This is a genomic window from Geodermatophilus sp. SYSU D00705, assembly GCF_054050135.1.
Genome location: NZ_JBJGYT010000004.1, coordinates 1 through 228,796, shown reverse-complemented (window position 1 = coordinate 228,796; position 228,796 = coordinate 1). Strand labels below are relative to the sequence as shown.

The 228,796-nt window shown below is 74.7% G+C and carries 218 protein-coding genes, 3 tRNA genes and 1 pseudogene (1 of these 222 cut by a window edge); 158 read left to right on the top strand and 64 right to left on the bottom strand.

Annotated elements, in window-relative coordinates; all coding sequences use genetic code 11:
• A protein-coding gene (locus ACI78Q_RS05315; protein ID WP_456922275.1) for a YybH family protein crosses the window boundary here: on the top strand, nt 1-106 show its 3' end. 299 nt of this gene lie to the left of the window's left edge; the window shows 106 of its 405 coding nt (coding positions 300-405); its start codon lies off the left edge, out of view; its stop codon occupies nt 104-106.
• A gap of 11 nt (nt 107-117) precedes the next feature.
• Here ACI78Q_RS05315 and ACI78Q_RS05310 read toward each other — a convergent pair whose 3' ends face one another.
• The 7 genes from ACI78Q_RS05310 to ACI78Q_RS05280 form a co-directional block, all read right to left on the bottom strand.
• Complete coding sequence (locus tag ACI78Q_RS05310; RefSeq protein ID WP_456922274.1) at nt 118-837, bottom strand: hypothetical protein; 720 nt, start codon at nt 835-837, stop codon at nt 118-120.
• An 81-nt stretch (nt 838-918) separates the two neighbouring features.
• Nucleotides 919-2,106 carry an MFS transporter gene (locus ACI78Q_RS05305; protein WP_456922273.1) on the bottom strand — a complete coding sequence of 396 codons (1,188 nt, stop codon included), beginning with the start codon at nt 2,104-2,106 and terminating at the stop codon, nt 919-921.
• Nucleotides 2,107-2,126: 20 nt separating this feature from the next.
• On the bottom strand, nt 2,127-2,678 hold the full coding sequence (locus tag ACI78Q_RS05300; RefSeq protein WP_456922272.1) for an N-acetyltransferase family protein: 552 nt from the start codon (nt 2,676-2,678) through the stop codon (nt 2,127-2,129).
• On the bottom strand, nt 2,675-3,769 hold the full coding sequence (locus ACI78Q_RS05295) for an alpha/beta fold hydrolase (protein ID WP_456922271.1): 1,095 nt from the start codon (nt 3,767-3,769) through the stop codon (nt 2,675-2,677). Before ACI78Q_RS05295 ends, ACI78Q_RS05300 begins: the two co-directional genes overlap by 4 nt.
• Complete coding sequence (locus tag ACI78Q_RS05290; RefSeq protein ID WP_456922270.1) at nt 3,690-4,076, bottom strand: hypothetical protein; 387 nt, start codon at nt 4,074-4,076, stop codon at nt 3,690-3,692. Before ACI78Q_RS05290 ends, ACI78Q_RS05295 begins: the two co-directional genes overlap by 80 nt.
• Nucleotides 4,077-4,097: 21 nt before the next feature.
• The gene (locus tag ACI78Q_RS05285) at nt 4,098-5,297 is read right to left on the bottom strand and encodes an acyl-CoA dehydrogenase family protein (RefSeq protein ID WP_456922269.1); all 1,200 of its coding nucleotides are present in this window, start codon (nt 5,295-5,297) and stop codon (nt 4,098-4,100) included.
• Nucleotides 5,294-6,793 (bottom strand): long-chain-fatty-acid--CoA ligase, encoded by a 1,500-nt coding sequence (locus ACI78Q_RS05280; protein WP_456922268.1) that lies wholly within the window; start codon nt 6,791-6,793, stop codon nt 5,294-5,296. Before ACI78Q_RS05280 ends, ACI78Q_RS05285 begins: the two co-directional genes overlap by 4 nt.
• A 154-nt stretch (nt 6,794-6,947) precedes the next feature.
• Between ACI78Q_RS05280 and ACI78Q_RS05275 the strand changes: the two genes are divergently transcribed.
• Nucleotides 6,948-7,718, top strand: a complete 771-nt coding sequence (locus ACI78Q_RS05275) for an SDR family NAD(P)-dependent oxidoreductase (RefSeq protein WP_456922267.1) — start codon at nt 6,948-6,950, stop codon at nt 7,716-7,718.
• 67 nt (nt 7,719-7,785) lie between these two features.
• Here the strand turns inward: ACI78Q_RS05275 and ACI78Q_RS05270 are convergent.
• From ACI78Q_RS05270 to ACI78Q_RS05260, 3 genes are all read right to left on the bottom strand, one after another.
• A tRNA-Arg gene (locus ACI78Q_RS05270) sits at nt 7,786-7,857 on the bottom strand.
• A 57-nt stretch (nt 7,858-7,914) separates the two neighbouring features.
• Nucleotides 7,915-8,577: a DUF305 domain-containing protein gene (locus tag ACI78Q_RS05265; protein ID WP_456922266.1), complete on the bottom strand. Its 663-nt coding sequence runs from the start codon at nt 8,575-8,577 to the stop codon at nt 7,915-7,917.
• On the bottom strand, nt 8,574-9,368 hold the full coding sequence (locus ACI78Q_RS05260; RefSeq protein WP_456922265.1) for a DUF3105 domain-containing protein: 795 nt from the start codon (nt 9,366-9,368) through the stop codon (nt 8,574-8,576). The genes ACI78Q_RS05265 and ACI78Q_RS05260 overlap by 4 nt, the downstream gene beginning before the upstream one ends.
• Nucleotides 9,369-9,597: 229 nt before the next feature.
• On the opposite strand from ACI78Q_RS05260, the gene argS reads away from it, so the two are divergent.
• The 23 genes from argS to ACI78Q_RS05145 all read left to right on the top strand — a co-directional run bounded on the left by argS (nt 9,598) and on the right by ACI78Q_RS05145 (nt 31,991).
• Nucleotides 9,598-11,259 (top strand): arginine--tRNA ligase, encoded by a 1,662-nt coding sequence (argS, locus tag ACI78Q_RS05255; protein ID WP_456922264.1) that lies wholly within the window; start codon nt 9,598-9,600, stop codon nt 11,257-11,259.
• Nucleotides 11,256-12,749, top strand: coding sequence for a diaminopimelate decarboxylase (gene lysA, locus ACI78Q_RS05250; protein WP_456922263.1), 1,494 nt, complete (start codon nt 11,256-11,258; stop codon nt 12,747-12,749). The genes argS and lysA overlap by 4 nt, the downstream gene beginning before the upstream one ends.
• Nucleotides 12,746-14,041, top strand: a complete 1,296-nt coding sequence (locus ACI78Q_RS05245) for a homoserine dehydrogenase (RefSeq protein ID WP_456922262.1) — start codon at nt 12,746-12,748, stop codon at nt 14,039-14,041. Before lysA ends, ACI78Q_RS05245 begins: the two co-directional genes overlap by 4 nt.
• Complete coding sequence (gene thrC / locus ACI78Q_RS05240; RefSeq protein ID WP_456922261.1) at nt 14,038-15,123, top strand: threonine synthase; 1,086 nt, start codon at nt 14,038-14,040, stop codon at nt 15,121-15,123. Before ACI78Q_RS05245 ends, thrC begins: the two co-directional genes overlap by 4 nt.
• The gene (gene thrB, locus ACI78Q_RS05235; protein WP_456922260.1) at nt 15,120-16,070 is read left to right on the top strand and encodes a homoserine kinase; all 951 of its coding nucleotides are present in this window, start codon (nt 15,120-15,122) and stop codon (nt 16,068-16,070) included. The genes thrC and thrB overlap by 4 nt, the downstream gene beginning before the upstream one ends.
• 249 nt (nt 16,071-16,319) lie before the next feature.
• Nucleotides 16,320-18,500 (top strand): transcription termination factor Rho, encoded by a 2,181-nt coding sequence (gene rho / locus ACI78Q_RS05230; RefSeq protein ID WP_456922259.1) that lies wholly within the window; start codon nt 16,320-16,322, stop codon nt 18,498-18,500.
• A gap of 152 nt (nt 18,501-18,652) precedes the next feature.
• The gene (gene rpmE, locus ACI78Q_RS05225) at nt 18,653-18,871 is read left to right on the top strand and encodes a 50S ribosomal protein L31 (RefSeq protein WP_456922258.1); all 219 of its coding nucleotides are present in this window, start codon (nt 18,653-18,655) and stop codon (nt 18,869-18,871) included.
• A 108-nt stretch (nt 18,872-18,979) separates the two neighbouring features.
• Complete coding sequence (gene prfA / locus ACI78Q_RS05220) at nt 18,980-20,059, top strand: peptide chain release factor 1 (protein ID WP_456922257.1); 1,080 nt, start codon at nt 18,980-18,982, stop codon at nt 20,057-20,059.
• On the top strand, nt 20,056-20,916 hold the full coding sequence (gene prmC / locus ACI78Q_RS05215; RefSeq protein WP_456922309.1) for a peptide chain release factor N(5)-glutamine methyltransferase: 861 nt from the start codon (nt 20,056-20,058) through the stop codon (nt 20,914-20,916). The genes prfA and prmC overlap by 4 nt, the downstream gene beginning before the upstream one ends.
• A gap of 14 nt (nt 20,917-20,930) precedes the next feature.
• Nucleotides 20,931-21,587, top strand: coding sequence for an L-threonylcarbamoyladenylate synthase (locus ACI78Q_RS05210; RefSeq protein ID WP_456922256.1), 657 nt, complete (start codon nt 20,931-20,933; stop codon nt 21,585-21,587).
• 184 nt (nt 21,588-21,771) lie between these two features.
• Nucleotides 21,772-23,037: a glycosyltransferase family 4 protein gene (locus ACI78Q_RS05205; RefSeq protein ID WP_456922255.1), complete on the top strand. Its 1,266-nt coding sequence runs from the start codon at nt 21,772-21,774 to the stop codon at nt 23,035-23,037.
• A complete protein-coding gene (locus tag ACI78Q_RS05200; protein WP_456922254.1) occupies nt 23,034-23,510 on the top strand; it encodes a hypothetical protein in 477 nt (158 codons plus the stop codon). Before ACI78Q_RS05205 ends, ACI78Q_RS05200 begins: the two co-directional genes overlap by 4 nt.
• A gap of 119 nt (nt 23,511-23,629) precedes the next feature.
• Complete coding sequence (locus ACI78Q_RS05195; RefSeq protein ID WP_456922253.1) at nt 23,630-23,854, top strand: hypothetical protein; 225 nt, start codon at nt 23,630-23,632, stop codon at nt 23,852-23,854.
• Nucleotides 23,851-24,681, top strand: a complete 831-nt coding sequence (atpB, locus tag ACI78Q_RS05190) for a F0F1 ATP synthase subunit A (RefSeq protein ID WP_456922252.1) — start codon at nt 23,851-23,853, stop codon at nt 24,679-24,681. Before ACI78Q_RS05195 ends, atpB begins: the two co-directional genes overlap by 4 nt.
• Nucleotides 24,682-24,745: 64 nt before the next feature.
• Nucleotides 24,746-24,973 carry an ATP synthase F0 subunit C gene (gene atpE / locus ACI78Q_RS05185; protein WP_056288464.1) on the top strand — a complete coding sequence of 76 codons (228 nt, stop codon included), beginning with the start codon at nt 24,746-24,748 and terminating at the stop codon, nt 24,971-24,973.
• 49 nt (nt 24,974-25,022) lie between these two features.
• On the top strand, nt 25,023-25,601 hold the full coding sequence (locus ACI78Q_RS05180; protein ID WP_456922251.1) for a F0F1 ATP synthase subunit B: 579 nt from the start codon (nt 25,023-25,025) through the stop codon (nt 25,599-25,601).
• Entirely contained in the window at nt 25,601-26,419 is an 819-nt protein-coding gene (locus ACI78Q_RS05175) for a F0F1 ATP synthase subunit delta (protein WP_456922250.1), read from the top strand. The genes ACI78Q_RS05180 and ACI78Q_RS05175 overlap by 1 nt, the downstream gene beginning before the upstream one ends.
• 71 nt (nt 26,420-26,490) lie before the next feature.
• Nucleotides 26,491-28,128, top strand: coding sequence for a F0F1 ATP synthase subunit alpha (atpA, locus tag ACI78Q_RS05170; RefSeq protein ID WP_456922249.1), 1,638 nt, complete (start codon nt 26,491-26,493; stop codon nt 28,126-28,128).
• A gap of 2 nt (nt 28,129-28,130) precedes the next feature.
• Nucleotides 28,131-29,102, top strand: coding sequence for a F0F1 ATP synthase subunit gamma (locus tag ACI78Q_RS05165; protein ID WP_456922248.1), 972 nt, complete (start codon nt 28,131-28,133; stop codon nt 29,100-29,102).
• 72 nt (nt 29,103-29,174) lie between these two features.
• Nucleotides 29,175-30,611, top strand: a complete 1,437-nt coding sequence (atpD, locus tag ACI78Q_RS05160; RefSeq protein ID WP_456922247.1) for a F0F1 ATP synthase subunit beta — start codon at nt 29,175-29,177, stop codon at nt 30,609-30,611.
• Nucleotides 30,612-30,800: 189 nt separating this feature from the next.
• Nucleotides 30,801-30,974, top strand: coding sequence for a hypothetical protein (locus ACI78Q_RS05155; RefSeq protein ID WP_456922246.1), 174 nt, complete (start codon nt 30,801-30,803; stop codon nt 30,972-30,974).
• Nucleotides 30,975-31,160: 186 nt separating this feature from the next.
• A complete protein-coding gene (locus ACI78Q_RS05150) occupies nt 31,161-31,550 on the top strand; it encodes a F0F1 ATP synthase subunit epsilon (RefSeq protein ID WP_456922245.1) in 390 nt (129 codons plus the stop codon).
• Nucleotides 31,551-31,589: 39 nt separating this feature from the next.
• Nucleotides 31,590-31,991, top strand: coding sequence for a DUF2550 domain-containing protein (locus ACI78Q_RS05145; RefSeq protein WP_456922244.1), 402 nt, complete (start codon nt 31,590-31,592; stop codon nt 31,989-31,991).
• 13 nt (nt 31,992-32,004) lie between these two features.
• On the opposite strand, the gene ACI78Q_RS05140 is transcribed toward ACI78Q_RS05145, so the two are convergent.
• On the bottom strand, nt 32,005-32,616 hold the full coding sequence (locus ACI78Q_RS05140) for a cob(I)yrinic acid a,c-diamide adenosyltransferase (RefSeq protein WP_456922243.1): 612 nt from the start codon (nt 32,614-32,616) through the stop codon (nt 32,005-32,007).
• Nucleotides 32,617-32,674: 58 nt separating this feature from the next.
• Here ACI78Q_RS05140 and murA point away from each other — a divergent pair, with 58 nt between their 5' ends.
• The gene (murA, locus tag ACI78Q_RS05135; RefSeq protein ID WP_456922242.1) at nt 32,675-33,955 is read left to right on the top strand and encodes a UDP-N-acetylglucosamine 1-carboxyvinyltransferase; all 1,281 of its coding nucleotides are present in this window, start codon (nt 32,675-32,677) and stop codon (nt 33,953-33,955) included.
• A 28-nt stretch (nt 33,956-33,983) separates the two neighbouring features.
• Here murA and ACI78Q_RS05130 read toward each other — a convergent pair whose 3' ends face one another.
• Nucleotides 33,984-34,304, bottom strand: a complete 321-nt coding sequence (locus ACI78Q_RS05130; RefSeq protein WP_456922241.1) for a hypothetical protein — start codon at nt 34,302-34,304, stop codon at nt 33,984-33,986.
• 95 nt (nt 34,305-34,399) lie between these two features.
• Here ACI78Q_RS05130 and ACI78Q_RS05125 point away from each other — a divergent pair, with 95 nt between their 5' ends.
• Entirely contained in the window at nt 34,400-36,418 is a 2,019-nt protein-coding gene (locus tag ACI78Q_RS05125) for a methylmalonyl-CoA mutase family protein (RefSeq protein ID WP_456922240.1), read from the top strand.
• On the opposite strand, the gene ACI78Q_RS05120 is transcribed toward ACI78Q_RS05125, so the two are convergent.
• Complete coding sequence (locus ACI78Q_RS05120; protein WP_456922239.1) at nt 36,408-37,433, bottom strand: Gfo/Idh/MocA family protein; 1,026 nt, start codon at nt 37,431-37,433, stop codon at nt 36,408-36,410. The genes ACI78Q_RS05125 and ACI78Q_RS05120 overlap by 11 nt on opposite strands.
• A gap of 86 nt (nt 37,434-37,519) precedes the next feature.
• Between ACI78Q_RS05120 and ACI78Q_RS05115 the strand changes: the two genes are divergently transcribed.
• The 5 genes from ACI78Q_RS05115 to ACI78Q_RS05095 all read left to right on the top strand — a co-directional run bounded on the left by ACI78Q_RS05115 (nt 37,520) and on the right by ACI78Q_RS05095 (nt 42,266).
• A complete protein-coding gene (locus tag ACI78Q_RS05115) occupies nt 37,520-38,734 on the top strand; it encodes a diguanylate cyclase domain-containing protein (RefSeq protein ID WP_456922238.1) in 1,215 nt (404 codons plus the stop codon).
• Between the two features lie 9 nt (nt 38,735-38,743).
• Nucleotides 38,744-39,517, top strand: coding sequence for an enoyl-CoA hydratase-related protein (locus ACI78Q_RS05110; protein ID WP_456922237.1), 774 nt, complete (start codon nt 38,744-38,746; stop codon nt 39,515-39,517).
• Between the two features lie 71 nt (nt 39,518-39,588).
• Entirely contained in the window at nt 39,589-39,717 is a 129-nt protein-coding gene (locus tag ACI78Q_RS05105) for a hypothetical protein (protein WP_456922236.1), read from the top strand.
• 232 nt (nt 39,718-39,949) lie between these two features.
• A complete protein-coding gene (locus ACI78Q_RS05100) occupies nt 39,950-41,308 on the top strand; it encodes a dicarboxylate/amino acid:cation symporter (RefSeq protein ID WP_456922235.1) in 1,359 nt (452 codons plus the stop codon).
• Between the two features lie 424 nt (nt 41,309-41,732).
• Nucleotides 41,733-42,266, top strand: a complete 534-nt coding sequence (locus tag ACI78Q_RS05095) for a hypothetical protein (protein WP_456922234.1) — start codon at nt 41,733-41,735, stop codon at nt 42,264-42,266.
• A gap of 73 nt (nt 42,267-42,339) precedes the next feature.
• On the opposite strand, the gene ACI78Q_RS05090 is transcribed toward ACI78Q_RS05095, so the two are convergent.
• Nucleotides 42,340-43,194: a hypothetical protein gene (locus ACI78Q_RS05090; RefSeq protein ID WP_456922233.1), complete on the bottom strand. Its 855-nt coding sequence runs from the start codon at nt 43,192-43,194 to the stop codon at nt 42,340-42,342.
• 79 nt (nt 43,195-43,273) lie between these two features.
• Here ACI78Q_RS05090 and nucS point away from each other — a divergent pair, with 79 nt between their 5' ends.
• From nucS to ACI78Q_RS05075, 3 genes are all read left to right on the top strand, one after another.
• The gene (gene nucS, locus ACI78Q_RS05085) at nt 43,274-43,945 is read left to right on the top strand and encodes an endonuclease NucS (protein ID WP_456922232.1); all 672 of its coding nucleotides are present in this window, start codon (nt 43,274-43,276) and stop codon (nt 43,943-43,945) included.
• A 61-nt stretch (nt 43,946-44,006) separates the two neighbouring features.
• Entirely contained in the window at nt 44,007-45,788 is a 1,782-nt protein-coding gene (locus tag ACI78Q_RS05080; RefSeq protein ID WP_456922231.1) for a 3-hydroxyacyl-CoA dehydrogenase family protein, read from the top strand.
• A 7-nt stretch (nt 45,789-45,795) separates the two neighbouring features.
• Nucleotides 45,796-46,101: a hypothetical protein gene (locus ACI78Q_RS05075; RefSeq protein ID WP_456922230.1), complete on the top strand. Its 306-nt coding sequence runs from the start codon at nt 45,796-45,798 to the stop codon at nt 46,099-46,101.
• Between the two features lie 5 nt (nt 46,102-46,106).
• Here ACI78Q_RS05075 and ACI78Q_RS05070 read toward each other — a convergent pair whose 3' ends face one another.
• The 5 genes from ACI78Q_RS05070 to mce form a co-directional block, all read right to left on the bottom strand.
• Entirely contained in the window at nt 46,107-46,700 is a 594-nt protein-coding gene (locus tag ACI78Q_RS05070) for a class F sortase (protein WP_456922229.1), read from the bottom strand.
• Entirely contained in the window at nt 46,697-47,455 is a 759-nt protein-coding gene (locus ACI78Q_RS05065; RefSeq protein ID WP_456922228.1) for a DUF4397 domain-containing protein, read from the bottom strand. Before ACI78Q_RS05065 ends, ACI78Q_RS05070 begins: the two co-directional genes overlap by 4 nt.
• Before the next feature lie 101 nt (nt 47,456-47,556).
• The gene (locus ACI78Q_RS05060) at nt 47,557-48,930 is read right to left on the bottom strand and encodes a hypothetical protein (protein ID WP_456922227.1); all 1,374 of its coding nucleotides are present in this window, start codon (nt 48,928-48,930) and stop codon (nt 47,557-47,559) included.
• A gap of 146 nt (nt 48,931-49,076) precedes the next feature.
• Entirely contained in the window at nt 49,077-50,408 is a 1,332-nt protein-coding gene (gene ccrA / locus ACI78Q_RS05055) for a crotonyl-CoA carboxylase/reductase (protein ID WP_456922226.1), read from the bottom strand.
• A 96-nt stretch (nt 50,409-50,504) separates the two neighbouring features.
• Entirely contained in the window at nt 50,505-50,960 is a 456-nt protein-coding gene (gene mce, locus ACI78Q_RS05050) for a methylmalonyl-CoA epimerase (RefSeq protein ID WP_456922225.1), read from the bottom strand.
• Between the two features lie 181 nt (nt 50,961-51,141).
• Here mce and ACI78Q_RS05045 point away from each other — a divergent pair, with 181 nt between their 5' ends.
• The 5 genes from ACI78Q_RS05045 to ACI78Q_RS05025 are packed head-to-tail and all read left to right on the top strand — an operon-like array spanning nt 51,142 to nt 56,422.
• Nucleotides 51,142-52,332, top strand: coding sequence for an acetyl-CoA C-acetyltransferase (locus ACI78Q_RS05045; protein WP_456922224.1), 1,191 nt, complete (start codon nt 51,142-51,144; stop codon nt 52,330-52,332).
• Nucleotides 52,329-53,348: a methylmalonyl Co-A mutase-associated GTPase MeaB gene (gene meaB, locus ACI78Q_RS05040; protein WP_456922223.1), complete on the top strand. Its 1,020-nt coding sequence runs from the start codon at nt 52,329-52,331 to the stop codon at nt 53,346-53,348. Before ACI78Q_RS05045 ends, meaB begins: the two co-directional genes overlap by 4 nt.
• Nucleotides 53,349-53,371: 23 nt before the next feature.
• Nucleotides 53,372-54,841, top strand: coding sequence for a phytoene desaturase family protein (locus tag ACI78Q_RS05035; RefSeq protein ID WP_456922222.1), 1,470 nt, complete (start codon nt 53,372-53,374; stop codon nt 54,839-54,841).
• Between the two features lie 38 nt (nt 54,842-54,879).
• Nucleotides 54,880-55,404 (top strand): MarR family winged helix-turn-helix transcriptional regulator, encoded by a 525-nt coding sequence (locus tag ACI78Q_RS05030; protein ID WP_456922221.1) that lies wholly within the window; start codon nt 54,880-54,882, stop codon nt 55,402-55,404.
• A 43-nt stretch (nt 55,405-55,447) separates the two neighbouring features.
• The gene (locus tag ACI78Q_RS05025; RefSeq protein ID WP_456922220.1) at nt 55,448-56,422 is read left to right on the top strand and encodes a tetratricopeptide repeat protein; all 975 of its coding nucleotides are present in this window, start codon (nt 55,448-55,450) and stop codon (nt 56,420-56,422) included.
• Between the two features lie 120 nt (nt 56,423-56,542).
• Here the strand turns inward: ACI78Q_RS05025 and ACI78Q_RS05020 are convergent, their stop codons facing one another.
• The 5 genes from ACI78Q_RS05020 to ACI78Q_RS05000 form a co-directional block, all read right to left on the bottom strand.
• The gene (locus ACI78Q_RS05020; RefSeq protein WP_456922219.1) at nt 56,543-57,955 is read right to left on the bottom strand and encodes a neutral zinc metallopeptidase; all 1,413 of its coding nucleotides are present in this window, start codon (nt 57,953-57,955) and stop codon (nt 56,543-56,545) included.
• A 121-nt stretch (nt 57,956-58,076) separates the two neighbouring features.
• A complete protein-coding gene (glgB, locus tag ACI78Q_RS05015) occupies nt 58,077-60,935 on the bottom strand; it encodes a 1,4-alpha-glucan branching protein GlgB (protein WP_456922218.1) in 2,859 nt (952 codons plus the stop codon).
• Between the two features lie 53 nt (nt 60,936-60,988).
• A complete protein-coding gene (locus tag ACI78Q_RS05010) occupies nt 60,989-62,359 on the bottom strand; it encodes a maltokinase N-terminal cap-like domain-containing protein (RefSeq protein ID WP_456922217.1) in 1,371 nt (456 codons plus the stop codon).
• The gene (gene treS / locus ACI78Q_RS05005) at nt 62,356-64,224 is read right to left on the bottom strand and encodes a maltose alpha-D-glucosyltransferase (protein ID WP_456922216.1); all 1,869 of its coding nucleotides are present in this window, start codon (nt 64,222-64,224) and stop codon (nt 62,356-62,358) included. The genes ACI78Q_RS05010 and treS overlap by 4 nt, the downstream gene beginning before the upstream one ends.
• Nucleotides 64,225-64,279: 55 nt before the next feature.
• A complete protein-coding gene (locus ACI78Q_RS05000; RefSeq protein ID WP_456922215.1) occupies nt 64,280-66,313 on the bottom strand; it encodes an alpha-1,4-glucan--maltose-1-phosphate maltosyltransferase in 2,034 nt (677 codons plus the stop codon).
• A gap of 144 nt (nt 66,314-66,457) precedes the next feature.
• Here ACI78Q_RS05000 and glgP point away from each other — a divergent pair, with 144 nt between their 5' ends.
• Both glgP and ACI78Q_RS04990 read left to right on the top strand, forming a co-directional pair.
• Nucleotides 66,458-69,007, top strand: coding sequence for an alpha-glucan family phosphorylase (gene glgP, locus ACI78Q_RS04995; protein WP_456922214.1), 2,550 nt, complete (start codon nt 66,458-66,460; stop codon nt 69,005-69,007).
• Nucleotides 69,008-69,118: 111 nt separating this feature from the next.
• The gene (locus ACI78Q_RS04990; RefSeq protein WP_456922213.1) at nt 69,119-70,102 is read left to right on the top strand and encodes an FHA domain-containing protein; all 984 of its coding nucleotides are present in this window, start codon (nt 69,119-69,121) and stop codon (nt 70,100-70,102) included.
• A 373-nt stretch (nt 70,103-70,475) separates the two neighbouring features.
• On the opposite strand, the gene glgX is transcribed toward ACI78Q_RS04990, so the two are convergent.
• The gene (gene glgX, locus ACI78Q_RS04985) at nt 70,476-72,614 is read right to left on the bottom strand and encodes a glycogen debranching protein GlgX (RefSeq protein WP_456922212.1); all 2,139 of its coding nucleotides are present in this window, start codon (nt 72,612-72,614) and stop codon (nt 70,476-70,478) included.
• 74 nt (nt 72,615-72,688) lie between these two features.
• Between glgX and ACI78Q_RS04980 the strand changes: the two genes are divergently transcribed.
• The 14 genes from ACI78Q_RS04980 (at nt 72,689) to ACI78Q_RS04915 (ending at nt 87,976) form a co-directional block, all read left to right on the top strand.
• Nucleotides 72,689-73,480, top strand: a complete 792-nt coding sequence (locus ACI78Q_RS04980) for an ABC transporter ATP-binding protein (protein WP_456922211.1) — start codon at nt 72,689-72,691, stop codon at nt 73,478-73,480.
• A gap of 66 nt (nt 73,481-73,546) precedes the next feature.
• Nucleotides 73,547-74,332 carry an enoyl-CoA hydratase/isomerase family protein gene (locus tag ACI78Q_RS04975; protein WP_456922210.1) on the top strand — a complete coding sequence of 262 codons (786 nt, stop codon included), beginning with the start codon at nt 73,547-73,549 and terminating at the stop codon, nt 74,330-74,332.
• A 153-nt stretch (nt 74,333-74,485) separates the two neighbouring features.
• On the top strand, nt 74,486-75,613 hold the full coding sequence (locus ACI78Q_RS04970) for an extracellular solute-binding protein (protein ID WP_456922209.1): 1,128 nt from the start codon (nt 74,486-74,488) through the stop codon (nt 75,611-75,613).
• Nucleotides 75,589-76,545 carry an ABC transporter permease gene (locus tag ACI78Q_RS04965; protein WP_456922208.1) on the top strand — a complete coding sequence of 319 codons (957 nt, stop codon included), beginning with the start codon at nt 75,589-75,591 and terminating at the stop codon, nt 76,543-76,545. The genes ACI78Q_RS04970 and ACI78Q_RS04965 overlap by 25 nt, the downstream gene beginning before the upstream one ends.
• Nucleotides 76,542-77,423, top strand: coding sequence for an ABC transporter permease subunit (locus tag ACI78Q_RS04960; protein WP_456922207.1), 882 nt, complete (start codon nt 76,542-76,544; stop codon nt 77,421-77,423). Before ACI78Q_RS04965 ends, ACI78Q_RS04960 begins: the two co-directional genes overlap by 4 nt.
• Nucleotides 77,420-78,556: an ABC transporter ATP-binding protein gene (locus ACI78Q_RS04955; RefSeq protein ID WP_456922206.1), complete on the top strand. Its 1,137-nt coding sequence runs from the start codon at nt 77,420-77,422 to the stop codon at nt 78,554-78,556. Before ACI78Q_RS04960 ends, ACI78Q_RS04955 begins: the two co-directional genes overlap by 4 nt.
• A 116-nt stretch (nt 78,557-78,672) precedes the next feature.
• Complete coding sequence (locus ACI78Q_RS04950; protein ID WP_456922205.1) at nt 78,673-79,452, top strand: electron transfer flavoprotein subunit beta/FixA family protein; 780 nt, start codon at nt 78,673-78,675, stop codon at nt 79,450-79,452.
• Nucleotides 79,453-79,494: 42 nt separating this feature from the next.
• The gene (locus ACI78Q_RS04945; protein ID WP_456922204.1) at nt 79,495-80,460 is read left to right on the top strand and encodes an electron transfer flavoprotein subunit alpha/FixB family protein; all 966 of its coding nucleotides are present in this window, start codon (nt 79,495-79,497) and stop codon (nt 80,458-80,460) included.
• 149 nt (nt 80,461-80,609) lie between these two features.
• A complete protein-coding gene (locus ACI78Q_RS04940) occupies nt 80,610-82,004 on the top strand; it encodes an MFS transporter (RefSeq protein ID WP_456922203.1) in 1,395 nt (464 codons plus the stop codon).
• Complete coding sequence (locus ACI78Q_RS04935; protein WP_456922202.1) at nt 82,001-83,191, top strand: cysteine desulfurase family protein; 1,191 nt, start codon at nt 82,001-82,003, stop codon at nt 83,189-83,191. Before ACI78Q_RS04940 ends, ACI78Q_RS04935 begins: the two co-directional genes overlap by 4 nt.
• Nucleotides 83,191-84,279 carry a tRNA 2-thiouridine(34) synthase MnmA gene (gene mnmA / locus ACI78Q_RS04930; RefSeq protein WP_456922201.1) on the top strand — a complete coding sequence of 363 codons (1,089 nt, stop codon included), beginning with the start codon at nt 83,191-83,193 and terminating at the stop codon, nt 84,277-84,279. The genes ACI78Q_RS04935 and mnmA overlap by 1 nt, the downstream gene beginning before the upstream one ends.
• A 63-nt stretch (nt 84,280-84,342) precedes the next feature.
• Entirely contained in the window at nt 84,343-85,374 is a 1,032-nt protein-coding gene (locus ACI78Q_RS04925; protein ID WP_456922200.1) for a methionine synthase, read from the top strand.
• A gap of 57 nt (nt 85,375-85,431) precedes the next feature.
• A complete protein-coding gene (ligA, locus tag ACI78Q_RS04920; protein WP_456922199.1) occupies nt 85,432-87,612 on the top strand; it encodes an NAD-dependent DNA ligase LigA in 2,181 nt (726 codons plus the stop codon).
• Nucleotides 87,605-87,976 carry a DUF4440 domain-containing protein gene (locus ACI78Q_RS04915; protein ID WP_456922198.1) on the top strand — a complete coding sequence of 124 codons (372 nt, stop codon included), beginning with the start codon at nt 87,605-87,607 and terminating at the stop codon, nt 87,974-87,976. Before ligA ends, ACI78Q_RS04915 begins: the two co-directional genes overlap by 8 nt.
• Nucleotides 87,977-87,982: 6 nt before the next feature.
• Here the strand turns inward: ACI78Q_RS04915 and ACI78Q_RS04910 are convergent, their stop codons facing one another.
• A complete protein-coding gene (locus tag ACI78Q_RS04910) occupies nt 87,983-88,666 on the bottom strand; it encodes an ACT domain-containing protein (RefSeq protein WP_456922197.1) in 684 nt (227 codons plus the stop codon).
• 214 nt (nt 88,667-88,880) lie between these two features.
• On the opposite strand from ACI78Q_RS04910, the gene gatC reads away from it, so the two are divergent.
• Genes gatC through gatB form a run of 4 tightly spaced genes read left to right on the top strand, consistent with a single transcriptional unit; the run spans nt 88,881 to nt 92,414 of the window.
• The gene (gene gatC, locus ACI78Q_RS04905) at nt 88,881-89,198 is read left to right on the top strand and encodes an Asp-tRNA(Asn)/Glu-tRNA(Gln) amidotransferase subunit GatC (RefSeq protein WP_456922196.1); all 318 of its coding nucleotides are present in this window, start codon (nt 88,881-88,883) and stop codon (nt 89,196-89,198) included.
• Entirely contained in the window at nt 89,195-90,742 is a 1,548-nt protein-coding gene (gene gatA / locus ACI78Q_RS04900) for an Asp-tRNA(Asn)/Glu-tRNA(Gln) amidotransferase subunit GatA (protein WP_456922195.1), read from the top strand. Before gatC ends, gatA begins: the two co-directional genes overlap by 4 nt.
• The gene (locus tag ACI78Q_RS04895; RefSeq protein WP_456922194.1) at nt 90,739-90,918 is read left to right on the top strand and encodes a hypothetical protein; all 180 of its coding nucleotides are present in this window, start codon (nt 90,739-90,741) and stop codon (nt 90,916-90,918) included. Before gatA ends, ACI78Q_RS04895 begins: the two co-directional genes overlap by 4 nt.
• Complete coding sequence (gene gatB / locus ACI78Q_RS04890) at nt 90,915-92,414, top strand: Asp-tRNA(Asn)/Glu-tRNA(Gln) amidotransferase subunit GatB (protein ID WP_456922193.1); 1,500 nt, start codon at nt 90,915-90,917, stop codon at nt 92,412-92,414. The genes ACI78Q_RS04895 and gatB overlap by 4 nt, the downstream gene beginning before the upstream one ends.
• Before the next feature lie 227 nt (nt 92,415-92,641).
• Here the strand turns inward: gatB and ACI78Q_RS04885 are convergent, their stop codons facing one another.
• Nucleotides 92,642-93,805, bottom strand: coding sequence for a PQQ-dependent sugar dehydrogenase (locus ACI78Q_RS04885; protein WP_456922192.1), 1,164 nt, complete (start codon nt 93,803-93,805; stop codon nt 92,642-92,644).
• 50 nt (nt 93,806-93,855) lie between these two features.
• On the opposite strand from ACI78Q_RS04885, the gene ACI78Q_RS04880 reads away from it, so the two are divergent.
• Nucleotides 93,856-94,809 carry a 2-hydroxyacid dehydrogenase gene (locus tag ACI78Q_RS04880; protein ID WP_456922191.1) on the top strand — a complete coding sequence of 318 codons (954 nt, stop codon included), beginning with the start codon at nt 93,856-93,858 and terminating at the stop codon, nt 94,807-94,809.
• Between the two features lie 6 nt (nt 94,810-94,815).
• On the opposite strand, the gene ACI78Q_RS04875 is transcribed toward ACI78Q_RS04880, so the two are convergent.
• A complete protein-coding gene (locus ACI78Q_RS04875) occupies nt 94,816-95,193 on the bottom strand; it encodes a PH domain-containing protein (RefSeq protein WP_456922190.1) in 378 nt (125 codons plus the stop codon).
• Nucleotides 95,194-95,217: 24 nt separating this feature from the next.
• The gene (locus tag ACI78Q_RS04870) at nt 95,218-96,039 is read right to left on the bottom strand and encodes a helix-turn-helix transcriptional regulator (RefSeq protein ID WP_456922189.1); all 822 of its coding nucleotides are present in this window, start codon (nt 96,037-96,039) and stop codon (nt 95,218-95,220) included.
• 88 nt (nt 96,040-96,127) lie between these two features.
• Here ACI78Q_RS04870 and ilvD point away from each other — a divergent pair, with 88 nt between their 5' ends.
• The 6 genes from ilvD to ilvC all read left to right on the top strand — a co-directional run bounded on the left by ilvD (nt 96,128) and on the right by ilvC (nt 107,194).
• Complete coding sequence (ilvD, locus tag ACI78Q_RS04865; protein WP_456922188.1) at nt 96,128-97,834, top strand: dihydroxy-acid dehydratase; 1,707 nt, start codon at nt 96,128-96,130, stop codon at nt 97,832-97,834.
• 148 nt (nt 97,835-97,982) lie between these two features.
• A complete protein-coding gene (locus ACI78Q_RS04860; RefSeq protein ID WP_456922187.1) occupies nt 97,983-100,601 on the top strand; it encodes a putative bifunctional diguanylate cyclase/phosphodiesterase in 2,619 nt (872 codons plus the stop codon).
• Nucleotides 100,602-100,654: 53 nt separating this feature from the next.
• The gene (locus tag ACI78Q_RS04855) at nt 100,655-103,291 is read left to right on the top strand and encodes a putative bifunctional diguanylate cyclase/phosphodiesterase (RefSeq protein WP_456922186.1); all 2,637 of its coding nucleotides are present in this window, start codon (nt 100,655-100,657) and stop codon (nt 103,289-103,291) included.
• 283 nt (nt 103,292-103,574) lie between these two features.
• Entirely contained in the window at nt 103,575-105,446 is a 1,872-nt protein-coding gene (locus tag ACI78Q_RS04850) for an acetolactate synthase large subunit (protein WP_456922185.1), read from the top strand.
• Between the two features lie 118 nt (nt 105,447-105,564).
• Nucleotides 105,565-106,092 carry an acetolactate synthase small subunit gene (gene ilvN, locus ACI78Q_RS04845; protein WP_456850168.1) on the top strand — a complete coding sequence of 176 codons (528 nt, stop codon included), beginning with the start codon at nt 105,565-105,567 and terminating at the stop codon, nt 106,090-106,092.
• 19 nt (nt 106,093-106,111) lie between these two features.
• Complete coding sequence (gene ilvC / locus ACI78Q_RS04840; protein ID WP_456922308.1) at nt 106,112-107,194, top strand: ketol-acid reductoisomerase; 1,083 nt, start codon at nt 106,112-106,114, stop codon at nt 107,192-107,194.
• Nucleotides 107,195-107,329: 135 nt separating this feature from the next.
• Here the strand turns inward: ilvC and ACI78Q_RS04835 are convergent, their stop codons facing one another.
• Complete coding sequence (locus ACI78Q_RS04835) at nt 107,330-107,863, bottom strand: hypothetical protein (protein WP_456922184.1); 534 nt, start codon at nt 107,861-107,863, stop codon at nt 107,330-107,332.
• A 106-nt stretch (nt 107,864-107,969) separates the two neighbouring features.
• Complete coding sequence (locus tag ACI78Q_RS04830) at nt 107,970-108,734, bottom strand: hypothetical protein (protein WP_456922183.1); 765 nt, start codon at nt 108,732-108,734, stop codon at nt 107,970-107,972.
• A gap of 137 nt (nt 108,735-108,871) precedes the next feature.
• Between ACI78Q_RS04830 and serA the strand changes: the two genes are divergently transcribed.
• From serA to cimA, 3 genes are all read left to right on the top strand, one after another.
• Complete coding sequence (serA, locus tag ACI78Q_RS04825) at nt 108,872-110,473, top strand: phosphoglycerate dehydrogenase (RefSeq protein ID WP_456922182.1); 1,602 nt, start codon at nt 108,872-108,874, stop codon at nt 110,471-110,473.
• Nucleotides 110,474-110,489: 16 nt separating this feature from the next.
• Entirely contained in the window at nt 110,490-111,512 is a 1,023-nt protein-coding gene (locus ACI78Q_RS04820; RefSeq protein WP_456922181.1) for a 3-isopropylmalate dehydrogenase, read from the top strand.
• Between the two features lie 194 nt (nt 111,513-111,706).
• Nucleotides 111,707-113,323, top strand: a complete 1,617-nt coding sequence (gene cimA, locus ACI78Q_RS04815) for a citramalate synthase (protein ID WP_456922180.1) — start codon at nt 111,707-111,709, stop codon at nt 113,321-113,323.
• Nucleotides 113,324-113,372: 49 nt separating this feature from the next.
• Here the strand turns inward: cimA and ACI78Q_RS04810 are convergent, their stop codons facing one another.
• The 5 genes from ACI78Q_RS04810 to ACI78Q_RS04790 all read right to left on the bottom strand — a co-directional run bounded on the left by ACI78Q_RS04810 (nt 113,373) and on the right by ACI78Q_RS04790 (nt 116,384).
• Nucleotides 113,373-113,783, bottom strand: coding sequence for a hypothetical protein (locus tag ACI78Q_RS04810; protein WP_456922179.1), 411 nt, complete (start codon nt 113,781-113,783; stop codon nt 113,373-113,375).
• Nucleotides 113,784-113,864: 81 nt separating this feature from the next.
• The gene (locus ACI78Q_RS04805; protein WP_456922178.1) at nt 113,865-114,518 is read right to left on the bottom strand and encodes a response regulator; all 654 of its coding nucleotides are present in this window, start codon (nt 114,516-114,518) and stop codon (nt 113,865-113,867) included.
• Nucleotides 114,515-115,633: a sensor histidine kinase gene (locus ACI78Q_RS04800; protein ID WP_456922177.1), complete on the bottom strand. Its 1,119-nt coding sequence runs from the start codon at nt 115,631-115,633 to the stop codon at nt 114,515-114,517. Before ACI78Q_RS04800 ends, ACI78Q_RS04805 begins: the two co-directional genes overlap by 4 nt.
• A gap of 24 nt (nt 115,634-115,657) precedes the next feature.
• Nucleotides 115,658-115,984 carry a putative quinol monooxygenase gene (locus tag ACI78Q_RS04795; protein ID WP_456922176.1) on the bottom strand — a complete coding sequence of 109 codons (327 nt, stop codon included), beginning with the start codon at nt 115,982-115,984 and terminating at the stop codon, nt 115,658-115,660.
• 22 nt (nt 115,985-116,006) lie between these two features.
• Nucleotides 116,007-116,384 (bottom strand): VOC family protein, encoded by a 378-nt coding sequence (locus ACI78Q_RS04790; RefSeq protein WP_456922175.1) that lies wholly within the window; start codon nt 116,382-116,384, stop codon nt 116,007-116,009.
• A 52-nt stretch (nt 116,385-116,436) separates the two neighbouring features.
• Here ACI78Q_RS04790 and ACI78Q_RS04785 point away from each other — a divergent pair, with 52 nt between their 5' ends.
• The 7 genes from ACI78Q_RS04785 to galK all read left to right on the top strand — a co-directional run bounded on the left by ACI78Q_RS04785 (nt 116,437) and on the right by galK (nt 122,552).
• The gene (locus ACI78Q_RS04785) at nt 116,437-117,249 is read left to right on the top strand and encodes a fumarylacetoacetate hydrolase family protein (RefSeq protein ID WP_456922174.1); all 813 of its coding nucleotides are present in this window, start codon (nt 116,437-116,439) and stop codon (nt 117,247-117,249) included.
• Nucleotides 117,246-118,736 (top strand): glutamate--tRNA ligase, encoded by a 1,491-nt coding sequence (gene gltX, locus ACI78Q_RS04780; RefSeq protein WP_456922173.1) that lies wholly within the window; start codon nt 117,246-117,248, stop codon nt 118,734-118,736. The genes ACI78Q_RS04785 and gltX overlap by 4 nt, the downstream gene beginning before the upstream one ends.
• A gap of 10 nt (nt 118,737-118,746) precedes the next feature.
• Complete coding sequence (locus ACI78Q_RS04775) at nt 118,747-120,000, top strand: CPBP family intramembrane glutamic endopeptidase (protein WP_456922172.1); 1,254 nt, start codon at nt 118,747-118,749, stop codon at nt 119,998-120,000.
• Nucleotides 119,986-120,057 (top strand) — tRNA-Gln (locus ACI78Q_RS04770). Before ACI78Q_RS04775 ends, ACI78Q_RS04770 begins: the two co-directional genes overlap by 15 nt.
• Nucleotides 120,058-120,098: 41 nt before the next feature.
• A tRNA-Glu gene (locus ACI78Q_RS04765) sits at nt 120,099-120,171 on the top strand.
• 138 nt (nt 120,172-120,309) lie between these two features.
• The gene (gene galT / locus ACI78Q_RS04760; protein ID WP_456922171.1) at nt 120,310-121,398 is read left to right on the top strand and encodes a galactose-1-phosphate uridylyltransferase; all 1,089 of its coding nucleotides are present in this window, start codon (nt 120,310-120,312) and stop codon (nt 121,396-121,398) included.
• Nucleotides 121,395-122,552, top strand: a complete 1,158-nt coding sequence (galK, locus tag ACI78Q_RS04755; RefSeq protein WP_456922170.1) for a galactokinase — start codon at nt 121,395-121,397, stop codon at nt 122,550-122,552. The genes galT and galK overlap by 4 nt, the downstream gene beginning before the upstream one ends.
• Nucleotides 122,553-122,682: 130 nt before the next feature.
• Here the strand turns inward: galK and ACI78Q_RS04750 are convergent, their stop codons facing one another.
• Nucleotides 122,683-123,360, bottom strand: a complete 678-nt coding sequence (locus ACI78Q_RS04750) for an IclR family transcriptional regulator (RefSeq protein WP_456922169.1) — start codon at nt 123,358-123,360, stop codon at nt 122,683-122,685.
• Between the two features lie 101 nt (nt 123,361-123,461).
• Between ACI78Q_RS04750 and leuC the strand changes: the two genes are divergently transcribed.
• On the top strand, nt 123,462-124,883 hold the full coding sequence (gene leuC / locus ACI78Q_RS04745; protein WP_456922168.1) for a 3-isopropylmalate dehydratase large subunit: 1,422 nt from the start codon (nt 123,462-123,464) through the stop codon (nt 124,881-124,883).
• Nucleotides 124,884-124,921: 38 nt separating this feature from the next.
• Nucleotides 124,922-125,527: a 3-isopropylmalate dehydratase small subunit gene (gene leuD, locus ACI78Q_RS04740; protein WP_456922167.1), complete on the top strand. Its 606-nt coding sequence runs from the start codon at nt 124,922-124,924 to the stop codon at nt 125,525-125,527.
• Here the strand turns inward: leuD and ACI78Q_RS04735 are convergent.
• Genes ACI78Q_RS04735 through cofC form a run of 3 tightly spaced genes read right to left on the bottom strand, consistent with a single transcriptional unit; the run spans nt 125,485 to nt 129,228 of the window.
• On the bottom strand, nt 125,485-126,471 hold the full coding sequence (locus ACI78Q_RS04735) for an NUDIX hydrolase (protein WP_456922166.1): 987 nt from the start codon (nt 126,469-126,471) through the stop codon (nt 125,485-125,487). The two genes, leuD and ACI78Q_RS04735, sit on opposite strands and share 43 nt — an antisense overlap.
• Entirely contained in the window at nt 126,471-128,546 is a 2,076-nt protein-coding gene (locus ACI78Q_RS04730; protein ID WP_456922165.1) for an RNA degradosome polyphosphate kinase, read from the bottom strand. Before ACI78Q_RS04730 ends, ACI78Q_RS04735 begins: the two co-directional genes overlap by 1 nt.
• 40 nt (nt 128,547-128,586) lie before the next feature.
• Nucleotides 128,587-129,228 (bottom strand): 2-phospho-L-lactate guanylyltransferase, encoded by a 642-nt coding sequence (gene cofC, locus ACI78Q_RS04725; RefSeq protein WP_456922164.1) that lies wholly within the window; start codon nt 129,226-129,228, stop codon nt 128,587-128,589.
• Between the two features lie 156 nt (nt 129,229-129,384).
• Here cofC and ACI78Q_RS04720 point away from each other — a divergent pair, with 156 nt between their 5' ends.
• Genes ACI78Q_RS04720 through ACI78Q_RS04705 form a run of 4 tightly spaced genes read left to right on the top strand, consistent with a single transcriptional unit; the run spans nt 129,385 to nt 134,028 of the window.
• A complete protein-coding gene (locus ACI78Q_RS04720) occupies nt 129,385-130,194 on the top strand; it encodes a lysophospholipid acyltransferase family protein (RefSeq protein ID WP_456922163.1) in 810 nt (269 codons plus the stop codon).
• On the top strand, nt 130,191-131,213 hold the full coding sequence (locus ACI78Q_RS04715) for an NAD(P)H-dependent glycerol-3-phosphate dehydrogenase (RefSeq protein WP_456922162.1): 1,023 nt from the start codon (nt 130,191-130,193) through the stop codon (nt 131,211-131,213). Before ACI78Q_RS04720 ends, ACI78Q_RS04715 begins: the two co-directional genes overlap by 4 nt.
• Nucleotides 131,214-131,239: 26 nt before the next feature.
• Nucleotides 131,240-132,373 carry a cystathionine gamma-lyase gene (locus tag ACI78Q_RS04710; protein ID WP_456922161.1) on the top strand — a complete coding sequence of 378 codons (1,134 nt, stop codon included), beginning with the start codon at nt 131,240-131,242 and terminating at the stop codon, nt 132,371-132,373.
• 20 nt (nt 132,374-132,393) lie between these two features.
• Nucleotides 132,394-134,028 (top strand): TIGR03767 family metallophosphoesterase, encoded by a 1,635-nt coding sequence (locus ACI78Q_RS04705; RefSeq protein WP_456922160.1) that lies wholly within the window; start codon nt 132,394-132,396, stop codon nt 134,026-134,028.
• Between the two features lie 88 nt (nt 134,029-134,116).
• Here the strand turns inward: ACI78Q_RS04705 and ACI78Q_RS04700 are convergent, their stop codons facing one another.
• Complete coding sequence (locus ACI78Q_RS04700) at nt 134,117-134,938, bottom strand: CDP-alcohol phosphatidyltransferase family protein (protein ID WP_456922159.1); 822 nt, start codon at nt 134,936-134,938, stop codon at nt 134,117-134,119.
• Nucleotides 134,939-135,040: 102 nt separating this feature from the next.
• Here ACI78Q_RS04700 and ACI78Q_RS04695 point away from each other — a divergent pair, with 102 nt between their 5' ends.
• Entirely contained in the window at nt 135,041-136,189 is a 1,149-nt protein-coding gene (locus tag ACI78Q_RS04695) for a D-alanine--D-alanine ligase family protein (RefSeq protein WP_456922158.1), read from the top strand.
• Complete coding sequence (locus ACI78Q_RS04690; protein WP_456922157.1) at nt 136,186-136,845, top strand: hypothetical protein; 660 nt, start codon at nt 136,186-136,188, stop codon at nt 136,843-136,845. Before ACI78Q_RS04695 ends, ACI78Q_RS04690 begins: the two co-directional genes overlap by 4 nt.
• A gap of 4 nt (nt 136,846-136,849) precedes the next feature.
• Here ACI78Q_RS04690 and ACI78Q_RS04685 read toward each other — a convergent pair whose 3' ends face one another.
• Nucleotides 136,850-137,362, bottom strand: coding sequence for a DUF3515 domain-containing protein (locus tag ACI78Q_RS04685; RefSeq protein WP_456922156.1), 513 nt, complete (start codon nt 137,360-137,362; stop codon nt 136,850-136,852).
• 128 nt (nt 137,363-137,490) lie between these two features.
• Nucleotides 137,491-137,724: an Lrp/AsnC ligand binding domain-containing protein gene (locus ACI78Q_RS04680; RefSeq protein WP_456850141.1), complete on the bottom strand. Its 234-nt coding sequence runs from the start codon at nt 137,722-137,724 to the stop codon at nt 137,491-137,493.
• Between the two features lie 92 nt (nt 137,725-137,816).
• On the opposite strand from ACI78Q_RS04680, the gene ACI78Q_RS04675 reads away from it, so the two are divergent.
• From ACI78Q_RS04675 to ACI78Q_RS04665, 3 genes are read left to right on the top strand one after another with little or no spacing between them, the layout of a single operon-like run.
• Nucleotides 137,817-138,860, top strand: a complete 1,044-nt coding sequence (locus tag ACI78Q_RS04675) for a thiamine-phosphate kinase (protein ID WP_456922155.1) — start codon at nt 137,817-137,819, stop codon at nt 138,858-138,860.
• Nucleotides 138,844-139,362 (top strand): GNAT family N-acetyltransferase, encoded by a 519-nt coding sequence (locus ACI78Q_RS04670; protein ID WP_456922154.1) that lies wholly within the window; start codon nt 138,844-138,846, stop codon nt 139,360-139,362. The genes ACI78Q_RS04675 and ACI78Q_RS04670 overlap by 17 nt, the downstream gene beginning before the upstream one ends.
• Nucleotides 139,335-139,970, top strand: coding sequence for a cytidylate kinase-like family protein (locus ACI78Q_RS04665; protein WP_456922153.1), 636 nt, complete (start codon nt 139,335-139,337; stop codon nt 139,968-139,970). The genes ACI78Q_RS04670 and ACI78Q_RS04665 overlap by 28 nt, the downstream gene beginning before the upstream one ends.
• Nucleotides 139,971-140,147: 177 nt before the next feature.
• Here the strand turns inward: ACI78Q_RS04665 and rpmB are convergent, their stop codons facing one another.
• Nucleotides 140,148-140,330: a 50S ribosomal protein L28 gene (rpmB, locus tag ACI78Q_RS04660; RefSeq protein WP_446423268.1), complete on the bottom strand. Its 183-nt coding sequence runs from the start codon at nt 140,328-140,330 to the stop codon at nt 140,148-140,150.
• Nucleotides 140,331-140,525: 195 nt separating this feature from the next.
• On the opposite strand from rpmB, the gene ACI78Q_RS04655 reads away from it, so the two are divergent.
• The 12 genes from ACI78Q_RS04655 to smc all read left to right on the top strand — a co-directional run bounded on the left by ACI78Q_RS04655 (nt 140,526) and on the right by smc (nt 153,087).
• Nucleotides 140,526-142,127, top strand: coding sequence for a DAK2 domain-containing protein (locus ACI78Q_RS04655; RefSeq protein WP_456922152.1), 1,602 nt, complete (start codon nt 140,526-140,528; stop codon nt 142,125-142,127).
• On the top strand, nt 142,127-144,310 hold the full coding sequence (gene recG, locus ACI78Q_RS04650) for an ATP-dependent DNA helicase RecG (protein ID WP_456922151.1): 2,184 nt from the start codon (nt 142,127-142,129) through the stop codon (nt 144,308-144,310). The genes ACI78Q_RS04655 and recG overlap by 1 nt, the downstream gene beginning before the upstream one ends.
• Before the next feature lie 11 nt (nt 144,311-144,321).
• The gene (gene rsmD, locus ACI78Q_RS04645; protein ID WP_456922150.1) at nt 144,322-144,876 is read left to right on the top strand and encodes a 16S rRNA (guanine(966)-N(2))-methyltransferase RsmD; all 555 of its coding nucleotides are present in this window, start codon (nt 144,322-144,324) and stop codon (nt 144,874-144,876) included.
• Complete coding sequence (coaD, locus tag ACI78Q_RS04640; RefSeq protein WP_456922149.1) at nt 144,873-145,355, top strand: pantetheine-phosphate adenylyltransferase; 483 nt, start codon at nt 144,873-144,875, stop codon at nt 145,353-145,355. The genes rsmD and coaD overlap by 4 nt, the downstream gene beginning before the upstream one ends.
• 73 nt (nt 145,356-145,428) lie before the next feature.
• Nucleotides 145,429-146,121, top strand: a complete 693-nt coding sequence (locus ACI78Q_RS04635; RefSeq protein ID WP_456922148.1) for a hypothetical protein — start codon at nt 145,429-145,431, stop codon at nt 146,119-146,121.
• A 173-nt stretch (nt 146,122-146,294) separates the two neighbouring features.
• Nucleotides 146,295-146,942, top strand: coding sequence for a YceD family protein (locus tag ACI78Q_RS04630; protein ID WP_456922147.1), 648 nt, complete (start codon nt 146,295-146,297; stop codon nt 146,940-146,942).
• A 2-nt stretch (nt 146,943-146,944) separates the two neighbouring features.
• Nucleotides 146,945-147,124 carry a 50S ribosomal protein L32 gene (gene rpmF, locus ACI78Q_RS04625; RefSeq protein WP_456922146.1) on the top strand — a complete coding sequence of 60 codons (180 nt, stop codon included), beginning with the start codon at nt 146,945-146,947 and terminating at the stop codon, nt 147,122-147,124.
• 18 nt (nt 147,125-147,142) lie between these two features.
• Nucleotides 147,143-147,943 (top strand): ribonuclease III, encoded by an 801-nt coding sequence (gene rnc, locus ACI78Q_RS04620; RefSeq protein ID WP_456922145.1) that lies wholly within the window; start codon nt 147,143-147,145, stop codon nt 147,941-147,943.
• Between the two features lie 5 nt (nt 147,944-147,948).
• The gene (mutM, locus tag ACI78Q_RS04615; protein ID WP_456922144.1) at nt 147,949-148,827 is read left to right on the top strand and encodes a bifunctional DNA-formamidopyrimidine glycosylase/DNA-(apurinic or apyrimidinic site) lyase; all 879 of its coding nucleotides are present in this window, start codon (nt 147,949-147,951) and stop codon (nt 148,825-148,827) included.
• The gene (locus tag ACI78Q_RS04610) at nt 148,824-149,093 is read left to right on the top strand and encodes an acylphosphatase (protein WP_456922143.1); all 270 of its coding nucleotides are present in this window, start codon (nt 148,824-148,826) and stop codon (nt 149,091-149,093) included. The genes mutM and ACI78Q_RS04610 overlap by 4 nt, the downstream gene beginning before the upstream one ends.
• A 149-nt stretch (nt 149,094-149,242) precedes the next feature.
• Nucleotides 149,243-149,434, top strand: coding sequence for a hypothetical protein (locus tag ACI78Q_RS04605; RefSeq protein ID WP_456922142.1), 192 nt, complete (start codon nt 149,243-149,245; stop codon nt 149,432-149,434).
• Between the two features lie 86 nt (nt 149,435-149,520).
• Nucleotides 149,521-153,087 carry a chromosome segregation protein SMC gene (smc, locus tag ACI78Q_RS04600; RefSeq protein WP_456922141.1) on the top strand — a complete coding sequence of 1,189 codons (3,567 nt, stop codon included), beginning with the start codon at nt 149,521-149,523 and terminating at the stop codon, nt 153,085-153,087.
• A gap of 57 nt (nt 153,088-153,144) precedes the next feature.
• Here the strand turns inward: smc and ACI78Q_RS04595 are convergent, their stop codons facing one another.
• Complete coding sequence (locus ACI78Q_RS04595; protein WP_456922140.1) at nt 153,145-153,960, bottom strand: endonuclease/exonuclease/phosphatase family protein; 816 nt, start codon at nt 153,958-153,960, stop codon at nt 153,145-153,147.
• 4 nt (nt 153,961-153,964) lie between these two features.
• Nucleotides 153,965-155,644, bottom strand: coding sequence for an alkaline phosphatase D family protein (locus ACI78Q_RS04590; RefSeq protein WP_456922139.1), 1,680 nt, complete (start codon nt 155,642-155,644; stop codon nt 153,965-153,967).
• Between the two features lie 71 nt (nt 155,645-155,715).
• Between ACI78Q_RS04590 and ftsY the strand changes: the two genes are divergently transcribed.
• The gene (gene ftsY, locus ACI78Q_RS04585; protein ID WP_456922138.1) at nt 155,716-156,918 is read left to right on the top strand and encodes a signal recognition particle-docking protein FtsY; all 1,203 of its coding nucleotides are present in this window, start codon (nt 155,716-155,718) and stop codon (nt 156,916-156,918) included.
• On the opposite strand, the gene ACI78Q_RS04580 is transcribed toward ftsY, so the two are convergent.
• Genes ACI78Q_RS04580 through ACI78Q_RS04565 form a run of 4 tightly spaced genes read right to left on the bottom strand, consistent with a single transcriptional unit; the run spans nt 156,915 to nt 159,499 of the window.
• A complete protein-coding gene (locus tag ACI78Q_RS04580; RefSeq protein ID WP_456922137.1) occupies nt 156,915-157,694 on the bottom strand; it encodes an energy-coupling factor ABC transporter ATP-binding protein in 780 nt (259 codons plus the stop codon). The genes ftsY and ACI78Q_RS04580 overlap by 4 nt on opposite strands.
• Nucleotides 157,691-158,473 carry a cobalt ECF transporter T component CbiQ gene (gene cbiQ / locus ACI78Q_RS04575; RefSeq protein WP_456922136.1) on the bottom strand — a complete coding sequence of 261 codons (783 nt, stop codon included), beginning with the start codon at nt 158,471-158,473 and terminating at the stop codon, nt 157,691-157,693. Before cbiQ ends, ACI78Q_RS04580 begins: the two co-directional genes overlap by 4 nt.
• Before the next feature lies 1 nt (nt 158,474).
• The gene (locus tag ACI78Q_RS04570) at nt 158,475-158,801 is read right to left on the bottom strand and encodes a PDGLE domain-containing protein (RefSeq protein ID WP_456922135.1); all 327 of its coding nucleotides are present in this window, start codon (nt 158,799-158,801) and stop codon (nt 158,475-158,477) included.
• Nucleotides 158,798-159,499: an energy-coupling factor ABC transporter permease gene (locus tag ACI78Q_RS04565; RefSeq protein WP_456922134.1), complete on the bottom strand. Its 702-nt coding sequence runs from the start codon at nt 159,497-159,499 to the stop codon at nt 158,798-158,800. The genes ACI78Q_RS04570 and ACI78Q_RS04565 overlap by 4 nt, the downstream gene beginning before the upstream one ends.
• Nucleotides 159,500-159,834: 335 nt before the next feature.
• Between ACI78Q_RS04565 and ACI78Q_RS04560 the strand changes: the two genes are divergently transcribed.
• The 6 genes from ACI78Q_RS04560 (at nt 159,835) to ACI78Q_RS04535 (ending at nt 167,224) form a co-directional block, all read left to right on the top strand.
• A complete protein-coding gene (locus ACI78Q_RS04560) occupies nt 159,835-161,193 on the top strand; it encodes an ammonium transporter (RefSeq protein ID WP_456922133.1) in 1,359 nt (452 codons plus the stop codon).
• Nucleotides 161,190-161,528 carry a P-II family nitrogen regulator gene (locus ACI78Q_RS04555; protein WP_097208882.1) on the top strand — a complete coding sequence of 113 codons (339 nt, stop codon included), beginning with the start codon at nt 161,190-161,192 and terminating at the stop codon, nt 161,526-161,528. The genes ACI78Q_RS04560 and ACI78Q_RS04555 overlap by 4 nt, the downstream gene beginning before the upstream one ends.
• A gap of 100 nt (nt 161,529-161,628) precedes the next feature.
• Complete coding sequence (locus tag ACI78Q_RS04550) at nt 161,629-164,001, top strand: [protein-PII] uridylyltransferase (RefSeq protein ID WP_456922132.1); 2,373 nt, start codon at nt 161,629-161,631, stop codon at nt 163,999-164,001.
• Nucleotides 164,002-164,086: 85 nt separating this feature from the next.
• Nucleotides 164,087-164,305, top strand: a complete 219-nt coding sequence (locus ACI78Q_RS04545; protein ID WP_456922131.1) for a hypothetical protein — start codon at nt 164,087-164,089, stop codon at nt 164,303-164,305.
• Nucleotides 164,306-164,463: 158 nt separating this feature from the next.
• Nucleotides 164,464-166,053: a signal recognition particle protein gene (ffh, locus tag ACI78Q_RS04540; RefSeq protein ID WP_456922130.1), complete on the top strand. Its 1,590-nt coding sequence runs from the start codon at nt 164,464-164,466 to the stop codon at nt 166,051-166,053.
• An 85-nt stretch (nt 166,054-166,138) separates the two neighbouring features.
• The gene (locus ACI78Q_RS04535) at nt 166,139-167,224 is read left to right on the top strand and encodes an amidohydrolase family protein (RefSeq protein ID WP_456922129.1); all 1,086 of its coding nucleotides are present in this window, start codon (nt 166,139-166,141) and stop codon (nt 167,222-167,224) included.
• Between the two features lie 107 nt (nt 167,225-167,331).
• Here ACI78Q_RS04535 and ACI78Q_RS04530 read toward each other — a convergent pair whose 3' ends face one another.
• Nucleotides 167,332-168,582 (bottom strand): HAMP domain-containing protein, encoded by a 1,251-nt coding sequence (locus ACI78Q_RS04530; protein WP_456922128.1) that lies wholly within the window; start codon nt 168,580-168,582, stop codon nt 167,332-167,334.
• Nucleotides 168,579-169,265, bottom strand: a complete 687-nt coding sequence (locus tag ACI78Q_RS04525; protein ID WP_456922127.1) for a response regulator transcription factor — start codon at nt 169,263-169,265, stop codon at nt 168,579-168,581. Before ACI78Q_RS04525 ends, ACI78Q_RS04530 begins: the two co-directional genes overlap by 4 nt.
• A 123-nt stretch (nt 169,266-169,388) precedes the next feature.
• On the opposite strand from ACI78Q_RS04525, the gene ACI78Q_RS04520 reads away from it, so the two are divergent.
• Both ACI78Q_RS04520 and ACI78Q_RS04515 read left to right on the top strand, forming a co-directional pair.
• Nucleotides 169,389-170,042: a hypothetical protein gene (locus tag ACI78Q_RS04520; RefSeq protein WP_456922126.1), complete on the top strand. Its 654-nt coding sequence runs from the start codon at nt 169,389-169,391 to the stop codon at nt 170,040-170,042.
• Nucleotides 170,043-170,275: 233 nt separating this feature from the next.
• Nucleotides 170,276-172,024 carry a proline--tRNA ligase gene (locus ACI78Q_RS04515; RefSeq protein WP_456922125.1) on the top strand — a complete coding sequence of 583 codons (1,749 nt, stop codon included), beginning with the start codon at nt 170,276-170,278 and terminating at the stop codon, nt 172,022-172,024.
• 4 nt (nt 172,025-172,028) lie between these two features.
• On the opposite strand, the gene ACI78Q_RS04510 is transcribed toward ACI78Q_RS04515, so the two are convergent.
• Complete coding sequence (locus ACI78Q_RS04510) at nt 172,029-172,970, bottom strand: helix-turn-helix domain-containing protein (RefSeq protein WP_456922124.1); 942 nt, start codon at nt 172,968-172,970, stop codon at nt 172,029-172,031.
• A 224-nt stretch (nt 172,971-173,194) separates the two neighbouring features.
• Between ACI78Q_RS04510 and ACI78Q_RS04505 the strand changes: the two genes are divergently transcribed.
• From ACI78Q_RS04505 to ACI78Q_RS04425, 17 genes are all read left to right on the top strand, one after another.
• A complete protein-coding gene (locus ACI78Q_RS04505; protein WP_456922123.1) occupies nt 173,195-175,327 on the top strand; it encodes a molybdopterin-containing oxidoreductase family protein in 2,133 nt (710 codons plus the stop codon).
• A gap of 174 nt (nt 175,328-175,501) precedes the next feature.
• On the top strand, nt 175,502-175,936 hold the full coding sequence (rpsP, locus tag ACI78Q_RS04500) for a 30S ribosomal protein S16 (RefSeq protein WP_456922122.1): 435 nt from the start codon (nt 175,502-175,504) through the stop codon (nt 175,934-175,936).
• A gap of 3 nt (nt 175,937-175,939) precedes the next feature.
• Nucleotides 175,940-176,176: an RNA-binding protein gene (locus ACI78Q_RS04495; RefSeq protein WP_012949998.1), complete on the top strand. Its 237-nt coding sequence runs from the start codon at nt 175,940-175,942 to the stop codon at nt 176,174-176,176.
• 13 nt (nt 176,177-176,189) lie between these two features.
• Entirely contained in the window at nt 176,190-176,735 is a 546-nt protein-coding gene (gene rimM / locus ACI78Q_RS04490) for a ribosome maturation factor RimM (RefSeq protein WP_456922121.1), read from the top strand.
• Entirely contained in the window at nt 176,732-177,472 is a 741-nt protein-coding gene (trmD, locus tag ACI78Q_RS04485; protein ID WP_456922120.1) for a tRNA (guanosine(37)-N1)-methyltransferase TrmD, read from the top strand. The genes rimM and trmD overlap by 4 nt, the downstream gene beginning before the upstream one ends.
• Complete coding sequence (locus tag ACI78Q_RS04480; RefSeq protein ID WP_456922119.1) at nt 177,469-177,969, top strand: NUDIX hydrolase; 501 nt, start codon at nt 177,469-177,471, stop codon at nt 177,967-177,969. The genes trmD and ACI78Q_RS04480 overlap by 4 nt, the downstream gene beginning before the upstream one ends.
• A 143-nt stretch (nt 177,970-178,112) precedes the next feature.
• Nucleotides 178,113-178,469, top strand: a complete 357-nt coding sequence (gene rplS, locus ACI78Q_RS04475) for a 50S ribosomal protein L19 (RefSeq protein ID WP_012949994.1) — start codon at nt 178,113-178,115, stop codon at nt 178,467-178,469.
• Nucleotides 178,470-178,533: 64 nt separating this feature from the next.
• Entirely contained in the window at nt 178,534-179,499 is a 966-nt protein-coding gene (gene lepB / locus ACI78Q_RS04470; protein ID WP_456922118.1) for a signal peptidase I, read from the top strand.
• A gap of 282 nt (nt 179,500-179,781) precedes the next feature.
• The gene (locus ACI78Q_RS04465) at nt 179,782-180,495 is read left to right on the top strand and encodes a LuxR C-terminal-related transcriptional regulator (protein ID WP_456922117.1); all 714 of its coding nucleotides are present in this window, start codon (nt 179,782-179,784) and stop codon (nt 180,493-180,495) included.
• A gap of 335 nt (nt 180,496-180,830) precedes the next feature.
• Nucleotides 180,831-181,514, top strand: a complete 684-nt coding sequence (locus tag ACI78Q_RS04460) for a ribonuclease HII (RefSeq protein ID WP_456922116.1) — start codon at nt 180,831-180,833, stop codon at nt 181,512-181,514.
• Nucleotides 181,511-181,831, top strand: coding sequence for a DUF2469 domain-containing protein (locus tag ACI78Q_RS04455; RefSeq protein WP_097208899.1), 321 nt, complete (start codon nt 181,511-181,513; stop codon nt 181,829-181,831). Before ACI78Q_RS04460 ends, ACI78Q_RS04455 begins: the two co-directional genes overlap by 4 nt.
• Before the next feature lie 121 nt (nt 181,832-181,952).
• On the top strand, nt 181,953-182,312 hold the full coding sequence (locus ACI78Q_RS04450; RefSeq protein WP_456922115.1) for a YraN family protein: 360 nt from the start codon (nt 181,953-181,955) through the stop codon (nt 182,310-182,312).
• The gene (locus ACI78Q_RS04445) at nt 182,309-183,829 is read left to right on the top strand and encodes a YifB family Mg chelatase-like AAA ATPase (protein WP_456922114.1); all 1,521 of its coding nucleotides are present in this window, start codon (nt 182,309-182,311) and stop codon (nt 183,827-183,829) included. The genes ACI78Q_RS04450 and ACI78Q_RS04445 overlap by 4 nt, the downstream gene beginning before the upstream one ends.
• Complete coding sequence (gene dprA, locus ACI78Q_RS04440) at nt 183,826-185,085, top strand: DNA-processing protein DprA (protein WP_456922113.1); 1,260 nt, start codon at nt 183,826-183,828, stop codon at nt 185,083-185,085. The genes ACI78Q_RS04445 and dprA overlap by 4 nt, the downstream gene beginning before the upstream one ends.
• 86 nt (nt 185,086-185,171) lie before the next feature.
• Nucleotides 185,172-186,107, top strand: a complete 936-nt coding sequence (locus ACI78Q_RS04435) for a tyrosine recombinase XerC (protein ID WP_456922112.1) — start codon at nt 185,172-185,174, stop codon at nt 186,105-186,107.
• 116 nt (nt 186,108-186,223) lie between these two features.
• Entirely contained in the window at nt 186,224-187,024 is an 801-nt protein-coding gene (gene whiG / locus ACI78Q_RS04430; RefSeq protein ID WP_456922111.1) for an RNA polymerase sigma factor WhiG, read from the top strand.
• 16 nt (nt 187,025-187,040) lie between these two features.
• Entirely contained in the window at nt 187,041-187,406 is a 366-nt protein-coding gene (locus ACI78Q_RS04425) for an antibiotic biosynthesis monooxygenase family protein (protein WP_456922110.1), read from the top strand.
• Between the two features lie 16 nt (nt 187,407-187,422).
• On the opposite strand, the gene ACI78Q_RS04420 is transcribed toward ACI78Q_RS04425, so the two are convergent.
• Nucleotides 187,423-187,917 (bottom strand): murein hydrolase activator EnvC family protein, encoded by a 495-nt coding sequence (locus tag ACI78Q_RS04420; protein ID WP_456922109.1) that lies wholly within the window; start codon nt 187,915-187,917, stop codon nt 187,423-187,425.
• Between the two features lie 308 nt (nt 187,918-188,225).
• Between ACI78Q_RS04420 and rpsB the strand changes: the two genes are divergently transcribed.
• The 5 genes from rpsB (at nt 188,226) to ACI78Q_RS04395 (ending at nt 192,762) form a co-directional block, all read left to right on the top strand.
• Nucleotides 188,226-189,152 carry a 30S ribosomal protein S2 gene (gene rpsB / locus ACI78Q_RS04415; RefSeq protein WP_456922108.1) on the top strand — a complete coding sequence of 309 codons (927 nt, stop codon included), beginning with the start codon at nt 188,226-188,228 and terminating at the stop codon, nt 189,150-189,152.
• 110 nt (nt 189,153-189,262) lie between these two features.
• Nucleotides 189,263-190,078: a translation elongation factor Ts gene (gene tsf, locus ACI78Q_RS04410; RefSeq protein WP_456922107.1), complete on the top strand. Its 816-nt coding sequence runs from the start codon at nt 189,263-189,265 to the stop codon at nt 190,076-190,078.
• Nucleotides 190,079-190,252: 174 nt separating this feature from the next.
• Nucleotides 190,253-191,026, top strand: coding sequence for a UMP kinase (gene pyrH, locus ACI78Q_RS04405; RefSeq protein WP_456922106.1), 774 nt, complete (start codon nt 190,253-190,255; stop codon nt 191,024-191,026).
• 72 nt (nt 191,027-191,098) lie between these two features.
• Nucleotides 191,099-191,656 carry a ribosome recycling factor gene (frr, locus tag ACI78Q_RS04400; protein WP_456922105.1) on the top strand — a complete coding sequence of 186 codons (558 nt, stop codon included), beginning with the start codon at nt 191,099-191,101 and terminating at the stop codon, nt 191,654-191,656.
• Between the two features lie 23 nt (nt 191,657-191,679).
• On the top strand, nt 191,680-192,762 hold the full coding sequence (locus tag ACI78Q_RS04395; protein WP_456922104.1) for a phosphatidate cytidylyltransferase: 1,083 nt from the start codon (nt 191,680-191,682) through the stop codon (nt 192,760-192,762).
• 16 nt (nt 192,763-192,778) lie between these two features.
• Here the strand turns inward: ACI78Q_RS04395 and ACI78Q_RS04390 are convergent, their stop codons facing one another.
• From ACI78Q_RS04390 to ACI78Q_RS04380, 3 genes are read right to left on the bottom strand one after another with little or no spacing between them, the layout of a single operon-like run.
• A complete protein-coding gene (locus tag ACI78Q_RS04390; protein ID WP_456922103.1) occupies nt 192,779-193,885 on the bottom strand; it encodes a GNAT family N-acetyltransferase in 1,107 nt (368 codons plus the stop codon).
• Nucleotides 193,882-194,658, bottom strand: coding sequence for a polyphosphate kinase 2 family protein (locus ACI78Q_RS04385; RefSeq protein ID WP_456922102.1), 777 nt, complete (start codon nt 194,656-194,658; stop codon nt 193,882-193,884). The genes ACI78Q_RS04390 and ACI78Q_RS04385 overlap by 4 nt, the downstream gene beginning before the upstream one ends.
• Before the next feature lie 33 nt (nt 194,659-194,691).
• Nucleotides 194,692-195,339, bottom strand: a complete 648-nt coding sequence (locus tag ACI78Q_RS04380) for a TrmH family RNA methyltransferase (RefSeq protein ID WP_456922101.1) — start codon at nt 195,337-195,339, stop codon at nt 194,692-194,694.
• Between the two features lie 33 nt (nt 195,340-195,372).
• On the opposite strand from ACI78Q_RS04380, the gene rlmN reads away from it, so the two are divergent.
• On the top strand, nt 195,373-196,548 hold the full coding sequence (gene rlmN / locus ACI78Q_RS04375; protein WP_456922100.1) for a 23S rRNA (adenine(2503)-C(2))-methyltransferase RlmN: 1,176 nt from the start codon (nt 195,373-195,375) through the stop codon (nt 196,546-196,548).
• Nucleotides 196,545-197,264, top strand: a complete 720-nt coding sequence (locus tag ACI78Q_RS04370) for a VIT1/CCC1 transporter family protein (RefSeq protein ID WP_456922099.1) — start codon at nt 196,545-196,547, stop codon at nt 197,262-197,264. The genes rlmN and ACI78Q_RS04370 overlap by 4 nt, the downstream gene beginning before the upstream one ends.
• A 73-nt stretch (nt 197,265-197,337) precedes the next feature.
• Here ACI78Q_RS04370 and ACI78Q_RS04365 read toward each other — a convergent pair whose 3' ends face one another.
• The 3 genes from ACI78Q_RS04365 to ACI78Q_RS04355 all read right to left on the bottom strand — a co-directional run bounded on the left by ACI78Q_RS04365 (nt 197,338) and on the right by ACI78Q_RS04355 (nt 199,798).
• A complete protein-coding gene (locus ACI78Q_RS04365) occupies nt 197,338-198,282 on the bottom strand; it encodes an LPXTG cell wall anchor domain-containing protein (RefSeq protein WP_456922098.1) in 945 nt (314 codons plus the stop codon).
• Nucleotides 198,283-198,414: 132 nt separating this feature from the next.
• Nucleotides 198,415-199,326: an LCP family protein gene (locus tag ACI78Q_RS04360; protein WP_456922097.1), complete on the bottom strand. Its 912-nt coding sequence runs from the start codon at nt 199,324-199,326 to the stop codon at nt 198,415-198,417.
• Nucleotides 199,327-199,471: 145 nt separating this feature from the next.
• Nucleotides 199,472-199,798, bottom strand: coding sequence for a DUF2631 domain-containing protein (locus ACI78Q_RS04355; protein ID WP_456922096.1), 327 nt, complete (start codon nt 199,796-199,798; stop codon nt 199,472-199,474).
• A gap of 220 nt (nt 199,799-200,018) precedes the next feature.
• Here ACI78Q_RS04355 and dxr point away from each other — a divergent pair, with 220 nt between their 5' ends.
• From dxr to ACI78Q_RS04330, 5 genes are all read left to right on the top strand, one after another.
• Nucleotides 200,019-201,224 carry a 1-deoxy-D-xylulose-5-phosphate reductoisomerase gene (gene dxr, locus ACI78Q_RS04350; RefSeq protein WP_456922095.1) on the top strand — a complete coding sequence of 402 codons (1,206 nt, stop codon included), beginning with the start codon at nt 200,019-200,021 and terminating at the stop codon, nt 201,222-201,224.
• A 1-nt stretch (nt 201,225) separates the two neighbouring features.
• Nucleotides 201,226-202,593, top strand: coding sequence for a M50 family metallopeptidase (locus ACI78Q_RS04345; RefSeq protein ID WP_456922307.1), 1,368 nt, complete (start codon nt 201,226-201,228; stop codon nt 202,591-202,593).
• Nucleotides 202,594-202,658: 65 nt separating this feature from the next.
• The gene (gene ispG, locus ACI78Q_RS04340; RefSeq protein ID WP_456922094.1) at nt 202,659-203,819 is read left to right on the top strand and encodes a flavodoxin-dependent (E)-4-hydroxy-3-methylbut-2-enyl-diphosphate synthase; all 1,161 of its coding nucleotides are present in this window, start codon (nt 202,659-202,661) and stop codon (nt 203,817-203,819) included.
• An 8-nt stretch (nt 203,820-203,827) separates the two neighbouring features.
• Complete coding sequence (locus ACI78Q_RS04335) at nt 203,828-204,679, top strand: GNAT family N-acetyltransferase (protein ID WP_456922093.1); 852 nt, start codon at nt 203,828-203,830, stop codon at nt 204,677-204,679.
• 236 nt (nt 204,680-204,915) lie between these two features.
• Nucleotides 204,916-206,811 carry a penicillin-binding transpeptidase domain-containing protein gene (locus tag ACI78Q_RS04330; RefSeq protein ID WP_456922092.1) on the top strand — a complete coding sequence of 632 codons (1,896 nt, stop codon included), beginning with the start codon at nt 204,916-204,918 and terminating at the stop codon, nt 206,809-206,811.
• Nucleotides 206,812-206,835: 24 nt separating this feature from the next.
• Here the strand turns inward: ACI78Q_RS04330 and ACI78Q_RS04325 are convergent, their stop codons facing one another.
• From ACI78Q_RS04325 to ACI78Q_RS04315, 3 genes are all read right to left on the bottom strand, one after another.
• Nucleotides 206,836-207,555 carry a hemerythrin domain-containing protein gene (locus tag ACI78Q_RS04325; RefSeq protein ID WP_456922091.1) on the bottom strand — a complete coding sequence of 240 codons (720 nt, stop codon included), beginning with the start codon at nt 207,553-207,555 and terminating at the stop codon, nt 206,836-206,838.
• 110 nt (nt 207,556-207,665) lie between these two features.
• Nucleotides 207,666-208,127 (bottom strand): ferritin-like domain-containing protein, encoded by a 462-nt coding sequence (locus ACI78Q_RS04320; RefSeq protein ID WP_456922090.1) that lies wholly within the window; start codon nt 208,125-208,127, stop codon nt 207,666-207,668.
• 27 nt (nt 208,128-208,154) lie between these two features.
• Nucleotides 208,155-208,646: a hypothetical protein gene (locus ACI78Q_RS04315; protein WP_456922089.1), complete on the bottom strand. Its 492-nt coding sequence runs from the start codon at nt 208,644-208,646 to the stop codon at nt 208,155-208,157.
• 221 nt (nt 208,647-208,867) lie between these two features.
• Here ACI78Q_RS04315 and rimP point away from each other — a divergent pair, with 221 nt between their 5' ends.
• The 12 genes and pseudogenes from rimP (at nt 208,868) to larE (ending at nt 219,448) form a co-directional block, all read left to right on the top strand.
• Complete coding sequence (rimP, locus tag ACI78Q_RS04310) at nt 208,868-209,443, top strand: ribosome maturation factor RimP (RefSeq protein ID WP_456922088.1); 576 nt, start codon at nt 208,868-208,870, stop codon at nt 209,441-209,443.
• Nucleotides 209,444-209,451: 8 nt separating this feature from the next.
• A complete protein-coding gene (gene nusA, locus ACI78Q_RS04305) occupies nt 209,452-210,585 on the top strand; it encodes a transcription termination factor NusA (RefSeq protein WP_456922087.1) in 1,134 nt (377 codons plus the stop codon).
• Nucleotides 210,586-210,593: 8 nt separating this feature from the next.
• Complete coding sequence (locus ACI78Q_RS04300; RefSeq protein ID WP_456922086.1) at nt 210,594-210,896, top strand: YlxR family protein; 303 nt, start codon at nt 210,594-210,596, stop codon at nt 210,894-210,896.
• Between the two features lie 163 nt (nt 210,897-211,059).
• Nucleotides 211,060-211,200: pseudogene (locus ACI78Q_RS04295) on the top strand (translation initiation factor IF-2 N-terminal domain-containing protein); the annotation flags it as partial.
• A 1,035-nt stretch (nt 211,201-212,235) separates the two neighbouring features.
• Entirely contained in the window at nt 212,236-214,071 is a 1,836-nt protein-coding gene (gene infB / locus ACI78Q_RS04290; RefSeq protein WP_456922306.1) for a translation initiation factor IF-2, read from the top strand.
• Nucleotides 214,072-214,168: 97 nt separating this feature from the next.
• Entirely contained in the window at nt 214,169-214,462 is a 294-nt protein-coding gene (locus tag ACI78Q_RS04285; RefSeq protein WP_456922085.1) for a DUF503 domain-containing protein, read from the top strand.
• A gap of 87 nt (nt 214,463-214,549) precedes the next feature.
• On the top strand, nt 214,550-215,056 hold the full coding sequence (gene rbfA / locus ACI78Q_RS04280; protein ID WP_456922084.1) for a 30S ribosome-binding factor RbfA: 507 nt from the start codon (nt 214,550-214,552) through the stop codon (nt 215,054-215,056).
• Nucleotides 215,053-215,286, top strand: coding sequence for a hypothetical protein (locus tag ACI78Q_RS04275; RefSeq protein ID WP_456922083.1), 234 nt, complete (start codon nt 215,053-215,055; stop codon nt 215,284-215,286). The genes rbfA and ACI78Q_RS04275 overlap by 4 nt, the downstream gene beginning before the upstream one ends.
• Nucleotides 215,283-216,284: a DHH family phosphoesterase gene (locus ACI78Q_RS04270; RefSeq protein WP_456922082.1), complete on the top strand. Its 1,002-nt coding sequence runs from the start codon at nt 215,283-215,285 to the stop codon at nt 216,282-216,284. Before ACI78Q_RS04275 ends, ACI78Q_RS04270 begins: the two co-directional genes overlap by 4 nt.
• Nucleotides 216,281-217,588 carry an MATE family efflux transporter gene (locus ACI78Q_RS04265; protein WP_456922081.1) on the top strand — a complete coding sequence of 436 codons (1,308 nt, stop codon included), beginning with the start codon at nt 216,281-216,283 and terminating at the stop codon, nt 217,586-217,588. The genes ACI78Q_RS04270 and ACI78Q_RS04265 overlap by 4 nt, the downstream gene beginning before the upstream one ends.
• Nucleotides 217,585-218,595 (top strand): tRNA pseudouridine(55) synthase TruB, encoded by a 1,011-nt coding sequence (gene truB / locus ACI78Q_RS04260; protein WP_456922080.1) that lies wholly within the window; start codon nt 217,585-217,587, stop codon nt 218,593-218,595. Before ACI78Q_RS04265 ends, truB begins: the two co-directional genes overlap by 4 nt.
• A 19-nt stretch (nt 218,596-218,614) precedes the next feature.
• Nucleotides 218,615-219,448 carry an ATP-dependent sacrificial sulfur transferase LarE gene (gene larE / locus ACI78Q_RS04255; protein ID WP_456922079.1) on the top strand — a complete coding sequence of 278 codons (834 nt, stop codon included), beginning with the start codon at nt 218,615-218,617 and terminating at the stop codon, nt 219,446-219,448.
• Here larE and larB read toward each other — a convergent pair.
• A complete protein-coding gene (gene larB, locus ACI78Q_RS04250; protein ID WP_456922078.1) occupies nt 219,439-220,113 on the bottom strand; it encodes a nickel pincer cofactor biosynthesis protein LarB in 675 nt (224 codons plus the stop codon). The two genes, larE and larB, sit on opposite strands and share 10 nt — an antisense overlap.
• A gap of 57 nt (nt 220,114-220,170) precedes the next feature.
• On the opposite strand from larB, the gene ACI78Q_RS04245 reads away from it, so the two are divergent.
• The 8 genes from ACI78Q_RS04245 to dapB all read left to right on the top strand — a co-directional run bounded on the left by ACI78Q_RS04245 (nt 220,171) and on the right by dapB (nt 228,273).
• Complete coding sequence (locus tag ACI78Q_RS04245) at nt 220,171-220,500, top strand: antibiotic biosynthesis monooxygenase family protein (protein ID WP_456922077.1); 330 nt, start codon at nt 220,171-220,173, stop codon at nt 220,498-220,500.
• A 124-nt stretch (nt 220,501-220,624) separates the two neighbouring features.
• The gene (locus ACI78Q_RS04240; protein WP_456922076.1) at nt 220,625-221,764 is read left to right on the top strand and encodes a branched-chain amino acid aminotransferase; all 1,140 of its coding nucleotides are present in this window, start codon (nt 220,625-220,627) and stop codon (nt 221,762-221,764) included.
• Nucleotides 221,765-221,768: 4 nt separating this feature from the next.
• Entirely contained in the window at nt 221,769-222,743 is a 975-nt protein-coding gene (locus ACI78Q_RS04235; RefSeq protein WP_456922075.1) for a bifunctional riboflavin kinase/FAD synthetase, read from the top strand.
• A gap of 150 nt (nt 222,744-222,893) precedes the next feature.
• On the top strand, nt 222,894-223,163 hold the full coding sequence (gene rpsO, locus ACI78Q_RS04230; protein WP_072920360.1) for a 30S ribosomal protein S15: 270 nt from the start codon (nt 222,894-222,896) through the stop codon (nt 223,161-223,163).
• Nucleotides 223,164-223,403: 240 nt separating this feature from the next.
• Nucleotides 223,404-225,674 carry a polyribonucleotide nucleotidyltransferase gene (locus ACI78Q_RS04225; protein WP_456922074.1) on the top strand — a complete coding sequence of 757 codons (2,271 nt, stop codon included), beginning with the start codon at nt 223,404-223,406 and terminating at the stop codon, nt 225,672-225,674.
• Nucleotides 225,671-227,053, top strand: a complete 1,383-nt coding sequence (locus ACI78Q_RS04220; RefSeq protein WP_456922073.1) for a M16 family metallopeptidase — start codon at nt 225,671-225,673, stop codon at nt 227,051-227,053. Before ACI78Q_RS04225 ends, ACI78Q_RS04220 begins: the two co-directional genes overlap by 4 nt.
• Nucleotides 227,050-227,418, top strand: coding sequence for a VanZ family protein (locus ACI78Q_RS04215; protein WP_456922072.1), 369 nt, complete (start codon nt 227,050-227,052; stop codon nt 227,416-227,418). The genes ACI78Q_RS04220 and ACI78Q_RS04215 overlap by 4 nt, the downstream gene beginning before the upstream one ends.
• A 48-nt stretch (nt 227,419-227,466) precedes the next feature.
• A complete protein-coding gene (gene dapB, locus ACI78Q_RS04210) occupies nt 227,467-228,273 on the top strand; it encodes a 4-hydroxy-tetrahydrodipicolinate reductase (RefSeq protein WP_456922071.1) in 807 nt (268 codons plus the stop codon).
• The last annotated feature ends 523 nt before the right edge of the window (nt 228,274-228,796 follow it).

Sequence of the window (228,796 nt, the reverse complement as noted above, 5' to 3'; positions counted from 1 at the left end):
CGCCCGGCGGCAGCCCGACGGCAGCTGGCTGTACGTCGTCGACCACCCGTTCGCCAGCCTCGAGGCCGAGGAACGCGCCGCGCTGGCCGCCGCCGTCGCCGGCTGAGCCGGGCATCCTCAGCGCGGCCCGGGCACCGCCACCCGCACCGGGGGTCGAGGGCCGGCCTCCAGCTCGGCGGCCACCGCGTACTCGGCCAGGGTGGCGAGCTCGTCGGCGGTCGCGCCGGTCGAGCCGAGGGCGGGCAGGGGCTGCACCTCGACGACGACGTCCCGCGCGGTGCCGATCCAGCGCAGTGCCGCCAGCAGGGAGCGGCCACCGGGCGCCGGCGGCGGGGTGCCGCCGTCCCCCTGGTAGCGCAGCGCCACCGGGCACACCGGGGCGCCGGTGTCGGCGGCGGCGGCGAACAGCTCGGGGGAGAAGCGGCCCAGCGTCGCCCGCCCACCGGCCGGGAGCTCGGGGCGGACGAGGACCGACGTCCCGCGGGCCAGCGCGGCGCGGACCGCGGCGACGGTCGCCGGGACGGTGCGGACCGGCACCCCGGCCACCCGGTCCGCGCCCGCGACGAGGGCCCCCGGGACGGCGGTGAGCACCACCAGCGGGTCCAGCGGCGACACGGAGTTGGTCACCAGGAGAGCGCCCGGTCCGTGGCCGGTCCGCGGCCAGGCGACCGCCGGCGTCCGCACGGCGACCCGCACACCGAGGCCGGTCAGCAGCCGCGCGGCACCGCAGACCGCCCGGTGCCGGGCGCTGCCGGGGCGCAGCCGTTCCGCGGCGAGCACGGCACCGGAACGCAGCAGGCGGGAGCGGTCGGGCGGCAGCACGTCGGGTCGGGGCACCACGGACCTCCGGAGGGCTCAGGGCCCGGGCGGCCCCGCGTGCGCCGAGCGTGACCGGCCGAGGTGACCTGCCGATGACGGTCAGGGAGCGACCGGGGGTCGGTCCGGGGACGGTCGCGCTGCCACCCGCCCGGTGAGGGCGAGGGTGAGGGCGGCGAGGACGGCCAGGCCGGCGAGCAGGGCCGCGTACGGCACGAACGCCGCCAGCGCCGCGAGGACGACCGGGGCGGCGAACCCGAGGTAGGTCAGCGCGTAGTAGACGGCGGTCAGCCCGGCCAGCTCGCGGGGTGGGGCGACGCGCTGGGTCTCCAGCAGCCCGGCGACCAGGCAGAGGCCGTAGCCGCAGCCCAGCGTGACCGCGGCGAGCGCGACGAGCACCGGCTGCGTCCAGGCGGCGGCCAACGCCGCGACGAGCAGTCCGGCCACGACGGCGACCATCCCGAGCGCCGACGCCCGGCGGGTGTCGGCCGCCGCCAGCCGGCGGGCGAGGGGCTGGACCAGGACGCCGCTGCCGAGGGTGACGCCGGCGACGGCGGCGTTGAAGGCCACCGTCCAGCCAGCGGTCGACTCGCGCACCAGCCCCGGCAGGACGGCGATCGAGATCGTCGCCACGCCGAACACCCAGGGGGCCACGGGCGCCACGTGCCGGCGGAACCGGCGGTCGCGGGCCGACGGCACGCGCATCCGCGACCACAGGGAGCCGGTGTCCGGCCCGGCGTCGGCCACCGTCTCCGGCGCCCGCCACAGCGGCACGAGGACCGCGAGGACGACGGCCAGGTGCGGGAGGTAGGCCGTGACCAGCGGTGCGGGCGCCCACTGGCCGATCAGCCCCGCGACGACCGGGCCCAGACCGAAGCCGGCGGTGAGCGACATGGCCGCCCGGCGCGCGCCGGCGCCGACCGGGGCGGCTGGGTCCCAAGGCGAGGTCGACAGCTCCTCCACCCACGCGCTGCCCGCGGCGAACGCGGCGCCGCTGGCCAGGCCGGCGAGGAACCGGCCGGCGTAGAGCGCGGGCAGGCCCTCGAGCAGCAGCACCAGCGTCGCGACCAGCGAGACCAGCAGCGCGGCGCGCAGCACCGGTGCCCGCCCGTGCCGGTCGGAGACGGGGCCGAGGACCAGCAGCGCCGGGATCAGGCCGAGGGCGTAGACGCCGACCAGCGCGTCGACGGTGGCCACCGACAGCCCGCTGCGCTCCCGGTAGGCCACCAGCAGGCTGACGAACTGGTTGGCACCCCAGCCGATGGCGAACAGCGTCGCCGCGACCGGCACCCACGGACGGCCCGGCCGGCTCAGGGCGCGCCGTCCCCGAGGGTGTCGGTCAGGCCGACGGCATCCATGCCCGCCCAGGTGTCGCGGACGTGGTGGGCCAGCACCAGCAGGTCGCGCAGCTGCCCGTCGCGGTCCCGGATGTGGTCGACCAGCAGCGCCTCCCCGCTGAAGCCCAGGTCGGTGAAGAGCGCCAGCGCCGCGCCCTGCTCGGCGACGACCTCCACGACCAGCTTGGTGGCCCCGGACTCGACGGCCTGGGCCAGCGCGTGCCGGGCCAGGGCGCGGCCGAGCCCGGTGCCGCGGCTGTCCGGCGCGACGACCAGGCGCACCTCCCCGACGTGGTCGGACCAGCCCGGCAGTCGCAGCACCGCCACGTAGCCGGTCACCGCCGCGTCGGCGTCCAGGGCGACCCAGCGCCGGACGCCGGGGGTCCCGCCGGCCGCCCACCCGCGGACGACGTCGGGGTCGGTGACCTCTTCCCGGATGAACGTGCGGTCGCCCTCGGGCAGGCCGCCGAAGAACCGCAGCAGCGCGTCGCAGTGCGCGTCGGAGAGCTCCACGACCTCGGTCACCGCGCGGCCCCCACGGGTTCGCTGCGCCGGCGGAGGAAGTCGATGATCGTCGGCACCGTCGTCCGGGCCGCCGTCCGGCCGACGACGAGGCCCATGTGCCCGGCCGCCAGCCGCAGCTCGTGCTTGTCGGGGGAGCCGACCAGGCCGATCAGCGGCGCGGTCGCCTCGGGCGGCACGATGTGGTCGCGGTCGGCGCGCACGGTCAGGAACGGCACGCGGACGTCGGAGAGGTGGACGCGGTCGCCGCCGACGGTGAGCCGGTCGGTGACCATCCCGTTGTCGCGCACCAGCATCCGCACCGTCTCCTCCGCCGCGGCGCCCGGGAAGGGCACGTGGTCGTCCGACCAGCTGGTCATCGCCTGGTACGCGGCGACGTACTCGTCGTTCCAGAGCCGCTCCCACAGCGTCACGTACCGGGTCACCTCCGAGGTGGGGGTCAGCGCGCGGAAGCCCCGCAGCACCACCTGCGGCGGCACGTTGCCGGAGGCGTCGAGCACCGAGGAGACCTCCAGGCCACCGACCCGGAACAGGTCGGCCAGCGGGCCCATGTGCCGGAAGTCCACCGGGGTGGCCAGCACGGTGAGGCTGCGCAGCGGGGAGTCGGGGGAGTGCGCGGCGTGCAGCAGGGCGAGGTCGCCGCCGAAGCAGTAGCCGACCATCGTCACCTCGTCGGCGCCGGAGACCTGCCGCACCCGCTCGATGCCGGCGGGGATGTAGTCGTCGACGTAGTCCTCCAGCGTGTTGGCCGCGTCGCGCTCGTCGGGCTCGCCCCAGTCGAGCAGGTAGACGTCGAAGCCCGCGGCCAGCAGGTGCTCCACGAAGCTGTTGCCCGGCGTCAGGTCGAGGACGTAGCTGCGGCTGACCAGGCTGAACACGATCAGCAGCGGCGGGGAGTACCGCACGTCCTCGTTGCGGTAGTGCCACAGCTGGGTGCGGCCGCGCTGCCAGACGACGTCCTTGGGGGTCAGCCCGACGCCGGGCCGGTCCAGCCCGCCGACCAGCTTGAGCCCGTTACGGGCGCGGAGGGCGTTGCGTTCGACGTCCCGCCGGACGCGGTCGAGGACCGTCTGCGGGCTCGGCACTGTCGGCATGGCTCTCCTCGGACGGGCGGCGTCTCTCCGCCTCCAGCTGCAGGGTCAGCCGCCGGACCTCCCGGTCCAGCGCACCGACCTGCGCGCGCAGCCGGCTGACGTCGGTGCCGGCCGGCAGGTCCAGCAGGTGCCAGAAGCGGGTGGTGGCCCCGCGCGCGGAGCCCCGGGCCACGGTGGTGGCCCGGCGCAGCAGCGCGGCGCCGATGGAGAAGGCGTCGCTGCGGACGAACTCCTCGGCGCGCGGGGTCACCCGCCGCTCGGCGGCGTCGAAGGCCTGCCGCCACAGTGGCGGTCGGGCGTCGGCCACGGTTCCTCCCCGGTGGGTGGCTCAGGTGAAGGCGCCGACGCCGGTGATGTCGCGGCCGACGATGAGGGTCTGCACCGTCTCCGTGCCCTCGAAGGTGTGGATCGCCTCGATGTCGGCCATGTGCCGGATGACGTGGTTCTGCAGCAGGATGCCGTTGCCACCGAGCATGTCGCGGGCCTCGGCGAGGATGTGCCGCGCCGTCCGGGTGTTGTGCATCTTGGCCAGCCCGGCGACGGTGGGGGAGAGCCGCCCCGCCTCGGCCAGCCGGCCGATCTGCATGCAGTAGAGCTGCATGCCGGTGAGGTCGGCGAGCATCCGCACCAGCCGCTCCTGGATGATCTGGAAGCTGACCAGCGGCTTGCCGAACTGCCGGCGCTCCTTGGCATAGGTCAGCGCGGCCTCGTAGCCGGCGGTCGCGTGGCCCAGCGCCATCCACGCGCAGGCGCCGCGGGTGGTGGCCAGGATCCGCCCCGTGTCGGCGAAGCTGTGCGCCTCCTGCAGCCGGTTCTCCTCGGGCACCCGGACGCCACGCAGCTCGATCTGGGCCTGCCAGATCGACCGCAGCGACACCTTCCCCGTGATGACCGTCGCCTCGTACCCGTCGGCGGGCGTCTCGACGACGAAGCCCTTGACCTGGCCGTCGGCCGCGTCCCGCGCCCACACGACGACCAGGTCGGCCAGCGAGCCGTTGCCGATCCACCGCTTGGCGCCGTCGATCACCCAGGTGTCGCCCTCGCGGCGGGCGGTGGTCTCCAGGGCGACGGAGTCCGAGCCGTGCTGGGGCTCGGTCAGCGCGAACGCGCCGGTCTTCTCCAGCGTCGACATCCTCGGCAGCCAGCGGGCCTTCTGCTCCTCCGAGCCGCACATGTCGATCGACTGCATGGCCAGGCCGGCGTGCACGCCGACGAACGTGCCCAGGCTGCCGTCGCCGCGGTGCAGCTCCATCTGCACCAGCCCGGCGGCCATCGGGCTCAACTCCGCCGCGCCGTAGCCCTTGATGCTGCCGCCGACGATGCCGAGCTCGGGCAGCCGGCGGATCAGCGGCCACGGCACCTCGGCGCGCTCCCAGTAGTCCCCGGCGACCGGCAGCACCTCGCGGTCGACGAACCGGCGGACGGTGATGAACTTCTCCCACTGCTCCTCGGTGAACTGCTCGCGCACCGAGAAGAAGTCGGTGCCCAGGGCCTCGCCCAGGTGGCTGGTGTCCAGCTGCTGCGTCACTTCACGACCTCCTGGGGGACCTCGACGGCGCGGCGCAGGATCTTGCCGGTCGGGCCCTTGGGCAGGGTCTCGACCAGCCAGACGTGCCGCGGGTACTTGTAGGCGGCGACCCGCTCCTTCACCCAGGCCTGCAGCTCGGCGGGGTCGGCCTGCGCGCCCGGCTTGAGCGCGACGGCGGCGGCCACCTCCTCACCCAGCTCGGGGTGCGGGACGCCGACGCACGCGGCCTCGGCGACCGCCGGGTGCTCGTAGAGCGCCTCCTCGATCTCCCGCGGGTACACGTTGTAGCCGCCGCGGATGATCATCTCCTTCTTGCGGTCGACGATGGCGTAGTAGCCGTCGGCGTCCCGGCGGGCGAGGTCGCCGGTGCGAAACCAGCCGTCGGGGATGGCCTTCGCGGTCTCCTCGGGCCGGTTCCAGTAGCCCTTCATGACGTTCTCGCCGCGGATCGCGATCTCCCCGACGTCCCCCTCGCGGACGTCGCGGCCCTCGTCGTCGACCAGGCGCATCTCCACGCCGCGGATCGGGGTGCCGATCGTGCCCGGCTTGCGCTCGGCGTGCGGGTGGTTGAACGACGCCACCGGCGAGGTCTCCGACAGCCCGTACCCCTCGAGCACGATGCAGCCGAAGGTCTCCTCGAAGCTGCGCATCACCTCGACCGGCATCGCGGACCCGCCGGAGATGCACACCCGCAGGCTGGAGACGTCGGCGTGGCCGGCGTCGGGGGAGTGCAGCATCGCGGCGAACATCGTCGGCACGCCCTCGAACACCGTCACCCGGTCCCGCCCGATCACCTGCAGCGCCTTCGCGCCGTCGAACCGCGGCAGCAGGGTCAGGCACGACCCGGCCAGGACGGCGGCGTTGAGCGCGCAGGTCAGCCCGAAGACGTGGAACAGCGGCAGGCAGCCCATGACGACGTCGTCCGGCGTGCCCTCCAGCAGCGTCTCCTGCGTGGTGCGGGCGTTGCCGCGCAGGTTGGCGTGGGTGAGCTCGGCGCCCTTGGGCGGCCCGGTGGTGCCCGAGGTGTAGAGGATGACCGCCGCGTCGTCGTCGCCCCGGTCGACCACGTCGCCGTCCGGGGTGCCGCGCAGCGCCTCCCCGGGGCCGGCCGGCCCGACCGTCACCGCCTCGATCCCGACGACGCCCGCGGCCTCGGTCGCGGCGTCGGCGACGGAGTCCAGGGCGACGACCAGCCGGGCGCCGGAGTCGCGCAGGTAGTACTCGACCTCCCGGGCCTTGAGCAGCGGGTTCATCGGGACGACGGCGGCGCCGGCCAGGAGCGCCCCGTAGAAGACGACCGGGAAGCTCAGCACGTTGGGCAGGACCAGCCCGACGCGGTCGCCCGGTGCCACCCCGCGGTCGCGCAGGCCGGCGGCGACCGCGGCGGCGTCGTCGCGGAACTGCGCGTAGGTGAGGACGGCGTCGTCCATGCGCAGGGCGGTGCGGTCGCCGTGCGCCGAGGCCGTGTCGAGCAGGTGCTGCGCGAGGTTGGTCATCGGCGGGCTCCCTCTCCTGGGGCCGGGTGCTCGGCATGGGGGAGGGCCCCTACCCGGCTGGGATGTGGTCTACCCCACACCCCCGGCGAGGTGGCGCATCGGGGCTGCGACCGACAGGCTCGCGACCGGAAGGTCACCGACGACGGGAGCGCACGTGAGCGGCAGGACGATCCTCGACATGTTCCGGCTCGACGGCCGGGTGGCGATCGTGACGGGGGCGTCCTCCGGGCTGGGTGCCGTCTTCGCCCGGGCGCTGGCCGAGGCCGGCTGCGACGTCGCCCTCGGTGCCCGGCGCGAGGACCGGCTCGCCGGCACCCGGGAGGCGGTCGAGGCTGCCGGACGCCGGGCGATCACCGTGCGCACCGACGTCGCCCTGCCCGAGGACTGCCAGGGGCTCGTCGACGCCACCATGGCCGAGTTCGGGCGGGTCGACGTCCTGGTGAACAACGCCGGCGTCGGCACCGCCGTCCCGGCCACCCGCGAGACCCCGGAGCAGTTCCGGTCGGTCATCGACGTGAACCTCAACGGCTGCTACTGGATGGCGCAGGCCGCCGCGCGGGTCATGCAGCCGGGCAGCTCCATCGTCAACATCTCCAGCATCCTGGGCCTGACGACGGCGGGGCTGCCGCAGGCGGCCTACGCGGCCAGCAAGGCCGGCCTGATCGGGCTGACCCGGGACCTCGCCCAGCAGTGGACCGGCCGCCGGGGCATCCGGGTGAACGCGCTGGCGCCGGGCTTCTTCGAGTCGGAGATGACCGACCAGTACCCGGAGGGCTACATCGAGGGCCAGCTCTCGCGCGTGCTGGCCGGCCGCAAGGGCGACCCCGACGAGCTGGCCGCGGCGCTGGTGTTCCTGGTCAGCGACGCCGGCGGCTACGTCACCGGCACCACGCTGCCGGTCGAGGGCGGCCTGCTCACCAGCTGAGACGGCCGAGGCCCTGCCGGCACCGGGGGTTCCCGGGCCGGCAGGGCCTCGACGTGTCCTGCTGGAGTGCCCCCGGCAGGATTCGAACCTGCGCACCCGCCTCCGGAGGGCGGTGCTCTATCCCCTGAGCTACGGGGGCTCGCGGTGGGGCGAGGAAGAAGTTACCAGCCCGCCCCGGACCGGCCGACGGCGGCTCTCAGGGAGCCGGCAGCGGGGTGCCGCCGCGGGCGGTGAGCATCCGCGTCATCGTCGTCACCTCGGCGGTCTGGGTCTCGGCGATCGAGCGGCCCAGCGTCGCGACGGCGGGCACGGTGGCGTGCTCGGCGGTGTACTCCGCCATCTCCCTGCCGCCCTGGTGGTGGCGGATCATCAGCCGCAGGAACTGGACGTCGAACGCGGTGCCCGACAGGCCGCGCAGCTCGGCCAGCTCCTCCTCCGTGGCCATCCCGGGCATCAGCCCGCCCGCCGCGTCGTGGCCGTGCGCCATCGTCGGGTCGTCCATCCAGGCCATCGTGTCGCCGCCCGACGGCGGCAGCCCCCACAGCGACAGCCAGCCCTGCATCCGCCCCACCTGGTTGGTCTGCGTCGCGGAGATGTCGAAGGCCAGCTGCCGCACCTCCGGGTCGGTGCTGCGCTCCAGGGCCAGGTTGGCCATCTCCACCCCCTGCAGGTGGTGGCGCGCCATGTCGCGGGAGAAGCCGGCGTCCACGGAGTCCGCCGTGGGGGTGGCCGGGGTGTCGTCCCGGCCGATGCCCAGGGCGACCGCCACCCCGCCCCCCAGCAGCACCAGCCCGACGGCGATCACCGCCAGCAGCGCGCTCCGCAGCCCCCGGCCCCGCGAGGCAGGGCCGGCGGTCACGGGGTGCCGGTCTCGGCCCCGGCCTCCGGAGTGGTCGGGGCGTCGGTCGTCATGGCCTCGGTGCCGCGGCTGCCGTCGTCCACCGTCAGCGGGTCGCTGATGAACTGCGGGTTCTCGCAGCTCGCGCCCACCTCGGGGTAGAACTCGGCGTTGAAGGTCATGAAGTCGGCGTACTGCACGATCCGCGGGTCGGTCACCGAGTCGACCTTCAGCTGGTGGTTCCACGACTGCAGGCTGATCGCGGAGTCCTGGCCGGCGTAGGGCGACAGCATCCGGCCGGACTCCTCGGCCACGTCGGCCAGCGTGGCGACGTCGTCCGCGGAGAGGGCGTCGGGGTCGTAGGTGATCCAGACCGCGCCGTGCTCCATGCTGTGGACGGCGTTCTCGTGCCGGATGTCGACGTCGTAGACGGTGCCGGTGCAGTCGGCCCACTCGCCGTCGTGCGGACCGCCCACCGGCGGGGACTGCTCGTACTGCACGGGCGTGGTGACGTGCTCCTGCCCGGCGTCGTAGTCGAAGGTCTGCACGCCGGCGATCTCGTCCACCGAGTCCACCCGGGCCTCGTCGGCCTCGCGCACCTGCACCACCGCGTAGGTGATGACGGCGGCGGCGAACACCACGACGGCCACGGCCGCCGCGATCAGGCCCCACGGACGCTGCGGGCTGACCACATTGGTCACCGGGGGCCGGGTGCGACCGCCCTTGCCGCCGGCGCCCGGCCGGCCGCCGGTACCCGGCTTGCCGGACCCGCCGCGCGCGCGGCCGTCCTGGGGCTTGCGGTCGTTGGCCACGGCCTGCTCCTCGTGCTCGGTCCTCGGGGACCGCGCGATGCGTCCGGCCGGGCGCACCGCCCGCGCCGGACACCGGCCCCGGGGGATCGGGCCGTGTGCCCCTCCCCGGGAGGCCAGTCTAGGGCTGGGAGCTGGCAGTCCCCCGTGAGGCGAGGCCCGTGCCGGAGGTGACGCAGGTCGCCGCAGGGACGGCTCCGGGACACGCCGCGGCGGTCAGTACGCTCGTGCGGTGACACCGGAGCAGTTGCGCGACGTCGTCCGGACCGCCGTGGCCGCCGCCGTCGAGCGCGGCGCGCTGTCGGTCGAGGTCCCCGCCGACGTCCTCGTCGAGCGGCCGAAGAACCCCGAGCACGGCGACTACGCCACCAACGTGGCCCTGCGACTGGCCAAGCCCGCCGGCCGCCCGCCGCGCGAGGTCGCCGAGGTGCTCGCCGGGGAGCTGCGCGCCTCCGCGGGCATCGCGTCGGTCGACATCGCCGGCCCCGGCTTCCTGAACATCACCCTCGCCCAGGGCGCGCTCGGCCGGATCGCCGTCGACGCGGTGCGCGCGGGGGAGGCCTACGGCCGTACCGACGCCCTCGCCGGTCAGCGCCTCGACCTGGAGTTCGTCTCGGCCAACCCGACCGGGCCCGTGCACATCGGCGGCAGCCGGTGGGCGGCGGTCGGCGACGCGATCGGCCGCCTGCTGGAGACCAGCGGCGCCGAGGTGACGCGCGAGTACTACATCAACGACGCCGGCGCGCAGATCGACCGCTTCGCGCGCAGCCTGCTGGCCGCGGCGAGGGGCGAGCCGGTCCCCGAGGACGGCTACGGCGGCACCTACATCGCCGACATCGCCGCGCAGGTGCAGGCGCTCGAGCCCGACGTCCTCGGGCGGGACGACGCCGAGCAGCTGCAGGTCTTCCGCGACCGCGGCGTCGCGCTGATGCTCGACGAGATCCGCCGGTCCATGGAGGACTTCGGGGTCGACTTCGACGTCTGGTTCAGCGAGAAGTCGCTGTACGAGACCAGTGCGGTGGAGAAGGCGCTGGCGCGGCTGCGGGACCAGGGGCACGTCTACGAGGCCGACGGCGCGGTGTGGCTGCGCACCACCGACTTCGGCGACGACAAGGACCGCGTGCTGGTCAAGGCCGACGGCGAGACGACGTACTTCGCCTCCGACTGCGCCTACTACCTGGACAAGCGGGCCCGGGGCTTCGACCGGGTCGTGATCATGCTGGGCGCCGACCACTCCGGGTACGTCGGCCGCTACAAGGCCCTGGTGGCCGCCGCCGGGGACGACCCCGACACCCACCTCGAGATCCTCATCGGCCAGCTGGTCAACCTGCTGCAGGGCGGCGAGCCGGTGCGCATGAGCAAGCGCGCCGGCACGATCGTGCTGCTGTCGGACCTGGTCGACGCGATCGGTGTGGACGCCGCCCGGTACGCCCTGGCCCGGGCCTCGGTCGACCAGCAGATCGACATCGACGTCGACCTGTGGAGCCGGCAGACCAACGACAACCCGGTCTTCTACGTGCAGTACGCGCACGCCCGCATCTCCTCGGTGCTGCGCAACGCCGCCGACCTCGGCCTGGTACTCGGTGAGGCCGGGGACGTCGACGCCGCGCAGCTGACCCACGACCGGGAGAACGACCTGCTCCGGGCGATCGGGGAGTTCCCGCGGGTGCTGACCTCGGCCGCCGAGCTGCGCGCGCCGCACCGGGTGGCGCGCTACCTCGAGGAGCTGGCCGGCACCTACCACCGGTTCTACGACAACTGCCGGGTGCTGCCGCGCGGCGACGAGGAGCCGACGCCCCTGACCACCGCCCGGCTGTGGCTGTGCTCCGCGACCGCCGTCGTCCTGCGCAACGGCCTCGGCGTCCTCGGCGTGACCGCCCCGGAGCGGATGTGAGGGCGCACCCCGCCGGCCCGCTGCACGGCGGGCTGACCCCGCCGTCGGCGGCCGGCGCACCGCCGGAGGACCTCGGCGCGCTCGCGCCGGCGGTGTGGCCGCGCTCCGCGACCCGCGTCGACGGCGAGCTGCACCTGGGCGGCCGGCCGGTCACCGAGCTGGCCCGCGCGCACGGCACGCCGCTGTTCGTCCTCGACGAGGGCGACTTCCGGGGCCGGGCGGCCGACTTCGCCGCGGCCTTCGACGGCGCCGACGTCCACTACGCCTCCAAGGCGTTCCTCTGCGGCCAGGTGGCCCGCTGGATCGCCGCGGACGGCCTGCACCTGGACGCCTGCTCCGGCAACGAGCTGGCCCTCGCCCTGGCCGCCGGGTTCCCGGCCGAGCGGATCGCGCTGCACGGCAACAACAAGTCCGTCGTCGAGCTGCAGTTGGCCGTCGACTCCGGCATCGGGCACGTCGTCCTCGACTCCTTCGACGAGATCGAGCGGCTGGTCCCGCTCGCGGCCGCGCGCGTGGCCGCCGGCGGCGCGCCGGTGCCGGTGCTCATCCGGTCCACCGTCGGCATCGAGGCGCACACCCACGAGTTCATCGCCACCGCGCACGAGGACCAGAAGTTCGGTTTCTCGCTGGCCACCGGCGACGCGCTGACCGCCGCCGTGCGGGTGATCCGCGAACCCGCGCTGCGGCTGACCGGCCTGCACAGCCACATCGGCTCGCAGATCTTCGACACCGCCGGCTTCGAGGCCGCGGCGCACCGCGTCGTCGGGCTGATGGGGCAGGTGCACCAGGCCACCGGGCACGTCCTCGAGGAGCTCAACCTCGGCGGCGGCTTCGGGATCGCCTACCTCGCCGAGGACGACCCGGTCAGCCCCGCCGACGTCGCGCGGCGGCTGCGCGCCGTGGTCGAGGCCGAGTGCGCCATGGCCGGGCTGCCCGTGCCGCGGCTGGCCGTCGAGCCAGGCCGGGCCATCGCGGGGCCGGGCACGGTCACCCTCTACGAGATCGGCACCATCAAGCCCGTGCGGCTGGGCGCCAGCGGCACCCCGGGCGCGCCGCTGGTGCGCAACTACGTCTCCGTCGACGGCGGGATGAGCGACAACATCCGCACCGCCCTCTACGACGCCGCCTACACCTGCGTGCTCGCCAACCGCGTCTCCACCGCCCCGCCCGCGCTGTGCCGGGTGGTGGGCAAGCACTGCGAGAGCGGCGACGTCCTGGTCCGCGACCTGTGGCTGCCCTCGGACGTGCAGCCCGGCGACCTGCTGGCCGTCGCCGCCACCGGCGCGTACTGCTGGTCGATGGCCAGCAACTACAACTACCTGCTCAAGCCCCCGGTGGTCGCCGTGCGGGACGGCGTCGCCACGGAGGTGGTCCGGCGTCAGACACTGTCGGACGTGTTCGCCCTCGACGCCGTCCTCGCCGACGTGCCCGCGCCCTCGCCGGCGATCGACCAGCCCGCGCCCGAGCACCCGGCGGGGGTGACCTCGTGACCACCACGCCCCTGCGGGTCGCCCTCCTCGGCTGCGGCACCGTCGGCAGCGCCGTGCTCCGCCGGCTGGAGGACCAGGCCGAGGACCTCGCCGCCCGCATCGGCCGGCCGGTCGAGGTCGCCGGGGTCGCCGTGCGCCGTCCCGACCGGCACCCCGACGTCCCGGCGCACCTGCTCACCACCGACGGGCACGGGCTGGTGACCCGGCCCGACGTCGACCTCGTCGTCGAGGTGATCGGCGGCATCGAGCCGGTGCGTTCCCTGCTGCTGGCCGCCTTCGAGGCGGGCAAGTCGGTGGTCAGCGCCAACAAGGCGCTGCTCGCCGACGACGGCGTCGAGCTGCACGCCGCCGCCGCCAAGGCCGGCGTCGACCTCTACTACGAGGCCGCGGTGGCCGGCGCGATCCCGCTGCTGCGCCCGCTGCGCGAGTCCCTGGCCGGTGACCAGCTGCGCCGCGTGGTCGGCATCGTCAACGGGACGACGAACTACATCCTGTCCCGCATGGCCGAGACCGGGCACGGCTTCACCGAGGCGCTGGCCGAGGCGACCGAGCTCGGCTACGCCGAGGCCGACCCCACCGCCGACGTCGACGGGTTCGACGCCGCCGCGAAGGCCGCCATCCTCGCCTCGCTGGCCTTCCACACCGAGGTCACCGCCGCCGACGTCCACCGCGAGGGGATCTCCACGGTCACCGCGACCGACGTCGCCCGCGCCGCGGAGATCGGCTGCACGGTGAAGCTGCTGGCCATCTGCGAGCGGGTGCCGGGGGACGGCGGCGACTCGGTCGCCGTCCGCGTGCACCCGGCGATGATCCCGACGACGCACCCGCTGGCCGCCGTCGGCGGGGCGTTCAACGCCGTGTTCGTGGAGGCCGAGGCCGCCGGCCAGCTGATGTTCTACGGCCAGGGGGCCGGCGGCGACGCCACCGCCAGCGCCGTCCTCGGCGACCTGGTGGCCGTCGCGCGCAACCGCGTCGCCGGCGTGGCCGGGCCCGGGGTGACCACCTACGCGGGCCTGCCCGCGCGGCCGATCGCCGAGACCCCGACCCGCTACCACGTCAGCCTCGACGTCGCGGACAAGCCCGGCGTGCTCGCGACGGTGGCGCAGGAGTTCGCCCGCCACGGCGTCAGCATCGCCACCGTCCGCCAGGACGGGCACGGCGACGCCGCCACGCTGGTCATCGTCACCCACAGCGCCCCGGACGCCGCACTGTCGGCGACGGTGACCGCGCTGCGGGAGATGCCCGCGGTCCGCGGCGTGACCAGCATCCTGCGTGTGGAGGGACTCTCATGACGACCCAGCTGCCCGTCCGGGGCACCGTGTCGCCGCTGTGGCCGGGCCTGATCGAGGCCTACCGCTCGCGGCTGCCGGTCAGCGACACCACCCCGGTCGTGACGCTGCAGGAGGGCGCGACCCCGCTGGTCCCGGCGCAGGAGCTGTCCCGGCGCACCGGCTGCGAGGTCTTCCTCAAGGTCGAGGGCGCCAACCCGACCGGGTCGTTCAAGGACCGCGGGATGACGATGGCCATCACCAAGGCCGTCGAGGAGGGCTCGCAGGCGGTCATCTGCGCCTCCACCGGCAACACCAGCGCCAGCGCCGCCGCCTACGCCGCCCGCGCCGGGCTGGTCTGCGCCGTCCTCGTGCCCCAGGGCAAGATCGCGCTCGGCAAGCTGGCCCAGGCTCTCGTGCACGGCGCCAAACTGCTGCAGGTCGACGGCAACTTCGACGACTGCCTGGCGCTGGCCAGCAAGCTGGCGATCGACTACCCCGTCAGCCTGGTCAACAGCGTCAACCAGCACCGCATCGAGGGGCAGAAGACCGCCTCGTTCGAGATCGTCGACGTGCTCGGCGACGCCCCGGACATCCACTGCCTGCCGGTCGGCAACGCCGGCAACATCACCGCCTACTGGCAGGGCTACCGGGAGTACGCCGACGACGGCACCGCCACGAAGCGGCCCCGGATGTGGGGCTTCCAGGCCGCCGGCGCGGCGCCGATCGTCACCGGCCGGGTCGTCGAGCACCCGCAGACCATCGCCACCGCCATCCGCATCGGGAACCCGGCGTCGTGGACCAAGGCCCTGGCCGCCCGTGACGACTCCGGCGGGCTCATCGACAGCGTCACCGACCGAGAGATCCTCGCCGCCTACCGGCTGCTGGCCCGCACCGAGGCCGTCTTCGTCGAGCCGGCGTCGGCCGCGTCGGTCGCCGGGCTGCTCAAGGTGGCGCAGGCCGGCGGGCTGGAGCCCGGCCAGCGGGTGGTCTGCACGGTGACCGGCAACGGCCTCAAGGACCCGGAGTGGGCCATCTCCGGTGCCCCGGCGCCGGTGACCGTCCCGGTCGACGCGGCCGTCGCGGCGGCGCAGCTGGGCCTGTGAGCGCACCGGCCGACGCCTCGGTGCGGGTGCGCGTCCCCGCGACCAGCGCCAACCTGGGCCCGGCGTTCGACTGCGCCGGCCTGGCGCTGGCGCGCCACGACGTCCTCGACTTCACCTGCACCGCGGGCGGGCTGGAGGTCGTCATGACCGGCGAGGGTGCGCACAGCCTGCCCGCCGACGAGTCGCACCTCGTCGTCCGGGCGTTCCGCGCGGCCTGCGAGCGGCTCGGCTGGCGGCCCGCGGGTCTGCGCGTGGTCGCGGAGAACACCATCCCGCAGGGCCGGGGGATGGGGTCCTCGGCGGCCGCCGTCGTCGCCGGCATCGTCGGGGCCTGGGCGCTGTGCCCGGACGCCGAGTCGGTCGACCTCGCCGCAGCCCTCGACCTGGCCACCGAGATGGAGGGCCACCCCGACAACGTCGCGCCGTGCCTGCTGGGCGGGGCGACGCTGTCGTGGACGACGCCCAGCGGGGCGCGGGCCGAGCGGCTGGCGGTGCACGCCGACGTCGTGCCCGTCGTCCTCGTGCCGCAGGTGACGCTCTCGACGCACGTGGCCCGCAGCCTCCTGCCCGAGCTCGTGCCGCACGGGGACGCGGTGTTCAACGCCTCCCGGGCGGCCCTGCTCACCCACGCGCTGACCACCGCGCCGCACCTGCTGCTCGACGCGACCGACGACCGCCTGCACCAGCGCCAGCGCGCCGCGGCCATGCCCGACACCCTCACGCTGCTGGAGCGGCTGCGCTCCGCCGGGCACGCGGCCGTCGTCTCCGGCGCCGGGCCCAGCGTCTGCGTGCTGGCCCGCCGCGCCCCCGGTGAGACGGCGGAGGAGCCGGTCGCCGTGCGGGAGGTGGCCGATCTCACCCCATCGGGGTGGTCGGTGCTGCCGTTGGACGTCGACGCAGGTGGCGCCGCCGTCCTGGACCGGCCCGTTCAGGTATCGTCTCGGTAACGAGGAACACACCGGTACTCACCAGTGTTGTCGTGTCCGTGAGCGCGGTTTAGGCTCACGGCGTAGCCGCCCTCAGGGGCGAGCCTCGCGCGGGGCGTTGCAGACGAAATCCATTCCGTCGCCGCAGATTCCGCCTCGCACCTCATCGATCCCGTTCTCCGTGCTGTCCCGCTCCCGGGCCGGACCGAGGGGGAACCGGGTCACCCCCTGCGCTGGTAGGCGCAGGTCTCCGCAGGGAAGGACCTGTACGTGAGCGAGACCACCGACCTCGTCGCCGCGCCCCAGGGTGCCGGGACCGACGAGGCATCTGCCGCTTCTGGGACGGCGGGCCGGACCCGTCGCCGCGGCAGCGGGCTGTCCGGCATGCTGCTGCCCGAGTTGCAGCGGCTGGCGGCCGAGCTCGGCATCTCCGGCACCGGCCGGATGCGCAAGGGCGACCTGGTCGCCGCCATCTCCGCCCGCCAGGTCGGCGGCGAGGGCAGCGGCCCCGCCGCGTCGGCCGAGGGCCGGACCACCGGCATCCCCACGGCCCGCGGCACCGAGCGCGCCGCGTCCCCCGAGAGCAGGGCCACCGAGAGCCCCCAGGGCGCCGACGCCGCCCGCGGCGTCGCCGCCACGGCCGCGCCGCTCGAGGCGCCGGTCAGCGGCGGGGCCAACAGCGGTCCGGTGACCGCGCCGGCCGACACCCCGGCCGAGCCCGCCCCGCGGCGGCGTCGCGCGGCCAGCCGGCCCGCGGGTGCCCCCGCGGTCGACGCCGCGGCCCCGGCCACGGAGGCCTCGGCGACCGAGGCCCCGGCGACCGAGGCCCCGGCCCCGGCGGTCGAGCCGCGCGCCGAGGCGCCGGCTGCCGAGACGGCTGCTCCCGCCCCCGAGCGGACCGACGGCGAGCGCGCCGACGGGGACCGTCCGCAGCGCAACCGCGACCGCGGCGAGCGCGGCAACCGCAACCGCGGCGACCGCGACGGCGGCAACCGCGAGGGCGGCGACCGTGCCGAGCGCGGCAACCGCGAGAACCGCGACGGCAACCGCGAGGGCGGCGAGCGTGCCGAGCGCGGCAACCGCGAGAACCGCGACGGCAACCGTGGCCCCGACCGCGCCGAGCGCAACGACCGGGGCGGCCGGCCGGACAACCGCAACGACAACCGCGGCCGTGCCGACGACCGCAACGACGAGGACGACGACGACTTCGAGGGCGGCCGCGGCCGCCGCGGGCGTCGCTACCGGGACCGCAACCGCCGCGGCGCCAACGGCCGCGAGCGTTTCGACCAGGGCGAGCCCACCGTCAGCGAGGACGACGTCCTGCTGCCGGTCGCCGGCATCCTCGACGTCCTCGACAACTACGCCTTCGTCCGGACGTCGGGCTACCTGACCGGCCCGAACGACGTCTACGTGTCGCTGTCGCAGGTGCGCCGCTACGGCCTGCGCCGCGGTGACGCCATCACCGGCGCCGTCCGCCAGCCGCGCGAGGGCGAGCGCAAGGACAAGTACAACGCGCTGGTCCGGCTGGACACCGTCAACGGCCTGGAGCCCGAGCAGGCCCGGCAGCGTCCGGAGTTCACCAAGCTGACCCCGCTCTACCCGCAGGAGCGCCTGCGGCTGGAGACCGAGCCGCACCAGCTGACCACCCGGGTCATCGACCTGGTCATGCCGATCGGCAAGGGGCAGCGCGCGCTGATCGTCAGCCCGCCGAAGGCGGGCAAGACCATGGTGCTGCAGTCGCTCGCGAACGCGATCACGACGAACAACCCCGAGTGCCACCTCATGGTCGTCCTCGTCGACGAGCGGCCCGAGGAGGTCACCGACATGCAGCGCTCGGTGAAGGGCGAGGTCATCGCCTCGACCTTCGACCGGCCGCCGTCGGACCACACCACGGTCGCGGAGCTGTCCATCGAGCGGGCCAAGCGCCTGGTCGAGATGGGCCACGACGTCGTCGTGCTGCTGGACTCGATCACCCGCCTGGGCCGCGCCTACAACCTGGCGGCCCCCGCCAGCGGGCGCATCCTCTCCGGTGGTGTCGACTCCACGGCGCTCTACCCGCCCAAGCGTTTCCTCGGTGCCGCCCGCAACATCGAGAACGGCGGCTCGCTGACCATCATCGCCTCCGCGCTGGTGGAGACCGGGTCCACGATGGACACGGTCATCTTCGAGGAGTTCAAGGGCACCGGTAACGCGGAGATCAAGCTCGACCGCCGCCTGGCGGACAAGCGGGTCTTCCCGGCCGTCGACGTCAACGCGTCGGGCACGCGCAAGGAGGAGATCCTCATGTCGCCCGACGAGCTGGCCATCGTCATCAAGCTGCGCCGGGTGCTCGCCGCGCTCGAGCCCCAGCAGGCCCTCGAGCTGCTGCTGGACAAGCTCAAGAAGACGCGGAACAACATCGAGTTCCTCATGCAGATCCAGAAGACGACGCTGGGACCCGAGCGCGACTGAACGAGGGCCCCGTCCTCCCACGACGGGGCGGCCGCCGGCGGGGCTCGCGCATCAGGGATACTGAGCGACTGAGCCCCGCTGCGCGGCCGGAATGCCCGGCCGGCCGCCGGCGTTCGACAGACCAGTACGGCACAGACCCCGGAAGAGGCGAGATGAAGCCCGGAATCCACCCCGACTACCACACCACCACGGTGACCTGTGGCTGCGGGAACACCTTCACCACCCGCAGCACGGCGCCCGGCGGCACGCTGACCGTCGAGACCTGCTCCGCCTGCCACCCCTTCTACACGGGCAAGCAGCGGATCCTGGACACCGGTGGCCGCGTCGCCCGCTTCGAGAAGCGGTTCGGCAAGCGCACCGCCGGCAAGTAGCACCCCCGACGGCGCCCGTCCCACCTCGTGTGGGGCGGGCGCCGTCGTCGTGTCCAGCCCCACTCCCGCCGGTCCCCGCGGGGACCGCCCCCTCCCGGAGCCACCCCGTTGAGCAGCCCTCCCGAGACCGCGCCCGACCGTCTGTCCGGTCTGCTCGCCGAGCACGCCGCCCTGGAGATCGAGCTGGCCGATCCCGCCGTCCACGCCGACGCCGGCCGCGCCCGCCGGCTCGGCCGCCGCTACGCCCAGTTGGCGCCCCTGGTCGAGACCAAGCGCGGGCTGGACGCCGCCCGCGAGGACCTCACCGCCGCCCGTGAGCTGGCCGCCGAGGACGCCTCGTTCGCCGCGGAGGCGACGGCGCTGGAGCAGCGGATCGTCGAGCTGGAGGAGCGGCTGCGCGAGCAGCTGCTGCCCAAGGACCCCGACGACGACAAGGACGTCATCCTCGAGATCAAGGCGGGGGAGGGCGGTGCGGAGTCGGCGCTGTTCGCCGGCGACCTGCTGCGCATGTACCTGCGCTACGCCGAGCGCCGCGGCTGGTCGGCCGAGGTCATCGACGCCGTCGACGCCGACCTGGGCGGGTTCAAGGACGTGTCGGTCGCCATCAAGTCCCGCACGGACGACGGGATCTGGTCGCGGCTGAAGTTCGAGGGCGGTGTGCACCGGGTGCAGCGGGTGCCGGTCACCGAGAGCCAGGGCCGCATCCACACCTCCGCGGCCGGCGTCCTCGTGCTGCCCGAGGCCGAGGAGGTCGACGTCACCGTCGACCCGAACGACCTGCGCATCGACGTCTTCCGCTCGTCCGGTCCCGGCGGGCAGAGCGTGAACACCACCGACTCCGCCGTCCGGATCACCCACCTGCCCACCGGCATCGTGGTCAGCTGCCAGAACGAGAAGAGCCAGCTGCAGAACCGCGAGTCGGCGCTGCGCATCCTGCGCTCCCGGCTGCTGGCCGCCGCCCGCGAGGAGGCCGCCGCCGCGGCCAGCGACCAGCGGCGCAGCCAGGTCCGCACCGTCGACCGCAGCGAGCGGGTGCGCACCTACAACTTCCCGGAGAACCGGATCTCCGACCACCGCGTGGGCTTCAAGGCGCACAACCTCGACGCCGTGCTCGACGGCGAGCTCGACCCGGTCATCGACGCGCTGACCCGCGCGCACACCGCCGAGCTGCTGGCGGCCGGCTCCTGAACGCGCGCAGCCTCCTGGCCGACGCCGCCCGCCGGCTGGCCGACGCCGGCGTCGAGTCCCCGCGGGTGGACGCCGAACTGCTGCTGGCCCACGTCGTCGGCGTTCCCCGCACCGGCCTGCTGACCCTCGACGCGGTCCCGGACGACGCGGCGACCCGGTTCGACGGGCTGCTGGACCTGCGCGCCAGCCGGGTGCCGCTGCAGCACCTGACCGGCCGCGCCCCGTTCCGGCACCTGGAGCTCGCCGTCGGTCCGGGGGTGTTCGTCCCGCGGCCGGAGACCGAGCTGCTGGTCGAGTGGGCCCTCGGGCGACTGGCCGGTGTCGTGGAGCCCCTCGTCGTCGACCTCGGCGCCGGCTCGGGCGCCATCGCGCTGTCCATCGCCCACGAGCACCGCACCGCCCGCGTCCTCGCCGTCGAGCGCGACGCCGGCGCCATCGAGTGGACCCGCCACAACGCCGCCGCCCGGGCCGCCGCCGGGGACCCCCCGGTCGAGGTGCTCGGGGGCGACATGACCTCCCCGCAGCTGCTGACCGACCTGGACGGGCGCGTCGACCTCGTCGTCTCCAACCCGCCGTACGTGCCCGACGACGCCCGCGTGCCGCGCGAGGTCGCCGACCACGACCCGCCGCTGGCGCTGTGGGGCGGCCCCGACGGGCTCGACGTCGTCCGCGGCCTGCTGCGCACCGCCGCGCGGCTGCTGCGGCCCGGTGGCCACCTGGGCATCGAGCACGCCGACCAGCAGGGGAGTGCGCTGCCCGCGCTGGTCCGCGCGCAGGGCGGCTTCGACGACGTCGCCGACCACGGCGACCTCGCCGGCCGCCCCCGGTTCACCACCGCCCGCCGCACGGCGGGATGACAGACTGCGGACTCGTGGCCTCACCTTCGACCCCGGCGACCTACGACTGCTCCGACCCCGACGCCCGCACTGCCGGGCTGGACGCCGCCGCGGCGGCGATCGGGCGCGGCGAGCTGGTGCTGCTGCCCACCGACACCGTCTACGGCGTGGCCGCCGACGCGTTCGACCCGTCGGCGGTGATGGCCCTGCTCGCCGCGAAGAACCGGGGGCGCACGATGCCGGTCCCGGTCCTCGTCGGGGAGGCGTCGACCCTGGCCGGCCTGGTGCTCACCGTCCCCGAGGCCGCCCAGAAGCTCGCGGAGGCGTTCTGGCCCGGGGGGCTCACCCTCGTCCTCGAGCACGCGCCGTCCCTGGCCTGGGACCTCGGGGACGCCGAGGGGACCGTCGCCGTCCGCCTGCCCGACGACGAGGTCGCCCGCGACCTGCTGCGCCGCACCGGGCCCCTGGCGGTGTCCAGCGCCAACCGCTCCGGCCGGCCGGCCGCCACCACCGCCGACGAGGCGGTCGCCCAGCTGGGCACCCGCGCGGCCGTGGTCCTCGACGGTGGTCCCCGTGCGGACTCCGCCCCCAGCACGATCGTCGACTGCACCGCCCCCGTGCCCCGCGTGCTCCGCATCGGCGCCGTCCCGCTCGACCGGCTGCGCGAGGTCGTGCCCGACCTGGCCGACTGAGGGAGGACCCGTCCGCCGCGGACGGGCCACGGGGCACGCGGGTGCCGGTGGTGGGCAGGCCGGAGAGATACCGTTGGGCGACCGTCCGTCGCCGAGCCCCGGGAGATCCGCCGCGATGAGCACGACCTCCTGCGGCTCCTCCGCCGGCCGGACGGGCGTCGCCGCTCCCGGACCCGCCTGACCGATGCGCGAGTACGTCGTCGTCCTGCTCACCGCGGGGCTGGTCACCTTCCTGGCCACCCCGGTGGTGCGGATGGCGGCGATCCGGCTGCGGATGATGGCCGCCCCGCGCGAGCGCGACGTGCACGTCATCCCGACCCCGCGCGGGGGAGGGGTCGCCATGTACCTGGGCGTCGCGGCCGCGATCCTGGTCGCCACCCGGCTTCCCGCGCTGCAGAGGACCTTCGAGGACTCCCAGACCGCCGCCGTGCTGGCCGCCGGCGGGCTGATCTGTGCGCTCGGCGTGCTCGACGACAAGTTCGGCCTCGACGCGCTCACGAAGCTCACCGGCCAGATCGCCGCGGCCGGCGTCATGGTGCTGCTCGGCGTGCAGCTGGCGTTCGTGTTCCTGCCGGTCGCCGACATCGGGACGCTGTCGCTGGGCCCCTCCATCGGGGTCCCGCTGACGATCCTGCTGACCGTCCTCACCGTGAACGCGCTGAACTTCATCGACGGCCTCGACGGGCTGGCCGCGGGTGTCTCGGCCGTGGCCGCGCTGGCCTTCTTCGCCTACAGCTACAACCTCGGCCTGGTGGGCTACGACGAGGTGGCCAGCGCCCCGGCCCTCATCACCGCCGTCCTGGCCGGGGCGTGCCTGGGCTTCCTGCCGCACAACTTCAGCCCGGCGCGCATCTTCATGGGCGACTCCGGGTCGATGCTGGTCGGCCTCATGCTGTCGGCGGCCGCGGTCACGGCGACCGGCCGGGTGGACCCGCAGTCGTTCGACTCCGCGGCCAACCTGCTGCCGCTGGCGCTGCCGCTGCTCGTGCCGGTCGCCGTCCTGGCCATCCCGTTCATCGACCTGGTCCTGGCCGTGATCCGCCGCAGCCTGCGGGGCCAGTCGCCGTTCTCGCCGGACAAGATGCACCTGCACCACCGGCTGCTGGCGATCGGCCACTCGCACCGGCGTGCGGTGCTCGTCATGTACTTCTGGGCGGCGCTGCTGTCCTTCGGCGCGGTCGCGCTGTCGATCACCGGGGGCCGGGCCGAGCTGCTCGTCGCGATCGGCGTCCTGCTGGTCGTGGGCGTCGTCGTCGTCCTCAGCCCCCGGGCCCGCCGAGCCGCGCGGGAGGCCCGCGCCGCGGAGCTCGCGGCCCAACGCCGGCGCAGCCGCGCCGACCACCCGACGGCGCGGGCCTCCCGCGCCGCCACCTCGACCACCTCCGGCCGCCCCGACGTGGCCGACGAGCCGTCCCCGCATGCCGCCGGGGCGGGGCAGGGAGTCCGATGACCGGCACCGACCCTCAGCGGGAGGCCCCCTGGGACCTCTCCTTCCTCCGGGTGGGGACGGCGGTCACCGCGGCGCTCACCGTCGTCGCCGCCCCCGTCGCCGGGCTGCTCGGCGGGTGGGACGACGCACTGGCGGTGCTGCTCGGTGCCGCCGTGGTCACCGCCTTCTTCGCGCTGTCCGGGCTGGTCATCGCGTGGGCCGGCCGGCACGGCGACGCCTTCACGCTGCCCGCCGCGATGGGCTCGTTCCTCGTGAAGATCGTGGTCCTGGCCGCGGTCCTGCAGTCGCTGCCGGCCGAGGGCTGGCTCGACCGGCGCACCTTCGCATGGGTCGTCGTCGTGGGCGCGCTGCTGTGGAGCGTCGTCCAGCAGAGGTGGGTCTGGACCCGCCGTCTGTACTACGTCCAGCCCCCCGCGCCACCCACGTCCGGGCGTATCTCCAGTGCACCGGGAGGCGCCCCGACACGCGGCTGATAGTGTCCGGGCCGATGGCCGAGGACAGCTCCGCTCGCGGGGTCTCTCGGCCCCGACCTGCACCGCCCGCCGAACGTCACCCCAGTGGGGCCGACATCGGCTGGGGGATCACCGGGACCATGCTGTCCGGGATGATCGTGTGGGGCGGGGCCGGGCTGCTGCTCGACCGCTGGCTGGGCACCAACTTCATCGCCCTGATCGGCGTGCTCCTCGGTCTCACGGTGGCCATCTACCTGGTGGTCGTCAAGTACGGCGCCGTGCCCCCGGCCGAGGGGGCCGGGCGCACCGGCTCCACCCGGGGCGGGCGACGCAGCCCACCCAGGACGCAGAAGGGACAACGGTGACCTCCAGCGCCCTCGCGCTCGCAGACGTGCTCGCCGCAGCCGAAGGTGGCGAGGACACCGGCTTCCAGGCTCCGAGCATCGAGGAGTTCTACCCGGAGCCGATCGCCTCGTTCTCCCTGCTGGGCATCGACTTCGAGATCACCCGCATCACGATCATCCTCTGGATCGCCACCCTGGCGATCACGGCCCTGCTGGTCGCGGCGGTGCGCAAGCCCTCCATCGTGCCGGGCAAGCTGCAGTACCTCGGCGAGAGCGGCTACTCCCTCGTCCGCGACGGCATGGCCCGCGACGTCATCGGCCCCAAGGGCCTGCCGTTCGCGCCGTTCCTCGCGTCGCTGTTCTTCTTCATCCTCGCGAACAACGCGATGAGCATCATCCCGTTCGCGCAGATCTCCCCGAACTCCAAGTTCGCGATCCCGCTGGTCCTCGCGGTGATCGTCTGGGTGCTCTACAACTGGGTCGGCATCCGTGAGCAGGGCGCGGCCAAGTACTTCAAGGACGCCGCCATCCCGCCGGGTGTGCCGGTCGGCGCGCTGATCCTCGTGACGCCGATCGAACTGCTGCAGGTCTTCGTGATCCGGCCGTTCACCCTCGCCGTCCGACTCTTCGCGAACATGTTCGCCGGCCACATGCTGCTGGTCGTCTTCTCGCTGGGCGCGACCTACCTGCTCTTCGTGGGCAACTTCTCGGTGATCTTCAGCCCGCTCTCGTTCCTCATGGCGATCGTCATGACCTTCTTCGAGGTCCTCGTGATCGTCCTGCAGGCCTACGTCTTCACCATCCTCACGGCGACCTACCTCAACGGCGCCGTCGAGCCTGCCCACTGACCGCTCCACCCCCGCCAGCCGCCCGGGACGACCCGGGCGACCGACACAGGAGGAATCCTCAGCAATGGACGTTCTGGCAGAACTGACCGGCAGCATCGGCTCGGTTGGTTACGGCCTCGCCGCCATCGGCCCCGGCATCGGCGTGGGCATCGTCTGGGCCGCCTACATCCAGGCGACCGCCCGGCAGCCCGAGTCCGCCGGCCTGACCCGGACCTACGCCTTCCTCGGCGCCGCCCTCTCCGAGGCGCTGGCGCTGATCGGCCTGGTCGTCCCCTTCATCTTCGGTCAGTGACCCCGGGCCTCACCGGTTCGGACACCGCTGACGTAGGGACGTGCAGATCATGAGCATCCTGGCTGCGGAATCACACAACCCGCTCCTCCCGCCCGTGGGCGAGATCGTCGTCGGGTTGATCGCCTTCGCGCTCGTCTTCTTCGTGTTCGCGAAGTACGTCGCCCCGCGCTTCGAGCAGGTCTTCCGGGCCCGCCGCGAGGCGATCGAGGGCGGCATCGAGCGGGCCGAGGCCATGCAGGTCGAGGCCAAGACGGCGCTGGAGCAGTACCGGGCGCAGCTGGCCGAGGCCCGCACCGAGGCGGCGCAGATCCGCGACCAGGCGCGCGCCGAGGGCCAGCAGATCCTCGAGGAGCTGCGGGCCCAGGCCCAGCAGGAGTCCGCGCGGATCCTGGCCCGTGGCGAGGAGCAGCTGGCGGCGTCCCGTCAGCAGGTCGTCAACGAGCTGCGTGGCCACATCGGCGCGCTCGCCGTCGACCTGGCCGGCCGCGTGGTCGGGGAGTCCCTGGAGGACGACGCGCGTCGCCGCGGCACCGTCGACCGGTTCCTCGACCAGCTCGACGGCATGGCCGCCGGTTCGCCCGACGGGCGCACCGGCAGCTCGGTGTACGCGCCGGAGGGCAACCGCTGATGGACGCCTCCAGCCGGGCGGCGCTCGCGCAGGTGCGCGAGCGCCTGACCGACCGGACCAGCGGCGCCACCGGGAACGCCCTCGTCGGCCTGGCCGACGAGCTGTTCGCCGTGGCCCGCCTGCTCGACGGTCAGATCGGGCTGCGCCGGGCGCTGTCGGACCCGTCCGGCTCGCCGGCGGAGCGGGCGGGCCTGGCCCGCCGGCTCCTCGGCGGCAAGGTCTCCGAGGCCGCCGTCGACGTGGTGGAGACCGTCGCCCGGCAGCGCTGGTCGCGGCCGCTGGACCTGGTCGAGGCCACCGAGACCGTCGCGACGGAGGCGGCGCTGGACGCGGCCGCCGCGCGGGGCGAGCTGGACGGCGTGGAGGACGAGCTCTTCCGCTTCGGCCGGATCATCGGCGGGGACGCCGAGCTCTCCCGCATCCTCAGCGACCGCTCGGCCCCGGCCGAGGGGAAGAGCGCCCTCGTCGAGCGGCTGCTGGCCGGGCGGGTCAGCCCGATCACCGTCCTGCTGCTGCGCAACCACCTCACCGGCCGCAACGTCGGCAACGCCGCGACGGTCGTCGAGCGGCTCTCCGAGGTGGCCTCCGGCCGTCGTGGCCACTCCGTGGCCCGCGTGACCACCGCCGTCCCGCTCACCGTCGCGCAGGAGCGCCGACTGACCGACGTGCTCAGCCGCCTCTACGGCCGGGCGATGGGGCTGCAGGTGACCGTGGACCCCGCCGTCCTCGGTGGCCTGGTGGTCCGGGTCGGTGACGAGGTCATCGACGGCAGCATCACCCACCGCCTCGAGGCCGCCGGCCGACGGCTGGTCGGCTGACCGGCGTCGTCACTCCGCAGCCCCCAGTCCAGCAGACAGACACCACCCCAGCAGGGAAGAGGACGCAGACCATGGCCGAGCTGACGATCTCCGCAGACGAGATCCGCAGTGCCATCCAGACTTACGTCACCGACTACACCCCGGACGTGTCCCGGGAAGAGGTCGGGATCGTCACCGAGGCCGGCGACGGCATCGCCCGGGTCGAGGGCCTGCCCTCGGTCATGACCAACGAGCTGCTCGAGTTCGAGAGCGGCGTCCGCGGCCTGGCCCTGAACCTCGACGTGCGCGAGGTCGGCGTGGTCGTGCTCGGCGACTACGCCGGCATCGAGGAGGGCCAGCAGGTCCGCCGCACCGGCGAGGTGCTCTCGGTGCCGGTCGGCGACGGCTACCTCGGTCGCGTCGTCGACCCGCTGGGCAACCCGATCGACGGCGCCGGCCCGATCGCCACCACCGGCCGTCGCGCCCTCGAGCTCCAGGCCCCCACCGTGGTGCAGCGGCAGTCGGTGCACGAGCCGATGCAGACCGGCATCAAGGCCATCGACGCCATGACGCCGATCGGCCGCGGCCAGCGGCAGCTGGTCATCGGTGACCGCCAGACCGGAAAGACGGCGATCGTCACCGACACGATCATCAACCAGAAGCAGGCCTGGGCCACCGGCGACCCGAAGCAGCAGGTCCGCTGCATCTACGTCGCGGTCGGCCAGAAGGGCTCCACGATCGCCGCCATCCGCGCCGCCCTCGAGGAGGCCGGCGCGATGGAGTACACGACCATCGTCGCCGCGCCGGCGTCGGAGGCCGCGGGCTTCAAGTACATCGCCCCCTACACCGGCTCGGCCATCGGCCAGCACTGGATGTACGAGGGCAAGCACGTCCTGATCGTCTTCGACGACCTGTCCAAGCAGGCCGAGGCCTACCGCGCGGTGTCCCTCCTGCTGCGCCGTCCGCCGGGCCGCGAGGCCTACCCCGGCGACGTCTTCTACTTGCACTCCCGGCTGCTCGAGCGCTGCGCCAAGCTCTCCGACGAGCTCGGTGCCGGCTCGATGACCGGCCTGCCGCTGATCGAGACCAAGGGCAACGACGTGTCGGCGTACATCCCGACCAACGTCATCTCGATCACCGACGGGCAGATCTTCCTCGAGACGGGTCTGTTCAACTCCGGCGTCCGCCCGGCCATCAACGTCGGCATCTCGGTGTCCCGCGTCGGTGGCTCGGCGCAGATCAAGGCGATGAAGTCCGTCGCCGGCCGCCTGCGGCTGGACCTGGCCCAGTACCGCGAGCTCGAGGCCTTCGCCTCGTTCTCCTCGGACCTCGACGCCTCCAGCCGGGCCACCCTGGACCGCGGTCAGCGTCTGGTCGAGCTGCTCAAGCAGGGCCAGTACCAGCCCTACCCCGTCGAGCGCGAGGTCGTCTCCATCTGGCTGGGCACCACCGGCAAGCTGGACAAGGTCCCGGTGCCGGAGGTCCGCCGCTTCGAGTCCGAGTTCCTCGACTTCATCGGTCGCGGTGACAACGGCATCTACGACGAGATCCGCCAGACCAAGGCGCTGGGCGACGACGCGGTCCGCAGCCTGGAGGCCGCGGTCGAGGAGTTCTACCGGCAGTTCCAGACCTCCGACGGCGGCACCCTGCACATCAACGAGCCCGAGGCCGAGGCGATGGACGCGTCCGAGCGCGGCCAGGAGCGCGTCCAGGTCAAGCGGGGCAGCTGACCGTGGCCGGCAACCTCCGCGCGCTGCGGCGCCGCATCCGCTCCACGCAGTCGACGAAGAAGATCTTCTCGGCGCAGGAGCTGATCGCCGGTGCCCGCATCGTGCGTGCCCAGGCCCGGGTGGAGGCGTCCAAGCCCTACGCCCGGGAGATCACGCGGGTCCTGTCGGCGCTGGCCTCCTCGGCGTCGCTGGACCACCCGCTGCTCACCGAGCGGCAGAACGCGCGCCGGGCCGCGGTCCTCGTGATCACCTCCGACCGCGGGTTCGCCGGCTCGTACAACGTCAACGTCCTGCGCCGCACCGAGGAGCTGCTGTCGCTGCTCCGCCAGGAGGGCAAGCAGCCGCTGCTGTACGTGGTCGGCCGGAAGGGGGAGACCTACTACTCCTTCCGCAACCGCGAGATGGCCGACACCTTCACCGGTTTCTCCGAGCAGCCGAACTACACCGACGCCCAGCGCGTGGGGGAGGCGCTCATCACCGCCTTCACCGCCGGTGAGGACGACGACGAGACCGGTGCCGGCGCCGACGGCATCCTCGGGGTCGACGAGCTGCACATCGTCTACACCGAGTTCCGCTCGCTGCTCTCCCAGGTCCCGGTCGCCAAGCGGATGGCCCCGCTGGAGGTCGAGGAGGTCGAGGAGTTCGACTACGAGCGGGAAGACCGCGAGCACGGGATCACCGGCGACAGCGGCGTCCCGACCTCGTACGAGTTCGAGCCGTCGGCCGAGGCCCTGCTCGACGCCCTGCTGCCGAAGTACGTGACGACGCGGATCTTCGCGGCGATGCTCGAGTCCGCGGCGTCGGAGTCGGCATCCCGGCGGCGGGCGATGAAGTCGGCGTCGGACAACGCCGAGGAACTGGCGAAGAACCTCTCGCGGCAGGCCAACCAGGCCCGCCAGGCCGAGATCACCCAGGAGATCAGCGAGATCGTCGGCGGCGCCGACGCGCTCGTGTCGGCCGGCGCCGACGACTGACCCCGTCCCCGCCACGGCGGGGACACCCACGACGCGGATCCAACCGAGCCCGAGGGCAGGAGAGCAGTACAGATGACCGTCACCGAGGACCGTCCGACCACCCAGACGACCGGCCGCGTCGTCCGGGTCACCGGCCCGGTCGTCGACGTCGAGTTCCCGCGCGACGCGATGCCCGACCTGTTCAACGCCCTGAAGGTGGAGGTCACCCTCGCCGACCTGGGCAAGACGCTGACCCTCGAGGTCGCCCAGCACCTGGGTGACAACGTGGTCCGCACCATCTCGATGCAGCCGACCGACGGCCTGATCCGCGGCGCCGAGGTCCGGGACACCGGTGCGGCGATCTCGGTGCCCGTCGGCGACGTGACCACCGGCCACGTCTGGAACGCCCTCGGCGAGTGCCTGGACGAGCCGGGCTACGGCCGCGACGCCGACCGCTGGGAGATCCACCGGCACGCGCCGCGGTTCGACCAGCTCGAGGGCCGCACCGAGATGCTGGAGACCGGCATCAAGGTCATCGACCTGCTCACGCCCTACGTGGCCGGCGGGAAGATCGGCCTGTTCGGCGGCGCCGGCGTGGGCAAGACGGTGCTCATCCAGGAGATGATCCGCCGCGTCGCCCAGGAGTTCGGTGGCGTGTCGGTGTTCGCCGGCGTCGGCGAGCGCACCCGTGAGGGCAACGACCTCATCACGGAGATGACCGAGTCCGGCGTCATCAACTCGACCGCGCTGGTCTTCGGCCAGATGGACGAGCCGCCGGGCACCCGCCTGCGGGTCGCGCTGTCGGCCCTGACGATGGCGGAGTACTTCCGCGACGAGAAGAACCAGGACGTCCTGCTCTTCATCGACAACATCTTCCGGTTCACGCAGGCCGGGTCCGAGGTCTCCACGCTGCTCGGCCGCATGCCGTCCGCGGTGGGTTACCAGCCCACCCTGGCCGACGAGATGGGCGAGCTGCAGGAGCGGATCACCTCGACCCGCGGCCACTCGATCACCTCGATGCAGGCGATCTACGTGCCCGCCGACGACATCACCGACCCTGCGCCGCACACCACGTTCGCCCACCTCGACGCGACGACGGTGCTCTCCCGGCCGATCTCGGAGAAGGGCATCTACCCGGCCGTGGACCCGCTGGACTCCACCAGCCGGATCCTCGACCCGCAGTACGTGGGCCAGGAGCACTACACGATCGCCCGTGAGGTGCAGCGGATCCTGCAGCGCTACCAGGAGCTGCAGGACATCATCGCCATCCTCGGCATCGACGAGCTCGGTGAGGAGGACAAGGTCACCGTCAACCGGGCCCGGCGCATCGAGCGGTTCCTCTCGCAGAACATGTTCGTGGCGGAGGCGTTCACCGGTCAGCCGGGGTCCTTCGTCCCGCTGGCGGAGACGCTGCAGGCGTTCAAGGCGCTGACCGAGGGCGAGTACGACCACGTCCCCGAGCAGGCGTTCTTCATGTGCGGTGGCCTCGAGGACCTCGAGCGCAACGCCGACAAGCTCAAGAAGGGCTGAGTTCCGCACCCAGCCCGCCGGAACGGCCGGGTCCCCGCTGGGGGCCCGGCCGTTCCGCGTCCCGGGCCCGGGCGGTGTCGCCGGGACGTGACGAAGAGCCCTGGTGCGCGGGTCTCAAGCGCGGCAGGCTCCGTGCCGATCACCCGAGCAGGGGTCCCGGACGGTCCGGGCGGGGTGCAGGAGACGACAGTGGACGGGACGAGCAGGCCGGACGGCGCCGACTGGAGCTGGCCACCCTCGGCGGCGGTCCCGTACATCGGCGGCCGGCACTTCGTCACCGAGCGGTGGGCGCCGGCGTCCACCGTGCGCCGTCCGTGGGTCCGCGTCGGTCGCTGGACGCTGCTGTACCGCCGCGCCGCCTGACGCCCCGGTCGCGCTGTCACCGCCGGCTCCCGTGCCGGTCGGGTCCCGGCGTGGCCCGAAGGGGTGGTCCCGGGGATCGCCGGGAGGCCCGGGCATCCGGGCCGATAGAGTGGGGCCCGAACCGTCGCCGTGTCCACCCGGACGAGGCGACCCCGCACCGCCCGGCGGTGGACCCCGAGGAGTGTCGTGGCGACCCTGCAGGTCGAGTTGGTGGCCGTCGAGCGGATGATCTGGTCGGGCGAGGCCAGCATGGTCATCGCGCGCACCACGGAGGGCGAGCTGGGTGTCCTGCCCGGCCACGCGCCGCTGCTCGGGGAGCTCGCGCCCGGCGGCGTGGTCCGCATCCGGACCACCGAGGGCCAGGACATGGTCGTGGCCGCGCACGGCGGCTTCCTGTCGGTGACCGACCGGGGCGTGTCCATCCTCGCCGAGACCGCGGAGATCTCCTCCGAGATCGACGTCGAGCGTGCCCGTGAGGCGCTGCGCCGCGCCGAGGGCGCCGGCGACGACCCCGAGGCCCTGGCCGCTGCCCGCCGCGCCCAGTCGCGCCTGCGGGCCGCCGGTCAGGAAGCCTGAGGCCCGGCCGACCGGCACCCCGATGAGCCTGCCGGCAGGATGACCACCGCACTGCTGGTCCTGGCCGGGCTGCTCCTCGTCGTGGTGGTGGTCGCCTTCCTGCTGCGCCGCCGGTTCCTGCTCTCCGGCCTGGGCGCGGTCACCATGTGGCTGCGTCCGGGCGGGTCGTCGCGCTGGTCCGTGGGCGTGGCCTGGTACGGCGGGGACGCGCTGCTCTGGTATCGCGCGCTGTCGCTGTCGGTGCGGCCCCAGCAACGGCTGTGCCGCGCCGAGTTCCTGGTCGAGGGACGCCGCGGCGCCGGCCCCGAGGACGTCGCACTGCCGCCGGACGTCGTCGTCCTCTCCTGCGTCACCGCCGCGGGACGCCGGGAGCTGGCGATGGACCCCTCGACGGTGACCGGCTTCCTCTCCTGGGTGGAGTCCGCCCCGCCCGTCCGCTGAGCGCGGCCCGGGATCAGTGCTCGGGGGTGGACGCTTCCCGCTGGGCGTGGGCGCCACTGTGCGCGCCCGGCTCCCACAGCACGTCGCCGCCGGGGTTGGCCACCCGCGCCAGGATGAACAGCAGATCCGACAGCCGGTTCAGGTAGCGGGCCGTCTCGGCGTTGGTGCGGTCGGCGTCGGCCTCCAGCAGCGCCCACACGCTGCGCTCCGCGCGCCGGGTGACCACCCGGGCCTGGTGCAGCAGCGCGGCCAGCGGCGTGCCGCCGGGGAGGATGAAGCTGGCCAGCTTGGGCAGGGTCTCGTTGTACGTGTCGCAGGCCGCCTCGAGCCGCTCGGTGTAGGCGGCGGTGACCCGCAGCGGCGGGAACTCCGGGTCCGGGGCGATCGGCGTGCACAGGTCGGCGCCCACGTCGAACAGGTCGTTCTGCACGCTGCGCAGCAGGTCGGCCAGCTCCGCGGGGGGCGAGCCGAGTGCCAGGGCGACACCGAGCACGCTGTTGGCCTCGTCGACGTCGGCGTAGGCCACGAGGCGCGCGTCGGTCTTCGCCACGCGGCTCATGTCGCCGAGGTGGGTCTGCCCGGCGTCACCGGTCTTCGTGTAGATGCGGGTCAGCCGAACGGTCATGCCTGCGCAGCCTAGGCGCTGCCGTCGGCGGGTTCCCGGCGCGCCGTAGGGTGGTCGGGTGGAGTGCTTCGAGGTCACCGGCGGCACGGCTCTGCGGGGCCAGGTCCGGGTGACCGGTGCGAAGAACAGTGCCCTCAAGCTCATGGCCGCTGCGCTGCTGGCGTCCGGGCGGACCACCATCGAGGAGGTCCCCGACATCCTCGACGTGGCGATCATGAGCGAGGTGCTGCGGCGCCTGGGCTGCGACGTCACCTACGAGCGCCACCCGCACGGCGGGGGCGGCGGCCGGGTCGTCGTCGACGTGCCGGAGGAGCCGGCCACCGAGACCGACTACGACCTGGTGCGCAAGATGCGCGCCTCGATCAGCGTGCTGGGCCCGCTGGTGGCCCGCTGCGGGTCGGCGAAGGTCGCGCTGCCCGGCGGTGACGCCATCGGCTCCCGCGGGCTGGACATGCACATCTCCGGCCTGGAGCGGCTGGGCGCCACCATCGAGAGCGAGCACGGCTTCCTCGTCGCGACCGCTCCGCGGCTGACCGGCACGAGCATCTGGCTGGACTTCCCCTCGGTCGGGGCCACGGAGAACCTCGTGATGGCCGCCGTCCTCGCCGAGGGCACCACGGTGATCGACAACGCCGCCCGCGAGCCGGAGATCGCCGACCTGTGCGCGATGCTCACCGCGATGGGCGCGGTCATCGACGGCGCCGGCACCTCCACCATCACCGTCGAGGGCGTCTCCACCCTCAAGCCGGTCACCTACACGACCGTGCCCGACCGGATCGTGGCCGGCACCTGGGCGATCGGCGCGGTCATGACCCGCGGGGACGTCGTGATCGAGCGGGCCGTGGCCGACCACCTCACCGTCGCCCTGGACAAGCTCGCCGATGCCGGCGCGCACGTCGAGCCGCTGGACGGCGGGCTGCGCGTGGCGATGGACGGGCGGCCGCGCTGCGTCGACGTCGTCACGCTGCCGTACCCGGGCTTCCCGACCGACCTGCAGCCGATGGCGGTGGCGCTGGCGTCGGTCTCCACCGGCACCGCGCTGATCACCGAGAACGTGTTCGAGGGCCGGTTCATGTTCGTCAACGAGCTGGTGCGGCTGGGCGCCTCGGTGCGCATCGACGGGCACCACGCCGTCGTCCGCGGCCGGGAGCGGCTCTCCAGCGCCCCGGTGCTGGCCACCGACATCCGGGCCGGCGCCGGGCTGGTGCTGGCCGGGCTGGTCTCCGACGGCGTCACCGAGGTCCAGGACGTGCACCACGTCGACCGCGGCTACCCCGACTTCGTCGAGCAGCTGCGTGGGCTCGGCGTCCAGATCGAGCGGGTGCAGCGCCCGGACTGAGAGGGCCCTCGCTCGACCAGGGCTGTCCTCAGCCCGCGGGGAACGAGCTGGCCAGCCGGCGGGCCCGGTCGGCGTCCTCGGGGAAGACGAGCACCTCGGCGCGGTGGGCGGCGGGGAGGCGGATCGTCGAGCGGATCCCGGCGTCGGAGAGGACGGCGCGCAGCGCCAGCGCGGACTCCCGCGTGGACAGGGTGGCGACGAGCGCGAGCAGGCCGTCGTCCGGCGGGGGACGGCGACGGTCGTCGGAGCCGAACGCCCAGCGCAGGAACAGCGCGAGCAGGGCCATGACGGCGAACGCGATCGCCGGACCCACCAGGAAGTGCAGGCTGCTGCCCGCCCCGATCGGCATCGGCGACCTCCTCCCTCGTGCCCTGCGAGTGTGCCACCGGAGCCCTCCGGAGGGGGTCCTGCTACCGACCGGTAACCGTCCTACACTCCGCGGGCATGCCCTTCCCGCACACGCCGGACGAGCGCGACCGCCCCTGGGTCATGCGCACCTACGCCGGGCACTCCTCGCCGGCGGAGTCCAACGCGCTGTACCGGCGGAACCTGGCGAAGGGACAGACCGGGCTGTCGGTGGCGTTCGACCTGCCCACGCAGACCGGCTACGACCCGGACGACGAGCTCGCGGTCGGTGAGGTCGGCAAGGTCGGCGTCCCGGTGACGCACCTCGGCGACATGCGTGCGCTGTTCGACGGGATCCCGCTCGGCGAGATGAACACGTCGATGACGATCAACGCGACCGCGATGTGGCTGCTCGCGCTCTACCAGGTGGTGGCGGAGGAGCAGGGGGCCGACGTCGCGCAGCTGGCCGGGACGACGCAGAACGACATCATCAAGGAGTACCTGTCGCGGGGGACGTACGTGTTCCCCCCGGGGCCGAGTCTGCGGCTGACCACCGACATGGTCGCCTACACCGTCTCGGCGCTGCCGCGGTGGAACCCGGTCAACATCTGCAGCTACCACCTGCAGGAGGCGGGTGCGACGCCGGTGCAGGAGATCGCCTACGCGATGAGCACCGCCGTCGCCGTCCTCGACTCGGTGCGCGACTCCGGGCAGGTGCCGCCGGAGCGCTTCGGCGAGGTGGTCGCGCGCATCTCCTTCTTCGTCAACGCGGGCGTGCGCTTCGTCGAGGAGATGTGCAAGATGCGCGCGTTCACCGAGCTCTGGGACGAGCTGACCCGCGAGCGCTACGGCGTCCAGGACCCCGCGCACCGCCGGTTCCGCTACGGCGTGCAGGTCAACTCGCTGGGCCTGACCGAGGCGCAGCCGGAGAACAACGTGCAGCGGATCGTCCTGGAGATGCTGGCGGTGACGCTGTCCCGCGACGCGCGCGCCCGGGCGGTCCAGCTGCCGGCGTGGAACGAGGCGCTGGGCCTGCCCCGCCCCTGGGACCAGCAGTGGTCGCTGCGGCTGCAGCAGGTGCTGGCCTACGAGACCGACCTGCTGGAGTACGAGGACCTCTTCACCGGCTCGGTGGTCGTCGAGCGGAAGGTCGCCGAGCTCGTCGAGGGCGCCCGCGCGGAGATGGCGCGGGTGCAGGAGATGGGCGGCGCGGTCGCGGCCGTCGAGTCCGGCTACATGAAGGGCCGGCTGGTGGCCTCGCTGGCGCAGCGGCGGCGGCGGATCGAGAGCGGCGAGGACGTCGTCGTCGGGGTCAACCGCTTCGAGGGCACCGAGCCCAACCCGCTGCTGGCCGACCTCGACACCGCGATCCAGACCGTCGACCCGGCGGTGGAGGCGGCGGCCTACGCGTCGGTCCGACAGTGGCGGGCCGACCGCGACCCCGAGCCGGTCCGGCGCGCGCTGGACGCGCTGCGCGTCGCCGCAGGCGGCGCGGAGAACCTCGTGCCGGCGACCCTGGAGTGCGCCCGCGCCGGCGTGACGACGGGGGAGTGGGCCGGCGTGCTCCGCGAGGTGTTCGGCGAGTACCGGGCACCCACCGGCGTCGCCGCGGCCACCGGCGGGGCGGCGGACGCGACGCTGGCCGGGGTCCGCGAGCGGGTCCGGGTCACGGGGGAGGAGCTCGGCGGCCGGCTGCGCCTGCTCGTCGGCAAGCCGGGGCTGGACGGGCACTCCAACGGTGCCGAGCAGATCGCCGTCCGGGCCCGGGACGCCGGCTTCGAGGTCGTCTACCAGGGCATCCGGCTCACCCCGGCGCAGATCGTCTCCGCCGCGGTCGAGGAGGACGTGCACGTCGTCGGCCTGTCGGTGCTGTCCGGCTCGCACCTGCAGGTCGTGCCTGCGGTGCTGCAGGGACTGCGCGACGCCGGGTTGGACGACGTCCCGGTCGTGGTCGGCGGGATCGTGCCCGACGGCGACGCCCGGCGGCTGCGGGAGCAGGGCGTCGCCCGGGTCTTCACCCCCAAGGACGTCGGGCTGACCGACATCATGGGCCAGATCGTCGACGTGGTGCGGGCGGCGAACGGGCTGGACCGGGCGGTGCCGGCCCCTACGGCGTGACGACGGCGCCGTCGGTGGCGCTGCGGCGGGCGGCGTCCAGCACGGTGGCGGTGGCCACGGCGTCCCGCGGGTCGACCGGCACCGGCCCCTGCCCCCGGACGGCGGCGGCGAAGGCCGGGTAGAAGGTGTCCCAGCGCCCGCGCTCGGTGGGCACCGTCTCGGCGTCGTCCCCGCGGCGCAGCCGGCCCCAGCGCTCCTGCGGCTCGGCGCCCCAGCGGTCGCCGAGGGTCGCCGGGGTCTGGCCGGCCAGCAGCAGCCCCTCCTGCCCGTCCATCGGTCCGCCGACGACGTAGGCGCCCTCGGTGCCGGCCACCCGGAAGCGGTCACCGGGCGCCCCCTGGCTCCAGCTGCCCCACAGGTGGGAGCGGGCGCCACCGGCGTGGGTGAGCGCGACGAAGACGTCGTCGTCCAGACCGCTGTCGCGCCGCCGCCACTCGGCGTAGACGCCGGTCACCGGGCCGAGGAGCACCAGCGCCTGGTCGACCAGGTGGCTGCCGAAGTCCAGCAGCGTGCCGCCGCCGGCCGCGGGCGGGCCCGGCTCGGGGGCGAACCGCTCGAACCGCGACTCGAAGCGGGTGACGGTGCCCAGCCGGCCGGCGTCGACGAGCGCCCGGACGGTGCGGAAGTCGGAGTCCCAGCGGCGGTTCTGGTACGGCGCCAGGGGGAGGCCGAGCTCCTCGGCCAGCCGCACGGTGCCGCGGGCGGCCTCCGCGTCGAGCGCGAACGGCTTGTCGCACACCACGGCCAGCCCGAGCCGCAGCGCCTCCTCGGTCAGCGCGGTGTGGGTGCCGGCCGGGGTCGAGACGGCCACGGCCTCGGCACCGGCGTCGGCCAGCTCCGCCAGCGAGGCGAAGGTGCGCAGGCCCGGGTGCTCGGCGGCCACCTGCGCCCGCCGCTCGGCCGAGGTGGTGACCACGCCCAGCAGGTCGCACTCGGGGGCGGCGGCCAGCAGGGGCGCGTGGAAGTACCGGCCGCCGAAGCCGTACCCCACCAGTCCGAAGCGCACGGGATCCATGGGCCGATCATGCCCTGCACCGGTTCCGAGACCGGGCGTACCGCGGCACGCACAAGACGTGACCGACACCCGCTACGGTGCCGCGCGTGCTGAGCTCCTGCCCCGCCGTCGCCGACCCCGACCGGCTGGCCGCCCTCGCCAGCTACCGGCTCGGTGGCCACGCCGGGGACGCCGACCTCGACGCGGTCGTGGCCTACACGGCCCGCGCGCTGCACGCGCCGATCGCGGTGATCAACCTCGTCGGCCCGGACCTGCAGTGCTTCCCCGCCGAGATCGGGGTCGGCGCGCCGTTCTCCACCGTCCCCGACGAGCTGTCGTTCTGCGCCTACGTGGTGGCCATGCGGGAGCCCCTCGAGGTGCCCGACGCGCTCGCCCACCCCGTGTTCGCCGAGAACCCGGCGGTGGCGGCCGGCGCGATCCGGTCCTACCTCGGTGTCCCCCTGATCGACGAGGACGGCTTCGTGCTCGGCTCGCTCGGCGTCTTCGACGACGACGTCCGCAGCTTCTCCGGCGACGACCTCGACGTCCTGGAGATCCAGGTGCGCCTGGTGCGCAGCGTCCTCTCCCTGCGCCGCCAGGTGGCCGCCCACCGCTGGGACGCCCGGCTGCTCGCCCTGCAGGGCCGGGTGCTGGAGGCCGTCGCGACCGGCGCCCCGCTGGAGGACGTCCTCGACCTGCTCGCGGCCGCGGTCCGCGACCTGACGCCCGACGCGGACGCCGGGCAGCAGCTGGCGCTGACCGAGACCGTCGACCGGCTGACCACCGTGGCCGCCGAGGCCGACGGGTGGCGCCGGGCCATGACGCGGGTGGCGCGGCAGGACCCGCTCACCGGGCTGGCCAACCGCGCCCACCTGCTCGACGCCGGGCGGGCGGCCCTGGCCGGGGGCGGCGCGGTGCTGTTCATCGACGTCGACCGCTTCAAGGAGGTCAACGACCGCGGCGGCCACGCGGTGGGGGACCAGCTGCTCGTCCGGCTCGCCGACCGCCTCCGCGACCAGCTGGAGGAGGTGCCGGACGCGGTGGTCGGCCGGCTCGGCGGGGACGAGTTCGCCGCCGTCCTGCCCGGCCTGGACCGCGAGACGGCGGCAGCGGTCGGCGAGCGCCTGGCGGCCGCGCTGGTCGACGAGGTGGAGGTCGGCCGGCGCAGCGTCCGGGTCTCGGCCAGCATCGGGCTGGCCGTGGCGGAGCCGGGGACGGCGTTCGAGGACGTCCTGCAGGCGGCGGACCTCGCCATGTACGGGGCCAAGGAGCGCGGCCGCGGGCGGTTGCACGGCGGCACCTCGCCGGTCGAGGTCCGCTAGCGTCGGCTCATGAGTGCTGAGGGTGCGCCCCGGGTCGCCCGCGACGGCGACGTCGTCACCATCACGATGTGCCGCCCGGCCAAGCGCAACGCGCTGTCCCGCGAGCACCTCGGTCAGCTGCTGGCCGCGGTCACCGAGGTGGGGGAGAGCGACGCGGCCGGCATCGTGCTGGCCGCCGAGGGGCCGGTGTTCAGCGCCGGGCACGACTTCGCCGACGTCGCCGGCCGGCCGGTGACCGAGGTGCGCAGCCTGCTGCAGCTGTGCACCGAGCTCATGCAGACGCTCCAGGACGTGCCGCAGGTCGTGCTGGCCCGCGTGCACGCCTTGGCCACCGCGGCCGGCTGCCAGCTGGTCGCCTCCTGCGACCTCGCCGTCGCGGCGGAGTCGGCCGGCTTCGCCGCTCCCGGCGGCAAGGGCGGCTGGTTCTGCCACACGCCGATGGTGGCGATCGCCCGCAACGTGGGCCGCAAGCGGGCGATGGAGCTGGCGCTCACCGGCGACGTCATCGACGCGCGGACGGCGCTGGACTGGGGGCTGGTCAACCGGGTGGTGCCCGACGCCGAGCTCGACGACGCCGTCGCCGACCTGGTGGAGCGCGCCACCCGCGGCTCGCGGGCCAGCAAGGCGTGGGGCAAGCAGACGATGTACGCCCAGCTGGACCGCCCGGAGCGGGACGCCTACGCGACCGCGGTGGAGGTCATGGCCTCGGCCAGCCAGCTGCCCGGCGCCGTGGAGGGCATGACCTCCTTCCTGGAGAAGCGCCGCCCCGTCTGGCCCGACTGACGTGTGCGGTCCTCCCGGCTCGGGGTGGAGGCGCGGCCACCACGTCCAGCGGGGAAGGGCAGGACCAGCGCATGAGTGAGCAGACCCCCGAGCACGCCGAGGTCGAGGGGGGCGGGATGGACGAGCAGAGCGACGCCCCGCTCACCGAGACCGAGGTCGAGACGTCGAAGAAGCCCGAGGACCGCGACAGCGACGTCTGACGCGAGAGCGCCGGCGTCACCTCCCGGGAGACAGGGAGGTGACGCCGCACGCGGTGAGTCCGGACACACCGGGGATGGTGCGGAGCGCGCGGCGCCTTGACCCCTGCGTGCGCAACGTGTGGGGCCTGACCCGGCGGCGCGCGCTCGACTTCGGGCGGATGACGGCCGACGGCTGAGTGCGCATCCCGCGCCCCCGTCGTCCTCTCTCGAACTCCCCGGAAGGCACTCTCCCGTGCTCGCTCGTCTCCGCCGCGTCCCGTTCGCGGCGCAGGTCCTCCTGGGCCTCGTGCTCGGCATCGCCCTCGGGCTCGTCGCCCGAGACCTCGGCCCCGTCGCCGACGGCACCCCCAACTGGCTGACCAGCACCCTCCAGACCGTCGGCTCCACCTTCGTGACGCTGCTGAAGACCCTGGTCCCGCCGCTGATCGTCACCGCGGTGATCGTCAGCATCGCCAACCTCAAGCAGGTCTCCAACGCCGCCCGCCTGGCCGGCCAGACCCTGCTGTGGTTCGCCGTCACGGCGCTGATCGCCGTCTCCATCGGCATCGGTCTCGGCCTGCTCACCGAGCCCGGCCGCAACAGCTCCGTCGACGCGGCGGCGCAGACCGACCCCGGCACCACCGGCTCGTGGTGGGACTTCCTCAACGGCATCGTCCCCGGCAACGTCTTCGGTCTCCAGGCCGCCCCGGCCGACGACGGGACGATCGGGCTGTCGTTCAACGTGCTGCAGCTGATCGTCATCGCGGCCGCCGTCGGCATCGCCGCGCTCAAGGTCGGCGAGCCGGCCGAGCCGTTCCTCGGCCTGGTCCGCTCCGCGCTCGCGATCGTGCAGAAGGTGCTGTGGTGGGTGATCCTGCTCGCCCCGCTGGGCACCGTCGGCCTGATCGGCAACGCCGTCGCCACCTACGGCTGGGAGTCCCTCGGCTCGCTGGGCGTCTTCGCCGGTGCCGTCTACGCCGGCCTCGCGCTGGTGCTGTTCGTCGTCTACCCGGTGCTGCTGCGGCTGCACGGCCTCTCGCCGCTGCGGTACTTCGCCGGTGCCTGGCCGGCCATCCAGCTGGCCTTCGTCTCCCGGTCCTCGATCGGCACGCTGCCGGTGACCGAGCGGGTGACCGAGCAGAACCTGGGCGTCCCGCGCTCCTATGCGTCCTTCGCCGTCCCGCTGGGCGCGACCACGAAGATGGACGGCTGCGCGGCGATCTACCCGGCGCTGGCGGCGATCTTCGTCGCGCAGTTCTTCGGGGTGGACCTGTCGATCACCGACTACCTGCTGATCGCGCTGGTCTCCGTCATCGGCTCGGCGGCCACCGCCGGGGTCACCGGCGCGGTGGTCATGCTGACGCTGACCCTCTCCACGCTGGGCCTGCCGCTGGCCGGCGTCGGCCTGCTGCTGGCGATCGACCCGATCCTCGACATGGGCCGCACCGCGGTGAACGTGGCCGGCCAGGCGCTCGTGCCGACGATCGTGGCCAAGCGCGAGGGCATCCTCGACGTCGAGCGCTACCGGTCGACGTCGACGACCGACCCGCTGGCCCCCGCCGACGAGCGCGGCGGTGTGGACGTCGACCTCCGCGAGCCCGCCACCGTCTGAGCACACCCGCACTGCCGGCCGGCCCGGTCCTCCGCCTGGAGGGCCGGGCCGCCGTCATCCACGGGTACTCGACGGGCCGAGAGCCGACCGGTCCGGGCCATGAAGGCGCTCATGACTCCGCGCTCCGGCGGCCGACTCCGACTCATGCCCTTCGAGCCTGCGTTCTGCACGGAGCTCAAGTCCTCCCGCTCGACCGACGCCGCGTCGTGGCTCGAGGGGTGGCGCGGTGGGCCCGGATCGCGTCATGGCCACTCCGCAGAACTTCCGGATGGTCGCCAGTCACACCGTCGGGCGGGATGGCACGCGACCCGAGAGTCCGGACGCTTTACGAGATCGTGACCCCGGCTGTTGAAGAACCGGTCGAATCCGGCCGATCACGGTCAGGAAAGTTCTGCACCTGCTGCGGGGAGTTTCGTTGGAACCGATGACTGATCCTGTGCCTCAGCCGGGCGGCCGAGCCGCTCCGTCTCATGAGGAACCCCCATCTACGGCGCGCGCCACGCACTCGATCGTCAAGAGCTGGCGGCTCTGGGCCGGAGTCGGCGCTCTGATCTTCGTGATCGGCGGTAGTGGTGCCGTCGGCTACACGCTTGGTCACAGCGCCGCGGAGTCGGACCAGGCAGCAGCGGACGCCGCAGCCGCGGCTGCTTCGGCTGCTGCGGCTGACTCCCGGCTGTCCGATGCTTATGGAACCTGTGTGAGCCGAGACGAGGACAACACCGTCGAACTCGGGGACGGCGGGGACAGCATCATCATCGACACCCGAAGCAAGTACACCAGCGTCGCCGGCGTGGCGTGCGTCCTGAACGACCTCGGCACGCCCGAGTCGATCGTTTCATCAATCGACCACACCACGGCGATGATGGGTTCGCGGGACGCCGAGCATGACGGTCTGACCTACACGTGGTCCTATCACCCGGACAACGGCGTGAACCTGGTCATCACGAACGAGGACTGAAGCCGCCCTCTGGTGCACTGCAGCGGCGCCTCGACCCCATCCGGAGGATGGGGTCGAGGCCACGCCGGTCGCGTCAGTGCTGCTGGAGGTCGGCGCAGCCGGTCTCGTGCGGCAGCAGCGGGCGCAGGGTGAGCGCCCAACGGCTGCCGTCGGCGGCCAGCCACGGCGTGAGGGCGTTGGCCCGGCCCGCCGCCTCGAGGACGGCGTCGGCCTCCGCGCCGCGGGCGACCACGCACGAGAGCCCGAGCCGCTCCTCCAGCCACTCGCCCGGAAGTGCCGGGCCGGGCCAGGTCGACTCCGGCTGGACCAGCTCCGGCTCCGGGGCGGCGGTGTACTCGGTCGCCACCGCGGCGACCGCGGCCGGCACGAAGGGCTCCGGACCCGCGGCGCCCAACGACGCGTCCGGCGAGTTCAGGACGTCGATCAGGCCCATCAGCTCACCGCGGACGGCGCGCTGCTCCAGGGTGAGGCCGCCGTCGTCGGGCAGCTCGAAGAGGGCCTGGACCTCGCGGACCGACGGGCCCTCCTCGGTGACCAGCGTGAAGCGGGTCGCCGGGGCGTCGGCGACCGGCGGGCTGCCCAGATCGCCGGTCTCGGGGACCCCGGCGGCCACGGCGCGGTCGACCACGGTCCGCACGCCGTCGGCGTCCAGCTGCCAGACCTGCACGTTGGGGAGCGCCGGCCCGGGGTAGATCGCCGGCACGGGGCCCTGGGTGAGCACCCGCCCGTCGGCGTACACGGCGACCAGCGGCAGCCGCCCGGCCAGCAGCTCCGGCGTCACGAAGCCGCCCACGTGCTCGACCAGCAGCACGGGCCGGCCCGGGTCGCCGGCGGCCGGGGCCTGGGGGGCGTGCGTGTCGCCCCCTCGCTGGGCGCACGCGCACAGCAGGAGGAGCAGGGCCAGGGCGACGGGCAGGGCTCTGGTCACGCCCGCCAGGATGCCGTGCGGCGCCCTGCCCGCCCCGGTCCGGCGACCCGTCGTTGCCGGTTCGGTACCGTCGGACCCCGTGCGCCTGGTCATCGCCCGTTGCTCGGTCGACTACATCGGGCGGCTCACCGCCCATCTCCCGATGGCGTCCCGCCTCCTGCTGGTCAAGGCGGACGGCTCGGTGTCGGTGCACGCCGACGACCGCGCCTACAAGCCGCTGAACTGGATGACGCCGCCGTGCTCGCTCAAGGAGGAGCTGACTGACGGGTCGGGCACCTGGACGGTCACGAACAAGGCCGGCGAGCAGCTGGTCATCACCATCGAGTCGGTCGAGCACGACTCCTCGCACGAGCTGGGCATCGACCCGGGCCTGCAGAAGGACGGCGTCGAGGCGGAGCTGCAGCGGCTGCTGGCGCTGCACGTGGAGACCTTCGGGGCCGGCTGGTCGCTGGTCCGGCGCGAGTACCCGACCGCGATCGGCCCGGTGGACCTGCTCTGCCGGGACGCCGACGGCGCCACCGTCGCCGTCGAGGTCAAGCGGCGAGGGGAGATCGACGGCGTCGAGCAGCTGACCCGCTACCTGGAGCTGCTCAACCGCGACCCGCTGCTCGCGCCGGTCCGCGGCGTGTTCGCCGCCCAGGAGATCAAGCCGCAGGCACGGGTGCTCGCCGGCGACCGCGGCATCGACTGCCTCACCGTCGACTACGCCGTCTTGAAGGGCACCGACGACCCGTCGCAGCGCCTGTTCTAGCGGCGAGCGGAGTCGCCCGAGCGCGGGAAGCGTCACCGAGAGACTCCGCTACCTTGGCAGCGTGGCCAGGGAACTGAACGAGGTCGGTGTCGTCGGGCTGGGCACCATGGGTGCCGGGATCGCCGAGGTGCTCGCCCGGGCGGGCCTGTCGGTGACCGCCGTGGACGTCGACGACGCGGCCGTGGCCCGTGGGCGAGAGCACCTGGAGCACTCCACCGGACGCGCGGTGCAGCGCGGCAAGCTGGACCCGGCCGAGCGCGACGCGATCGTGGAGCGGATCCGGTTCAGCACCTCGCTGGAGGACCTCGCGCACGCGGAGCTGGTGGTCGAGGCCGTGCCCGAGCGCATGGACCTCAAGTGCGAGATCTTCGGGAAGCTGGACAAGATCTGCCTCCCGGACACCATCCTGGCGACCAACACCTCCAGCCTGTCGGTCACCGAGATCTCCGTGGCCACCGGCCGGCCGAGCAAGGTCATCGGCATGCACTTCTTCAACCCGGCGCCGGTCATGAAGCTGGTCGAGGTCGTGCGCACCGTCGTCACCGAGCCGTCGGTGGTGGAGGACGTCGAGGCCCTGGCCACGCGGCTGGGCAAGGTCGACGTCACCATCGGCGACAAGGCCGGGTTCATCGCCAACGCGCTGCTGTTCGGCTACCTCAACCACGCCGTGTCGATGTACGAGAACCACTACGCCAGCCGCGAGGACATCGACGCAGCCATGCGGCTGGGCTGCGGCCTGCCCATGGGCCCGCTGGCGCTGATGGACCTCATCGGCATCGACACCGCCTACGAGATCCTCGACACCATGTACAAGCAGTCGCGCAACCGGCTGCACGCGCCCGCCCCGATCATCAAGCAGATGATGACCGCGGGGCTGCTGGGCCGGAAGACCGGCCGCGGCTTCTACACCTACGCCGACCGGGACTCCGCCCAGGTCGTCCCCGACGCCCTCACGCCGGCCGAGGGTGCCGCCGGCGCGGGCGCCCGGGCGGTGCGCCGGGTCGGTGTCGTCGGCTCGGGCACGATGGCGACCGGCATCGTGGAGGTGGCCGCCAAGGCCGGTCACGAGGTCGTCTTCGTCGCCCGCACCCTGGACAAGGTGGAGGCGGTGCAGGCCGCCCTGGGCCGCTCGCTGGACAAGCAGGTCGTCCGCGGCCGGCTGGAGGAGTCCGCCCGCGACGAGGCGCTGGGCCGGGTCACCGGCAGCGCGTCGCTGGACGACCTCGCCGACGTCGACCTGGTCATCGAGGCCGTGGTCGAGCACCTCGGCGTCAAGCGGGCGCTGTTCGCCAACCTCGGCGAGATCTGCAAGCCCGGGGCGGTGCTGGCCACGACGACCTCCAGCCTCCCGGTCATCGAGTGCGCCCAGGCCAGCGGCCGCCCGGCCGACGTCGTCGGCCTGCACTTCTTCAACCCCGCCCCGGTCATGAAGCTGGTGGAGGTCGTCTCCACGATCGCCACCGCGCCCGACGTCGCGGCCACCGCCCACGCGGTCTCGCAGACGCTGGGCAAGCACCCGGTCGCCTGCACCGACCGGGCCGGCTTCATCGTCAACGCGCTGCTGTTCCCGTACCTCAACGACGCGGTCCGGATGCTCGAGGCGCACTACGCGACCGCCGACGACATCGACGCGGCCATGAAGGTCGGCTGCGGCTACCCGATGGGCCCCTTCGAGCTGCTGGACGTCGTGGGTCTGGACGTCGCCCTGGCCATCGAGCGCGAGCTCTACGTCGAGTTCCGCGAGCCCGGTTTCGCCCCCGCCCCGCTGCTGGAGCACCTGGTCACCGCCGGCTACCTCGGCCGCAAGACCGGTCGCGGGTTCCGGGACCACGCGCGGGACTGAGCGCCAGGTGCCCCGCCGGAACGGCCGCAACGGGCCGCGCCCGGCCGCCCGCGATCCGTTCCGCCGTCCCGACCCCGTCGAGGAGGCCGCCGACGGGGACTGGGTGGTGCGGGCGGTGACCGGGGCGGCGACCGGCAAGACCTACCGCTGCCCGGGGTGCGACCAGGAGATCCGGCCCGGGGTGCCGCACGTCGTCACCTGGCCGGCCTACGCCCGCGACTCCGACCTCGACCCCTGGGACACCGGCTCGGCGGCCGACTCGCGCCGGCACTGGCACACCGCCTGCTGGCGCGCGCGGTCCCGGCGGCGCTAGGCGTCCTACAGCTGGGCGAGGACCGCCGTCACGACCACGTTGTCGGTGTAGCTGCGCCGGCCCCGGTCGAACTCCCCGCCACAGGTGACCAGCCGCAGCTCCGCGCGGGGCGTCGGGCCGTAGACCGCCGCGGTCGGGAACTCGTCCTTCGCGTACCGGCCGACCCCGGTGACCACGAAGCGGGCGGTCGTCCCGTCGCCGCGGTCCACGAGCACCTCGTCGCCGGCCGCGAGGTCGCGCAGCCGCCAGAAGACGGCCGGGCCCTCCCGCGAGTCGACGTGGCCGGCGACGACCGCCGGCCCCACGTCGCCGGGCGCCGCGGCGCCGGGGAACCACCCGGCCCGGTCGTACGCGGCGGGCGGCACCAGCGCGCCGGCCGCGTCCACCCCGAGCCGGACCAGGGGGCTGTCGACGCCGATGGCCGGCACGCGGACCCGCAGCGGCGCGGCCGACGGGGCGGCGGCGTCCTCGACGGCGACCGGCGTTCCCGCGGGCGCCGCCGGCGCGGGGGACAGCAGCGCCACGGCGCCGCCCACCAGCGCGGTGGCGGCCAGCAACCGGCGCACCACCGGCAGCACCGGACGCCGGGCCGCGCTCACCGGATCCGTGCCCGCAGCCGCAGCACGGTGAGGACGGCGGCGGCCAGCGCCGCACCGGCCACGACGGCGGGCAGGGGGGAGCGGCCCGCCGTCCCCCCGGCACCGGTCTCGATCCCGCCGGTGGGGACGACGGCCGCGCCGGCGGCGTCGAGCAGGACGCGGACGGTCAGCCCGCCGTCCGGCCGGTCGAGGACGAGCAGGCTGTAGAGGCTGCCGGCGGCCAGCTCGACCGGGACGTCGGCCGGCGCACCGCCGGACCGCAGCTGCAGCGCGGTCGCGCCCGCCGGCACCGCGACGTACGACCCGGCCTCGGGAGGACGCAGCCCGCCGGCGACCACGACGCCGTCGGCGGTGACGTCGAGGGACGGCGTCCCCGCGGCGGCGGCAACCACGCGGACGCGCGCCGCCCCGGCCGGGGGAGGCGTGCGGTCGTCGTCCAGGACCACGAGCCGCAGGTCGGCGAAGGAGCCCACCGCGGCCACCGTGCGGGCGGCGCCGGCGGGCAGCTCGACGGTCGACGACAGCACCGGCGGGCTGCCGGGCGCGGCACCGACGGCGCGGACGCTGACCGCGTAGGTGCCAGGAGGCACCTCCTGGTGCGTCGAGGCGTCGCCGTAGCCCAGCTCCTGGGGCGGGACGACCCCATCCGTGCCGCGGGCGGTCACCGAGAGGGTGACGGCCGGGGTGTCGGGAGAGAGGTGCGCGACCCGCAGCAGGGCCGTCTCCGCTGCCGCCGCGGGCAGGCCGGGGAGCACGGCGCCCGCGGCGAGCAGGACGACGACGAGGGCCCGCAGCGCGCGAGGGACGCCCCCGGCCGGGCGGGCGGCGCGCGCCGGGCGGGGGAGCAGGGAGCCGCTCAGCGGCGGCCGGGGGTCACCGGGCGGCTGCCGGTGTCGGGCTGGTCGGGCTTGACCGCCGGCTGGACCAGGGTCGGCGGGTCAACCCGGGCCCCGGTGGCCGTGCTGCCGGCCCCGACGGGTCGCAGCTGCTGGGTGGTCTGGGCCGACGGGTCCGGAGCGTCATTCCGGTCGTCCTCGTCCGACGGCGCCGAGGCCGGGGCCTGCTGCGACGGTGTCTCGTGCGCGGGCCCCTGCTGCCGTGCCCCAGGGGAGTCCGGCGCGGCCGGCTGCGCCGGCGGCCGGGTGGGCTGACGGGCCGCGGCCGCCTCCCCGGTGCCCGTGCGCGGCGGCTCGGCCGGGCGGGTGGCCGCCGGCTGCGGGGCCGTGGTGGGGCGGACGGCAGGCTGCTGGGCGGTCACCGGCCCGACGGGCTCCTGCGCCGCCGGGCGCGGCCCGGGCTGCGGCGCCGGCGACGGCTGCGGCGCAGGCGACGTCTGGGGTGCAGCGCCCTGCTGCGGCTGGCGGGGCGTCGGCGATGGCCGGTCCTGCCCGGGGACGGGCGGCCGCGGGCCGGTCGTGGGCTCGGGACGCCGGTCGCCGAGGTCGGGGAGCGTGTCCAGCACCCGCCGGGCCTCGGTCAGCCGGCCGACCAGCTCGTCGCGCACGGAGCGGACCGCCGCCGCGGCGGCCTCGGCCTCGCCGACCAGCCGGGCGGCGTGCTGCTCGGCCGCCGCGACCCGCTGCCGGGCGGCCTCGGCGGAGGCGTGGTCGCGCTCCTGGTCACGCTGGGCGGCCTCCTGCCGGCGGGCCCGCTGGGCGATCTCGAAGTCCTCCTCGACCTTCGTCCGCCGGGCCTGGGACTCGGCGTCGAGCCGGGCCACCTTCTCCTGGGCCTTGGCGACCAGCTCGTCGGCGCGGATCTGCGCCTTGGTGGCGATCTGCTCGGCGTTCTGACGGGCCTCGGCGATCATCCGCTCGACCTCGGCGCGGCCGGCGGCGTGCCGCTCGTGCATCGCCCGCTCCTCGGCGGCGGTCTGCTCGCGCAGCGCCTGCGCCTCCTCCTGGGCGGCCCGCCGGATGTCGGCGGCCTCCTCCTCGGCGAGCCGCAGCATGTGCGAGATGCGCTCGCTCATGTTCTCGAAGGTGGCCGGGCCCGCGGAGGCGGCCTTGCGGCGCAGCGCCTCGATCTCCCCGTGCATGGCCTGGAGCTGGCCGGCGAGGTCGGTGGAGCGGGCCATCGCGGCGTCCCGGTCGGCGTAGGCCACCCGGATGTCGGCCTCGAGGCGCTCGATCGTCTCGGCGACCTGGTGCCGGTCGAAACCCCGCAGCACGACGTCGAACGAGTGCTGGGCCTCACGCATGGGCAGCATGTCGCGGCGGGGGTCGCTCATACGTCCATCCTCGCAGAGTCGGGGTACGGGGTCCGGCGTGTCGCCGAGTCTCCCAGCAGACTGCCAGGGCCACCCTGCCCCGGAGCTACCCCGGCCCCGACCGGGGTGCGGGCGGGGCCGGGAGAGCGCGGCGGAGGGCGGCGTGGTCACACGCCCCGGAAGCGGTTGATCGCGGAGAGGTGCTTCGCCCGCTTCTCGTGGTCGGTGACCCCGAGGCCCTCCCGCGGGGCGAGGGTCAGGACGCCGACCTTGCCCTGGTGGGCGTTGTTCTTGACGTCGCAGGCGGCCTGGCCGACCTGCTCCATCGGGTAGACCTTCGACAGGGTCGGGTGGACCAGTCCGCGGTCGATGAGCCGGTTGGCCTCCCACGCCTCCTTGTAGTTGGCGAAGTGCGACCCGATGACCCGCTTGAGGTTCATCCAGAGGTAGCGGTTGTCGTACTGGTGCAGGAAACCGCTGGTGGATGCGCAGGTGACGATCGTGCCGCCCTTCTTCGCGACGTAGACCGACGCGCCGAAGGTCTCCCGGCCCGGGTGCTCGAAGACGATGTCGGGGTCGTCACCACCGGTCAGCTCGCGGATCCGCTTGCCGAACCGCTGCCACTCCCGCGGGTCCTGGGTGTCCTCGTCCTTCCAGAACGTGTAGCCCTCCGCGGAGCGGTCGATGACCAGCCCGGCGCCCATCGAGTGCACGATGGCGGCCTTCTCCGGGCTGGAGACGACGCAGACCGGGATGGCGCCGCCGTTGAGGGCCATCTGGGTGGCGTAGGAACCCAGGCCACCGGAGGCACCCCAGATGAGGACGACGTCCCCCTGCTTCATGGCCGCCCCGTTGTGGCTGACCAGCTGCCGGTAGGCGGTGGAGTTGACCAGCCCGGGGCCGGCGGCCTCCTCCCAGGTGAGGTGGGCCGGCTTGGGCATGAGCTGGTTGCTCTTGACCAGGGCCAGCTCGGCCAGGCCGCCGAAGTTGGTCTCGAAGCCCCAGATCCGCTGCTGCGGGTCGAGCATGGTGTCGTCGTGGCCGGCCGGGTCCTCCAGCTCCACCGACAGGCAGTGGGCGACCACCTCGTCGCCGGGCTGCCACTTGTGCACCCCCGGGCCCACCCGCAGGACGACGCCGGCCAGGTCGGACCCGACCACGTGGTAGGGCAGGTCGTGCCGCTTGGCCAGGTCGTGCAGCCGGCCGTAGCGCTCCAGGAAGCCGAAGGTGGAGACCGGCTCGAAGATCGACGTCCAGACGGTGTTGTAGTTCACCGACGAGGCCATCACCGCCACGATCGCCTCGCCCGGGCCGAGCTCCGGGGTCGGCACCTCCTCGACGTGCAGCGACTTGCGGGGGTCCTTGTCCTTGGTGGGCAGGCCCTCGAACATGTCCTGCTCGTCCTTGCGGACCAGCACGGCCCGGTAGGACTCCGGCACCGGCAGCCCGGCCAGGGCGTCGGTGTGCTCGGCGAGGATGGCGTCCCTGATCTCGAACACGTGCGTCTCCCGGGGCTTCGTCGACGAAGAACGGTGCCGTGGCGCGAGACGTTACCGGCGAGTAGCCGCGGCGGCAGGTCGCCGTCCCGAGGTGGGTCAGTGACCGTCGGCCGCCGGCTCGACGAGCTCCACGAGCACCCCGCCGGCGTCCTTGGGGTGGACGAAGTTGACCCGGCTGCCGGCCGTGCCGCGCTTGGGGCTGTCGTAGAGCAGCCGCATCCCGCGCTCGCGCAGGGTGGCGGCGGCGGCCTCGACGTCCTCCACCCGGAAGGCCAGCTGCTGCAGGCCCGGCCCCGAGCGGCCGATGAACTTCGCGATCGTCGAGTCGGGGGTGAGCGGCGCCAGCAGCTGGATCCGCGTCCCGCCGTCGCCGACGGCGAGCATCGCCTCGTGGACGCCCTGCTCCTCGTTGATCTCCTCGTGCACCGACCGGATGCCGAAGGCGAGGTCGTAGAAGGCGATCGCCTCGCGCAGGTCGGGCACGGCGATGCCGACGTGGTCGATGGTGGTGAACAGCCCGGCGGGCAGGCCGGAGGGTGCGTCAGTGGTCACGGCGGCATCCTCCCCGACGAGACGTCTCAGACGACAGTCGCCTGTGAGGGCGGTCACAGACGGCCGTCGGAGCCCCTTCCCGACCTATCCTGGCTGGAAGCCCGAAGGCCGCGCGCTCCGCGCGGTCAGCTCTGAGAACAGCCGCACCGCCACCGACGGCGGCGCGGCACTGGAGGCCCCCATGCCCCGTTCGGTCATCGTCAGCGGCGCCCGCACCCCGATGGGCCGCCTGCTCGGCTCGCTCAAGGACTTCTCCGCGGCCGACCTCGGTGCGGTCGCCATCAAGGCGGCCCTGGAGCGGGCCGGCCTCTCCGGCGACCAGGTCGACTACGTGATCATGGGTCAGGTGCTGCAGGCCGGCGCCGGGCAGAACCCGGCGCGGCCCGCGGCCGTGGCCGCCGGCATCCCGATGTCGGTGCCGTCGCTGACCATCAACAAGGTGTGCCTGTCGGGCATCGACGCGATCGCCCTGGCCGACCAGCTGATCCGGGCCGGCGAGTTCGACGTCGTCGTCGCCGGCGGCATGGAGTCGATGACGCAGGCCCCGCACCTGCTGGCCGACTCGCGCACCGGCACCAAGTACGGCGACACGAAGCTCGTCGACTCGATGGCCCACGACGGGCTGTCCGACACCTTCGACCAGATCGCCATGGGCGCCCTGACCGAGAAGGCCAACGACCGCTACGGCCTGACCCGCGAGGAGCAGGACGCCTTCGCCGCCGGCAGCCACCAGAAGGCCGCCGCGGCCCAGAAGAACGGCCTGTTCGACGACGAGATCACCCCGGTGCTGATCCCGCAGCGCAAGGGCGACCCGATCGAGTTCCGCGAGGACGAGGGCATCCGGGCCGACACGACGGCCGACAGCCTGTCCAAGCTCAAGCCCGCCTTCGCGAAGGACGGCACGATCACCGCCGGCTCGGCCTCGCAGATCTCCGACGGCGCCTGCGCGGTCGTGGTGATGTCCGCGGAGAAGGCCGCCGAGCTGGGGCTGACCCCGCTGGCCGAGATCGGTGCGCACGGCGTCGTCGCCGGTCCGGACGCCTCGCTGCAGAGCCAGCCGTCCCGGGCCATCCAGAAGGCCTGCGCCCGTGAGGGCATCGACCCGGCCGGCCTCGACCTGGTCGAGCTCAACGAGGCCTTCGCCGCCGTCGGCATCGTCTCCACCCGCGAGCTCGGCATCGACCCGGAGAAGGTGAACGTCAACGGCGGCGCGATCGCGCTGGGGCACCCGATCGGGATGAGCGGCGCCCGCATCGTGCTGCACCTGGCGCTCGAGCTCGGTCGCCGCGGCGGCGGGGTCGGTGCCGCGGCGCTGTGCGGCGGCGGTGGGCAGGGCGACGCGCTCGTCCTGCACGTGCCCGCCCGCGCGTGACCCCGGACGGCGCCGCCGTCCCACCGACCGGCCCCGCCGCCCCCCGTGGGCGGCGGGGCCGTCGCGCCGTCGACGTCGCCGACCTCGTCGCCCGTGCCCGTGACGGCGAGGCCCGCGCGGTGGCGCGGCTGGTCTCGCTGGTCGAGGACGCCGGCCCGGCCGTCCGCGAGGTCGCGGCGGCGCTGGCTCCACACACCGGGCACGCCCGGGTCATCGGCCTGACCGGCGCTCCCGGTGTCGGCAAGTCGACGACGACCGCCGCGCTCGTGCGCGCCCTCCGGCGGGCCGGGCAGCGGGTGGGTGTGCTCGCCGTCGACCCGTCGTCCCCCTTCTCCGGTGGGGCGCTGCTCGGCGACCGGATCCGCATGCAGGACTCCGCCGGGGACGCCGGCGTCTACATCCGCTCCATGGCCTCCCGCGGGCACCTCGGCGGGCTGGCCTGGGCCACGCCGCAGGCCCTGCGCGTGCTCGACGCCGCCGGGTGCGACGTCGTGCTGGTCGAGACCGTCGGCGTCGGGCAGTCCGAGGTGGAGGTCGCCGCGCTCGCCGACACCACGCTGGTGCTGGTGGCGCCGGGGGCGGGCGACGGCATCCAGGCGGCCAAGGCCGGGATCCTCGAGGTCGCCGACGTCCTCGTGGTCAACAAGGCCGACCGGGACGGCGCCGACCGCACCGTGCGCGACCTGCGCGCGGTGCTGGCGCTGGTCGAGCGTCCGGACGGCGCCTGGCGGCCCCCGGTCTGCCGGACCGTCGCCACCCGCGCGGACGACGAGGGCATCGGCACCCTCCTCGCGGCCGTCGACGAGCACCGCCGCTGGCTGGGGACGTCGGGGGAGGGCGCCCGCCGGCGGACGGCGCGGGCGGCCCGGGAGATCGAGGCGATCGCCCTGGCGGACCTGCGGGGGCGGATCGGCGAGGTGGGGGGCTCGACGGCGCTCGGAGCGCTCGCCGGCGCCGTGGTCGCGGGGGAGACCGACCCCTTCACCGCCGCCGACGCGCTCCTCGCGCAGTTGTGACCCGCTGAGGGCAGGATGGCGGGGTGAACGGGAAGCCGGACGCCGTCGTCGTCGGAGCCGGGCCGAACGGGCTGGCCGCGGCCCTGCGGCTGGCCGCCGCCGGCCTGCGGGTGCAGGTCGTCGAGGCGGCCGAGCGGCCCGGTGGCGGCATGCGCACCGAGGAGCTCATGCGGCCGGGCTACCGGCACGACGTCTGCTCGATCGTGCAGCCGATGGCCGCCGCGGCGCCGTTCTTCCGCGAGTTCGACCTCGCCGGTCGCGGCGTCCGGCTGGTCCAGCCCGAGGTCAACTACGCGCACCCCCTGGACGGCGGCCGCGCCTCGGTCGCGTACCGCTCGATCGAGGAGACCGCCGCGGGCCTCGGTGTGGACGGGCCGGCCTACCGCCGCCTGTTCGAGCCGCTCGTCGAGCACGGCACCGACGTCGTCGACTTCTTCCTGACCAGCCAGCTGCGCCGGCTGCCCACGCGCAGCGTCGGGGCGATCACGAAGTTCGGGCTCAACGGGCTGCCCAACGTGCGCTGGCTGGCCCACCGGTACTTCGAGACCGAGGAGGCCCGCGCCCTGCTCGGCGGGGCGGCCGCGCACGGCATGCTCGACCTGACCCAGCCGCTGACCTCCGCGCTGGGGATGCTGCTCACGATGCTGGGCCACCACGTCGGCTGGCCGCTGGTCGAGGGCGGCTCGCAGAACCTGGCCGACGCCATGGTGACCGCGCTCGAGCAGCAGGGCGGCGAGGTGGTCACCGGGCACCTGGTCACCGACCTGCGCGAGTTCGACGGCGTGCCGGCCGTGCTGCTGGACACCACGCCCGAGGCGTTCGTGGCGATGGCCGGCGACCGGGTGCACGAGGGCTACCGCCGGTGGGTGCGGCGCTACAAGCACGGGGCCGGCGTGTTCAAGGTCGACTGGATCCTGTCCGAGCCGGTGCCGTGGACCAACCCCGACGTCCGCCGGGCCGGGACGATCCACATCGCCGGCACGCTGGAGGAGACGATCGCGGGCGAGCGGGCGCCCAACCAGGGGCAGCTCACCGACCGCCCGTACGTCCTCGCCGTGCAGCCGACCGTCCACGACCCCACGCGGGCGCCGGAGGGCGGGCACGTCTTCTGGGCCTACGTGCACGTGCCGCACGGCGCCGACGTCGACATGACCGAGGCCATCGAGAACCAGGTGGAGCGCTTCGCGCCCGGGTTCAAGGACACCGTGGTCGAGCGGGTCACCAAGGACGCCGTCGCCATGGAGAAGTGGAACCCGGCCTACATCGGCGGCGACATCTCCAACGGCCAGGCGACGCTGCGGCAGATGCTGGCCCGGCCGGTGCCGCGCTGGAACACCTACAAGACGCCGGTGCCGGGCGTGTACCTCGCCTCGTCGGCCACACCACCGGGGCCGGCGGTGCACGGCGCCTGCGGCGACAACGCGGCGCGGGTGGCGCTCCGCGAGGTCTTCGGCGTGCGGCACGTGCCCCCGCTGCGCCCCGCCCCGCGGTAGTCCGGCCGGCCCGGAGGCCAGCCCGTAGCCTCGGGGCCATGGTCCGACCGCTGGGGTTGCCCTTCGATCCCATCGAACGCGCCGGGGACTCGTGGGAGCAGCACTTCGGTCCGGCCGCGACGATGCGCGCCGCGACGTCGGTCTTCCGCGTCCAGCAGATCCTGCTCGCCCGCTTCGACGAGGCGCTGCGGCCGCACGCGCTGACGTTCGCGCGCTACGAGGTGCTCGTCCTGCTGACCTTCAGCCGCACCGGCGAGCTGCCGCTGAAGGTGATCGGCAGCCGGCTGATGGTCCACCCCACGAGCGTCACCAACGCGATCGACCGGCTGGTCGCGGCCGGCTACGTCGACCGCCGGCCCAACCCGGCCGACGGCCGCGGCGTGCTCGCCGGCATCACCGAGCGCGGCCGGTCCGTGGTCGAGACGGCCACCGCCGCGCTGACCGCGCTCGACTTCGGCCTGGGCGACGTGCCCGAGGACGAGCTCCGGACCCTGTTCGACATCCTCAAGCGGGTCCGGCTCGGCGCCGGGGACGTGGCCGACGCCGAGGCCGCGGTCGGCTGAACACCCCCGGCGTCGCCGCGCCGGCGGTGGGATGATCGAGGTCATGCAGCCCTCCCGCCCCGGACGCCCAGACCCGCGCGCACAGGCCCAGCAGGCGCAGCTGGCCGCCTCACTCGCCGGCGCGGTCGACCTCGCCGCCGTCAAGGCCCGCTCCGAGGCCGCGGCACGGGCACAGGCCGCACCCCCGCCCGCGCCCGCCGCCCCCGGCGCCCCGGTCGGCGCCCCCGGCGGCGCGGTCGTCGACGTCACCGAGGCCACCTTCCAGACCGAGGTGCTCGACCGGTCGTTCCAGGTGCCGGTCGTGCTCGACCTGTGGGCCGAGTGGTGCGGGCCGTGCAAGCAGCTGTCCCCGGTGCTGGAGCGGCTGGCCGCGGAGGGCGGCGGGTCCTGGGTGCTGGCGAAGGTCGACGTCGACGCCAACCCGGCGCTGGCCCAGGGCCTGCGGGTGCAGGGCATCCCGGCGGTCAAGGCCGTCTGGCAGGGGCAGCTGGTCGCCGAGTTCACCGGCGCCATCCCCGAGGAGCAGGCCCGCGAGTTCGTCACCGAGCTGGTCCGCGCCACCACCGGCGGCGCCGTCCCGGGTGCCGAGCAGGGGGAGCCGGAGGACGACGACCCGCGCCTGGACGCCGCCGAGGCCGCCCTCGAGCGCGGCGACCTCGCCGCCGCGGAGGCCGCCTACCAGGCGATCGTCGACGCCGAGCCCGACCACCCGGTCGCCGGCCTCGCGCTGCGCCAGGTGCAGTTGTTCCGGCGCGCCGACGAGGCCGGCCCCGACGCCCTGGCCCGGGCCGACGCCGCCCCGGACGACGTGACCGCGCAGACCCGCGCCGCCGACTTCCTGCTCGGCACGGGGGACGTCGAGGGTGCGTTCGCCCGCCTGCTCGACGTCGTCCGCCGGACCGCGGGTGAGGAGCGCGACCAGGCCCGCAAGCACCTGGTGGAGCTCTTCGGGGTCGTCGGCGACCAGGACCCGCGGGTGGGCGCCGCCCGCCGCGAGCTCACCATCGCCCTGTACTGAGCCGGTCGGCTGGGCCGACCCCCACGGCGGGCCGGCTCAGCCGACGATGTCTGCTGGTCGGCTTCCGCGCCCTGGTCCGCTCCTCGCTCGCCGGCGCTCGCTGCGATGCTCCCAGTGCTGTCAGCCGACGCCGACGTCGCACGCGCGGGCGCCCTCGAGGAACCCGCTGCGGAAGAGGTCGACCAGCTGGAAGCCCGTGGCGTTCGTGTCGCCGAGCACCTGCGGGTCGTTGCCGTACTCGAGCAGGAACTGGACGCTCTCGTCCAGGTCGCCCGGCGAGATCAGGACGTTGGTGAGCTCGCCGTTGTAGACCTGCGCGCTGTACCAGCCGGCCAGGCAGACCGCCGAGCGCAGCGCCTCGTCCCCCTCGGCGGACAGCCCCAGCTGGTCGCGCGCGGCCAGGGCGTACGGGATGGCGACGGCGGTGGGGACGGCGTAGTCGCCCAGTGACTCGTACGCAGGGCCGGTGAGGTCCTGCTCGTCGTAGCCGACCAGCCCGCCGTCGCCCGTGCCGTCCCCGGGTGGGCAGTACACGAGGTCGACGTCGCCGGCCGCGCACTCCGGTGCCTGGCCGCTGAAGGGTGCGAGCTCCGGCGCGGTGAAGGTGCCGTCGAGCACCTCGGTGAAGGCGCGGTCCCAGAACTCCGGCAGGGAGGTCTCGACGATCTGCTGGATCGTCGAGTAGGGGGAGTTGCCGCCGCTCTCGAAGTCGCGGTCGGTGGTGAACTCGCCCTGGGTGAACACGCGGTCGGAGCCGAAGCGGTCGCGGCAGGCCACCGGGCCGTCGTCGAAGCCCTCCTGGAACGCCGCGACCCGGTCGAAGTAGGAGCCGTGCGCCTGCTCCTCGTCGGTGCCGGTCCCGACGGGGTCGCGCAGCAGCAGGTAGCCGCGCAGCAGCTCGTCGAGCTCGGGCTCGCGGATCTGCGAGTGCGAGGCCTCGCCGTCGGCGACCCACGCCGTCCAGGCGCCGCCGAAGCAGTCGGCCTGCGTCTCGGTGGCGATCGACGTCGGTGGCGAGCCGACCCGGCCCTGGACGGCGTGACCGAACTCGTGCGCCATCACCAGCGCGGGGATGAACCGCCCGTAGCCGTCGGCGAGCTCGGCGAGGAAGGCCCGGTCGTAGCTGATCGAGTCGGAGTTCGGCGCCTGCGGCGCCTGGCAGTAGAAGGCGTTGCCCTCGACCTCGCGCGGGTCGGCACCGCACCCGACGCCCTGCGGGTAGACCGCGGGGTCGACGTCCCCGGGGTCGACGCTGAAGTAGCCCCCGGCCAGCGGGCTGAAGCGGGCGCCGAACACGTCGGGGAACTGCTCGGCCCAGTAGTCCTCGAGGTCGGCGAGGGCGTTGCGGGCGAGCACGTCGATCGGCCCGTCGACCGCACCCACGACGTCCACCCGGCCCGGTTGGGCGTCGTCCGGCGGTGGGTCGGCGGCCCTCGGCCGGCCGGGGACGACGACCATGCAGCCGGACACCGCGAGCAGCGCGGTCACGGCCAGGAGGGCCGGGACGACCCGGCGCAGCAGAGCAGCAGGCATGTCCCCGGCATCGTCTCATCGCGGAGCCGGCCCCGCTGGGGGAGCGGCCGCGCCGTCTCGCGGCGGACGGCCGGTGCCCCGCGCGGCCGGACCGGTCGGCCCGGCCGCGCAGGGGTGCTGCTCAGCCCTCGTGCAGGAACCAGACGGTGCCCAGTGGCGGGGCCGACAGCGTGGCCGAGTAGGGCTGGCCGTGCCACGGCTCCTCGACGGCCTCGATGCCGCCCAGGTTGCCGACGCCGGAGCCGCCGTAGCCCTCGGCGTCGGTGTTGACCACCTCGCGCCAGAACCCGGGGCGGGGCAGCCCGATCCGGTACCCGTGGTGCGGGGTGCCGGCGAAGTTGACGACGCACGCCAGCGTCTGGCCGGCGCCGGTCGCCCCACCCTCGTCGGCCGTCCCGTCCCCGGCCGTCCCGCCGCCCGCGCCCGGCAGCCCGAAGCGGAGGAACGACAGCACGTTGCCCGACGCGTCGTTGGCGTCGATCCACTGGAACCCGGCCGGGTCGACGTCCTGCGACCACAGCGCCGGCAGCTCCTTGTAGCGGGCGTTGAGGTCGGTGACCAGCGACAGCACGCCGCGGTGGGCGGGGTCGTCGAGGTGCCACCAGTCCAGCGAGCGGCTCTCGGCCCACTCGGCGTCCTGGGCGAACTCCGAGCCCATGAACAGCAACTGCTTGCCGGGGTGCGCCCACATGTAGGCCAGGTAGGCGCGCAGGTTGGCCAGCTGCTGCCACCGGTCGCCGGGCATCTTCCGCAGCAGGGAGCCCTTGCCGTAGACGACCTCGTCGTGGCTGATCGGCAGCACGTAGTTCTCGGAGTAGGCGTACATCATCGAGAACGTCAGCTGCCCGTGGTGGTAGCTGCGGTACACCGGCTCACGCTGCACGTAGGCCAGCGAGTCGTGCATCCAGCCCATGTTCCACTTGAAGCCGAAGCCCAGGCCGCCGAGGTGGGTGGGCCGGGTGACCCCCGGCCAGGCCGTCGACTCCTCGGCGATGGTGACCACCCCGGGTACCTCACGGTAGACGGTCGCGTTCATCTCCTGCAGGAACGCCACCGCCTCGAGGTTCTCCCGCCCGCCGTACTTGTTGGGCACCCACTCGTCGCGGGAGTAGTCCAGGTACAGCATCGAGGCCACCGCGTCGACGCGGACGCCGTCGACGTGGAACTCCTTGCACCAGTAGAGGGCGTTGGCGACGAGGAAGTTGCGCACCTCGGAGCGGCCGAAGTCGAAGACGTAGGTGCCCCAGTCCAGCTGCTCGCCGCGGCGGGGGTCGCCGTGCTCGTACAGCGGGGTGCCGTCGAAGCGGGCCAGCGCCCAGTCGTCCTTGGGGAAGTGCGCGGGGACCCAGTCGACGATCACGCCGATGCCGGCCTGGTGCGCCTTGTCCACCAGGTAGCGGAAGTCGTCGGGGGTGCCGTAGCGGGCGGTGGGGGCGTAGTAGGAGGTGACCTGGTAGCCCCACGAGCCGCCGAACGGGTGCTCGGCGACCGGCATGAACTCGATGTGGGTGAAGCCGGCCGCCACGACGTAGTCGACCAGCTCGTCGGCGAGCTGGCGGTAGGACAGCCCCTGCCGCCACGAGCCGACGTGCACCTCGTAGACGCTCATCGGCCGCTGGTGCCAGCCGGCCTGGGCCCGGTCGGCCAGCCACTCGTCGTCGGCCCACTCGTGGGTGGACTCGGTGACGACCGAGGCGTTCAGCGGCGGCACCTCGGTGGCGAAGGCGAGCGGGTCGGACTTCTCCCGCCACACGCCGTCGCGGCCCAGCACGTGGTAGCGGTACCGCGTGCCCACCTGGACGCCGGGGACGAAGATCTCCCAGACGCCGGAGGAGCCCAGCGACCGCATCGGGTAGGCGCGGGCCTGCCAGTAGTCGAAGTCGCCGGTCACCTTCACGCCCTGCGCGTTGGGCGCCCAGACGGCGAAGGACACGCCCTCGACCGGGCCGCCCGGGGTGTCGTAGCGCCGGACGTGGGCGCCGAGCACGTCCCACAGCCGCTCGTGCCGGCCCTCGCGGATGAGGTGCTGGTCGAGCTCGCCGACGGTCGGCAGCCAGCGGTAGGGGTCGTCGACGGTGTAGGTGCTGGTCCCGCCCTGACCGTCGCCGTAGCTCACGTCGATCCGGTAGTCGCCGGGCTGCTGGGGGAGCCGCGCCTCGTAGATGCCGCCGCCGTGCAGCTGGCGGGCGTCGTACCGGGAGCCGTCCTGGTCGACGACGGTGACCGAGACCGCGTCGGGCCGCAGCGTGCGGACCACCCAGCCCTGCGCGGCCGGGTGCGGGCCGAGGACGCTGTGCGGCGCGTAGGACCAGCCCTCGACGATCGCGCGCAGCTGCTCCCCGGTGACCTCCTCGGCGGCCGGCCGCCCGTCGGGGACCGTGCCGGCGACGACCGTGTCCGCCGAGGCGGTGCCGGCCGGGGCGGTGTCCTCCGGCGCCTGCGGGGTGCTCGGCTCGGCCGGCTCGGGGCTCGGCGGCTCCGGCTGGGGAGCCGGCGCCCCGCTCGGGCTGCCCGGCTCGGCGATCGGCGCGGGGGCGACCACGGGTGTGGCGGTGCCGCCCTGCGCGAGGACGACGTCCTCCTGCGGGACGTCGGTGTCGCCGGCGGCCCGCGCGGCCGCGGCCTTCTTCGCCGCGGCCGTGCGGGGGGTGGTCTTCTTGGCCGCGGCCCGCTTGGCCGCCTTCTCGACCGGTGCCGCGTCGCCCTCGCCGCCCGCCACGGCGGCGGCGGTCTTCCTCGCCGCGGGGGCCTTCTTGGCGGCGGGGGCCTTCTTCGCCGCTGGTGCCTTCTTCGCCGCGGCGCGCTTGCGCGGCGCGGTCGGGTTCACCACCGGCTCGCTCTCGGCGGCCTCGGCCCGGGCCGCCTTCTCCTCGACGGCGGCCTGCAACTCCTCCTTGGTGGCCGGTGGGCGGCTGCCGGAGTCGATGGTGGGCTCGGGAGCACCGGTGGTGCCGTCGGTCGTCCCCTCGGGGGTCGTCATCGCGTCGCCGTCCTCTTCGGTGCGGGTGGTCGGTGGTCGGAGCTGCCCGCGCGTCAGTCCGCGGCGGTGAGCCGGGACAGCGACTGCAGCGGGATCATCAGCCAGTGCGGGCGGTTGCGCGCCTCGTAGACGCACTCGTAGACGGCCTTGTCCGCCTCGAAGGCCCGCAGCAGCGGTGAGTCGCCGCACGGGTCCAGGCCGCTGGCGGCCGAGTAGCCCGCGCAGAAGGCGCTGCGGTTGCGCTCTGCCCACTCCTGCGCCCGGTATGCCCGCTGCGGGTCCTCTGGCTGCTCGACGAGCATGTGACGTGCGGCGTAGTCGAAGCTGCGCAGCATGCCGGCGACGTCGCGCATGGGGCTGTCGAGCTCGCGGCGGGCGGCCAGCGGGCGGGCCGGCTCCCCCTCGAAGTCGAGCACGATCCACCCGGTGGCGGTGCGCAGCACCTGCCCGAGGTGCAGGTCGCCGTGCACCCGCTGGCGGACGACGGTCTCCTGGGTGTCGGCCACGGCGGCGTACACCGCGCGCAGGCCGTCGGCGTGCTCGGCCAGCTGCGGGACGACGGCGATCGCCGACTCCAGACGGGAGGTCATCTGCTCGGCCAGCGTCGCGAACCACTCCTGGTCGGCGGACTCGGTGGGCAGCACCTTGGCCATGTCGGCGTGCACCGACGCGGTCGCCGCACCGAGCCGCTCGCTGTCGGCGGCGAAGTCCCCGCCCACCTCGTCGGCGTGCAGGTCACCCTCGGCGTACAGGTCGCGGACGCTGGCGGTGGCCAGCCGCCACCCGTCGCTGGCGTTGGGCACGAACGTCTGCAGCATCGCCACCGTCGCCGGCTCCGCCGACGCGTCGGAGGAGTCGATCTCGATGTGCCCGAGCAGCGGCGCGATGTGCGGGTTCTGCGTCTTGCGCAGCGCGTCGTGCACCTCGACGTCCGGGTTGAGCCCGGGCTCGAGCCTCCGGAACAGCTTGAAGATCGCCTCCTGGCCGTAGACCAGCGAGGTGTTGCTCTGCTCGGTGGAGAGGATGTCGCCGGGCACGCCCTCGGGGATGTAGGCCACCCCGGCGGGGTGGAAGTGCATCGGCCCGATCGTCGAGGCGTTGACCAGGTGGCTCAGCCACGGGGTGGTGGCGTCCCGGTCGCGCATGGCGTCGTAGGCGTAGCTCTCCCGGTCACCGGAGGGCACCGCGCCGATGAACGCGGCGCTGAGGTCCTCGGCCGGGTGGTCCCGCCAGGACAGCGGCACGAGGTAGGTCTCGGTCGCGCCGTCGGTGTAGGAGACCCGGACCCGGTGCACCGAGAGCACCGGGTCGGCCTGGTCGAGCAGGAACCCCTCCTCGGTGATGTCCGCCCACTCCCGGCCCTTGCTCCCGAACCAGCGCTGGTGGGGCATCCACTCGCGGAGCAGGTCGGTCAGTGCGCTCATCGGTCGCCTCCGGGGCTGGGCGGGACGTCGTCTCCGGACCGGGTGTCGCTGTCGCCGGGGATCTCCGTCGCGGCGGAGACCACGCCGGCGGCCAGCAGGGACTCCGCGACCGCGCTGGAGGCGGTGCTCTCCCAGTCCTCGGTCTCCTCGGGCGCGGGCTCCGCCGGCTTGCTGAGCTCGAACCAGTAGAAGCCGTGGCCGGCCAGGGTGAGCATGTAGGGCAGGACGCCGATCTGCGGGAACTCCACCCGGCCGGTGAGCTCGATCGGGGTGTAGCCCTCGAACTGGCGGAGGTCGAGCTCCACCGGCTGCGGGAAGCGGGACAGGTTGTTCACGCACAGCACGACGTCGTCGCCGAACCGGCGGACGAACGAGAGCACCGTCGGGTTGCGCGACCCGACCTCCTCGTAGCTGCCCAGCCCGAAGGTCGGGTGCTCCTTGCGGACCCGGATCATCTGCCGGATCCAGTGCAGCATCGAGTTGGTGTTGCGCAGCTGCGACTCGACGTTGGTGACCTGGTAGCCGTAGACCGGGTCCTGGTTCAGGGGCAGGTACATCCGCTGGGGGTCGGCGGTGGAGAAGCCGCCGTTGCGGTCCGGCGTCCACTGCATCGGCGTGCGCACGCCGTCGCGGTCACCGAGCCAGATGTTGTCGCCCATCGCGATCTCGTCGCCGTAGTACAGGACCGGCGAGCCCGGCAGCGACAGCAGCAGCGCGTTGAACAGCTCGAGGGTGTCCATGTCGTTGTCCAGCAGCGGCGCCAGCCGGCGGCGGATGCCGATGTTGGCCTTCATGCGGGGGTCCTTGGCGTACTCCGCCCACATGTAGTCGCGCTCCTCGTCGGTGACCATCTCCAGGGTCAGCTCGTCGTGGTTGCGCAGGAAGATGCCCCACTGGCAGTTGTCGGGGATGTCCGGCGTCTGCGCCATGATCTCCGAGATCGGGAAGCGCTGCTCCCGCCGCACGGCCATGAACAGACGCGGCATCACGGGGAAGTGGAAGGCCATCTGGCACTCGTCGCCGTCCTCGCCGAAGTACTCGACGACGTCGGCCGGCCACTGGTTGGCCTCGCACAGCAGCACCCGGTCGGGGTAGTCGGCGTCGACGACCTTGCGGACGTGCTTGAGGAACTCGTGGGTCTTCGGCAGGTTCTCGCCGTTGGTGCCCTCCTCCTCGAACAGGTAGGGGACGGCGTCGAGCCGGAACCCGTCGATGCCCAGGTCCAGCCAGAAGCGCAGGGCGTCGAGGATCGCCTCCTGCACCCGCGGGTTCTCGAAGTTGAGGTCGGGCTGGTGGGAGAAGAACCGGTGCCAGAAGTACTGCTTGCGCACCGGGTCGAAGGTCCAGTTCGAGCTCTCGGTGTCGACGAAGATGATCCGTGCGTCGGCGTAACGGGTGTCGTCGTCGGACCACACGTAGAAGTCGCCGTAGGGCCCCTCGGGATCGCTGCGGCTGGCCTGGAACCAGGGGTGCTGGTCCGAGGTGTGGTTCATGACGAAGTCGATGATCACGCGCATGCCGCGGGCGTGGGCGGCGTCGAGGAACACCTTGAAGTCCTCGATGTCGCCGAACTCGGGCAGCACAGCGGTGTAGTCGCTGACGTCGTAGCCGCCGTCGCGCAGCGGCGAGGCGAAGAACGGCGGGAGCCAGAGGCAGTCGACGCCCAGCCACTGCAGGTAGTCGAGCTTGTCGAGCATGCCGCGCAGGTCGCCGACACCGTCGGCGTTGCTGTCGGCGAAGCCACGAACCAGCACCTCGTAGAAGACGGCGCGCTTGTACCACTCGGGGTCGGCGCCGGGGGCCGGCAGCGCCGACCGCGGGGAGTCGGGCCGGTCGTCGGGGAGGCCAGGGACGGGAACGGTCATCGCAGGAAGTCGCCCTCGGTTCTGCAGGGGAGGCGGGTGGGGGAGTTCGTGGCCGTCACGCCACCGGCGGCGGCACCTGGACCGTCCGCGGGTAGGTGACGGAGAAGACGTGCGCCGGCTCCCGGAAGGGGTCGAGCTCGAGGTAGTTGAACTGGCCCCAGTCGTAGCTGGCGCCGGTGAGCTCGTCGGTCACGGTGAACCGCTCGTACCAGTCGAGCCCGAGCGACGGCAGGTCCAGGGCCGTCGTCCCGATCTGGGTGTGGTGGCTGGCCAGGTTCACCACCGTGATGACGGCGTCCTGCGAGCCGGGGTCGGTCTTGGAGAAGCAGATCAGGTTCGGGTTGTCCACGGAGTGGAACCGCAGCGTGCGCAGCTGCTGCAGCGCCGGGTGGGCGCGGCGGATCTCGTTGAGCCGGCGCAGGTAGGGCGCGAGGCTGCGCCCGGACGCCTCGGCCCCGGCGAAGTCGCGGGGACGCAGGCGGTACTTCTCGCTGTCGTGGTACTCCTCGCTGCCCGGCCGGACGGCGACGTGCTCGAACAGCTCGAAGCCGGAGTAGACGCCCCAGGTGGGGCTCATCATCGCGGCGAGGACGGCGCGGATCTTGAACATCGCCGGCCCGCCGTACTGCAGGGACTCGTGGAGGATGTCCGGGGTGTTCACGAAGAAGTTCGGCCGCATGTAGTGGCTGTTGCTGGCCAGCTCGCGGCCGTACTCCTCGATCTCGCCGCGCTCGGTGCGCCACGTGAAGTACGTGTAGGACTGCGTGAACCCGATCCGGGCGAGCTGGTGCATCATCGCCGGCCGGGTGAAGGCCTCGGCGAGGAACAGCACGTCGGGATCGGTCTTCTTGACCTCCCAGATCAGCCAGTGCCAGAAGTCCAGCGGCTTGGTGTGCGGGTTGTCGACCCGGAAGATGCGCACCCCGGCGTCCATCCAGACGCGCACGACCCGCAGCACCTCGGCGTAGATGCCCTCGGGGTCGTTGTCGAAGTTGACCGGGTAGATGTCCTGGTACTTCTTCGGCGGGTTCTCCGCGTAGGCGATCGTGCCGTCGGGCTTGGTGGTGAACCACTCCGGGTGGCTCTTCACCCAGGGGTGGTCGGGCGCGGCCTGCAGCGCCAGGTCCAGCGCCACCTCCATGCCGAGCTCACCGGCCCGCCGGACGAACTCCTCGAAGTCCGCCATCGTGCCCAGCTCCGGGTGGACGGCGTCGTGCCCGCCCTCGTCGCTGCCGATGGCCCAGGGTGAGCCGACGTCGTCCGGCCCCACCTCGTGCGGGTTGCCGCCCGGGAACTGCGGGGTGTTCGGGCCCTTCCGGTTGACCTTGCCGATCGGGTGGATCGGCGGCAGGTAGACGACGTCGAAGCCCATCTCGGCGACCGCGGGCAGCCGGTCACCCGCGGTGGTGAAGGTGCCGTGGGTGGGCTTCCCGCCGACGACCGGTCCGGTCGAGCGCGGGAAGAACTCGTACCAGGAGCCGTAGAGGGCCCGCGGCCGGTCGACCCACACCTCGTACCGCGGGCCGCCGGTCACCAGCTCGCGGACGGGGTGCTCGTGCAGGTACTCCTGCAGCCCGGAGGCCAGGGCGGGGGCCACGCGCGCGGTGAGGTCACGCGTGGTGTCGCGCAGCGCGGCGGCGGCGTCGGTGACCCGTCCGCGCCACTCGTCGGAGGCCTCGGCGGCGACGCGGTCGAGCAGCCGGGCACCCTCCTCGAGGTCGTTGGCGAGCTCCTCGGGCCCCTGACCGGCCCCGATCTTCACCTCGACGGCGTGGTGCCAGGTGGCCAGCGGGTCGCTCCACGCCTCGACCTGGAAGGTCCACCGGCCCTCCCGGTCGGGGACGACCGTGGTGATCCACCGGTCCGGCTCGGACCCGAAGCGGGCCATGCGGCGCAGCGGCTGACCGGCGCCGTCCTCTCCGGGCGGGGTCCAGACGACGTTCGCCGCGACGGCGTCGTGGCCCTCGCGGAAGACGGTGGCGGTGATCGGCAGGTGCTCGCCGACCACGGCGCGGGCCGAGAAGGACCCGCAGGACACGACGGGGGCGACATCGGTGATGCCGAGGCGGAGGTCAGCGCGGCGAGTCATCCGGGCCACGCTATCGAGGTCCCGGCGTGCGGGCACGTCGGCGGATGGACCCCCGGGGAGAGGCTCGATGAGCACCGTGCTGCGGCCGTGTGAACCGCCCGCGACGCACTGTGGCGTGGCCCGGGTGCTGGTTAGTCTCGGCCGGTGCGCGCTCTCCGCCGGTTCACCGTCCGGGCATCGCTCCCCGAGGAGCTGATGCCGCTGTCCCAGCTGGTGACGAACCTCCGCTGGTCGTGGCACCCCGAGACCCGGGACCTGTTCGAGGCCCTCGACCCGAACCTGTGGGGCACCTGCACCGGCGACCCCGTGAAGGTGCTCGGCGAGGTGTCGGCGGAGCGGCTGGCGGCGCTGGCCCGGGACCGCCGCTTCGTCCGCCGCCTCCAGGACGTCGTCGACGACCTGCAGGACTACCTGTCGGGCCCGCACTGGTACCAGTCCCTGGGCCCGGAGGCGCCGGCGTCCATCGCGTACTTCTCCGCCGAGTTTGGCATCACCGAGGTGCTGCCGCAGTACTCCGGCGGCCTGGGCATCCTCGCCGGCGACCACCTCAAGGCCGCCTCCGACCTCGGCGTCCCGCTCATCGGGGTGGGGCTGCTGTACCGCGCCGGCTACTTCGAGCAGGGGCTGTCCGCCGACGGCTGGCAGCTCGAGCACTACCCCTCGCTGGACCCGCACGGGCTGCCGGTCAAGCTGCTGCGCCGGTCCGACGGCTCGGCGGTGGTCATCACCGTCCCGCTGCCGGAGGGGCGCACGCTGCACGCCCACGTCTGGCGGGCCCAGGTCGGCCGGGTCTCGCTGCTGCTGCTCGACAGCGACATCGAGGAGAACGCGCCCACCGAGCGGGGCGTCACCGACCGCCTCTACGGCGGCGACGAGGACCACCGGCTGCGCCAGGAGATGCTGCTGGGCATCGGCGGCGTCCGCGCCCTGCGCGCCTACTGCTCGCTCACCGGCACCCCGCAGCCGGAGGTCTTCCACGCCAACGAGGGGCACGCCGGCTTCCAGGGCGTGGAGCGGATCCGCGAGCTCACCGAGTCCCACGGGCTGTCGTTCGCCGAGGCCCTGCAGGCGGTGCGCGCCGGCACGGTGTTCACCACCCACACGCCCGTGCCGGCCGGCATCGACCGCTTCCCGCGGGCGCTCATCGAGCGCTACTTCGCCGGCTTCGGCGTCCCGCTGGACCAGCTCATCCCGCTGGGGGCCGAGCAGGACCCGAGCAAGTTCAACATGGCCCACATGGGGCTGCGGCTGGGCCAGCGCGCCAACGGCGTCAGCCGGCTGCACGGGCACGTCAGCCGGTCGATGTTCCGCAACCTGTGGCCCGGCTTCGACGAGGGCGACGTGCCGATCAGCTCGATCACCAACGGCGTGCACGCGCCCACCTGGACCGCCCGCGAGCTGGTCGACCTGGGCAGCCAGGCCAGCAGCCAGGGCGACCCGGTCGAGGTCGAGGGCACGGTCCACTTCGACGGCGTCGACCACATCTCGGCCGGCGACCTGTGGAGCACCCGCCGCCTGCTGCGCGGCCGGCTGGTCGAGGAGGTGCGCCGCCGGCTGCGCGAGACCGCGCTGTCGCGGGGGGCCGCGGAGTCGGAGGTCGGCTGGACCGCCTCCGCCTTCGACCCCGACGTCCTCACGATCGGCTTCGCCCGCCGCGTGCCCTCGTACAAGCGGCTGACCCTCATGCTGCGCGACCCGGAGCGGCTCAAGGCCCTCCTGCTGGACCCGGAGCGGCCGGTCCAGCTGGTGATCGCGGGCAAGAGCCACCCCGCGGACGACGGCGGCAAGCAGCTGATCCAGCAGATGGTGAAGTTCGCCGACGACCCCGAGATCCGGCACCGCATCGCGTTCCTGCCCGGCTACGACATCGGCATGGCCCGCTACCTCTACTGGGGCTGCGACGTCTGGCTGAACAACCCGCTGCGGCCGCTGGAGGCCTGCGGCACCTCGGGCATGAAGGCCGCGCTCAACGGCGGGCTGAACCTCTCCATCCGCGACGGGTGGTGGGACGAGTGGTTCGACGGCCAGAACGGCTGGGCCATCCCCACGGCCGACGGCGTCAGCGACGCCGACCGGCGTGACGAGATCGAGGCGCGGGCGATCTACGACCTGCTCGGCACCCAGGTGCTGCCGCGGTTCTACGAGACCGACCGCGACGGCATCCCGACCCGGTGGGTGGAGATGGTGCGCCACACGCTGCGCGAGACCGGCCCCAAGGTGCAGGCCACCCGCATGGTCCGCGACTACGTGCAGCAGCTGTACGTGCCGGCGGCCGGGTCGGCCCGGGCGATGGCCGAGTCCGGCTACGGGGCCGCCCGCACCGAGGCCGGCTGGCGGGCACACCTGCTCGACCACTGGAACTCCGTGCGGGTCGCCCACGTCGAGGCCACCGGCGCCGGGGACACCCCCGAGATCGGGTCGACGCTGGCGCTGCGCGCGGAGGTGGAGCTGCCCGGCCTGACCCCCTCCGACGTGCAGGTGCAGGCCGCCTACGGCCGGGTGGACGACGCCGACGGGCTGCACGAGGTGACGACGCTGCCCATGACGCACGAGCACACCGACGGGTCCCGGCACTGGTTCAGCGCGACCGTGCCGCTGGAGCGCACCGGGGCCTTCGGGTACACGGTCCGGGTGCTGCCGGACTCGCCGCACCTGGCCGATCCGGCGGAGCTGGGCGTGGTCGCCAGCGCTTGACGCGTGGCACACCAGCCACGGCGGTCGCACTCGTCCCGGGAGCGTCACGGCGTGTCGGCGTGGCGCGTCGCCGGTCCGCCTCCTGGTGCCTGCGGTCATTAGGCTTGCGCCATGCCCGACCGCTGTGAAGTCCTGCCCGGAGACTCCGTCGTCGCGCGACGCGGAGGCGGTCTGCTGTGGGTCGACGCGCCGGGCTCGCCGGCCCTCGTCGCCGCCCTGCACGCCTGCCTGGGCGTCTCCGGCCCCGGCGCCGAGCGGGTGCTCGGTGCGGTCGCCGGTCAGGTCGCCGCGCTCGGCGGCAGCTCGGTGTCCTTCGCGCTGGTCCTGGTCGACACCGCCGCGGGCGGCACGGGCACCGGCGTCGCGCTGTGGTGCGGCAAGGGCCAGCCCGCCGTCGACGGCGTCCCGGTGTCCGGCACGTCGGTGGACAACTGCACCCTCGCCTCCGGCTTCCAGCTGGGGCAGACCCTCTACGTGGGCCCCGGCCAGCCGGTCCCGTCGATGCCCCCGGGCGTCGCCTACGACCTGGTCGAGGGCACCGTCCCCGGGTCCGGGGCGATGCTGCAGCTCGCCGCCGCCGCGCACCCCTCGTCCGCCGCGGTGCCGTCGTCCCCGGCGCCGTCGTCGTTCACCGCCGGCTCCGACGCCGGCTTCGGCAGCGCCGGCTCCTCGGGCTACGGGGCCACGGCCACCGCGACCCCGGAGTCCGACGGCGGGGAGGCGACCGCCTTCTGGAAGCCCGAGCCGCCGGCGGCGCCCATCCTGCGCTTCGACGACGGCCTGGTCGTGACCGTCGACGAGGACCTCGTCCTCGGCCGGCGGCCCGACAACCACGAGCTGGTCACCGCGGGCTCGGCCCGGCCGGTGCCGATCGCCGACACCCAGAACGTGCTCTCCTCGGCCCACGCCGCGATCCAGCGCAACGGCCGGGAGGTCTCGCTGGTCGACCTCGGCTCGCTCAACGGCACCCACGTCGCCGGGCCGGAGGCCACCGAGTGGACCCAGCTCGAGCCCGGCGTCGCGCACCCGCTCTCCGACGGCGACCGGCTGCTGCTGGGCTGGACGGTCATCACCTTCGAGCAGGTCCAGGACTGAACAACCTCGTCGGCCTCCGGCCGACACCGCGGCCAGGGGCCGTCCCCGGCCGCCGCGGAGCCGCTGCCCGTGTCCCGGTCGGGAGGCCCTCCGGGCCCCCGCGACCGGTCCACCCGCGGCCAGGGGCGTCCCCGGCCGCCGCGGAGCCGCTGCGAGAGCCCCGATCCCACGGTGGATCGGGGCTCTCGCCGTTCTCGGCCACTGCGCACTGCCGGCGTTCCTCGGGCGTCGCCGGGCCCACAGGAACGGCACTGCACGAGAACCGCCCGCAACGGCTCAGCCGACCCTTGAGCCCGCGCTCCCGCGGTGTTGCGCCCGCTCCCGCGGTGTCGCAGCACCGCAGGAGGGCGGAGAACGCCGCAACAGCGACCCGTCAGGGGCGGCGGAGGACCCGCAGCAGCGCGAGGCTGCGCGCGGGCAGCTCCAGCGGGCCCGGCGCGACGATCGCCGGCCGCGGTGGCACGCCGGTCGGGAACTCCGTGGAGACGACGAACTCGTAGCCGTCCGACCACGGCGGCCCCGGCAGCCTGACGGTGACCGGCTCCGGCCCGGCGTGGACCTGCAGCAGGTACGAGTCGTCCTGCACGGGCCGGCCGCGCTCGTCCCGGTGCCGGATGCCGCGCCCGTCCAGGTACATGCCGATGGTCTGCAGCCCGGTGTCGAACCAGTCCGCGGTGGTCAGCTGCTCGCCCCCGGGGGCGAACCAGGCGAGGTCGCGGGTGCCGCCGGTGCCGGGGATCTCGTGGCCCTCGAAGAACGCCTCCTGCCGCAGCACGGGAGAGGACCGGCGCAGGGCGACGATGCGCGCGACGAAGGCGAGCAGGTCCTCGTCGACGGCGTCCCAGTCGATCCAGGAGATCTCGTTGTCCTGGCAGTAGGCGTTGTTGTTGCCCTGCTGGGTGCGGCCGAGCTCGTCGCCGGCGGTGAGCATCGGGACGCCGGTCGACAGCAGCAGCGTGGCCAGGTGGTTGCGCACCTGCCGGGCGCGGAGCTCGCGCACCTGCGGGTCGTCGGTGGGGCCCTCGACGCCGCAGTTCCAGTTCCGGTTGTGGCTCTCGCCGTCCCGGTTGTCCTCGCCGTTGGCCTCGTTGCGCTTGCGCTGGTAGGTGACCAGGTCGGCGAGGGTGAAGCCGTCGTGGGCGGTGACGAAGTTGATGCTGGCGAACGGCCGCCGGCCGTCGGAGCGGTAGAGGTCGGAGGAGCCGGTGAGCCGGTAGGCGAGGTCCCGCACCCCCACGTGCGCCCCCGACCACACGTCCCGCACGGTGTCGCGGTACTTGCCGTTCCACTCGGTCCACAGCGGCGGGAAGTTGCCGACCTGGTAGCCGCCCTCGCCGACGTCCCAGGGCTCGGCGATCAGCTTCACCCGGCTGACCACCGGGTCCTGGTGGACGACGTCGAAGAACGCCGACAGCCGGTCCACGTCGTGCATGGAGCGGGCCAGCGCCGCGGCGAGGTCGAACCGGAAGCCGTCGACGTGCATCTCGGTGACCCAGTAGCGCAGCGAGTCCATGAGCAGCGCCAGCACCGGCGGACGGCGGACGTCGAGGGTGTTCCCGCAGCCGGTGTAGTCGGTGTAGCGGGAGGGGTCCTCCCCGCCGAGCCGGTAGTAGCCGCCGTTGTCGATGCCCTTGAACGACAGGGTCGGGCCGGTGTGGTCGCCCTCGGCGGTGTGGTTGTAGACGACGTCGAGGATCACCTCGATGCCGGCGGCGTGCAGCGCCTTGACCATCGCCTTGAACTCGGTCACCTGCCGCCCGCCGGACCCGGCCGAGCTGTAGGCGGCGTGCGGGGCGAAGTAGCCGAGGGTGTTGTAGCCCCAGTAGTTGGTCAGCCCGCGGCGGAGCAGGTGCGGTTCGCTGACGAAGTGGTGCACCGGGAGCAGTTCGACGGCGGTCACCCCGAGGGCCTTCAGGTGCGCGACGAACGCCGGGTGTGCCAGGCCCGCGTAGGTGCCGCGCAGCGCCGGCGGCACGTCGGGGTGGCGCATGGTCGCGCCCTTGACGTGCACCTCGTAGATGACGGTGTCCGACCACGGCGTGGCCGGCGGCCGGTCGCCGTCCCACGGGAACGAGTCGTGGACGACGACCCCGCGGGGCACGTAGGGCGCGGAGTCGTGCGGGTCGGGGAGCGGCGTGTCGGGCGCGGACTCCACGTAGCCGAACAGGGCCGGGTGGAGCGTCAGGTCGCCGTCCACCGCGCGGGCGTAGGGGTCCAGCAGCAGCTTGGCCGGGTTGTACCGCGATCCCGAGCCGGGGTCGTAGCCGCCGTGGACGCGGTAGCCGTAGCGCCGGCCGGGGGCGATCCCTGGCAGCCGGCCGTGCCACACCTGGTGGGTGGTCTCCTGCAGCCGGTGGCGGTGCTCGGTGCCGTCGTCGTCGAACAGGCAGAGGTCCACCGCGTTCGCGCCGGCCGACCAGAGGGCGAAGTTGGTGCCGGTGCCGTCCCAGTGCGCCCCCAGCGGTGTGAAGGAGCCGGGCCAGACCTCCGCGTCGTCCGCGCTGCTGAGCACGGTGTGATGGTGCCAACTCGACGCCGTCAGCGGGTGGAGGGCGGTCGATCCGGGCGGGTTGGTTGGATGGGGGCGTGTCGAGCGAGCCGGTCGTCGAGATGCACGGGGTGGACGTCGTCCGGGGGCAGGCGTACCTGCTGCGCGGGATCGACTGGACGGTCGAGGCGGACCAGCGCTGGGTGGTGCTGGGCCCCAACGGCGCGGGGAAGACGACGCTGTTGCAGCTGGCCGCCGCCCACATGCACCCGACGCGGGGCACCGTGCAGCTGCTGGGGGAGACCCTCGGCGCGGTCGACGTCTTCGAGCTGCGGCCCCGGATCGGGCTGACCAGTGCCGCGCTGGCCCAGCGCATCTCGCCGACGGAACGGACCGGCGACATCGTCCTGTCCGCCGGGTACGCCGTGGTCGGCCGATGGCGGGAGCGCTACGACGTCCACGACCTGACCCGCGCGGCGCTGCTCATGCAGCAGTGGGGCGTCTCCCCGCTGGCGCACCGCCCGTTCGGCACCCTGAGCGAGGGCGAGCGCAAGCGGGTGCAGATCGCCCGCGCGCTCATGCCCGACCCCGAGCTGCTGCTGCTCGACGAGCCCGGCGCGGGGTTGGACCTCGGCGGCCGGGAGGACCTCGTCAGCCGGCTGGCCGACCTCGCCACGTACCTGTTCGCCCCGGCGCAGGTGCTGGTCACCCACCACGTCGAGGAGATCCCGCCCGGCTACACCCACGCCCTGCTGCTGCGCGGCGGCGAGGTCGTGGCCGGCGGGCCGGTCGAGCAGGTGCTGACCCGGCAGACGCTGTCGGACACCTTCGGGGTGGCACTGACGGTGGAGCGGTCCGACGGCCGCTGGACCGCCCGCCGCGCCGCCTGAGAGAGGGCGGGCAGGGGGTCCTCTAGGGTGCGGCGACGACGTCGTCCACCCCCTTGGAGGTCCGCCATGGCAGCGCCGGAGTTCGTGACCCTGCAGGTGGCGGACGGGGTGGGCACGATCCGCCTCGACCGTCCGAAGATGAACGCGATCGACGAGCAGCTGCACCGGGAGGTGCGCGCCGCCGCCATCGAGGCCGGCGCGCGCGAGGACGTCCGCGCGGTGGTGATCTACGGCGGGGAGAGGGTCTTCGCCGCCGGCGCCGACATCAAGGCCATGTCCCAGCTGGACGGCCGGGGCATGGTCGCGTGGGGCCGGGAGCTCACCGACTCGTTCACCACGGTGCAGCAGATCCCCAAGCCGGTCATCGCCGCGATCACCGGCTACGCCCTCGGCGGCGGCTACGAGCTCGCCCTGTGCGCCGACTTCCGGGTCATGGGCGCGGGGGCGAAGGTCGGCCAGCCGGAGATCCTGCTCGGCGTCATCCCCGGTGCGGGCGGCACCCAGCGGCTGGCGCGCCTGGTCGGCCCCGCGAAGGCCAAGGACCTCGTCTTCACCGGCCGGCACGTGGGGGCGGAGGAGGCGCTGGAGATCGGGCTCGCCGACGCCGTCGTCCCCGACGACGAGGTGTACTCCACCGCCGTGGCGATGGCCCGCAAGTTCGCCGCGGGGCCGCCGCTGGCGCTGGCCGCCGCCAAGCGCGCCATCGACGAGGGGCTGGACCGCACGCTCGCCGAGGGGCTGGCCCTGGAGAGCCAGCTGTTCGCCGGGCTCTTCGACACCGAGGACCAGAAGGCCGGCATGCGCTCCTTCCTCGAGAACGGCCCCGGCAAGGCGACGTTCACCGGCCGCTGAGCAGGGCCGACCCCGGCCGTTCCCCGGATCGACACCCGCCGTCGGCGTCCGCGACCGGCCCGGGCGGCCGCTGTCTGCCACCATCCCGGCAGGCCACGGATCCACCCCTGGAGGACAGCAGTGCAGCGCAGCGCCCCGAGCAGACGATCCACCGTGCGGACGGCGGCCACCCTGGCCACCGCCGCCCTGGTCCTGGCCGCGTGCGGGGGTGGCGACGAGGGCTCCGGCGGCGGCTCGGACAGCGACGCGGCGAGCGCCACCTCGCTGCAGGACTTCGGGGACCTCGACGCCCTGGTCGAGGCCGCGCAGGCCGAGGGCACGCTCAACGTCATCGCACTCCCGCCGGAGTGGGCCAACTACGGCGAGATGATCGACACCTTCAGCGAGAAGTACGACATCGAGGTCGTCAGCGCCCTGCCCGACGGCTCCAGCCAGGACGAGCTCAACGCGGTCACCAGCCAGCGCGGCCAGGACCGCGCGCCCGACGTGCTCGACCTGGGCACGGCCTTCGCCCGCCAGGCCCAGGCCCAGGACCTGCTCGCCCCGTACCGGGTGCAGACCTGGGACGACATCCCCGAGGACCAGAAGGACCCCGAGGGCCACTGGTACAACGACTACGGCGGCTACATCTCGATCGGCTGCAACGCCACCGTGGTCGCGCAGTGCCCGGCGACCTTCGCCGAGCTGCTGGACCCGCGGTACGCCGGCCAGGTGGCGCTCAACGGCAACCCGACGCAGGCCGCGGCCGCCTTCGCCGGGGTGTGGGCCGCCGCCCTGGCCAACGGCGGCGACCTCGACGACATCGGCCCGGGCATCGACTTCTTCGGCCAGGTGAAGGACGCCGGCAACTGGAACCCGGTCGAGATCACCCCGGCCACGATCCTCAGCGGCGAGACCCCGATCTCCATCGACTGGGACTACAACAACGCCGCCCTGACCGACGACCTCACCGCGCAGGGCGCCCAGTGGCAGGTCGCCGTCCCGACCGACGGGCTGTTCGGCGGCTACTACAGCCAGGCCATCAGCAGGTTCGCCCCGCACCCGGCCGCCGCGCGGCTGTGGCAGGAGTTCCTCTACAGCGACGAGGGGCAGAACATCTGGCTGAACGGCGGCGCCCGCCCGGTGCGCCTGCCCGTGATGCAGGAGGCCGGCACGGTCGACGCCGACGCCCTGTCGGCGCTGCCGCCGGTCGAGGGCACCGCGGAGTTCCCGACGCAGGAGCAGGAGACCGCCGCGCAGCAGGTGGTCGCCGAGCGGTGGAACGCGGAGATCTCCGGCTGAGCACCGCAGCGGACACCCCGGTCCGGGACGGCGGCGCGCGGGCCGCCGCCCCGGACCGGCCGCGCCGGGGCGGCCGCGGCCGCGGCGGGGTGCTGGTCTGGCTCGGCGCCGTCCCGTTCTTCCTGTACGTCGCGGTCTTCCTCGTGCTGCCGGTGGTCGTCCTGGGGGTGGAGGCGTTCCGGGTCACCGACCCGGTGACCTTCGAGGAGGACTGGTCGGCGGCCAACCTCGCCACGATCACCGGGGGCGCCTACCGGCGCGCCTACGTCGGCAGCCTGCAGCTGTCGGCGATCACCGCCGTGCTGGGCGCGGTCCTCGGGCTCGTCCTGGCGATCGCGGTGCTGCGGACCCGCCGCGGCCGCGTGCTGCGCCGGCTGGTGCTCACCGCCTCGGGCGTGCTGGCCAACTTCGGCGGCATCCCGCTGGCCTTCGCCTTCATCGCCACGATCGGCAACGCGGGGGTGGTGACGGCGCTGCTCACCGACACCCTGGGCCTGCCGGGCTTCTCGCTCTACTCGATGGCGGGGCTGGCGCTGGTCTACCTGTACTTCCTGGTGCCGCTCATGGTCCTGACCATCACCCCCGCGCTGGAGGCGCTGCGCCCGCAGTGGCGGGAGGCCGCGGACAACCTGGGGGCCAGCGGCTGGCAGTACTGGCGGTACGTCGGCGGACCGGTGCTCGCGCCACCGGTCATCGGCGCGACCATGCTGCTGTTCGCCTCGGCCTTCGCCGCCTACGCCACCGCCCGTGCGCTGGTGGGCAGCAGCATCCCGCTGGTCACCCTGCAGATCGCCGACGCCCTCTCCAGCAACGTCGTCGTCGGCTCGGAGAACCTCGGCAAGGCGCTGGCGCTGGGCATGGTCGTGCTCATCGGCCTGGTCATGGCGTTCTACGCCTGGGTGCAGCGCCGCACGCAGCGGTGGCTGTCGTGACCTCGCTGTCGACGGTGACCGGCGCGGGCGGTGTCGCGCCGGAGACGCCCGTCCGCCACGGCCGTCGTGGGGGCGGTGCCTGGCGCTGGGGAGTCCTCGCTCTCTCCGGCCTGTACTTCCTGGTGCCGATCGGCGCCTCGCTGTGGTTCACCGTCCGCGACCGCGGCACCGGTGGGCTGACGGCGGAGAACTACACGAGCATCCCGGGCGCCGAGGGGTTCGCCGAGACCTTCGGCCGCTCGCTGACCATCGCGGTGCTCACCGTGCTGCTGTCGCTGCTGCTCATGGTGCCGACCGTCGTCCTCGTCGAGCTGCGCCTGCCCCGCCTGCGGACGACGGTGGAGCTGCTCACCCTGCTGCCGCTGGTGCTGCCGCCGATCGCGCTGGTCGTCGGGGTGCGCAGCGTGCTGGCCTGGGCGCCCGACCACTTCTTCGGCACCCCGCTGGCCGAGGCGTTCTTCGCCCTCCAGCGCCCGTCGCTGCCGTGGATCCTCGTCCTCGTCTACGTCGTCCTGGCGCTGCCGTTCGTCTACCGCGCGCTGGACGCCGGCCTGCGCGGTACCGACCTGCGCACGCTCACCGAGGCCGCCCGCAACCTCGGCGCCTCGTGGCCGCGGGTGCTGGTGTCCGTCGTGCTGCCGGTGCTGCGCACGTCGGTGCTCAACGCCTCGTTCCTGACCCTCGCCCTGGTGCTGGGGGAGTTCACCATCGCCCAGATCCTGGGCTTCCGGACCTTCCCGACGTGGATCCTGGAGATCTCCGGGTCCCAGCCGCAGCTGTCGGTGGCGGTCTCGGTGCTCTCCCTGGTGCTGACCTGGGTGCTGTTGCTGCTGATCTCCGCGCTGGACCGCCGGCGGACGGGGAAGGAGTCCGCATGACGACCACCCCGGTCCCGGCCCGTGCCGCCGCGGCCCCGGCCGACCTGCGCGAGCGCCCCGGCGTCGCCGTCCGGCTCGACGGCATCACCCGCCGGTACGGCTCCGTCCTGGCCCTCGACGGGCTCGACCTCGACGTCCGCGGCGGGGAGTTCCTCGCCCTGCTGGGCCCGTCCGGGTGTGGCAAGACGACGGCGCTGCGGGCCATCGCCGGGTTCGAGCGGCCCGACGCCGGGCGGGTGCTGCTCGACGGCCGCGACGTCACCGGCGTCCCGGCCAGCAAGCGGGACACGGGGATGGTGTTCCAGGCCTACAGCCTGTTCCCCAACCTGACCGTGGCCGACAACGTCGGCTTCGGCCTGCGGGTGCGCCGGCGGGGCCGGGCCGAGCAGCGGCGGCGGGCCGCCGAGCTGCTCGAGCTCGTCGGGCTGGCCGACCGGGGGGGCCACTACCCGCACCAGCTGTCCGGCGGTCAGCAGCAGCGGGTGGCCCTGGCCCGGGCGCTGGCCGTCGCCCCGCAGGTGCTGCTGCTCGACGAGCCGCTGTCGGCCCTGGACGCGCAGGTGCGGGTGCAGCTGCGCGAGGAGATCCGCCGCATCCAGCTCGAGCTGGGGATCACCACCGTCTTCGTGACCCACGACCAGGCCGAGGCGCTGTCGGTGGCCGACCGCGTCGGGGTCCTGCGCCAGGGCCGGCTCGAGCAGGTGGCCTCGCCCGACGACCTCTACGAGCGGCCCGCGACGGCGTTCGTCGCCGAGTTCGTCGGCACGATGAACCGGGTGCCCGCCGAGCCGGTCGACGGGGCAGTGCGGCTGCTCGGCGTCCGGCGGCCGGTGTCCGGGGCACTGCCCGCGGCCCCGCTGGTCGCGCTGGTGCGGCCGGAGTCCCTCGCCGTCCGCGCCGACCCGTCCGGGGACGGCCGGGTCGTGACGCGCACGTTCTCCGGCGCCACCACGCGCCTGGCCGTCGCCCTGCCCGGGGACCTCGAGGTGGCGGTCGACGTGGCCAGCGCCGAGAGCGCCGACCTCGTCCCCGGCGCCACGGTCACGGTGACCCCGGCCGAGCGTCCGGTGCTCGTGGCCCCGATCGGTCCGGAGCTGTCGGACGACGCCTCCGGCGGCGAGCGGACGGCGTGACGGGGGTCACCGGAGCCAGGCAGGGCGTCTCCGTTACCCGGCGGTAACCTCCACTATCGGAGCGAGGCGGGCGCCGGCCCGCGACCCCTGACCCCAGCGCGGAGGTAGGTCTGACGATGAACATCGTCGTTCTGGTCAAGCAGGTCCCCGATTCCGGGAGCGAGCGCACCCTGGACCCGGCGGACAACACCGTCGCCCGGGGCAGTGCGGACAACGTGCTCAACGAGATCGACGAGTACGCCCTGGAGGAGGCCCTGCAGCTCAAGGAGGCCCAGGGCGGCGAGGTCACCGTCCTCACCGTGGGGCCGGACTCGGCCGCCGACGCCATCCGCAAGGCGCTGTCGATGGGCGCCGACCGGGCGGTGCACGTCTCCGACGAGGCGATCCACGGGTCGGACGCGGTGCAGACCTCCGCGGTGCTGGCCGCGGCGCTGTCGCAGCTGGAGTACGACCTCGTGCTGTGCGGGGCGGAGGCCACTGACAGCCAGATGTCGGTGATGCCGGCGCTGCTGGCCGAGCGGCTGGGCCTGCCGCAGCTGTCGGGTGCGCGCAAGCTCACCGTCGACGGCGGGGTGGCCAAGGTGGAGCGGCAGACCGACGGCGGCTACTGGGCGCTGGAGGCGCCGCTGCCGGCCATCGTGTCCACCTGGGACACCATCAACGAGCCGCGGTACCCCTCCTTCAAGGGGATCATGGCCGCGAAGAAGAAGCCGGTGGAGAAGAAGACGCTGGCCGACCTGGGCATCGACGCCGGCGCGGTGGGTGCGGGCTCGGCGACCAGCCAGGTGCTCGACTTCGCCGGCCGCCCGCCCAAGGGCGAGGGCGTGAAGGTCCCCGACGAGGGCGACGGCGGCCAGAAGCTGGTCGACTACCTCGCCGCCCAGAAGATCGTCTGACCCGGCCCAGACCGACACCCGCACGAGGAGACGAGAGCAGTCATGGCAGAGGTCCTGGTCCTGGTCGAGCTGAACCCGGCCGGCGGCGGCGTCCGCAAGACCACCCTGGAGGCGCTGACCGCGGCCCGCGCGCTCGGTGAGCCGTCGGCGGTCGTCGCCGGCGCCCCCGGCTCGGCGGCGGAGGCCAAGGCGCAGCTGGCCGAGTACGGCGCGGCGAAGGTCTACGTCGCCGAGTCCGACGAGATCGAGCAGTACCTCGTCGCGCCCAAGGCCGAGATCCTGGCGCAGCTGGTGGCGCAGGTGTCCCCGGCCGCCGTCGTCATCCCCTCCTCCCCGGAGGGCAAGGAGGTCGCCGCGCGGCTGGCGGTGAAGACCGGCAGCGGCTTCCTCACCGACGTCACCGAGATCGCGCCTGACGGCACCGCCACCCAGGCCGCGTTCGCCGGGGCCACGGTCGTGCACGCGCGCGTCACCGCCGGCACCCCGATCTACACGGTGCGCGGCAACTCGGTCACTCCGACCCCGGCGCCGGCGGCCGCCGCCGAGGAGACCGTGGCGGTGCAGCTGTCGGACGCGGCGCGGGCCACGCGCGTGGTGGACCGGGTGGTGGAGCAGAAGTCCTCGCGCCCGGAGCTGACCGAGGCCGCGATCGTGGTGTCCGGCGGCCGGGGTGTGGCCAGCGCGGAGAACTTCTCGATCATCGAGGGCCTGGCCGACTCGCTCGGCGCCGCCGTCGGTGCGTCGCGGGCCGCGGTGGACTCCGGCTTCTACCCGCACACCTTCCAGGTCGGGCAGACCGGCAAGACCGTCTCCCCGCAGCTCTACATCGCCGTCGGCATCTCGGGGGCCATCCAGCACCGGGCCGGCATGCAGACGTCGAAGACCATCGTCGCGGTCAACAAGGACCCCGAGGCCCCGATCTTCGAGCTGGCCGACTTCGGCATCGTGGGCGACCTGAACACCGTCGTCCCCGCGGCGACCGAGCTCATCACCGCCCGCAAGGGCTGAGAGAGGGCCCCGTCCTCACGCCTCGCTCCGCTCGGCGCGAGCCTCGGGACGGGACCGGTCGGGCGCCGACCCCTTCCCGGGGCCGGCGCCCGACGCGTGTCCGGAGTGGGAAGACGTCGCCGCGGGCGACGGTTGGCGGGGAGGTGGACGTGGCGGCGGCAGGGGCTGGGCTGTTCGACCGTCGGCACCGGCTGCCGACGTCCGGACTGCTCCTCCTGGTCACCCTGGTCGCGTTCGAGGCGATGGCCGTCGGGACGGCGATGCCCACCGTGGTCGCCGAGCTCGACGGGCTGGCCTGGTACGGCTGGCCGTTCAGTGCCTACCTCGTGGCCTCGGTCATCGGGATGGTCGTGGGCGGCGACCTCGGCGACCGGCGGGGCCCCCGCGCGGCGCTGGGCGCGGGCGTCGCGGTGTTCGGCGCCGGGCTGCTGGCCGCGGGCCTGGCCGGGACCATGGGGCTGCTGGTGGCCGCCCGGGCCGTGCAGGGTCTCGGCGGGGGGCTGATCGCGGTCTCGCTCTACGTCGTCGCCGGGCAGGCCTACGACGCGTCGCTGCGGCCCCGCCTGTTCGGTGCGATCTCGGCCGCCTGGGTGCTCCCGGCGCTGGTGGGACCGGTGGTCGCCGGGCTGGTCACCTCGCACGCCGGCTGGCGCTGGGTCTTCCTCGGGCTGCTGCCCCTGGTCACGGTCAGCGTGCTGCTGGTCCTGCCGGCGCTGCGCGGCCTGGGCGCGCCGACGTCGCCCGGGGCGCCCGGAGGGGTGGCGCGCCCGGCCTGGGCGGCGCTCGCCGGGCTCGGGATCGGCGCCCTGCAGGTGGCCGGCCAGCGGCTGGACCTCGCCGCCGTGGCCCTGGCCGGTGGTGGCCTGCTCGCGCTCGCGCTCGGCCTGCGGCGGCTGCTGCCCGCCGGGGTGGTACGCGCGCGGGCCGGGCTGCCGGCCGTCATCGGCGCCCGCGGGCTGCTGGCGGGGGCGTTCTTCGGGATGGACGTCCTGCTGCCCCTGGCCCTCACCCAGCTGCACGGCTTCACCCCGGCCGCCGCCGGCCTCCCGCTGACCGCCGGCGCCGTCGGCTGGGCCACCGCGTCCCACCTGCAGGGGCGCCACCCGGCGGTGTCCCGGGGCCGCCTCCTGCGGGTCGGCTTCGTGCTGCTGGCCGCGGGCGTCGGCGCCAGCGCGCTCGTCGCCGTCCCGGGGCTGGGCGGGTGGCCGGCCTACGCGACGTGGGCGGTGGCCGGGCTCGGCATGGGGCTGGGCATGCCCAGTGTCGGTGTGCTGCTGCTCGCGCAGTCGCCGGAGCACCGGCGGGGCGCGGACTCCGCGGCCTTCCAGATCGCCGACGTCACCGGGTCGGCCCTCTGCGTCGGGCTGGTCGGCGTGCTCGTCGCCGCGGCCACCGCGGCGCTGCTGCCGCTGCCCGGTGCGGTCGCCGTCGCCGCGGCGGTGCTCACCGGCCTGGCGCTGCTCGGCGCGGTCGTCGCCCCGCGGGCGGCCGCCCCCGCCGAGGAGGGCGCCGCCGCGCCCACGACTACATTGGCGGCGTCATGACCTACCTGGACCACGCGGCGACCACGCCGATGCTGCCCGAGGTCCTGGCTGCGATGACCGAGCAGCTGGGCCGGGTCGGCAACGCCTCCTCGCTGCACGCCAGCGGCCGCGCCGCGCGCCGCTCCGCGGAACAGGCCCGCGAGCGGCTGGCCGAGGCGCTCGGCGCCCGCCCCTCGGAGGTCCTGTTCACCGGCGGCGGCACCGAGAGCGACAACCTCGCCGTCAAGGGGCTGTTCTGGGCCCGCCGCGACGCCGACTCCCGCCGCCGGCGCATCGTGGTCAGCCCGGCCGAGCACCACGCCGTCCTCGACAGCGTCGAGTGGCTGGCCAAGCACGACGGCGCCGACATCACCTGGCTGCCGGTGGAGCCCACCGGCCGCGTCACCCCCGGCTCGCTGGGCGAAGCGCTCGGGACGGGGGAGGACGTCGCGCTGGCCAGCGTCATGTGGGCCAACAACGAGATCGGCGCGGTCAGCGACCTCACCGCCCTCGCCGAGGTGGCGCACGCCGTGGGGGTGCCGCTGCACACCGACGCCGTGCAGGCCGTCGGCCAGGTGCCGGTGGACTTCGCCGCCAGCGGCGTCGACGCGCTGACCATGACCGGCCACAAGCTGGGCGGCCCCATGGGTGCCGGGGTGCTCCTGCTGCGCCGGGACGCCGAGTGCACGCCGCTGCTGCACGGCGGCGGCCAGGAGCGCGACGTGCGGTCCGGCACGCTGGACGTGGCCGCGATCGTCGGCCTGCAGGTGGCGACGACGGCGGCCGTGGCGACCCGTGGAGAGCGGACCGCCCGCGTCGCGGCCCTGCGCGACCGGCTGGTCGCCGGGGTGATCGCGCAGGTGCCCGACGTCCAGCTCAACGGCCCCCCGCTCGACGACGTCGTCGCCGGCGGGCCCGGCCGCCTCCCGGGCAACGCGCACCTGTCCTTCCCCGGGGCCGAGGGCGACGCCCTGCTCATGCTGCTGGACGCGCGCGGCGTGGAGTGCTCCACCGGCTCGGCCTGCAGCGCCGGGGTGGCACGGCCCAGCCACGTGCTGCTCGCCGTGGGTGCCGACGCCGACCGCGCCCGCAGCTCGCTGCGGTTCTCCTTCGGCCACACCTCGGTGGACGCCGACGTCGACGCCGTGCTCGAGGTGATCGGGCCGGTGGTGGAGCGCGCCCGGCGGGCCGGGATGGGACGGCGGTAGTGCGCCTGCTCGCCGCCATGAGCGGCGGCGTGGACTCGGCGGTCGCCGCGGCGCTGGCCGTCGACGCCGGCCACGACGTCACCGGGGTGCACCTGGCGCTGTCCCCGGACCGGCAGACGCTGCGCAGCGGCGCCCGGGGCTGCTGCAGCGTCGAGGACGCCCACGACGCCCGCCGCGTCGCCGACGAGCTGGGCATCCCGTTCTACGTCTGGGACCTCGCCGAGCGGTTCACCGAGGACGTCGTCGAGGACTTCGTGGCCGAGTACGCGGCCGGCCGGACGCCGAACCCGTGCCTGCGCTGCAACGAGAAGATCAAGTTCGCCGCGGTGCTGGACCGGGCGCGGGCCCTGGGCTTCGACGCCGTCGTCACCGGCCACCACGCCCGGCTGGACGGCGGGCAGCTGCGGCGCTCCGTCGACGCGGCCAAGGACCAGTCCTACGTCCTCGCCGTCCTGACCGCGGAGCAGCTGGCCGGCGCGCGCTTCCCGCTCGGGTCGATGACCAAGCAGCGGGTCCGGGAGATCGCCGCGGAGCGGGGCTTCGCCGTCGCCACCAAGGCCGACTCGCACGACATCTGCTTCATCCCCGACGGGGACACCCGCGGCTTCCTGGCCCGGCGGCTCGGGCACCGGCCCGGGCCGGTCGTCGACGCCGCCACCGGGGCGACGGTGGGGGAGCACGGCGGCACCTACGGCTTCACCGTCGGGCAGCGCCGCGGCCTCGGTGTCGACGTCGGTGACTCCCGTCCGCGCTACGTGCTCGGCATCGAGCCGGTGACCCGCACGGTCACCATCGGGACCGCGGAGCTGACCGGTGTGACCGAGGTGCGCACCGCCGAACCCACCTGGGCCGGTCCGGCACCGCGGCTGCCGTTCGAGGCCGAGGTGCAGCTGCGTGCGCACGGCACCCCCGTGCCCTGCGTGGTGACCGCGGCCGAGGGTGGCGGGCTGGTGCTGCGGCTGGGCGCCGAGCAGCGCGGCGTGGCGCCGGGGCAGTCGGCGGTGCTGTACGCGCCCGACGCCGAGCGGGGCGACCTCGTGCTGGGCCAGGGGACCGTCGTCTCCGCCGGCCGGCCCGTCCTCGCCTGAGCGTCCCTGGACGCGGGGACGCCCCTGCGAGTCGCCGGCGCCCGCGCGACTAGCGTCGGTGCCGTGGCCTCGCCGACCGATCCCGCCTCGCCGAGCGACCCCACCCCGGATCCCGGGCCGCTGTCCTGGGGGCCGGCGACCGGGGTCGGCTCGCTGCCCGGCACCGACCCCGCCGAGGCGCTGCGCACGGTGACCGGTGAGCTCCCCGACTTCCCGCACCTGCCCGAGCTGCCCGGCCGCGGCGCCGGCGCGGACCTGGTCGGCCGCGGCGCCGCGCTGCTGGTGGAGATCGCCGTGGAGCTGACGCCGGCCGGCTGGCGGCTGGTCCCGCGCCCCGGCGTCGACCAGCGCCGGGCGGAGGAGTTCCTGGCCCGCGACCTGGACGCCCTGTACGACGTCGCCGAGGCCTACGAGGGGCCGTTCAAGCTGCAGGTGGCCGGTCCGTGGACGCTCGCCGCGGGGCTGGAGCGCACCCGCGGGGACCGCGCCGTCGTCGACCCCGGCGCCCGCCGCGACCTCGGGCAGTCGCTGGCCGAGGGGGTGACGCAGCACGTCGCCGCGGTCACCGCCCGGGTGCCCGGCGCGCGGGTCGTGGTGCAGCTCGACGAGCCCTTGGTGCCCGCCGTCCTGCAGGGGGCGCTGCCCACGGTCAGCGGCTTCGGCCGGCTGCCGGCGGTCGAGGCGGCCGTCGTCGAGCAGGAGCTCGCCGCCGTCATCGGCGCGCTGGACGTGCCCGTGGTCGTGCACTGCTGCGCCGACCGCGCGCCGCTGGAGCTGTTCCGGGCCGCCGGCGCCGACGCGGTCTCCTTCGACCTCGGTCTGGTCCAGGACCTCGACGCCATCGGCACCGCGGTCGAGGCCGGCACCCACCTCCTGCCCGGCGTCGTCCCCGGTACCGACGCGACGCTGCCCGCGCCGAGGGCGACCGCCTCCCGGCTGCAGGCGTGGTGGCGGGAGCTGGGCTTCCCGGTGGAGGGGCTGCACACCGCGGTCACGCTGACGCCGGCCTGCGGGCTGGCCGGGGCGACCCCCGGCTACGCGCGGTCGGTGATGACCCACGTGCGCGAGGCAGCCCGGTACCTGCTGCCAGAGTGACGCACACGGCCGGGTGAGCGCCGGTTCGCTGTCGGACCGGGCGGATACCGTTCGGTCGTGACCACCGAAGCCGAGCCGCTGGACGAGCCGCTGGTCGACGCGCCCGAGGTGGCTGCGGCCACCGACCGGGAGGACCTCACCGAGGTCCCCGACGAGGCGCGCACCCGCCACCGGGACCTCTCCGAGGAGCTCGACCGGTACGCCTTCGCCTACTACGTGCAGGACGCGCCGCTGGTCAGCGACGCCCGGTACGACGAGCTGATGGGGGAGCTCAAGGCCATCGAGGCCGGGCACCCGGCGCTGGTCACCCCCGACTCGCCCAGCCAGAAGGTCAACGGCGGCTTCACCGCGACCTTCGCCCCGGTCCAGCACCGGGAGCGGATGCAGAGCCTGGACAACGCGTTCAGCAGCGACGAGCTCTCCGCCTGGGCCGGGCGCATCGAGCGCGAGGTCGGCGACGCGGCGGCCTACCTGTGCGAGCTCAAGGTCGACGGCGTCGCGGTGGCGCTGCTGTACGAGCGCGGCCGGCTGGTCCGGGCGGCGACCCGCGGCGACGGCGTCACGGGCGAGGACGTCACGGCCAACGTCCGCACCATGGACGACGTCCCGCAGCAGCTCACCGGCGACGACGTGCCCGAGCTGCTGGAGGTCCGCGGCGAGATCTACTTCCCGGTCGCCGCGTTCGCCGACGTCAACGCGGGCATGGTCGAGGCCGGCAAGGCGCCGTTCGCCAACCCGCGCAACGCCGCCGCCGGCTCGCTGCGGCAGAAGGACCCGCGGGTCACCGCGTCCCGGCCGCTGCGGCTGGTCGTGCACGGCCTCGGCGCGCGCGAGGGGTTCACCCTCGAGCGCCAGTCGGCCGCCTACGACCGGCTGCGCGAGCTCGGCCTGCCGGTGAGCAACCGGTACGAGGTGGTCGACGACCTCGAGGGCGTGTGGGCCTACATCGAGCGGTACCGGGAGCAGCGGCACTCCGTCGAGCACGAGATCGACGGTGTCGTCGTCAAGGTCGACCAGGTCGCCCTGCAGCGGCGGCTCGGGTCCACCTCGCGCGCCCCGCGGTGGGCGATCGCGTTCAAGTACCCGCCGGAGGAGGCGACCACCAAGCTCCTCGACATCCGGGTCAACGTCGGGCGCACCGGGCGGGTCACCCCGTTCGCGTTCATGGAGCCGGTCAAGGTCGCCGGGTCGACGGTGCAGCTGGCCACGCTGCACAACGCCAGCGAGGTCAGGCGCAAGGGCGTGCTGATCGGCGACACCGTCGTCATCCGCAAGGCCGGCGACGTGATCCCCGAGGTGCTCGGCCCGGTGGCCGCCGCCCGCACCGGCGACGAGCGCGAGTTCGTCATGCCGACGCACTGCCCGGAGTGCGGCACCGAGCTGCGCCCGGAGAAGGAGGGGGACGCCGACATCCGCTGCCCCAACGCCCGGTCGTGCCCGGCGCAGCTGCGGGAGCGCGTGTTCCACGTCGCCGGCCGGGGTGCCTTCGACATCGAGGTGCTCGGGTACGAGGCGGCGATCGCGCTGCTGGAGAGCTGCCTCCTGCAGGACGAGGGCGACGTGTTCACCCTCGACGAGGAGGCGCTGTGCCGCACCGACTTCTTCACCAAGAAGGACGGCACCCTCTCGGCCAACGGCCGCAAGCTGCTGGCCAACCTGCAGACCCGCAAGGAGGTCCCGCTGTGGCGGGTGCTGGTCGCGCTGTCGATCCGGCACGTCGGCCCCACCGCGGCGCAGGCGCTGGCCCGCGACTTCCGTTCGCTGGACCGGATCGCGGAGGCCTCCGAGGAGGAGCTCGCGGCGGCCGACGGCGTGGGCCCCACCATCGCGCGGTCGGTGCGTGACTGGTTCGCCGTCGACTGGCACCGCGAGGTCGTCGAGAAGTGGCGGGCGGCCGGCGTCCGGATGGCCGACGAGGGCGAGGACGCCGGCCCCGGTCCGCTGACCGGGGTCACCGTCGTCGTCACCGGGTCGCTGCGCGACCTCAGCCGCGACCAGGCGATCGCGGCGATCCAGGAGCGCGGCGGCAAGGTGACCGGGTCGGTGAGCAAGAAGACCGGCTTCGTCGTCGTCGGTGCCGATCCCGGCAGCAAGTACGACAAGGCGGTGCAGGTCAAGGCGCCGATCCTGGACGACGACGGCTTCCGCGTGCTGCTGGAGGAGGGGCCCGAGGCGGCCCGCGCGGTGGCCACCACCGGCGACGGCAGCGAGCCGGCGGGGGAGGGCACCGATGCCTGAGCCGGTCGACGACGACCTCGCCGCGCTGGAGGAGCGGGGTTGGCAGGCGCTGTCGACCTCCCCGGAGCAGGCGCTGGCCTTCTACGACCGCGTGCTCGACGACGCCGTGGAGATGCTCCTGCCCGGCGGCATGCGGCTGGACGACCGCGCCACCGTGCTGGCCGCGATGGGCGGCCCGCCGTGGAGCTCGTACAGGCTCGAGGGCACGGTCGTCCGACGGCTGTCGCCCGACTCCGGACTGGTCACCTACGGGGTGGTCGCACGGCGGGAGGGCGTCCCGCCGTACTCCGCGCTGATCAGCAGCGTGTACGTCCGGCGGGACGGCGGCTGGAGGCTCGCGTTCCACCAGCAGACGCCACGCTGAGCGGCGTCAGAGCGGTGGCAGGTGGGCGACGCTGGCGGCGATCCCGGTCAGGTGCACCAGCCGCAGCAGCTCCGAGCGGCGGTAGGCCGGGCCGCCCGAGCGGCCCAGCACCACCGCCGTCCGCGGGCTGCCGAAGGGGGTCGCCATCATCTCGATGGCCATCTCCCGCCAGCGCGCGGGCAACCAGTCGTCCTCGCTCGGCAGCAGCCGGGGCGTGGGCAGCGGCAGCCACGGCAGTGGCATGCCCTCGAAGCTGGGGGCCGCGTCGGAGGCGGCGAGCACCTCGCACGGGCCTCCCTCGTCCTCACCGTGCAGCACGGCCGCCCAGCCGCTGTGGAAGACGCGGGGCAGCTCGGCCGCGAGCAGCTTGACCGCGAGGGTGGAGGGGGGATCGGTCGCCGCCCGGGCCAGCGACTCCAGCAGCTCCAACTCGCGGTGCGTGTCCAGCGGCCCGGCGAACGGCCGCAGCGACTCCACCTCGACGCCCTCCACCGCCTGCGCAGCGGTGATCAGGCTGTCGGGGAGGCGGCCGGGGGGCAGGTCCACCACGATGTCGTCGACCGCGACCCCGCCGCCGCGCTCCAGCACGTCGACCGAGACGATGTCGATCCCGGCCGTGCCGAGCGCGGTGGCCACGGCGCCGAGGATGCCGGGGCGGTCGGGGACGACCAGCCGCAGGAGATAGGACACGGGTCCCTCCGGTTCGAGGTACGGGCCGATCTCCGTCGATCGCGGGCGACCAGCTTCCCCCATCGACCCGTCGGCGGTCGAGACACCCCCGGGCGCGCCGCCGGCCGACGTCGCCGCCGGACGGTGCCGGAGGCGGCCCACGTACAGTGGCGGGGTTGGTTCCCTGGTCGCGAGCGGCCTCGGAAGGCACCACCGAAGTGGAGTCCCCACCGCAGTGAGCACCCCCTCCCCGCAGGAGTCCCTCGGGCGGCAGGACCTCGCGCACCTGGCGCGACTGGCCCGGCTGGCCCTCAGCGACGACGAGCTCGACCACTTCGCCGGGCAGCTGTCCGCGGTGCTCGACGCCGTGGCGCAGGTCGGCAAGGCCGACGTGGCCGACGTCCCGCCCATGACCCACGCGGTGCCGCTGACCAACGTCACGCGCCCCGACGTCGTCACCCCGTGCCTGCCGCGGGACGTCGTCCTCGCCCAGGCCCCGGCCGCGGAGGACGACCGCTTCCGGGTGCCGCAGATCCTCGGGGAGGAGGAGTGAGCGCCCCGGTGGACAGCGACCTCACCGCCCTCGACGCCACGGAGCTCGGCCGCCGGCTCGCCGCGGGTGAGCTCAGCTCGGTGGAGCTGACCGGCGCCTACCTCGACCGGATCGCCGCCGCCGACGGCGTACTGGGCGCCTACCTGCACGTCGACCCGGACGCCGCACTGGCCCGCGCCGGGGAGATCGACGCCGCCCGCGCCGCGGGGGAGGAGCTCGGCCCGCTGGCCGGCCTGCCCGTCGCGCTCAAGGACGTCTTCGTCACCGAGGGCGTGCCCACCACCAGCGGCTCGAAGATCCTCGAGGGCTGGCGGCCGCCGTACGACGCGACCGTCGCCGCGCGGCTCAAGGACGCCGGCACGGTGCTGCTCGGCAAGACCAACATGGACGAGTTCGCGATGGGCTCCTCCACGGAGAACTCCGCCTACCGGCCGACCCGCAACCCCTGGGACACCGACCGCATCCCGGGCGGCTCCTCGGGCGGCTCCTCCGCCGCGGTCGCCGGCGGCCTCGCCCCGTGGGCGCTGGGCACCGACACCGGCGGCTCGATCCGCCAGCCGGCCGCGGTGACCGGCCTGGTCGGGCACAAGCCCACCTACGGCGCGGTGTCGCGCTACGGCCTCATCGCCTTCTCCTCCAGCCTCGACCAGGCCGGCCCGATGGCGCGCACCGTGCTCGACGCAGCGCTGCTGCACGAGGCGATCGGCGGGCACGACCCGCGGGACTCCACGAGCATCGACGCGCCCGTCCCGGTGCTGGTGAAGGCCGCCACCGAGGGTGCCGGTGGCGAGCTGGCCGGGCTGCGGGTCGGCGTCGTCCGCGAGCTCGGCGGCGACGGGCACACCGACGGCTACGAGGCCGGCGTGCTGGCCCGGGTCCAGGAGACCGTGGCGCTGCTCGAGGGCATGGGCGCCGACGTCCGCGAGGTCTCCTGCCCGTCGTTCGACCTGGCCCTGCCGGCGTACTACCTCATCGCCCCCAGCGAGGCCTCGTCGAACCTGGCCCGCTTCGAGGGCATGCGGTTCGGCCTGCGGGTCGGCGACGACGGCGCCCACTCCCTCGACGAGGTCATGTCGCTGACGCGTGACCAGGGCTTCGGCGCGGAGGTCAAGCGCCGCATCATCCTGGGCACCTACGCGCTGTCGGCCGGCTACTACGACGCCTACTACGGGCAGGCGCAGAAGGTCCGCACGCTGATCACCCGCGACTTCACCGCCGCCTTCGACGACGTCGACGTGCTGGTCAGCCCGACGAGCCCGACCGTGGCGTGGCCCATCGGCGCCCGCGTCGACGACCCGCTGGCCATGTACGCCGCCGACCTGTGCACGCTGCCGGCCAGCCTCGCGGGGCTGCCGGCCATCTCGGTGCCCTGCGGGCTGTCCGACGGGCTGCCGGTCGGGTTCCAGGTCATGGCGCCGGCCCTGGCCGACGACCGCTGCTACCGGGTCGCCGCCGCCGTCGAGGCCGCCCTGGACGCCGCCCGCGGGCACCGGCTGCTCGACGAGCTGGCGCAGCGGACGACGACCGCGGGGGCCGAGGCGTGAACGGTCCCCTCAAGGCCGCCTGGGCCCTCACCGCGTTCGTCGTCCTCGTGGGCCTGATCGGCTGGATCGCGACCGGCGAGGCGTTCTTCGCCGTCTTCATCGTCCTGGGCCTGCTGACCGCGGTCGGTGCGTGGATGACCGGTCGCACCGGCCCGAAGGAGAACACCCCCTCATGACCGAGACCCTGGTGGACTACGACGAGGTCCTCACCCGCTACGAGCCGGTCATCGGCCTGGAGACCCACGTCGAGCTGGGCACCGCGTCGAAGATGTTCTGCGGCTGCGCCACCACCTTCGGCGCCGAGCCCAACACCCAGACCTGTCCCGTGTGCCTCGGCCTGCCCGGCTCGCTGCCGGTGGCCAACGCCGCCGCCATCGAGGCGACCATCCGCATCGGGCTGGCACTGGGCTGCCGGATCGCCGGCTGGTGCAGGTTCGCGCGGAAGAACTACTTCTACCCGGACATCCCCAAGGGCTTCCAGACCAGTCAGTACGACGAGCCGCTGTGCACCGCCGGGCACCTCGACGTCGAGGTCGACGGCGAGACCTACCGGGTCGAGATCGAACGGGTGCACCTCGAGGAGGACACCGGCAAGAACCTGCACGTCGGTGGCGCGACCGGGCGGATCCACGGTGCCGACTACTCGCTGGTCGACTTCAACCGCGCCGGCATCCCGCTGGTCGAGATCGTCACCCGGCCCATCCCCGGTGCCGGCGCCAAGGCCCCCGAGGTGGCCCGCGCGTACGTCACCGAGCTGCGCGACATCATCCAGACCCTCGGCGCCTCCGACGTCCGGATGGAGCAGGGCAGCCTGCGCTGCGACGTGAACACCTCGCTGGCGCCGATCGGCAGCCTGGAGTGGGGCACGCGCACCGAGACGAAGAACGTGAACTCGCTGCGGTCGGTGGAGCGCTCGGTGCGCTTCGAGATGCGCCGGCAGGCCGCCGTCCTCGACGCCGGCGGGCGGGTGCTGCAGGAGACCCGCCACTTCCACGAGGACACCGGCACCACCTCGGCCGGGCGGAGCAAGGAGGAGGCGACCGACTACCGGTACTTCCCCGAGCCCGACCTGGTCCCCGTCGCACCGGACGCGGAGTGGGTGGAGAAGCTCGCCGCCGAGCTGCCCGAGCTGCCGGCCGCCCGCCGCGCGCGGCTGCAGGAGGAGTGGGGGCTGTCGGCCACCGAGATGGGCTGGCTGACCGGCGCCGGTGCGCTGGGCCTGGTAGACGCCACCGTCGCCGCCGGTGCCACCCCGGCCGATGCCCGCAAGTGGTGGCTCGGCGAGCTGGCCCGCCGGGCCAACGACGCCGGCGTCGAGCTGTCGGAGCTGGCCATCACCCCCCGCCAGGTCGCGGAGCTGACGGGGCTGGTCTCCGCGGGCACCATCAACGACCAGCTGGCCCGGCAGGCGCTGGACGGCGTCCTGGCCGGCGAGGGCGACCCCGCGCAGGTGGTCGAGGCCCGCGGGCTGGCCGTCATGGGCGAGTCCGACGAGCTGGTCGCCGCGGTCGAGGCCGCGATCGCCGGCGCGCCGGACGTCGTCGCCAAGGTGCAGGGCGGCAAGGTGCAGGCCCTCGGCGCGCTGGTCGGCGCGGTCATGAAGGCCACCCGCGGCAAGGCGGACGCCGCCACCGTCAAGCGCATGCTCGAGGAGCGCGTCCTCCCCGGCTGACGCCGGAACGGCTCGGCGGCACGGGAACGGCGCCGGGCCGGGTCGTGGAGTGCCTCGGCAGCCGGGGACGGCACCCCACCGGGGTGGACCGGTCGCGGGGCCCGGAGGGTCTCCGACCGGGCCACGGGCAGCGGCTCCGCGTCCGCCGGGGACGGCAGGTGGCCGCGGTGCGGTCCGGAGGACCGCGGTGTCACGGTGTCGGCCGGTAGGCCGACGGTGTCAGAGCGTCACAGCGGGGAGTCGCCGGAGCCGCCGGGCGGGAGCACGCGGAGCACCCGGTCGTCCTGCTCGACGGGGGTGCCGATGCCGTCGCGGTTCGACGTGGTGATCCACAGCGCGCCGTCGGCGTCGAGGACGACGGTCCGCAGCCGGCCGTAGCGCTCGGCGAGGAAGTCGGTGGGCTGGTCGACGGGTGTGCCGCCGGCGTCCAGCTCGACCGCGTGCACCCGCCGGCCGTCGAGGGCGCCGAGGAAGACGGTGCGGCCGGACACCGCGCAGCCGCCCAGGCCGCCGTCGGGGCCGGGGATCTCCAGCACCGGCTCGCGGCTGTCCGGGCCGGGCTGCGGCCAGCCGGCGTCACCGCCCTCCGCGACCCGGTCGAACGCGTCGGGGCCGTCGACCGCGTCGTCGGTCGCGAACAGGCCCTCGGCGCCGTCGCTGCACAGGGCGGTGACGTTGCCGTGCCCGCTGCTGTACACCGGCCCGCCGCCGACCGGCTGCCCGAAGACGTCGACGTGCAGCACCTTGCCGCCCAGTGACGCCGGGTCCTGGGCCAGGGCGGCGTTGCCGGTGTCGCCGGTGCCCACGTAGAGGGTGCCGTCGGCGCCGAACAGCAGCCCGCCGCCGTTGCGGGTCTCGCCGCGGGGCAGGCCGGTGAGCACCGGGTTCGGCGTCCCGCCGAGGGGGAAGCGGACCACCCGGTTGTCGGTCGCGGTGGAGACGTAGGCGTAGAGCAGGCCGTCCTCGGCGAAGGTCGGCGACAGCGCCAGGCCCAGCAGGCCCCCGTCGCCCGCGGGGTCGATCCCGGTGACGGTCATGAGCTCCTGGGCGGGGGAGCGGTCGGGGAACACCTGGAACAGCCGGCCGCTGTCGCGCTCGCCGACGACCGCCGAGCCGTCGGGCAGCACCACCAGGCCGGTGGGCACGGTCAGGCCGGAGGCGACGACGTTCGGGTCGCCGCCCTGCTCGCCCGAGCCGGGGTCGGCCGGGTCGCCGGGGCCGCGTGGGGGTGTGGTCTCCGTGGGCGGGCCGACCTGCGGCGGCGGGTCCTCGGGCAGCGGGCGGAAGGGGCCCGCCGGCTCGTAACCGTCGCTCCCGCACCCGGCCAGGACGGCGGTCAGCAGCAGGGCACCGGCCAGCCGCCGTCCCCGCCTCCCGTGCCGCCGGCTCACCCCCAGCACAGTACGTGCGCCGGCTGGGCGTGGGCCTAGTGTCGGACCACGTGGCCCCCGAGATCACCGGTTCGTACGTCGTCGGCGAGGACGAGACGCTGCACGTGCTCGTCCCCTCCCGGGCGCTGGCCACCGCGGTCGAGGCGGTGTCCCCCCGCGTGCGCGCCCACCGGCTGGACCCGGGCGACGTGCCCAGCGGCGAGGCCGCCCAGGCTCAGGTGTGGGTGCCGCGCGGGGGCGGCGGAGCGGACCTGGAGCTCGCCGCGGCGCTGCCCCGCCTGCGGCTGGTGCAGCTGCTCAGCGCCGGCGCGGAGAAGTTCGTCGGCCGGCTGCCCGAGGGCGTCGCGCTGTGCAACGCGCGGGGCGCGCACACGCCGTCGACCGCGGAGTGGGTGGTGGCCGCGGTGCTGGCCGCCCAGCGCGGGCTGCCGCACTTCGTCCGCGAGCAGGACGCCGGCCGCTGGTCGCCCGCCGCGTTCGGCACCGTCGTCGGCGCACGGGTGCTCGTCGTCGGGGCGGGCGACATCGGGCGGGCCGTCGGGCGGATGCTCGCCGGCTTCGACGTCGAGCTGACCTACGTCGCCCGGACCGCGCGCGCCGGCGTCCACGGCACCGAGGAGCTGCCCCGGCTCCTGCCGCAGGCCGACGTCGTGGTGGTGATCGTGCCGGTCACGCCGGAGACCACCGGGCTGGTCGACGCGGACTTCCTCGCGGCGATGGCCGACGGCGCGCTGCTGGTGAACGCCGCGCGCGGGGTGGTCGTGGACACCGGCGCCCTGCTGGCCGCGCTGCGGTCCGGTCGGCTGCGGGCGGCGCTGGACGTCACCGACCCCGAGCCGCTGCCGGAGGGGCACCCGCTGTGGTCGGCGCCCGGGTTGCTGCTGACGCCGCACGTCGCCGGGAACGTGCCGGCGACCAACGAGCGTGCCGGCGTCGCCGTCGTCGACCAGATCGCCCGCGTGCTCGCCGGGGAACCGCTGGTCAACGTCGTCGACGCGTACTGAGGCGGGTCAGGCCGCCGGGTCGGGGGAGGGGATGCGCCCGCCGGAGAGGGCGGCCAGCCGCGGGAGGTCGCGGGTGCGCAGCACCGGCAGGCGCACCTCGGTGCCGCCGGTGGTGACCAGCCAGAGGTCGTTGCGGCGGCCCACCCGGATCCCGGCGAGCTCGGACCACGGCACCCGGCGCTGCCCGACCATCGAGCGCACGGTGACGGCGTCGTCGCTGACGTCGACACCGACGCGCAGCACCCAGGCGGCGACGAGGAGGGGCACGAGCAGGACGACGAGCGTCCAGGTCGCGGCGAAGGCCAGCGGGACGGCGCACACGAGGAGCAGGACGACCGGGAGCAACGCCGTCCGGCTCATCCGCATGCGGACGGGAGCAGCCACGTCTGCCGAGTGTCCCAGACCGGGTCAGCCGGTCATGGCGGCCAGCTTGGCGGCCGCGTCACTGCCCTCGGCCGCGGTGTAGACGACCAGCTGCAGCCCGGGGGCGTCGGCCGGGGTCAGCTGGTGGTGCTCCAGCAGCAGCGTCCCCACCTCCGGGTGCTCGAAGCGCCGTTCCCCGGAGCTGAACCGGTCGACGTCGTGGCTGGCCCACCCGGCGCGGAAGTGCGGGCTGGCCGCCTCCAGCCGCGCGACCAGGTCGACGACGTCGGGGTCGGCGAGGCGGGGGCCGACCTCGGCCCGGAACTGGGTGAGGAAGCGCCGGCTGTCGGTGGTCCAGTCGCCCAGCAGCGCGCGCACCGCGGGGTCGGTGAACACCAGCCACAGCAGGTTCCGGTCGGCGGCCGGCACGGCGGCCACCCCGGGGTAGAGCCGCTCGTAGGCGCGGTTCCAGCCGACGATCGACCAGCTCGCGGTGATCACGTAGGCGGGGGAGCTGCCCAGGGCGTCCACCAGCCGCTGCACGTGGGCCGGGATGCCGTGGGCTGCTGCCTCCGGCGCCGCGCCGCCGTGACCGGCCAGCCGCAGCACGTACTCGCGCTCGGCCGGGGACATGCGCAGCGTGCGGGCCAGCGCCTCGACCACCTGCCGGGACGCGCGGATGTCCCGGCCCTGCTCCAGCCACGTGTACCAGGTGTGGCTGACGCCGGACAGCAGCGCGACCTCCTCGCGGCGCAGCCCGGGGGTGCGCCGTGCGCCCCCGGCGGGCAGCCCGACCGCGCGGGGGTCGACCTGCCGACGGCGCGAGCGGAGGAAGTCGGCCAGCTCGCGGCGGGCGGACGGCGGCACGCGGTCTCCTGCGGCTCGGTGGTGGTGTCGGTACCAGTATCAATGGTGTCCTCGTCCACGTCGGTGCCGCGGCCTACGCTCGGCGGACGTGACGAGCGTCGAGGACCGCCCCACCACCACCGCAGACGTCAAGCCCCGCAGCCGCGAGGTGACCGACGGGATCACCAGGGCCCCTGCCCGCGCCATGCTCCGCGCGGTCGGCATGGGGGACGACGACTGGGACAAGCCGCAGATCGGCGTCGCGTCGTCGTGGAACGAGATCACCCCCTGCAACCTCTCCCTGGACCGGCTGGCCAAGCGGGCCAAGGAGGGCGTGCACGCGGCCGGCGGCTACCCGCTGGAGTTCGGCACGATCTCGGTCTCCGACGGCATCTCCATGGGCCACGAGGGCATGCGCGCCTCGCTGGTCTCGCGGGAGGTCATCGCCGACTCGGTGGAGACGGTCATGTTCGCCGAGCGGCTCGACGGCTCGGTGCTGCTGGCCGGCTGTGACAAGTCCCTGCCCGGGATGCTCATGGCCGCCGCGCGCCTCGACCTGGCCAGCGTCTTCCTGTACTCGGGGTCGACGCTGCCCGGGAAGCTCGGCGACCGCGACGACCTCACGATCATCGACGTGTTCGAGGGCGTCGGCGCCTGCGCCCGCGGGCTGATCACCCGCGAGGACCTCGACGCCATCGAGAAGGCCGCCTGCCCGGGCATGGGCTCCTGCGGCGGCATGTACACGGCCAACACCATGGCCAGCGTCGCCGAGGCGCTGGGCATGGCCCTGCCGGGCAGCGCCGCGCCGCCGGCCCCCGACAGCCGCCGCGACGCCTTCGCGGTCGCCTCGGGCGAGGCCGTGGTCAACCTGCTGCGCCAGGGCATCACGGCCCGCCAGATCATGACGAAGAAGGCGTTCGAGAACGCGATCACGGTGGTCATGGCGCTCGGCGGCTCCACCAACGCCGTCCTGCACCTGCTGGCGATCGCGCACGAGGCGCAGGTCGACCTGACCCTCGACGACTTCAACCGGATCGGCGACCGCACCCCGCACCTGGCCGACGTCAAGCCGTTCGGCCGGTTCGTGATGACCGACATCGACCGCGTCGGCGGCGTCCCCGTCGTGCTGCGCGCGCTGCTCGACGCCGGCCTGTTGCACGGCGACGTCCTCACCGTGACCGGGAAGACGATGGCCGAGAACCTCGCGGAGATCGCCCCGCCGGACCTCGACGGCACGATCGTCCACGCGATGGACAACCCGATCCACAAGACCGGCGGACTGACCATCCTGCGCGGCTCGCTGTCGCCGGAGGGCGCGGTCGTGAAGTCCGCGGGCTTCGACGCCGACGTCTTCGAGGGCACCGCACGCGTCTTCGACGGCGAGCAGGGCGCGATGGACGCCGTCACCGAGGGCACCCTCAAGGCCGGCGACGTCGTGGTCATCCGCTACGAGGGCCCCAAGGGCGGCCCCGGCATGCGGGAGATGCTCGCCGTGACCGGCGCCATCAAGGGCGCGGGCCTGGGCAAGGACGTCCTGCTGCTGACCGACGGCCGGTTCTCCGGCGGGACGACGGGGCTGTGCGTCGGCCACGTCGCGCCCGAGGCCACCGACGGCGGCCCGATCGCCCTCGTGCAGGACGGCGACCCGATCCGCCTGGACCTCGCCGCCCGGACCCTGGACCTGCTGGTGGACGCCGAGGAGCTGGACCGCCGCCGGCAGAGCTGGCAGCCGCTGCCGCCGCGCTACACCACCGGCGTCCTGGGCAAGTACGCCAAGCTCGTCGGCTCCGCCGCGCAGGGCGCCATCTGCGGGTGATCCCCGGCCGGTCTCCCCGGCCCTGACTGCGGGTCGGGGTCGGGGAGCGGCCCTCACCCCGAGGGGTGAGCACGTTCCCGCTCCGCTGCGGTGCGCGGCGCGAGGTGCCGACACCCCCGGTGTGGACAGGCTGAGGTGGGTGCTCCTCGTGAGCGCCGTGTTGGCCGCGGCCGCCTGTGCGGTGGCCGCCGGCACGACCGGTCCCGGGTTCGCCGCGGACGTCGCGGTCACCGTCATGGGGGGCGTCACGTCCGTTGTGACGTGGTGTGCCGGACGGCGCCACCAGTCGGGTGCGCGAGGCTGGCGTCTGGTCGCCGTCACGCCGCTGTTGCCCGTCCTCGGTTTCCTCACCGTGCTGGCGATGGAGCCCGACGACCCGATGGAGCGGGTGCTGCTCCGGTGGCTGCCGACGGTGCCCGGCTACGTGATCTTCGTCCTCGGCACCCTGACCCTCGTCGACCGCGGCCGGCTGCGCCGCGGTGCCCGGTCCGGCGTCGAGCTGGCCCTCTTCGGCACCGCGTGCCTGCTGGTCGTGCAGCTGTTCGTGCTCGGCCCGCACCGCAGCTGGCTGGAACTGGGCCTGGGCGAGGCGGCCGTGCTGGCGGCCGCCGCCGTGGTCACCGCCGGGACGATGACGGCGGCGCTGGTGCTGCTCGGGGCCATCGAGAGCCACCGCCAGCGCATGGCGCTGCTGCTGCTCGCCGGCGCTGTCGCGGCGACCACCGGCCGCGCGCTGAGCACCTCCGCCACGCTCGCCGGCGCCGTCGCCGTGACCGACGCCAGCCGCTTCCTCGTCGTCGCAGGGCTGTTCCTGGTCGCCGCGGCCGCGCTGGCCGACCCCGGAGGGCGGGCCGCCGACGCACGGCCCGGACGGGCCCGCAGCGGCCGCTCCACCCACCTGGGCCAGTTGCTGCCGCACCTGGCGATGCTCGCCGCCCTGCTGGGGCTGGTCACCGCCGGAGTCGTGGGCGGTCGCCCCAGCCCGCTCATGATCGGCGGTGTCGTCCTGTGTGCGGTCCTGTCCGTCGTCCACCGGTGGGTGACCGCCCGCGACGAGCAGCGCATGGGCGCCCGCCTGCGGCGCAGCGAGTCCTACTTCCGCTCCCTCGTCGCCTCCAGCGGCGACGCGGTGCTCATCCTCGACGACGACCTGCGGGTCACCTGGGCCTCGCCGGTGTTCGGCAGCGTGCTCGGCGACCCCGGCCGGACCGTGGTCGGCCGGGACCTGCTCGAGCTGGTCCACCCGGAGGACGCCCTCCCGGTGGCCCGCGCACTGCACCGGGACGGCGACGGGTCGGCCTGCTCTGCCACGCTGCGGGTGCAGCACGCCGACGGCACCTGGCGGCACCTGGAGGCCAGCGTCTCCGACCTGCGCTCCGACGCGCACGTCGGAGCGGTCGTGCTGCACTGCCGGGACACCACCGAGCGGGTCGAGCGCGAACGCGTCCTCGAGCAGGTCGCCTTCACCGATCCCCTCACCGGCCTGCCCAACCGCGCCGGCTGCCGGCGGACCGTCGAGGAGCTGCTGGCCCGTGCCGGCGGCCCCGGCGTCCCCTGCACCACGTTCCTGCTGGTGGAGCTCCAGGGCCTGGAGGAGGTGCGCGAGCACGCCGGCACCCACGTCGCCAGCGTCGTGCTGGTCGAGGTCGCGCGCCGGCTGCGGGCCACCGTCCGGGGTCCGGAGGTCGTGGCCCGGCTCGGCGGCGGCACCTTCGCCGTCCTCGTGGAGGGGCCGGCGCACGCCGTCGACCTGCTCGCCGACCGCTGCCTGTCGGTCATCGAGCAGCCGGTGGACACCCCGGCGGGGATCTTCGACCTCGCCGCGAGCATCGGCGTCGTCGAGCTGACCACCGGCGCGACGGTCGCGGAGCTGACCGGCCGCGCCGAGCTCGCCGTGCGGGCCGCGGCGGCCTCCGGGCCGGGGACGGCGCTGCGCTACCGGCCGGCGCTGGGCAACGCCGCCGCCCGGCGGGACCGGCTGCGCGACGACCTGCCCGGTGCCTGGACCCGCGGGGAGTTCACGGTGCTGTTCCAGCCGGTGGTCTCCCTGGAGGAGCAGCGGATCAGCGGCATCGAGGCGCTGCTGCGCTGGCGCCACCCGGAGCTGGGGGACGTGCCGCCGGCCGAGTTCGTGCCCGTCGCCGAGCGCGCCGGGGTCATGGACGAGCTGCAGCGGTGGGCCATGGAGCAGGCGGCGACCGCGGCGGTCGCGCTGCCGCACACCGGCGCGCCCCTCCAGCTCGGCGTCAACATCTCCGCCTCGCACGTCGCCGCGCGCACCCTCGTCGGGGACGTCGCCGCCGTGCTGCACGCCACCGGCCTGCCGCCCGAGCGACTGGTCCTGGAGATCACCGAGGCGACCGTGCTCGCCGACGGCGACCACGTGGGCGTGGACATCGAGGCGCTGCGGCTCATGGGCGTGCACGTCGCGCTCGACGACTTCGGCGCCGGCCGGTTCTCGCTGGCCGACCTGACCCGGCTGCCGATCGACGTCCTCAAGCTGGACCGGTCCTTCGTCGCGCGGGTCGACCGCGACCCGAAGAGCCGCGCGCTGTGCGAGTCGGTCGTGACCATCGGCCGGGCCCTCGGCCTGGACGTCGTCGCGGAGGGCGTGGAGACCCCGGCCCAGCTCGGTGCGCTGCGCGGCCTGGGCTGCGGGTTCGCCCAGGGCTTCCTGCTGGCGCGCCCGATGCGGCTGGCCGAGCTCACCGAACTGCTCTGCGACGGCGCGGGTGTGCTGTGGCCGGGCCTGGTCGGTTCCCGCTGATGGCGGGGACCCCGGCCGGCCGAGCCTCCGTCCGCGGACGGAGCTCGGGAGCCGTGCTCGTCCTGCTCGCCGTGCTCGCCGGCGCGCTCGTGGTCGTCGAGACCACGGCGGGGAACGCCGCCCTGCGCCTGGGTCCGGTCCTGCTCGCGGCCGCCTCGTGGGTCACCGCGGTGGTCATCGCCCGCCACGGGGCACGGCTGCCCGGTCCCTCGGCCGGTCCGTGGCGCGCGCTCGCGCTGACCATGCTGCTGCTGGGGCTGGGCCAGGCGGGCAGCGCGCTGGCCGGTGTCGGGATCAACACCAGCGAGGCCGGCTGGCACGACCTGCCGCTGCTGGCCGCCGTGCCCGCCGCCATCGCGACCTGTGCCCGGCTGCTGTCGTCCGCCGGCACCCGCGCCATCGGCTCCCGCGCGCTGCTCGACGGCGTCATCGTGCTCGTGGCGGTCGGTCTGTCCGGGGAGGCGCTCCTGGCCGACGCCGGCGCCCGTTCCGGCAGTGTGTCCGACCCGCTGGTCTCCGTCGGCTACCCGGCGGTGGGCGCGCTGCTGTGCGGCGTGGGCCTGGTCACCGTGGCCGCGATCCACGACGGCCGGCGCCGGGCGGCCGGCTGGCTGCTGGCCGCCTCCGTCGCGCTCGCGGTCGTGGTGCTCAGCGGCGCCCTCGCCGTCACCACCCACGAGCCCGCGCTGGACGTCGTCACCGGCCTGGCGTGGCTGGCCATGCTGGCGGCGGCGCTGCGGGCGGTCGACGTCGACCCCGGCCGCACCGGCGAGGACGCGGAGCCCGCGGCCGGGCTGCCGCTGGCGGGGGTTCTGTTCAGCAACTGCGCGGCCTTCGGCGTCGCGCTCTTCCTCGCCATCGGGGTCACCGCGGGGCGCACCGTCTCGCCGCTGGAGGGCGCCGGCATCACCGTGCTGATGCTGCTGGCCCTCGTGCGCTGCCTCGTGTGGGCCGCCGACGGCGAGCGGCTGACCCGGCGTGTCCGCAGCACGGAGGGCTGGCTGCGCGCGCTGCTGCACAGCGGCGAGGCGGTCACCGTCCTGCTCGACCGGACCGGCCGGGTGGCCTGGACGTCAGGGCGGTCGTGGGACCACCTCGGCTGGAGCCACCGCGAGCTCTCCGGTCGCGTCCTGCTCGGCCTCGTCCACTCCGGGGACCGGGAACGCCTCCAGCGGGTGGCGGTCGCCGTGCGGGCCGGCGAGCAGCCGGCCGAGCTGCCCGCGACGGTGCGCCTGTCCACGCAGGAGGGGAGCTGGCGGGAGGTGGAGGTCTCCGGCGCCGCCCGCACCGGGGACGACGACGGGCTGGTGCTGCACCTGCGCGACGTCACCGACCGCACCAGCGCCCAGCGCGAGCTGGAGCGGCTGGCCTACACCGACTTCCTCACCGGCCTGCCCAACCGGGCGCGGTTCATGGCCGCGCTGCGCACGGCGCTGGCCACCCCGGCCCCCGGGTGCCTGCTGCTGGTGGACCTGGACGGCTTCAAGGCGGTCAACGACGTCGCCGGGCACGACGCCGGTGACCGGTTGCTGGGCGAGGTGGCCGACCGGCTGCGCGCGGCCGCCCGCGACGGGGACGTCGTGGCGCGGCTGGGCGGCGACGAGTTCGCCGTCCTCGTCCGTGCCGGACGCGAGGAGGCCACGGCGCTGGCCGAGCGGCTCGTGGGGCTGCTCGACCGCGACCACCGCCCGGTCGCCCCGCACGGGAGTGCCGACGGCGGCCTGGTCTTCCGCGTCTCCGGCAGCGTGGGTGTCGCCCCGCTGCGCTCCGGCGACGAGCCCCTCGAGTCGCTGCGCCGCGCCGACCTCGCGCTGCGGGCGGCCAAGGCGGCGGGGAAGAACTGCGTCCGCTCCTCGGGTGCGGCGCTCGACCGCGTGGTGGACCGCCGCGCGCGGCTGGCCCGCGACCTGCCCGCGGCCATCGCCGGCGGCGAGCTGTCGCTGGCCTACCAGCCGGTGGTGGGCGTCCCGGACCGGCGCGTGCTGGGCGTGGAGGCACTCGTCCGCTGGGACCACCCGGAGCTCGGCGCCGTCCCGCCCGAGGAGTTCGTCGGCCTGGCCGAGGACGACGGCCTCATCGTGCCGCTGCAGCGGTGGGTGCTCGCCGAGGCCACGGCCGCGCTGGCCCCCATGCTCGCCGCCGGACACGACCTGCAGCTCGGCGTGAACGTCTCGATGCGGCACCTGCAGGCCGGGTGCCTGGCGACCGACGTCGCGGCGGTCCTCGCCGGCTCCGGCGTGCCGGCGCACCGGCTGATGCTGGAGCTCACCGAGTCGGTGCTCATGGGCGCCGGGGACCGGACCGACGGCGACCTCGACGCGCTGCGGAGCATGGGCTGCGTGCTGTCGCTGGACGACTTCGGCAAGGGGCACTCCAGCCTCGCGCGGCTGGCCCGGCTGCCGGTGCAGGTGCTCAAGATGGACCGCGCGTTCGTCGCGCACATCGAGTCCGACCCGCGCACCGCCGCGCTGGTGGGCAGCGTCGTGGAGCTCGGGCGCACCCTCGGCATGGACGTCGTGGCCGAGGGCGTCGAGACGGCCGGCCAGCTCGCGGCGCTGCGTGGCCTGGGCTGCCGGTACCTGCAGGGCTACCTGCTGGGCCACCCGGTGCCCGCGGCCGACCTGCCGGACCTGCTGGCCCGGTTCGACCCGGCGGTGCTCGACGGTCTCGCGGTGCCGTCCCACGTCTGAGCACCTCGGTGTCCACTGTGTGGGACGGGGTGGTTGACGTGCGGCCGCGTCGAGGCGCACAGTGAGCGGGTGCGCCCCGCCTGCCTGCTCCTCGTAGTCGCCTAGCGCGTCGGTCGCCCGACCGATGCGCTGACCCCTCTGTGCCCGCAGGCACGAGGGGTCTTTCGTTTGCGGGCCCCCTGGACTCCCGGACGACGGCCGGCCCGCGCCCGCAGGCACCCGCGGTGCACACCGCACGGCCCCCGAACCGACGCCCCCACCGGGGGCACTGCCAGGAGACGCCATGAACAGCACCACCCCCGGCGAGTCCGCGACACGCGAAGCCGCCGCAGCGCTCGCCGGCGTCGAGACCGCCGCCCGGTCGGTGGCCGAGGCCGCCGCCGAGCCGCTCCTCGGCTGCACCGGGGCGCAGAGCCTCGTCCGCTCGCTCGAGGCGGTCGGCGTCGAGGTGGTGTTCGGGATCCCCGGCGGGGCGATCCTGCCCGCCTACGACCCGCTGTTCGACTCCCACGTGCGCCACGTCCTGGTCCGGCACGAGCAGGGCGCCGGCCACGCGGCCACCGGTTACGCGCAGGCCACCGGGCGGGTCGGCGTCTGCATGGCCACCTCCGGTCCGGGCGCGACCAACCTGGTGACGCCGCTGGCCGACGCCTACATGGACTCGGTCCCGATCGTCGCGATCACCGGCCAGGTGCCCAGCGGCGCGATCGGCACCGACGCCTTCCAGGAGGCCGACATCCGCGGCATCACGATGCCGGTCACCAAGCACAACTTCCTGGTCACCGACGCCCGCGAGATCCCGCAGCGGATCGCCGAGGCGTTCCACCTGGCCGCCACCGGCCGCCCGGGCCCGGTCCTGGTCGACATCCCCAAGGACGTCCTGCAGGCGACCACCGACTTCCACTGGCCGCCGCGGCTCGACCTGCCCGGCTACAAGCCGACCACCCGGCCGCACGGCAAGCAGGTCCGCGAGGCCGCCGCGCTCATCGCCGGCGCCCGCCGGCCGGTGCTCTACGTCGGCGGCGGCGTGCTCAAGGCGCAGGCCACCTCCGAGCTGGCCGAGCTGGCGCAGCTCACCGGCGCTCCCGTCGTGACCACCCTCATGGCCCGCGGCGCGTTCCCCGACAGCGACCCGCAGCACCTGGGCATGCCCGGCATGCACGGCACCGTCGCCGCGGTCACCGCGTTGCAGAAGGCCGACGTGCTCATCGCCCTCGGCGCCCGCTTCGACGACCGGGTCACCGGCCAGCTGTCCTCGTTCGCCCCCGAGGCCCAGGTCGTCCACGCCGACATCGACCCCGCGGAGATCGGCAAGAACCGCCGCGCCGACGTCCCGATCGTCGGGGACGCCCGCGAGACGATCGCCGAGCTCGTCGTCGCCCTGCGCGCCGAGCACGAGGCCGGGCGCACCCCCGACCTCGCCGCCTGGTGGGCGCAGCTGGACTCGTGGCGGCAGAAGTACCCGCTGGGCTACGACTGGCCCGAGGACGGCGCGCTGTCCCCGCAGTACGTGATCGAACGGCTCGGCGCCATCGCCGGCCCCGACGCGATCTACGCCGCGGGCGTCGGCCAGCACCAGATGTGGGCCGCCCAGTTCATCAAGTACGAGAAGCCCGGCACCTGGCTCAACAGCGGCGGGCTCGGGACGATGGGCTACGCCGTCCCGGCCGCGATGGGCGCCAAGTACGGCCGCCCCGAGACGACCGTGTGGGCCATCGACGGCGACGGCTGCTTCCAGATGACCAACCAGGAACTGGCCACCTGCGCCATCGAGGGCATCCCGGTCAAGGTCGCCGTCATCAACAACGGCAACCTCGGCATGGTCCGGCAGTGGCAGACCCTGTTCTACGAGGGCCGCTACTCCAACACCAAGCTGCACCCGGTCGACGAGAACGGCACGCCCAAGCCGGTGCGCATCCCCGACTTCGTCGCCCTGGCCGAGGCGCTGGGCTGTGTCGGCCTGCGCTGCGAGAGCAAGGACGACGTCGACGCGGTGATCGAGAAGGCCATGGCGATCGACGACGCCCCGGTCGTCATCGACTTCGTGGTCGGCTCCGACGCCCAGGTGTGGCCGATGGTCGCCGCCGGTGCCAGCAACGACGACATCATGGCCGCGCGCGGGATCCGCCCGGTCTTCGGCGACGGACAGGTGTAGGACCCCCCTTCCCTCCATCGCTCGTAGAAGGACCCCCTCCTCCCCGCTCCTCGCAGGCTCGGGCGGGACCCTGGAGGGGGCCGTCCCGGGACCGGATGGTCCTGAAAGGAAGTGAGCAGTGACCCGCCACACCCTGTCGGTCCTGGTCGAGAACAAGTCCGGCGTCCTCGCCCGGGTCTCGGCGCTGTTCAGCCGGCGCGCGTTCAACATCGAGTCGCTGGCCGTCGGGCCGACCGAGAACCCGGACCTGTCCCGGATGACGATCGTGGTCGACGCCGAGACCCAGCCGCTGGAGCAGATCACCAAGCAGCTGAACAAGCTCATCGAGGTCATCAAGATCGTCGAGCTCGAGGCGGCCGGTGCCGTCCAGCGGGAGCTGCTGCTGGTCAAGGTGCGCGCTCCCATGGCCGACCGCACCCAGGTGCTGCAGACCGCCGAGCTGTTCCGCGCCCACGTCATCGACGTCAACACCGACACCGTGACCCTCGAGGCCACCGGCACGCCGGACAAGCTCCAGGCGCTGCTCGCCGTCCTCGCCCCCCTGGGCATCAAGGAGATGGCGCAGTCCGGCACCGTGGCCCTGGGGCGGGGTCCGCGGTCGATGTCGGGCGCCGGTACGTTGCGCCCGGTCGAGCGGACCGCCTGAACCCGACCCCCAGAGCCGCATCACCCACTGCGCTTCATCAGCGAAGAGCACAACGAAGGGAACCGCACAGCAGATGGCCGCCGAGATCTTCTACGACGACGACGCCGACCTGTCGATCATCCAGGGGCGCACGGTCGCCGTCCTGGGCTACGGCAGCCAGGGGCACGCGCACGCTCTGTCGCTGCGTGACTCGGGTGTCGACGTCCGCGTCGGTCTGCCCGAGGGCAGCAAGAGCCGGGCCAAGGCCGAGGCCGAGGGCCTGCGGGTCGTCACGCCGGCCGAGGCCGCCGCCGAGGCCGACCTGATCATGATCCTCGCGCCCGACCACGTGCAGCGGAACCTGTACAAGGAGTCGGTCGAGCCCAACCTGCAGGACGGCGACGCGCTGTTCTTCGGCCACGGCTTCAACATCCGCTTCGGCTACATCAAGCCCCCGGCCGGTGTGGACGTCGCCATGGTCGCCCCCAAGGGCCCCGGCCACCTGGTGCGCCGCGAGTTCGAGAACGGCAAGGGCGTGCCCTGCCTGGTCGCCGTCGAGCAGGACGCCAGCGGGCAGGCGCTGCAGATCGCGCTGTCCTACGCCAAGGCCATCGGTGGCGCGCGCGCCGGCGTCATCAAGACGACCTTCGCCGAGGAGACCGAGACCGACCTGTTCGGCGAGCAGGCCGTGCTCTGCGGCGGCATGTCGGCGCTGGTGGCCGCGGGCTTCGAGACCCTCATCGAGGCCGGCTACCAGCCGGAGATCGCCTACTTCGAGTGCCTGCACGAGCTGAAGCTGATCGTCGACCTCATGTACGAGGGCGGCATCGCCAAGCAGCGCTGGTCGGTGTCGGACACCGCCGAGTACGGCGACTACACGACCGGTCCGAAGATCGTCGACGAGCACGTCAAGGCGACGATGAAGGACGTCCTCGCCGCGATCAAGGACGGCTCCTGGGCCGCGGCCTTCATCGCCGACCAGGACGCCGGCGCGCCGGACTTCAAGCGCCGCCGGGCCGAGGCCGAGGCGCACCCGATCGAGGAGACCGGGCGCAAGCTGCGCGGCCTCATGAGCTGGGTGTCGGCGTCCGACGACTACACCGGGACCGCCGCCCGCAACTGAGCAAGGACCACCCTTCCCCCCACGCCTCGCACGCTCGGCGCGGGGCCCTGAAGGGTGGCCGCTCCAGTACGTCACCAGGCCCCGTCACCAGGCCCCCGCTGCCGAGCCGGCAGCGGGGGCCTCGGGCGTTCTGGACTATCTCGTGCCGCGGGCGGCGAACCAGGCCTTGGACGCCGGCTGCACCAGCAGGAAGACGATCGCGGCGCCGATGAGGATCGACACCAGCGTCGAGAAGTCGAAGCTGCCCTGGACCAGGTAGGTGACCAGGGAGAGCACGCCGAGGCCGGCGGTGATGCCCCCGGCGATCTTCAGCAGCTTGCTGCTCCGGCCCTGGACGGCCTGGACGCCGCCGACGACGTTCAGGGCGGTCAGCGCGAGGTAGAGGATGCCGAAGATCGCGCTCAGCGCCCCGAACAGCGACGACGCCGCGAACAGGACCAGCGCCCCGATCAGCAGGAAGAAGGCGACGACGAAGCCGAGGAACGCGGCGGCGAGCACCTGCGGCGGCCGCTTCCCGGGAGTCGCGCCCGGACCGGCGGACGACGCCGGCCGACCCGGGGTCGGCGTGCCGGGACCCTGGCCCGGCGGCGGAGGCGCGCCCCAGCCGGGCTGGTCCTCGGGACCGCGTGCGGCGGCGTGGTCGGGCTCGGGTCCGCTGGGGGTCGACATGGGGTGAGCATCCTCCTGGGCGGCGGGGCCGCGTCGGAACGGTGGGCGGCGGAGTGTGGGGCCGCCCGTCCGGCTCCGGGGAGCTGCCGCCCCCCGGAGCCGCAGGTCAGCGCCCGCGCCGGGCGCGGTGGGCGGCGAAGAAGGCCGGGGCCGGCTTCCTCGCGAGCAGCACGACGATCGCCAGCGCCGCCAGGAAGAACAGCAGGCTGGTGATGATGCCGCCGACGCCGCTGTTGCCGGCGTCGGCCAGGCTGGTGACGAGCCCGAGCGCGGTGAAGGCCAGGGCGATGGAGCCGCCCACGAGCAGCAGCACGCGGCTGCGGCCGGTCAGGGCCCACACCGAGCCCCAGATCATCAGCACGGTCCAGACCAGCGCCAGGACTCCGAAGAAGACCAGGATGCCGGTGACCGCGCCGGAGTCGACCTCGCCGACCGTCGGGTCGGCCTCGGCCAGGTCGTCGATGATCGACCCGAACACCGCGCCGCCGGCCAGCAGGCCGAGAGTCGCGAGGGCGCCGATCGCGCTGAAGACGAAGCCGAGGACGGCGGCGGTGACGACGCCGCCGGGCTTGGCCGGTACCGCCGACTGGCCGTACTGCCCGTACTCGCCGTACTGCTGGGGATAGCCGCCCTGGCCGTACTGCTGCGGGTAGCCCTGGCCCTGGCCGTACGGCGAGGGCTGGTACTGCTGGCCGGGGCCCTGCCCGTAGGGCTGCTGCCCGTACTGTCCGTACTGGCCGTACTGCCCGGGCTGCTGGGCCTCCCCGTACTGCGGGCCCCGGCCGTACTGGGGGTCCTGGCCGTACTGCGGGCTCTGGCCGTACTGGGGCGAGCCGGAGCTGCTGCCGGATTCGTTGTCGTGGGTGCTCATGGTCTCCTCCGTCGGCGCCGGCTGTGCCGACTCTGCGCGGTCAGGATGTCGGCGCACCTCAGCGTGGGCAAGCACACCCACCCCCCTCGCGGGAGGTGTCGCCCGAGCGGGGAGCGGCGTCCTTAGGCTGTGGTCCCGTGACTGCGCCCGCGCCCGTCGTCCTGATCGCCGAAGAACTCGCGCCCAGCGTGCTGGAGGTGCTCGGGCGGGACGTCGAGATCCGTTCCGTCGACGGCGCCGACCGCGCCGCGCTGCTGCCGGCACTGGCCGACGCGTCCGCGGTGATGATCCGCAGCGCCACGCAGATCGACGCCGAGGCGCTCGCGGCTGCCCCGAAGCTCAAGGTCGTGGCCCGGGCCGGCATCGGCCTGGACAACGTCGACGTCGCCGCGGCCACCGAGCGCGGCGTCATGGTCGTCAACGCCCCGACGTCGAACATCGTCAGCGCCGCCGAGCACGCCGTGGCCCTGCTGCTGGCCGCCGCCCGGCACATCCCCGCCGCCGACGCGTCGCTGCGCCAGGGCACCTGGAAGCGGTCGAAGTTCACCGGCGTCGAGGTCATCGACAAGGTGGTCGGCGTCGTGGGCCTCGGCCGGATCGGTCAGCTGGTGGCCCAGCGCCTGGCCGCGTTCGGGGTCACGCTCATCGCCTACGACCCCTACATCCAGCCGGGTCGCGCGGCGCAGCTCGGCGTCCGGATGGTGTCGCTGGAGGAGCTGCTCCGCGAGGCCGACTTCATCACCGTCCACCTCCCGAAGACGCCGGAGACGCTCGGGCTCATCGGCGCCGCGGAGCTGGTCACCACCAAGCGTGGCGTGATCATCGTCAACGCCGCGCGCGGCGGCCTGGTCGACGAGGCCGCCCTGGCCGACGCGCTGCGGTCGGGCCAGGTGGGCGCCGCCGGCCTCGACGTGTACGCCACCGAGCCCTGCACCGACAGCCCGCTGTTCGGCCTGCCCAACACGGTCGTGACCCCGCACCTGGGCGCCTCGACCACCGAGGCCCAGGACAAGGCCGGCACTGCCGTCGCCCACTCGGTGCGGCTGGCGCTGCAGGGCGAGTTCGTGCCCGACGCGGTCAACGTCCAGGCCGGCGGCGTCGTCGCCGAGGACGTCCGCCCGGGTCTGCCGCTGGCCGAGAAGCTGGGCCGGCTGTTCACCGCGGTCGCCGGCGGGCTGGCCCAGTCGGTCACCGTCGAGGTGCGCGGCAAGATCGCCGAGTTCGACGACTCCGTGCTGCAGCTCGCGGCGCTCAAGGGCGTCTTCTCCGACGTCGTGGAGGAGCAGGTCACCTACGTCAACGCCCCCCTGTTCGCCGAGCAGCGCGGCCTGGACGTCGCCCTGACCAGCGACGTGGAGAGCCCGGACTACCGCAACCTGGTCAGCCTGCACGGCGCGATGGCCGACGGCACGGAGGTCACCGTCTCGGGGACCCTCTTCGGCAAGAACCAGGTGCCCAAGCTGGTCACGATCAACGGCTTCGACATGGACCTGGACCCCTCCGGCTACCTGCTGTTCTTCGTCTACACCGACCGGCCCGGCGTCGTCGGCACCGTGGGCGCCGCGCTGGGGGAGGCCGGCATCAACATCGCCGGCGCGCAGGTCAGCCGGACCCAGCGCGGTGGCGAGGCGCTCATGGCGGTGACCGTGGACAGCCCGGTGCCCGCGGAGCTGCTCGGCGACATCGCCGGCCGGATCGGCGCGCGTGAGGCCCGCTCGGCGGACCTCACCCCGCGCTGACCTAGGGTCTGTGGCCATGCGCCTGGCAGTGATCCCTGGAGACGGCATCGGTCCGGAGGTGGTCGCCGAGGGCCTCAAGGTCCTCCGTGAGGTGGCTCCCGACGTGGAGAGCACCCCCTACGACCTCGGGGCCTCCCGGTGGCAGCGGACCGGGGAGCTGCTCCCCGACACGGTGCTCGACGAGCTCCGCCAGCACGACGCGATCCTGCTCGGGGCCGTCGGCGACCCCGGGGTGCCGCCGGGCATCCTCGAGCGCGGCCTGCTGCTGCGGCTGCGCTTCGAGCTCGACCACCACGTGAACCTGCGGCCGGCCCGGCTCTTCGACGGCGTCACCAGCCCGCTGGCCGCCCCCGGCCCGATCGACATGCTGTGCGTCCGCGAGGGCACCGAGGGCCCCTACGTGGGCAACGGCGGGGTCCTGCGCAAGGACACCCCGCAGGAGGTGGCCACCGAGGTCAGCCTCAACACCGCGTTCGGCGTCGAGCGGGTGGTCCGGTACGCCTTCGAGCGCGCCGTCGCCCGGCCGCGCAAGCACCTCACGCTGATCCACAAGACCAACGTGCTCACCCACGCCGGGTCGCTGTGGTCGCGCACGGTGGAGGAGGTCTCCGCGGAGTTCCCGGAGGTCGCCGTCGCCTACCAGCACGTCGACGCCGCCTCGATGTTCTTCATCACCGACCCGGGCCGCTACGACGTCATCGTCACCGACAACCTCTTCGGCGACATCGTCACCGACATCGCCGCGGCCGTGACCGGCGGCATCGGGCTGGCCGCCAGCGGCAACCTCGACGCCTCGGGCACCAACCCGAGCATGTTCGAGCCGGTGCACGGCTCGGCGCCCGACATCGCCGGGCAGGGCAAGGCCGACCCGACCGCCACGGTGCTGTCGGTGGGCCTGCTGCTCGAGCACCTCGGCCGCACCGAGCAGGCCCGGAAGGTCAACGCCGCGGTCGCCTTCGACCTGTCCACCCGCGACCCGCAGGCGCAGATCCGCACCGCGGAGGTCGGCGACCGGCTCGCGGCGCTCGCCAGCGGCTGAACCGTCGTCGCCGCCGTCCCCGGTACGGGAGTGCCGGGGACGGCGGGGCGCGTGCTTTACTCGACGTGATGCACCCCACCGGCCTGATCATCATCGCCTAGCGCGCAGTCCCCCCTCCCGACTGCGCGCAGACCTCCCGTTCCCGGGGGGTCTTCTTCGTGTTCGGGGCCGGTTTCGTCCCCCTGGAGAACTCGATGTCCCTCGACACAGCCCTCGACTTCCACGTCTTCGACACCACCCTGCGCGACGGCGCCCAGCGTGAGGGCGTCAGCTACTCGGTCGCCGACAAGCTGGCCGTGGCCCGGCTGCTCGACGAGATCGGGGTGGGCTTCATCGAGGGCGGGTGGCCCGGGGCGCTCCCCAAGGACACCGAGTTCTTCGCGCGGGCCCGCACCGAGCTCAAGCTGCGCAACGCCCAGCTGGTGGCCTTCGGCTCCACCCGCAAGGCCGGCGTGCGCGTCGAGGACGACCCCCAGGTGCGCGCCCTGCTGGACGCCGAGACGCCGGTCGTCTGCCTGGTCGCCAAGTCCGACGTCCGGCACGTGCACCAGGCGCTGCGGACGACACTGGAGGAGAACCTGGCGATGGTCCGCGACACCGTCGCGTTCTTCGTCGGCCACGGCCGCCGGGTGTTCCTCGACTGCGAGCACTTCTTCGACGGGTACGCCGAGGACCGCGACTACGGCGTGCGGGTGCTGCAGGCCGCGTTCGACGCCGGCGCCGAGGTCGGGGTCATGTGCGACACCAACGGCGGGATGCTGCCGATGGGGATCGGCCGGGTCGTCGCCGACGTCCGGTCGCGGGTCGACGGCAGGCTCGGCATCCACTGCCAGGACGACACCGGCTGCGCCGTCGCGAACTCGCTGGCCGCGGTCGAGGCCGGCGTCACCCACGTGCAGGGGACGGCGAACGGCTACGGCGAGCGGGCGGGCAACGCCGACACGTTCGCCCTCATCGCCAACCTGGTCACCAAGATGGGTCTCCCGGTCGTGCCGCCGGCGTGCCTGGCCGAGCTGCAGCGGGTCAGCCACGCCATCGCCGAGCTGGCCAACATCGCCCCCGATGACCACCAGCCCTTCGTGGGCGCCTCGGCGTTCGCGCACAAGGCGGGGCTGCACGCCAGCGCGATCAAGGTGAGCCCGGAGCTGTACAACCACCTCGACCCGGCCGTCGTCGGCAACGACATGCGCATCCTGGTCACCGAGATGGCCGGTCGCGCCTCGGTCGAGCTCAAGGGCCGCGAGCTCGGGGTGGACCTCGACGGGCACGCAGACGTGATCAGCCGGGTGGTCGACCAGGTCAAGGTGCTCGAGGCCGACGGCTGGTCCTTCGAGGCCGCCGACGCCTCCTTCGAGCTCCTGCTGCGCGCCCAGCTGCCCGACGCCCCGGCGCCGCTGTTCGAGCTGGAGAGCTACAAGACCTCGGTCGAGCACTGGGGCAACGGCGTCGTGGTCAGCGAGGCCACGGTCAAGGTGCACCTGCCCAACGACGACGGGACGACCGACCGGGTCATCAGCACCGCGGAGGGCAACGGCCCGGTCAACGCCCTGGACAACGCGCTGCGGCAGGCGCTGGTGAGCCGGTACCCCCACCTCGCCGATGTGTCGCTGGCCGACTACAAGGTGCGCATCCTCGGCTGGAAGGGCGGCACCGGCGCCACCACGCGGGTGCTCGTCGACACCACCGACGGCGTGGGGGAGTGGACCACCGTCGGCGTCCACGCCAACATCGTCGAGGCCTCGTGGCACGCGCTGGTCGACGCCCTCACCTACGCCGTCCGCCACCGCGCCCCGGTGAGCGGGCGGTCCTGATCACGACGGCGCACCCCGTGCTCCGGGGTGCGCCGTCCTCCGTGCGAGCTCAGTGGGTGTACTCCGAGGGGCGCAGGAGCATGGCCAGCGCCATGGCGGGGAGCATGAGCAGGTGCCCGGCGGTGAACAGGAGGTCCCCGGACACCGCGCCGGCCCAGTAGGGGAACAGCAGGACGGCGAACGGCACGTACATCGCCGCCGACATCTCGGTGATCGCCCGCCACGAGTGGCCGCGGAAGCGCATCCACGCGCCCATCCCGATCGCCATCGTCGTCGCCATGACCATCGCGTGGACGTCGACGCGGTCGTCCCAGCCCGGCCACAGCATCCCCACGACCGGGCCCAGGGCCACCATCCCGACGATCATCGCCACGACCATCTCCAGGTAGTGGCGGATCACGTGCCAGGTGCGCCGGCCGCGGCTGTGCGTGGTCCGGGGCGGGGTCTGTGTCGTCGTCATGCCCGGGAGCGTCGGGCGCCGGGCCGCCCGTGCCACGTGCCGGAGGTCATGGTCCCGGGTCACGGCCGGCCATGACCCCCGTCAGAGCAGGTCGAGGGCGCGGGCCCGCAGTGCCGCCTGGGTCCGGTCCCGGGCGCCCAGCTTGCCCAGCACGTTGGTCACGTGGTTCTTGACGGTGCCCTCGGCGAGGAACAGGGCCCCGGCGATCTCCCGGTTGCTGCGCCCCTCGGCCAGGAGCCGGAGGACGTCGAGCTCGCGGTCGGACAGCGGCACGACCAGCGGCTGCGGGCGGGGCCGCGGGACGTCGTCGAGCTGCGCGAAGCGGGCGACCACCTTGGCCGCCACCGAGGGCTGGAGCACCGACTCGCCCCGGGCCGCGGACAGCACCGCCTCGACCAGGCGGTCGGCGGAGACGTCCTTGAGCAGGTAGCCCAGGGCGCCGGCGCGCAGGGCGGCGAACACGTCCTCGTCGTCGTCGAACGTGGTCAGGGCGAGCACCCGGACACCCGGCTGCTCCACCCGCAGCCGCCGGGTCGCGGCGATCCCGTCGAGCACCGGCATGTGCAGGTCCATGAGGACGACGTCGGGCTGGAGTACGGCCGCCCGCTCCAGCGCCTGGGCGCCGTCGCCCGCCTCCCCGGCCACCTCCACCTCGGGGCGGGCGTCGAGCAGGGTCACCAGCGCCTCGCGGAACAGCGCCTGGTCGTCGACGACCAGCACCCGGACCGCGCTCACCCGGGCACCTCCACCAGCAACGACGTGCCCGAGCCCGGGGTTGACTCCACGGTCACCCGCCCGCCGACCCGGGCCGCGCGCTCGCGCAGGCCCAGCAGTCCGAAGGTGGCCTGCCCGGTGCCGTCGCGGGGAGCCGGCAGGCCGCGGCCGTCGTCGCGGACCACCAGCTGCACGGTGCCGTCGTCCCCGTAGGTCAGCGCCACGCGGGCGCAGGTCGCCCCGGCGTGCTTGCGGACGTTGGTCAGCCCCTCCTGGGCGGAGCGGAACAACGACTCCTCCGACTCCGCCGGCAGCCGGCGCTCCGGCCCGGCCACCTCCAGCGTGACCGGCAGGCCCGTGGCCGACACCTCGGCGGTCAGCGCCTCCAGGGCCGCCCGCAGCGGCGGGGCGGACGCCGGTCCGCGCAGCGCGGCGACCGACCGGCGCACCTCGGCCAGCGCCTCGCCGGCCTGGTGCTGCGCCTTGGCCAGCAGGGTGTCGGCCCGGCCGGGGTCGGTGGGCAGCACAGCCCGCGCCGCCTGCACCTGCATCTGGACGACGGTCAGGTGGTGGCCGAGGCCGTCGTGGATGTCGCGGGCCAGCCGGTTGCGCTCCCGCGTGGTCGCGAGCTCCTCGGCCTGGGCGGCGTACCCGCGCAGCAGGGCATTGGCCTCCGCCAGTTCGGCGCGGGCCCGCTGGGCCCGCTGCAGCAGCTCGGTCACCACGGCGGTGAAGGCCGCCGCGCCCAGCAGCCCGAGGCTGTTGCGCAGGAAGTCGGCCCAGCCCATGCCCAGGTGGACCAGGGAGACCGCGACCGTGACGAGCACCGCGGCGGGCAGCGGGAGCAGCAGGACGCTCTGGCTGACGAGGACCAGCAGGAGGAGGGTGGCGCCCACGCCCGCCCCCGCCGCGCCGAACACCAGGGTGCCGAGGGTCAGCTGCACCAGCACGTAGCCGACCGCGAGCGGCCGCCGCCGGGCCGGCGGGACCCGGTCCGTCCCCAGGGAGGCGGCCACCGCCAGGACGGCGTAGACGGTCCCCAGCCCGACGGCGAGCCAGGGGTCCACCGTGCCGGTCGCCTCCACCGCCACGGTGAGCAGCGCGACGCAGGTGAGGACCGCGAGGGCGCGGTTCACCGCGTCACTGTCCCACGGGCGGCCTCACCTCGGCCGGACCTCGCCCATCGGGCCGAAGCCACTGACCTCCGGGGTGTCGATGTAGATGATCTGCGGCTGCTCCGCGACGAGGTCCGACATCCAGTCGAAGGCGGCCTTGGCGTGCGGGGTGGCCACGTGGGAGGCGCCGGCCTCGGAGTCCCGGAAGCCCTCGATGCAGACGAAGGTGTTCGGGTCCAGGACGCTGCGGGACCACTCGAAGAACAGGCTGCCCTCCTCGGCGTTCACCGCCGCGGCGTACTCGTCGGCCTTGGCCCGGAACTCGTCGATCCGGTCGGGCCGGACGGGGAACTTGATGACGATCAGGATCACGGGGTCCTCCTCGGTCTCGGGGCTACAGCGGGTCGAGCCTCCGGCGCAGCAGGCAGAACGGGTTGCCCTCCGGATCGGCCAGGACGTGCCACTCCTCCTCGCCAGTCTGGCCGACGTCGGCGGGGGTCGCCCCCAGAGCCAGCAGCCGCTGGAGCTCGGCGTCCTGGTCCCGGTCGGTCGGGGACAGGTCGATGTGCAGCCGCGGCTTCCCAGGGGCCGGGTCGGTCACCCGGCCGAAGACCAGGGTCGGCGCGGGACCGCCGAACCCGGCCTCGGGGCCGATCTCCACCTCGCCGTCCTCGCGGGACAGCACCCGGTAGCCCAGGACCTCCGCCCACCAGGCGGCCAGCGCCTCGGGGTCCCGGCAGTCGACGACCAGTTCGCTGAGTCGGCAGGCCATGGGGCGACCGTAGGGGGGAACCGCGCCGGCCGCGGGTCAGTAGCCTCGACCCGTGCGCATCGTCCGTTTCGCCTCGCCCTCGGGCATGTCCTTCGGTGTCCTCGACGGGGACGGCCAGGTCGCCCAGATCGAGGGCCACCCCTTCGGCACCATCTCCTTCACCGGCCAGCGCTTCGCCCAGGCCGACGTCCGGCTGCTCTCGCCGATCCTGCCCAGCAAGGTCGTGTGCGTGGGCAAGAACTACGCCGCGCACGTCGAGGAGATGAAGACCGGGGACGCCCCGAAGGAGCCGCTGCTCTTCCTCAAGCCCTCGACGTCGGTCATCGGCCCGGGCGACGCCATCCGCATCCCGCCGGGCAGCACCAACGTCCACCACGAGGCCGAGCTCGGCGTCGTCATCGGCGCCCGCGGCGCGCGGCACGTGAGCCCGGGGCAGGCGGCGGCCAGCATCTTCGGCTACACGATCGGCAACGACGTCACCGAGCGTGACATGCAGCGCAGCGACGGCCAGTGGACCCGCGCGAAGGGCTTCGACTCCTTCTGCCCGCTGGGGCCGTGGATCGAGACCGACCTGCCCGGCCTGGGCAAGGACCCCGCCGACCTCGAGGTCACCTGCACCGTGGACGGCGAGCTGCGCCAGCAGGGGCGCACCAGCCAGCTGCTGTTCGACGTCCCGACCCTGGTCTCCTACATCTCCCAGGTGATGACCCTGCTCCCCGGCGACGTCGTGCTCACCGGCACGCCGTCGGGCGTCGGGCCGATCCAGCCGGGCCAGCGCGTGGAGGTCACCGTCGAGGGGCTGGGGACGCTGGCCAACACGGTGTCCGGGGCCGACACGGTCTCCACCGCCGGTGGCGGGCGATGACGGTCCCCGCCACGGGCGGCGTCCGCACCCGGTTCTGCCCGTCGCCGACGGGCATGGTGCACGTCGGCCTGCTCCGGACGGCGCTGTTCAACTGGGCCCACGCCCGGCACACCGGCGGCACCTTCGTCTTCCGGATCGAGGACACCGACGCCGCCCGTGACTCCGAGGAGTCCTACCGGCACCTGCTCGACAGCCTGCGGTGGCTGGGCCTGGACTGGGACGAGGGGCCGGAGGTGGGGGGCCCGCACGGCCCGTACCGCCAGTCTGAGCGGCACGAGATCTACCGGGACGTGGCCGCGCGGCTGCTGGAGGCCGGGTTCGCCTACGAGTCGTTCTCCAGCAACGAGGAGGTCGACGCGCGCCGGCGGGCCGCCGGTCAGGACCCCAAACTCGGCTACGACAACGCCGACCGGTTCCTCACCGACGCCCAGAAGGCCGCGTTCCGGGCCGAGGGCCGCGAGCCGGTGCTGCGCCTGAAGATGCCCGACGAGGACCTCGTCTGGACCGACCTGGTGCGCGGTGAGGTCCGCTTCGGCGCCGGCTCGGTCCCCGACTTCGTCATCGTGCGCGGCAACGGGGTGCCCCTCTACCCGTTCGTGAACCCCGTGGACGACGCGCTGATGGGCGTCACCGACGTCCTGCGCGGGGAGGACCTCCTGCCCTCCACCCCGCGCCAGCTGGCCCTGTACGCGGCGCTGACCGAGATCGGGGTCGCCTCGGGCACCCCACGCTTCGGCCACCTGCCCTACGTGACCGGGGAGGGCAGCAAGAAGCTGTCCAAGCGCGACCCGCAGTCCAACGTGGACGTCTACCGCGAGCGCGGCTTCATCCCCGAGGGGTTCGTCAACTACCTGGCGCTGCTGGGGTGGTCCATCGCCGAGGACCGCGACATCTTCTCCATGGCCGAGATGGTCGAGGCCTTCGACGTCACCCGGGTCAGCGCCAACCCGGCCCGGTTCGACGTGAAGAAGGCCGAGGCGATCAACGCCACGCACCTGCGCGCGCTGCCCGTCGAGGAGTTCGTCGCCCGCGTCGTCCCGTTCCTCGCCGGCGCGGGGCTGGTGAGCGACCCGCCGACGGCCGAGCAGGACCGCGTGCTGCGGGCGATCGCGCCGATGGCGCAGGAGCGCATGGTCGTGCTGTCGGAGGCGGTGGGCCTGCTGCGGTTCCTGTTCGTCGACGAGGTGGAGATCGAGCCGGCCGCCGCGGACAAGCAGCTGGCCGGCCCGGACGCCGCCGAGGTGCTCGACGCCGCGACCACCGCGCTGCGCGAGCTGCCCGGGTGGACGACGGCCGACATCGAGACCGCGCTCAAGGACGCCCTCGTGGAGGGGCTGGGCCGCAAGCCGCGGCAGGCCTTCGGGCCGGTGCGGGTGGCGGTCAGCGGCCGCACGGTCTCCCCGCCGCTCTACGAGTCGATCGAGCTGCTCGGCCGCGACCGGACCCTGGCCCGCCTCGCCGCGGCCCGGGCCGCCGTCCCCGGGTGACCGGCCCCCCGTGACGGTGTGGGTGCCGCCCGGAGAACCGGGCCCGGCCGACGACGAGCCCTACACGGGGCCGCCGCCGACCGGGCCCTACGGGGCGCCGCCCTACGTGCCGGGTGCGCTGCACGGCGTGCACTCCCTGCCGGCCACCGGAGCGTGGGCGGGGCCGGTGGCCTGGCCGCTGGGCCCGGTGCCCCTGCAGCCGGGCCCGCACTCCGTGCCGCTCCCGGGCCTGCCGCCGGGCCTGCGGTTCGAGCCGCCGCCGGGTACCCCGCCGCACGACGTCCCCGTGCCCTACCTGCGCGCCATGCGCTCGAGGGACTGGCGCTGGTGGCGTCCGCTGCTGGGCCTGCTGCTCATCACCGTCGTCTACACGGTCGCGGCCACCGTCGTGGTGCTCGCCGCGTACGTCACCGGGGCGTTCCCCGACCTGCAGCTGCTCGACCTGGTCGACCCCGGCGTCCTGCTGATCACCAACCTGTCGCTGATCGTGGCCATCCCGATCGTGTGGCTGGCCTGGGTGGCGGCGCACGGCATGAGGCCGGGCTGGTCGTCGTCGGTGCTGGCCCGGCTGCGCTGGCGGCTGCTCCTGCCCTGGACGCTGCTGACCCTCCCCACCCTGGGCGCCGGCATCCTGGTCACCCTGCTGCTGGGGTTCCTGCTGGAGGGCGGCGAGGTCACCGGCCCGTCGTCGTCCTACGTCTGGCTCGTGCTCGTCGTGGTCCTCACCACGCCGCTGCAGTCGGCGGCCGAGGAGTACGTGTTCCGCGGCTACCTCAGCCAGGCGATCGCCGGCTGGATCAGGTCCCCGCGGGCCGGTGCGGTCGTCGCGGGGGTGGTCACCGCGGCGCTGTTCTCCGCCGCGCACGCGCCGCCGGACGTGTGGAGCTTCCTCGACCGGTTCGCGTTCGGGCTGGCCGCCTCCGCCGTGGTGTGGCTGACCGGCGGGCTGGAGGCGGCGATCGTGCTCCACGCGGTCAACAACGTGCTGGTCTTCCTGCTGGCCGGCGGGCTGGGGGAGGGGGTCACCACCGACGCGGTCCCGGCGGGCACCGGTGTCCTGGTGGTCGCGGTGGACGTGCTGGCCATGGCGGCCTACGTGGCGCTCGTGGCCCGTGCCCGGCGGCGGCTGCAGCCGGAGACGGTCACCGACGCCCGGGACCTGCGACGACCGTCACCCTGGGGGGTGCCGGAACCGGCTCAGGGCATCGGGTATGGTGTTGTCCAGCGCCGCGAGGCGCAGCACGGCCCTTGGGGTATGGGGTAATTGGCAGCCCGACGGTTTCTGGTTCCGTTAGTCTAGGTTCGAGTCCTGGTACCCCAGCGAGGAAGTCCTGTTCCTCCAGCACCACCGCAGTACCGCACGGCCCCGTCGTCTAGCGGCCCAGGACGCCGCCCTCTCACGGCGGTAGCGAGGGTTCGAATCCCTTCGGGGCTACAGCAGGGGAGAGCCCCCGGCCTTCCGGCCGGGGGCTCTCCTCGTTCCCGGCACCGGGTGGCCGCCCGATCCGGGCCAGGACTAGCGTCTGCTCGCCGTTCACGGACAGTGACGGGCGGCAGGAGGGCGGGAGCGCACGTGATCCGGACGAGTCGGCGGCTGGCCGACGGCCGCGAGATCCTCTACTTCGACGCCGACGGCGCGGCCCCCGCGCGGACGGCCGAGGACCCGCGCGACCTCCCGGCGGTGAGCACCCGCTCCCAGCTGCGGTGGGACCCGCTGCTCGGCGAGTGGGTCGTCCTGGCCTCGCACCGGCAGACCCGCACCTTCCTGCCGCCGGCCGACCAGTGCCCCCTGTGCCCGGCCCGCCCCGGCCGTCCCCCGACGGAGGTGCCGGAGGCCGACTACCAGGTGGTGGTCTTCGAGAACCGGTTCCCGTCGCTGGCCACCGGCGTCGAGCGCGACGTCCCGCCGGCGGCGCCCGGTGCCCCGCTGACCGAGCTGCGCCCGGGTTTCGGCCGCTGCGAGGTCGTCGTCTTCACCAGCGAGCACGACCGCTCCTTCGCGACCCTGGACGCCGCTCGGGCCCGGCTCGTGGTCGACGTCTGGGCCGAGCGCACCGCGGAGCTGTCCGGCATCGAGGGCGTGGCGCAGGTCTACGTCTTCGAGAACTCCGGCGAGGAGATCGGGGTGACGCTGTCCCACCCGCACGGGCAGATCTACGCCTACCCGTTCGTGACCCCGCGCGTGGAGAAGCTGCTGGCCTCCGTCGGACGGCACCGCGCGCAGACCGGCGGGGACCTGTTCGCCGACGTCCTGACCGCCGAGCGCTCCGGGCCCCGCGTGGTGGCGGCCAACGAGCACTGGACGGCGTTCGTCCCGGCCGCGGCCCGCTGGCCCTACGAGCTCCAGCTCTTCCCGCACCGCCGGGTGCCGGACCTCCCGGCCCTCACCGGCGAGGAGCGCGACGCGCTGGCCGCGGTCTACCTCGACGTCCTCGGCCGGTTCGCCCGCCGCTTCGACACCCCGATGCCCTACATCGCCTCCTGGAACCAGGCGCCGGTGGGCCGGGGGCGGGAGGACTGGTGGCTGCACCTGCAGCTGTTCTCGCTGCGCCGCGCCCCGGGCAAGCTGAAGTACCTCGCGGGCTCGGAGTCGGGGATGGGGGCGTTCATCAGCGACACGACACCGGAGGACGTGGCCGAGCAGCTGCGGAACGTGCCGTGAGCGCCGCCGAGCGGGCCCGCCGGGCCTTCGCCGAGGCGTTCGGCGGCGAGCCGGAGGGGGTGTGGGCCGCCCCCGGCCGCGTCAACGTGATCGGGGAGCACACCGACTACAACGAGGGCTTCGTGCTGCCGGTCGCGCTGCCGCACACCACCCGCGCCGCCGTCGCCCGGCGGGACGACGGCCTGGTCGCCCTGGTCTCGCTGCAGCACCCGGGGGACCGGGTCGAGGTGGCCGTCGCCGAGCTGGCCCCGGGCCGGCCCGGCGGCTGGGCGGGGTACCCGGCCGGTGTCGTCGACGCGCTGCGCGACCGCGTTCCCGGCGGCGTGAGCGTGCTGGTCGACGGCGACGTCCCGTCCGGCATGGGCCTGTCCTCGTCAGCGGCGCTCTCCTGCTCGGTGGCCCTGGCGCTGCGCGACCTCGCGGCACCCGACCTGGCCGTCGCCGACCTGGTGGACGTCGCGCGGCGGGCCGAGAACGACTTCGTCGGGGCCCCCACGGGCATCCTCGACCAGTCCGCGTCCTTGCTGTGCACGGCGGGCAACGCGCTGTTCCTCGACACCCGCGACCGCCGCAGCGAGCAGGTGCCGCTGGACCTCGCGGCCGCCGGCCTGGAGCTGCTGGTCGTCGACACGGGCACCACCCACGACCACGCCACCGGCGGCTACGGCGACCGGCGCCGCGAGTGCGAGCAGGCCGCCGAGCGGCTCGGGGTGGCGGCGCTGCGCGACGTCCCGGACGTCGCCGCGCTGGCCCCCCTGGACGACGGCACCCACGAGGGCGACGTGCTGCTGCGCCGGGCCCGGCACATCGTCACCGAGAACGCGCGGGTGCTGGAGGTCGTGGACGTCCTGCGCGGGGCCGGGCGGCCGGAGGCGATCGGCCCGGTGCTGACCGCCGGCCACGCCTCGCTGCGCGACGACTTCCAGATCTCCACCGCCGAGCTGGACACCGCCGTGGCCACCGCGCTGGAGGCCGGGGCCGCGGGCGCCCGGATGGTCGGCGGCGGGTTCGGCGGGAGCGCGATCGTGCTGGTCGACGCCGCGCGGACCGCCGGGACCGTGGCGGCGATCACTGGTCGTTTCGCCGCGGAGGGGTACAGGGCGCCGCGGACCTTCGCCGTCACTCCTGCTGCGGGAGCCCGCCGGCTCGCCTGACACCCTCCTGCTCCACCGCGCGCCGTCCCGCGTCGATCACGGGCTCGGTGCACGCGACTCGCGACGACGCACCGTCGGAGCCGGCGACAGTCCCAGGATCAACGCCGGAGGGGCGGCGCGTACGGGCGGCTCAGCGGGCGGCGCGGGAGATCGCGCCGGCCGCCTCGAGCACGGCGCCGACGATCTCCGGCGAGGGACGCCGGCCCAGCCGCTCGACCGGCCCGGAGATGGACACCGCCCCGAGCACCCCGCCGGCGGCGTCCCGCACCGGCGCCGACAGCGACGCCACCCCCGGCTCGCGCTCGGCCACGCTGTGCGCCCAGCCTCGCCGGCGGACGTCGAGCAGCGTGCGGGCGGTGAAGCTGGCCGCCGGCAGGAGCGGGGTGACCTCGTCGGCCGGGGCGAAGGCGAGCAGGGCGTGCGCGGCGGAGCCCGCGGTCATCGGCAGCCGCGACCCGACCGGCACCGTGTCGCGCAGGCCGTGGGCCCGCTCGGCGGCGGCCAGGCACACCCGCGAGGCGCCGTCGCGCACGTAGAACTGCGCGCTCTCCCCGCTGGCGTCGCGCAGGGTCACCAGGTGCCGGCCGGCGATCTCGGCGAGGTCGGCGGTGCCGCGGCCCAGCTCGGCCAGCCCGGGACCGGGCGCCCACGCCCCGACCGAGGTGCGGCGGACCAGGCGGTGCCCCTCGAGGGCGACGGCCAGCCGGTGCGCGGTCGCCCGGGGCAGGCCGGTGCGCTCGACCAGCTCGGCGAGGGTCGCGGGCTCGGCCGCGACGGCGCGGAGGATGGCCACTGCTTTGTCCAGCACGGCAACGGGGTTAGGCTGTCCCACACAGCAATACTCGCATCCCACACCATGGGATGGCCAGCAGGCCGCCGTGCGAGATCCGTACCCAGGAGGGACCAGCCGTGCCGAAGACCCTGGCGGAGAAGGTCTACGACGCCCACGTCGTGCGCAGCGCCGCCGGCGAGCCGGACCTGCTCTTCATCGACCTGCACCTCGTCCACGAGGTCACCAGCCCCCAGGCCTTCGACGGGCTGCGGGCGGCCGGTCGCGCGGTCCGCCGTCCGGACCTCACGATGGCCACCGAGGACCACAACGTCCCGACGCTGGACATCCTCAAGCCGATCGCCGACCCGGTCAGCCGCGCGCAGGTCGAGGCGCTGCGCCGCAACGCCGCCGAGTTCGGCATCCGGCTGGCCCCGATGGGCGACCGGGACCAGGGCATCGTGCACGTCATCGGCCCGCAGCTGGGACTCACCCAGCCGGGCATGACCATCGTCTGCGGCGACAGCCACACCTCCACGCACGGCGCGTTCGGCGCGCTGGCCTTCGGCATCGGCACCAGCGAGGTCGAGCACGTGCTGGCCACGCAGACGCTGCCGCAGTACCGGCCCAAGCAGATGGCGGTCACCGTCGACGGCGAGCTGCCCCCGGGCGTCAGCGCCAAGGACGTCATCCTCGCCGTCATCGCCCAGATCGGCACCGGCGGCGGGCAGGGCCACGTCATCGAGTACCGCGGCAGCGCCATCGAGAAGCTGTCGATGGAGGCCCGGATGACGATCTGCAACATGTCGATCGAGGCCGGCGCCAAGGCGGGCCTGATCGCCCCCGACCAGACCACCTTCGACTTCCTGAAGGGCCGCCCGCACGCCCCGCAGGGCGCCGACTGGGACGCCGCGGTCGAGTACTGGACGACGCTGCGCACCGACGAGGACGCCGTCTTCGACCGCGAGGTGCACATCGACGCGGCGTCCCTGACGCCGTTCGTCACGTGGGGCACCAACCCGGGGCAGGGCCTGCCGATCTCGGCCAGCGTGCCCGACCCGGCGCAGATCGCCGACGAGAACGACCGCCGCGACGCCGAGGGCGCGCTGGCCTACATGGGCCTGACGCCGGGCACGCCGCTGCGCGAGATCGAGGTCGACACCGTCTTCCTCGGCTCCTGCACCAACGGCCGGATCGAGGACCTCCGGGTCGCCGCCGAGCTGCTCCGCGGCCGGCACATCGACGCCAGCACCCGGATGCTCGTCGTCCCCGGGTCCGTGGCGGTCAAGGCGCAGGCCGAGGCCGAGGGCCTGGACCAGGTCTTCACCGAGGCCGGCGCCGAGTGGCGCGGCGCGGGGTGCTCGATGTGCCTGGGCATGAACCCCGACCAGCTCAAGCCGGGGGAGCGCTCGGCGTCCACCAGCAACCGCAACTTCCAGGGCCGGCAGGGCAAGGGCGGGCGCACCCATCTGGTCAGCCCGGCCGTCGCCGCGGCCACCGCGCTGACCGGCAAGCTCACCGCTCCGGCCGACCTGGACGACGCCGACCTCGAGACGGTCTGACCACCCGCCCCGCCGCCCCGACAGGAAGTCTGACCACGATGGACGCCTTCACCACGCACACCGGCACCGCCGCCCCGCTGCGGCGGACCAACGTCGACACCGACCAGATCATCCCGGCCGAGTACCTCAAGCGGATCACCCGCACCGGCTTCGAGGACGGCCTGTTCGTCTCCTGGCGCACCAACGAGCCGGACTTCGTGCTCAACAAGCCGGAGTACGCCGACGCCTCGGTCCTCGTCGCCGGCCCGGACTTCGGCACCGGCTCCTCCCGCGAGCACGCCGTCTGGGCGCTCATGGACGGCGGCTTCCGCGTGGTCATCAGCTCGCGGTTCGCCGACATCTTCCGCAACAACTCGACCAAGGCCGGGCTGCTCACCGTGCTGCTGCCGCAGGCCGACGTCGAGGCGCTGTGGACGGCGGTCGAGGCCGACCCCACCCTCGAGGTGACCGTCGACCTGCAGGCCAAGGAGGTCCGCTACGCGGGCGTCACCGTGCCGTTCGAGATCGACGACTACACCCGCTGGCGGCTGCTGGAGGGCCTGGACGACGTCGGGCTCACCGAGCGGCACCTGGCCGACATCGAGGCCTACGAGGCCGGGCGTCAGCCCTGGCTGCCCACGGCGCTCCCGGCCCTGCCCGCCTGAACCGGCCGCGACCCCGGCGCACCCTCGGGTGTGCCGGGGTCGTCGGACTTCTCGGGGTCGAGGTCGCGGTAGTAGTCCGCCGCCAGCGCGCCCGGCCGGCCGCCGAGGGCCCACACGCTGCCCTTGGCCGCCGGGGGCCACAGCGCTCCCGCCACCCCGGCCCAGCGCACCCCCAGGCTCATCAGCACCGACGGGATCGCCCCGCCCTGGCTGCACACGACCGTCACGCCGGGCGTCTCGCGCGGTTCCAGCAGCCGCTCGACGACAGCCAGCCCGGCCTGCGGGTCGGCGTCGTACTCCTCCTCGCCGAGCTCCGGCAGGTCCTCGACCGCCAGCCCCAGCCGCTCGGCCAGCGGCTCCACGGTCTGCCGGCAGCGGGTGCGCCGCGCCGTGAGCACCGCCGTCGGCGCGAACAGCGGCAGCACCTCGGCCAGCCGGCGCGCCTGCCGGCGTCCCTTGCCCTCCAGCGGGCGCTCCTCGTCGGGGCCGTCCCAGTCCGCCCGGCTCCCGGCCTTGGCGTGCCGGACCAGCAGCAGGGTCGGCTCCCGCGGGACGCCGGTGCGGCCGAGGTCGGCGAGGACCGCCCGGTCGGCCTCGTGGCTGACCAGCGCGGCGGCCTCGTCCAGCGGCAGCCAGCGCAGCCGGTCCACCTCGCGGTTGGGCGTGAACTCCCCACCGACCACCCGCATCAGCCACCAGTCGACCCGCTTGGGACCCTCGGCGACCTCGTACTCGGTGCGCACGCTGCGGCGGCCGGCGACGACGGACAGGCCGGTCTCCTCGACCACCTCCCGGACGGCGGCGCTGAGCGCGTGCTCCCCGGCGTCCAGCTTCCCCTTGGGCAGCGACCAGTCGTCGTACTTCGGCCGGTGCACCACGGCCGTCTCGATCCCGCCGTCGGCGGCCGGCCGCCACAGCGCGCCGCCCGCGGCCCGGATGACCATCAGGCCTCCCCGGTCGCGTGCGCGACGACCTGCTCCATGAGCCCGACCTGGTAGTCCCGCCCCTCCCGGCGGGTCCAGGCGGCATCGGCGCCGAGCTCCCAGCAGCGCACGTCGTCGGCCATCGCCTGGTCGAAGACGTTCCCCAGCAGCCGCTGCGCGTGCTCGTCGCAGACCTGGAGCAGCACCTCCACGCGGCGGTCGAGGTTGCGGTGCATGAGGTCGGCGCTGCCGATCCACCACTCGCCCTCGCCGCCGTTGCGGAAGTTCATCACCCGCGAGTGCTCGAGGAAGCGGCCGACGATGGAGCGCACCCGGACGTTCTCGGACAGCCCGGGCACACCGGGGCGCAGCGAGCAGATGCCGCGGACGAACAGCTCCACCGGCACACCCGCGATGGAGGCCTCGTACAACGCGTCGATGATCCGCTCGTCGACCAGCGAGTTCATCTTGAACCGGATGCCGGCCGGTCTGCCCTCGGCGGCGTGGCGGGCCTCCCGGCGGATCCGCTCGATCAGGCCGGCACGCACCCCGTGCGGCGCGACCATGAGCCGGCGGTAGGTCGTCTGCCGCGAGTAGCCGGTGAGGGTGTTGAACAGGTCGGTGAGGTCGGCGCCCACCCGCGGGTCGGCGGTGAGGATGCCGAGGTCCTCGTAGAGGCGCGCGGTCTTCGGGTTGTAGTTGCCCGTGCCGATGTGGCAGTACCGGCGGATGACGCTGCCCTCGCGGCGCACCACCAGCGCCGTCTTGCAGTGGGTCTTCAGCCCGACCAGCCCGTAGACCACGTGGCAGCCGGCCCGCTCCAGCGACCGGGCCCAGCTGATGTTGGCCTCCTCGTCGAAGCGCGCCTTGATCTCCACGAGGACGACGACCTGCTTGCCGGCCTCGGCCGCGTCGATGAGGGCGTTGACGATCGGGGAGTCGCCGGAGGTGCGGTACAGCGTCTGCTTGATCGCCAGCACGTTCGGGTCCGCGGCGGCCTGCTCGATGAAGCGCTGCACGCTGGTGGCGAACGAGTGGTACGGGTGGTGCACCAGGACGTCGCCCTCGCGCAGCGTGGCGAAGACGCTCTTCGGTGTCTCGCCCTCCGACAGCCGCGGGTGGGTGGCCGGCACGAACGGGTCGTCCTTGAGCTCGGGCCGGTCCAGGTCGTACAGGGCGAACAACGCGGCCAGGTCGAGCAGGCCGGGCACCCGGACGACGTCCTCCTTGTCGACCTCCAGCTCGTTGATGAGGACCTGCAGGATCCGCGGGTCCATGGACTCGGCGACCTCCAGGCGCACCGCCGGGCCGAACCGGCGGCGGGCGAGCTCGCGCTCCAGGGCCTGCAGGAGGTCCTCGTCGCGGTCCTCCTCCACCTCCAGGTCGGCGTTGCGGGTGACCCGGAACAGGTGGTGGTCGAGCACGTCGAGGCCGGGGAACAGCTGCGGGAGGTGCGCGGCGATGAGGTCCTCCAGCGGGAGGAAGACCGCCTCGGACGCCGTCCCGGACGGGTCGACCGGCACGAACCGGGGCACGTTGTTGGGCACCTTGAGCCGCGCGAAGCGGGGGCCGCCGGTCTCGGGGTCGCGCACGGAGACGGCGAGGTTGAGCGAGAGCCCGCTGATGTAGGGGAACGGGTGCGCGGGGTCGACCGCCAGCGGGGTGAGCACCGGGAAGACCTGGTCGCGGAAGTAGTCGCGCAGCCGCGCGGTCTCGGCGTCGCCCAGCTCGTCCCAGTGCACGATCCGGATCCCCGCCTCCTCCAGCCGCGAGGTGATGTCCTTGGTGAAGACCTCGCCGTGCCGGTGCACCAGCTCCCGGGTCCGCTCGGTCACGCGGGCCAGTTGCTCGCGGATGGTCAGCCCGTCGGGGGAGCGCACGGTCAGCCCCGTGCTCTGCCGGCGCTTCAGACCGGCGATGCGCACCATGTAGAACTCGTCGAGGTTGCTGGCGAAGATCGCCAGGAACTTCACCCGCTCCAGCAGGGGCAGGGCGTCGTCCTCGGCCAGTTCGAGCACCCGGGCGTTGAAGTCCAGCCACGACAGCTCGCGGTTGAGGAACCGGTCGGCCGGCAGAGCGGGTCGGGGAGTCGCCACGTGGCCATCGTGCCGTAGCCAGGTGAACAGCGGGTGCCGCTCACCCGACCGCCAGACCGCCCCCTGCCACCAGCGCCGCCGTGTGCCGGCCGACACCGAGGGCCACGGCGGCACGCAGATCGCCGGCAGTGTCCACGTCGCGGGAGAGCCCTGGCCAGGGACCGGCCAGCTGCACCGCCCCGCCCTCCCGGTGCCGGGCCGCGGACCCGGCCCCGAACGCCGGGGCGAGGTCGACGCCGGCCGCGGTCAGCAGGGTCGTCCCGGTGCCCTGGGCGTCGGCGACGAAGCAGCGCGGGGCGGTCCCCGCCGCGGTGAGGGCGGCGGTGAGCTCCTCGGGGCGCAGCGCGGGCAGGTCGGAGGAGAGCGCGGCGACGGCGCCCGCGCCGGTGGCGCGAGCACCGTGGGCCAGGGCCGGGTTCAGCCCGCGGTCGGGCTCGTCGGGGACGGTCCGGGCGCCGAGCGCGGTGACGACGGCGGTGGCGTCGGGGTCGTCGGTGACCACGAGGACGTCGGCGACCGCGGCGGCGGCCAGCGCGGCGCTGACGGTGTCGGCCAGCAGCGCCAGCACCAGCCGGGTGTGGGCGGCGCCCGGGAGCCCGGCGGGACCACCGGTGAGCGGGGTCAGCCGGGTCTTGGCGACGGTCAGCCGCTTCGCCGGGACGACGACCGACCAGGGGGGCACGGCCACAATGTGAGCACACCGGGCAGCGGCCGGTGGTGGGCCCGTGCGGGGCGTGCCGGGACCCCGGTGGAGCGCGGGGACGGGCGCAGGCCCGATCATGGACGCAGATCACATCCCGTGCGGCGAGTGCGCGGGAGCAGCAGGAGGGAGGCACCGGTGAGCCACGACCGGTTCCCGGAGGCCGGGACCGCGCGCCGAGCGCCGTCCCGGTGGCGCACCCGGAAGCCCCTCCCGCCGGCGCTGTGGCTGTGCGTCGTCGCCGTGTACCCGGTGACCGCGCTGGTGTTCCGGCTGCGGTACCGCCACGCGGAGCGCTTCCCCCGCACCGGGCCGGTGCTGGTGGTGGCCAACCACGTGTCGGTCGTCGACCCCCTCGCCTGCGCCCGGCTGGTCTGGGACTGCGGCCGGGTGCCGCACTTCCTGGCGAAGTCGTCGGTGTTCAAGGGGCCGGCCGGGCGGATCCTGCGCGCGGCCGGGCAGATCCCGGTGGCCCGCGGCTCGGCCGACGCCCGCACGTCGCTGTCGGCGGCCGAGGCCGACCTCGCCGCGGGCAACGTCGTCGTGATCTACCCGGAGGGCTCGGTCACCCGGGACCCCGACTGGTGGCCGATGGAGGCCCGCACCGGGGTGGCGCGGCTGGCGCTGACCACCGACGCCGTGGTGCTCCCGGTGGCGCAGTGGGGCCCGCAGCGCCTGCACGACTACCACGCCAAGAAGCTGCACCTGCGGCTGCGCGTGCCGGCGGAGTACCTGGTCGGCGAGCCGGTCGACCTCGCCGACCTCCGCGCCGAGGTGCGCGCCGGCCGGCCCGTGACCGGGGAGCTCCTGCGCGAGGTCACCGACCGGATGATGGGCGCCGTCCGCGACCAGCTGGCCGAGGTGCGCGGGGAGCCCGCGCCCACGGCGTTCTTCGCGCCCCGCCCTCGGCGCACCCTCCCCGGTGACGCGCCGGAGAGCGCCGCGTGAGCGGGTCCGTGCCGGGCCGGGGCGGCGCCCGTGCGGCGGTCCTGGGCGCCGGCTCGTGGGGGACCACCTTCGCCAAGGTGCTGGCCGACGCCGGCTGCGCGGTCACGCTGCACGCCCGGCGTCCGGAGCTGGCCCGGGCGATCAGCGAGACGCGGGAGAACCCCGACTACCTGCCCGGCATCCCGCTGCCGGAGCGGCTGCGCGCCACCACCGATCCGGCCGAGGCCCTGGACGGCGCGGAGATCGTCGTCCTCGCCGTCCCCTCCCAGTCGTTGCGGGACAACCTCACCGAGTGGGCGCCCCTGCTGCCGGCCGACGCGGTGCTGCTGTCGCTGATGAAGGGGATCGAGCTGGGCAGCACCAAACGGATGAGCCAGGTGATCTGCGAGATCACCGGCGCCGGCGCCGAGCGGGTGGCGGCGCTGTCGGGCCCCAACCTGGCGCGGGAGATCGCCGAGGAGCAGCCGGCGGCGACCGTCATCGCCTGTCCCGACCAGGAGCGGGCCGCGCAGGTGCAGGCCGCCTGCCACACCCCCTACTTCCGGCCCTACACCAACCGCGACCTCGTCGGCTGCGAGCTCGGCGGGGCGGTGAAGAACGTCATCGCCCTGGCCTGCGGCATCACCGAGGGCATGGGCTTCGGCGACAACACCCGGGCCTCGCTGATCACCCGCGGCCTGGCCGAGACCGCCCGGCTGGGTGCGGCGCTCGGCGCGGAGCTGACGACCTTCGCCGGGCTCGCCGGGCTGGGCGACCTGGTGGCCACCTGCAGCTCGCCGCTGTCGCGCAACCGCACCTTCGGGGAGAAGCTCGGTCGCGGGATGACGCTGGAGGAGGTCCAGCAGACCACCCGGCAGGTCGCCGAGGGCGTCAAGAGCTGCCGGCCGGTCCTCGACCTGGCCCGGGCGCACGGGGTGGAGATGCCGCTCACCGAGGCCGTCGTCCGGGTCTGCCACGAGGGCGTCCCCGCGGCGCAGATGGTGAAGGAGATCATGTCCAGGGAAGCGAAGCACGAGTGAGCGACGGGACACCCGGCCGAGCACGAGTGAGCGAGCGCTCCTGGGGCGACGGCACCCGGTCGGTGCGGGCGGGGGAGGCGGCGCCGGTGCCGGGCGCCCCGCTGCGGCCCTCCCCGGTGTTCGCCGCGCCGTACCACCTGGGCGACCAGCCGCCCCGTGCCGGCGGCGCCGACGCCTACGCCCGCACCGAGCACCCGACGCTGCGGGTGTTCGAGGAGGCGGTCGGCGAGCTGGACGGCGGCCGGTGCCTGTCCTTCGCCACCGGCATGGCCGCGATCAGCGCCACGGTGCTGGCCACCGCCCGGGCGGGGGACCGCGTCGTGCTGCCCTCGGACGGCTACTACACGACCCGCCTGCTCGCCCGCGAGGAGCTGGAGCGCTTCGGCGTCCGGGTGGAGTACGTGCCCACGCCGGAGATCGAGGCCGTCGCCGCGCGCGGGGACCTCGACGGCGCCCGCCTGGTGCTGCTGGAGACCCCCAGCAACCCGCAGTTGGACGTCTGCGACATCGCCGCGGTCGCCCGGGCCACCCGGGCGGCCGGGGCCGTGCTCGCCGTCGACAACACCACCGCCACCCCGCTGGGGCAGCGGCCGCTGGAGCTCGGCGCCGACCTCACCGTCGGCAGCGACACCAAGGCGCTGACCGGCCACAGCGACCTCCTGCTCGGCCACGTCAGCACCACCGACGACGAGCTGTACGCGCGGGTCAAGGCCTTCCGCGACCACACCGGCGGCACGCCCGGCCCGTTCGAGGCGTGGCTCGGGCACCGCTCGATGAGCACCCTCGACCTGCGGCTGGCTCGCCAGGCACAGAACGCCGCGGCGGTCGCCGACCTGCTGGCCGGTCACCCCGCGGTGACCGGTGTCCGCTGGCCGTGGCGGGCGGGAGACCCCTCCGCCGCGCTCGCCGCCCGGCAGATGCTGCGGCCCAACGGGGTGGTCTCCGCCGAGCTGGCCGACGAGGCCGCGGTCGGCCGGCTGCTGGCCGCCACCCGGCTGTGGGCGGCGGCGACCAGCTTCGGCGGGGTGCACAGCACGATCGACCGGCGGGCGCAGTGGGGTGGCGACGCCGTGCCCGGCGGCTTCGTCCGCTTCTCCTGCGGCATCGAGGACACCGCCGACGTGGTCGCCGACCTCACCGCGGCGCTCGACACCCTGTGAGCCGGACGACGCTCGAGCGCGTGCTAGGCGCCGGGGAGGTCCTCCGCCGCGGCCGGGACACCGACTACCTCGGGCTGGCCTGGCACCCGGGGGAGCCGCACCGGGTCCGCCGCGAGCTCGTCGGCTCCACCTGGGAGCCGCCGCGCACCGGCGTCCGGCCGGTGGCGTGCCTGGCCCACGTCACCGACGTGCAGCTGGCCGACGTCTGCTCGCCGGCCCGCTTCGAGTTCTTCAACGGCCACTTCACCGACCCGCGGATGCGCGCGCTGGTGCCCATGCACCGGCCGCAGGAGGCGATCACCGCGCACGCGATCGACGCGCTCGTCCGCACCCTCAACGGGCTGTCCGGCGGCCCGCGGACCGGGCACCCGGTGCAGGTCGTGGTCACCACCGGCGACGCCATCGACAACGCCCAGTGGAACGAGCTCGCGCTCTTCCTGGACATCCTGAACGGCGGGGCGGTGTCCCCGGGGGCGGGGCTGACCGCCTACGACGGGGTCCAGGCGTCGGGCTGGCCGCACGACCTGTTCTGGCGGCCGGAGTGCGACGGCGGGGGAGAGCCGGACCTCTACCGGTCGCGGCACGGCTTCCCCGACCGTCCCGGCCTGCTCGCCGCGGCGTTCGCGTCGTTCCGGGCCGAGGGGCTGCGGCTGCCGTGGCTGGGCTGCCACGGCAACCACGAGGCCCTCATCCAGGGCGTCGGGGTGCCCACGCCGGCGCTGCAGGACCTCCTGCTCGCCGACCGCAAGCCCGTCGAGTTCGCCTCCGACGTGCCCCTGGACGACGCGTTGCGGCTGTTCACGCACTCCTCGGAGGTCTTCACCACCGCCGGCGCCCGCACCGTCACCCCGCTGGCCGCGCGCCGGTTCATCGACCGCGGGGACTTCGTCGCCGCGCACCTCGCCGACGGCGGGGAGCCGGCCGGGCACGGGTTCACCGAGGCCAACGTCCGGGACGGGACGGCGTACTACGCCTGGGACGGCCTGCCCGGCATCCGGGTGGTCTGCCTGGACACCACGCGGGTCACCGGCGGCGGCGACGGCTCGATCGACGCCGTCCAGGGCCGCTGGCTGGCCGAGCGGCTGCGCGAGGTCTCCTCGGTGGTCGTCGAACCCGACGGCACGCGGGTGGCCACGGGCAACGCCGACCGGCTGGTGGTGGTCATCTCCCACCACGGCTTCTCGACGCTGACGCGGGAGGACCCGCTGCACCCCCGGCCCGGTACGGAGGCCGACCTCCTCGGGGGGCCGGAGCTGGTCGGCCTGCTGCACCGGTACCCGAACGTCGTCCTGTGGCTCAACGGGCACACCCACGTCAGCGAGGTGCGGCCGTGGGCGCACCCGGAGGAGGCCGGCCGCGGGTTCTGGGAGGTCACCACCTGCGCGGTCGTCGACTGGCCCGGTCAGGCGCGGCTGGTGGAGTTCGTCGACAACGGCGACGGCACGCTGTCGCTGGTCTGCACGATGGTCGACCACGACAGCCCGGCGCGGCCGCCGGACCCGCTGGACCCGGCGGCGCGGGAGCCGGCCGCGCTGGCGTCCCTGCACCGCGAGCTGTCGGCCAACGTGCCGTGGGCCGGGCTCTCCGCGGGCCTGGCCGGCCGGCCGGAGGACCGCAACGTGGAGCTGGTGCTGCGCTCGCCGCTGCTGCGCTGAGCGACGTCAGGCGCTGTGTCCTCGCTCGGCTCCCGCGCCCTGGTCCGCTCCGCGCTCGCCGGCGCTCGCTGCGGTGCTCCCAGGGTCGTCAGCCGACGGGGGTGAGGCCCGCGGCCCGGTCCTCGCGCCGCCGGCGGTGGGCGGCCCGCGCGGTCAGCCAGCCGCTGACGGCCACGTAGTAGACGAGGTAGGCCAGCGAGAGGACGACGACCACCGGGTGCGGGTCAGGCACCTGCACCAGGAGGACGGCGTAGGTGACCAGCCAGACCGCGGTCAGCGCCAGGCTCAGCGCCTGCAGGGCCTGGGTGCGCGAGGGGTAGAGGTAGCGCACCGGGACGAAGACCAGCACCGAGCACACGACCAGGACCGTGGCGATCGTGCCCGGCCCGAGCTCCAGCACGATCGCGTAGAAGGCCACCACGTTCCAGTAGCTGGGGAAGCCCAGGAAGGTGTGGTCGTCGGTCTTCGCGTCGACCCGGCAGAACTGGTAGCTCGAGGCCAGCAGCGGCAGCGCGGCCACGATCCAGCCGAGGGTGCCGTCCGGCAGCGAGCCGGTGGTCCACAGCAGCACGACCGGGGCGAACGCGTAGGTCAGGTAGTCGACGATGTCGTCCAGCCGCGCCCCGTCGAACCAGGGGATCGTCTCCTTGACCCGCATCCGGCGGGCCAGCATCCCGTCGGTGCCGTCGACGACGAGGGCGGCCAGGCCCAGCCACAGCGCCGTGACCGCGTCGCCGTCGAAGGCGGCCAGCACGATGAGCAGCGCCAGCACGGTGCCGCTGGCGGTGTAGAGGTGCACCGCGGCACCGGCCAGGCGCAGCGCCCGCGGGTGGGACCGGGACGGCCCGTGCTCGCCGGCCGTCGTCCCGGTCGAGTCCCCGCCCGAGGCGGCGGCCAGGTTCTCGTGCATGGTGTGTCGAGGCTCCCACACCGCCCGCCGGGCGGCGCCGTGGAGGGCGGTGTCCGCCGGTCGCCGGGGCGCGTGCGGGGCGCTCCACTAGTGTCGGCCGCGATGAGCGGACAGGCCGGCAAGCTGCGCGTCGGGGTCGTCTTCGGCGGCCGCAGCGCGGAACACTCCATCTCCTGCGTCTCGGCCGGGAGCGTCCTCGCGGCGCTGGACCCGGACCGGTACGACGTGGTCCCCGTCGGCATCACGCGGGACGGCGGGTGGGTGCTGCCCGACCCCGCGCTGCGGCTGGCGATCGTGGACGGCGTGCTGCCGGAGGTCACCGGCGGGACGGCGGTGACCCTCGTCGGCGACCCTGCGGGCCGGGGCCTGGTGCGGCTGGACGGCGACGGGCCCCGCATCGAGCTGGACGTCGTCTTCCCGGTGCTGCACGGCGCCTACGGCGAGGACGGCACCATCCAGGGCCTGCTGGAGATGAGCGGGATCCCCTACGTCGGCTCGGGCGTCTTCGCCAGCGCGGCGTCGATGGACAAGGAGTTCACCAAGAAGCTGTTGGCCGCCGCCGGGCTGCCGCAGGGGGACCACGTGGTGCTCCGCGACGCCGCCGGCGCGCTGTCGGCGGACCCGGCGCTGCTCGACGAGGCCACCCGCGAGCGGCTCGGCCTGCCGGTCTTCGTGAAGCCCTCCCGGGCCGGCTCCAGCATCGGGATCAGCCGGGTCACCGACTGGACGCAGTTCCCCGAGGCGGTGGCCACCGCGGCCGCGGTCGACGCGAAGGTGGTCGTGGAGGCCGCCGTCCCGGGCCGCGAGATCGAGTGCGGCGTCCTGGCCGGGCCCGACGGCGGGCCACCCGAGGCGAGCCTGCCGGCCGAGATCCGGCTGCGGCCGGGCACCGACTGGTACGACTTCACGGCCAAGTACCTGGCCGACGCCGCCGAGTTCGACGTCCCGGCCGGCCTCACGCCCGAGCAGACCCGCGCCGTGCGCGAGGCCGCCTGCCGGGCCTACCTGGCGATGGACTGCCAGGGCCTGGCCCGGGTCGACTTCTTCCTCGGCGCCGGCCCCGACGGCGCCGAGCGGCTGGTCGTCAACGAGGTGAACACGATGCCGGGCTTCACGCCCATCTCGATGTTCCCGCGGATGTGGGCGGCGACCGGCGTCGACTTCGCCCAGCTGGTGGACCGCCTCGTCGGGGCCGCGCTGGCCGCGGCCCGGACGGCGGCCCCGGCGCTGGACGGCGGCGCGCGGGCGTGACCCTCCCGGTGCCGGCCCGCCTGGGCGGGACGGCGCTGCTGCTGGGACTGCTGCCCGCGGCCCTCACCGGCTGCACCAGCACCGTCGACGGGGAACCCACCGCCGCGCCCGCGGATCCCACCCCGGCCTCGCCGGAGGAGCTGGAGGTGCTGGTCGTCACGACGGTGCCCTCGGGGCTGCCGCGGGTGCCCGACGAGGACCTCTCACCGCCCGCCGGGGAGAAGTCGGCCCGCGACGTCGCCGCCTACTCCCTCGACCCGGGCCGGGAGGCCGAGGTGCTCCGGGACTACGGCTACCGCTACGGCTGGGAGCGGTTCTGGAGCAACGGACAGGGGCCGGTGACCAGCGTGTTCGTCGACCAGTTCGACACCCGCGCCGGCGCCGGCGACTACGCCCGCGACCTCGCGGAGAACGAGGCGGAGCTCTACGACAGCGTGCTGCGTGAGGACCCGCCGCACCTGCCCGGGGGCTGCCGGCTCCTGACGGTGGAGGAGGCCGACCCGGCCCGGGGCCTGTCCGGGCCCGCCGCCTTCGCCTGGTGCGGGCACGGGGTGTTCAGCGTCGGGGCCAGCGCGGTCGCGGAGTCGGTGACGGCGGCCTCGGCGGAGGTGCACGCCGTGCTGGCCGAGCAGCTGGACCGGCTGCCGCCGCCCTGAGCGGTCAGGGCCGGCGGATCGGGAGGGTGTCCCCGATGACCGGGCCGAGGGCGGTGACCGGCGCGCTGTCGGTGTCGGCGCTGACGGTCACCTGCACGTAGACCGGGCGGTCGACGGCGGTCCAGACGACGGAGTCGGGGTCGCTGGTGTCGACGAGCCAGTTGACGCCGTTGATCTGGATCAGCGGGGACGTCGGTTCCAGCCCCGCGGGGCGGTCGACGCCGCAGACCAGCACGATCGGCGGCTCGCCCCAGGCGTAGGCGTACGGGGTGTCCGACTGCACGGCCCGGGACGGCTCGCCGGCGAGCTCCAGCGGCAGCGCGGCCATGAGCGCGGGGCACGAGGCGTCGGCCTCCGGGGTCACCGGGGGTACCTCCACCGGCAGCGGCGGGAGGGTCGCCCGGCCCGGGCCGGGGGTGCCCTCGACCTCGGCGACGCCCTGGCCGCCGTCGTCCGCCGTGCCGTCGCCGAGGACACGGGTGAGCACGGCGACCGCGACGACCAGTGGCACGACCACGGCGGTGACCAGCAGCGCGATCCGCCGCAGCGGGTCGTCGGGGCGGGTGCGTGCCGGAGCCGGGGTCTCCTCGGAGGCCGCCCCGTCAGGGGCGGTCTCGCGAGGCGGGGGGTTCTCGGTCAGGGCGCTCAGATGTTGACGACGGGGCAGGTCAGGGTGCGGGTGATCCCGTCGACCGACTGCACGCGGGCCACCACGAGGCGGCCCAGCTCGTCGACGGTCTCGGCCTCGGCGCGCACGATCACGTCGTAGGGACCCGTGACGTCCTCGGCCTTGGTCACGCCGGAGATCTGGCTGATCGTCGTGGCGACCTGGGCGGCCTTGCCGACTTCGGTCTGGATGAGGATGTAGGCGTGGACCACGGGAGACCTTTCCTCGGGCAGCGCTGCCGGTGCGGCGTCCGCGCCGGTGGGCGGACAGTTCGGCAACCTACCTCAGCGGTGGAGGGTGACCGGTGACTCGCCCTCGTCCACTGGTGCCCCGGGAGGACCCGGCGGACAGCGTGCGGGTGGTCGGCGAGTTCGGCGTCATCGCCCGGGTGCTCGCCCGCGCCGGGGCCGCACGGGTCGCCGAGGTCGGGCCGGGGGACGACGCGGCGGTGCTGCGGGCCCCCGACGGGCGGGTCGTGGCCACCACCGACGTGCTCGTGGAGGGCCGCCACTTCCGGCGGGACTGGTCCTCGGCCGAGGACGTCGGCCACAAGGCGGCGGCGGCCAACCTGGCCGACGTCGCGGCGATGGGGGGCGTGGCCACCGCGCTGCTGGTCGGGCTGGCCTGCCCCCCGGACACCTCGACCGCGTGGCTGGAGGGGGTCGCCGCCGGGCTGGCCGAGGAGTGCGCCCCGCTGGGAGCGGCCGTCGTCGGTGGTGACACCGTCTCGGCCGCACCGGACAGCGGCGCCGTCGTCCTGTCGGTGACCGCCCTGGGCGACCTCGGCGGGCGGGCGCCGGTGCTGCGCTCGGGGGCGCGGCCGGGGGACGTCCTGGCGCTGGCCGGACGGCTGGGGTGGTCGGCCTGCGGGCTGGCCGTCCTGCGGCGGGGCTTCACCAGCCCGGTGGCGGCGGTCGCCGCGCACCGGCGCCCGGCGCCGCCGTACGCGGCCGGGCCCGCCGCCGCCGAGGCCGGGGCGACGGCGATGTGCGACGTCAGCGACGGTCTGCTCGCCGATGCCGGGCACCTGGCGCACGACAGCGGCGTCGTCGTCGACCTGGACCGCGCCGCGCTGGTCCGGGCCACCCTGGAACCGGCCGGGCCGCTGCAGCAGGTGGCCGCGGCGCTCGGCGGCGACCCGCTGGCGTGGGTGCTCACCGGTGGGGAGGACCACGCCCTGATCGCCACCTTCCCCGCCGGCACCGCGCTGCCCGGCGGGTGGACGGCGATCGGCACGGTGCGGGCGGCGACCGGCGGCGGCCCCGGCGTCCGGGTGGACGGCGAGGCCGCGGCGGCGGTGGCCGAGGCCCTCGGCGCGGAGGGGGTCGGTCATGTCCACTTCCGCTGAGCTGCGGCTGCGGGCCGTGGGCTACGACGACCCGGTGGCCCGCGCGCTGGTGGAGCGCGTCCAGCAGGAGTACGTGGCCCGCTACGGCGGACCCGACGAGGCCCGTGTCGACCCGGCCGAGTTCGCGCCGCCGACCGGGCTGTTCCTCGTCGCGGAGGTCGACGGCGTCCCGGCCGGCTGCGGCGCGTGGCGGGTGCACGCCGACGGCGTCGTGGAGGTCAAGCGGGTCTACGTGGAGCCGGCGTTCCGGCGGCGCGGGCTCGCCCAGGCGCTGATGGCCGAGCTGGAACGGAGCGCGGCGGCCGCCGGGCACCGTGCGGTGGTGCTCAACACGGGCAACCGGCAGCCCGAGGCGCTGGCCCTGTACGCCGCCCTGGGGTACACCCCCGTGGCCGGGTACGGCATCTACGCCGACGCGCCCGGGGCGGTGTTCCTCGGCAAGGGACTCACACGAGCGGACGAGGAGGAGCCGGCATGGGGATCGGGATCGCGGGGGTCGTGACGATCTCGGCCTCGTACGGGGCCGGGGGAGCGGAGGTCGGGCCGGCGGTGGCCGAGCGCCTGGGGCTGGTGTTCCACGACCGGGCCATCCCGGCGCAGGTCGCCGGGCGGCTGGGCGTGCCGCTGTGCGACGCGGAGGCCAACGACGAGAAGGTCGCCCGCGGGCTGTGGCGGATCGTGGCGTCGCTGGGCACGATGCCCGACCCGGTCGGCGGGATCGTCCCGATGACCCCGCAACCGGACGAGCGGGCCTTCCGGCAGCAGACCGAGCGGGTCGTGTGCGAGATCGCCGACGGCCCCGGGGGCGTGGTGCTGGGCCGGGCGGCCGCGCTGGTGCTCCGGGACCGCCCGCACGCGCTCCACGTGCGCCTCGACGGCCCGCCCGAGCGCCGGCTGGCGGCCGCGGTCGCGCGCAGCGGGCGACCGGTCGAGGAGGTGCGGCGGGAGCTGGAGGCCAACGACGCGGCCCGGGAGGGGTACGTGCGGCACTTCTACCGCTGCGACCCCGCCGCGGCCCGGCACTACCACCTGGTCGTCGACTCCACGGCCCTGTCCCTGGACACGGTGGTCGACCTGGTCGTCACGGCCGCCCACGCCCGCGGACTGTGACCTGCGACCGCTCCTGCGGTGTCCTGCCTGCCCTTGCGGGTCTGCACGACCGCAGGAGCAGGAGGAACACCGCAGGAGCGTGGCCAACGCCCCTCGCCCACGCGAAGAACCCCGGAGGTCAGGGACCTCCGGGGTTCGGCCCGGCCGGAGCCGGGAGGTGGGACCAGCCCGCGGGGATCAGCCGCGGACGACCTTGCCGGCACGGATGCACGAGGTGCAGGCGTTGATCCGGCGACGGTTGCCGGGGGCGACGAGCGCCCGCACGGACTGGATGTTCGGGTTCCAACGGCGCGGCGTGCGGCGGTGCGAGTGCGACACCGACATACCGAAACCGGGCCCCTTGCCACAGACATCGCACACGGCAGCCACGGCGGATCACTCCCAGAAAGAATCGTTCACAGACGGCGGTGCGCAGGTGCGACCGCATACAGACCGTCCGACAGTCTAGCCGCTCCTCGGCGATCCTGTCCGAGGGCCCGGGAGTGACGTCGTCGACGCCGCCCGCGACCGGTCGCCGTCGCCTGTCCTGTCGCGGTCCGTGGGTACCCTCCGCCCGTGCTGCCGGCGCTCGACGACGCCGCGGTCGGACAGTGGTGCCGGGCCGCGGTCACGGCCCTGTCCGACTCCCGTGGTCGGCTCGACGACCTCAACGTCTTCCCCGTCCCCGACGGTGACACCGGCACCAACCTCCTGTTCACCGCGCAGGCGGCGCTGGCCGCGCTGGAGGAGGCGGGCACCGGGGAGTCCGCGTGGACGGCCCTGGCCCGCGGCGCGGTGCTCGGTGCCCGGGGCAACTCCGGGACGATCCTCGCCCAGCTGGTCCGCGGTCTCGCCGACCAGCTGGCCGGGGTGGCCCCGGCCGACGGCCCCTCGTTCGCCGCCGCGCTGCAGAAGGCGGCCGACGCCGCCTACGCCGCGGTCGCCGACCCCGAGGAGGGCACGTTCCTCACGGTGGCCCGCGCCGGTGCCGAGGCCGCGGTGGCCACGGTGGCGGCCGGACGCACCGACCTGGCCGCCGTCGTCCGGGCGGCGGCCGACGGCGCGCGGGAGGCGCTGGAGGCCACGCCGGGCCAGCTGGCCGCGCTGCGGGACGCCGGGGTGGTCGACGCCGGGGGCGCCGGCCTGTGCCTGGTCCTCGACGCGCTCGTCACCACCGTGACCGGGGTGGAGCCGGCCCGTCCGCCGCTGGTCCGCCGGAGCGCGCGGCCCCACGAGCGCCCCGCCGACCGGCCGCACCAGCCGCCGGCCGGCCCTGGCAGCGAGGTGCAGTACCTGCTGGCCGGCAGCGACGACGCGGCCGTGGCCCGGCTCCGCGACCGGCTGGCCGCGCTCGGCGACAGCCTGGTCGTGGTGGGCGTCGACACGCCCGGCGGCCGGGAGTGGAACGTGCACGTGCACACCTCCGAGGTCGGTGCCGCCATCGAGGCCGGCATCGAGGCCGGGCGCCCGTACCGGATCGCGGTGACGCCGCTGGCCCCGGTGCGGCCACCGGCGCCGGCCGCGGGCACGCGCGCGGTCGTCGCGATCGTCCCCGGGGAGGGGCTGGCCGGGCTGTTCGCCGGCGAGGGCGCGCGGGTGCTCACCGGCGGTCCGGACGGCGTGACCGAGGACGACGTCCTCGCCGAGGTCATCGCGTCGGGCGCGGCGTCCGTCGTCGTCCTGCCCAACGACCCCGACCTCACCGCGCTGGCCGCCCGCGCCGCCGACCGGGCCCGCGAGGAGGACCGCGACGTGGCCGTGGTGCCCACCCGCTCACCGGTGCAGGGGCTGGCCGCGCTGGCCGTCGCCGACCCCGGCCGGCGCTTCCACGACGACGTCATCACCATGGCCGAGGCCGCCGCGGCGACCCGATGGGCGGAGGTGACCCGCGCCGGGCAGGCGGCGCTGACCAGCGCCGGGCCGTGCCGTCCGGGCGACGTCCTCGGGTCGGCGGAAGGGGACGTCGTCCTGGTCGGCGGCGACCTCGCCGGGGTCTCCTGCGAGCTGCTGGACCGGATGCTCTCGGCCGGGGGCGAGCTGGTCACGCTCGTCGTCGGTCCCGACGCCGCCCTCGGTGACGCCGTCTGCGGGCACCTCGCCGCGGCGCACCCGATGGTGGAGGTGACCCGCTACGACGAGGGCCCCGAGGGTGTCCCGCTCCAGGTGGGGGTGGAGTGATGGCGGTCGACATGTCGACCCGGCTCGACCGCGTCCTCGGCGCCAAGACGGCCAAGGCCATGGCCGAGCAGCTCTCGCTGCACACCGTCCGCGAGCTGTTGCGGCACTACCCCCGCAGGTACGCCCGCCGCGGGGAGATGACCAAGCTCGAGGACCTCCAGGTCGGCGACCGCGTCACCGTGCTGGCCCAGGTGCGCAAGGTCTCCACCCGCAAGATGCGCAACCGGCCCGGCACGCTCACCGAGGTGACCGTCGGCGACGGCGCCAACTCGATGCAGCTGGTCTTCTTCAACCGCAAGCACGCCAACCTGCAGGAGGGCGCCTGGGGCCTGTTCGCCGGCACCGTCGGCGAGTGGCGCAACAGCAAGCAGTTCGCCCACCCCGACTGCCACCTCATGACCGGGGACGACGACGAGGACTGGGCCCGCGCCCTGATCCCGCTCTACCCGGCGACCAAGGACGTCTCGAGCTGGGTCATCCAGCGCTCGGTGAAGCTCCTGCTCAACCACTCCGGCAACCTCGCCGACCTGGTGGAGGACCCCCTCCCGGAGGAGATCCGCGCCCGGCACGGCTTGCCGAGCCTGCCCGCCGCGCTGCTCGACATCCACCGCCCGACGTCGAACGACGACGTCGAGCGCGCCGCCCACCGGCTCAAGTGGGACGAGGCGCTCACCCTCCAGCTCACCCTCGCCGCGCGCCGGAAGGCCGCCGCCCTCGAACCCGGCATCGCGCGGCCCGCGCGGCCGGGCGGCCTGCTCGACGCCGTCGACGCCGCGCTGCCGTTCGCGCTCACCGAGGGCCAGCGCGAGGTGGGGGAGGAGTTGGCGGCCGAGCTGGCCCGCGAGCAGCCGATGCACCGGCTCCTGCAGGGCGAGGTGGGCTCGGGCAAGACCGTCGTCGCGCTGCGGGCCATGGCCCAGGTGGTCGACGCCGGTGGCCAGGCCGCGCTGCTGGCACCCACCGAGGTGCTCGCCGCCCAGCACGCCCGAAGCATCCGCGCGCTGCTCGGTCCGCTGGGCCGCGCCGGGGAGCTGGACGGCGCCCTCGAGGGCACCCGGGTGGTGCTGCTCACCGGCTCGCAGAAGGCCGCCGCCCGGCGGGAGGCGCGCGCCGCGGTCGCCGACGGCAGCGCCGGCATCGTCGTCGGCACCCACGCCCTGCTGCAGGAGGGCGTCGACTTCGCCGACCTGGGGCTGGTCGTCGTCGACGAGCAGCACCGCTTCGGCGTCGAGCAGCGCGACGCGCTGCGGGCCAAGGGGAACCGCCCGCCGCACGTGCTGGTCATGACCGCCACGCCCATCCCGCGCACCGTCGCCATGACCGTCTACGGCGACCTGGAGACCTCCACGCTGCGGCAGCTGCCCAGCGGCCGCGGCGGGGTGGCCAGCTCCGTGGTGCCGGCGCGGGAGAAGCCGAGCTGGGTCGACCGCGCCTGGGAGCGGCTGCGCGAGGAGGTGGCGGCCGGGCGGCAGGCCTACGTCGTCTGCCCGCGGATCGGCGAGGACGCCGGCGCCGAGGAGGAGCCCGAGGACGCCGACGGCGCACCCGCGGACGACGGCTCCGACCGCCGTCCGCCGCTGGCCGTGCTGGACGTCGCCGAGGCCCTGCGCGCCGGGCCGCTGGCCGGGCTGCGCCTGGAGGTGCTGCACGGCCGCATGACGCCGGAGGACAAGGAGGCCCGGATGCGGGCCTTCGCCGCGGGCGACGTCGACGTCCTGGTCGCGACCACCGTCGTCGAGGTGGGCGTCGACGTGCCCAACGCCACGGTGATGGTCGTCATGGACGCCGACCGGTTCGGGGTCAGCCAGCTGCACCAGCTGCGCGGCCGGGTCGCCCGCGGCAAGCACCAGGGGCTGTGCCTGCTGGTGAGCGAGGCGTCCACGTCGTCGACCACCGGACAGCGGCTGGCCGCGGTCGCGTCCACCTCCGACGGCTTCGAGCTGGCCCGGCTGGACCTCGAGACGCGCCGCGAGGGCGACGTGCTCGGCGCCGCGCAGTCCGGCCGGCGGTCGACGATCAAGCTGCTCTCCCTGCTCGAGGACGAGGAGCTGATCGCCGAGGCCCGGGCCGAGGCCACCGCCCTGCTCGCCACCGAGCGCGGCCTGGCCGACCACCCGGGTCTGGCCATGGAGGTCGCCGCCCTCGCGACCGACGAGCGCGCCGAGTACCTCGAGAAGGCCTGAGAGGCGGGCGGGTGACGAGGATCGTCTCCGGGCTCGCCGGTGGGCGGCGGCTCAAGGTGCCGCCCTCCGGCGTCCGACCGACCGGCGACCGGGCGCGCGAGGGGCTGTTCAACAGCCTCTCGACGCTGCTGGACCTCGAGGGCGCCGCCGTCCTCGACCTCTACGCGGGCTCCGGCGCCCTGGGCCTGGAGGCGCTCAGCCGCGGGGCGGCCACCGTCGTCCTCGTCGAGTCGGGCCCGCGGGTGCTGCCGGTGCTGCGCGCCAACCTCGCCACCGTCGGCCTGCCCGGTGGGCGGGTGGTCGCCGGCTCGGTGCCCACGGTCGTGGCCGGGCCGCCGCCGGCGCGGTTCGACCTCGTCCTGGCCGACCCGCCGTACGCCACGCCGGTGGCCGAGGTCCTCGGCGTGCTGGAGTCGCTGGTCTCCGGCGGCTGGCTGGCCGAGGACGCGCTGGTCGTCGTCGAGCGGTCCAGCCGCGAGGAGCCCTGGGAGTGGCCGACACCGCTGACCGGAGTACGCGACCGCCGCTACGGCGAGGCGGTGCTCCGGTACGGTCGCTGTCCGTGAGGCGAGCGGTCTGCCCCGGTTCGTTCGACCCGGTCACCAACGGCCACGTCGACGTCATCACCCGTGCGGCGGCGCTCTACGACGAGCTCGTCGTCGCCGTCCTGGTCAACCCCGGCAAGGCCGGGCTGTTCCCCGTCGAGGAGCGCATGCAGCTGCTCCGCGACGCGGTCTCCGAGCTGTCCAACGTCACCGTCGACAGCTTCCAGGGGCTGCTGGTCGACTACTGCCGCAGCAACGACATCCCGGTCATCGTGAAGGGCCTGCGTGCGGTCAGCGACTTCGAGTACGAGTTGCAGATGGCGCAGATGAACCGCGAGCTGGCCGGCATCGAGACGCTCTTCGTGCCGACCGCCCCGCAGGTGGGCCACCTCTCCTCGAGCCTGGTCAAGCAGATCGCCACCTTCGGCGGCGACGTCTCCAGCCTCGTGCCCAAGGCGGTCCACGAGCGGCTGGTCGCGCACCGGGAGCAGAACACGTGACCGAGCTCGCGAGGTCACGCACGAACGCGGCACCGCCGGTCGCAGGTCCGCCGAGCGCCAGCGAGGAGGACCTGTGACCGAGGTGGTGTACCGGCTCTACGAGACCGTCGACGAGCTGGCCCGCGTCATCGAGAACGCGCGCAACGTCCCGATGTCCGGCGGGTCCTGCATGGTGCCCCGCGACCTCCTGCTCGACCTGCTCGACGACCTGCGGGAGAACCTGCCGGACGACGTCCACAAGGCCGGGGCGATCGTCGAGCAGCGCACCGAGATCCTGCAGCAGGCCCAGGCCGAGGCCGAGCGCCTGACCGGGCGCACCCGCAGCGAGAGCGAGCAGGTCGTCGGCGCCGCGCGGCGCCAGCGGGAGGAGATCCTGGGCACCGCCCGCCGGCAGCGTGACGAGCTGCTCGCCCGGACGCAGGCTGAGGCCGAGGACCTGCTGGCGCGGGCCGAGGAGGAGGCCGAGCGCATCGTCGAGGAGGCCCGCGGCCACCACGAGGCGGTGCTGGCCGACGCGCAGGCGCAGCACGCCGAGATCGTCGCCGCCGCGCACGCCGAGCACGAGCGGCTGGTCAGCGAGACCGAGGTCTACCGGGGTGCGGTCACCCGCGCCGACGAGCTCGGTGCGCAGACCGTCGCCGACGTCAACCGCATGCGGGCCGAGGTCGACGAGTACGTCGACACGCGGCTGGCCGACTTCGGCACCACGCTGGAGCGGATGCTCCGCTCGGTCGAGAAGGCGCGCTCCACGCTCCGCGAACCCTGAGACATGGCCCCCCTCCCCCCGCCGTCCGCACGCTCACGGCGGGCCCCTGGAGGGCGCCTGATCGGGCCGGACGGGCCCGGTCGCGCATCGGGTAGTCTGGTGCACCGGTCCGACCGCCGGAGGTCCCGCACCCCGGCCGGCCGCCATCCCCGCTGCCTACCGCGAGTACTCACATGCCTGCCGCTCACCCGCCCCGCTCAGGCGCCGCGTCCCCCGACGCCCGGCGTCCCGCCGCCAACCCCTGGCGCGTGGAGCTGCGGGAGCTCGGCCGTCGCCCGGGCTCCCTGCAGGAGCTCGCGCGCACGGTGCCCGCGCCCGCCGACTGGCGGGTCGAGCTGATCGGCGTCCCCGAGGGCGCCCCGGTCCAGCTCCGGCTGCGGCTGGAGTCGGTGATGGAGGGCGTGCTGGTCTCGGGGGAGGTCGACGTCCCCGTCGTCGGCTCCTGCGCGCGGTGCCTGGAGCCGATCGAGGACACCCTCGAGCTCGACGTCCAGGAGCTGTTCGCCTACGAGGGCAGCACCACCGAGGCGACCAGCGAGGAGGACGAGGTGCGGCGCGTCGAGGGCGAGCAGCTCGACCTCGAGCCGATGGTCCGCGACCTCGTCGTCCTCAGCCTGCCGCTGGCGCCGACCTGCACCGAGGACTGCGCGGGCCTGTGCGTCGACTGCGGGCAGCGTCTGGACGACCTGCCGGCCGACCACACCCACGAGGTGCTCGACCCGCGCTGGGCCGGGCTGGCCCAGCGCTTCGGCACCTCGCAGTCCGACCGTTCCGCTTCCGAACCGGGCACCCCCGGTACGGACAACCCAGAGGAGAACTGACCGTGGCCGTCCCGAAGCGGAAGATGTCCCGCGCCAACACCCGCATGCGTCGCTCGCAGTGGAAGGCGTCCGCTCCCACGCTGTCGCCGTGCCCGAACCGGGCCTGTGGCGAGCTCAAGCCGCCGCACCAGGCCTGCCCGAACTGCGGCCAGTACGAGGGCCGTCAGGTCCTCTCGGTCTGATCCTCGGGTAGACCAGCCGTGGCGACCCCGGCCACCGGCACCCAGCCCGCGGTGGGCGGGACCGCCGGCCGTTCTCCGGCCGGCGTCGCCCACGCCGAGCGCTCGGCCGCCTGGCTCCTCGACGCCCTGGGCGTCGAGCTGCCCGGCGGCCTGCTGGCGTTGGCGCTGACCCACCGCTCGTACGCCTACGAGCACGGCGGGCTGCCCACCAACGAGCGCCTGGAGTTCCTCGGCGACTCGGTCCTCGGGCTGGTCGTCACCGACGAGCTGTACCGCCGTCACCCCGACCTGCCCGAGGGCCGGCTGGCGAAGCTGCGTGCCTCGGTGGTCAACATGACCTCGCTGGCCGGGGTGGCGCGGCTCCTGGGCGCCGGCGGGCTGGGCCCGCACCTGCTGCTGGGCCGTGGTGAGGAGACCACCGGCGGCCGCGAGAAGGACTCGATCCTCGCCGATGCGCTGGAGGCGCTGATCGGTGCGGTGCACGTGGGGTTGGGCCTGGACGCCGCGTCGGCGATCGTGCACCGGCTGTTCGACCCGCTGCTGGACCAGGCCGCCACCCGCGGCGCCGGCCTGGACTGGAAGACCAGCCTGCAGGAGCTGGGTGCCGCGCTGGGCCTGGGCGCCCCGATCTACCTGGTCGAGGACGAGGGGCCCGACCACGCCAAGACCTTCACCGCGGCCGTCGTCCTGGCCGACACCGAGTACGGCCGCGGCGCCGGCCGCACCAAGAAGGCCGCCGAGCAGGAGGCGGCCGAGACCGCCTGGCGGACCCTCTCGGAGTCGGAGACCGCGGCGTCCACGGGCGCCGACGGGGGCTGACCGCCGTGCCCGAGCTGCCCGAGGTCGAGGTGGTCCGGCGCGGCCTGGAGCAGTGGGTCGCCGGCCGCACGGTGGCCACCGTCGAGGTGCACCACCCCCGTGCCGTCCGCCGGCACCTGGAGGGGACCGATCACTTCGTCACGGCGCTGACCGGTCGCACGTTCTCCGCCGCCCGCCGCCGCGGCAAGTACCTGTGGCTGCCGCTCGCCGAGCCCGACGGGGCGCCGTCGGACCGCGCGCTCGTCGCGCACCTGGGCATGAGCGGCCAGCTGCTGGTCGAGAAGCCCTCCGCCCCGGACGAGACGCACCTGCGGGCACGGTTCACGTTCACCGACGGTGGCCGGGAGCTGCGCTTCGTCGACCAGCGCACGTTCGGCGGGCTGGCCGTCGAGGAGGGTGGGGAGGACGGCGGGCTGCCGCCGCGCCTGGCGCACATCGCCATCGACCCGCTCGACGGCTCCTTCGACGCCGACGGTTTCAGCGCCGCCCTGCGCCGGCGGCGCACCGAGGTCAAGCGTGCACTGCTGGACCAGACGCTGATCGGCGGCGTCGGCAACATCTACGCCGACGAGGCGCTGTGGCGGGCGCGGCTGCACGGCAACCGGCCCACCGACCGGCTCACCCGAGCGCAGGTGGCCGACCTGCTCGACGGCGTCCGCGACGTGCTGGGGGAGGCCCTGGCCCAGGGCGGCACGTCGTTCGACTCCCTGTACGTCGACGTCAACGGCCAGAGCGGCTACTTCTCCCGGTTCCTCGCCGTCTACGGCCAGGCCGACCGGCCCTGTCCCCGGTGCGGGACGTCGATCGTGCGGGAGTCGTTCATGAACCGGTCGAGCTACAGCTGCCCGCGCTGCCAGCCCCGCCCGAGAGCCCGCCGGTCATGACCCGCCGCGTGGTCGCCCTCGTGTCCGGCGACGTGCAGGGCGTGGGCTACCGCTGGTTCGTCCGGAACCGCGCCGCGGACGCGGGCCTGGCCGGATCGGCGACCAACCTCGCCGACGGCCGCGTCGAGGTCGTGCTCGAGGGTGAGGACGCCGCGGTGGCCGCCGTCCTGGCCGAGCTCGACGGCGCGGGCGCCCCCGGGCACGTCACGCGGGTCGACGTCCGGGACGACGAGGCACAGGGGGGAACCGGGTTCACCACGGCGTGACGAACGCGACACCCGCCCGACACGGTGGGTGTGCAGGGTGGCCGTTGACCTCTGTGACCTGGCCTGTCACCCTGGGAACACACGGACCGCGCCGACCGTCGAACGGGGCGCAGGTCACACACTCACGCAGTCGAAAGGCCGCATTCGCCATGGCCAAGGCCCTGTTCGGTCACGTCGTCACCACCGCGGAGCTCCGAGTAGTCGAGGAGAACGCCGTCCTCCGGGCGAAGGTGCGCCGACTGGAGCAGGAACTGAAGGAACTGCGCGCCCAGCGGGACGCCGCCATCGCCCACGAGCTGCTGAGCATCGCCGGCGACCACGCCGAGCCCGCGCTCGCCTGAACTCCACCGTCCCACCGGCACCACCCGCACCGCCTGCGCCACGCGTCCCCGGCGTGGGCGCACCGCCGGGCTAGAGTTCTCTCCCCGTGCACCTGTCGAGCCTGACGCTCAAGGGCTTCAAGTCCTTCGCGTCCGCGACGACCCTGCGCCTCGAGCCGGGGATCACCGCCGTCGTGGGTCCCAACGGCTCCGGGAAGTCCAACGTCGTCGACGCCCTCGCCTGGGTCATGGGCGAGCAGGGGGCCAAGAGCCTGCGCGGCGGCAAGATGGAGGACGTCATCTTCGCCGGCACCGCCGGCCGCCCGGCGCTCGGCCGGGCCGAGGTCACCCTCACCATCGACAACGCCGACGGCGCGCTCCCGATCGAGTACACCGAGGTCTCGATCACCCGCCGCATGTACCGCTCCGGTGAGAGCGAGTACGAGATCAACGGCGACAAGGTCCGCCTGCTCGACGTCCAGGAGCTGCTCAGCGACTCCGGCATCGGCCGCGAGATGCACGTCATCGTCGGTCAGGGCCAGCTGGACGCCGTCCTCTCCGGGCGTCCCGAGGACCGCCGCGCCTTCGTCGAGGAGGCCGCCGGCGTCCTCAAGCACCGCAAGCGCAAGGAGAAGGCGCTCCGCAAGCTCGAGGCGATGCAGGCCAACCTGGACCGTCTCGGCGACCTCACCGCCGAGCTGCGCCGCCAGCTCAAGCCGCTGGGCCGGCAGGCCGAGGTCGCCCGCCGCGCCGCCGGCGTCCAGGCCGACCTGCGCGACGCCCGCCTCCGGCTGCTCGCCGACGACCTGGTCCAGCTCCGCGACGCCCTGGAGAAGGACGTCGCCGACGAGACCGCCGCCCGGCAGCGCCGCACCTCCGTCGAGGCCGACCTCGCGCGCACCTCGACCCGCGAGTCGGGGCTGGAGGCCGAGCTCGCCGCCAACGCGCCGCTGCTGGGCGGCGCGCAGGACACCTGGTACCGGCTGTCGGCGCTCACCGAGCGGTTCCGCGGCGTGGCCCAGCTGGCCGCCGAGCGGCACCGGCACCTCTCCGCCGCCCCGCCCGCCGCAGCCGGCGGGCGCGACCCGGACCAGCTGGACGCCGAGGCCGAGCGGGTCGCGGCCACCGAGGCCGAGCTCGCCGCCGGGCTGGAGGCCGAGCGCGGACGGCTGGCGGCCGCCGTCGCCGCGCGCGGGGACCTCGAGGCCGAGCTGGCCGCGGCCGAGAAGGCCTGGGTCGCCGCCGCCCGGGCGCTGGCCGACCGCCGGGAGGGGCTCGCCCGGCTGTCCGGCCAGGTCGCCGCCGCCCGCTCCCGGGTGTCGGCCGGGGAGTCGGAGATCGAGCGGCTCGCGCTGGCGGCGGGGGAGGCCGCCGACCGCGCCGAGGTCGCCGCCGAGCGGCTGGCCGAGCGCCGCGAGGAGGTCTCCGGCCAGGAGGACACCGACGTCGCCCTGGTCACCGCGCACCAGGACGCCGTCGCCGCGCACACCGCGGCGGCGGCCGTCGTCACCGAACTGGCCGCCGCAGAGCGCGCCGCCGAGCGCGACCGCGCCTCCTGGCAGGCCCGCCGCGACGCCCTGGCCCTCGGCCTGGCGCCGGCCGACGGCACCGCCGCCGCGCTGGCCGCCGGTCTGCCCGGCGTCCTCGGGCCGGTGGCCGAGCGGATCACCGTCGAGGCCGGCGCGGAGGTGCCACTGGCCGCCGCGCTCGCCGGCCTGGCCGACGCGCTCGTCGTCGACGGCGTCGCCGGCGCCGCGGGCGTGCTGGCCCACCTCCGGGACGTCGACGGCGGACGCGCGGGACTGCTGGTCACCGGCGGCCTGCCGCCCCTGCCCCGTGAGGGCTGGCCGGAGCTGCCGGACGGTGCCCGGTGGGCGCTGGACCTGGTGGCCGCCCCCGACGAGCTGCGCCCCGCGCTCGCCCGCACGCTGGACCGGGTCGCCGTCGTGCACGGCCTCGACGACGCCGTCGCACTCGTGCGCACCCACCCGCGGGTGCGGGCGGTCACCGCGGACGGCGACGTGGTGGGGGCCGACTGGTCGGTCGGCGGGTCGGCCAACGCGCCCTCCGGCCTCGAGGTGCGGGCCCGGGTCGACGAGGCCGGCCGCGAGCTCACCGCCGCCGCGGCGCGGGCCGCCGAGCTCGCCGACCGGCTGACCGCCGCCCGCTCGACCGCGCGGGACCGCTCCGCCGACGTGGACGCCGCCCTCGCCGCCCGCCAGGCCGCCGACCGCACCCGCTCCGCGGCCGCCGCCCAGCTGGCCGAGCTGGGCGCCGCCGCCCGCTCCGCCGCCGCCGAGGCCGAGCGCTCCGCCGCCGCCCGCGTGCGTGCCGAGCAGGCCCTCGAGCAGGCGCAGACCGCCCTGGCCGGGCTGGAGGAGCGGCTGGCGGAGGCCGAGGCCGCACCGGTGGAGGAGGAGCCCGACCCCGCCGTCCGTGACCGGCTGCGGCTGGAGACCGCCGCCGCCCGCCAGGCCGAGACCGAGGCCCGGCTGGCCGTGCGCACAGCGGAGGAGCGGGCGAGGGCGCTGTCCGGCCGGGCCGACTCGCTGCGCCGGCAGGCCCGCCAGGAACGCGCCGCACGGGAGCGGGCGGCCGCCGCCCGGGTCGCCCGGGAGCGGGGCGCGCAGGTCGCCGCGCGGGTGCGGGCCGGCGCGGAGGCGGCGCTGGCCGCCCTGGCCGAGTCGCTGACCCGCGCCGCCACCGAGCGCGACGAGCTGGCCCGCGTGCGCACGGCGCGGGAGGCCGAGCTGCTGGAGGTGCGGGCGGCGGTCCGTGCGGCCACCGCCGAGCTGGAGCGGCTGACCGACGAGGTGCACCGCGACGAGGTGGCCCGCACGGAGCAGCGGTACCGGATCGAGGCGCTGGAGGCTCGCGCCGCCGAGGAGTACGGCGTCGACCTCCCGACGCTCCTGGCCGAGTACGGGCCGGCCGCGCCCGTGCCCCCGACCCCCGCCCGGGTCGCCGCGGCCCGGGCGGCGGGGGAGCCCGAACCCGAGCCGGAGCCCTACGACCGCGCCGCGCAGGAGCGGCGGGCCGCCAAGGCCGAGCGCGACCTCGCCACCCTCGGCAAGGTCAACCCGCTGGCCCTGGAGGAGTTCGCGGCCCTGGAGGAGCGGCACTCCTTCCTCGCCACCCAGCTCGAGGACCTCAAGGCCACCCGGCGCGACCTGCTCACCGTCGTCCGTGAGGTCGACGAGCGCATCCACACCGTGTTCTCCTCGGCCTTCGCCGACGTGCAGCGGGAGTTCGAGCAGGTCTTCGCCACGCTGTTCCCCGGCGGCGCGGGCCGGCTGACCCTGACCGACCCCGACGACATGCTCACCACCGGCGTCGAGGTCGAGGCCCGCCCGCCGGGCAAGAAGGTCAAGCGGCTGTCGCTGCTGTCCGGCGGCGAGCGCTCGCTGACGGCGGTGGCGCTGCTGGTCGCGATCTTCCGGGCCCGGCCCTCGCCGTTCTACGTGCTCGACGAGGTCGAGGCGGCGCTGGACGACGTCAACCTCGGCCGGTTGCTGACCCTGGTCGAGCAGCTGCGGTCGACATCGCAGCTGATCATCATCACCCACCAGAAGCGGACGATGGAGATCGCTGACGCCCTGTACGGGGTGAGCATGCGCGGCGACGGCATCACCGGCGTCATCAGCCAGCGCCTGCGCGAGGCCGAACCCGCCTAGCGGCCCCCTGCAGGGGCCCACCGCGAGCTCGCGAGTGGTGGGGGGCAGGGGGTCCTTCTAGACGCCGGAGGGGACCTCGAGGTCGACGACGACCGGCAGGTGGTCCGAGGCGCCGTCCCCGACGAGCACGCGGGCCCCGGCGACGGCGGTCCCCGGCGTCACCCACACGTGGTCGATCCGGCGGTGCGGGTGCCGCGCGGGGTGGGTCAGGCCCTCGTCGTGCTGCCAGAACCGCCACCCGGCCTGGTCGTCGCGGTCGCGGGCCAGCTCCCAGGCGTCGGTGAACCGCTCGCGCAGCGCGGCCAGCTCCGGCTCGTCCGGTGTGGCGTTGAAGTCGCCGGCGAGGACGCCGGCCGCCATCGGCTCGGTGTGCAGGGAGGCCAGCCGGGCGGCCTGCGCGGCCCGCTCGCCGGCCGAGCGCGTGGAGAGGTGCGTCGTGGTCACCCAGAGGGTGCCGCCGTCCAGCTCCACCATGGTCCGCAGCGCACTGCGCGGCTCCCCGGTCGCCGGCAGCGGGTGGACGTCGCTGACCAGGATCGGCAGCCGCGACAGCAGGGCGTTGCCGTACTGGCGGCGCTCGCGCCCGTGGCGGCCGGGCTCGTCGATCGCCGGACCCCAGGCCAGCTGCATGTCCAGGGCCCGGGAGAGGAGCAGCGCCTGGTCGACGTCCTCGCTGCGGTCGCCGAAGTGCCGGTCGACCTCCTGCAGGCAGATCACGTCGGCGTCCGCGGCGGCCAGCACCTTCGCCAGCCGCGGCAGGTCATGGCGGCCGTCGTCGCCGACCCCGTGGTGGGTGTTGAAGGTGACCAGCCGGACGGGGATGGGCGGCTGGTCGGGGCCCGGTGCGGGCTTCGCCCCGGTCGCGTCGGTCACCGCCTCAGCCTGTCACCTCCGCGGCCACGGGGTCGGACAGCGGCAGGTCGGCGACCTGGCGCAGGGAGTCCCCGCCGTCCGGCCGGCGCTCGCAGACGAACAGCCGGAAGCGCGCCTCGCGGCCGTCGAGCACCAGCTCACCGAGCTGGTTGCCGAAGAAGGGTCCGGCGATCTTCGCCCAGCGCAGCTCCGAGGGCCGCACGCGGGCCAGCCGCGCCATGCCGGTGGTCAGCCGCCGTGCCCAGCGGCTCCAGCCGATGCGGAAACCGACCTTGATTGGGTGCGGCGCCTGGTTGTGCAGCGGGGAGACGGTCAGCTGGTGCACCCGGGTGGTCAGCCCGCCGGGGGAGACGAGCTCCGCGGCGTAGGCGTGGTGGACGTCGCCGGAGAGCACCAGCGCGGTCACCGGCGCCCGGCCGTGCTCCCCGCGGGCCACCGCGACCAGCGCCCGGCCCAGCCGCTCGAAGGAGTCCCCGAACGCCGCCCAGTGCTCCAGGTCGGCAGCCTGCCGCAGCTGCTCCGACAGCCATCCGACGGGCCCGCCGAGGTGCCGGCCGTTGAGCGTCTCGTTCCACCGCTCGAGCTCGTGGATGGCGTGCGGCAGCAGCCACGGCAGCGACGTCCCGAGGACCAGGTGCTCGACCCCCTCGTCGACCGCGCGGCGCAGCGCCGCCTCCACCCAGGCGAACTCCTCGTCGTCGACCATCCGCCGCTGGTGCTCGTCGAGCACCCGCCCGGCCCGGCTGTCGACCATGACCATGCGGGCCTCGCCCCAGTGCCGCACGAAGCTCCAGCGGACCGACCGGGGCTCGGTGTCGGCGGCGTCGGCCATGGCCCGCAGGACCGGCTCGGCGTCGCCCGGGTACTCGTTCACCGCCTGCCACGTCGCGTTCTCCGCCAGCTCCTGCGGGCTGAGGTTGCCCAGGTGCTGGTACACCCAGTAGCTGACCAGCCCGCCGCTGATCCGGTGCTCCCACCACTCCTTGCCGGTCACCCTGCGCCGCCAGGCGGCCGAGCTGTTCCAGTCGTCGATCATCTCGTGGTCGTCGAAGATCATCGAGGACGGGATCGTCGACAGCAGCCAGCGCACCTGCGGGTCGCTCCAGGACTCCGCGTAGAGGCGGGTGTACTCCTCGAAGTCCGCGACCTGGCTGCCGGCCGGCGCGTGCTCGCCCCGGCGCAGCGACAGCCACCGGCGGGTCGCTCCCGTCAGCTCGTCGGCGTACACCTGGTCACCGAGCAGGACCAGCGCGTCGGGCCACTCGCCCTCCGGGAGCTGGGCGAGGCGGGCGGCGTAGGTGTCCAGCGCGTCCGGCGGGATGCCCTCGTCGACGTCGACCGTGCTGTGCGTGGCGTAGCGGCAGGACCCGAAGGCGATGCGGAAGGGCCCCGGTCGGCCCGGCGTCCGGATGCGGCTCGGCGGGAAGGTCGAGGCGGCCTCCGGCCACACCCGGTCGCCGTCGAGGCGGACGTCGTAGGGCGTGGTGCTGCCCGGTTCCAGGCCCTCGACGAGGACGAGCGCGAAGTGGTGCCCCCCGACGGTGAAGGTGTCGGCGCTGCGACCGAGCACCGTCACCTGGCACGGCCGGTCGGTCTCGACCCACACGGTGGCCGAGACGGGGTCGACGTGCCGCAGCAGCGGTCCGAGCAGGATGACCGGGGACTCCCGGCCGGGCAGCGGCATGCCGACCAGCCTGGCCCACGGACCTGGATTCCGCCCAGACCTGGCCGTACGTGGGCTGGGAGACTGACCCCATGGAGTTCGTGCTGATCGCGGTCGCGATCCTCGTCGTCGCGCTGGTCCTCGGGGTCAGCCTGCTCGTCGGCCGCGGCCGCCGCACCACCCGCCTGGACGAGGACGCCGCCCTCGGCACGACCCTCACCAGGCCGCGGCCCCCCGCACCGGCCGAGGCCGCCCCGCCCACCGAGCAGGCGCAGCCCGACACCGTGCAGCCCGAGGCGCCGCCGGTCCCGGAGGCGCCGCTGCCCCCAGCGGAGCCGGAGCCGGGCCTGGTCTTCGAGACCCCGCCCCCCTCGGCGGGCCGGCTGGTGCGGCTGCGCTCCCGGCTGGCCCGGTCGCAGTCCTCCCTGGGCCGCGGCCTGCTCACCGTGCTGGCCCGCGAGCGGCTCACCGAGGACGACTGGGAGGAGGTCGAGGAGACCCTCCTGGCTGCTGACGTCGGCATCGCGGCCACCACGCAGATCGTCGAGCGGCTGCGCACGCAGTCGCTGGTGCTGGCCACCGCCTCGGGCCCGGAGCTGCGCCGGCTGCTGGTCCGGGAGCTCACCGCCGTGCTGGGGCCCGACCTCGACCGCGCGCTGGCCGTCGACCGCCACGACGGCCGGCCGGGTGTGGTGCTGGTGGTCGGCGTCAACGGCGCCGGCAAGACGACGACGGTCGGCAAGATCGCCCGCGTGCTCGTCGGGGACGGCAAGAGCGTCGTGCTGGGCGCCGCCGACACGTTCCGCGCCGCCGCCGCCGACCAGCTGGAGACGTGGGGCGAGCGGGTCGGCGTCCTCACCGTGCGCGGGCGCGAGGGGGCCGACCCGGCGTCGGTCGGCTACGAGGCGGTGCGCACCGGTGTGGAGGCCGAGGTGGACACCGTCGTCGTCGACACCGCCGGCCGGCTGCACACCAAGGGCGGCCTGATGGACGAGCTCGGCAAGATCAAGCGGGTCGTGGAGAAGGTCTCGCCGGTCACCGAGGTGCTGCTGGTGCTCGACGCGACGACCGGCCAGAACGGCGTCGTCCAGGCGCGGGTGTTCACCGAGGCCGTCGACGTCACCGGCGTCGTCCTGACCAAGCTCGACGGCACCGCCAAGGGCGGGATCGTCGTCTCGGTGCAGCGGGAGCTCGGCATCCCGGTGAAGCTGGTCGGGCTGGGGGAGGGCGCCGACGACCTCGCGCCGTTCGAGCCGGAGGCGTTCGCCGAGGCGCTCGTGGGTGGCGCCGACTAGGGCACGTTGGCCGGGTCGAACCCGTAGGGCAGCTCCAGCCGGTGCCGGGCCAGCATCCCGGTGTCGGCCAGCAGCTCGCGGGTCGGCCCGTCGGCGACCACGACCCCGCCGTCCAGGACCACCGACCGCGGGCACAGCTGCAGGGCGTAGGGCAGGTCGTGGGTCACCATCAGCATGGTCACCGGCAGGCTCGTGAGCACCTCGGCCAGCTCCCGGCGTCCGGCCGGGTCGAGGTTGGACGACGGTTCGTCGAGCACCAGGATCTCCGGGTGCATCGACAGGACGGTGGCCACCGCGACCCGCCGGCGCTGCCCGAAGGACAGGTGGTGCGGCGGGCGGTCGGCGGACCCGGCCATGCCCACCTGGTCCAGCGCGGCGGCGACGCGGGCGGCCACCTCGGTCTCGGGCAGGCCGAGGTTGCGCGGGCCGAAGGCGACGTCCTCGCCGACGGTGGGCATGAACAGCTGGTCGTCGGGGTCCTGGAAGACGATGCCGACCCGCCGCCGGACCTCCTGCAGATGGCGCTGGTCGACCGGCAGCCCGGCCACGGCGACCGATCCCCGGCCGCCGCGCAGGATGCCGTTGAGGTGCAGCACCAGGGTGGTCTTGCCCGCGCCGTTGGGCCCGAGCAGCGCCACCCGCTCGCCCGCCTCGATCCGCAGGTCGACGCCGAACAGGGCCTGGTGACCGTCGGGGTAGGCGAAGGCGAGGTCCTCGACGCGGAGGGAGGGCTCCGGGGGCGAGGAGCCCAGCGGGGAGGGTGCGGCGGTGTTCACCCGAGGAGGAGACCAGATGCGAGGACGGCGCCCGCGGCCAGCGGCAGGGCGAGGGCGGACAGCCACGCCTGCGCGGGCACCGCGGCGACCGGGCCGCTGGGCATCCGCCCGGTGTAGCCGCGCGACAGCATCGCCAGGTGCACCCGCTCGCCGCGCTCGTAGGAGCGGATGAACAGCGAGCCGGCCGCGGGGCCGAGCACCCGCAGCGCGCCCACGTGGCGGCCGCGGAACCCGCGGGACTCCCGGGCCACCCGCATGCGGCGCAGCTCGCCGCCGACGACGTCGGCGTAGCGGAACATGAACATCAGGATCTGCACGAGCACCGAGGGCAGCCGCAGCCGCTCCAGGCCGCGCACCAGCGCCCGGGGCTCGGTGGTGGCCGCCAGCACGGTGGCGGCGAGCACCGAGAGGGTCGCCTTGGCCAGCAGCCCGCCCGCGGCGGTCAGCCCGCTCTCCGACAGCGAGAGCCCGAGGACGTCGACCCGGGGCCCGCGCGCGACCAGCGGCAGCAGCAGGGCGAACAGCACGAAGGGCACCTCGACGACCAGGCCCCGGGCCAGCCGCCGCGGGCCGATGCCGGCGAGCCCGGCGGCGCCGAGCACGAGGGCGAGGTACCCGGCGTAGGCGGCCCAGGCCCACGGCGCGTGCACCGGGGTGGCCACCACGACCAGGGCGAACCCGAGGACGGCGACGAGCTTCAGGTGCGGCTCCAGCCGGTGCACCGGGCTCGCGCCGGCGAGGTAGGCGGAGCCGAGGGCCCCGCCGTGCCCGGCACCCACGTCAGTCGCCGGTGCCGGCGGGCTCCCGGCCGCGCCGGCGGACCAGCACGGTGACGCCGCCGGCGAGGACCAGGGTGACCGCGACCCCGACGACGCCCGCGAGACCACCGGAGAGCCGGCTGTCGTCGACCCCGGCGACGGCGTAGTCGGCCAGCGGGGAGTCGGCCGTGGCGCTGTCGCGCGCGGTGTCGAGGAAGCCCTCCTGCTCGGCCGACCACTCCAGCCCGTCGGGGTGGGAGCTCGCGTAGTAGCTGCCGACCCCGGCGATGAGCAGGGTCACCACCAGCCCGAGGAGGAGGAGGCCGGTGGTCCGGCGGGAGACGGTCATCGGGGGCCTCCCGTGGTCGTCGTCGGACGCGGGGCCAGCTGCGCGACCGTGCGCAGGCAGCGCGCCCCCCAGACGAGGTCGGGCCGGACGGTGAGGACCGCACCGAGGACGGCGACGCTGATCGCCGCCTCGCCCAGGCCGATGAGCAGGTGGATGCCGCCCATCGTGGCGGCCACGGTGCCGATCGGGACGTCGGCGACGCCGCCCACGGCGAACAGGGCGACGAAGGCCAGCGCGGCCGCGGGCACCGACAGGAAGGCGCCCACGCCGGCCGCCGTCAGCACGCCGGTGCGGGTGCGCGGCAGCACGGCCGACAGCAGCCGGAAGGCGCCGTAGCCCACGCCGACGGCGACCAGGCCCATGAGCGTGACGTTCGTGCCCAGCGCGGTGAGCCCGCCGTCGGCGAACAGCACCGCCTGCACCAGGAGGACGACGGTCATGCACAGCACCGCCGTCCACGGCCCGACCAGGACGGCGGTGAGCGCGCCGCCGATCAGGTGACCGCTGGTGCCGGCGCCGACGGGGAAGTTCATCATCTGGACGGCGAAGACGAAGGCGGCGGTGAGGCCGGCCAGGGGAGCGGTGCGCTCGTCGAGCTCGCGGCGCGCGCCGCGCAGGGCCACCGCGACCGTGCCGGCGGCCACGACCCCGGTGGCCACGGACGTCGAGGCGTCCAGGAACCCGTCGGGGACGTGCACGCTGCCTCCTGGGGATCAGTCGTCGGTGGGGGCGCGACCTGCGCCGCCGCGACCTTATTGCACCCCCTTCGCAATTGCACACGGGTCGCAACAAGCGCGGTGCGGCCGCGCCGGGGGGGTCCGCAACACGGCTGGAACACGAGGGCCGGACACGCGGGCCGGAGTTCACCGTCCGGAAACAGCGACGCGTCGCCCCCGGAAACAGGCGCGCGGCACGGTGAACGCCACGTCGCCCCTCGCTGGAGGGGTGACCGTCCGAGCCCCTCGGCCCCGGCGTGACCCCACGCCGACGCCACCCCGTGGCCCCGCCACACCGATCCCGTCAGGAGGTTGCCGTGGACACCGGCGACACCGCCTGGGTTCTCATCAGCGCCGCACTGGTGCTGTTCATGACCCCGGGTCTGGCGCTCTTCTACGGCGGCATGGTCCGCGCGAAGAGCGTGCTCAACATGATGATGATGAGCTTCGGCGCGCTCGCCCTCATCGGCGTGCTCTGGGTGCTCTACGGCTACTCGATGGCCTTCGGCGACGACGTCGGCGGCGGTCTGCTGGGCGACCCGTTCGAGTTCTTCGGGCTCTCCTCGCTGATCGGCACCGGCGGCCTCGACGCCGCCTTCGCGCCGGAGAACCTGGTCTTCACCATCCCGTCGCTGGCCTTCGTCGCCTTCCAGGCGGTGTTCGCGATCCTCACCGTCGCGCTGATCTCCGGTGCCATCGCCGACCGCGCCCGCTTCGGCCCGTGGATGGTCTTCGCCGGCATCTGGGCCACGATCGTCTACTTCCCGGTCGCCCACTGGGTGTTCGCCTTCAACGGGGCGGAGTCGGAGACCGGCGGCTGGATCGCCAACGACCTGCTGGCCATCGACTTCGCGGGTGGCACGGCGGTGCACATCAACGCCGGTGCCGCCGGCCTGGCGCTGGCCCTGGTGCTCGGCAAGCGGCGGGGCTTCGGCCGCGACCCGATGCGCCCGCACAACCTGCCGCTGGTCATGATCGGCGCCGGCATCCTCTGGTTCGGCTGGTTCGGCTTCAACGCCGGCTCCGCGCTGTCGGCCAACGGCCAGGCCGCCGAGGTCTTCGTGACCACCCTCGCCGCCACCGGTGCGGCCACCCTCGGCTGGCTGCTCACCGAGAAGCTGCGCGACGGCCACGCCACCTCGCTGGGCGCCGCCTCCGGCGTCGTCGCGGGCCTGGTCGCCATCACCCCGGCCTGCTCCTCCGTGACCCCGCTCGGCGCGATCCTCGTCGGCCTGATCGCCGGCGTGCTCTGCGCCCTCGCGGTGGGCCTGAAGTACCGGCTGGGCTACGACGACTCCCTCGACGTCGTCGGCGTCCACCTCGTCGGCGGCCTGTGGGGCACCCTCGCGGTCGGCCTCTTCGCCTCCGCGGCCACCACGGCCGGTGTCGACGGGCTCTTCTACGGCGGTGGCCTGGACCAGCTGTGGCGGCAGGCCATCGGCGCGTTCGCGGTCCTCGTCTACTCGTTCGTCCTCACCCTGGTCATCGGGTTCGTCATCGCCAAGACGATGCGCTTCCGGATCACCGAGGAAGAGGAGGTCAGCGGCATCGACGGCGCCGTGCACGCTGAGACCGGCTACGACCTCGCCTCGCTCGGGGGCGGTGGCGGCGGCGCTGCGACACTCACCGCGCAGGCGCACGCCGAGGCGCGCAACACGGAAGGGATCCGGGCATGAAGCTCGTCACCGCCATCGTCAAGCCGTTCAAGCTGGACGACGTCAAGAACGCCCTCGAGCTGATCGGGATCGCGGGGCTGACCGTCAGCGAGGTCCAGGGCTTCGGCCGCCAGCGGGGCCACACCGAGGTCTACCGGGGCGCGGAGTACCAGGTGGACTTCGTGCCGAAGGTCCGCATCGAGGTCGTCGTCGGCGAGATCGACGCCGCCCGGGTGGTCGACGCCATCGTGGAGGCGGCGTCCACCGGCCAGATCGGCGACGGGAAGGTGTGGGTGACGACGATCGACGAGATCGTCCGGGTCCGCACCGGTGAGCGCGGCGCCGACGCCCTGTAGCGCCCGGCAGGACAGCACGACGAGCCGGCCGGGGTGGTGGGAGGACCCGCCACCCCGGCCGCCGTCGTTTCTCGGTCAGGAGCAAACCGGAGGGGGAGACGTGCTGGACACCGGGTCGCTGCCCGCACTGCCGCGGGCGCGGCGGGGCGAGGAGCTGGACGCCTGGCTGGCCGGACTGCTGGACGAGGCCGTCGCGGGCACGCCGGCGCCGCGCGGGAAGCGGGGGGCGCCGCCGCCACGGACGGGCACCGAGGGGCTCGCGCTGGTCGCGGTCGGCAGCCTGGGCCGTCGCGAGCTCCCGCCCCACGGGGACCTCGACCTCGTGCTCGTGCACGACGGCCGGCCGGAGATCGCCGCCCTCGCCGACGCGGTCTGGTACCCGATCTGGGACGCCGGGCTGCGGCTGGACCACTCGGTGCGCACCGTGGCCGAGGCGGTCGGGGTGGCCTCCACCGACGTCAAGGCCGGGCTCGGGCTGCTCGACGCCCGGCTGGTGGCCGGTGACGCCGACCTCGCCGCGGCCCTGCGCACCGCCACACTGGCCAGCTGGCGCCAGTCGGCGTCCCGGTTGCTGCCGCAGCTGCGCGACCTGCGCCGCGGCCGCGCCCGGCAGGTCGGCGAGCTGGCCTTCCTGCTCGAGCCGGACCTCAAGGAGGCCTACGGCGGGCTGCGCGAGGGCCAGGTGCTCCGTGCGGTGGCCGCGGCCCAGCTGGCCGACGAGCCCACCGCCGAGGCGGAGACGGCCTACGCCTTCCTGCTCGACGTCCGCGACGAGCTGCGCCGGCGCTCGGGCCGGGCGACCGACGTGCTGGTCCGCCAGGAGCAGCGGCCGGTGGCCGTGGCGCTCGGGCTGCCCGACGAGGACGCGCTGCTGCGCGAGGTGAGCCTGGCCGGCCGGCGGCTGGCGTTCGTCGCCGACGAGACGTGGCGGCGGGTGGAGGCGGCCCTCGTGCGCCGTCCCCGCGGCCGCTACCGGCGGGTGCGGCGGGAGCCGCTGGCCGAGGGCGTGGTCCGGCAGGGCGACGAGGTCGTCCTCGCCCGGGACGCCCGCCCGGCCGCGGACCCGGGGCTGGTGCTGCGCGGTGCGGCCGCGGCCGCCCGGGTCGACCTGCTGCTGTCGCCGTACACCCTCAAGGTGCTCGCGGTGCACTCGCCGCCGGTGCCCGAGCCGTGGCCGGCGGAGGTGCGCTGGTCGTTCCTCCGGCTGCTGGCCAGCGGCCGGCCGGCGGTCGCGGTGCTCGAGCAGCTGGACCAGGAGGGACTGCTGTCGCGGTTGCTCCCCGAGTGGGACCGGATCCGCTCCCTGCCGCAGCGCCACCCCTGGCACCGGTTCACCGTCGACCGGCACCTGGTGGAGGCGGCCGCGGCGGCCGCGGAGCTGACCCACGACGTCGACCGGCCCGACCTGCTGCTCGTCGGCGCGCTGCTGCACGACCTCGGCAAGGGCTGGCCCGGTGACCACAGCGTCGTCGGGGAGCCGATCGCGGCGGCGGTCGCCACCCGGATGGGTTTCTCCGAGGCCGACGTCGCCACGCTGGCCGCGATGGTGCGGCACCACCTGCTCCTCCCCGACACCGCCACCCGCCGCGACATCGACGACCCCGCGACGGTCGACCGGGTCGCGGCGACGATCGGCCACGACCCCGCGCTGCTGCAGCTGCTGCACGCCCTGGCGCAGGCCGACGGCGCCGCGACCAGCTCCTCGGCCTGGAGCCCGTGGAAGGCCCACCTCGTGGCGGCGCTGGTCGCGCGCGTGCAGGGGCGGCTCAACGGTGTCCCCTCCCGGGAGCAGGAGCCGGTGCTGCACCCGGTCGAGCCCCAGGTGAGCTCCGCACCGGTGGACCTGCCCGGGGGCGCGGGTGGGGTCACCGTGGGGGTCGAGGACGTCGCCGACGGCCAGCAGGTCACCATCGGCGCCCCCGACCGGCCCGGCCTGTTCAGCTCGCTGGCCGGGGTGCTCGCGCTCAACCAGCTCGACGTGCGCGCCGCGAAGGTCAACGTCGTCGAGGGCCGGGCCACCGCCGTGTTCGCCGTCCGGCCGCGGTTCGGGCGGGTGCCGGTGCCCTCGATCCTGGCCGACGCCGTCCGCGCGGCCCTGGAGGGGACGCTGCCGCTGGCCGACCGGCTGCGGCAGCGCGAGGCCGACTACCGGCAGGACGCCGGACGGTCTGCCCCGCCGCGGATCTCCTGGCACAACGGCGAGGTGACCGGGGACGCCACCGGCATCGTCGAGGTGCGGGCGAGCGACCGGGCCGGGCTGCTGTACCGGCTCACCGCGGCCCTCGCCGGGGAGGGGCTGGACGTGACGTCGGCCCGGATCGAGACCCTGGGCGCCGACGCGGCCGACCACTTCTACGTCAGCAACCCCTCCGGGGTGCCGATCGACGACGCGCAGCGGACCCGCGTGGAGGCCGCCCTGGCCGTCGCCGTCCGCGGCGGGGCGGCCGAGCCGGTGGCGGACACGCCGCACTGAGTTGCGCGGTTCTGTCGGTACCCCGTGTCACCGTCGCGGGCGAGTGGGACGGAACGGTCCCACCGACGCGGAGGGGGTTTCGCTGATGGGCCACCGGTCCTTCGAGATCGCGACGGCCGAGGGGCGCGTGTGGCGCTGCGCGGCCTGCGGGGACGACCGGGAGTTCGTGCAGCCGCCGTGCGTCGACGGGCACGCCGAGGACGGCGGGGAGTGCCCGGAGTGGGCCTGCGCCGACTGCGGTGCCGCGGTGGTCGCCGGCTCCGGTGCCGCCGTCGTGGCCGCGTCCGTCGCCCGGGCGGCCTGAACCGGCCTGCCCGGCCCGCAGGGGACCGGCATCCGGCCGGCGCTCGTTAGGCTGGTCGGGAGGTGGCGCGACGGTGCCGGGGTCCCCCGGGTGCCGGAGCCGAGCAGCCGGTCGGTCCGACCGGCGGGCCGCGCCCGCGACGTACCCGAGGACGTGCTGTGTTCGAGACCCTCTCCGACCGCCTGGACAAGGTCTTCAGCGGCCTGCGCGGCAAGGGTCGGCTCACCGATGCCGACATCGACGCGACCGCGCGCGAGATCCGCATCGCGCTGCTGGAGGCCGACGTCGCCCTGCCGGTCGTGCGGGCGTTCATCACCGCCGTCAAGGAGCGGGCCCGCGGCGCCGACGTCTCCCAGGCACTCAACCCGGCGCAGCAGGTCATCAAGATCGTCAACGAGGAGCTCATCGAGATCCTCGGCGGGGAGACCCGGCGGCTGCGCCACGCCAAACAGTCGCCCACGGTCATCATGCTCGCCGGTCTGCAGGGCTCCGGTAAGACGACGCTGGCCGGCAAGCTCGGCCGCTGGCTGAAGTCCCAGGGCCACACCCCACTGCTGGTCGCCGCCGACCTCCAGCGGCCCAACGCGGTCAACCAGCTGTCGATCGTCGCCGGCCAGGCCGGGGTCGACGTCTTCGCGCCCGAGCCGGGCAACGGCATCGGCGACCCGATCCGGGTTGCCGCGGACTCCGTCGAGCACGCCCGCCGCACCATGCACGACGTCGTCGTCGTCGACACCGCCGGCCGGCTCGGCATCGACGCGGAGCTCATGGCGCAGGCCGCCGGCATCCGTGACGCCGTGCAGCCGGACGAGACGCTGTTCGTCGTCGACGCGATGATCGGTCAGGACGCCGTCACCACGGCCGAGGCCTTCCGCGACGGCGTCGGGTTCAGCGGCGTGGTCCTGACCAAGCTCGACGGTGACGCCCGCGGTGGTGCCGCCCTGTCGGTCCGCTACGTCACCGGCCAGCCGATCATGTTCGCCTCCACCGGCGAGAAGCTGACCGACTTCGACGTCTTCCACCCCGAGCGGATGGCCTCGCGCATCCTCGGCATGGGCGACGTGCTGACCCTCATCGAGCAGGCCGAGCAGGCGTTCGACGCCGAGCAGGCCGAGCGGATGGCCGGCAAGCTCGCCTCGCGGGAGGGCTTCACCCTCGAGGACTTCCTCGAGCAGATGATGGCGATCCGCAAGATGGGCCCGATCGCCAACCTGCTCGGCATGCTGCCCGGCGCGGGGGCGATGAAGGAGCAGCTCAAGCAGGTCGACGACCGCGACCTGGACCGCACCGCGGCGATCATCCGCTCCATGACGCCGGAGGAGCGGGTCAACTCCAAGATCATCAACGCGTCGCGGCGGGTGCGCATCGCCAACGGCTCGGGCGTGACCGTCACCCAGGTCAACCAGCTGCTGGAGCGCTTCGCCCAGGCCCAGAAGATGATGGGCCAGATGGCCGGCAGCATGGGCCTGCCCGGCGTGGGCCCCATGTCGAAGAAGGCGCGCGGCCGGCAGATGCAGGCCCAGACCCGCGGCAAGGGCAAGAAGGGCAAGGGCAAGGGGAAGGGCGGTCCCGCCCGCCGGCCGACCGGTGCGCCCGGCCTGCCGCCCGGTGCCGGCTTCCCCGGCGGGGGCATGCCCGGGGGCTTCCCCGGCGGGATGCCGTCGCTGCCGCCCGGTCTGGCCAACGGCCAGGGGCTGCCCGATCTCACCAAGCTGAACTTCGACCAGCCCGGGGACGAGCGGCGGTGACACGGGCTCGGCTCCGCCCCCGGTCCGGTCCTCGCTCGCCGGCACGCGCTGCGGTGCTCCCGCCGGCGTCGGCTCGCGCGTCCCGGTGAGCGGGCCGGCCCTGCACCTGTCCGGTGTGGTGCTCCCCGAGGGGGAGCACCGGGATCTGTGGGTGCGCGACGGCCGGATCACCTCCGAACCGGTGCCGGGGGCCGAGACGGTCAGCCGCGGCGGCTGGCTGGTGCCGGGGCTGGTGGACGCGCACTGCCACGTCGGCATCGGCCCCGGAGGGGTGGCCGTCGAGGACCTCGCCGGGCTGCGGGAGCAGGCGCTGGCCGAGCGGGCCGCGGGCGTGCTGGCACTGCGCGACTGCGGCTCCCCGGTCGACACCCGGGTCCTCGACGGCGAGCGCGACCTGCCGCACATCGTCCGCGCCGGCCGGCACCTGGCCGCACCTCGCCGGTACATCCCCGGGCTGGCCGTCGAACTGGCCCCCGACGACCTCGCCGCCGGGGTGCGCGTGCAGGCCCGCCGCGGCGACGGCTGGGTCAAGCTGGTCGGCGACTGGATCGACCGGGGGGTCGGTGACCTCGCCCCGGAGTGGCCGGCCGACGCCGTGGCCGCGGCGATCGCGACGGCCCACGAGGAGGGGGCGCGGGTCACCGCCCACACGTTCGGCACCGACGCGCTGCCCGACCTCATCCGGGCCGGCATCGACTGCATCGAGCACGGCACCGGGCTGACCGAGGAGCTCATCGGGGAGATGGCCATGCGCGGTACCGCCGTCGTCCCGACGCTGGTCAACGTCGAGAACTTCCCCGAGTTCGCCTCCGCCGGTGAGGCGCGGTTCCCGTCCTACGCGAGCACGATGCGGCGGCTGTACGCGTCCTCGGGCGCCGTCGTCCGTGCGGCGTACGAGGCAGGGGTGCCGGTGTTCGCCGGCACCGACGCCGGGGGCGGCATCGCGCACGGCCGGATCGCCGACGAGGTGCGCGCCCTCGCCGGCGCGGGGCTCCCGGCCGAGGCGGCGCTGGCTGCCGCGTCGTGGGCGGCACGCGACTGGCTCGGGCTGCCGTGCATCGAGGAGGGCGTCCCGGCCGACCTCGTGGTGTACGAGACCGACCCGCGGGCCGACCTGGACACCCTGGCCCGCCCGCAACTGGTCATCCTGCGCGGGACGCGGGTCGCGTAGCGGTGGACCCGGCGCGGGGCCCGGAGGGTCCCCGGCGGGGACACGGGGCGAGCTCCGCAGCGCCGGGGACGGCACGAGGCCGCGGTGTCGGCCGGTGGGCCGACGGATCACGCCGCAGGCGGGCCCAGGTCGAGGGTGACGGTCGTGCCGGCGGGGGAGGCGCCCACCCGCATCGTGCCGCCGGAGCCCTCGGCGGTCCGGCGGGCGATGTCCAGCCCGAGCCCGGTGGAGCCCGCGCCGCTGTGCCCCCGAGCGACCGCGGTCGCCGGCAGACCCGGACCGTCGTCGGCCACCGTCACCTCCGCACCCCCGCCGTCCCGGGGGCGGACGGCGACCCGCAGGCCGGTGCCGTCGGGGGTGTGCGCGAAGACGTTGCCGAGCAGCGCGTCGACGGCGGCACCGAGGTCCGCGGTCGCGACCCGGACCGGCAGGGGCTCCTCCGGGAGGTCCACGGTGAGCGCGCGGTCCTCCTCCTCGGCCAGCACCGACCAGAACCGCACCCGCTCGCCCACGACGGCGACCGCGTCGCAGCCCGCGCCGAGCCCCTCCCGCACCGGGCGCCGGGCCTCGGAGATCACCTCGTCGATGCCGCGGGTGAGCGCGTCGACGTCACCCGCGATCCGATCGCGGTCGGCCGGCGGCAGCGCCTCGACGTCCAGCCGCAGCGCGGTGAGGGGCGTGCGCAGCCGGTGCGCCAGGTCCGCGGCGGACTCCCGCTCCGCGGCCAGCAGCTCACCGATCCGGCCGGCCAGCCGGTTCACCGCGACGCCGACCTCGCGCACCTCGTCCGGCCCGGCCGGGGTCACGCGCGCCGACAGGTCGCCGCTGCCGAGCCGGTGGGCCGTCGTCGCCAGGTCGGTGACGGGGTGGGTGAGCGAGCGGGCCAGCAGGTCGGCGACCAGCAGGGCGAGCACCAGCAGGACGGCGCCCAGTCCGCCCAGCACCAGCCACGTCCGCGGGACGTCGGCGCGCAGCTCGGCCGCCGGCACGAACACCTCGACCACCGCCGTCCCGCCCTCGCGGCGGACCGGCTGGAGCAGGTGGACGCCGTCGTCGCTCTCGCGCTCTTCCGCGCCCGCCGGGGCCGGACCGGCACCCAGCACGCCCTCGGGACCCAGCCACGTCCCGTCGCTCCAGCGCACGGTGACCGCGCGGCCGTCGTCGACGGCGAGCGCGGACGCCACCTCCTCGCGCTCGTCGAGGCCGACGCTCGGGATGAGCGCCTGCAGCCGCGCCTGGGCGGTGTCCACCGCCCGCGCCTCGGCCACGCGCGCGACGAGGACCGCCGCGGGCAACAGGAACGCCAGCAGGACGACCGACGTCGTCGCCGCCACCAGCAGGGTGATCCGGCGCCTCACCGTTCGGGCTCGGTCAGGCGGACGCCCACCCCGCGGACGGTCTGCAGCAGCCGGGGCTCGGCGGCGGACTCGCCGAGCTTGCGGCGCAGCCACGACAGGTGGACGTCGACGGTCTTGTCCGACCCGCCGTAGGGCAGCTGCCACACCTCGGTGAGCAGTTCCCGCTTGGACACCACGGTGCCGGGGCGGGCGGCCAGGTAGGCGAGCAGGTCGAACTCCTTGGGGGAGAGGTCGACCGGTGCGCCGGCGTGGGTGACCCGGCGGCTGCGGGGGTCCACGGTGAGGTCGCCGACCGTCACCGGCTCCGGCCCGCTCTCCACCCCGGAGGCGCGCCGCAGCACCGCGCGGATGCGGGCCTCGAGCTGGCCGGCGGAGAACGGCTTGACCACGTAGTCGTCCGCGCCCGCGTCCAGGGCGGCCACCACGCTCCCGTCGTCGTCCCGGGCGGTGGCGACGATGACCGGGACCGCCGACACCGCGCGCAGCATGCGCAGCAGCTCGCCGCCGTCGAGGTCGGGCAGCCCGAGGTCGAGGACGACGAGGTCCGGCCGCTCCTCGACCGCCAGCTGGAGCCCCGCCAGCGCGGTGCCCGCCGAGCTGACGGCGTGCCCGCGTTCTCGCAGGGCCCGGATCAGGGCGGTACGGATCCGCTCGTCGTCCTCCACGACCAGGAGCTGGGCCACGGCGGGACGCTAGCGCCGATCCGGCCCGTTCCGATGGCCCCCCACCCAGGGGGATGAGATCGGTCCCTGCCCTTGTCACGCTCTTGAGGTGGCCTTAACCGACCCGGCGACAGAGTCCTCGCCATGAAGCGAATCGTGGCCTTCGGAGCTCTCTGGACCGCGTCGGCGGCTTCGGCCGTCGGGCTCGGGTTCCTCGCCGTCTCCTTCGTGGACGCCGACCGGACCCCGCTCGCCCAGCCGGCCGCCGCCACCGGGTCGGCGGCCTCGACCCCTTCCGTGCCGAGCGCGGAGGCCGACTCCACGCCGGTACCCCAGCCCGACCCGCCCGTCGCGGCGCCGGCGTCCGGGGAGTACGTCACCGTCGGCGGCACCATCTACGCCTCGTGCGACGGCGGCGTGCTGCAGCTGGCCGCGGCGCCGGCGGTGGGCTGGTGGCTCGACGACCAGGACGCCGGCGGGGAGGTGGAGTTCGAGAGCCCCTCCCAGAAGGTCGAGGTGCACGTCGCCTGCACCGACGGCGCGCCGTCGTTCTTCGACGAGGGCGTGCGGTCCGACGACAACGAGCCGGAGGACTCCAGTCCGTGGTCGGCGTCCTCCTCGCCGAGCGTCTCCGCGCCTGCGGGGGCGGGCGTGGACGACTCCGCCGGCCGCGTCGGCGGGGGGCACGGCTCCGACGACCCGCCCGGTGACGACTCCGCGGGCCGGGTCGGCGGCGGTCACGGGTCCGACGACGGCCCCGGTGACGACCGCGGGCGCGGCCGCGGCAGCGACGACTGAACGGAGCTGTCGTCCGACCAGTTGTGAGTGGGCAGTCAGTGTCGCCGACGCGCGCGGACACGCCGGTCACGGCGGCGCCAACTGCCCACTCGCGCTGATCGGTCGGCACCTGGTCGCGGGTGGGCCCGTCGCGGGGGGCCGGAGGCCCTCCCGGCGGGGACACGGGGAGGGCTCCGCGGCGCTGCGGGAGGGCACCTGGTCGCGGTGTCGGCCGGTAGGCCGACAATGTCGTCGTGCTGTTGCGGATGTCGACCCTGTTCCTGCGCACCCTGCGTGACGACCCCGCCGACGCGGAGGTGCCGAGCCACCGCCTGCTGGTGCGGGCCGGCTACATCCGGCGCGCGGCTCCCGGCGGCTTCACCTGGCTGCCCCTGGGCTACCGGGTCTTCCGCAACGTCGAGCGCGTCGTCCGCGAGGAGATGGACGCGATGGGCGCGCAGGAGGTGCACTTCCCGGCGCTGCTGCCGCGGGAGCCCTACGAGGCGACCGGCCGCTGGACCGAGTACGGCGACAACCTGTTCCGGCTCCAGGACCGCCGCGGCGTCGACCACCTGCTCGGTCCCACGCACGAGGAGATGTTCACGCTCCTGGTGAAGGACCTGTACTCGTCGTACAAGGACCTCCCGCTGTCGCTGTACCAGATCCAGACCAAGTACCGGGACGAGGCGCGGCCGCGGGCCGGGCTGCTGCGCGGCCGCGAGTTCACGATGAAGGACAGCTACTCCTTCGACGTCGACGACGCCGGCCTGGACAAGTCCTACGCCGCCCACCGCGACGCCTACATCAAGATCTTCGACCGGCTCGGCCTGGAGTACGTGATCGTCTCCGCGATGTCCGGCGCGATGGGCGGGTCGAAGAGCGAGGAGTTCCTCCACCCGACCGAGATCGGCGAGGACACCTTCGTCCGCTCCGCCGGCGGTTACGCCGCCAACGTGGAGGCGGTCTCCACCGTCGTCCCCGACGCGATCCCGCTGGACGGCCTGCCCGAGGCCCACGTCGAGGACACCCCCGACACCCCGACCATCGAGACGCTGGTGGCGGTGGCGCAGCAGCTGTTCCCGGACGCCGGGTACACGGCCGCCTCGACGCTGAAGAACGTCGTCGTCACGCTGGTGCACCCCGACGGCACCCGCGAGCCGCTGGTCATCGGCATCCCCGGCGACCGGGAGGTCGACGCCAAGCGCCTGGAGGCGCAGGTCGCCCCGGCCGAGGTGGAGCCGTTCACCGAGTTCGAGAAGCACCCGGAGCTGGTCAAGGGCTACATCGGTCCGCAGGTGCTGGGCACCGACAGCGCGTCGGGCATCCGCTTCCTCGTCGACCCGCGGGTCGTCCCGGGCACGCGCTGGATCACCGGCGCCAACGAGGCCGGCAAGCACGTGTTCGACCTCGTCGCCGGCCGCGACTTCAGCTGGGACGGCGTCGTCGAGGCCGCCGAGGTGCTGCCGGGTGACCCCGCGCCCGACGGTTCCGGGCCCCTCGAGCTGGCCCGCGGGGTGGAGATCGGTCACATCTTCCAGCTCGGCCGCAAGTACGCCGAGGCACTGGACCTGGAGGTGCTCGACGAGAACGGCAAGCTGGTCACGGTGACGATGGGCTCCTACGGCATCGGCGTCTCCCGGGCCGTGGCCGCGATCGCGGAGTCCACCCACGACGAGCTCGGCCTCGTGTGGCCGCGCGAGATCGCGCCGGCCGACGTGCACGTGGTCGCCACCGGCAAGGACGCCGCGGTGTTCGAGGCGGCCGAGGCCCTGGCCGGCCAGCTGGTGGGTGCGGGGCTGACCGTGCTCCTCGACGACCGTCCCAAGGTGTCGCCCGGCGTGAAGTTCAAGGACGCCGAGCTGCTCGGGATGCCGACGATCGTCACGGTCGGCCGCGGCCTGGCCGAGGGCGTGGTCGAGCTGCGCGACCGGGCGACCGGGGAGCGTGAGGAGGTGCCGGTCGCCGACGCCGCGACCCGCGTGCTGGCCGCCGTCCGCGGCTGAGCGGTCAGCCCCGCACCAGCGCCCGGTACCGGGAAGGCGTCACGCCGTAGGCCGCCCGGAAGGCGCGACCGAAGACCGACGGGTCGGCGAACCCGCAGCGGTGCGCGACGGCGGTGAGCGGTAGCTCCCGCGCGCCGCTGCGGGCCAGCTCCTCGCGGGCCCGCTCCAGGCGCCGTCGCCGGATGTAGCGGGCCACGGTGTCCTCCTCGCCGGCGAACAGCCGGTGCAGCTGCCGCACCGAGACGAAGTGGGCGGCCGCGATCGAGCGTGGGTCGAGGGCGGCGTCGGCCAGGTGCTCCTCCACGTGCGCCCGCACGGCCGCCATCAGGTCGCGGTCCGACCGCGCCGTCCCCGGCTGCGGTACCCCCGCGCCGGCCGCGGTGGTGACCAGCTCGAGCAGCTCCCCGGCGAGACGGTCCCCGGGGTCGGCGTCGCCGGCGTCGTCGCTGTGCACCAGGTCGGTCAGCATGCGGCCGAGCACCCCCGTGAGCCCGCGCCGGCCGTCCATCCGCCGGGCGGTGAGGGCGTGCGCGGGCGCCGCCGGGTCCGGCCGGCACCAGGTGAGCACCAGCAGCGACCAGGACGGCGAACCCGGCGCGGCCCGCAGCTCCCAGGTGAACGGGCGGTCGGTCACGTATAAGGCGTAGTCACCGGGGTGCAGCCGGCAGTCGCGCCCGTCCTGCTGCAACCGGGCCGCGCCCCGCTCGAGCAGCCCGACCTGCACGAAGTGCCGCGGATCCGTCCGCGCCAGGCCGGCGGTCCGCCGGGCCAGCTGGTCGACCGACCGCACCCGCGACAACTGCAGCGACCCCACGGTCCGGCTGTGCACCTCGCCGTCCAGGAGGTCGTCGGTGGCGGGGGAGACGTCGAGGTCCACGAAGTGCTCGCCGAGCAGGTCCCGCCAGGACCGGACCCCGGCGGAGCGGGCGGTCGTCGATGTCGGCATGGCGGCCTCGCTGACGGTCGGCCGCGCGGGCCTGCGCAGCACCGGTCCGGACCAGGCGGGTCCGAGGGGAGGCTGCCACGCCGCGCAGCCAGGCGGAAGGCACGGGCGTTCCGGCGCTGGACGTCGAGGACCTGGCACGCGACGTCGAGGCCGTGGCCCGCCGGCGCGCCACGATCGGCGGCACCGGACGCCTTCGGGGTCCGCCCCCGAGCGAGGAGGCCACCATGACCCTGACCGACCTGCCGATGCCCGGGACGAAGACCGTGCACGGGGCCTGCCCGTGCGACTGCCCGGACACCTGCGCGTTCGACGTGACGGTCGTGGACGGCGTCGCCACCCGCGTGCGGGGCGCCCGGTCGCACCCGTTCACCCGCGGCGGGCTCTGCGTGAAGATGAACGACTACGAGCGCACCGTCTACAGCCCCGACCGCGTGCTGCACCCGATGCGGCGGACCGGCCCCAAGGGCAGTGGCCGGTTCGAGCGGATCTCCTGGGACGCCGCGCTGGACGAGATCGCCGCCCGCTTCACCGAGATCGCGCAGACCTCCGGACCGGAGGCGATCATGCCGGTGAGCTACCTGGGCACCCAGGGCATCCTCAACGGCCTCAACGTCGGCGACCCGTTCTTCAACCGGCTGGGTGCCACCATCAGCGAGCGCACCTACTGCGACTCGGGCTCGTGCACCGCGTACGCGATGACGGTGGGCGCGACCGCCGGCGTGGATCCCGAGTCGTTCGTGCACGCGCGCTACATCGTCATCTGGGCCAACAACATGCTCAGCACCAACCTGCACCTGTGGCCGTTCGTCGCCGAGGCGCAGCGCCGGGGCGCCAAGGTCGTCGTCATCGACCCGGTCCGGCACCGGACGGCGGCGCACGCGGACTGGTACATCCCCATCCGCCCGGGCACCGACGGCGCGCTGGCGCTGGCGATGATGCACGTGATCATCGGCGAGGGACTGACCGATGAGGACTACGTGGCCCGGTACACCGTGGGCTTCGAGGAGCTCGCCGAGCGGGTCCGGCAGTACACCCCGGAGTGGGCCAGCGGCGAGACCGGCATCCCGGCCGAGGACATCCGCACCCTCGCCCGCGAGTACGCGGCGGCCAGCCCGTCGGTCATCCGCATCGGCGTGGCGATCGAGCGGCACGCCGGCGGCGGGCAGACCGTGCGGGCGATCTCCTGCCTGCCGGCCCTCACCGGGGCGTGGCGGAAGCCCGGCGGCGGGCTGCTGCAGCTGCCGCTGTGGGCCTTCCCGGTGAACTGGCCGGCGTTCCTCGGCGCCGAGTTCATCCGTCCCGGCACCCGCGTGGTCAACCAGTGGCTGCTCGGCCGCGCGCTGACCGGGAAGCTCGAGCTGGACCCGCCGATCCGGGCGCTGATGGTCTACAACAGCAACCCGCTGGTGGTCTGTCCGGAGCAGGACGAGTTGCTGGCGGGGCTGGCACGGGAGGACCTGTTCACCGTCGTCAGCGAGCACTTCATGACCGACACCGCCGACTTCGCCGACTTCGTGCTGCCGGCCACCACCCAGCTGGAGCAGCGCGACCTGATGTTCTCGTGGGGCCACCTCTACGTGACCATGAACCTCCCGGCGATCGCCCCGCTGGGGGAGGCGGTGCCCAACACCGAGCTGTTCCGCCGCCTGGCCGCGCGCATGGGCTTCACCGAGCCGGTCTTCACGCGCACCGATGAGGAGATGGTGGCGGCGGCGTTCGACTGGTCGTCCCCGGTGCTGGAGGGCATCACGCCGGAGACGCTCGAGCGCGACGGCTGGGCCCGGCTGCGGCTGCCCGGCCCCGACGAGTACGCGCCGCACGCCGAGGGTGGCTTCCCGACGCCGTCGGGGAAGGTCGAGTTCCTGTCCTCGGCCGCCGCCGGCGGGAACTTCGTGTTGCCGCTGTTCCGTCAGGGCTGCACCGACCACCTGTCCGGCGAGCCGGTCGACCCGTTGCCGCACTACGTGCCGCCCCGCGAGGCGCCCGGCTCCGGGCCCTACCCGCTCACGCTGCTGTCACCGAAGTCGCACGCCTACCTCAACTCGAGCTTCGCCGACCGGCCGGGGCAGCAGCGGGTGCAGGGCGGGGACACCGTCGTCCACGTGCACCCGGCCGACGCCGCGGCCCGGGGGCTGGCCGACGGCGCGCCGGTCTGCGTGGTCAACGACCGCGGCCGGTTCGCCGCCCGGCTGCACGTCACCGACGACGTCGCTCCGGGCGTGGTGGTCTCGCCGATGGGCGGCTGGCGCAAGCACGCCGGCGGCGCCACGGTGAACGCGCTGAGCCCCTCGGTCTTCGCCGACCTGGGCCGGGCGCCGACGTTCTCCGACAACCTCGTCGACGTGCGGCCGGCCTGAGCACGACCGGCCGGAGAGCCGGCTCGGCGGGATCTGGCATGATGGTGGGTCGAACACGGCGGTGGGCGGCCCTCTCACCGTTGCCGGCCGTGTCCAGCCGCACCGCCCCCGGCGTACCCCCACGCGCCGCACGGGCGGGCACACGACCTGCGTTCGAGGAGAACACCACACACCGTGGCCACCAAGATCAAGCTCATGCGCCTGGGCAAGATGCGCGCGCCGTACTACCGCATCGTCGTCGCCGACGCCCGCACCAAGCGGGACGGCCGCTCGATCGAGACGATCGGCAAGTACCACCCGAAGGAGGACCCCTCCTACATCGAGGTCGACTCCGAGCGGGCGCAGTACTGGCTGGGTGTCGGCGCGCAGCCGACCGAGGCCGTCGCCGCCATCTTCCGGGTCACCGGTGACTGGCAGAAGTTCAAGGGCGAGCCGGCCCCGCCGCCCATGAAGGTCGCCGCCCCGAAGCCGGACAAGAAGGCCCTCTACGAGGAGGCCGTCCGCAACTCCGGTGCCGAGGAGCCGGCCACCGGCGCCACCACGCCGAAGAAGAAGGCCGCTCCCAAGGCCGACGACGCGGCTGCCGCCGCCGAGACGCCCGCCGAGTAAGACGTGCTCGAAGAGGCGCTCGAGCACCTGGTCAAGGGCATCGTCGACCACCCCGAGGACGTCACGGTCGACCTGCTCAGCAACCGCCGCGGCAAGACCCTCGAGGTCCGGGTGCACCCCGACGACCTCGGCAAGGTCATCGGCCGTGGCGGCCGCACCGCCAAGGCGCTGCGCACCGTGATGACCGGCGTCGGGGGGCGCGGCCTGCGGGTCGACGTCGTCGACACCGACGGGCGCTGAGCGCCTGCCCTCGTTGAGCACTGAGAACGATCCCACCGACACCGTGGTGGTCGGCCGCATCGGCCGGCCCCACGGTGTCCGTGGTGAGGTGACCGTCGAGGTCCGCACCGACGACCCCGACCTCCGGTTCGTCCCCGGGGCGGTCCTGCGGACCGATCCCGCCGAGCGCGGGCCCCTCACCGTCACCGGACGGCGGTGGCACCGCGACGTGCTCCTCCTGCAGTTCGAGGGCCCCGGCGGCCGCGTGGTCGACAGCCGCGAGGCCGCCGAGGAGTACCGCAACACCGAACTGCACGTCCCGGTCATCGACCTCCCCGAGCTCGAGGACCCGGACGCCTTCTACGACCACCAGCTGGTCGGCCTCAGCGCGCGCCTGCCCGACGGCACCGTCCTCGGCGAGGTCGTCGCCGTGCGGCACGAGGGCGCCGACCTGCTCGTCGTCCGCCGGGTCGAGGGCGGCCAGCTGCTCATCCCGTTCGTGACCGCGATCGTGCCGACCGTCGACCTGGCCGGTGGCGTCGCCGTCGTCGACCCGCCGGAGGGTCTGCTGGACCTGTGAGTGCCTTCCGCGTCGACGTCGTCACGATCTTCCCCGAGTACCTGTCCCCGCTGCGCCAGTCCCTGCTGGGCAAGGCCGCCGAGCGCGGACTGGTCAGCATCGGCGTGCACGACCTGCGGCAGTGGACCGACGACCTCCACCGCACGGTCGACGACTCCCCGTACGGCGGCGGTCCCGGCATGGTCATGCGCCCCGAGCCGTGGGGCCGGGCGCTGGAGGCGGTCCGCCCGCCCGGTACCCGGCTGGTCGTGCCCACCCCCGCCGGGCGTCCCTTCACGCAGGCCACGGCGGCGGAGTGGGCTCGTGAGCCGGGTCTCGTCTTCGCCTGCGGCCGCTACGAGGGCATCGACCAGCGGGTCGCCGACTGGGCGGCCGACGCCGGCCCCGTGTCCGAGGTCTCGATCGGCGACTACGTGCTCGCCGGCGGCGAGTCCGCCGTCCTGGTCATGGTGGAGGCGGTCACCCGCCTGCTGCCGGGCGTGGTGGGCAACCGGGAGTCCGTCGAGTACGACTCGCACGCCGACGGCCTCCTGGAGGGGCCGTCCTACACCCGTCCGGCCTCGTGGCGGGGACACGACGTCCCCCCGGTCCTGCTCTCCGGCGACCACGCCGCGATCGCGAGGTGGCGGCGCGCGGAGTCGCTGCGCCGGACCGCGGCCCGCCGTCCCGACCTCCTGGCCGCCCTCCCCGACGACGCGCTCGCGCCCGCCGACCGGGCGGTGCTGGACGAGCTGTGACCGACCGCCCGTGGGTGCGCCCGACCGCGCGGGTCGTCGTCCTGGACCCCGCCGGGCGGGTGCTCCTGCTCGGCGCCCGGCTGACCGACCCCGCCGTCCCGCCGGGTGACGTGCTGTTCTGGTACACGCCCGGCGGCGGCGTGGAGGACGGCGAGAGCGTGCGCGACGCCGCCGTCCGGGAGCTGGCCGAGGAGATCGGGCTGGTCGTGGCCCCCGCCGCGCTCGAGGGCCCGGTGTGGTTCCGGCGACACGTCGGCCCCTTCGCCGGGGTGCAGATCGACTCGCGGGAGACCTTCTTCGTCCTGCGGGACGTCGTCCACGAGATCGACCCGAGCGGCCGCACGGAGCTGGAGCTGCTGGGGGAGGAACCGCACCGCTGGTGGAGCACCGCGGAGGTCGCGGAGGCGGCCGTGGACTTCGCGCCGCGGGAGCTCGCCGCGCTGCTCCCGGAGCTCCTCGCGGGCCCGTGGACGGGGCCGCCGCGCTTCGTCGCCTGAAGATGTGGCACAGTAGAGAGCTGCTGCGGACCGTCGGCCCCTCGACGGGAGCTCCTCCCGGAGCGCAGCTCCCCGGATCGGACAGCCGGGGCCGCTCGCTGTCCGCACCGTGAAGACGTAACCGCTAGGACAGGACTGCCGAGATGAACACCCTGGACGTACTCGACGCCGATTCGCTGCGCGACGACATCCCCGAGTTCCGCCCGGGCGACACCGTCAAGGTGCACGTGCGCGTCATCGAGGGCAACCGCTCGCGCATCCAGGTCTTCCAGGGTGTGGTCATCCGCCGTCAGGGCGGTGGCATCCGGGAGACCTTCACCGTCCGCAAGGTCAGCTTCGGTGTCGGCGTGGAGCGCACCTTCCCGGTGCACACCCCCGTCGTCGAGAAGATCGAGGTGCTGACCCGCGGTGACGTGCGCCGCGCCAAGCTGTACTACCTCCGCGAGCTGCGCGGCAAGGCCGCCAAGATCAAGGAGAAGCGCGAGACCGTCTCGCGCTGACACGCTCTCCGGCCGGGTCCCGGCCTGACCGCGGCGGGTCTCCCGCGCCGTACGCTGGCTCTCGATGAGCAGTGACCGGCCCGGGTGGCCCGCCGACGTCGTTCCGGAGGGCGAGGAGCCCCGCGGGGCCGCAGCCGACGGGTCCGCCAGGAGTGGCGGCATCGGCGACGACACCGGGCCGGTGGCCCCCGTCTCGCGCCGGCAGCGCCGGCGGGAGCGGCAGCAGGCGCCGAAGAAGGGCTCGCTGCTGCGGGAGCTGCCGGTGCTGCTGCTCGTGGCGTTCGTCCTCGCGCTGCTGGTGAAGACCTTCCTGGTGCAGGCCTTCTTCATCCCCTCGGGGTCGATGGAGCAGACGCTGCACGGCTGCCCCGGGTGTACCGGTGACCGGGTCTTGGTCAACAAGGTGCCGTACTGGTTCGGCGAGCCCGAGCCCGGCGACATCGTCGTCTTCGAGGGGCCGGACACCTGGTCACCCGAGGTCGACGTCGCCGAGCCGAGCAACTGGCTCTCCGGTGGGCTGCTGTGGCTGGGGCGCGCGGTGGGCGTGGCCCCGCCCAGTGAGGACGACTTCGTCAAGCGGGTCATCGCCACCGAGGGCCAGACCGTGCAGTGCTGCGACCCCGAGGGGCGGGTCACCGTCGACGGCGAGCCGCTGGACGAGCCCTACATCTACCAGGACTCCCCGCCGGAGCAGCGCGCGTTCGGCCCGGTCACCGTGCCGGAGGGCCGGCTGTGGGTCATGGGTGACCACCGGTCGGCGTCGGCGGATTCCCGCGTCCACGTGGGCGACCGCTACGCCGGCACGATCGGTGTGGACGACGTCATCGGCAAGGCCGCGCTCATCGTCTGGCCTCTGGAACGCTTCGACACGCTCGGCTCGCCCGACATCCAGGGCCTCGAGGCCTCGGCGCCGGGGGCGGGGCAGGCCGTGCCGGAGTCCGGTGCGACGGCGCTGGCCGCCCCCTACGCGCTCGGCCTGGTCGGTGCCGTGCCCGTGGCCGCCTGGCGACGACATCGACGCCGGCGCTGATCCGCTCCACCGCCGTCCGAGACCCGCCCTCCCGCTCCCGGGGAGGGCGGGTCTCGTCGTCCCGGCGCCGTGATACGCATTCGAAGAATGGCGTCGCCATGTCGACATCTGTTCACCGGTCACCTTTCCGGTGATTCTCGTGTGACGACGACTACGGGAATCCGTGCCCCCGGGATGACTCCGAGAATTCTGCTGAGAAATCTCCGGAAACTGTTCAAGCAACGGTCTCACCCGTCCGATGGACATTGTGAGAGTTCCCGATTGTGTGAAACGGAGTCAGTTGTGTCCGCACCCCTGGGTAGCACCGCCCGCGGCGTCACCCGCGTGCTCATCCTCGCCGACGCCCCCGTCCTGCGCCGGGGCCTGGTGAGCATGATCAACGAGACCGCCGGCATGCAGTCGGTCGGGACGCCGGGCGAGCTGCGCCGGGCGCTGACCCTCTTCGAGACCGCCCGCCCGGACGCCGTCGTCGTCGAGCTGGGCCACGGCCGCGCCGCCACGCTGAACGCCTGCCGCGACCTGCGCCGCCGGAGCCCGCAGGTGACGATCGTCGCCGTCGGCACCTCCGAGGACCCCGCCGTGGTGAACGAGGCGCTGGCCGCCGGCGTCCGCGGGTACCTCATGATCAACACCTCGCCGACCCTGCTGGGCTGGGCGATCCTGGCCGCGCGTGCCGGCCGCACGGTCGTCGACCCGCAGATCCGCCGCGTGGAGCCCTCCGCCACTCCCGCCGCCAAGCCGTTCACCCCGGAGGTGCCGCTGACCCGGCGCGAGTCCGACGTCCTCGACGAGCTGATCCAGGGCCAGTCGAACCGGCAGATCGGCCGCAACCTGTTCATCAGCGAGGACACCGTGAAGTCCCACGTCAAGGCCATCCTGCGCAAGCTGGGTGCCCGCGACCGGGCGCACGCGGTGTCCCTGGTGCTCTCCTCGCGCAACGGCGGCTGCACCTGCGGCGCCCACGGCCTCGCGCCGGCCGCGCCCGCCGAGGTCTGATCCCCGACCTCCCGGTCCCGCCGGTGGCACCGCCGCCGGTGACCGACCGGGATGCCTGTCCGGACCGTCCGCCTCCTCGGCGGTCCGCCGGGCACCACGGGCCCTCCGGGCCCGACCGTCCATGGGCCGGCCCCCTCTGACCCCGGGGGCCGGCCCGTGGCGTCTCCGCGACCGCCTCGGTCGGCGGCCCGGCTGCCCGGCCGGGGGAGTGCGTCCCTCTCGTCACCCCCGGGTCGTACTGTCGGACCGCGATGGTCCTGAGTCCCACCCCAGTCCGCGGCGCGCGCCTCCGGAAGGCGGCGCCGGTCGAGGACCGCCCCGACGCTCTGTGGGAGATGGAGCGGTCGCTGCGCCGCCGTGGCTTCGCCGCCATCGCGGGCGCCGACGAGGCCGGTCGTGGCGCGTGTGCCGGTCCGCTCGTCGCCGCCGCCTGCGTGCTGCCCCCCGGACGGCGCGGACGCGTGCCCGGGCTGGCCGACTCCAAGCTGCTGTCCCCGGCCACCCGGGAACGGGTCCACGACGAGATCCTGGATCGGGCCGTCGCCTGGTCGGTCGTCGTCATCCCCGTGGCCGACCTCGACGCCCGGGGCATGCACGTCACCAACATCGAGGCGCTGCGGCGGGCCGTGTGGAACCTCGACCCGGGCGCGGACTACGTGCTCACCGACGGCTTCCCCGTGCCGGGCCTGGCCCGGCCCACCCTCGCGGTCTGGAAGGGCGACCGGGTGGCTGCCTGCGTCGCCGCGGCCTCCGTGCTCGCGAAGGTCACGCGGGACCGGATCATGCTCGACCTGCACGAGCGCTGGCCCGAGTACGACTTCGCCGGCCACAAGGGCTACATCACCGACGTGCACACCGCCGCGCTGGACCGTCACGGCCCCTGCCCGGAGCACCGCATGCGCTTCGTCAACGTGGCCCGGGCCGGGGCTGCACACGCCGAACGGGCATCCCAGCTGACCGGCTCCACCGACATGGTCGATGATGGGGCCATGCGCCATGTGTCCGGAGAGTCTCGATGAGCACCGAGGACCTGGAGAAGTACGAGACCGAGATGGAGCTGCAGCTCTATCGCGAGTACCGGGACATCGTCCGGCAGTTCACCTACGTGGTGGAGACCGAGCGGCGCTTCTACCTGGCCAACGCCGTGGACCTCCAGGTCCGGGAGGCGGGGGGCGAGGTCTACTTCGAGCTCAAGCTCTCCGACGCCTGGGTGTGGGACATGTACCGGCCGGCGAGGTTCGTGCGCAACGTGCGTGTGCTGACGTTCAAGGACGTCAACGTGGAGGAGCTGGACAAGCCCGACCTCGAGCTGCCCGAGGGGCCCCGCCTGACCTGACACCCCTGCAGGGTGCCCGTCCACCCCGGTCCCGGGTCGCCGTGAGTCCACAGGGCCGGAGTTGTCCACAGACCGGATCCCGCCCTGGTGGCGGGCTGCCCCGCGGGCCGACGGTCGGCTGGTGCGAACGACATCCGATCTCGGCGCCCACGGCGAGCGCATCGCCGCCGCCTTCCTCACCGACCGGGGGTTGCGGGTCCTCGACCGGAACTGGCGCTGCCGTGACGGTGAGCTCGACATCGTCGCCCGCGAGGGGGACGCGCTCGTCTTCTGCGAGGTGAAGACCCGCCGGGCGGTCGGCTTCGGCCACCCGGTGGAAGCGGTGGGGCCGGTCAAGCAACGCCGCCTCCGGACCCTCGCCCAGCGGTGGCTGGCCGCCCACGAGGAGCACGCCCCCGAACTGCGTTTCGACGTCGTCGGGGTGCTCGTCCGGCCGGCGGCACCGGCCCTGGTCACCCACCTGCGGGCGGCGTTCTCATGACGCTGGCACGCACCTGGTCGGTCGGGCTGGCCGGGGTCCACGGCGCGGTGGTCGAGGTCGAGGTCGACATGTCCGCCGGCGTCCCGGGGGTGACCCTCGTCGGCCTGCCCGACGCCGTGGTCCGCCAGTCGGTCGACCGCGTGCGGGCGGCGGTGGTCAACGCCGGAGGGCGGTGGCCGATGCGCCGCATCACCATCGGCCTGTCGCCGGCATCGATGCCCAAGCAGGGCAGCGGCTTCGACCTCGCCCTGGCCATGGCCGTGCTCGCCGCGGACGGCGCGGTGCCGGGGGAGTCGGTGGGCGGCCTGGTCCTGCTCGGCGAGCTGGGGCTCGACGGCTCGGTCCGCGCGGTCCGGGGCGTCCTGCCGGCGGTCCTCGCCGCCGCCCGGGCGGGCCACCGGACGGTCGTGGTGCCGGCGGGCAACGCCGAGGAGGCCGCCCTGGTCGACAGCGTCGACGTGCTGCCGGTCGGCACGCTGACCGAGCTGGTCGCCCACGTGCAGGGCGGAGCGGCGCTGCCCCGGCACACCCGCCGCCCGCTGCCCCCGCCCGCGCTCGGAGCGGACCTGGGGGACGTCGTCGGCCAGACCGTGGGCCGCCGCGCGGTGGAGGTGGCGGCGGCCGGCGGGCACCACGTGTTCCTGACCGGGCCACCGGGCGCGGGCAAGACGATGCTGGCCGAGCGGCTGCCCGGTCTGCTGCCGGAGCTCGACGAGCAGGCGGCCCTGGAGGTCACCGCGATCCACTCGGTGGCGGGCACGCTGCCGCCGGACGCCCCGCTGCTCACCCGGCCTCCGTTCGAGGCGCCGCACCACTCGGCGACGATGGCCGCGCTGGTCGGCGGCGGCTCCGGGCTCATCCGCCCCGGGGCCCTGTGCCGGGCCCACCGCGGTGTCCTCTTCCTGGACGAGGCGCCGGAGTTCCCGCGGGCCGTGCTCGACACGCTGCGCCAGCCGCTGGAGCGGGGGCAGGTGACGATCTCCCGGGCCGGTGGTGCGGCGACCTTCCCGTGCCGCACGCAGCTGGTGCTCGCCGCCAACCCCTGCCCGTGCGCCGGCGCCGCCGGGGACGCCGCCTGCACGTGCAGCGCCCTGGAGCGGCGGAGGTACCGGGCCCGGCTGTCCGGTCCGCTGCTGGACCGCATCGACCTGCGGGTGGAGCTGCCCGCGGTCACCCGCGCGGCCTGGCTGGAGGCCGGCTCGGCGCCGGAGCCGACCGCGGTGGTGGCCGGGCGGGTGCACGAGGCGCGCGCGGCGGCCGCGGCCCGGCTGCGAGGCACGGGCCTGACCCTCAACAGCCAGGTCCCCGGCCGGCTGCTGCGCGAGCGCTGGTCACCACCTCGCCCGGCGCTGCGCCTGGTCGAGCGGGCGCTGGAGCGGGGGGCGCTGTCGGTCCGTGGCTACGACCGGGTGCTGCGCGTCGCCTGGACCCTCGCCGACCTGTCGGGCCGCACGGTGCCCGGTTCCGACGACATCGCCGAGGCCCTCGGCATGCGGCTGCAGCGGGTGGCGGCATGAGCGCCCTCCCCGACCTGGACGAGGAGATGGAACAGGGGCTCGTCGAGCCACAGGGGCCCGACGGGCTCCCCTCCCCGGCGGTGCGGCGTGCGCGGGCCTGGCTCAACCGGTCGGCCGAGCCGGGGAGCGTCGCCTTCTGGCGGTTCGTCGACGACGCCGGGCCGGTCGAGGCGGTGCGGCGGCTGCGGGCCGGCCGGGCCCCCGACGCCGTCCGGGCGCTCGTGGGTGCCCGGGTGGACCAGGACGCGACGGCGGCCGACCTGCTGCGGGCCCAGCGGTGCGGAGCCCGGCTGGTCGTCCCGGAGGACGACGAGTGGCCCGGGCTGCTGCTCCATGCGCTCACGGTCGCCACCAGCGAGGAGCCCGACGACCCCCGCAGGCAGGCGCCGCGCACCACCGCCCCCGTGCCGCCGCTGGCCTTGTGGGTCCGCGGGCGGGACCGCCTCGACCGACTGGCCGAGCGCTCGGTGGCGATCGTCGGGGCCCGGGCGTCGACGGCCTACGGCGAGCACGTGGCCGGGGAGCTCGGGCACCAGCTGGGGGAGCGCGGGTGGACGGTCGTCTCCGGCGGCGCCTTCGGGATCGACGCCGCGGCGCACCGGGGCGCGCTGGCCGCGGGCGGGCCGACGATCGCCGTCCTCGCCTGCGGGATCGACCGGGTCTACCCCGCGGCGCACGGTGCCCTCCTCCACCGCATCGCCGAGGAGGGGCTGCTGGTCAGCGAGTGGCCGCCGGGCGCTGCTCCGCACAAGCACCGGTTCCTGGTGCGCAACCGGCTCATCGCCGGGCTCACCCGGGGCACGGTCGTGGTGGAGGCCGCCGCGCGGTCCGGCGCCCAGGCCACCGCGCGGCGGGCCGGCCGGCTGGGGCGGCCGGTGATGGTGGTGCCCGGTCCGGTCACCTCGGCGATGTCGGTCGGGTGCCACGAGCTGCTGCGCGACGTCGACCTGGGCGCGGTGCTGGTGGGCAACGCCGCCCACGTCGTCGAGGCGGTCGGGCGGCTGGGGGAGGACCTCGCCGAGCCACCGGCACGACCGGCCGACCGGCGTGACGGGCTGTCCGACGTCGCCGTCCGGGTCCTGGACGCCTGCCCGGTGCGCAACGGCGTCAGCCCCGAGCGCCTGGCCGCGACGGCGGGGTGCGACGTCCTCGACGTGATGCGGGTGCTGCCGGCCCTGGAACTCGCCGACCTGGTGGAGTGGACCGGCACCGGCTGGCGGATCGCCCGGCAGGAGGAGTCCGGCGCCACCCGGTGACGGGGCGGGGCGGAGCACCGGACGCCGGGGTCCGGAGGTCGGCGCGGCGGCTTGACCCCCGGCGGACGGCGACGGACGGTTCCGGGGTGACCGCCCGGACCGCCGACGCGCGCGCCGCCCTGCCGCCGGCGCTCGGCGAGGCGCTGTCCGGGTACGAGGACCACCTGCGCACGCAGCGGGACCTGTCCGACCACACCGTCCGCGGTTACGTCGGTGACGCCGTCTGGCTGCTGGACCACCTCGCCCGCCGCGGTGGCACACGCGTCGACGAGCTCGACCTCGCCGCCCTGCGCAGCTGGTTGGCCCAGGGCCGCACCCGGGGCGCCGGGCGGGCCACCACCGCCCGGCGGGCCGCGGCGGCGCGGTCCTTCACCGGCTGGCTGCGGCGCGCCGGCCTGACCCCCGAGGACGTCGGCCTGCGGCTGGTGAGCCCCAAGGCCCACCGCACGCTGCCCGACGTGCTCGCGCCGGACCAGGCCCGAGCCGTGCTCGACTCCGCCGCGGACGCCGAGGAACCGGTCGGGCTGCGCGACGCCCTGGTGCTCGAGCTGCTCTACGCCAGCGGCATCCGGGTCAGCGAGCTGGTCGGGCTCGACGTGGACGACGTCGACCGCGGCCGCCGCCTGCTGCGGGTGCTGGGCAAGGGGCGCAAGGAGCGCAGCGTGCCCTACGGCGTCCCGGCCGAGCGCGCGCTCGACGCCTGGCTCACCCGGGGGCGGCCGGCCCTGGCCACCGCCGAGTCCGGTCCCGCGCTGCTGCTCGGCCGTCGCGGCCGGAGGCTGGACCCGCGCGAGGCGCGGCGGGTCGTGCACACCGCGGTGGCCGCCGCGCCGGGCGCACCCGACATCGGTCCGCACGGCCTGCGGCACTCCGCGGCCACCCACGTGCTCGAGGGCGGCGCGGACCTGCGCTCGGTGCAGGAGCTGCTGGGCCACGCCAGCCTCGCGACCACCCAGATCTACACGCACGTGACGGTTGAGCGCCTCCGTGCCGTGCACGCCCAGGCGCACCCGCGCGCCTGAGCGGACTGCTCCCCGTGTCTGACACAGTTGGGGTGCGCTCGATCGAGTCGCCCCACACCGCAGTGCCCACCCCGAGGCTGCCGACGGCAGGCCTCCGACCAGTCGGGAGAGCGTCCGTGCCCGAGGCCACCATCCACCGGCGTGACGAGACCCACGGCGACGCCGACGCAGCGCTGGCCGAGCTGTGGGCCACCTACGTCGCCGACCGCGACCCCGGCCTCCGCGACCGGCTGATCCTGCACTACGCGCCGCTGGTGAAGTACGTCGCCGGCCGCGTGGGCAGCGGCCTGCCCGCGCACGTCGAGCAGGCCGACCTCGTCTCCTACGGCACCTTCGGGCTGATCGACGCGATCACCCGGTACCAGCCCTCCCGCGAGGTGAAGTTCGAGAGCTACGCGATGGCGCGCATCCGCGGCGCGATCATCGACGAGCTGCGCAGCACCGACTGGATCCCGCGCTCGGTGCGCATGAAGGCCCGGCAGTTCGAGCGGACGGTGGCGACCCTCGAGAGCCGGCTGCGCCGCAGCCCCACCGACGAGGAGGTGGCTGCGGAGATGGACATGGACGTCGAGGAGGTCCGCAAGTTCCTCGGGCAGCTCTCCCTGGTCAACGTCGTCGCCCTCGACGAGCTGCTCTCCGACGACGAGGGCGGCGCACCCCGGCTGGTGGACACCCTGCAGGACACCAGCGCGCTGGACCCGCAGGCGATGGCCGAACACGGGGAGGCCCGCCAGCTCCTCGCCCGGGCGGTGGAGCAGCTTCCCGAGCGGGAGAAGGTCGTCGTCAGCCTCTACTACTTCGAGGGCCTCACCCTCGCCGACATCGGCCGCGTCCTCGGCGTGACCGAGAGCCGGATCTGCCAGCTGCACACCAAGGCCGTGCTGCACCTGCGCACCAAGCTCGCCGACATCGCCTGACGGCGCGACGGTCGCGGTGGTCCTGGAGCACGCCCTGCTGCCGGTCCGGCCCGGGCAGGAAGCCGAGTTCGAGGCGGCGTTCGCCCGGGCGCGCTCGGTCATCGCGGCGACGCCCGGGTTCCGGAGGCTGACGCTGAGCCGGTGCCTCGAACGCCCCGCCACCTACCTGCTGCTGGTGGAGTGGGACCGCGTCGAGGACCACACCGAGGGCTTCCGCGGCTCGCCCGGCTACGCCCGGTGGCGCGCGCTCCTGCACCACTTCTACGACCCGTTCCCCTCCGTCGAGCACTTCGCCACGGTCCTCACCGCCGACCCGCACGACGCCGAGGCCGACGCCGGGGTGGACTGCGGGGCCGGGGAGCAGCCCCCGCCCCGGGCGTGACGCCGCCGGCAGCAGGTCATCCCATCGGCAGCAGCCGCACCTCCGGCGGGCGGAGCAGCGCCATCGGGTCCAGATAGGTCTCCCCGCGGCGCAGCCCCCAGTGCAGGCACGCCGCGACCGGGCAGCCGGCGTGCCCCTCGGCGAGCGTGCCGACGGGGGAGCCGCGCGCCACGGCCTGCCCGGCGCCGACGCCCGGCGTCACCGGTTCGTAGGTGGTGCGCAGGCCGCCGGGGTGGTCGACGCTCACCACCGGCCGCCCGGCCACCGTGCCCGCGAAGGCGACGACGCCGTCCCCGGCGGCCAGCACCGTCGCGCCGGGGGAGCCGGCCAGGTCCACGCCGCGGTGGCCGGGGCCGTAGCGGTCCGGCGGCGGGTCGAAGGGCCGGGTCACCGCGCCGTCCACCGGCCGCACCCAGAGGGCGGCAGCGGCCGGCCGAGCGGGTTCGGCGACGGCGGGCGCCGGGGCCAGCAGCCAGACGACGGCGAGGAGGACGACGGCGAGGGCGCGCACGGGGAGCACCCTGCCGCCGGCAGGGGAGCGGGCGGCCGGTGGCGGCCCGGTTGTGGACGGACCCGGCCGCTGGGGATGGGCACCGCGGACGAGGCGTATGCTGCTCGGTGCGACCCGCCTCGCGCGGGTCGACTTCGCGCGTCCTCATCCCCGCCGCACGACGGCGGGGCGGTCGCCACCTCGGTCCCCACGGTCCTCCCGCGGGGTGGTGTGGCGCCCGGACGCCAGGGCGGTGCACCACCCGGTGCCCGCGACAACCGAGGAGCGCGGCCGCCCGGCGGCCGCGCGCACACAGGAAGGCTGCGGCCATGGCAGTCGTCAGCATGAAGCAGCTGCTCGACAGCGGCGTCCACTTCGGGCACCAGACCCGTCGCTGGAACCCGAAGATGAAGCGCTTCATCTTCACCGAGCGCAACGGCATCTACATCATCGACCTGCAGCAGACGCTCGGGTACATCGACAACGCCTACGAGTTCGTCAAGCAGACCGTCGCCCACGGTGGCTCGATCCTGTTCATCGGGACCAAGCGCCAGGCGCAGGAGGTCATCGCCGAGCAGGCGCAGCGGGTCGGCATGCCCTACGTCAACCAGCGCTGGCTGGGCGGCATGCTCACCAACTTCCAGACCGTGCACAAGCGCCTCCAGCGGCTCAAGGAGCTCGAGGACATGGAGCAGACCGGCGTGCTGGTCAGCCTGTCCAAGAAGGAGCAGCTGGTCCTCAGCCGCGAGAAGGCCAAGCTCGAGCGCAGCCTCGGCGGCATCCGCGACATGCAGAAGGTGCCCAGCGCCGTCTGGATCGTGGACACCAAGAAGGAGCACATCGCCGTCGGCGAGGCCCGCAAGCTGGGCATCCCGGTCGTCGCGATCCTCGACACCAACTGCGACCCCGACGAGGTCGACTACAAGATCCCGGGCAACGACGACGCCATCCGCAGCGCCGCCCTGCTCACCCGCGTGATCGCCGACGCCGTCGCCGAGGGCCTCATGGCCCGCTCGGCGGCCCAGGCCAACGCCGGCCGCGAGGAGGGCGAGCAGCCCGCCATCGGCGGCGACGAGCCGCTGGCCGACTGGGAGCGCGAGCTGCTCACCGGCCAGCAGGCCGACGCCGGCGCCACCCCGCTCCCGGAGACCCCGGCCGAGCAGCCGCAGGTCTCCGCGGCCGAGGTCGCCCCGGTCGAGGGCGTCCCCGCCACGGGCGACACCGCGACCGGCACCCAGGGCGCCCAGAACGGCTGACCCCGCGGCGCCGTCCCCGCTCACGCGGGGACGGCGCCCCGGCACGTCCGGACGAGCGCCGTCCGGCAACCACAGACTCAGCACCCACCCCAGACCCGTAGGGAAGTGACATGGCTGGCTTCACCGCTGCCGACGTCAAGCGTCTCCGCGACGCGACCGGCGCCGGGATGATGGACTGCAAGAAGGCCCTCACCGAGGCCGACGGCGACTACGACAAGGCCGTCGAGCTGCTGCGCATCAAGGGCGCCAAGGACGTCGGCAAGCGCCTCGAGCGCTCCACGACCAACGGCGTCGTCGTCAACAAGGACGGCGCGCTGCTCGAGCTCGACTGCGAGACCGACTTCGTCGCCAAGAACGCCGACTTCGTCAAGCTGGCCGAGCGGCTGCTCGACGTCGTCCTGGCCACCAAGCCGGCCGACGTCGAGGCGCTGCTGGCCACCGAGGTCGACGGCCAGACCGTCGCCTCCCTGGTCGAGGCCGAGTCGGCCCGCATCGGCGAGAAGCTCGTGATCTCCCGGTTCGCGGTCTTCGAGGGCACCACCGCCACCTACCTGCACAAGCGGGCCACCGACCTGCCCCCGGCCATCGGTGTCGCCGTGCAGTACTCCGGCGGCAGCGAGGACGCCGCGCGCAGCCTGGCGATGCACATCGCCGCCGCCCGCCCGCGGTACCTCACCCGGGAGGAGGTCCCGGCCGAGGCGGTCGAGACCGAGCGGCGCGTCGCCGAGCAGACGGCCAAGGAGGAGGGCAAGCCCGAGCAGGCGATCGTGAAGATCGTCGAGGGTCGGGTCAACGCCTACTACAAGGACTTCGTCCTGCTCGAGCAGCCGTCGATCACCGAGCCGAAGCGCACGGTCAAGCAGATCGTCGACGAGGCCGGCCTGACCGTCGAGCGGTTCGTCCGCTTCGAGGTCGGCCAGGCCTGAGGTCCGCCACGCGGCCCGAGCACCACTGAGCACGCCGATCACCGGCCCCGTCCCGACCCCGGGACGGGGCCGGTGGTCTGTCCAGCCCCTGCCGTGGGTAACCCGCCCGCGGGGAGCTGCCGCACGCCGATGCGGCAGGATCAGGGGAACCGCCACCGAGCGAGGGAATGAGCCTTGACCGACACCGCTGCCGTGCCCCTGTCCGCGCCCACCGCCTTCCAGCCCGCCGACCGCGCCGGCTACAAGCGGGTCCTGCTCAAGCTGTCGGGGGAGACCTTCGGCGGCGGCAGGGTGGGGGTCGACGCCGACATCGTCCGGGGCATCGCCACGCAGCTGGCCGAGGTGGTGGGCAAGGGCGCCCAGGTCGCCGTCGTCATGGGCGGGGGCAACTTCTTCCGCGGGGCCGAGCTGTCCCAGGCCGGCATGGACCGCACCAAGGCCGACTACATGGGCATGCTGGGCACGGTCATGAACTGCCTGGCCCTGCAGGACTTCTGCGAGAAGGCCGGGCTCGAGACCCGCGTGCAGTCGGCCATCACCATGGGCCAGGTCGCCGAGCCCTACATCCCGCGCAAGGCCATCCGGCACCTGGAGAAGGGCCGGTTGGTGATCTTCGGTGCCGGCGCCGGCATGCCGTACTTCTCCACCGACACGGTGGCCGCCCAGCGCGCGCTGGAGATCGAGTGCCAGGTGCTGCTCATGGGCAAGAACGGGGTGGACGGCGTCTACGACGACGACCCCCGCACCAACCCCGACGCCGTCATGTACGACGACCTGGACTACGCGACCGTGCTGGCCAAGCAGCTCAAGGTGGCCGACGCGACCGCGATCAGCCTGTGCATGGACAACCGCATGCCGATCGTCGTCTTCAACCTGCTGCGCGACGGCAACATCGCCCGTGCGGTCGCAGGTGAGAAGATCGGCACGCTGATCAGCGACCCCGCCTGACCCGGCGGCCGCAGCCCGCAGACCCGCGACACCCGCGGCGGAGACCGTCCGCCGCCCCAGGAGGAGAGACCCGTGATCGACGACACCCTGCTCGACGCCGAGGAGCGGATGGACAAGGCCCTGTCGGTCGCTCGGGAGGACCTCGGCTCTGTGCGCACCGGGCGTGCGGCGCCCTCGATGTTCAACAAGATCCTGGTCGACTACTACGGCAGCCCCACGCCCGTGCCGCAGATGTCGTCGATCACCGTGCCCGAGGCGCGCATGGCGGTCATCAAGCCCTACGACAACGGGCAGCTGTCGGCCATCGAGAAGGCCATCCGCGACAGCGACCTCGGCGTCAACCCGACCAACGACGGCCAGATCATCCGCGTCGTCTTCCCGCAGCTGACCGAGGAGCGCCGCCGCGACCTGGTCAAGATGGCGCGGTCCAAGGGCGAGGACGCGAAGGTCGCCATCCGCAACGTGCGGCGCCGGGCCAAGGAGGAGCTCGACCGCATCGCCAAGGACGGGGAGGCCGGCGAGGACGACGTCCGGCGCGCGGAGAAGGAGCTCGACGACCTGACCGCCAAGCACGTGCACGGCATCGACGAGGCGGTCAAGAACAAGGAGACCGAGCTGCTCGAGGTCTGAGCCGCACCGTCGCTCCACCGCTCATGACACCTGATCCCGACACCGGGCCGATCCCCATCGTCGGCCGCCGTCCCGCACCGCCACCGGCCCGGCCGGCGGCGGAGGTCCGCACGTCCGGGCTCCCGGCGGTCGAGCACCGCGCCACCGGGCTGCCGCAGGAGGCGCCCGCGACGGTGGAGGTGCCCGCCACCGTGGCGGCGCCCGCCACCGTGGAGGCGCCGGCGACCGTGGAGGCGACGGTCCCCACGTCCACCACCGAGTCGATCGGTCCCACGCTCGTCCCCGGCGCGAAGAAGCCGGGACGGGCCGGCCGGGACATGGTCGCGGCCATCGGCGTGGGCGTGGGCCTCGGCGCGGTCATCGTGGTCTCGCTGCTGGTCTACCGGCCGGCGTTCCTCCTGGTGGTCGGCGCGGCGATCCTCGTCGGCATCGTCGAGCTCTGCCGTGCGCTGGAGGCCGGCGGGGCCCGCGCGCCGCTGGCCCCGGTGCTGGTCGGCGCGGTGGCGATGCTGGGCCTGGCCTGGACCCGGGGTTCCTCGGGCCTGGTCGTGGGCTTTCTGCTGACCGTGCTGGCGGTGCTGCTGTGGCGGCTCGGCGACGGCCCGGTGGGCTACCTGCGCGACGCCTCGGCCGGCGTCCTCGTCGTCGCCTACGTGCCGCTGCTGGCCGGTTTCGCCGTCCTGCTGCTCGTCCCGGACGACGGCGCCGCCCGGGTGCTGCTGTTCATCGCCACCGTCGTGGGCAACGACGTCGGGGGCTTCGCGGCCGGCGTCCTGCTGGGCAGGCACCCCATGGCGCCGTCGGTCAGCCCGAAGAAGTCCTGGGAGGGCATGGCGGGGTCGGTGTTGGCCTGCGTGCTCATCGCCACCCCGGTCGTGACCCTGGCCCTGGACGGCCCGTGGTGGGGCGGGGTGCTCTTCGGTGCCGCGCTGGCCGTCTCGGCGACCGCCGGCGACCTGGGGGAGTCGCTGATCAAGCGGGACCTCGGCATCAAGGACATGGGCAACCTGCTGCCGGGCCACGGCGGGATCATGGACCGGCTGGACTCGCTGCTGCCGTCCGCGGCCGTCGCCTACCTGCTGCTGGCCTGGGTCGCCCCGGCCTGAGCGGGCTCGGCCGGCCTCACCCGCCCCGGACGACCTCCCAGCTGGAGCCGACGACCCGGAACCCGCGGCAGGCGTACCAGTGCCGCGGCCAGTCGTCGGCGTCCGCCTCGAGCGCCACGAGGTCGCAGCCGGCCCCGGCGGCCAGCGACACCAGCCGCGCCAGGACGGCGTCGGCGTGCCCGCGGCCCCGGGCGGCCGGTTCGGTCATCACCGACTCCACGACCGCGGTCGCGCCGTCGACCCGCAGCTGGCCGGCGGCGACCGGGCGCCCGGCCGCCCGGACGGCGACGTCGTGGACGGCGACGACCTCGGCGGTGCGGTGCTCCCGGCCGATCAGCTGCGCGACCACCTCGTCGAGGCCGGGCACCGGTGGCAGCCCGCGCCGCCAGGAGCGGTCCCACAGGGCGTGCAGCTCCCGCTGGTCGACGGCCTCGGCCGTCTCGCCGCCGGGCAGGGCAGCGGCATCGCGGGCCATCACCACCAGCTCCGAGGCCTCCCAGCCCGTCGCGCCCAGCTCGCCCGCGACCGCCTCCGCCCCGCTCCAGCGCAGGATCGCGGCGGCCACCGGCCAGTCCAGCTCCGCGGCCGCGGTGGTCGCCGTCCGGGCCACGGTGGCCGCGTCGGTGGGCGAGGTGAGCACGACCGTGTTGTCGTCCCGGGAGTGCGGGAAGCGGGGATCGGAGACGGCCACGCCCCCGGGCACGTCCCGGACCTCGGCCGCGCGCCGCACCTGCAGCGAGGTCTGCAGCGCCTGGACCCGGCCGAGCTCGTCGTCCGGCATCGGGAGGACCGGCTCGACCGGCGGGCGCCACGGCACGACCGCGACGACGGCGGAGGTGGGCAGCGGGCCGTAGAGGTGCGGGAAGCGCTGGTCCGGCGGGTCCTCGGGAGCGCCGGGCTCCCAGCGCAGCGGGCCGGCCGGCCGGGCCGGGTCCACGACGAGCAGCACGAGGTCGCGGCGTCCGGGGAACAGCCGGCCGGCGGGCAGGTGCACCTGCTCCGGCGTGGACAGGTGCACGAAGCCGGCGTCGGCCAGGGACGGCGGCCGCAGCGCCTCGTCGGTCAGCGCCCTCCGCCAGGCGGCCGGTTCGACCAGGTGGACGAGCACCGGCGGCGTCGTCACGGGGCGACTCCGGGGAGCGGCGGGTCGGGGTCGATGCCGGCCGCGTCCAGCGCCGCCTCGACCTGGTCGCACACGGTGCGCACCACCTGGACGCGGGCGGACCGCTTGTCGTCCCCGGCGACGACGTGCCAGCGACCGCCCGCGTGGTCGGTGCGCTCGAGCATCTCCTCGACCGCGGCCTCGTAGGCCTCCCGCTTCCCTCGGTTGCGCCAGTCCTCGTCGGTGAGCTTCCAGGCCCGGTAGGGGTCGTCGCGGCGGGACTCGAAGCGGCGCAGCTGCTCCTCGGGGGAGACGTGCATCCAGAACTTGACCAGCACCATGCCCTCGGCGGCCAGCGTGGTCTCCAGGTCGACGATCTCCGTGTAGGCCCGCCGCCACGCCTCCTCGGAGGCGAACCCCTCGACCCGCTCCACCAGCACCCGGCCGTACCAGGTGCGGTCGAGGACGGCCATGCCACCCCATCCGGGCAGCACCGGCCAGAACCGCCACAGGAAGTGGTGCCGCTTCTCGTCGTGCGTGGGGGCGGCGAACTGGGCGACCCGCACGTGCCGGGGGTCGATCGGCTCGACCAGCCGCTTGATCGCCCCGCCCTTGCCCGAGGCGTCCAGACCCTCGAACAAGACGCAGAGCGGCGGGCCGAGCTCACCGGTGCCGAGCTGCCCACCGAGCAGCAGGCGCAGGTGCAGCAAGCGCCGCTGTGCCTCGGCGAGCTGCTTCTTGGCGTCGGCCTTCGACAGGCGCGCACCCAGGTCGACCTCGGACAACCGGCTCATGACGGGGAAGCCTGGCGGACGGCGATCGGGCTGTCATCCGGGAGCGCTCGCCGGGGCGGCGTGCTGCCGCACCCAGGCGTGCATGGCGATGCCGGCCGCCACGCCGGCGTTGATCGACCGCGTGGAGCCGAACTGGGCGATGGACAGGACGCCGTCGGCGGCCGCCCGCGCCTCGTCGGTGAGCCCGCTGCCCTCCTGGCCGAACAGCAGCACGCAGGCACGGGGGAGGGGCTCGGTCTCCAGCGGCCGGGCGCCGGGCAGGTTGTCGACGGCGAGCAGCGGCAGCCCCTCGGCGCGCGCCCACGCGGCGAGCGCGGCGACGTCGGCGTGGTGGCGCACGTGCTGGTAGCGGTCGGTGACCATCGCGCCGCGCCGGTTCCACCGCTTGCGGCCCACCACGTGGACGGCCTCGGCGAGGAAGGCGTTCGCCGTCCGGACGACGGTCCCGATGTTGAGGTCGTGCCGCCAGTTCTCGATGGCGACGTGGAACGGGTGCCGGCGGGTGTCCAGGTCGGCGACGATCGCCTCGACGGTCCAGTACCGGTAGTGGTCGACGACGTTGCGGCGGTCACCGGCGGCCAGCAGCTCGGGGTCGTAGCGCGGGTCGTCGGGCCACGGACCCTCCCAGGGGCCGACCCCCACACCGTCCACGGGGGTGAGTTCCCTCTCGGCCTCGGTCACCCGGCCGACGCTAGTGGGACCATGGGAAGCGCCATGACTGCCCTGCCCCTGGTCTTCGACGCCCCCCGCCGGGGCAAGCCCCCACGCCACCTCGCCGACCTCACTCGTGAGGAGGCCCGCGCGGCGGTCGCCGAGCTCGGTCAGCCGGCCTTCCGTGCCGACCAGCTGGCCCGGCACTTCTACCGGGGCGTCACCGACCCGGCCCAGATGACCGACCTGCCGGCCGCCGTCCGCGAGACGCTCACCGGCGCGCTGCTGCCCGGCCTGCTGACGCCGGTGCGGCACCAGTCGGCCGACGGGGGGCGCACCCGCAAGACGCTGTGGCGGCTGCACGACGGCGCTCTGGTCGAGAGCGTGCTCATGCGCTACCCGGACCGCGCCACCGTCTGCATCTCCAGCCAGGCCGGGTGCGGCATGGCCTGCCCGTTCTGCGCGACCGGGCAGGGCGGCCTGACCCGGAACCTGTCCGCCGCGGAGATCATCGGCCAGGCGGTCGCGGCCGCGGCGGCGATGGCGGGCGGCGAGATCCCCGGCGGCCCCGGCCGGCTGTCCAACGTCGTCTTCATGGGCATGGGCGAGCCCCTGGCCAACTACGCGCGGGTGCGCAAGACCCTCGACGCGCTGGTCACGCCGACCCCGCACGGGCTGGGCCTCTCGCAGCGGTCGATCACCGTCTCCACCGTCGGCGTCGTCCCGGCGATCCGGCGGCTGACCGAGGAGGGCCTCAACGTGACCCTCGCGGTGAGCCTGCACGCGCCGGACGACGAGCTGCGCGACACCCTGGTGCCGATCAACACCCGCTGGAAGGTCGACGAGGTCGTCGGCGCCGCCGACGCCTACGCCGAGCGCACCGGCCGCCGGTACTCGATCGAGTACGCGCTCATCCGGGACGTCAACGACCAGCCCGAGCGGGCCGACCTGCTGGGCCGGCTGCTCGCCGGGCGCCGGGCGCACGTGAACCTCATCCCGCTCAACCCGACGCCGGGCAGCCCGTGGGACGCCAGCCCGCTGCCGGCCCAGCGCGAGTTCGTGGCGCGGCTGCGCGCCGCCGGGGTGCCGACGACGGTCCGCGACACCCGCGGTCAGGACATCGACGGCGCCTGCGGTCAGCTGGCCGCGGCCGACCGGGTGGAGGGAGTCCCCAGCGTGGCCGTGCCGACGCCGTCCCTCGAGCCGCCGGTGGAGCTGGGCGCCGAGGCGGACGAGTGAGCGCCGCCGGCGAGCCGCCGGCGGAGGCGCACGCGCACACCCACTCCGACGTCTCGGGCGGGTGGCTGCGGGCCGCGGTCTTCGGGGCCATGGACGGGCTGGTCACCAACACCGCGCTGGTGGCCGGGGTGGGCGGCGGTGGCGCCGCGCCGCGGGCGATCGTGCTCGCGGGCGTGGCCAGCCTGGTCGCCGGGGCGATCTCCATGGCGCTGGGCGAGTACACCTCGGTGCGGACGCAGAACGAGCAGCTCGACCTCGAGGTCGCCAAGGAGCGCCGGGAGCTGGAGCGCAACCCGCACGGCGAGCTGGCCGAGCTGGTGGAGATGCTGCGGGTCCGCGGGGTGGACGACGAGCTCGCCCCGCTGGTCGCCCGGCAGCTGTCCCGCGACCCCGACACGGCGCTGCGGCTGCACGTCGTCGCCGAGCTCGGGCTCAACCCGGAGGACAAGCCGTCGCCGGTGGTCGCGGCGGTGTCCTCGTTCCTGACCTTCGCCACCGGGGCGGTGGTCCCGCTGCTGCCCTACCTGGTCGGCGTCTCGCTGCTGTGGGTGGCGCTGCTGTGCGGCGGCGTCGGGCTCGCTGCGGCCGGGGCGCTGTCGTCGCGGTTCACGCCGCGGCCCTGGTGGTCCGCCGCGCTGCGGCAGGTGCTGTTCGGCGGGATCGCCGCGGGCGTGACCTACGCGATCGGGCTGGCCATCGGCGTCACCGTCACCTGACGGGGACCCCCGGAACGCCGCGGACGCCGGCCAGGAGGTCCTGACCGGCGTCCGACGGGGGTGCGGGGCGTGCTCAGCCCTGGGCGGCAGCCTTGCGGCGGCGGGCGGCGAACACGGTGGCACCGCCGAGCAGGACCAGGCCGGTGCCGGCGACCAGCGGGACGGTGACGTCGGCGCCGGTGTAGGCCAGGCTCTCCGAGGCGGTGGCCACGGTCGCGCCGGCCGCGACGACGGTGACGGTCTCCTCGAAGTGGCTGCCCATGTTGCCGTCGAAGGCGAGGGTGTGGGTGCCCGCCGGGACGCCGGCCGGGAGGGTGAACTCGACGGTCAGCACGCCCTGCGCGTCGGCCGGGAAGGTGCCGATCGGGGTCGGGGTCGAGTGCAGCACGAGGGAGACCTGCTCGTACGGCTGGAAGCCCTTGATCACCCGGACGACCTTCTCACCCGGCGCGGGGGTGGAGTCCGTGGTCGCCGAGGTGGTGGTCGTGGCGATGCCCGGCGTGTTGGGCTTCGCGCCCGGGACGAACGCGGCGGTCGGCGCCGGGGTGGTCGACGGCGCAGGGGTGCTCGTGGTGGGGGTGGTCGGCTCGGCGTTCGGGTCGACGAGGGTCACCGTGGCGACCGGGTACTCGACGTTGGTGGTGTAGGTGGGGGAGACCTCGTAGAACCCGAGGTAGTCGACGCACGCGGCGTGGACCTCGTAGGTGCCCGGCGTGGTGCCGGCCTTGAACGCCAGCTCGAGCGACCACGTGCCGTCCGCCGCGGCGAAGTCGCCGTTCTGGAGCAGCTCCGGGCTGCCGTCGTCGATGCCGACCATGATCAGGTTCGGGTTGCCCGGGACGCCCTCGGGGCAGTCGGTGCCGGAGACGGTGAAGACCTGCTCCGCGGCCACGGAGCCGGGAGCCACCACCGGTGCGGCCGGGGCGGCGAACGCGGCGGGGGCGGCGATCAGGGTCGAGCCCGTGACGGCCAGGCCGAGCAGTGCTCCGGCGGCGACACGGGTGGTGGTGCGGGACATCAGCGGCTCTCCGCTCGCTCAGGAGTCCGGCGCTCCGGACTGCTCTGACCTCCTGATCGGCAGGGAGTCGGCCGAGGTGTAGCTGTGGGGTACTCCGCCAGATAACCGGTTCGTAACGGTTCCGTACCCCGGTCAGCGGGAGCAACTGAGCCCGGCGGCGGCCAGGGCCGCGCCGGTGCCCGCGGTGGCGAAGCGGAGGGGCAGGCCGGGGTCCGGTGCGCGGGCCGGCAGCACCTCGACCTCCCCGGGGTCGACCGTCGCCAGCGACGTGAGGTCGGTGGCCGAGGTGCCGGCGTCCACGGTCAGCGCGCCGGTCGCCGCCCAGCCGACCCGCTGGAGCCGCCACGGCTCCAGGCCGGCGCCGCGGACGGCGCCGACGAGGGCGGTCAGCACGGTCGCCGCGGCCGAGGCCCGGCCGTCGGGGTCCACCGCGGCCGGCTGCCACCGCCCGTCGACCAGGTGCTCGGGGTGCCGGGACCGCACCAGCGCCAGGGCGGTCCGGCCGTCCACGTGCTGTGGGCCCGCCTCGGGGACGAGCAGCCCCGCCGCCGGGTCCCGGACCGGCTGCGGGACGTCGAGGCGGAGGCCGCCGACGGCGTCGACGACGGCGGCGAAGCCGGCCAGGTCGACGGTCACCAGGTGGTCGGTGGGGATGCCGAGGTCGCAGAGCGCGTCCACGGTCGACTGCGGGCCCTGCAGCCACGTCAGGGCCAGCCGCCGGGGCCGGTCACCGCCCGGGACGACCAGGTCGCGGGGGACGGAGAGCACCTCGCCGCGGTGGACGACGAGGACGACGTCGGCCCGGCTGCCGGGCACGTCGTCGGCCGTCCCGAACTCCGCCGTCGACGCGCCCTCGGGCAGCGCGGACCGGTCGTCCAGGCCGAGGAGCACCCACGTCGGCTCGTCCCCGGGGTGCGTGTCGACGGCCACGCGGTCGATGCGCGTGACCAGCAGGGCGACGTCCGCACCGAGCACCGCGACGGCGGCCACGAGCGCGAGCAGGGCGATCCGCAGGGCCGTGGGGGTGGGCGTGGAGCGGGACATCGGCGGCTCTCCGCGTGGTCGGGGATCCGGGACCCGGACTGCTCCACCTCAGATCGGCGGGCCGTTCGCCGGGCGGTACCGGCCCCGCAGCGACGAGAGGCCCGCTCCCTCGGGGAGCGGGCCTCTCGTCGTCGTCAGCGGAGCGTCACTGGCTGCGCCAGGCGTTCTTCCGCCGGAAGTAGTCGTAGACCTTGAGCAGGATCATGAGCAGCACGATCGCGCCGACCCACCAGTCCTCGACGCGGCCCTCGTGGTTGCCGACGAGGTAGGCGAGCATGAACAGGATCGCGACCCAGGAGGCGATCCGGCCGGCGCGGCCGGTCTCCCCGTGCCAGCCCCAGTCCTCCGGCCGCTCGTGCTCGACGGGGTGGGCGTCGCGGCGGACGACGGCCTCCTCGCGGCCCGGCTGGTTGACCCGCTCGGTCGCGGGGTTGTCCGTCGCGATCCGCTCGCGGTGGGTCTGCTCGCTCACGCGCTCTCCTCGCTGGCGCCCGGCGTCCACCGTCGCGGGCGCCGATGTGTCCTGGGGCTCGCTCGCCCTCCGGCCCATTCTGGCAGGAGCCCCCGGAGCCCACCGCCCGAGGTCGGGACGGCGCGCCGCCGGGGCAGGATGGGCCCGTGAGCGGACAGGCGCGTGAGCATCGCGGGGAGCGCCGGCGACCGAGGAGCGCAGCGCGCCGCGGGAGCGAACGATGAGCACGGTGAGCGACGTGCGTGAGGTGACGGTGCTCGGCTCCACCGGCTCGATCGGCCGGCAGGCGATCGCGGTGGCCGAGCAGAACCCCGACCGGCTGCGGATCACCGCCCTGGCCGCGGGGGGCGGGGACGTCGGCCTGCTCGCCGAGCAGGCGCTGTCGCTCGGCGTCCGCACCGTCGCCGTGGCCCGGGCCACCGCCGCCCAGGACCTCCAGCTGGCGTTCTACGCGGCCGCCTCCCAGCGGGGCTGGGCCCAGGGCGAGTACTCCCTGCCGGAGATCCTCGCCGGGCCGCGGGCCGCGGAGGAGCTCGCCGCCCGCCCCGCCGACGTCGTCCTCAACGGGATCACCGGCTCGATCGGGCTCGGCCCCACGCTGGCCGCCCTGCGCGCCGGGAACACCGTGGCGCTGGCCAACAAGGAGTCGCTGGTGGCCGGTGGGGACCTGGTCACAGCCGCGGCCGCGCCGGGGCAGCTGGTGCCGGTGGACTCCGAGCACTCGGCGCTCGCCCAGTGCCTGCGCGGCGGGCACACGAGCGAGGTGGCCCGGCTGGTGCTCACCGCCAGCGGCGGGCCCTTCCGCGGCCGCAGCGCCGAGGAGCTGGTCGACGTCACCGTCGAGCAGGCGCTGGCCCACCCCACCTGGGCGATGGGGCCGGTGGTGACGATCAACTCGGCGACCCTGGTCAACAAGGGCCTGGAGCTGATCGAGGCGCACCTGCTCTTCGGCGTCCCGTACGCCGACATCGACGTCGTGGTGCACCCGCAGTCGATCGTGCACTCGATGGTCACCTTCGCCGACGGCGCGACGATCGCCCAGGCCAGCCCGCCCGACATGCGCCTGCCCATCGCCCTGGCACTGGCCTGGCCCGACCGCCTGCCGCACGTGCAGCCGGCGCTGGACTGGTCGACGGCGAGCACGTGGGAGTTCGCCCCGCTGGACGAGGTCGCGTTCCCCGCCGTCCGGCTGGCCCGGGCCGCCGGCGAGGCGGCGGGCGTGGTGCCGGCGATGTTCAACGCCGCCAACGAGGAGGCGGTGGCCGCGTTCGTGGCGGGTCGGCTGCCGTTCCGGGGCATCGTCGACCTCGTCGCGCGTACCCTCGACGACGCGCCGGACCACGGCGCCCCCACCTGCGTCGAGGACGTCCTGGCGGCGGAGAAGTGGGCCCGGGACCACGCCCGGGGAGTCATCGCCGGAGGCTGAGCTGAGCGGGATCCTCCTGACCGTCCTCGGGATCGTCGCGTTCGCGGTCGGCCTGCTGTTCTCGATCGGCTTCCACGAGTACGGCCACTTCCACTGGGCCCGGAAGTTCGGCATGCGGGTGCCCCAGTTCATGGTCGGCTTCGGCCCGACGGTGTTCTCGCGGCGCCGCGGCGAGACCGAGTACGGCCTCAAGGCCGTGCCGCTGGGCGGCTACATCCGGATCGTCGGCATGATCCCGCCGGCCGAGGAGGGTGAGAGCAAGCGCGCCACCCGGATGCGCAGCTTCATCGCCGAGGTCCGCGGGCAGGCGCTCAACGACGTGCTGCCCAGCGACGCCGGGCGGGTGTTCTACGCCAAGCCCTGGTGGCAGCGGGTCATCGTGATGTTCGCCGGCCCCTTCCACAACCTGGTGCTGGCCGTCGTCCTCTTCGCGATCACGCTGACCGCCGTCGGCACGAGCGTCTTCACCACCACCGTGCGCGACGTCCCCGCCTGCGTGCTGCCGGCCGGGGCCGCCAGCGCCACCGCCGAGGACCCGTGCTCGGTGCCGATCACCGCCGACGGCGCGCTGTGCGAGGCCGGCGCCGCCGGGTGCGCGCTGCCGCAGCGCAGCCCCGCCGCGGCCGCCGGGCTGCGCCCCGGCGACACGATCGTCGCCCTCGGCGGCACGCCGGTGGAGCCCACGTCCTACGACAGCTGGACGGCGGTGCAGGAGGCGATCCGCACCAGCCCCGGCCAGGCGCTGCCGCTGACCATCGAGCGTGACGGGCAGCGGCGCGACCTGACGGTCACGCCCATCGCCAACACCGTGTACGTCGAGGCCGGCAGCGACGAGACGACCACCGCGGGCTACCTGGGCGTCTCCCCGACGCCGGAGCTGGCCCGCCAGTCCCTGGCCGACCTGCCCGGCTACTTCGGGATGGTCGTCGCCAACTCCGTGGAGCGGCTGGTCGAGATCCCGGAGAAGGTGCCGCAGCTGTTCCGCGCCGCCTTCCTCGGCGAGGAGCGGGACGAGAACGGCCCGATCGGCGTCGTCGGCGTCGGCCGGATCTCCGGCGAGGTCTTCGCCATCCCGCAGTTCAGCGGCGCGGAGAAGATCAGCTTCTTCCTCAGCCTGCTGGCCAGCGTCAACCTGGTGCTGTTCCTGTTCAACCTGCTGCCGATCTACCCGTTGGACGGCGGGCACGTCGCCGGGGCGCTGTACGAGAAGGCGCGCTCGGTGGTCGCCCGGCTGCGCGGACGCCCCGACCCGGGGCCGTTCGACATCGCCCGCCTCATGCCGGTGGCCTACGTCGTCGCCGGCTTGTTCATCGTGCTGTCGGGGTTGCTGCTCGTGGCCGACATCGTCAACCCGATCACGCTGCAGTAGCGCGTCGGCGCGGGTCACAGCCGCGGTGGCGGCACCGCGGTGCACGCCGGGCGATACTGGTTGTCATGGCGACCCCCGTCAGTCTCGGCATGCCCGCTGCGCCCCCGCCCGTCCTGGCCCCGCGCCGCAAGACCCGTCAGCTCGACGTCGGTGGCGTGGGAGTGGGCAGTGACTCCCCGGTCAGCGTGCAGTCGATGACGACGACCAAGACCGCGGACATCAACGCGACCCTCCAGCAGATCGCCGAGCTGACCGCCGCGGGCTGCCAGATCGTGCGGGTCGCGGTGCCCGACACCGACGACGCCGAGGCGCTGCCGGCGATCGCGGCGAAGTCGCAGATCCCGGTGATCGCCGACATCCACTTCCAGCCGCGGTACGTGTTCGCCGCGATCGACGCCGGCTGCGCCGCCGTCCGCGTGAACCCCGGCAACATCAAGAAGTTCGACGACAAGGTCGGCGAGATCGCCAGGGCCGCCGGCGACGCGGGCATCCCGATCCGGATCGGCGTGAACGCCGGGTCGCTGGACAAGCGGCTGCTCGCGAAGTACGGCAAGGCCACGCCCGAGGCGCTGGTGGAGTCCGCGCTGTGGGAGTGCTCGCTGTTCGAGGAGCACGGCTTCCGCGACATCAAGATCTCGGTCAAGCACAACGACCCGGTCGTCATGGTGCGGGCCTACGAGCTGCTCGCCGCGCAGTGCGACTACCCGCTGCACCTCGGCGTCACCGAGGCCGGCCCCGCCTTCCAGGGCACGATCAAGTCCGCCGTCGCCTTCGGGGCGCTGCTGTCCCAGGGCATCGGCGACACCATCCGCGTCTCCCTGTCGGCCCCGCCGGTGGAGGAGGTCAAGGTCGGCACCCAGATCCTCGAGTCGCTCAACCTGCGCCAGCGCGGTCTGGAGATCGTCAGCTGCCCGTCCTGCGGCCGCGCCCAGGTCGACGTCTACCGCCTGGCCGACGAGGTCACCGCCGGCCTCGACGGCCTGGAGGTGCCGCTGCGGGTCGCCGTCATGGGCTGCGTCGTCAACGGCCCGGGGGAGGCCCGCGAGGCCGACCTGGGCGTGGCGTCCGGCAACGGCAAGGGGCAGATCTTCGTCAAGGGCGAGGTCGTCAAGACCGTGCCCGAGTCGCAGATCGTCGAGACCCTCATCGAGGAGGCCATGCGGCTCGCCGGCGAGCAGGCCGACGCCGGGGTCCCCTCGGGCGCGCCCGTCGTCACCGTCGGCTGATCCGGCCGGTGCTCCGCACGCCGACCGCCCGGGTCCTCGACGAGACCGACGAGCCGGCCGTCCGCCGGCTGTTGGCCACGGACCCCGTGGCGGCCTGCGTCATCGCCGGGCGGGTGGAGGTCGCGGGGACGGCGGCGCGGGCCCTCGGCGCCCCGCTGTGGGGCGTCGGCAGCGGCCGCTCCCTCGACGCGGTGTGCCTGGCCGGGGCGAACCTGATCCCCTTCACCGTGCCGGGGGCCGAGCGCACCGCGGCGGCCGCGTTCGCCGAGCGGGCGCGGCGGGCCGGGCGGCGCTGCTCCACGATCGTCGGCCCGGCCGCCGCCGTCGAGCCGCTGTGGGAGCTGCTGGAACCCTCCTGGGGCCCCGCCCGCGACCACCGCCCCCGCCAGCCGCTGCTCGCGATCGAGGGACCGCCCGCGGTCGCCCCCGAGCCCCGCGTGCGGCCGGTCCGCCCCGCGGAGCTGGAGGTCCTCATGCCCGCGGCGGTGGCCATGTTCACCGAGGAGGTGGGGGTCAGCCCGCTGCGGGTCGACGGCGGCGCCGGGTACCGCGCCAGGGTCGCCGACCTGGTCCGCGCCGGTCAGTCCCTGGCCTGGATCGAGGGCGGCGAGGTGCTGTTCAAGGCAGAGATCGGCGCGGTGTCGCGCACCGTCTGCCAGGTCCAGGGGGTGTGGGTGGCCCCCGCCCACCGGGGCCGCGGCATCGGCACCGCCGGCACCGCCGCCGTCGTCGAGTACGCCCGCGCCGCGATCGCACCGGTGGTCAGCCTCTACGTCAACGACTTCAACGCCCCCGCCCGGGCCTCCTACGCGCGGGTGGGCTTCCAGGAGGTCGGGCGGTTCGCCAGCGTCCTGTTCTAGAAGGACCCCCTGCCCCCCTCCACTCGCACGCTCGCGGAGGGCCCCTGCAGGGGGCCAGGAGCCGAGGCGGGACCCTGCCCCCTCCACTCGCACGCTCGCGGAGGGCCCCTGCAGGGGGCCAGGAGCCGAGGCGGGACCCCTGCCCCCACCACTCGCACGCTCGCGGTGGGCCCCTGCAGGGGCCGGGGGCCGGGCCTCCCGGGGATCGGCGACGCCATCTGGAACGCTGTCTCCCCGTGCGAACACGACGGGGGACGGTCCTCGCAACCACGCTCGTGCTGCTGGCCGCGCCGGCGCTGGCCGCCTGCTCGGGCGACCCCACCGACGAGGTGCGGGCCGCGGCGGAGGCCTTCCTCGACGACTGGGCCGCGGGCGACGTCGACGCCGCGGCCGGTGCCACCACGGATCCGGACGCCGCCGCCGCGCTGCTGGAGCAGACCGCGACCGACCTCCCCGACGCCACGCTGAGCCCGGAGCCGGGCGCCGTCGCGGTCGAGGAGGACACGGCCACCGTCGAGTGGACCGCCACCTGGGACCTCGCCGCCGCCCCCGAGTGGAGCTACCCGGCCACGCTGCGGCTGCGCGAGGCCGAGGAGGGCTGGGACGTCGTCGCCGAGCCCACCCTCGTGCACCCCGAGCTCGGCGAGGGCCAGCACCTGGTGCTCGCCCGCGAGCTGCCCGAGCGGGCGGCGATCACCGACGCGGGCGGGCAGCCGCTGTTCACGCCCACCGAGGTGGTCAACGTCGGCGTCGACCCGGGCCAGGTCACCGACCTGCCCGCGCTGGCCGGGGCGCTGTCGGCGGCCACCGGGGTCGCCGCCGAGGAGATCACCGCCGACGTCCAGGCCGCGCCCGCCGGTCAGTTCGTCCCGGTGATCACCCTGCGCCGTCCCGACTTCGAGGCCATCCGCGCGCAGGTCTTCGACCTGCCCGGCGCGGTGTTCCCCACCGACACCCGGCTGCTGGCCCCCACCGCCCGCTTCGCCTCGGCCCTGCTGGGCCGGGTCGGCCCGGCGACGGCGGAGGTGCTGGAGGAGGCCACGGTGGACGGCGAGCCCGCCTACGCCTCCGGTGACCAGCTGGGCCTGTCCGGCCTGCAGCGGGCCCTCCAGGAGCAGCTGACCGGCACCGCCGGCTTCACCGTCAGCGTGGCGAGCACCGACGAGAGCACCGGCGACGCCGGCCGGGAGGTCGACGCGGTCGCACCGGTGCCCGGCGAGCCGGTGCAGACGCCGCTGGTGCCGGCGGTCCAGAACGCCGCGGACGCCGCCGTCGCCGGCCAGCCGCTGCCCACCCACCTCGTGGTCGTGCGGCCCCGCACCGGCGAGATCGTCGCCGTCTCCTCCAACGAGGCGGCCGCCGCCGGCAACGCGCTCAGCGGGCAGTTCCCGCCGGGCTCCAGCATGAAGACGATCACCGCGACCGCGCTGCTGGGCAAGGGCATGACCCCGGAGAGGCCGGTGCCCTGCCCCGGCACGTTCGTCGTCGAGGGCCGCGAGTTCGAGAACCAGGACCAGTTCGACCTGGGCACCGTGCCGTTCACCGAGGCGTTCGCGAAGTCCTGCAACACCACCTTCATGCAGCAGTCGCTGGAGCTGCTGCCCGACGACGCCCTCGCCGCCGCGGCCGCCTCCTACGGCGTGGGCACCGACTGGCAGCTGCCGGTCGACGTGTTCAGCGGCAGCATCCCCGCCGACAGCACCGGGACGACCAAGGCGGCCGACGCGATCGGCCAGGGCCAGGTGCTGATGAGCCCGGCCCAGATGGCGCTCGTCGCGGCAGGGGTGGCCGGCGGGACCCCGGTGGCGCCGGTCGAGGTGGTGGGCGCGGAGCCCGCGGGGACCGTGCCGGCCGGACCGGACCCCGCCGTGCTCGACCAGCTGCGGCCGATGATGCGGCAGGTGGTGCTCTCCGGGACCGCCACCGCCCTGGACGACCGCGGCGAGGTCTACGGGAAGACCGGCACGGCCGAGTACGGCAGCAACACCCCGCCGGACGCACACGGCTGGTTCATGGGTTACCAGGTGGCCGGTCCGCAGGGCGACCTCGCCTTCGCCGTCCTGGTGGAGGGCGGCCAGTCCAGCAGCGCCGCCGTCGCCGTGACCGACGCCTTCCTCGGCGGCCTCGGCTGAGCTGACGGCCCTCCTGCTCCGGTCTCAGGCGGGACCGAAGGCGGTCCGCTCCGCGCGCTCGAAGCGGCCGCGGGTCAGGCGCAGCAGGAGCCGGAACGCCCGCCCGCCGTCGCCGAACGCGGCGTCCACCTGCTCGTCGGTCAGCCCGTGCGCCGCCCAGGGCAGCAGGAACGGCATGTCCCGCAGCCCGTGCGTGGACTGCGCCGCCCGCTCGGCGGCCTGCCACTCGGCGGTCGTCAGGTGCTGCTGGGCCAGGGGGAGGGCCCCGGTCTCCTCGTGCACCAGGTGCTCGGCGAGGCAGTCCCGGGTCGCGGTCACGCGGTCGGCGAGCCGGTCGCGGGTCGCGGCGTCGGGGGCGAACGCCATGGCGGTGAAGCAGGTCGAGCAGGCGTCGAGGAGCGGGTCGATGAGCTCGTGCTCGGCCTCCATGGCCTCCAGGGTCGCCCGCCCGTCGGCGTCGCCGGCCGCGTCGACGTGGGCCAGCAGCAGCGGCCAGATGGCGGTGTCCTCGACGGTGTGGTGGTGGTGCAGGACCGTGCCGAAGCGGTGCCAGCGCGCGGACAGCGCCCGCCAGGCCACGCCGTCCTCCACCGGGGTCTGCCGCACCGCGCTCGCGAAGCGGTCCAGGTCACGGCGGAAGGCGTGGTGCATCACGTACATGCCCGAGAGGTCGTGGGGTCCCTCGGCCACGGCGGCCTGACCGGGCAGGTCCAGCTGGCGGCGGACGTCGGTGGGGGTGCTCATCGCGGGTCACTCCTGGGGGTCGGAGCCGGGCGTCCTCGCTCCGGCGACCGCCACCCTCGGGGGCTCCGCTTGCAGCGCGCTTGCGGCCGACTGGTCGCGGCCCTGCGCGGTCAACCCTCGGGCAGCCCCGGGAACGCGGTGGTGACCGGCGTCTGCGCGGCCGCCCCCCGCCACGACACGGCCCGCACCTCGGCGGCGCCCAGCTCGTCGACCGCGAGCCGGCGCACCGTCGACTGCACCGCCTGGTCGAGCACCCGCACCCAGGCCGCGGCGACGCCGTCCTCCAGGACGACGGCCAGCGCGGCGGCGTCCACGGGGGAGACGACGGGGAACGGCAGGGCGTAGCCGGCCTCGGCCGGCACGGGGTCGTCGCCGCGCTCCTCCAGCAGCTCGCCCAGCCGGTCGCGGACGTCGCGGTGGGCGTTCTCCGCCACCGACGCCTGCGGGCGCGACTGCGGCGGCAGGCCGGCGCCGACCGAGCCGTAGCCCCACACGGCGGCGTGCTCGGCGGCCAGGGCCTCCCGCAGTGCGGTGGTCTCGGTGCCCTCGTCCAGGACGCCGTCGTCAGCCATGGACGCACCCCCTCGCCGGACCGCCGGTCACGCCAGCACCGCCTCCTGCCCGCGGAGGCCCGCGGCCAGCGACCCCAGCAGCGCGGCCCGGGGACCGGTCTGGTCGACGGCGGCGTCCGCGTGCGAGCGGGCGGCGGTGGACACCTGGCCGCGCAGCCAGCCCCGCACGTCGCCCCCGGCCGGCGGAGCACCCGCGGCCGGCGACGAGGAGGCCGACGGCGAACCGGACGACGGGGCCGCCGCCCGCAACCGCTCCAGCTGGTCGGCGGCCTGCGCGGACTGCGCACCCACCGCCGCGGCGAGGGCCGGGTCGGCGGACGCGGCGGCCGCGTACGCCGCCACCAGGGCCTCCTGCACGGCGACCTGCCCGGCCAGCCGGTCGGCCTCCGCGGTGCTGACCGCGGGGGCGCCGGAGGAGCCGGACGTGCAGCCGGTGGCCGCGAGGGCCAGCCCGGCCGAGGCCGCCAGCAGCGCGCGTCGCGAGATCCCCCGGGGTGCGGGGGTGGGCGAGGGGAGCATCGCCCCCCATCCTCTCAGCCGCGGGCGCGGCGCCGCGGCGGGCACACCGGGGTGGCGGAGACCTCCCGGCGCCCGGTCTCGGGGGCGATCGGCGGGCGGTAGCCTGGCTCTTCGCCCGGTACCGGGCCCGGCGGCGTGTCCGCCGTCGCCCACGGGGGCACGAGACCGGGCGGGAGCCGCTCCGGTGTGCCCCGACCGAGCTCGGAGAGAGAGGGAGCCCCGTGTCCGCCGCTTCCCGCACCGACCCCGTGGCCACCCGGCTGGCCGGCCGGATCGGGCCGGTCGTCGACGCCGCCGGCTACGACCTGGAGGAGCTCGTCGTCACCCCGGCCGGACGCCGCAGCGTGGTGCGCGTGGTGGTCGACCGCGACGAGGGGGTCACGCTCGACGACGTCGCCGAGGTCAGCCGGGCGGTGTCCACGGCCCTCGACGAGGACGACACCGAGTTCGGCGGGCTGCCCTACGTGCTGGAGGTCACCAGCCCCGGGGTGGACCGCCCGCTCACCGAACCGCGGCACTGGCGGCGCAACACCGGCCGGCTGGTCAGCGTGACCGTCGGCCCGGCCGGCTCCGCCGAGGAGGTGACCGCCCGCGTGCTCGCGGTGGACGACACCGGGGTCTCCCTGGCCGTGGAGGCGAAGGGCAAGCCGGGGGCCAAGAAGCGCCCGCCGACCCAGCGGCACGTGACGTGGCCGGAACTCGGCACCGGGCGGGTGCAGGTGGAGTTCGGCCGGCCCGAGCCGGACGCGCAGCCGGATCCCGCAGAGGACGACGAGGACGACGGAGGAGGACAGTGAACATCGACGTGACCGCCTTGAAGGCGGTCGAGCGGGAGAAGGGCATCCCGGCCGACACGGTCATCGAGGCGATCGAGACCGCGCTGGTGACGGCCTACCGGCACGCGGACGGCGCGGCCAAGCACGTGCGGGTGCACGTGGACCGCAAGAGCGGCGAGGTCGCCGTCCTCGCCCAGGAGCTGGGCGCCGACGGTGAGGTCGTCCGCGAGTGGGACGACACCCCCAGCGACTTCGGCCGCATCGCGGCCAGCACCGCCAAGCAGGTCATCGTGCAGCGGCTGCGGGACGCCGAGCACGAGCAGACCTTCGGCGAGTACGTCGGCAAGGAGGGCGACATCGTCAGCGGCATCGTGCAGGCGCACGACCGCCGCAACGTGCAGGGCACCGTGCTGATCGACATCGGCAAGGTCGAGGCGGTGCTCCCGCCCACCGAGCAGGTGCCCGGCGAGACGTACGCGCACGGCAGCCGGCTGAAGGCCTACGTGGTGTCGGTCGCCCGCACCTTCCGCGGCCCGCAGGTGACCGTCTCCCGCACCCACCCCAACCTGGTGCGCAAGCTGTTCGCGCTCGAGGTGCCCGAGATCGCCGACGGCAGCGTCGAGATCGTGGCCGTGGCCCGCGAGGCCGGGCACCGCTCGAAGATCGCCGTCCGCACCAAGGTGCCCGGGCTCAACGCCAAGGGCTCCTGCATCGGCCCGATGGGCCAGCGGGTGCGCAACGTGATGAGCGAGCTGCACGGCGAGAAGATCGACATCGTCGACTGGTCCGACGACCCGGCGACCTTCGTCGCCTCCGCGCTGAGCCCGGCGCGGGTGACCAGCGCCCAGGTCGTCGACCCCCAGGCCAAGGCCGTGCGGGTCGTCGTCCCCGACTACCAGCTGTCGCTGGCGATCGGCAAGGAGGGGCAGAATGCGCGGCTGGCCGCACGGCTGACCGGCTGCCGGATCGACATCCGCAGCGACGCCGAGGCCGACGACGCCGCGCCGTCCCCGGGGGTGGGCCGGGCACCGCTGCGGTCCGGCGCCCCGGCGGCCGGCCCCGCGGGTCCCGGCGCCCGCCGCGGGGGAGCGGGTGGAGGATCACGCCCCGGCCGGGTGCCCGGTGGCCGGAGTGCGGAACACCCGGGGCGTTCCGCGCGCTAGAGTGCAGGGTGGCCGAAACGTCGATCCCGGTGCGCACCTGTGTGGGCTGCCGGAAGCGCGCTCCGGTCACCGACCTGTTGCGCGTCGTCGTCTCGGGCGGGGCACTCGTCCCCGATCCGCGACGGAGGCTCCCCGGCAGGGGGGCGTCACTGCACCCCACCCCGGAGTGCCTGCGTGCAGCGGAACGACGCCGGGCCTTCGCCCGGGCACTGCGCTGCAGCAGCCCGGTGGAGGCCGGTCCGCTCCGGGTCCACGTCCTCGGTACGCCGTCCGCGGCGCCACCGGGGTACGGGTCCGACGCGGGCGGGTAGTACGAACGACAACCGCAACAACACAGACGGACCGGCAACCGGCCGGTCCGCAGTCGAGTCAGGACGTCGTCGGATGAGCAAGCCGTGAAGTCCCCACGATGACCATGCAGTACTGACGACGAGGTCGAGCGGGCCAGCCGCCGGCCTCACCAAGAGGAGATCCGTGCCAGGCAAAGCCCGCGTACACGAACTCGCCAAGGAGTTCGGTGTCGACAGCAAGACCGTGCTCGCCAAGCTCAAGGAGCAGGGCGAGTTCGTGAAGTCCGCCTCCTCGACCGTCGAGGCCCCCGTGGCCCGTCGGCTCCGGGAGGCCTTCGTCGCCGGTTCCGGCGGCGGCAACGGTGGCGGCTCGTCCGCCGCGCCCAAGCCCGGGCCCCGCCCCGGCCCGCGTCCGCCCGCGCCCGCCCCGCAGGCTCCGGTGGCGTCCGCGCCGGCCGCCCCGGCCCCGGCCCCGGCTGCTCCGGCTCCCGCGCCGGCCGCTCCCGCCGCACCGGCGCCCCAGGCGCCGGCGACGCGCGCCCCCGGCGGCCCCACCCCGGGTCCGCGCCCCGGTGCGGTCCGTCCGGGTGCCCCGGTCCCGGGTGCCCCGACCCCGGGTCCGCGTCCCGCCGCGGCGCCCCAGGCCCCTGCGGCCGCCGCCCCGGCCCCGCAGGCACCGGCGGCGCCCAGCGGCCCGCGTCCGGGTCCGGCGGGTGCTCCCCGTCCCGGCCCCGCCGGTGGGGCCACCCCCGGCGCCCCGCGTCCGGGTGCTCCCGGTGCGCCCGGCGCCGGTCCGCGTCCCGGCCCCCGGCCGGCTCCGCGGCCGGGCAACAACCCCTTCAGCAGCGCGCCGCGTCCGGCGCCCGCCGGCGGGCCCCGTCCCGGCCCCGGCGCGGGCCCGCGTCCCGGCCCCGGCGGTCCCCGCCCGGCTCCCGGTGCGGGCGGTCCGCGTCCTGCGCCCGGTGCGGGCGGTCCGCGTCCTGCGCCCGGTGCGGGTGGTCCGCGTCCGGCCGCCGGTCCCGGTGGCCCGCGCCCGAACCCGGGCATGATGCCGCAGCGTCCGAGCCCCGGCATGATGCCGCCGCGCCCGGCCGGTGCCGGCCGTCCCGGTGCCCCCGGTGGCGCCGGCCGCGGTCGTCCCGGTGGTGCCCCCGGCGGTGGCGGCGGTGGCTTCCGCCCCGGTGGTGGCGGCGGCGCCGGCGCCCCGGCCGGTGGTGGCTTCCGTGGTGGCGGCGGTGGCCGTGGCCGTGGCCGCGGCGGCTCGGGTGCCGGTACCGCCGGTGCCTTCGGCCGTCCCGGTGGCCGCGGTCCGGTCCGTGGCCGCAAGAGCAAGAAGCAGCGGCGTCAGGAGTTCGACTCGATGGCGGCGCCCAGCATGGGCGGCGTCCAGCTCCCGCGTGGCAACGGGCAGACCGTCCGGCTGCCGCGTGGCGCCTCGCTGACCGACCTGGCCGAGCGCATCGGCGCCCAGCCGGCCGCCCTGGTCACCGCCCTGTTCCACCTGGGCGAGATGGTCACCGCGACCCAGTCGGTCAACGACGACACCCTGCAGCTGCTCGGTGCCGAGATCGGCTGGAACATCCAGGTCGTCAGCCCCGAGGACGAGGACCGCGAGCTCCTCGAGACCTTCGACCTCACCTTCGGTGACGAGGAGGGCGACGAGGAGGACTGGTCGGCCCGTCCGCCGGTCGTGACCGTGATGGGTCACGTCGACCACGGCAAGACCAAGCTCCTCGACGCGATCCGCAACGCCAACGTGGTGGCCCGCGAGGCCGGTGGCATCACGCAGCACATCGGCGCCTACCAGATCGTGAGCGAGCTGGAGGGCGAGGAGCGTCCGATCACCTTCATCGACACCCCGGGTCACGAGTCGTTCACCGCGATGCGTGCCCGTGGCGCGAAGGTGACCGACATCGTCGTCCTGGTCGTCGCGGCCGACGACGGCGTCATGCCGCAGACGGTCGAGGCGCTCAACCACGCCCAGGCCGCCGACGTGCCGATCGTGGTCGCGGTCAACAAGATCGACAAGGAGGGGGCCAACCCCGCCAAGATCCGCCAGCAGCTCACCGAGTACGGGCTGGTGGCCGAGGAGTACGGCGGCGAGACGATGTTCGTCGACGTCTCCGCGACCACCCGCCAGGGCATCGACGACCTGCTCGCGGCGATCCTGCTGACCGCCGACGCCTCGCTGGACCTGCGCGCCAACACCGAGCAGGACCCGCAGGGTGTGGTCATCGAGGGCAAGCTGGACAAGGGTCGCGGCCCCGTCGCCACGGTGCTCGTCCAGCGCGGCACGCTGCGTCAGGGCGACTCGATCGTGGCCGGCGACGCCTACGGCCGCGTCCGGTCGCTGCTCGACGAGCACGGCAACAAGCTGAAGGAGGCCCTGCCGGCCCGCCCCGTGCAGGTCGTCGGCCTCACCTCGGTGCCGCGTGCCGGTGACACCTTCCTCGTGGTCGAGGAGGACCGGGTGGCCCGGCAGATCGCCGACCGCCGCCAGGCCCGCATCCGCAACGCGCAGAACGCCTCCATGCGCAAGCGGATCAGCCTCGAGGACCTCGACGCCGCGCTGAAGGAGAACCGTCAGCTCAACCTGATCATCAAGGGCGACAACTCGGGCACCGTCGAGGCGCTCGAAGAGGCGCTGATGAAGATCGAGGTGAGCGACGACGTCTCGCTGCGGGTCATCCACCGCGGCGTCGGGTCGATCACCAAGAGCGACATCGACCTGGCGCTGGCCGACGACGTCATCGTCCTGGGCTTCAACGTCCGGGCCGAGGGTCAGGCCACGGAGCTGGCCAACCGCGAGGGCATCGACGTCCGGTACTACTCGGTCATCTACCAGGCCATCGACGAGATCGAGGCCGCCCTCAAGGGCATGCTCAAGCCCGAGTACGAGGAGGTCCAGCTCGGCACGGCGGAGGTCCGCGAGGTCTTCCGGGTGCCGCGGATCGGCAACGTCGCCGGTTCGCTGGTCCGCAGCGGCACGATCGTCCGCAACTCGAAGGCCCGGCTCATCCGCGACGGTGCCGTGGTCGCCGACAACCTGTCGGTGGAGTCGCTGCGCCGCTTCAAGGACGACGCGACCGAGGTCCGCGAGGGCTACGAGTGCGGTATCGGCCTGGGGTCGTTCAACGACATCAAGGTCGACGACGTGATCGAGACCTTCGAGATGCGCGAGAAGCCGCGCGCGTAAGGAACCCTTCGCCCCCACCACCCGCCCCGCGCTCGCGGCGGCGGGTGGTGGAGGGCAGGGGCGCGACGTCGCAGAGCAGCAGGACGGGGGAGATCCGGTGTTCACCGGCTCGTTGGACGCCGACCTGCTGCTGGGCGACGTCCACTCGCTGAAGGGCAAGCGCGCGGTGGTCCGGCCCATCGTGGCCGAGCTGCGGCGCCGCTTCGCCGTCGCCGCGGCCGAGGTCGGCGACCAGGACCTGCACCGCCGCGCGCGGGTCGGGGTGGCCACCGTGGCCGCGGACGCCGCCCAGGTGACCGACGTCCTCGACGCCTGCGAGCGGTTGCTGGCCGAGCGGCCGGAGGTGACGCTGCTGTCGACGCACCGGCAGCTGTTCTCCGACAGTGACTAGGCAGCCCCAGAAGTCCGTCGGCCCCCTCCGGGCCCACCCCGAGCGTGCGAGGGGTGGGGAGGAGAGGGTCCTTACCCAGGAGGTCCGATGGCCGACCCGGCCCGCGCCCGCAAGCTGGCGGTGCGCATCCGCCAGATCGTCTCCGCCGCGATCGAGACGCAGATCAAGGACCCCCGCCTCGGCATGGTGACCGTCACCGACGCCCGCGTGACCAGTGACCTGCGCGAGGCCACGGTGTTCTACACGGTCTACGGGGACGCCACCCAGGTCGAGGACTCCGCCCGGGCGCTGGCGTCGGCGACCGGCGTGCTGCGCTCCACCGTGGGCAGGCAGACCGGCATCAAGTTCGTCCCGACCCTCACCTTCGTCGCCGACCACGTGCCCGACACCGCGCGCGAGCTCGACGCCGCCCTCGAGCGGGTGCGGCACGCCGACGCCGAGCTCGCCCGCATCCGCGAGGGCGCGCAGTACGCCGGCGAGCCCGACCCCTACCGCCGTCCGGCGGAGGACGACGAGGACGGCGAGGTCGAGGACGTCCTCGGCACCGCCGACGACGGCGTCGACGTCCCCACCGAGACCAGGAGTGCATCGTGAGCGAGCTCGACCCGGAGCCGGCCGACGCCGACCGCAACGAGCTGGGCGGCCGCCCCCAACCCACCACCGGTGACCCCACCGAGGGGGGCAAGCGCGGCCAGATCGGCGACGCGCCCAGCATCACCTCCGACGAGCCGGACGACGGCGGGCCGGGGTTCCCGGTCGGCGGCGGGGACGTGACCGAGGAGCAGAACGCACCGCCGGTCGCCGACCCTGGCCCCGGGGCGTGACGGCCTCCGTCCCGCCCGGCACCGATCTGACCGCCGACGCCGCCGCCGTCCTGTCCGCGGCCGCGGAGGGACGGGCGACGGTCGTCCTGTCCGGGCACGTCCAGCCCGACGCGGACGCCCTCGGCAGCACGCTCGCCCTCGCCGAGGGCCTGCGCCGCCGCGGCGCCCGGGTGCTGGCGACCTTCCCGGACCCGTTCGTGCTGCCGGCGTCCCTGAGCTGGTTGCCCGGCGTCGAGGGGCTGGTGCCCTCCAGCGCCGTCCCCGGCTCCCCGGACGTCTTCGTCAGCCTGGACGCGGCCTCGCCCACCCGGCTGGGGGAGCTGGCGGGGCTGCTGGAGCGCGCGGGCACGTCCGTCGTGGTCGACCACCACGCCAGCAACCCCGGCTTCGGCGCGGTGCGGGTGGTCGACCCCGGTGCCCCCGCGACGGTCGCGCTCGTCGCCGACCTGCTCGACGGGCTGGGCGTGACGCTCGACGAGCGGCTGGCCACCTGCCTGTACGCGGGCCTGGCCGCCGACACGGGCTCCTTCCGGTTCGGCAACACCCGGCCCGACACCCACGACCTCGCGGCGCGGCTGCTGGCCACCGGCATCGACCACGCCGCGATCAGCCAGCGGCTGTTCGACACCGCGCCGTTCGGCTGGCTGGGGCTGCTCTCCGTCGTCGCGGGCCGGGCCGTCCCCGAGCGCGGCACCGGCGCCGGCCTGGTCTGGACCTGGTCGAGCACCGCCGAGGCCGCCGAGCACGGCCTGCCCGGCGAGCAGCTCGAGGCGCTGGTCGACGTCGTCCGCTCCACCGAGGAGGCCGACGTGGCCTGCGTCCTCAAGGGGCAGGACGACGGGTCGTGGTCGGTCTCCCTGCGCTCCCGCGGCGCGACCGACGTCGCCCGGGTGGCCATGGCGCTCGGGGGTGGCGGGCACCGCGCCGCGGCCGGGTTCACGTCCTTCGACGACCGCGAGTCCACGGTGGCCCGGATCCGCGCCCAGCTCGGCGGGTGAGAGCCCGGCCGTCACCCGGCGTCCTGGCCCTGGCCGCGCCGGCGCTTGTGGTTCTGGCGGCCGAGCCGCTGTACCTGCTGGTCGACACCGCGGTGGTCGGCAACCTGGGCACCGTGGCCCTCGGTGGCCTGGCCGTCGGCGGCGGGCTGCTCGCCTGGGCTGCGGCTCTGCTGAACTTCCTCGCCTACGGCACCACCGCCCGTGCCGCCCGGCGCGCGGGGGCCGGCGACCGGGCGGGCGCGGTCGCCGAGGGCGTCCAGGCCACCTGGTTGGCCCTCGCCCTGGGCCTGCTCGTGCTGACTGCCTTCCAGCTCCTGGCCGGGCCGCTGACCCGCACGCTGGCGGGCGGCGCCGGCCCGGTCGCCGAGGCGGGGGAGACGTGGCTGCGCATCGCCGGCCTGGGCGCGCCGCTGCTCCTGGTCTCACTGGCCGGCAACGGCTGGCTGCGCGGCGTGCAGGAGCTGCGCAGCCCCATGCGCTACGTGCTCGCCGGCAGCCTGGTGAGCCTGGTGCTGTGCCCGCTGCTGGTGCACGCGGCGGGGCTCGGGCTGCCCGGCTCGGCCGTCGCCAACGTCGCCGGGCAGTCGGTATCGGCGGCCCTCTTCGTGCGGGCGCTGCTGCGGGAGGGCGTCCCGTGGCGTCCCCGCGTGGCCGCCCTCCGGGCACAGCTGGTCATCGGCCGCGACCTGCTGCTGCGGGCCGCCGTCCTCCAGGTCTCCTTCCTCGTCGCGACCGGCGTCGTGGCGCGGGCCGGCACCGCGGAGCTCGGAGCGCACCAGATCGCCATCCAGCTGTTCTTCTTCCTCGCCCTGGTCCTGGACGCCTACGCGATCGCCGCCCAGACCCTCGTCGGCCAGGCCCTCGGGGCCGGCCGGCCGGACGACGCCCGCGCCACCGCCCGCCGCGTCACGGCGTGGGGCCTGGGCACCGGGGTCATCGTCGCGGCCGTGCTGCTGGCCCTGCGCCCGGTGGTGCCGCAGCTGTTCACCGACGACCCCGCGGTGGTCGCGCAGGCCGGCGTCGCCTGGTGGTTCCTCGCTGGCATGCAGCCCCTGGCGGGCGTGGTGTTCGCCCTGGACGGCGTCCTCATGGGCGCCGGCGACGTCGGCTACCTGCGCACGGTGACCGTCGGCGCGGCCCTGGTCGGCTTCCTGCCGCTGTCGCTGCTGGCGATCCCGCTCGGCTGGGGGCTGGCCGGCGTCTGGACCGGCCTGGTCCTCTTCGTCGGTCTGCGGCTGGTCGCGGTCCTGGTCCGGGTGGCGGGGGACCGGTGGCTGCAGGCACCTGAGACGGTGACGGTGTGAGCCGACGTGACGACGACGCGGACGTGAGCATCGCGGGGAGCGCCAGCGACCGAGGCGCGGAGCGGGCGCGGAGTGGAACCGGGACCAGGGGCCGCCGCCGTCCCGACGCCGACGTCCCCCCTGGCCTGCTGCTGGTCGACAAGCCGGGCGGGATGACGTCGCACGACGTCGTGGCACGGGCCCGGCGGGTGCTCTCGGTCCGGCGGGTCGGCCACGCCGGCACCCTCGACCCGATGGCCACCGGCCTGCTGGTCCTGGGTGTCGGCTCGGCCACCCGGCTGCTCGGGTACGTGGGCGGGCACGACAAGACCTACGAGGCGACCATCCGCCTCGGCCAGTCGACGGTGACCGACGACCGCGAGGGCGAGGTGCTCACCACCACCTCCGCGGCGCACGTCGACGACGCCGCGGTCGCCGACGCGCTGGCCGCCCAGACCGGACCGCTGCTGCAGGTGCCGTCCTCGGTGAGCGCGGTCAAGGTGGCCGGCCGCCGCTCCTACGACCGGGTCCGCGCCGGTGAGGACGTCGTGCTGGAGCCGCGGGCGGTCACCGTGCACCGCATCGAGGTGCACCGGACCACCCGGCCGACGCCGGACCTGGTGGACGTCGAGGTCACCGTGGCCTGCACCGCCGGCACCTACATCCGCGCCATCGCCCGCGACGCCGGAGCCGCGCTGGGGGTCGGCGGCCACCTCACCGCCCTGCGCCGCACCGCCTCGGGTCCCTTCTCCGTCGCCGACGCCGCGCCCGTCGAGGACGCCGGCGCCGCGCTGGCCGCCGGGAGCAGCGGCCCGGGCGTGCTCGGCCTGACCGACGCCGCGCGCGCCGTCTTCCCCGAACGCGCCCTCACCGACGACGAGGCCCGCGCGCTCGGCCACGGGCAGCGGGTCCGGCCGACCGGCGCCCCCGGCCTGCACGCCGCGGTGGACGGCGCCGGCCGGCTGGTCGCCCTGGTCGAGGACGCCGGGTCCGGCGCCCGCGTGGTGGTCGGCTTCCCGCCCGCCTGAGCTGTGGCAGCCTGCAGGCGTGCTGGACGACCGCCTGCGGGCCCTGGAGGCCCAGCTCGCCCCGCTCCCCGGCGTGCTCGTCGCCTTCTCCGGCGGGGTCGACTCCGGGCTGCTGCTGGCCGCCGCGGTGCGCGCCCTGGGCACCGACCGGGTCGTGGCCGCCACCGCGGTCTCCCCGAGCCTGCCGGCCGCCGAGCGGGAGGGCGCGGTCGCCTTCGCCGCCTCCCTGGGGGTGCGCCACGAGCTGCCGCGCACCGACGAGCTGTCCCGGGCCGGCTACGTCGCCAACGCCGGCGACCGGTGCGCCTTCTGCAAGACCGAGCTGGTCGACGTCCTGCTGCCGCTGGCGGCGGGCCTCGGCATCTCCGACGTCGTCACCGGCACCAACGCCGACGACCTGCGCGCCGGGTTCCGGCCGGGCATCCGCGCCGCGGCCGACCGGGGTGCCTGGGCGCCGCTGGCCCGCGCCGGGCTGACCAAGGACGACGTGCGCGCCGCCGCCCGCCGGTGGCGGCTGGCCCTGGCCGACAAGCCCGCCGCGGCCTGCCTGGCCAGCCGGATCGCCTACGGCGTCCCGGTGTCGGCCGAGCGGCTGGCCCGCGTGGAGGCCGCCGAGGGTGCCCTGCGCGCCGCGCTGGCCGACGCCGGTCTGCCGGTGCGCGACCTGCGGGTGCGCGACATGGGGGACGACGTCGCGCGGGTGGAGGTGGACGCGGCCGTCGTCCCCGCGCTGACCGCGCGCCCGGACCTGCTCGCCGCGGTCCCCGGCTTCGACCGGGTGGACGTCGACCCGCGGGGCTTCCGCTCGGGGTCGATGAACGAGCTGTTGCCGGACCCGGTCCGCTACCGCTGAGCCGAGCGGACGATCCGCGCGGCGGCCACCCCGGCGCCGAACCCGTTGTCGATGTTGACCACCAGCACCCCGGGCGCGCAGGCGGTGAGCATCGTCAGCAGCGCCGCCAGCCCCTCGAACGCCGCGCCGTAGCCCACCGACGTCGGCACGGCCACCACCAGCCGGTCGGTGAGGCCGGCCACCACGCTGGGCAGGGCACCGTCCATGCCGGCGACCACGACGACCGCGTCGGCCGCGGCGAGGTCGGGGGCCACGGCCAGCACCCGGTGGACGCCTGCGACGCCGACGTCGTCCACCCGACGGCAGCCCACCCCGCAGGCGGCCAGGGTGAACGCCACCTCGGCGGCCACGGCGCCGTCCGAGGTCCCCGCGGTGAGCACGAGCACCTCGCCCGTCGGCGGGGGGAGCGTGCCGACGGCCACGCACCGGGCCGCCTCGTCCACGGTCGCGTCCGGCCACCGCCGGCGCACCGCCGCGACGGTCTCCGCGTCGGCGCGGGTGGCCCAGGCCGACGTCGCGCCGCCGTCGAGCAGCGCGGCCAGGCAGGCGACGGTCTCCTCCGGGGACTTCCCGGCGGCGTACACCACCTCGGGCGTGCCGGTGCGCCGCTCCCGGTCGAGGTCCAGGCGGGCGAAGCCCAGGTCGGCGGTGCGCTCGGAGGTCACCCGGTCAGGGTGCCCCACCCGGGATTGACCGTCGCCGGGGCCGGGAAGGGGAGGGCCATGAGCGTCGTCAAGATCAACGCGATCACCGTCCCGCCGGACAAGCAGGAGCGCTTCGAGGAGCGGTTCCGCGGCCGGGCCGGCGCGGTGGAGCAGACCCCCGGCTTCGAGTGGTTCGAGCTGCTGCGCCCGCAGGAGGGCACCGACCAGTACCTCGTCTACACCCGCTGGAGCAGCGAGGAGGCCTACCGGTCCTGGCAGTCCAGCCAGGACTTCGACCGTGCCCACAGCGGCGGCGGGGACACGCTCGCGCCGGCCGCCGCCACCTCCTCCCACCTGTGGAGCTACGAGGTGATCGAGACCGCCGGCCCGAAGGCGTCCCAGGCCTGACCGGCGGAGGGGCCGGGGACGGTCGTCGTCGGCCCCCCGCCGTGGCGGGGCTAGGGTGAGCGGGCGGGTCCGGCACTCCGCCTGACGCCGTCCGATGATGCCTGCACGCTGCGAAGTGGGAGCCATGACCGACACGCTCGCCGACAGCCGTACCTCCTCCCGGATGTTCACCGGGAGCGTGCCGGTGGTCGTGGAGGACGTGCGCCGGCGGCCCACGGCCGAGCGCGCCGAGCTGCTGGCCGACCCCGGCTTCGGCCGCTACTTCACCGACTCGATGTTCGTGGCCCGGTACCGGGCGGGGGAGGGCTGGTACGACGCCCGGCTCACCGCCTACGCCCCGCTGCAGGTCGACCCGGCCACGGCCGCGCTGCACTACGCGCAGTCGATCTTCGAGGGGCTCAAGGCCTACGCCCAGCCCGACGGCAGCGTCGCGACCTTCCGGCCGGAGGCCAACGCCGCCCGCTTCGTCCGCGGCGCCAAGCGCCTGGCGATGCCGCCGGTGCCCGAGGAGGCGTTCCTCGCCGCCGTCGACGCCCTGGTCGACGCCGACCGCGACTGGGTGCCCACCGGCCCCGACCAGACCCTCTACCTGCGCCCCTACCAGCTGGCGACCGAGCCCTTCCTCGGCGTCCGGCCGGCCCACGAGTACCTGTTCCTGGTGATCGCCAGCCCGGCCGGCGCGTACTTCCCCCGCGGGGTCCACCCGGTGTCGGTGTACCTCTCGGAGGACTACATCCGGGCCGCGCCCGGCGGCACCGGCGACGTCAAGTGCGCCGGCAACTACGCCGCCAGCCTCCTGGCGCAGGAGCAGGCGATCGACGCCGGCTGCGACCAGGTCGTGTGGCTCGACGCGGTGGAGAAGCGCTACGTCGAGGAGATGGGCGGGATGAACCTGTTCTTCGTCCTCGGCGAGGGGGACGACGCCGAGCTGGTCACCCCCGAGCTGACCGGCACCCTGCTGCCCGGCATCACCCGCGACTCGCTGATCACCGTCGCCCGGGAGATGGGCCACACCGTCACCGAGCGCCGGTTCAGCGTCGACGAGTGGCGGGCCGGGGTCGCCGACGGCACCGTCACCGAGACCTTCGCCTGCGGCACCGCCGCGGTGATCACCCCGGTCGGGGAGGTCAAGGCCCGCACCGGCGACTTCACCGTCGGCGACGGCAAGCCCGGACCGGTGACGATGAAGCTGCGCGAGCACCTGCTCGACATCCAGCACGGCCGGGTGCCCGACACCCACGGCTGGCTGCACCGGGTCGCCTGAACCCGTGCTCCGTTGGCGGGGGCTGGAGGCCACCCCGGGTGACCTCGGTCGCACGGTGGTCACCGTCGGCATGTACGACGGTGTCCACCGTGGGCACCAGGAGCTGATCGGCACCGCCGTGGCGCGGGCCCGGTCGGCAGGCCGCCCCTGCCTGCTGCTCACCTTCGACCCGCACCCCTCCGAGGTGGTGCGCCCCGGCTCCCACCCGGCGATCCTCACCTCGATGGACCGCAAGGCCGAGCTGGTGGCCGACCTCGGCGTCGACGCCATGTGCGTGCTGCCGTTCACCCCGGAGTTCATGCGGCTGTCGCCGGAGACCTTCACGCACACCGTGCTGGTCGAGCACCTGCACGTCGCCTCGGTGGTCGTGGGGGAGAACTTCACCTACGGCCACCGGGCGGCGGGCTCGGTCGCGACGCTCACCCAGGAGGGACGCCGCTTCGGCTTCGCGGTGGAGGGCGTGCCGCTGGCCAACGTCACCATGGGCCCCGACTCCTCCGCGGCCGGGGAGATCACCATCTCCTCGACCTACATCCGGGCCTGCGTGGCCGCCGGCGACATGACCTCGGCGGCCCGCGCGCTCGGCCGGCCGCACCGCATCGAGGGGGTCGTCGTCCGCGGTGACCGCCGGGGCCGCGAGCTGGGGTACCCGACGGCGAACGTGGAGTCCCCGCCCTTCACGGCCGTCCCGGCCGACGGCGTCTACGCCGGGTCGCTGGTCACCCGCGACCCGCGCAGCGGCGTCACGCTCAGCACCTTCCCGGCGGCGATCTCGGTGGGCACCAACCCGACCTTCCAGGGCACCCGGCGCACCGTCGAGGCGTTCCTGCTCGACTTCGAGGGCGACCTCTACGGCGAGCACGTCGGGGTGGAGTTCGTCCAGCGGCTGCGCCCGATGCTCGCCTTCGCCGGCATCGGGGAGCTGGTCGAGGCGATGGACCGCGACGTCGCCGAGACCCGCGCACTGCTGGGCCTCTGACCCCGACGGGCGAGGCCGGCCCGCCCGGCGGGGCGACCGCGAACGCACCGCTGGTAGCCTGGGCGGGACGTCGGTGAACCCCGACGTGTGTGCAGCCTGCCCCCGTGACCGAGACCGGGGGCCACACGTGACCTGGCCAGGAGGCAGTCCATGGCGCTCGACAGCGCGACGAAGCAGCAGATCATGACCGAGTACGCGACGGTCGAGAAGGACACCGGCTCGCCCGAGGTACAGGTCGCGATGCTGACCCGCCGGATCAGCGACCTGACCGAGCACCTCAAGCAGCACAAGCACGACCACCACAGCCGGCGGGGCCTGCTCCTGCTGGTCGGCCGGCGTCGCCGGCTGCTGAACTACCTGGCGAAGACGGACATCAACCGTTACCGCTCGCTCATCGAGCGGCTCGGCCTGCGCCGCTGAGCCACGAGGGGACCGTCCCGCCGGGACGGTCCCCTCTCTCGTGCGGCACCCGCCCACGAGACCCCCGGCCCCTCGCCGGACCCCCACGCTGGTCGGTCCTCGGTAGTGGCCCCCGGGCATGGTCGTCCCCCTCAGGGGGAACCTCCCGAGGGCTTCGATCGAAGACCGGTCACCCGGGCGCAGTTCGGCGCAGGACGCCACAAGAGGACGTCGCCGCATGCGACGTAGGAAGAGGACGACGTGTCCGCACCCACCACGCAGAACAGCAGCACCGCTGCTGAGTTCGACCCCGAGGACGGCGTCACCACCGCCACCGCGGTCATCGACAACGGCAGCTTCGGCAGCCGCAGCGTCACCTTCGAGACCGGCCGGCTGGCCCGTCAGGCCGCCGGCTCGGTCGTCGTCTCCATGGGCGACACCATGCTGCTGTCGGCCACCACGGCCGGCCGCCAGCCGAAGGAGCAGTTCGACTTCTTCCCGCTGACGGTCGACGTCGAGGAGCGCATGTACGCCGCCGGGCGCATCCCCGGCTCGTTCTTCCGCCGCGAGGGCCGGCCGTCCGAGGACGCGATCCTCACCTGCCGGCTGATCGACCGCCCGCTGCGCCCGACCTTCGCCAAGGGCCTGCGCAACGAGGTCCAGGTCGTCATCACCGTCCTGTCGCTGGACCCCGACCACCTCTACGACGTGCTGGCGATCAACGGGGCCTCGGCCTCCACCCAGCTGTCGGGCCTGCCGTTCTCCGGCCCGGTCGGCGGCACCCGCGTGGCGCTGATCAACGGCCAGTGGGTCGGCTTCCCGACGCACCAGGAGCTCGAGGACGCCGTCTTCGACATGGTCGTGGCCGGCCGCGTCCTCCCGGACGGCGACGTCGCGATCATGATGGTCGAGGCCGAGGCCACCGAGAAGACGATCCAGCTGGTCGCCGGTGGCGCCCCCGCCCCGACCGAGGAGGTCGTGGCGCAGGGTCTCGAGGCCGCCAAGCCGTTCATCAAGGCGCTGTGCGAGGCCCAGAGCGCGCTGGCCGCCAAGGCCGCCAAGCCGGTCGCGGAGTTCCCCCGCTTCCTGGACTACCAGGACGACGTCTACGCCGCCGTCGAGGCGCAGGCCGCCGCCAAGCTCGCCGAGGTGCAGGCCATCGCCGGCAAGCAGGAGCGCGAGCTCGCCACCGACGCCCTCAAGGACGAGGTCAAGGCCGCCCTGGCCGGCCAGTTCGAGGGGCGCGAGAAGGAGATCTCCGGCGCCTTCCGCGCGGTGACCAAGAAGGTCGTCCGGCAGCGCATCCTGCGCGACAAGGTCCGCATCGACGGGCGCGGCCTGACCGACATCCGGCCGCTGTCGGCCGAGGTCGAGGTCGTCCCGCGGGTGCACGGCTCGGCGCTGTTCGAGCGCGGCGAGACCCAGATCCTGGGCATCACCACGCTGAACATGCTGCGTATGGAGCAGCAGCTGGACACGCTCTCGCCCGAGACGCGCAAGCGCTACATGCACAACTACAACTTCCCGCCGTACTCCACCGGTGAGACCGGCCGCGTGGGCTCGCCCAAGCGCCGCGAGATCGGCCACGGCGCGCTCGCCGAGCGGGCTCTCCTGCCGGTGCTGCCCGACCGCGAGGAGTTCCCCTACGCGATCCGGCAGGTCTCCGAGGCGCTGGGCTCCAACGGCTCGACGTCCATGGGCTCGGTCTGCGCCTCGACGCTGGCCCTGCTCAACGCCGGTGTCCCGCTGAAGGCACCGGTGGCCGGCATCGCCATGGGTCTGGTGTCCGACGAGGTCGACGGCAAGACCGAGTACGTGGCCCTGACCGACATCCTCGGGGCCGAGGACGCCTTCGGTGACATGGACTTCAAGGTCGCCGGCACCAAGGACTTCGTCACGGCCCTCCAGCTGGACACCAAGCTCGACGGCATCCCCTCCGACGTCCTCGCGCAGGCGCTGACCCAGGCCCGCGCGGCCCGGCTGCACATCCTGGACGTCATGGGCGAGGCCATCGACGGTCCCGACGAGATGAGCCCCTACGCCCCGCGGGTGACCACGGTGCGCATCCCGGTGGACAAGATCGGCGCGGTCATCGGCCCCAAGGGCCAGATGATCAACGCGATCCAGGACGAGACCGGCGCGGACATCACCATCGAGGACGACGGCACGATCTACGTCGGCGCCTCCGACGGCCCCTCGGCCCAGGCCGCGGTGGACCGGATCAACGCCATCGCGAACCCGCAGATGCCCAAGGTCGGCGAGCGCTTCCTCGGCACGGTCGTCAAGACCACGCCGTTCGGCGCCTTCGTCTCCCTGCTCCCGGGCAAGGACGGCCTGGTCCACATCAGCAAGCTCGGCGGTGGCAAGCGGATCGCCAAGGTCGAGGACGTCGTGAACGTCGGCGACAAGCTGCAGGTGGAGATCACCGACATCGACGCCCGCGGCAAGATCAGCCTGGTGCCGGTCGCCGCCGAGGGTGAGGCCGCCGCCTCCGACGCCCCGGCCGACGCGGCCGCGCCCGCGGAGGCGTGACCACGGACACCACGCAGTTCACGACCGGGGCCGGCACGGGCGCAGCGACGCCCGTCCCGGCCCCGGCCGGTGTCGGGGAGACCGTCGTCCTCGACGTCGACGAGTTCGGCGGCCGGGTGGAGCGCACCGAGCTGCCCGGTGGCCTGCGGGTCCTGACCGAGACCATGCCGGGGGTGCTGTCGGCGACCGTCGGCATCTGGGTCGGGGTGGGCTCCCGGGACGAGACCGACGACGTCGCCGGGTCCTCGCACTTCCTCGAGCACCTGCTGTTCAAGGGCACCGGCAGCCGCGGCGCGCTGGAGATCGCGACGGCGATGGACGCCGTGGGCGGTGAGATGAACGCCTTCACCGCCAAGGAGCACACCTGCTACTACGCCAACGTGCTCGCCAGCGACCTACCGCTGGCGGTCACCCTCCTCGGTGACCTGGTCACCGACGCGCTGAACACCGCCGAGGACCTCGAGTCCGAGCGGACGGTGGTGCTCGAGGAGATCGCGATGCGCGACGACGAGCCCGCCGACGCCGTGCACGACCTGTTCGCCGAGACCCTGTTCGCCGGCACCGCCCTGGGCCGCTCGGTGCTCGGCACGGTGCACTCCATCGAGGCGCTGACCCGCGACGACGTCGACGGGTGGTACCGGCGGCGGTACGCCCTCCCGTCGATCGTGGTGACCGCGGCCGGCCGGGTGGACCACCGCGAGGTGCTCGACCTGGTCGCCGCCGCCTTCGGCCCCCGCCTGGCCGGGCCGGCCACGCCCGCCCCGCTGCGGCGGGGTGAGGAGGGCACCTCGACCCGTCCCGCCCGCCGGACCGGGCTCATCCACCGCCCGACCGAGCAGGCGCACCTGCTGCTCGGCTCGGTGGGGATGGGCCGCCTCGACGAGCGGCGCTACGCCGCGGCGGTCATGGAGACCGCCGTCGGCGGGGGGATGAGCTCGCGGCTGTTCCAGGAGATCCGGGAGAAGCGGGGGCTGGTCTACAGCGTGGGCACCGCGCTCACCCACTACGCCGGCACCGGGGCGTTCTCGGTCTACGCCGGGTGCTCGCCCAAGCGGGTGCCGGAGGTGCTGCGGCTGGTCCGGGAGGAGCTGGCCCGGGTCGCCGCCGACGGGCTCACCTCCGAGGAGGTCGCCCGGGGGCGGGGTCAGCTCAAGGGCGGCCTGGTCCTGGGGCTGGAGGACACCGGTTCCCGGATGAGCCGCCTCGGCAAGAGCGAGCTCTCCTACGGGGAGTACCTGCCGGTGCGGGAGGTCCTCGCCCGCCTGGACGGCGTCAGCGAGGACGACGTCCGCTCGGTGGCCGCCGAGCTGCTGGCCCGCGAGACGTGCCTGGCGGTGGTCGGCCCGTACCGCGAGTCGGAGCTCGACCGGCTGGCATGAGCGCACGTCACCCCGCGGTCGCCGTCCACGGCGCGCTCTCCCGCGGCGTCCTCGCCGTCGCCGTGCTCGTCTCGCTGGCCGTCCTGTTCGCCCCGGGGGACGACGTCCCGTCGGCGCCCCCCGGGGTGGACAAGCTGGTGCACCTGGCCCTGTTCGCCGTGCTGGCACTGAGCGGGCGGTGGGCCGGCATCCGGGCGGGTCTGCTCGCGGCGCTGCTGGTCGCCTACGCCGCCGTCAGCGAGGTCGTGCAGGGCATGGTGCCGCTGGAGCGGTCGGCGTCGGTCGCGGACTGGGGCGCCGACGTCGTCGGCATCCTCGTCGGGCTCCTGCTGGCGGCCGGCGTGCTCCGGAGGACCGCCGGCTGACGGCGCGGCCGCCTTGCATCCCCGGCGCCCGCCGGGAAACCTGACCGCGTGACCACCGGTATCCCCGCCTCTGACCAGCACGGATCCGCCACGACCGCGGGGGAGACCCCCCTCATCCCCGTCGGCGTCCTCGGCGCCCGGGGCCGCATGGGCACGGAGGTGGTCAAGGCGGTCAACGCCGCCGAGGACCTCGAGCTCGTGGCGATGGTCGACTCCGGGGAGTGGCTGTTCGACCTCGCCAACACCGGTGCGCAGGTCGTCGTGGACTTCACCCGCCCGGACGTCGTCATGGACAACATCCGGTTCTGCATCGACAACAACATCCACTGCGTCGTCGGCACCACCGGTTTCGACGAGGCCCGGCTCGCCACCGTCGCCGAGTGGCTCGAGCCCAAGCCGGACGTCGGCGTCGTGATCGCCCCCAACTTCGGCATCGGCGCGATCCTGCTGATGCGCTTCGCCCAGGAGGCGGCGCGCTTCTTCCCCTCCACCGAGATCGTGGAGCTGCACCACCCGAACAAGGTCGATGCGCCGTCGGGGACGGCGGTCCGTACCGCGCGCCTGATCGCGGAGGCACGCGCCGCCGCCGGCCTGCCGCCCTCGCCCGACGCCACCACCGACTCGCTGCCCGGTGCACGGGGTGCCGACGTCGACGGCGTCGCGGTCCACGCCGTCCGCCTCAGTGGTCTCGTCGCGCACCAGGAGGTCCTCATGGGCGCGCCGGGGGAGACCCTCACCCTCCGCCACGACTCCTACGACCGCGCGTCCTTCATGCCGGGCGTGCTGCTGGCGGTGCGGGAGGTGGCCCGCCGGCCGGGGCTGACGATCGGGATCGAGAGCCTGCTGGGCATCTGAGCCCGCCGACACGACGCCCCCGATGGGGCTGGTGTGGCGATCCGAGCGTGACCTGCGTCGCAGGTCGGCGCGAACCGCACCGCGCTGACCTGCGATTTCACTGCTCATGGCCGTCCCGCAAGGGTCTTCGGACCCTTCCGGGGCCGGGAGCGGTTTGACGCGGCCCCCGCGGCCGCGTAACTTTCTCTCTGCGCCGAGCGAGACCGGGTCCGAGACCCGGGAGCCGCCGGTCAGACCTCCGGGTGTGACAGCGAGCCGTGCACGGCGTACGGTAGGACAAGCCGCCAGGGACGAACCCCGCGAGGGTCTACTTCCTGCGCGTCCGCTCCTTGAGAACTCAACAGCGTGCCGAAAGTCAGTGCCAAGTAATAAATCCCCCGCACTGCACACTTGGTTGTGTGGTGAGGGATTCCTTTGGTTGATGGATCATCGAGAGTGCTAGCTCTCGGTTCTCGGCCTGGGATGCAAATTCATCTACGGAGAGTTTGATCCTGGCTCAGGACGAACGCTGGCGGCGTGCTTA

Excerpts from the sequence above, each read along its gene's own strand:
- ACI78Q_RS05295 (WP_456922271.1), bottom strand. The coding sequence starts at position 3,769 with ATGCCGACAGTGCCGAGCCCGCAGACGGTCCTCGACCGCGTCCGGCGG.
- ACI78Q_RS05280 (WP_456922268.1), bottom strand. The coding sequence starts at position 6,793 with ATGACCAACCTCGCGCAGCACCTGCTCGACACGGCCTCGGCGCACGGC.
- thrC (WP_456922261.1), top strand. The coding sequence starts at position 14,038 with ATGACGACCCAGCTGCCCGTCCGGGGCACCGTGTCGCCGCTGTGGCCG.
- rpmE (WP_456922258.1), top strand. The coding sequence starts at position 18,653 with ATGAAGCCCGGAATCCACCCCGACTACCACACCACCACGGTGACCTGT.
- ACI78Q_RS05205 (WP_456922255.1), top strand. The coding sequence starts at position 21,772 with ATGCGCGAGTACGTCGTCGTCCTGCTCACCGCGGGGCTGGTCACCTTC.
- ACI78Q_RS05200 (WP_456922254.1), top strand. The coding sequence starts at position 23,034 with ATGACCGGCACCGACCCTCAGCGGGAGGCCCCCTGGGACCTCTCCTTC.
- ACI78Q_RS05195 (WP_456922253.1), top strand. The coding sequence starts at position 23,630 with ATGCTGTCCGGGATGATCGTGTGGGGCGGGGCCGGGCTGCTGCTCGAC.
- atpE (WP_056288464.1), top strand. The coding sequence starts at position 24,746 with ATGGACGTTCTGGCAGAACTGACCGGCAGCATCGGCTCGGTTGGTTAC.
- ACI78Q_RS05180 (WP_456922251.1), top strand. The coding sequence starts at position 25,023 with ATGAGCATCCTGGCTGCGGAATCACACAACCCGCTCCTCCCGCCCGTG.
- ACI78Q_RS05175 (WP_456922250.1), top strand. The coding sequence starts at position 25,601 with ATGGACGCCTCCAGCCGGGCGGCGCTCGCGCAGGTGCGCGAGCGCCTG.
- atpA (WP_456922249.1), top strand. The coding sequence starts at position 26,491 with ATGGCCGAGCTGACGATCTCCGCAGACGAGATCCGCAGTGCCATCCAG.
- atpD (WP_456922247.1), top strand. The coding sequence starts at position 29,175 with ATGACCGTCACCGAGGACCGTCCGACCACCCAGACGACCGGCCGCGTC.
- ACI78Q_RS05145 (WP_456922244.1), top strand. The coding sequence starts at position 31,590 with ATGACCACCGCACTGCTGGTCCTGGCCGGGCTGCTCCTCGTCGTGGTG.
- ACI78Q_RS05140 (WP_456922243.1), bottom strand. The coding sequence starts at position 32,616 with ATGACCGTTCGGCTGACCCGCATCTACACGAAGACCGGTGACGCCGGG.
- ACI78Q_RS05130 (WP_456922241.1), bottom strand. The coding sequence starts at position 34,304 with ATGCCGATCGGGGCGGGCAGCAGCCTGCACTTCCTGGTGGGTCCGGCG.
- ACI78Q_RS05125 (WP_456922240.1), top strand. The coding sequence starts at position 34,400 with ATGCCCTTCCCGCACACGCCGGACGAGCGCGACCGCCCCTGGGTCATG.
- ACI78Q_RS05120 (WP_456922239.1), bottom strand. The coding sequence starts at position 37,433 with ATGGATCCCGTGCGCTTCGGACTGGTGGGGTACGGCTTCGGCGGCCGG.
- ACI78Q_RS05110 (WP_456922237.1), top strand. The coding sequence starts at position 38,744 with ATGAGTGCTGAGGGTGCGCCCCGGGTCGCCCGCGACGGCGACGTCGTC.
- ACI78Q_RS05105 (WP_456922236.1), top strand. The coding sequence starts at position 39,589 with ATGAGTGAGCAGACCCCCGAGCACGCCGAGGTCGAGGGGGGCGGGATG.
- ACI78Q_RS05095 (WP_456922234.1), top strand. The coding sequence starts at position 41,733 with ATGACTGATCCTGTGCCTCAGCCGGGCGGCCGAGCCGCTCCGTCTCAT.
- ACI78Q_RS05060 (WP_456922227.1), bottom strand. The coding sequence starts at position 48,930 with ATGAGCGACCCCCGCCGCGACATGCTGCCCATGCGTGAGGCCCAGCAC.
- ACI78Q_RS05045 (WP_456922224.1), top strand. The coding sequence starts at position 51,142 with ATGCCCCGTTCGGTCATCGTCAGCGGCGCCCGCACCCCGATGGGCCGC.
- ACI78Q_RS05030 (WP_456922221.1), top strand. The coding sequence starts at position 54,880 with ATGGTCCGACCGCTGGGGTTGCCCTTCGATCCCATCGAACGCGCCGGG.
- ACI78Q_RS05025 (WP_456922220.1), top strand. The coding sequence starts at position 55,448 with ATGCAGCCCTCCCGCCCCGGACGCCCAGACCCGCGCGCACAGGCCCAG.
- ACI78Q_RS05020 (WP_456922219.1), bottom strand. The coding sequence starts at position 57,955 with ATGCCTGCTGCTCTGCTGCGCCGGGTCGTCCCGGCCCTCCTGGCCGTG.
- glgB (WP_456922218.1), bottom strand. The coding sequence starts at position 60,935 with ATGACGACCCCCGAGGGGACGACCGACGGCACCACCGGTGCTCCCGAG.
- ACI78Q_RS05010 (WP_456922217.1), bottom strand. The coding sequence starts at position 62,359 with ATGAGCGCACTGACCGACCTGCTCCGCGAGTGGATGCCCCACCAGCGC.
- treS (WP_456922216.1), bottom strand. The coding sequence starts at position 64,224 with ATGACCGTTCCCGTCCCTGGCCTCCCCGACGACCGGCCCGACTCCCCG.
- ACI78Q_RS05000 (WP_456922215.1), bottom strand. The coding sequence starts at position 66,313 with ATGACTCGCCGCGCTGACCTCCGCCTCGGCATCACCGATGTCGCCCCC.
- ACI78Q_RS04990 (WP_456922213.1), top strand. The coding sequence starts at position 69,119 with ATGCCCGACCGCTGTGAAGTCCTGCCCGGAGACTCCGTCGTCGCGCGA.
- ACI78Q_RS04975 (WP_456922210.1), top strand. The coding sequence starts at position 73,547 with ATGGCAGCGCCGGAGTTCGTGACCCTGCAGGTGGCGGACGGGGTGGGC.
- ACI78Q_RS04955 (WP_456922206.1), top strand. The coding sequence starts at position 77,420 with ATGACGACCACCCCGGTCCCGGCCCGTGCCGCCGCGGCCCCGGCCGAC.
- ACI78Q_RS04950 (WP_456922205.1), top strand. The coding sequence starts at position 78,673 with ATGAACATCGTCGTTCTGGTCAAGCAGGTCCCCGATTCCGGGAGCGAG.
- ACI78Q_RS04945 (WP_456922204.1), top strand. The coding sequence starts at position 79,495 with ATGGCAGAGGTCCTGGTCCTGGTCGAGCTGAACCCGGCCGGCGGCGGC.
- ACI78Q_RS04935 (WP_456922202.1), top strand. The coding sequence starts at position 82,001 with ATGACCTACCTGGACCACGCGGCGACCACGCCGATGCTGCCCGAGGTC.
- ACI78Q_RS04915 (WP_456922198.1), top strand. The coding sequence starts at position 87,605 with ATGCCTGAGCCGGTCGACGACGACCTCGCCGCGCTGGAGGAGCGGGGT.
- gatB (WP_456922193.1), top strand. The coding sequence starts at position 90,915 with ATGACCGAGACCCTGGTGGACTACGACGAGGTCCTCACCCGCTACGAG.
- ACI78Q_RS04850 (WP_456922185.1), top strand. The coding sequence starts at position 103,575 with ATGAACAGCACCACCCCCGGCGAGTCCGCGACACGCGAAGCCGCCGCA.
- ACI78Q_RS04835 (WP_456922184.1), bottom strand. The coding sequence starts at position 107,863 with ATGTCGACCCCCAGCGGACCCGAGCCCGACCACGCCGCCGCACGCGGT.
- ACI78Q_RS04830 (WP_456922183.1), bottom strand. The coding sequence starts at position 108,734 with ATGAGCACCCACGACAACGAATCCGGCAGCAGCTCCGGCTCGCCCCAG.
- ACI78Q_RS04820 (WP_456922181.1), top strand. The coding sequence starts at position 110,490 with ATGCGCCTGGCAGTGATCCCTGGAGACGGCATCGGTCCGGAGGTGGTC.
- cimA (WP_456922180.1), top strand. The coding sequence starts at position 111,707 with ATGTCCCTCGACACAGCCCTCGACTTCCACGTCTTCGACACCACCCTG.
- ACI78Q_RS04810 (WP_456922179.1), bottom strand. The coding sequence starts at position 113,783 with ATGACGACGACACAGACCCCGCCCCGGACCACGCACAGCCGCGGCCGG.
- ACI78Q_RS04790 (WP_456922175.1), bottom strand. The coding sequence starts at position 116,384 with ATGGCCTGCCGACTCAGCGAACTGGTCGTCGACTGCCGGGACCCCGAG.
- gltX (WP_456922173.1), top strand. The coding sequence starts at position 117,246 with ATGACGGTCCCCGCCACGGGCGGCGTCCGCACCCGGTTCTGCCCGTCG.
- leuD (WP_456922167.1), top strand. The coding sequence starts at position 124,922 with ATGGACGCCTTCACCACGCACACCGGCACCGCCGCCCCGCTGCGGCGG.
- ACI78Q_RS04735 (WP_456922166.1), bottom strand. The coding sequence starts at position 126,471 with ATGGTCATCCGGGCCGCGGGCGGCGCGCTGTGGCGGCCGGCCGCCGAC.
- ACI78Q_RS04700 (WP_456922159.1), bottom strand. The coding sequence starts at position 134,938 with ATGCACGAGAACCTGGCCGCCGCCTCGGGCGGGGACTCGACCGGGACG.
- ACI78Q_RS04695 (WP_456922158.1), top strand. The coding sequence starts at position 135,041 with ATGAGCGGACAGGCCGGCAAGCTGCGCGTCGGGGTCGTCTTCGGCGGC.
- ACI78Q_RS04670 (WP_456922154.1), top strand. The coding sequence starts at position 138,844 with ATGTCCACTTCCGCTGAGCTGCGGCTGCGGGCCGTGGGCTACGACGAC.
- ACI78Q_RS04665 (WP_456922153.1), top strand. The coding sequence starts at position 139,335 with ATGGGGATCGGGATCGCGGGGGTCGTGACGATCTCGGCCTCGTACGGG.
- recG (WP_456922151.1), top strand. The coding sequence starts at position 142,127 with ATGGCGGTCGACATGTCGACCCGGCTCGACCGCGTCCTCGGCGCCAAG.
- ACI78Q_RS04630 (WP_456922147.1), top strand. The coding sequence starts at position 146,295 with ATGCCTGCCGCTCACCCGCCCCGCTCAGGCGCCGCGTCCCCCGACGCC.
- ACI78Q_RS04610 (WP_456922143.1), top strand. The coding sequence starts at position 148,824 with ATGACCCGCCGCGTGGTCGCCCTCGTGTCCGGCGACGTGCAGGGCGTG.
- ACI78Q_RS04605 (WP_456922142.1), top strand. The coding sequence starts at position 149,243 with ATGGCCAAGGCCCTGTTCGGTCACGTCGTCACCACCGCGGAGCTCCGA.
- ACI78Q_RS04590 (WP_456922139.1), bottom strand. The coding sequence starts at position 155,644 with ATGCCGCTGCCCGGCCGGGAGTCCCCGGTCATCCTGCTCGGACCGCTG.
- ftsY (WP_456922138.1), top strand. The coding sequence starts at position 155,716 with ATGGAGTTCGTGCTGATCGCGGTCGCGATCCTCGTCGTCGCGCTGGTC.
- ACI78Q_RS04570 (WP_456922135.1), bottom strand. The coding sequence starts at position 158,801 with ATGACCGTCTCCCGCCGGACCACCGGCCTCCTCCTCCTCGGGCTGGTG.
- ACI78Q_RS04555 (WP_097208882.1), top strand. The coding sequence starts at position 161,190 with ATGAAGCTCGTCACCGCCATCGTCAAGCCGTTCAAGCTGGACGACGTC.
- ACI78Q_RS04545 (WP_456922131.1), top strand. The coding sequence starts at position 164,087 with ATGGGCCACCGGTCCTTCGAGATCGCGACGGCCGAGGGGCGCGTGTGG.
- ACI78Q_RS04520 (WP_456922126.1), top strand. The coding sequence starts at position 169,389 with ATGAAGCGAATCGTGGCCTTCGGAGCTCTCTGGACCGCGTCGGCGGCT.
- ACI78Q_RS04510 (WP_456922124.1), bottom strand. The coding sequence starts at position 172,970 with ATGCCGACATCGACGACCGCCCGCTCCGCCGGGGTCCGGTCCTGGCGG.
- ACI78Q_RS04505 (WP_456922123.1), top strand. The coding sequence starts at position 173,195 with ATGACCCTGACCGACCTGCCGATGCCCGGGACGAAGACCGTGCACGGG.
- rplS (WP_012949994.1), top strand. The coding sequence starts at position 178,113 with ATGAACACCCTGGACGTACTCGACGCCGATTCGCTGCGCGACGACATC.
- lepB (WP_456922118.1), top strand. The coding sequence starts at position 178,534 with ATGAGCAGTGACCGGCCCGGGTGGCCCGCCGACGTCGTTCCGGAGGGC.
- ACI78Q_RS04460 (WP_456922116.1), top strand. The coding sequence starts at position 180,831 with ATGGAGCGGTCGCTGCGCCGCCGTGGCTTCGCCGCCATCGCGGGCGCC.
- ACI78Q_RS04455 (WP_097208899.1), top strand. The coding sequence starts at position 181,511 with ATGAGCACCGAGGACCTGGAGAAGTACGAGACCGAGATGGAGCTGCAG.
- ACI78Q_RS04445 (WP_456922114.1), top strand. The coding sequence starts at position 182,309 with ATGACGCTGGCACGCACCTGGTCGGTCGGGCTGGCCGGGGTCCACGGC.
- dprA (WP_456922113.1), top strand. The coding sequence starts at position 183,826 with ATGAGCGCCCTCCCCGACCTGGACGAGGAGATGGAACAGGGGCTCGTC.
- rpsB (WP_456922108.1), top strand. The coding sequence starts at position 188,226 with ATGGCAGTCGTCAGCATGAAGCAGCTGCTCGACAGCGGCGTCCACTTC.
- tsf (WP_456922107.1), top strand. The coding sequence starts at position 189,263 with ATGGCTGGCTTCACCGCTGCCGACGTCAAGCGTCTCCGCGACGCGACC.
- ACI78Q_RS04395 (WP_456922104.1), top strand. The coding sequence starts at position 191,680 with ATGACACCTGATCCCGACACCGGGCCGATCCCCATCGTCGGCCGCCGT.
- ACI78Q_RS04385 (WP_456922102.1), bottom strand. The coding sequence starts at position 194,658 with ATGAGCCGGTTGTCCGAGGTCGACCTGGGTGCGCGCCTGTCGAAGGCC.
- rlmN (WP_456922100.1), top strand. The coding sequence starts at position 195,373 with ATGACTGCCCTGCCCCTGGTCTTCGACGCCCCCCGCCGGGGCAAGCCC.
- ACI78Q_RS04365 (WP_456922098.1), bottom strand. The coding sequence starts at position 198,282 with ATGTCCCGCACCACCACCCGTGTCGCCGCCGGAGCACTGCTCGGCCTG.
- ACI78Q_RS04360 (WP_456922097.1), bottom strand. The coding sequence starts at position 199,326 with ATGTCCCGCTCCACGCCCACCCCCACGGCCCTGCGGATCGCCCTGCTC.
- dxr (WP_456922095.1), top strand. The coding sequence starts at position 200,019 with ATGAGCACGGTGAGCGACGTGCGTGAGGTGACGGTGCTCGGCTCCACC.
- ispG (WP_456922094.1), top strand. The coding sequence starts at position 202,659 with ATGGCGACCCCCGTCAGTCTCGGCATGCCCGCTGCGCCCCCGCCCGTC.
- ACI78Q_RS04325 (WP_456922091.1), bottom strand. The coding sequence starts at position 207,555 with ATGAGCACCCCCACCGACGTCCGCCGCCAGCTGGACCTGCCCGGTCAG.
- ACI78Q_RS04320 (WP_456922090.1), bottom strand. The coding sequence starts at position 208,127 with ATGGCTGACGACGGCGTCCTGGACGAGGGCACCGAGACCACCGCACTG.
- ACI78Q_RS04315 (WP_456922089.1), bottom strand. The coding sequence starts at position 208,646 with ATGCTCCCCTCGCCCACCCCCGCACCCCGGGGGATCTCGCGACGCGCG.
- infB (WP_456922306.1), top strand. The coding sequence starts at position 212,236 with ATGGCGGCGCCCAGCATGGGCGGCGTCCAGCTCCCGCGTGGCAACGGG.
- rbfA (WP_456922084.1), top strand. The coding sequence starts at position 214,550 with ATGGCCGACCCGGCCCGCGCCCGCAAGCTGGCGGTGCGCATCCGCCAG.
- ACI78Q_RS04245 (WP_456922077.1), top strand. The coding sequence starts at position 220,171 with ATGAGCGTCGTCAAGATCAACGCGATCACCGTCCCGCCGGACAAGCAG.
- ACI78Q_RS04240 (WP_456922076.1), top strand. The coding sequence starts at position 220,625 with ATGACCGACACGCTCGCCGACAGCCGTACCTCCTCCCGGATGTTCACC.
- rpsO (WP_072920360.1), top strand. The coding sequence starts at position 222,894 with ATGGCGCTCGACAGCGCGACGAAGCAGCAGATCATGACCGAGTACGCG.
- ACI78Q_RS04215 (WP_456922072.1), top strand. The coding sequence starts at position 227,050 with ATGAGCGCACGTCACCCCGCGGTCGCCGTCCACGGCGCGCTCTCCCGC.